The sequence below is a fragment of the Reyranella sp. genome, assembly GCF_965249915.1.
GTDB lineage: Bacteria > Pseudomonadota > Alphaproteobacteria > Reyranellales > Reyranellaceae > Reyranella.
In genome coordinates this window covers 5131832-5357099 of the sequence record NZ_OZ252257.1, presented here as the reverse complement: position 1 = coordinate 5357099, position 225268 = coordinate 5131832, and the positions used below count along the sequence as shown (strand labels likewise).

Below are 225268 nucleotides of genomic sequence, written 5' to 3'. Positions count from 1 at the left end.
GCGATCCGGCCGGCGACGGGTTCGTGAGCGGCGGCGACGATGGCCGCGTGCTGCGCATCGCCGCCGACGGCACGGCCGCCGAACTGCTGGCGCAGAAGGGCAAGTGGTTCGAGCATCTCGTCGCCCACAAGACGGGCGCGGTCGCCGCCTCGGCGGGCAAGAGCATGTTCCTGTTCCGCGACGGCGAGGTCCGCGAATTCGGCCCGCATCCCAGCACGGTGGCCGGACTCGATTTCAGCAAGGACGGCAGCCGGGTCGCCTGCGCGCACTACGGCGGCATCACCGTGTGGAGCCTGAGCAAGGACGTCACCCTGCCGCCGCGCCGCTTCGCCTGGCAGGGCAGCCACGTGGCGCTGCGCTGGAGCACCGACGGCAAGTTCATCGCCACCGGCACGCAGGAGAACGACATCCATGTCTGGCGCGTGGCGCAGGCCACCGACATGCGCATGCAGGGCTATCCCGCCAAGGTGAGGTCGCTGTCGTGGACCGCCGACGCGCGCTACCTCTACACCTCCTCGCAACCGGTCTTCACCGCCTGGCCGTTCGCCGGCAAGGGACCGGAAGGCAAGCCGCCGCTGCAGTTCGGCGACGAGGGCGCCGGCCTCATGACCGTGGTCGCGGCGCACCCGACGGCCGAGTTCGTGACCGGCGGCTACGATTCGGGTGAGCTGCAGCTGGGCGACATCCGGACAAAGCGCTCGGTCGTGCTGAAGATGGCCGATGGCGCCGCCATCACCTGCCTCGCCTGGTCGCCCGACGGTTTCAGGCTCGCCGTCGGCAACGATCGCGGCGACCTTCTGACGATCGATTTGCGTCGCTGAGTTACCCGCGCCGCACCAGTGTGCGGTGGGAAACGAGGCAGAGGATGCCGGCAATGCCCATCGCGGTCGTCATCGGCGCGATGGTGCCATCGAAGGTCTGACCGACGATGGCGCCGAAGATCGCGCCGGCCCCGAACGTCATGACGCCCATCAGCGACGACGCCGTGCCGGCCATGTGCGGATAGTGCTGCATCGCCATCGCGGTCGAATTGGGCGCAATCAGGCTCAGCGTCGCGATCTGGAAAACGAAGCAGACCAGAAAGGGCCACAGGCCGATCGTGCCGTATCGTGCTTCGATCCAGCCCATGACCATCGCCGCCGCGCCGGACACGGCCGGAACGATCACCGCGAAGCGCAGGATGCGCCCCGCTCCCAGCAGCCGCACGAACCGCGCATTGAACAGGCTGCCGATGGTCATGAAGATCACCATGCCGCCGAACACCACGCCGTAGAAGCGGGGCGAAATCCCGTAGCGCTCGATGAACACGAACGGCGATCCCGAGATGTACGAGAACAGGGCGGCGAACATGAAGGACGAGGTCAGGGCGTAGCCGATGAAGGTGCGCGTGGTGAGCAGCTCGCCGAACCGCTTCAGGATCTGGGTGAAGACCAGCGGCTGGCGATACTCCGGCTTCAGCGTCTCGGGCAGCTGGAACCACGCGACGACGAAGGCAATCACACCGGCGGAGGCCAGCACCCAGAAGATGGCGCGCCAACCGGCAAACCACATCACCTGGCCACCGATCACGGGCGCCAGCATCGGCGCGATGGAGGTGCAGGCCATCATGAGCGACATGGCGCGCGCGGCGTGATCCTTTTCAGCGAGATCGCGGACCATCGTGCGCGCCAGCACGACGCCGCCGCAGGCGGCGAGGCCCTGCAGGAAACGCAGGGCGATGAGATGGCCCGCTGCCGCCGCAAACGCACACCCGATGCTCGTCAGCACGTAGACCACCAGGCCGATCAGGATGACCGGGCGACGGCCAAACCGGTCCCCTGCGGGGCCATAGAAGATCTGCCCCACGCCGAAGGCGATCATGAAGGCCGACAGCGTGAGCTGGATGTCGCCGGCGGAGGATTGGAGGTCGACCGCGATCACCGGCAGCGCCGGCAGGTACATGTCGATCGAAAGCGGGGTGAAGGCCGACAACAAGGCGAGCACCGCGAGGAGGAGCGGCGACAGGGTCGGACGAGTGGTGGGGGTCATTGCGCGGTGGCTCTACAGGCATCCATGGCATCCCGCCATGCTATAAGCGGACCATGACATCGCTGCCTGACCTGTCAGAAACGCAGATCCGCCGTTACGCGCGACATATCGTACTGGCGGAGATCGGCGGCATCGGCCAGTCGCGGCTGATTGCCGCGAAAGTGCTGGTCGTCGGGGCCGGCGGTCTCGGCGCACCGCTCCTGCAGTATCTTGCCGCGGCCGGTATCGGCACGCTGGGTGTGATCGACCACGACACGGTCGATCTCTCCAACCTGCAGCGCCAGGTGATTCACCGCACGTCCGACATAGGCCTTTCCAAGGTCGAAAGCGCACGGCGCGCGCTGGCGGAGATCAATCCCGAAGTGAGCGTGCAGGCCCACGACGAGCGCCTCACGGCGGACAATGCCCGGCGCATCATCGCCGGTTACGACATCGTGGCCGACGGCAGCGACAACTTCGCCACGCGCTATCTGCTGAACGACGTCTGCTACGGGCTGCGCAAGACGCTGGTCTCGGCGGCGATCCTGCGCTTCGACGGCCAGATCTCGACCTACAAGGCCTGGCAAGGTGCAGGACATCCCTGCCTGCGCTGCCTCTTTCCCGAGCCTCCCTCGGAAGACGCCGTGCCGAGTTGCGCGCAGGCCGGCGTGCTGGGCGCGCTGGCCGGTACGCTGGGCACCCTGCAGGCCACCGAGGTGGTGAAGGAGATCCTGGGCGTCGGCCGCTCGCTCTCCGGGTCGCTCCTGCTCTACGACGCGCTCAACGCTTCCTTCGAAACGCTGGCGGTCACCAAGCGGATCGATTGCCCGACCTGCGGCGATGCCTCGGGAGCCCAGGCATGAGCGACGCCCCGAATGCAGGCGGCGTCTCCGTCATCCTGCGCTCCGACGACTACGAAAGCGTCCACTACGGATTGGCGCTGGCCGCGGCGGCGCTGGCCGTCAACAAGCCCGCCGTCCTGTTCTTCACCATGGGGGGCATCCGCGCCCTGCAGGGCTCGCCCCCCGCGCTCCGCGACTGGGATCGCGACGCGGGCAACCGCGCGCGCGGCGTCGGCGACTTCGAGACCCTGCTGCAGGCCTGCGTCGAGCTTGGCGCGCGCCTGATCGTATGCGAAATGGGCCTGCGGTCGCTCGACATCGATCGTGCGAGCCTGCGCGCCGACGTCGCCTTCACGGTGGCCGGTATCGTCACCTTGCTGGAAGAGACCAAGCCGGGCATGCACCTGGTTTCACTGTGATTCTGTGGGAGACATCATGACATCCGCTACCTTCGACGTGCTGGGAATCGGCAACGCCATCGTCGACGTCATCTCGCGGTCCGACGAGGCCTTCCTCGGCAAGCACGGTCTGGTGAAGGGCAGCATGATGCTGATCGACGAGGAGCGCGCCGAGCAGCTCTATGCCGGCATGGGTCCCGGCGTCGAAGTGTCCGGCGGCTCGTGCGGCAACACGATGGCCGGCATCGCCTCGTTCGGCGGCAAGGGCGCCTATATCGGCAAGGTGCGCGACGACCAGCTCGGCGGCGTGTTCGGCCACGATCTCAAGGCGACGGGTGTCTCCTTCGAAACGCCGCCGGCCACGGACGGGCCGGCGACGGCGCGCTGCCTGATCCTGGTGACGCCCGACGCCCAGCGCACGATGAACACCTATCTCGGCGCCTGCACAGGCCTTGGCCCGGCCGACATCGACACCAGGCTCGTCGCCTCGGCCCAGGTCACCTATGTCGAGGGGTATCTTTGGGACGCGCCGGCCGCCAAGCAGGCGGTGCTCAAGGCCTTCGACGCCGCCCGCGCCGCCGGCCGCAAGGTCTCGATCACCCTGTCGGATTCCTTCTGCGTCCATCGCTATCGCGACGAGTTCCGCGACCTGATCCGCAACAAGGTCGACATCCTGTTCGGCAACGAGGCCGAGATCAAAGCGCTCTACGAGGTCGAGACCTTCGAGCAGGCGCTTGCCGAAGTGCGCAAGGAAGCCAAGATCGCCGCCCTCACGCGCAGCGAGAAGGGCTCGGTCGTGGTCAAGGGCGATGAAACCTACGAGGTCCCGGCGGCCCCCGTGGCCAAGGTCGTCGACACGACCGGCGCCGGCGATCTCTACGCCGCGGGCTTCCTGTTCGGCTTCACCCACGGCAAGCCGCTGGCCGAGTGCGCGCGGCTGGGCGGCATCGCCGCGGCCGAGGTCATCTCCCATGTCGGCGCGCGGCCCGAGCAGGCGCTGAAGGGCCTGATTTGAGCGCTGACGCACCCGCCAAGAGCTGGCGTGAGACGGCGGCGATCTATACGCATCCGCGCGTCATCAGCTTGCTGTTTCTGGGCTTTTCGGCCGGACTGCCGCTCCTGCTGGTGTTCTCAACTCTGTCGTACTGGGTGCGCGAGGCGAACGTCAGTCTGACCACGATTGGCTTTCTGAGCTGGATCGGCGTCACCTACTCCACCAAGTTCGTCTGGTCGCCCGTTGTTGATCGCATGCCCTTGCCGTTCCTCACGCGCTGGCTGGGGCGGCGGCGGTCGTGGATGCTGCTGGCGCAGGTCGGCATAGCGGGCGGCCTGTTCGCGATGACACGTTACGACCCCGCCGTCGACCTGTGGTGGATCGTGGCTTTCGCCGTCCTCGTGGCCTTTTCCTCGGCCACGCAAGACATCGCGCTCGATGCCTTCCGTATCGAAGCGACCGACGAGACACTGCAGGGTGCGACGGCGGCCACCTATCAATTGGGCTACCGCATCGCCATGCTCGCGGCCGGCGCGGGGACTTTGTATATCGCCGCCTTCGCCTCCTGGACGGCGGCTTACCAGGCGATGGCCGCGTTGGCGCTCGTCGGCATCGTCACCACGCTGCTGATTTCGGAACCCGACAAACGGGTGGCACCCGGCACGGTCGAACGCGAGGATAAGATCGCGGCGTTTGCACAGCGCCATGCTGGCTTGCCGTCATGGCTTCTCGATGCACTGGTCTGGATTTACGGCGCGATCGTCTGTCCTTTCGTCGACTTCTTTGTGCGCTATCGCTGGATGGCGGTCGTGATGCTCGCCTTCATCAGCCTGTTTCGCCTCAGCGACATCGCCATGGGAGTGATGGCCAACCCATTCTACGTCGACATCGGCTTCACAAAGGAGCAAGTCGCCAACATCAGCAAGATATACGGCGTGCTGGCGTCGATGGCGGGCGCGCTACTGGGTGGCGTGCTCGTCTTCCGCTGGGGAGCCGCTCGGCTTCTCGCCCTGTCGGTCCTCCTGCTCGCCGTGTCGAATCTCACCTTCGCCGGGATGGCCTATATGGGCAAGGCCGACGTGCTAATGCTCACGGCGGCAATCAGCGTCGACAACGTATCAAGCGGCATAGCGGGCACGGTCTTCATCGCCTTCCTGTCAGGTCTCACCAACACCGCGTATACAGCGACGCAGTACGCCTTGTTCACGTCGATCATGTTGTTGCCCGGCAAACTGATCGGTGGCTTCTCCGGCTTGATCGTCGACTGGCTACAGGCGGATCTCCCGGCCACGTTCAAGTTCGGCGGTTACGCGATCTTCTTCGTCTACACCGCACTGCTCGGACTGCCCGCGCTGGTGCTGGCAGTTATCGTGCGCCGTCACTTCGAAAAAGAAACCCCTCCTTCCTGACGGAAGGAGGGGCCAGTGGGTCGGCTGCGGTGTCGTGTCCGAGCCGGGGAACCGGCCCGTTCCAGAGAGCGGGGCGTGGGGTGCCTGCAAGGAACGAGCAAGCTCTGTCTAGGCGCCCGACGCTACAAAACCGTTACTGGCCGTGTGGAAAACCCGGCGGCACAACCGGTGCCCCCGGCGCGCCCGATCAGCCGGGCGTCGAATCGAGGGCGTAGCCGGCAGCGCGAACCGTGCGGATCACGTCGGCATGGCTCTCGCCGTTCAGTGCGATGCGCAGGCGACGGATATGGACGTCGACGGTGCGGGCCTCGACATAGACATCCTTGCCCCACACCGAATCGAGGAGCTGCTCGCGCGAGAAGACGCGGCCGGGATGTTCCATGAAGTGGCGCAACAGGCGGAACTCGGTCGGACCGAGATGCAGCGGCTTGCCGCCGCGCGTCACGCGATGCGCCACCAGGTCCATGACGATGTCGGCATAGGACAGCGCCTCGTCGGCCAGCGCCGGGCGGATGCGCCGCAGCACGGCGCGGATGCGCGCGACAAGCTCGGTCGGCGAGAAGGGCTTCGGGACGTAATCGTCGGCACCGGCGTCGAGGCCGCGCACGCGGTCGCCCTCCTCCCCGCGCGCCGTCAGCATGATGATCGGCACGTTGGCGGTCGACGTCTGGCGACGAAGCTGGCGGCACACCTCGATGCCGGACATCAACGGCAGCATCCAGTCGAGCAGGATGAGGTCGGGGACATCCTCCTGGACCGAGCGCAGCGCCTCCTCGCCGTCATAGGCGACGGCGACCTTGAAGCCGGACTGTTCGAGATTGTAGCGCAGCAACTCGACCAGCGCCGTCTCGTCCTCGACGACCAGCACGTGCGGCCTCATCGAGGAGGTGTGCGCCTCACGCCGCGCAGGGCTGGTGGCGACCATCGTCACGGCGTCGGCCCCGTCTCGGTGCCGGTCGTGGCGTACATCGCGGCGCTGCCCTTCGGCCGGTCTTCCTCGAAGCCATGACCGGTCGAGCGGAAGCTCACGAGTTCGGCGATGTTAGTGACATGGTCGCCGGCGCGCTCGATGTTCTTGGCCATGAACATCAGGTGCGTGCACCCGGTGATCGTGCGCGGATCCTCCATCATGTAGGTGAGCAGCTCGCGGAACAGGCCGGTGTAGACCTGGTCGATCTCTTCATCGCGCTCCCACACGTCGCGGGCCTTGGCGACGTCGCCGTGGGCAAAGGCATCGAGCACGTCCTTGAGGGCGGCGCGCACCAGGCGGCCCAGCCGGTCGATCCCCGCGATGCCCGAAGCCGGCGCGGTCGTCTGGCTCAGCACGATGCTGCGCTTCGCCGTATTCTTCGCGTAGTCCGCGATGCGCTCGAGCGCCGCCGCGATCTTGATCGACGACAGGATGACGCGCAGGTCGACCGCCATCGGCTGGCGCAGGGCCAGCAGCCGCACCGTCTGCTCCTGCACCGCCTCGTCGAGGGCATCGACGCGCGGATCGTCGACGATCACCTTCTCGGCGATCTCGGTGTCGCGGTCGCGCAGTGCCCGCAGGGCCTGCGCGAGCTGGCTTTCCGCCAGGCCGCCCATCTCGCTGATCGTGGCGCTCAGCCGCTCCAGCTCCTCGTCGAACCGCTTCAGTGTATGTTCGGGCATGGTCTGTCCCTTCTTCTCGTTCTCGTGGCCGCTCAGCCGAACCGGCCGGTGATGTAGGCCTGGGTGCGCTTGTCGGTCGGGGTGGTGAACAGCGTGGCGGTCGCGCCGAACTCGACCAGCTCGCCCAGATACATGAAGGCGGTGAAGTCGGAGACGCGCGCCGCCTGCTGCATGTTGTGGGTCACGATCACGATCGTGTAGTCCTGCTTCAGCTCGTCGATCAGCTCCTCGATCTTGGCCGTCGAGATCGGGTCGAGCGCCGAGCAGGGTTCGTCGAACAGGATGACTTCGGGCTTCACCGCCACGGTGCGGGCGATGCAGAGACGCTGCTGCTGGCCGCCCGACAGGCTGAGGCCGCTGGCGTTCAGCTTGTCCTTGACCTCGTCCCACAGCGCGCCGCGGCGCAGCGCCTGTTCGACCCGGCCGTCGAGTTCGGACTTCGGCAGGTTCTCGTAGAGCCGGATGCCGAAGGCGATGTTCTCGTAGATCGACATCGGGAACGGCGTCGGCTTCTGGAACACCATGCCGATGCGCGCGCGCAGCAGGTTGATGTCCTGATCCTCGCGCAGCAGGTTGTCGCCGTCGAACATCACGTCGCCGGTGGCGCGCTGGCCGGGATAGAGGTCGTACATGCGGTTCAGGATGCGCAGCAGGGTCGACTTGCCGCAGCCCGAGGGCCCGATGAACGCCGTCGCCTTGTTGGCGTAGAGCGACATGGTGATGCCCTTGAGCGCCCGGCTGTCGCCGTAGAAGAACTCGAGGTTCTTGATCGAGATCTTGGGCGTGAGCTTCGAGACGTCGAGCTTGGCGTGGCTGGCGACGGGAACGGCGACGTTGGGGCCGCTCGTGGATTGCATGGACATCAGGATTTCCTCGCGGAGGTGAGCGAACGGGCCAGGATGCTGAGCCCCAGCACGGTGACGGTGATCAGGAGCGCGCCGGTCCAGGCGAGCTTCTGCCATTCGGCGTAAGGCGACAAAGCGAACTGGAAGATGACAACCGGCAGGCTGGGCATCGGCGCACTCATGTCCATGCTGAAGAACTGATTGTTCAGGGCCGTGAACAGGAGCGGTGCCGTCTCGCCGCTGATGCGGGCGATGGCGAGCAGGATGCCGGTGACGATGCCGGCCTGCGCCGCGCGATAGGCGATGCGGACGATCATGTGGGCGCGCGGCAGGCCGATCGAGGCCGCCGCCTCGCGCAGCGTGTCGGGCACCAGGGTCAGCATGTCCTCGGTCGTGCGCACGACGACGGGGATCACGATGACGGCCAGGGCGACCGCGCCGGCCCATCCCGAGAAGTGACCCATCGGCGCCACCAGGATCTCGTAGACGAACAGGCCGATCACGATCGACGGCGCGCTGAGCAGGATGTCGTTGATGAAGCGCACGACGCTCGAGAGCTTGTCGTGACGGCCGTACTCCGCGAGATAGGTGCCGGCCAGGACGCCGATCGGCGTGCCGATCACCACCGCCAGCACGGTCATCACGATGCTGCCCATGATCGCGTTGAGCAGACCGCCCGCGGCGCCCGGCGGCGGCGTGTTCTCGGTGAACACCGAGAGCGAGAGCCCGCCGATGCCCTGGTAGAGCAGGACGCCGAGGATGAGGACCAGCCAGCCCAGGCCGAAGATGGTGGCGGCGAGCGCCAGGCTCTTGGCGATGGCGTTGCGGCGGCGGCGGCCCGCATAGAGCGGACTGTCCATGGCGGCCGTCTTGGATGCCGTGATGGCCATGACGTTACCTCCCCTGCCGCTGCAGGCGCATCAGCATGTAGCGGGCGATGGCCAGAACGATGAAGGTGATAAAGAAGAGGATGAGGCCGAGCGCTATCAGCGACGAGGTGTAGAGGTCGCCGACCGCCTCGGTGAATTCGTTGGCGATCGAGGCCGAGATCGTCGTGCCGGGCGCGAACAGCGAGGCGGAGACGTGATGGGCGTTGCCGATCACGAAGGTGACGGCCATCGTCTCGCCCAGCGCGCGACCGAGGCCCAGCATGAAGCCGCCGATGACGCCGACCCGCGTGAACGGCAGGACGACGTAGCGGAACACTTCCCAGGTCGTGCAGCCGACGCCGTAGGCGGCTTCCTTGAGAACCGGCGGCACCGCATCGAACACGTCGCGCGAGATCGAGGTCACGAACGGCAGCACCATGATCGCCAGGATGAGGCCGGCGGTGAACATGCCGATGCCGTACGGCGGGCCCGCGAACAGCGTCGACAGCACCGGCACGTTCTCGAACGCGCCGATGAAGAAGGGCTGCACGTATTGCTGGAGAAACGGCGCGAACACGAACAGGCCCCAGATGCCGTAGATGATGCTGGGGATGCCGGCGAGCAGCTCGATGGCGATACCGATGGGGCGGCGCAGCGCCTTCGGGCAGAGTTCGGTGAGGAAGAAGGCGACCATCAGGCCGACCGGCACCGCGATCAGCATCGCGATGAAGGAGGTGACCAGGGTGCCGAAGATCGGCGCCAGGGCGCCGAACCGCTCGGTCACCGGGTTCCAGGATTCGTCGAACAGGAAGCCGAAGCCGAACGTGCCGAGCGCCGGCGCCGCGCCGATGACGAGCGCGATGATGACGCCGCTCAGGAGGGCGAGCACGGCGAGCGAGGCGCCGCGCGTCAGCCCGTGGAATATCGTGTCGGTCAGTCTCAGGCGCCGCAGCACGGCCGCCCGCGAGGCCGATGCCGCCGCCGGCGCGCTGGCGCCCTTTAGTGCAACTTCACTCACGTCCCGTTCCCCCGAAGCCATTCAACTCCCCAAGAATGAAGGGCGGGTGTCGCCACCCGCCCCATCACGATCCTAGTTGGTCGGCGAGTACAGCGGCTTGCCGTCCGCACCCTTGATCTCGGCCTGCCACATCTTCTGGATGTCGCCCACCACGTTGGCCGGCATCGGGACATAGTCGAGCTCTTCGGCCGACTTAGCCCCCTTGGCATAGGACCAGGCGAAGAACTTCAGGGCCTCGGCGGTCTCGGCGGGCTTCGCCGGCTGCTTGTAGAGCAGGATCCAGGTCGCGGCCGTCATCGGCCAGGACTGGTCGCCGGGCTGGTTGGCGAGGATCACGCCGTAACCGGGCTGCGACTTCCAGTCGGCATTGGCGGCGGCGGCCTGGAAGCTGGCCGAGGTCGGCTCGACCGTCTTGCCGGCCTTGTTGACCATCTTGGTGTGGATCAGCTTGTTCTGCTTGGCGTAGGCGTACTCGACGTAGCCGATCGAGCCCTTGGTCTGCGCCACGTTGCCGGCAACGCCTTCGTTGCCCTTGGCGCCGATGCCCACCGGCCACTGCAGCGCCGTGCTGACGCCGACCTTCGCCTTCCAGTCCGGGCTCACGTCAGCCAGGTAATAGGCGAAGTTGTAGGTGGTGCCCGAGCCGTCCGAACGGCGGACCGGAACGATCGCCTGCTTCGGCAGCTTGGTATTGGGGTTCAGCTTGGCGATCGCCGCATCGTCCCAGCTCTTGATCTCGCCGAGATAGATCTTCGCGACCGTCGGGCCGTCGAGCGTCAGCTCGCCCGGCTTGATGCCGTCGAGGTTCACGACCGGAACGATCGCGCCCATCACCATCGGGAACTGCGCGAGGCCGGACTCGTCGAGCTCCTTGCCCGGCAGCGGCGCGTCGGTCGCGCCGAAGGTCACGGTCTTGGCCTTGATCTGCTTGATGCCGCCGCCCGAGCCGATCGACTGGTAGTTGAGACCGTTGCCGGTCTCCTTCTTGTAGCTGTCGGCCCACTTGGCATAGATCGGATAGGGGAAGGTGGCGCCGGCGCCGGAAATGTCGATGGCGTAGGCGGCCGCCGGGGACAGCGCGAAAGCTGTCGCGAGGACGATCTTGGTAAGGTTCACGGGGGTCTCCTTCTATGAATTTCGAAGCGCCCGTCATCTAGGAGCCGTACGTCTCTCTCATATGACGGATAAATGACAATCCGGTTACAGCGACGGCCTCTTGCACAGGATGCCGGCCGTTTGTCCGTAAATATTTGATCTAAATCAACGACTTAGACACGCGGGAGCCAGACCCGCCCACCGTCACAATAGTTTAACGCCCTGCCCTCGGAACGGTAACGCAGCCCCACGAAGGTGCGCCTCTTTCGAGAGCACCCCATGCCTTCCACCCTCCTGATCGCGCGCCGTCAGCGATGGCTTTCCGTCCTCGCGAAAGCGCCGGGCGCGCGGCTCGCGTCCCTGTGGCAGGCCCTGGGGGCTACTCCTCCCTACACCGTCCTGCGTCGCCCCGAGATCGGGCTGGTCATGGTGCAGGGCCGTATCTCGGGCACCGGCGCCCCCTTCTGCGCGGGCGAAATGACGGTGACGCGCGCTGCCGTGCGCCTCGACAGCGGCGAGATGGGATTCGGCTACGTTCGCGGTCGCGATGCACGCCATGCCGAGATCGCCGCCGCCGTCGATGCGCTGGGCCAGCGCCCGGACTGGACCGAAAAGCTCGAGGCCGGGATCGTGGCGCCGCTCGCCCAGGAGGCCGAGGCGCGCCATCGCCTGATCGCCGCGCGCGCCGCCGCCACAAGGGTGGATTTCTTCACCGTCGCACGCGAGGCCGGCGCATGAGCACGACGCTTCTCGCGCCCGGCCTCGCCGATCCGTCGCACGATGCGCAGCGCCTGTTCCGCAGCGTGCTCGACGCCTTCTCCCACCCGGGCCGCATTGTCGAACTGCGCGATGCGCCCGCCGGACCGGGAACGCTCAGTCCGGCGGCCACCGCCTTCCTGCTCACCTTCGCCGATCGCGAGACGCCGCTCTGGCTCGAGGCCGGAGTCGACAAGCAGGAGGTGCGCGACTTTCTGCGCTTCCATGCCGGTGCGCCGCTCGTCCCTGCGCGCGAGGCCGCAACCTTCGGCGTGATCATCGCCGGCGGCGGCGAGCCCTTCGCGGGCTTTGCCATCGGCACCGACACATATCCCGATCGCGCCGCCACGCTGGTGATCGAAGCACCGGCGCTGGAAGGCGGCCGCGCCACCACCTGGCGGGGACCCGGCATCGATGGCGAGATCCAGGTCGCGATCGACGGGCTGGGCGACGGCTTCTGGCCAGCCTGGACCGCCAACCATGCGCTCTTCCCCTGCGGCGTCGATCTCGTCTTCGCCAGCGGGTCCCGACTCATCGCGCTGCCGCGCAGCGTCGCCGTGGAGGCCTGACCATGTATGTCGCGGTCAAGGGCGGCGAGACCGCCATCGCCCATTCACTCGATCTCCTGGCCGACAAGCGTCGCGGCGACCGCGACGTCACCGAGCTGTCGCTCGAACAGATCGACCAGCAGCTCGGCCTCGCCGTCGATCGCGTCATGACGGAAGGCTCCTGCTACGACCGCAGCCTGGCGGCGCTGGCGATCAAGCAGGCGCGCGGCGACCTGATCGAGGCGATCTTCCTGCTGCGCGCGTATCGCACCACCCTGCCGCGCTTCGGCGCGTCGGAGCCGCTCGATACCATCCGCATGGTCGCGGAGCGCCGCATCTCCTCGACCTTCAAGGACGTGCCCGGCGGCCAGGTGCTGGGCCCGACGTACGACTACACCCACCGCCTGCTCGACTTCTCCCTGGCGGCGTCGGGCGAACGCCCCGAAGCGCCGACCGCGCCGGCCGATGCCAGCCACGCCCTGCCCCGCGTCGGCGACATCCTGCAGCGCGACGGCCTGCTGGAGCCGCCACCGTCCCGCGATGACCGCGAAGCGCACGACCTGACGCGCGAGCCGCTGGTGCTGCCGGCCAGCCGGCCGCTGCGCCTGCAGAACCTGGCACGCGGCGACGAGGGCTTCCTGCTGGCGCTCGGCTATTCGACGCAGCGCGGCTACGGCAACAACCATCCCTTCGTCGGCGAGATCCGCTACGGCCATGTGCCGGTGTCGTTCGTGCCGGAGGAGCTGGGCTTTGCCATCGAGATCGGCGAGATCGAAGTGACCGAGTGCGACATGGTCAACCAGTTCGCGGGCTCGCACGACGTGCCGCCGCAGTTCACCCGCGGCTATGGCCTGGCTTTCGGACATGCCGAGCGCAAGGCGATGGCGATGGCCCTGGTCGACCGCGCGCTCCGCGCCGAGGAGCTCGGCGAGGCCGCGACTTCGCCCGCCCAGGACGAGGAATTCGTGCTGGCCCACAGCGACAATGTCGAGGGCTCGGGTTTCGTGCAGCACCTGAAGCTTCCGCACTATGTCGATTTCCAGTCCGAGCTGGTGGTGGTGCGCATGCTGCGCGCCGAGGTCGAGAAGCGCCGCGAGCAGGCCGGCCTCGCCCAGGCGGCGGAGTGAACCATGCCTGACACGACGATCCAGGATACGCCTCAGCAGGACGGCGCCTACAACTACGCCTATCTCGACGAGCAGACCAAGCGGATGATCCGCCGCGCCATCCTCAAGGCGGTGGCGGTGCCGGGCTATCAGGTGCCGTTCGGCGGCCGCGAGATGCCGCTGCCCTATGGCTGGGGCACCGGCGGCATCCAGGTGACCGCCGCCATCATCGGCCGCGAAGACACGCTGAAGGTGATCGACCAGGGCGCCGACGACACGACCAACGCCGTCTCGATCCGTCGCTTCTTCGCCCGGGTCGCCGACGTGGCCACGACCACGCACACCGGCGAAGCCACCATCATCCAGACGCGGCACCGCGTGCCCGAAACGCCGCTGACCGACGGCCAGATCCTGGTGTTCCAGGTGCCGATCCCCGAGCCATTGCGCATGCTCGAGCCGCGCGAGACCGAGACGCGGACGCTGCATGCGCTGTCAGAATACGGCGTCATGCAGGTGAGCCTCTACGAAAGCATCGCCCGCCATGGTCGCATCGCCAAGACCTATAACTATCCGGTGATGGTGAACGGGCGCTACATCATGAGCCCCTCGCCCATTCCGAAATTCGACAATCCCAAGCTCGATCGCAGCCCGGCGCTGCAGCTCTACGGCGCGGGCCGCGAAAAGCGCATCTATGCCGTGCCGCCGCACACGCCGGTGAAGAGCCTCGACTTCGACGACCATCCGTTCGAGATCGAGACCTGGAGCGAGTGCTGCGCGCTCTGCGGCTCGACCGAGAGCTTCCTCGACGAAATGATCGTCGACGATGACGGCCAGCGCCTGTTCGTCTGCTCCGACACCGACTATTGCGAGAGCCGGCGATGAGCGCGCCGCTGCTGTCCGTGCGCGGCGTCAGCAAGCGCTTCGGCGGTCGCGTCGCCTGCCGCGACGTGAGCTTCGACCTATGGCCCGGCGAAGTGCTGGGCATCGTGGGCGAATCGGGTTCCGGCAAGACGACGCTGCTCAATTGCCTGGCCGGCCGCCTCCAGCCCGACGGCGGCTCCGTCGCCTACGAGACGAGGTCCGCCGGCACCGTCGACGTGCACTGCCTCTCGGAGGCCCGCCGCCGGCTGCTGGCGCGGACCGAATGGGGCTTCGTGAACCAGGATGCCCGCGAAGGATTACGCATGGGCGTCAGCGCCGGCGCCAACATCGGCGAGCGGCTGATGGCCGTGGGCGCTCGCCACTACGGCGAGATCCGCGGCCAGGCGGCCGACTGGATGGCGCGGGTCGAGATCGACGTCGACCGCCTCGACGACCGTCCCGGCACCTACTCCGGCGGCATGCGCCAGCGCCTGCAGATCGCGCGCAACCTCGTCAGCAATCCGCGGCTGGTCTTCATGGACGAACCGACCGGCGGCCTCGACGTTTCGGTGCAGGCCCGCCTCCTCGACCTACTGCGCGGCCTGGTCGAAGGGCTGCACCTGTCGGTCGTTCTGGTGACCCACGATCTCGGCGTGGCGCGCCTGCTGACGCACCGGTTGATGGTGATGCAGGGCGGCACGGTCGTGGAGCACGGGCTCACCGACCAGGTGCTCGACGATCCGCAGCATCCCTATACCCAGATGCTCGTCGCTTCGATCCTGCCGGCGTGACGCGATCATGACCTCTTCCCAACCCGCGCTGCGCGTCTCCGGCCTCGGCAAAACCTTCACCGTCCATGCCCAGGGCGGCCTGACGCTTCCCGTTTTGCGCGGCGTCTCGCTGGCCGTCTCGCCCGGCGAATGCCTGGCGTTGGTCGGCCCGTCGGGCGCCGGCAAGAGCACCCTGCTGCGCTCGCTCTACGGCAACTATCGCGCGGATGCGGGTTCGATCCGCGTCCGCCAGGGCGATGAATGGACCGAGCTGGTCGGCGCCGAGCCGCGCACCGTGCTCGACGTGCGTCACCGCACCATGGGCTTCGTCAGCCAGTTCCTGCGCGTGATCCCGCGGGTCTCGGCCGTCGACGTCGTGGCCGAGCCGCTCCGGCGGCGCGGCACCGATCCCCGCGAGGCGCGGCAACGCGCGGAGTTCCTGCTGGCCATGCTCGGCATTCCCGCGCGGCTGTGGGCGCTGCCGCCCGCCACCTTCTCCGGCGGCGAACAGCAGAGGGTCAACATCGCCCGCTCGCTGATCGTCGACTATCCGATCCTGCTGCTCGACGAACCGACGGCCTCGCTCGACGCCGCCAACCGCGACGGCGTGGTCGAACTGATCTGCCAACGCCGCAACGCCGGCGCCGCGATCGTCGGCATCTTCCACGATGCCGATGTGCGCGATGCGGTCGCGACCCGTGTGCACGAAGTCCTTCCCCCCGCCTCAGTTTCCCCAGCCTCTCTGGCCGGAGTTTCCGCATGAGCCTCGAGACCATCTTCACCAACGCCCGCGTCGTCACCGCCGATGCGGAATTCGACGGCACCGTCGTCGTTCGCGACGGCCGCATCGTGGAGATCGACACCGAACGGTCCCATGCCGCGGGAGCCGTCGATCTCGAGGGCGACTATCTCGTGCCCGGCCTGGTCGAGCTGCACACCGACAATATGGAGAAGCATTTCGCCCCGCGTCCCGGCGTGAAATGGCCAAGCGTATCGGCGGTGATGGCGCACGACACCCAGATCAGCGCCGCCGGCATCACGACGGTGTTCGATTCGCTGGCCCTGGGCGACGTCCACGGCAAGTCGGACCGCGTCGAGAACCGCGAGCGCATGATCGAGGCGGTCTGCATGGCCAACGACCGGCGCATGACCCGCGCCGAACACCGTATCCACCTACGCTGCGAGATCACGGCCGACGATGCCGTCGAAGCCGTCGACAAGTGGATCGACCTGCCGCTGGTCGGCCTGGTGTCGATCAACGACCATACGCCCGGCCAGCGCCAGTTCCTCGATCCGGAGAAGCTGAAGCAATACTACAAGGGCAAGCATGCGATGACCGACGCGCAGTTCGAGGCATTCTCGATCCGCGTCACCGAGCTTCATCACCGCAATGCCGCCCGGCACCGCAGCGAGATCGTGAGCCGTGCCCAGGCGCGCGCCCTGCCGATCGCCAGCCACGACGATGCGACGCACGGCCATGTCCAGGAAGCCGTCGCCAACGGCATGACCATCGCCGAATTTCCGACCACGCACGAAGCCGCCAGCGCCTCGCGCGAGGCCGGCCTCGCCATTCTGATGGGCGCGCCCAACCTCGTGCTGGGCGGCTCGCATTCCGGCAACATCGCCGCCATCGACCTGCTGCGCGCCGGCCATGTCGACATCCTGTCGTCGGACTATGTGCCGGCGAGCCTGATGGAGAGCGTGTTCAAGCTGCCCTCCTCCGGCATCGGCCTGTCGCTGCCCCAGGCCGTGCGCCTCGCCACCCTCAATCCGGCGCGCGCGGTGGGACTGGGCGACCGCGGCGAGATCGCGCCCGAGCGCCGCGCCGACCTGGTGCGCGTACGCACCGTCGACGGCGCGGCCGTCGTGCGCGCGGTATGGCGCGAAGGCGAACGCGTCGTCTGAGCCGGAACCCCGCCATGGAAGGCTCGCTGGTCTATGTCATGGGTCCGTCCGGCGCCGGCAAGGACTCGGTCCTCGGACACGCCCGGACGCTGTTGCCGCCGGGAGCGCCGGTGGTGTTCGCGCACCGCTACATCACCCGGCCGGCCGACAGCGGCGGCGAGAACCATGTCGCGCTGACGCGCGAGGAGTTCGCGACTCGTCGCGCCTATGGTCTGTTCGCCTATCATTGGAACGCCCATGGCAACGAGTACGGCGTCGGCCGCGAGATCCACGACTGGCGGGCCGCCGGCCTGACCGTCGTGGTGAGCGGTTCGCGCGACCATTTCCTGAGGACCGGCGGCCTCGATTCGCAGGCCCGTCCGGTGCTGATCACGGCGCCGGCGGAGCGGCTCAGGCAGCGCCTCGCCGGCCGCGGCCGCGAATCGGCGATCGAAGCGGCGGAGCGGCTGCAGCGCGCCGATGCCTACGAGGTCGACGACCCGCGCCTGGTGACGATCGTCAACGACGGCAGCCTCGACGACGCGGCGGCGGTCTTCCTCAGGCTGCTCGCCAGACCTGGGTGGACAGACGCCGCCCTCCGCCGAGCCTGAACCGCGCCAGCACGGTGAAGGGCCGGCCCGGCGCCGGCTGACGGAAGACGCAAAGATCGCGGACCGCCAGCGGCCGGTCGATGAAGGCCATGAAGCGCCGGCGCAGCTCGTCGAGGATGACGGCGCGTTCGCGCTCTTCCTTCACGCGCCCGGTGAGCGTCAGGTGAAACCGGCCCTGCTCGAGGACATAGGGATAGCCCCAACGCAGCAGCAGATTCTCCTGCCGCTGGGTCAGGCCCGCGGCGCGCCGGCGCGCCAGTTCGGCCTGGTCGGCGGGACGGCGGAATTCGTCGAACTCCACGACGCAGCGATCCGAGAAATCCTGGAGCGCGGCGCAACGCTCCGCCGGCACGAGCGCGAGGAAATCCTGCACTTCGGCCAGGGCCAGCGCCGGCACGTCGATCTGGCGCTCGGTCGCGGCGAACCTGCCGACGGCGTCGACCAAATCGCGCTCGGTCGCGCCGTCGACCAAAGCGATCGGCGGCTTCAGCGTCCCGTGAAAGCCGTAGAGCCGGGGATCGGCCACGATCGCCGACAGGCGCTCATGCGAAACGCCGCTCACGGGAACGATGTCGCGCGCCTCGCCGGTCTCGGCGTTGCGGCCGAGCCATCGGCTCGCAGCGACGGCCAACGCCTCCTCCGCACGCGGCGCGTAGTAGAACGCATAGCGGGGCAGGCCCGCTGTCGATTCACCGGACGGCTCGCTCAAGCGCTCACTCCCCCGCGACGGCCGATCATGGCGAAGCGCAGCTGGCTCGACACCAGGTCGATGGCCGCCACGGTGACCAGGATCATCAGGATGATGAAGGACGTCTGTTGCAGTTCCAGCGTCCGGATCGCCTCGGCGAGATGCAGGCCGATGCCCCCCGCGCCGACGATGCCGATGATGGTGGCCGACCGGGTGTTGGATTCGAAATAGTAGAGGACCTGGCTCACCAGCACGGGAAAGACCTCGGGCAGGATGCCGAAGCGGATACCCATGAAGTGACTGCCGCCGGTCGAGGCGATCCCTTCGACCGGCTTGCGGTCGGCCGCCTCGATCGCCTCGGAGAAGAGCTTGCCGAAGCTGCCGATGTCGGAGGTCATGATGGCCAGCGCCCCGGCGAAGGGTCCGAGCCCCACGACGTTGATCCAGATCAGCGCCCAGATGAGGATGTCGACGCTGCGGATCGTGTCGAGCGAGCGGCGGGCGAGGAAGCGCACGATACGCTGGGCCGTGACGTTGCGTGCGGCGAGCAGACCGACCGGCAGGGCGAGGATCGCCGCCGACAGGGTGCCCAGCAGCGCAATCGCCACCGTCTCGATCAGCGCCATGCCATAGGCCCGCGCATGCGCCCAAGACCCGGGATCGGGCGGCAGCATCAGGCCGGCAATCTCGACCAGCCGGCCCATCCCCGACAGAAGCTTGCCGTCGAAGAAGCCCAGCACCTCCATGCCGTACAGGAGGAGGACGAGCATGGCGGTCGCCACGGCGATCGTGGGCAGGCGCTGCGGCCCGAGGCGCTGGAAATGTTCGGGATAGCGGTCGCGCACGGCGTCCATCAGTTCTTCCCTTCGAGACCGATCAGGCGGTGACGCAGCAGCGAGGTCAGGCTGTCGATGACCGCGACGGTGAGCAGGATCATCACCAGGATCGCCGAGACATCCGAATAATAGAACTTGCGGATCGCCTCGATCAGATCCTGGCCGATGCCGCCGGCGCCGACGAAGCCCATGACGGCAGCGCCCCGCACGTTGATCTCGAAGCGCAGTAGCGCATAGCTCGCGAAATTGGACAGGACCTGCGGCAGGGCGCCGAAGCGCATCGCGACATGCCAGGACGCGCCCGTCGAGGACACGCCCTCGACCGGCTTCATGTCGATGTTCTCGACGACCTCGGCGAACAGCTTGCCGAGCGCGCCCAGCGTATGGATCACGACCGCCAGCACGCCCGCCATGGGACCGAGCCCGAAGGCGATGACGAACAGCAGCGCGAAGACCAGTTCCGGCACGGTGCGGCAGAGCTCGCAGAAGCGGCGCACGAGCACGCGCACCCAGCGGGTGGGCGCCACGTTCGCCGCTCCCAGGAAGGCGAGGCACGCGGCCGCCGCAGCGCCCAGGAGCGTGCCGACATAGGCCATCAGCAGCGTTTCCCAGAGCAGCCGCAGCCAGCGGCCGAGGCCCCAGAACCACTCCCCGAAATCCGTCCAGACCGGCTGGCCGTTCTCGAGATGGAACAGGCGGATGATGTAGCTCGGGAAACGATGGATATTCTCGAGGAACCTGACCGGCGACACCTCGGCCGAGATCGATGCGAGAAGCATCGCCGCCGCGATACACGCCGCCATCAGCAGCGTGTGCCAGCGACGCGACCGCACCGAGGCGTCGTAGGCCGCCATGAGCGGCCTCAACTGCGCCTCGGGCAGACGTGTGACGTGCGTACTCAAGACAAAGCGAGCGCGGAAAGGAAGCGCGGCCCGATCAGCTCTTCTGCTTGCGCAGCGCGTCGATGAACTTGATGAGTTCGACGACCGGCTCATAGTACTTCGCGTCGACCGCCTGGAAGCCGCGATCCTTGCCGTCGGACAGCTTGTCGAACGCCGCCTTGGCCTTGGTCGGGGACTCCATGAAGGCCTTGGTGATGGCGGCCTTGAGATCGGGCGGCAGGCTGTCGAGATAGGCGAAGGGCGAGTTGGGGATCAGGTCCGACTTGTAGATGATGCGGAAGTCTTCCTGCTTGGCCAGGCCCTTGGACGCCATGCGCGTGAGGTTCGAGTCGCTCTCGGCATTCCACCAGTTGGCGGCGACGTCGACCGTCTTCTGCTGCAGCGCGATCACCGCATTCTCATGGCTGCCGGTGTAGGTCACGCGGCCGAAGAAGGTCTCGGGATTGAGCTTGAGCTTGTTCAGGGCAAAGCGCGGGACATTGTTGCCCGAGGTCGAGTTGGGATCGACGAGGCCGAGATTCTTGCCCTTGAGGTCGTCGATCGACTTGTAGGGGCTGTCGGCCCGCACGTAGAAAACGGAATAGTAGCCGACCGTCCCGTCGCTGTTCACGGTGGTGACGAAGGGCTCGACCTTGACGCCGGTCACGATGGCGCGGGCATAGGAGGCCGGACCGTAGCCGGCGATATGGATGCTGCCGTTGCGCTGGCCCTCGATGACGGCGGCATAGTCGTTGGCCACCCGCAGCGTCACCTTGGTGCCGAGCGTCTGCGACAGATACTCGATGAACGGACCGTAGCGCTCGGTCACGCCCGACGCGTTCTCGGCCGGGATGACGGCGAAGACGAGCTCGGGGTAGGCGCTCTTCCACGACTGGGCGTGAGCGGTACCGAGGGAAGCGAGCGACGAGACAGCGAGGGCGGCGCCCAGCGCGAGACGACGGGTGAGCATGGCTTGTTCTCCTTGAGGAAGCGGAACGGCGGGAAAGGAATCAGGAGCCGGCGAGTGCGAAGCCTGGCTGGGCGCCCGCGGGCAAGGTCGCGGGCGATGGCAGCCCGTGGCCCATCACGTCGCCGGCCTCGAGCCCGTAGAGCTCGCGCGATGTCGCCTCGGTGAGCGCCGCCGGCACGTCGTCGAACACGACACGCCCGCCGGCCATGCCGACCAGCCGGTCGCAGTAGGTCCGTGCGAGGTCGAGACTGTGGAGATTGCACACCACGGTGATGCCGAGATGGCGGTTGATGTGCTGCAGCGCGTCCATCACCACCTTGGTGTTGCGCGGATCGAGCGAAGCGATGGGCTCGTCGGCCAGCACGATGTCGGGCTCCTGCACCAGCGCGCGGGCAATCGCCACCCTCTGCTGCTGGCCGCCGGACAGGGTCTCGGCGCGCTGCCCGGCCATCCGCGCCATGTCGAGGCTCTCGAGCGCGGACAGAGCCTGCGCCTTCTCCTCGTCGTTCCACAGCTTGAGGAGCGCACGGGCGGGCGGCATGTGGAAGGCTCGCCCCATCATGACGTTGGTCAGCACGTCGAGCCGGCCGGCGAGGTTGAACTGCTGGAAGATCATGGCGCAGCGGGCGCGCCAGGCGCGCAGCGGCCGGCCGCGCAGCGCGGTGACGTCGGTGTCGCCGAACAGGATCCGGCCCGAGGTCGGGTCGCCCAGGCGATTGATCATGCGCAGGAGGGTCGACTTGCCGGCGCCGGAGCGACCGATCACGCCCACCAGCTGGCCCGTCGGCACGACGAGCGAGACGCTGTCCACGGCCTTCTTGCCGCCGAAGCTCTTGGTAACGCCTTCCAGTCGCAGCATCCGGCCTCCGGGTCCTACACGGAAGGCTCGGTACCGGGAGCACGCTTCGCCCGCGCTACGCTTTGGTTACGAACAAAAGACACACGGTGGAGGAACGGCTGAACCCGGGGCGCCGGTTGGCGTTGCACGAAAGGTCCATCGCAGGGAGCCGGCGTGATCTACATCGCAGGATCGATCCTCACCATCGTCGGCCTGACAGCCGGGGCCTCCTGGCTGGCAACCTCGCGCTGGCCCGAAAGATCGCAGCGGTGGCAGGTCACGCTCGCGGCTCTCTGCGTTCCGCTCCTGTCCGTTCTGCTGTTCGGGCTGGCGGTCGTCGTCACGCTGGTCGGGGCGGCCGACATGCCGGAACGCGGCACGGTCGGCATGGTGATCTTCTCGATGGCGTTCTTTCTGTTCTATGCCATCGTCGCCGGGCTCGCGGTTGGCATTCCTACCGCAATGGTCGCGGTCAGGATGATGCGCCGCTAGAGAAAGTCGGACGACCGGACAAGGCGCGACTGGGGGCATGCATCGCCCACTTCACCGAGGCGTAGAGGCCGAGCCCGATCGCGACCAGCAATCCGCCCATCAGGACGAAGCCGCCGGGCTCGTCCCCCTTGGGATAGAACTGCGCGGTCACGACGGCGGCGGCAATGATGGCGGCCATCAACCCCGCGACGTGCGCCAGGAACTTCCAGCCGAAAGCCCGGACGAAAGCGCGGCGCTCGGCTTCCGTCACGAGTATCGGCCGGCCCGTACGATCCTGGCGATAGACAGGCCCCTCGCGGTGGGACTGGAACTGGGTGGCCATCGCCCAACCCAAGGCGTCGATGATGCTCATCACCCCTGAAACGCACGGGCGCCGCCGGTCGTTCCGGTGATCCGACGCCGCAGCCGCGCCGAACTCAGGCGACCGCGGCCGTCAGCGCAGGCGTCGACGGCCGCATCAGATAGCCGACGCCGCGGATCGTGTGGATCTCGACATCGCAACCGGCATCGGCCAGCAGGCGGCGCAGGCGATGGACATAGACCTCGACCGCATTGGACGCCTTGTCGTGCGCGCCTCCGAAGACGAGCGCATCGAGCACGTCATGGACCAGCACTCTTCCGCTCCGCTTCAGGAAGACTTCCAGCAGCTCGGCCTCCCGCGCCGGAACGGTGACCGTCCTGCCGCCGATCACCGCGAGACGGCTCTCGGCATCGAACGTCAGGTTGCCCATGGCGAGGACCGGGGCGGCCATGTCCGGCGGACGCTGCATGACCGCCCGGAGACGGGCGACCAGTTCGGCCATCGCAAAGGGCTTGATCATGTAATCGCTCGCACCCCTGTCGAGGCCGCTCACCCGGTCGCCCAGTGCGCTCCGCGACGACAGAATGACGACGGGCGTCGCTTCGTGCCGCTTTCGCAGCTGGTCGAGCACCATCAATCCGTCGGCGTCGGGAAGGCCGAGATCGAGCACGATGGCCGCATACTGCACGGCCCGGACGGCGAGCCTCGCCTCATCCGCCAGTCCCACGATGTCGGCATCCATGCCCGCACGCTTCAGGGCAACGGCGATCAATGCGGCCAGATCCCGGCTGTCCTCGATGATGAGCACACGCATCGAACCTCCCTCGCCCGGATCGATCACCCTCTCGACGGCAGATCGATCTTGGCGTCCTTGAGCGCTTTCTCGATCCCCGCGATCCCGCTGGTATCGCCCGCCTTGCATTTTTCGACGGCGACACGGGCCTCCAGACTCTGGGGCTGCCGGCCCCCTTTCGAGCTCATGTCGAGATACTGATCGTATTTGGCCGCCAACGCCGAGCAGTAGGCCGCGTCCGGCGACTGGGCGAGCGCGGCGATCGGCATCAGCGTCGCCGCCACGATCGCGGAATTGAGCACCATCTTCCTGATCATCTGATCCTCCTTCGCTCTCCGAGAGCGACACCATTGAAGGCTTGGACGGAGGCTCGATTGCGGCAGCCCGATTTCGACGAGCTTACGACACGCTACTTGTGGCCGAGCATCCGCAGGGCCTGCAGCATCGTCGGCGTCGGCATGCTGAGGGCGAGACTGTCCGGGGGCGCCACCGCCGCCATGGCGCGATAGGCCATGGCCAGTGCCTCCCCATCGGTCAGTGCAGGCCACGATTTCACGACCTCCAGACCGGCCCGGATCATTTGGGCGGTCACCACGATTTCGCTCGGTTCGCTTGCTTTGCCAGTCATCGGGCGGACTCTCGCGTATCCAATGCCCGGCACTATGCGGCGGTTTCCTTACAACGCGCTTTCGCGACGACCGCCGAGACGTCAGGCCACGTCCGAGGCCGGCAGGGTTACCGTGAAGGTCGAGCCCTTGCCCGGCGTGCTCTGGATGTCGAGCCGGCCGCGATGGCGATTGACGACATGCTTGACGATGGCGAGCCCCAGACCGGTGCCGCCGAGCTGGCGCGAGCGGGCCGTGTCGACACGGTAGAAGCGTTCGGTGAGGCGCGGCAGGTGCGCCGCCGGAATCCCGTCGCCCTCGTCGCTGACGGCAACCGCCACACGGTCCTTGCCCGACCGCCGCGCCTCGACCCTGACGGAGGTCTCGGGCCGTGCGTACTTGACCGCGTTGTCGATCAGGTTCTGGAAGACGATGATGAGCTCGTCATGGTCGCCTGTGGCGCGCGGCAGATCGGCGGCCAGGTCGATCTCGAGCCTGACCTTGCGCGAGGAGGCCTTGAGCTGCAGCAGGTCGAGCACCGAGCGCAGCACACGGTCGAGATCGACGGCGGCGGCGGGCCTTGCATGCTCGTGCTGCTCGATGCGCGACAGCATGAGCAGGTCGTCGACCAGCCGGCGCATGCGGTCGGCCTGCTCGGCCATGATGCCCAGGAACCGCTCGCGCGCTGCGGAATCCTCGCGGGCCGGGCCGCGCAGGGTCTCGATGAAACCCGCCAGGCCGGCGATCGGCGTCTTGAGTTCGTGGCTGGCATTGGCCACGAAATCGGCGCGCATGCGCTCGGCGCGGCGCAGGGCCGTGGTGTCGTGCAGCACGATCAGCGCCAGCGAGCCGTCGGCGGCGGCCCGCGGCAGGCGTCGCAGATGGGCCACCATGTCGAGCTCCGGCGGCCCCGCGAGCACCAGTTCGACCACGCTCTGGTCGGTTCGCGCGAAGTTGCCGTCGGGGCCGGTCTCGAGCAGCGCGTCGATGGCGGCCAGGAGCTGCGGCTGGCGCAGCACCGTCGAGACGTCGCGCTCGGAACCACCGGGACTGCCGAGCAGCAGGGCGGCGGCAAGATTGGTGCGCACGATGCGGCGCTGCCGGTCGAGGCACACCAGGGGATCGGGAAGACCGTCGACGATCGCCTGGGCGGAGGCCGCCAGATTGTCGATCGAGGCGCGCTGGCGACGCCATCCGGTCGAGAGGGTGGCGGCCGCGGTCGCCAGTTCCTCGGTGGCCGGGGCGAAGGAAAGACGGGGCATCACCGGCTCGCGCTCGTCCGAGAGTTCCCCCACGAACCGCGCGAAGCTCGCCAGCGAGCCGAGATAGCGCTGGACCAGGAGCATCGTCACCACGGCAATACCGGCCATCGCGATCAGCGCGGACCGGCCCGACAGCTCGCCGAGGCCAAAGAGGATGGCGAGTGCCGCCCCTGACGGGGCCAGGGCCACGGCGTTGGCAACCAGCGTTCGTCGCAGCGGAATCCCGTTGTCGGCCATCGACCGACTATAGCGGGTTAACGGGTTCGCGGTGCGAAGAAGCGTATGGCCGCGAGACCGAACACGAAGCCCGCGATGTGCGCCACCCAGGCGACCGATTCGCCGCCCGCCCCCGGCATGCCGCCGAACAGGCCGAAGAACACGTTGAGCGCGATCCAGATGCCGGCGACCGGCAGCAGCGAGGTCAGGCTGCCGACGTAGCGCATCAGCATCAGCACGGCGCCGAAGATGCCGCTGATGGCGCCCGACGCGCCGACCACCGGATCGAGCGACTCGGGATAGACGAGGACATGCACCAGGCCCGCGAAGACGCCGCACACCAGGTAGAAGAGCACGAAGCGGCGCACGCCCAGCAGCCGTTCGACCGGCGCGCCGAAGGCCGCGAGCGTCAGCATGTTGATGCCGAGATGCATCCAGCCGCCATGCAGGAACTGGTAGGTGATCGGCGCCACGAGCAGCGAGAAGAGATCCTGGCCGCTGTCGGTCGTGTAGGCGGCCGGCACCAGGCCGAACTGCAGGATGATCTCCTGGTCGGCCTGCTCGCCGAGCAGCTGGCGTAGCAATTGAACGGCGACATTGATGCCGATCAGCCAGAGCACGGCGGGCGGCAGGTTGATCGCCCGCTCGCCCGTTCCGCGCCCGCCGGGGAGGCGGCGCTGGTCGTTGTCAAAAGGCATGCGCCGCTCCGGTCAGGTCGGGTGTCCGTTCAGGACTTGGGGCCGCCCTGGCCCAGCGCCCGGAGGCGCAGCCTGAGCGCGTTCAGCTTGATGAAGCCCTCGGCGTCGCGCTGGTTGTAGGCGCCCTGGTCTTCCTCGAAGGTCACGTGCTGCATCGAGTAGAGCGAAACGGGCGACTTGCGGCCGACGACGGTCGTGTTGCCCTTGTAGAGCTTGAGCCGCACCGTGCCGGTCACGTTCTCCTGGCTCTTGTCGATCAGCGCCTGCAGCATCTCGCGCTCCGGCGAGTACCAGAAGCCGTAGTAGATCAGCTCGGCATACTTCGGCATCACCTCGTCCTTGAGATGGCCGGCGCCGCGGTCGAGCGTGATCGATTCGATACCGCGATGGGCGGCGTAGAGGATCGTGCCGCCGGGCGTCTCGTAGATGCCGCGGCTCTTCATGCCGACGAAGCGGTTCTCGACCAGGTCGAGGCGGCCGATGCCGTTGGCCTTGCCCAGTTCGTTGAGCCTGGTGAGCAGCGTCGCGGGCGACATCGCGACACCGTCGATGGCGACGGCGTCGCCCTTCTCGAAGTCGATCGTGATGTAGGTCGCCTTGTCGGGCGCCGCCTCGGGCGAGATCGTGCGCTGATAGACCATCTCGTCGGCCTCTTCCCACGGATCTTCGAGGATCTTGCCCTCGCTGGAGGAGTGCAGCAGGTTGGCGTCGACCGAGAACGGCGCCTCGCCGCGCTTGTCTTTGGCGATCGGGATCTGGTGCTCCTCGGCGAACTCGAGCAGCTTGGTGCGCGAGGTCAGCTCCCACTCGCGCCACGGCGCGATCACCTTGATGTCCGGCTTCAGCGCATAATAGGAGAGTTCGAAGCGGACCTGGTCGTTGCCCTTGCCGGTGGCGCCGTGGCAGACGGCGTCGGCGCCGGTCTTCAGCGCGAGGTCGATCTGATGCTTGGAGATCAGGGGCCGCGCGATCGAGGTGCCGAGCAGGTACTGGCCCTCATAGAGCGCGTTGGCGCGGAACATCGGGAAGACGAAGTCCTTCACGAACTCTTCGCGCACGTCCTCGATATAGATGTTCTCGGGCTTGATGCCGAGCAGCTCGGCCTTCTTGCGGGCCGGCGACAGTTCCTCGCCCTGGCCGAGATCGGCAGTGAAGGTCACCACCTCGCAGCCATAGGCCGTCTGCAGCCATTTCAGGATGACCGAGGTGTCGAGGCCGCCGGAATAGGCGAGCACGACCTTCTTGATGTCGCCCTTCTTGTAGGGCCCGGTATAAGAAACGCTCATGCTGGCCGCTTTCGTGTCGATTCGGTAAAAGGCGCGCGAATATAGCGGTCGACCCCACCGGGGCAAGGGCGCCGCAAAGACGCTATAATCGAGGCGAGAATAGCATCCCATGGTTTCCCCCCTCGACCGCCTCTCCTACGCCGCCCGCCAGACCGCCCGGGTCGCCTGGTACGCCGGGCACTACGCCGCCGGCCGCCGCCTGATGAAGCCGATGCCGAAACCCGATTTTCCCGTCGGGCCGACGCCCGGCCGCGCCGAGCTGACCGCCGAGATGCGTGCACTGTTCGGGCGGGAATGGCGGGATGTCGCGGCCGGCCTGTTTCCCGCCCCTCGCCCCCTCCGACCGGAGCCGGCCGAGTTCCTGCGCCGCAGCCTGCTCTATTTCCGCGACCTGCCCCAGGTCGATGCACGGCGGCACGGTGCCCTCGACGACGAGCTGCCGCCCGGCACCCAGGCCGACGGCCTGCCCGACTACTACCGGCAGAATTTCCATTTCCAGAGCGACGGCTGGCTGTCGGACCACTCGGCCGCCCTGTACGACACCCAGGTCGAGGTACTGTTCACCGGCGCCGCCGACGTCATGCGCCGCCGCGCCCTGGCGCCGATCGCCGCCTGGCTCGCGGACCGCAACCAGCGCGACGTCCGAGGCCTCGACGTCGGCTGCGGCACCGGCCGCCTGCTCGCGACACTGCACGGCGCCTGGCCCGGCCTGAAGCTCACCGGCCTCGACCTCAGCCGCCCCTATCTCGACGAAGCGCGCCGCCTGATCGGCCGCACGGCGCGGGTCAAGCTCGACGAGGCGGCGGCTGAATCCCTGCCCTTCGCCGAAGCGAGCCTCGACCTGATCGTCTCCTCGTTCCTGCTGCATGAACTGCCGAAGGAAATCCGCGCCAAGGCGATCGCCGAGATGGCGCGCGTCGTGAAGCCCGGCGGGCTGATCGTGATCGTCGACTCCCTGCAGAAGGGCGACCGCCCCGACTGGAACGGCCTGCTCGACCTCTTCCCGCATTACTTCCACGAGCCGTATTACGCCGAGTACACCGAAGGCCGTCTGGAAGAGTGGTTTGAGGGAGCCGGGCTGCAGCCCGTCTCGACGGAACTCGCCTTCCTCTCGAAGGTCGCGGCCTTCACGAAATAGCCAAACAAGAGATTCCGTCGTCCTGAGCGACGCGCCCCCCAGGGAAGCCTCTGGGCAGGCTCCGCCCCGTCGTCGAAGGGCGTTACGGCTGTGCAAGAAGATCGACCAGCGGGTCGGGCCTTCCTCCACGGGCCGATCGAGGGCGACGGGCCGCGCCCATGGATTGGCGCCAAGTGCGTAAACGTCCGCCAACAGGGCCGCACTCTCTCGTCGGCATCGCCGTACCGACCGGGACACAGATACGCCAGGGCTCGTCACACGACCGGACGTCCTGGTGAATTCGGTCGACGGTCCATCGCCGACGCCGCTGCCTCAAACGGGTGGCGATCCGAGGCCCACAACTCAAAGGGGCAGACACTTCGTAACGAATATGCCAGAAAATGCGATCAATTTGGTTCGACTTCGTTACCAGAGTTATGCTTTTGTGCCGCCCTAATTTCCGCCCGCACAGTCGCTCGGGCCACGGCGCGGCGTGGTGCTGGCTGTACTGAAGGGGCATCAGATGAGTATTTTCGCCGCGTCCAACTACGTATCCCGCGACGGCGCAGGCGCCCAGGATGGCAGCTCTTCCAGCGATCCGATGTCGTTTGCGGACGCTCTGGTATTGTTGGGTAGCTCCGATGAGCTGATCGTGGTCGACGCGACGGTCAGTGCGGCTGACCTGAATGCCCTCGATGCCATTACGGACGGGACGGTCGTTACAGAACCGTACGTGACGACGGTGACGGGCTCGCTGTCGGACGTGGCGACCGCCTATGGGTCCTCCGGGATCAACGCCCCCATCTACGCGGCGGTTACGTTGGAGGACGCCACGGTCGCGGTGGCGGATGTGCTTGCGCTGGCCACCTTTACGACCGGGACGATCGACGCGTCGTCGGTGTCGACGGTGACGGGTTCGCTGTCGGACGTGGCGATGGCCTATGCGTTTTCGGGGATCAGTGGCCTGGGCGACGAGGCGGTGACGCTGTCGGATAGCACGGTGGCGGCGGTCAGCCTGAACGCGCTGGACACGGCGACGACCGGCGTGATCGACGCGTCGTCGGTGACGACGGTGACGGGCTCGCTGTCGGATGTGGCGGCGGCGTATGCGTCGTCAGGAATCACCGGCCTGGGCGACGCGGCAGTGACGCTGTCGGATACCACGGTCACGGCGGCAGACCTGAACGCGCTGGACGCCAAGACGACCGGCGTGATCGACGCGTCGTCGGTGACGACGCTGACGGGCGCGGTCTCGGCCGTTCGAACGACCTATCAGTCCGACGGGATCAGCGGCCTGGGCAACGAGGCGGTGACGCTGTCGGACACGACCCTTCCGGCGGTCGCCCTGACGTTTATAGACGACTATACGACCGGGACGGTCGACGCGTCGTCGGTGACGACGCTGACGGGCCCGCTGTCGAAGGTCGCGGCGGCGTACGCGTCGTCGGGCATCACCGGCCTGGGCAACGAGGCCGTGAGGCTGAACGATAGTACTGTCGCGGCAGCGGACCTGAACGCGCTGGACGCCAAGACGAGCGGCATTATCAACGCGTCGTCGGTGACGACGCTGACGGGCACCCTGTCGGCTGTTGCGACGGCGTACGCGTCCTCCGGGATCAGCGGCCTGGGCAACGCGGCGGCAACGCTGTCGGATACGTCGGCTGCAGCGGCAGACCTGAACGCGCTGGATACGGCGACGACCGGCGTGATCAACGCATCCTCGGTGACGACGCTGATAGGCACAGCGGCTGCGGTTGCTACGGCCTACGCGTCCTCCGGGATCAGCGGCCTGGGCAACGAGACGGTGACGCTGTCTGCCGGCACGGCGGCGGCGAGCGACCTGAATGCGATCGATACGGCGACGAGCGGGACGATCGACGCGGCGGCGGCGACGGTGCTGACGGGCACCGCGGCTGCGATTGCGACGGCGTACGCGTCCTCCGGGATCAGCGGCCTCGGCAACGAGGCGGTGACGCTGTCTGCCGGCCCGGCGGCGGCCAGTGACCTGAACGTCATCGATGCGGCGACGATCGGGACGATCGACGCGGCGGCGGTGACGGTGCTGACGGGCTCGCTGTCCGCGGTGGCGGCGGCGCATGCGTCGTCGGGGATCACCGGCCTGGGCAACGAGGCCGTGACCCTGAACGATAGCACTGTCGCGGCAGCGGACCTGAACGCGCTGGACACGGCGACGAGCGGGACCATCAACGCGGCGTCGGTGACGACGCTGACGGGCACGCTGTCCGCGGTTACGACGGCGTACGCGTCCTCCGGGATCACCGACCTCGGCAACGCGGCGGTGACGCTTGAGGAGCTGTCTGCCGGCACGGCAGCGGCCAGTGACCTGAACGCCATCGATGCGGCGACGAGCGGAACGATCGACGCGTCGTCGGTGACGGTGCTGACGGGCTCGCTGTCGGATGTGGCGGCGGCGTATGCGTCGTCAGGAATCACCGGCCTGGGCGACGCGGCAGTGACGCTGTCGGATACCACGGTCGCGGCGGCAGACCTGAACGCGCTGGACGCCAAGACGACCGGCGTGATCGACGCGTCGTCGGTGACGACGCTGACGGGCGCGGTCTCGGCCGTTCGAACGACCTATCAGTCCGGCGGGATCAGCGGCCTGGGCAACGAGGCGGTGACGCTGTCGGACACGACCCTTGCGGCGGTCGCCCTGACGTTTATAGACGCCTATACGAGCGGGACGGTCGACGCGTCGTCGGTGACGACGCTGACGGGCCCGCTGTCGAAGGTCGCGGCGGCGTACGCGTCGTCGGGCATCACCGGCCTGGGCAACGAGGCCGTGACCCTGAACGATAGTACTGTCGCGGCGGCAGACCTGAACGCGCTGGACGCCAAGACGAGCGGCATTATCAACGCGTCGTCGGTGACGACGCTGACGGGCACCCTGTCGGCTGTTGCGACGGCGTACGCGTCCTCCGGGATCAGCGGCCTGGGCAACGCGGCGGCAACGCTGTCTGATACGACGGCTGCGGCGGCAGACCTTAATGCGATCGATGCGGCGACCATTGGAACGATCGACGCGTCGTCGGTGACGGCGCTGACGGGCACCGCGGCTGCGGTTGCGACGGCCTACGCATCGTCGGGCATCAGCGGCCTGGGGAACGAACACGTGACGATCGCGGCCGGCACGGCGGCGGCCGGCGACCTGAATGCGATCGATGCGGCGACGAGCGGGACGATCGACGCGTCGTCGGTTAAGGCGGTGACGGGCACGGCGACTGCGGTTGCGATGGCGTACGCATCCTCCGGGATCAGCGGCCTGGGCAACGAGACCGTGACGCTGTCTGCCGGCACGTCAGCGGCCAGCGACCTGAACGCCATCAATGCGGCGACGAGCGGCGTGATCGACGCGCAGTCTGTGCTGACGGTGACGGGTTCTCTGTCTGACCTGACGACGACCTACACCACTACCGGAATCCGCGGCTTTGGTAACGAGGCCCTCACGTTGACTGACGCTACAGTCGCGGCCGCTTCACTCAACTATCTGGACAAGCGGACGACCGGCTTGATCGATGCCTCGTCGGTGACGACGCTGACGGGGGCCGCCTCCGCGGTGGCAACCAGCTATGCGTCTTCCGGGATCAGCGGCTTGGGCACCGCCGATGTGACCCTGTCGGGTACGAGCATGACAGCCAGCGCCCTGAACGTAATCGATGCGAATACCACGGGGACCATCGACGCACTGAGCGTGAAGTGGATTGATGGAACGGCGTCGGACGTGGCGACGGCCTACGCGTCCTCCGGGATCAGCGGCCTCGGCAACAAGTGGGTTATCCTGCGGGGTACGGACGCAGCGGCCGCCGATCTCAACGCGATCGATGCGGCAACCAGCATCGGCACGATCTACATGGCGTCGATCCTGACGGTCACAGGTTCTCTGTCGGACCTTGCCGTCAACTATTCCACGTCCGGTTTCAGCGGCAGGGGCGACGAAGCCGTCATCCTGTCCGATACCGCGGCAACGGCGACGGCCATCAATTTCCTGGATGGCAAGACGACCGGCGTGATCGACGCGTCGTCGGTGACGGTGCTGACGGGCACCGCGACTGCGGTTGCGACGGCGTATGCGTCCTCCGGGATCAGCGGCCTGGGCAACGAACACGTGATGATCGCTGCCGGCACGGCGGCGGCCAGCGACCTCAACGCCATCCATGTGGCGACGAGCGGCGTGATCGACGCGGCGTCGGTGACGACGCTGACGGGCACCGCGACTGCGGTTGCGACGGCGTATGAGTCGTCGGGAATCAGCGGCCTGGGGAACGAACACGTGACGATCGCGGCCGGCACGGCGGCGGCCGGCGACCTGAATGCGATCGATGCGGCGACGAGCGGGACGATCGACGCGTCGTCGGTTAAGGCGGTGACGGGCACGGCGACTGCGGTTGTGATGGCGTACGCATCCTCCGGGATCAGCGGCCTGGGCAACGAGACCGTGACGCTGTCTGCCGGCACGTCAGCGGCCAGCGACCTGAACGCCATCAATGCGGCGACGAGCGGCGTGATCGACGCGCAGTCTGTGCTGACGGTGACGGGTTCTCTGTCTGACCTGACGACGACCTACACCACTACCGGAATCCGCGGCTTTGGTAACGAGGCCCTCACGTTGACTGACGCTACAGTCGCGGCCGCTTCACTCAACTATCTGGACAAGCGGACGACCGGCTTGATCGATGCCTCGTCGGTGACGACGCTGACGGGGGCCGCCTCCGCGGTGGCAACCAGCTATGCGTCTTCCGGGATCAGCGGCTTGGGCACCGCCGATGTGACCCTGTCGGGTACGAGCATGACAGCCAGCGCCCTGAACGTAATCGATGCGAATACCACGGGGACCATCGACGCACTGAGCGTGAAGTGGATTGATGGAACGGCGTCGGACGTGGCGACGGCCTACGCGTCCTCCGGGATCAGCGGCCTCGGCAACAAGTGGGTTATCCTGCGGGGTACGGACGCAGCGGCCGCCGATCTCAACGCGATCGATGCGGCAACCAGCATCGGCACGATCTACATGGCGTCGATCCTGACGGTCACAGGTTCTCTGTCGGACCTTGCCGTCACCTATTCCACGTCCGGTTTCAGCGGCAGGGGCGACGAAGCCGTCATCCTGTCCGATACCGCGGCAACGGCGACGGCCATCAATTTCCTGGATGGCAAGACGACCGGCGTGATCGACGCGTCGTCGGTGACGGTGCTGACGGGCACCGCGACTGCGGTTGCGACGGCGTATGCGTCCTCCGGGATCAGCGGCCTGGGCAACGAACACGTGACGATCGCTGCCGGCACGGCGGCGGCCGGCGACCTCAACGCCATCCATGTGGCGACGAGCGGCGTGATCGACGCGGCGTCGGTGACGACGCTGACGGGCACCGCGACTGCGGTTGCGACGGCGTATGAGTCGTCGGGAATCAGCGGCCTGGGGAACGAACACGTGACGATCGCTGCCGGCACGGCGGCGGCCAGCGACCTCAACGCCATCCATGTGGCGACGAGCGGCGTGATCGACGCGTCGTCGGTGACGACGCTGACGGGCACAGCGACTGCGGTTGCGACGGCGTATGCGTCCTCCGGGATCAGCGGCCTGGGGAACGAACACGTGACGATCGCTGCCGGCACGGCGGCGGCCAGCGACCTGAACGCCACCGATGCGGCGACGAGCGGCGCGATCGACGCGTCGTCGGTGACGACGCTGTCGGGAACCGTGTCCGATGTCTCCACCGCGATCGCGTCGGCCGGGATCAGCGGCCTCGAGAACGCCGCCTTCGACATCACGGGAACCGCTTCTGCCGAGACGATCCAGGGCGGTGTTCATGGTGACACTCTCAGCGGCCTGGGTGGCAGTGATAGCCTCTACGGCTTCGGTGGGAACGATACCCTGAACGGCGGAACAGGCGCCGATACGATGACGGGCGGCACAGGAGCCGACAGCTTCATCTTCGTGGCGGGAGAGGCCAACGGCGACTCCGTCACCGACTTCAGTGGCAGCGGTCCGGCCGGTGATGGCGACGTCCTTGTCTTCCGGGGGTACGGGGATGGCGCAAGCTTTACCGATCTTGGTGGCGGCCACTACGAGATCGCCAATGCCGCGCGCACCGTCGTCGACGTGATCGAGGTGACCGGCACCATCGACGTGACGGACCATCGGTTTGAGCTCGTGGTCTGACCGGAGCGCTGCTTGAGAGCGTGCCGGCCGCGGAGGTTCGAAGTGGTTCCGACCAATAAACTCACGCGCCCTCAGGGCCACGGAGACTTTGTTACAGCGCGACCTTCTCGCCGCGCTGGCGCAGGCTGGCGCTCTTGAGCTGGCCGCAGGCCGCCGAGATGTCGCGGCCGCGCGGCGTGCGCACCGGGGCGCTCAGGCCGCCATCGTTCACGATCTCGGCGAAGCGGTGGATGCGGTTGTTGGAGCTGCACTCGTAGGGCGCGCCCGGCCAGGGATTGAACGGGATCAGGTTCACCTTGGCGTGGATCGGCTTCAGGATGCGCACCAGCTCGCGGGCATCGGCATCGCTGTCATTGACGCCCTTCAGCATCGCGTATTCAAAGGTGATGCGCCGGCTGTTGCGCGCGCCGGGATAGTCCGCGCAGGCCTTCAACAGTTCGGCGATCGGCCACTTCCTGTTGATCGGCACCAGCGTGTCGCGCACCTCGTCGGTGACGGCGTGCAGCGACACCGCGAGATTGACGTCGAGCGCCTCACCCACCTTCGGGATCATCGGCACGACGCCGGAGGTCGAGAGGGTGATGCGGCGGCGGCTGAGCGCGATGCCCTGGTCGTCCATGACGATCTTGAGCGCCGCGACGACATTGTCGAAATTGTAGAGCGGCTCGCCCATGCCCATCATCACGATGTTGCTGAGCATGCGCTGGGCATCGGCGGTCGGCGTCGGCCATTCGCCATAGCTGTCGCGCGCCACCATGAACTGGCCGACGATTTCATCCGGCGTGAGGTTGCGCACCAGCGGCTGGGTGCCGGTGTGGCAGAAGGTGCAGGTGAGCGTGCAGCCGACCTGGCTGGAGACGCAGACCGAGCCGCGATCGGTCTCGGGGATGTTCACCGTCTCGGCCTCGTTGCCGTCGGCGAAGCGCAGCAGCCATTTGCGCGTGCCGTCGACCGAGCGCTGTTCGGTCACGATCGAGGGCCGCTCGATCACGAACTGGTCGGCGAGGCGGTCGCGCGCCTTCTTGGCGATGTTGGTCATCCGCCCGAAGTCGGTGACGCCGTGCCAGTAGATCCACTGCCAGATCTGGGCGGCGCGGAACGGCTCCAGCCCGGCCTCGGCCAGCGCCGTCTTGAGCCCGTCGCGCGACAGGCCGATCAGATTGCGGCGCAGGTCGTTGCGCCCGTGCGCGGCGGCGCCGGGCTCGAGGATCTGCAGCGGTTCGGTGGGCAGGACGGACATGGAGCGCCCGAGATAGTCGCCGCACCCCCGCGGCGCAACCGCGCCGGGGTAAACTATTGTTTTGCCTGCTCTTTTTTTCGCAGCCTGATCCGCTCCTTGCGCTTGTAGAGCGGTTCGCCGAACACCGGCACGTCGAGCGTCTCGGTCGGCGCGCCCTCGCCGACCGGCCGCGGCGCATGCCGGCCGAGGCTGATCAGCCGGTCGTACATGACCAGGGCGCCGGCGGTGCCGAGATTGACCGAGAAGCGCGTGGGGATTTTTACGACGTAGTCGCAGAGTGACTGCACACCGGCCGACAGGCCCTCCCGCTCGGAACCCAGGATATAGGCGCACTGGCGCGGATGCCGGAAACTCGGCAGCTCGATCGCCTCGTCGGTGATCTCGATGCCGACCACCCGGCAGCCCAGCGGCAGGCGGAAGCTTTCGAGATCGGCAAACCGGTAGGTCGGCACCGACAGCGGCGTGTCCGACGTGTCGGCCAGCGCGCCGGCGCGCGCGTCGTATTGGGCGCGCAGAGTGAAGACGAACGAGGCGCCGAACGCGTGAGCCGTCCGGAACAAGGTGCCGACATTCATCGACTTGCTCGGACCTTCGATACCGATGCCGAAATAGCCTTTCATGGCCCTTCGATTTGTTGCAGTAATGATTGGCAGGCGTTGCCACCCTCCCGGTAGCGCCCAGCCCGCCGTCAAACAAGGCCCTGATGACCCTTACCTCGCCGTTGGACAGCGTTCGCGCCCAGTACGAGGCTCTGCCCTATCCTGCCCGAGACCCGCGAGACGAGGCGATCCGCCTGATCACGGGCACGCCGAGCCATGTCCTCGAGATCAATCACTATCTCTTCTCCGGCCGCCTGAATTTCATCCGGCCGTTCCGGGCGCTGGTCGCCGGCGGCGGCACGGGCGATGCCTGCATCATGCTGGCCCAGCAGCTGGTCGATCGCCGCTGCCCCGGCGAGGTCGTCTATCTCGACCTGTCGACGGCCTCGCGCCAGATCTGCGAGGCCCGGGCCAAGGCGCGCGGCCTGCGCAACATCCAGTTCCTGACCGGCTCGCTGCTCGACCTGCCGACGATGAACATCGGCCACTTCGACTACATCGACTGCACCGGCGTGCTGCACCACCTGCCCGACCCGACCGCCGGGATGCAGGCGCTGGCCAGCGTGCTGCATGCCGATGGCGGCATGGGCGTCATGCTCTACGGCGAATATGGCCGCAGCGGCGTCTATCCGCTGCAGGAGCTGCTGCAGACGATTGCACCGCCGTCGATGGCGATCGAGGACCGGCTGGCGATGGCCAAGCGCCTGATCCGCTTCCTGCCGACGACCAACCTGTTCCGTCGCAATCCCTACCTCAACGACCATGTGACGGGCGGCGACGCCGGCCTCTACGACCTGCTGCTGCACAGCTGCGACCGCGCCTTCACGGTGCCGCAGATCGGCAGGATGGCCGCCGCCTCCGGCCTGAGGGTCGTGGCCTTCCTCGAGCCGGTGCGCTACGAGCCCGCGACCTACATGAGCGATCCGGTGATCGCCCGTCAGGCCAGTTCGCTGCCGCTGATCGAGCGGGCGGCGTTTGCCGAACGTCTCGCCGGCAACGTGCGGACCCATGTCTTCTATGCGACGCGCGCCGGCTTCGACACGGTCGCGCGCCCCGAGGACACCTCGGCCATTCCGGTGCTGCGCGAGATGGATGCGCAGAAGTTCGCCGCCGGCCTGCAGCCCGGCGCACCGCTGGTCGCCAACCTCGACGGTTTCCCGTGGCGGGCCCAGCTTCCGCCGCTGGCGCCGCGCATCATCTCGCAGATCGACGGCCGCCGGACGGTCGCGGAGATCTACACCTCGCTCGGCACGCAGGGCGGCCTGCCGCAGTGGGAGGATTTCTACACCCAGTTCGAGGATCTCTACGTCAAGCTGAACGGCGTCAATCACCTGCTGCTGCGCTTCCGCACCTGAAACCAAGCCTGCCGAATCCGCAATGAGCGGCCACGTCCTGACCATTGCGCTCGGCAACTCCCTCCTTTGGTCGGTCTATCTGCTGCTGACGCGCCACGTCGTGAGCGGCGCGCAGCTCGACGCCTGGGCCTACACGCTGGTGCAGCTGCTGACGGCGGGCCTCGCCATGTTGTGGGTCGGCCGGCGCACGCCGGGAAGCTGGGCCGACCTGCTGGTGCCGTGGACGGTCTGCTACGCCTTCATGCGCGTGATCATCAACGGCTGCACCGCCGCCGCCATCGTCTGGCTGGCGGTCACGCAGAGCACGCTCCTGTCCACGATGAGCGTGCTGATCGGCGCCGCATCCGGCTGGGCGCTGACGCGCCAGGCGCCGTCGCGGCGCGACTGGCCGGGCCTCGCGCTGCTGGCGGTCGGCATAACGGCTTTCGCCGCCGGTCTGGGGTCGGAGACGGCGTGGCGTGGCGTCGCCTGGCTGATCGCCTCGGAGGCCATCGCGGTCGCGGCCTCGTGGATGATCGCCTACCACCCGCGCAATCGCGCGGCCGATCCGGCGGCGCGCAGCCGCTTCACCGGCGAGATCCTGGTCGCCGCCTCGCTGGCGCTGATCCTGGTCTGGACGCTGGCCGGTCTCGCCGGCGCCATGGCCTCGCCCTGGGCGGGCGGCGGCGACGCTTTCGGCCGCATCGAACTGTGGCTCTACGCCATCCTGGCCGGCCTGCTGTTCCGTGCGCCGGGCACCTGGCTCGGCTTCTGGACCATCAACCATTCGGGCGTGCAGACCTACCTGATCGCCCTCACCGCCATGCCGTTCTTCGCCATCGCGCTGGAAGCCCTGTTCGCCCGCCTGGGCTGGCTGACGCCCGCGACCCTGACGACGCAGGAATGGCTGGCCGCCGGCGTGATCCTCGCCGGCGCCGTCTGGCTGATCGTGGTCAGGGTGCGAACGAAATAGCCTACCAAGAAGCACCGAAGGGCAACATTGTTGCGCCGCCGGTCATTCCGCCAGGGGTGCGACATTCGCTTCGTTTGTTTCGTTTATTTCGTTTGTTTCGTTTATCCGCCGTGGCGCCGAAGGTTCCAGCGGCCCGCTACGCCTTCTTCAGCGCGTCCGGGTTGAGGACGTTGATCGGCGTGCCGTCGAGCCAGGCCTCGATGTCCTTGATCGTGCCCTCGTAGAAGTGCCGGTAGCTCTCCTCGACGACGTAGCCCAGGTGCGGGATGAGCGTGACGTTGTCGAGCCTAGTGAAGGGATGGTCGGCCGACAGCGGCTCCTTGTCGTAGACGTCGAGGCCGGCGTGCAGGATCGTGCGGTTCTTCAGCGCCTCGATGAGCGCCGCTTCGTCCACGATCGGGCCGCGCGAGGTGTTCACCAGGATCGCGGTCTTCTTCATCTTGGCGAGGTCGGCGGCGCCGATCAGGCCGCGCGTGCGATCCGAAAGGGCGAGATGGATCGACACGAAGTCCGAGGTCGCCAGCAGCTCGTCCTTGGTGACGTACGTCGCGCCGCCGGCTTCCGCCTTCTCGGGCGTGAGGTTCTGGCTCCAGGCGACGACTTCCATGCCGAAGGCCTTGGCATAACGGGCCACACGGCTGCCCAGCTTGCCGAGGCCGAGAATGCCCAGCCGCTTGCCCTCGAGCACGACCATCTGCTCGATGCCGTCGTGCCACTTGCCCTGGCGCGCCAGCCGCTCGGCCTTGGCGAGATCGCGCGCGCACATCATCAGCAGCGCCCAACCGAGTTCCGCGGTCGGCGCGTTCGAGGTGCCGCCCGGCGTCGTCGAGACCGGAATGCCGCGCTCGGCCGCGGCCTTGTCGTCGAGGCTGGCGGCGCGGGCGCCGGTCAGCACCATGAACTTGAGGTTCGGCAGCTTCTCGATCAGCGCGCGCGGAAAGGCGGTCCGCTCGCGCAGCAATCCCAGCATGTCGAAGGGCGCCAGTTTCTGCGCCGCGTCCTCGATCGAGGTGAAGGGCTCCTGGAAGACGGTGATCTCGATACCGCGCTTGCGGAGGCGATCCCAGTCGGCCATGCGCAGGGCGACCTTCTGGTAATCGTCGAGCAGGGCGAGCTTCATGGTTTGCGGCATGGCGTTTCCTGGGAGAGAATGTTTTGCAAAGGCACTATAGCCGCGGGAGGCGGTCGTGAGCATCACCGTTACGCCAACTCACCCTGAATTCGTCGCCGAGATTTCCGGCGTCGACGTGGCAAAGCCGTTGAGCCCGGACGACCGTCAGGCCATCGAGGATGCCATCAACCGCTACGCGGTCGTGGTGTTCCGCGGGCAGACACTCGACGACGAGCGGCAGGTCGCCTTCGCCGGCAATTTCGGCCCGATCGAATCCTCGGCGCTGAAGCTCCGGCATCGCGACATCAAGCACCGGATCGCATCGAGCCAGATCGCCGACATCTCGAACCTCGACGGCGACGGCAATGTGATGAAGCCCGATGCGCGCCGCCGCCTCGACGGACTGGCGAATCGTCTCTGGCATACCGACGCCTCGTTCCGCGCCGTGCCCGGCGGCCTGTCGATGCTCTACGCGCATGTCATTCCCGACGAAGGCGGCGACACCGAATTCGCCGACATGCGCGCGGCCTACGATGCGCTGCCCGAGACGAAGAAGAAGGAGCTGGAAGGGCTGGTCGCCGAGCATTCGATCTGGCGGTCGCGCGAACAGCTCGGCGTCGTGCAGTACACCGACGAGGAGCGCGCCTCCTTGCCGCCGGTGCCGCAGCGGGTCGTGCGCACCCATCCCGGCTCGCACCGCAAGACGCTCTATCTCGCCGCGCACGCCTCGCACATCATCGGCCTGCCGGTGGCCGACGGGCGCCTGATCATCCTCGACCTGATCGAGCACGCGACCCAGCCGCGTTTCGTGCATGCCCATCGCTGGGCCAAGGGCGACCTGGTGATCTGGGACAATCGCTGCACCATGCATCGCGCCCGGCCGTTCGACACGACCAAGGTGCGCGACCTGCGGCGCGTGACGACACGCGACGTCGCCTCGACGCTCGAACAGGCGGCCTAGGGTCTTTCCGAGTAACGATCGGTTCACCAATACCAACCTCATGCTGAGGAGCGCTCCGCAGGAGCGCGTCTCGAAGCATGGGCACGAGCCCCATGTCTGTTGCCCACCCTTCGAGACGCCGCGCGGAGTTTACCCCGAGGTACTCGAGGGGCGCGTCTCCTCAGGGTGAGGTGGTTTGTTTACTTCAGACCGCGAGATTGTCGATCAGGCGGGTGCGGCCGAGGCGGGCGGCGGCGATGACGCGCGCCGGACCGGCAACACGCTCGAGCGGCTTCAGGCTCTCGGCATCGACCACGGTGAAGTATTCGACGATGTCGAACCCGCCGTCGCGCAGCGCCTGGGATGCTGCCGCGGTCGCTTCGGCGCACGACGTCTTGCCGTCGCGCACCGTGTCGGCGACCTTCACGAGCTGCTTGTACATGCCCAGCGCCTTCGTACGCTCGTCGGCGCTGAGGTAGCGGTTGCGCGACGACATCGCGAGCCCGTCCGCCTCGCGCACCGTCGGCATGCCCACGATCTCGAACGGCATCGAGAGATCGCGCACCATGCGCTTGATGACCTGCAGCTGCTGGTAATCCTTCTCGCCGAAATAGGCGCGATCGGGCATCGCCATCAGCAGGAGTTTGCTCACCACCGTGGCGACGCCCTGGAAATGGCCGGGCCGTAGCGGCCCGCACAGGCCGTCGGTGATGCCGGCGACCGTCACGGTCGTGAGCTGTTCGCCGGGATACATCTCGTCCTTGCTGGGCGCGAAGGCGATCCGGCAGCCCGCCTCGCGCAGCTTGGCGAAGTCGCCCTCCTCGTCGCGCGGATAGGCGGAGAAATCCTCCTTGGGCCCGAACTGCGTCGGATTGACGAAGATGCTGGTCACCGGCACGTCGCCGCGATCGAGCGCGCCCTTCACCAGGCTGACATGGCCCTCATGCAGCGCGCCCATGGTCGGAACCAGACCGACGGTGCGACCGGCCGCCCTGAAGTCAGAGACCGCCTTGCGCAATTCCGCGACGGTGCGCACCACCGCGAGACCACGTTCCTGGGGCTGGCTGTCCTTGATCATCAGGCGATACTCTCCGCTGTGAAATTGCCGGGCGACCTTGGCAATCATCGCCCGCGACCGCAAATGCTCCGGAAGGCCCCTGCTTTTCGCCGGTTACGACCGGTGTTTGCCTTGCAACCCCACTCATGCAACCGTTCGGACGGCGATTGCATAGTTGACGTAGTAAGCCACCACGGAATCTAATTACCGCGACAGGACGGCGTCAAACGAGGCACCCCCTCGCATGCAATCGCTGAAATTTCCCTGAGAGGGTGCCGGCTTGAGGCCCCGTCGTGTGCAAAATTGATTTAACCCCTGAGATGATCGAGGCAGGGTTCCGCGTTCTCTCTAGCTCCGGAATAGCGGATGATTACTTGGAGGCGGATAAACTACTGGTTGGAGAAATATACCGCGCCATGTTTTCTCTGCGTCGCCTGAGAGATGCCCCGCAAGAAGAGACCCGTACATATTCAGTAGAGAAGACGTGAAGGCACATTTTTGGACAAAATCCTTCATCGTCTCGACGGTGTGAGCCGCCGGGCTCTGCGCCCAGAAATTCGGCGGAGCGAGCGTTAGCCCAGTTAGGGTTCCACCCTTTTCTGTCACGTGCACGCCTTGGACTGTGTGCCAGTGAACTATCTCGTTTCTCTGTCCATCGAGGCCACCTACTAACGATTGGACCTGCTTCCAAAAATCGGGATATGGGTTTCCAACTGAGGCTTTCATCAGCTCTTCTACGATGCGTAAGCGCGTCCTGGTGTTGGATATCCGGAAGAAGATTGTACCCGCTGTGCGCGGGGCCATATTTCCGAATTGGGCCATTAACGAGCACAATGCTTGCTCAAGAGTGGCGTATGCTTGAATCGCGTGTCCACGCTGGGCCCACAGCGGATGCCCTGCTGCTTGTCTCTCAATGTCAGAAAAATCGAGCGTCGCCATGCCGAAACCCTCCCCCAAGCTAGACCCGGCCTTTCAGCAGACCGTTGCGCGCATGCTGGCGACTCCACCGGCACCCAAGAAAACCAAGAAAAAGCCGATTGGGAAATCAAAAAAGTAGTGAGACTCCAGCGTCCTTCCCGTGCTGTAACTTACAGCAGGGGAGAGTCCTATGGCGGTCACAAGCTCGGAAATGGCGGCGTTCTTCGAAGAGATGAAGAATGGCACTTACAAGTGCGGATTTTGCGGGCGCGAAGAATTTGTTGGCAACGACATCCAGCAGAACACGGCCGTGCTCCAGTTGCCAGCCTCCCTTGACGTGGCCCCTGCGCCTCTCGCCGGCTCGCACGCATTCTTGAGTATTTCGTGTGCGAACTGCGGGAACGCCACCTTTTTCCACATAAATCAGTTTATGGCATGGCGCGCCAAAAAAACGGGGCGCCAAAAGGAAGAAAAGTGATGTCGGCGCGGATCATCCAAGGTGGCAGGGCTACTCAATTTATAGCCAATGAGAATAGAACCTCAGAAGAGGATGCCTTGAAAGGCGGAGGCGGAGGGGGCACATTCGACACTATGGAAGCTCGCGTCGCCGTCCTTGAAAATGAGGTAAAGCACATCCGCGAGGATATCGGGGCGATGCGAACCGATGTTCACAAATCCAGAGAAGATATTGGGACAATCAAGACAGATATTGCTTTGGCCAAGAGTGACATCGCTCGGCTCCCAAGCAAGGAATGGAACGTCAAAGCTCTAATCGGGCTTGCGACTTTCATCACCGCTCTAACTGTTCTGATTAATTTCGGGCCTGCCCTCATTCGCCTTCTGCGCGCCCACTAGACTTCGTCCAACAGCGATTGAAGCAGCCTGCGGAGCTTGCGGTTACCCCAGCCGAGAGGCTTCGGCCCGCTCGTTAATCCGCCGATATGTCAGGCGCTTGCCGACGATGCCCTTTAGGGCCTTCTCGGCGCGTTCCTTGTCGCTGCAGCCCAGCTTGGGCGCGGTTGCTGTAGCGGAAATCAAACTCGGCCAGATAGCGCTGCAGGTGACGCTCGCTGCAGTGCTGATAGACGCCCTTCATGCCGCGCTTGAAGATCGAGTAGTAGCCCTCGACAGTGTTCGTGTGGACTTCGCCGCGACCGTATTCGCCCAGCTTGTGAGCGACGCGGCCATGGCTGGCGAACTCCTTGCCGACGCCCCAGTACCAGCGGGCTTCGTCCGTCATCAGCTTGGCTTCCTTGGACACGTTGGCGCGAACGATCGGCACGTTCTCGGCCGCCGTTGCCTTGTCCACCTTGAAGGGGCGGGCACGGCCGTTGCGCTCGACCAGCGTCACCACGGCCATCTTGTGGCCCGAGCCCTGGCCCTTCGTGTGGTTCGCCTTCGTGCCGATATACGTCTCATCGGCCTCAACCGCGCCACCGTTGCCGCCCATCGCGGTGGTGCTGATCCATGGCGCGGACCCGGGCCGGATGGTCGTCCACCTCGTGTTGATATCCCTTGCCGGGAGCCTGAGCATCGCGGCCGGCGCGCTGACCGAAGATCCGTTCACCCAGCCGCGCATGGTATCCATCGCTCCCTTGGAAGCGGCCCTGGACGCCCTGTCGCAAATTGACCGCCGATGATCGGACGTACGTGACGTCCGGCCCGGAGTTCTCTCGCGAGAACTCCGCCCATCGTGCCAATCTTCGTCTTTGCGGTTTTATCCGGACTGGCATTCAAGCCTTATCCGGAAATTGGAGCGGGCGAAGGGATTCGAACCCTCGACCCCGACCTTGGCAAGGTCGTGCTCTACCCCTGAGCTACGCCCGCGCTCCGATCCGGCTGGGTAGGTGGCCGGAAGGCGGCGTTGATAGGGCTTTTCCGATGGCTTGGCAAGGGGCTGGTGAAAGGCTCTTTCGATAGGGTAGAGCCGATACGCACCATGCTCGATCCGCACCAACTTCTCGCCCGCCTCGACGCGCTCGGCATCGCCCATTGCACCGTCGAACATCCGCCGGTGTTCACGGTCGAGGAGGCCAAGGCGCTGCGCGGCGACCTGCCCGGCCATCACATCAAGAACCTCTTCCTGCGCAACCGGAAGGAGGAGATGTGGCTGGTGGTGGCGCTGGAGGATCGCGCCATCGACCTGAAGAAGCTGGGCGAGCGGCTGGGTGCCGGCAAGTTCTCGTTCGGCAGCCCCGACCGGCTGCGCCGCCATCTCGGCGTCGAGCCGGGCTCGGTGACGCCGCTCGCCGTCGTCAACGACCCGGAGCACGAGGTCCGGCTGGTTCTCGACCGCGGGCTCGCCGAGGGCGAGGGGCCGATCAATGCCCACCCGCTGGTCAACACCATGACCACGGCGCTGAGCCTGGCCGACCTGACGCGCTTCTTCGCGGCGACCGGCCACGCGCCGGAGTGGCTCGACTTTCCCCTGTAGCGTTATGTCATGTAGCGTTATATTATAACAGAATGCTCCGTCGCGCATTCCTCCTGACACCGACTCTCCTCGCCGTCGCCCTGCCCGCTTCGGCAGAGACGCCCCTCAAGGCCGTGGCGACCTTCTCGATCCTGGGCAACCTGCTGGCCGAGGTGGCCGGCGACAAGGCGGCGGTGTCGCTCGTGGTCGGTCCCGACATCGACGCCCATGCCTACCAGCCGCGCCCCGGCGACGCGCGCGCGCTGGCCGATGCGCAGGTACTGGTGAGCAACGGGCTGGGCTTCGAGGGCTGGATCGACCGGCTGGCCAAGGCCGCGCCCTTCAAGGGCAAAGCGATCGTGGCCTCGACCGGCGTCGCGACCCTTCCGGCCGCGCCGAGCGCCGGCCATTCACAGGGTCACTCGCACGAACACGGACCCGACCCGCATTGCTGGCAGGACGTCCAGCGCGTTCGCACCTACGTCGCCAACATCGCCAAGGGCCTCGCCGAAGCCGATCCGCCGAACGCCGCCTCCTACCGCGAGCGGGCCGAGGCTTTCGATCGTCGCCTGGTCGAACTCGACGCCTGGGTGAAGGAAGAGATCGCCAAGGTGCCGGCCGACAAGAGGCGGGCGATCACCGGCCACGATTCCTTCCGTTACTTCTCGAGCGCCTACGGCGTGAAGTTCCAGTCGCCGCGCGGCTACAATACCAGCACCGAGCCGTCGGCCCGCGACGTTGCCGCGCTGATCCGCGAGGCGCGCGAGTACCGCATCAAGGCGCTGTTCGTCGAGAACATGACCAACCCCGGCCTGGTCGACCAGATCGCGCGCGAATCCGGCGCCGTGGTCGGTCCGCGCCTCTACACCGACGCGCTGTCAGGCCCGGACGGGCCGGCCCCGACCTACGAGAAGATGATGCGCCACAACGTGACGGCCCTCGTCGCGGGCATGCTGAAGAACTGACCGGGACGCGGGCGTTCAGACGGCGACGAAGGGCAGGCCGGCGACACGACGGGCCGCCTGCAGCGTATTGTACATCAGGCAGGCCACCGTCATCGGCCCGACGCCGCCCGGCACCGGCGTGATGTGCCCCGCCACCTTCTGCGCCTCGGCAAAGGCCACGTCGCCGACCAGCCGGCTCTTGCCCTCCGGCGTGGGGATGCGGTTGATGCCGACGTCTATCACCGCGGCGCCCGGCTTGATCCAGTCGCCCTTCACGAATTCGGTCCGGCCGATCGCCACCACCAGGATATCGGCCTGGCGGCAGACGGCCGGCAGATCGCGGGTGCGCGAGTGCGTGATCGTGACCGTGCAATCGGCGCGCAGCAGCAGCTGCGCCACCGGACGGCCGACGAGATTGGAGCGGCCGACGATCACGGCATTGAGGCCCGACAGCGAGCCCAGCGCGTCCTGCAGCAGCATCGAGACACCGAGCGGCGTGCACGGCACCGGGAAGTCGAGCGGGGCGCCGGGCGCGATCGAGCCCAGGCGACCGACATTCACCGGATGGAAGCCGTCGACATCCTTGGCCGGATCGATGGCGATCAGGACCTGGGCCGTGTCGAGCTGCTTGGGCAGGGGAAGCTGGACCAGGATGCCGTTGACCGCGGGGTCGGCGTTGAGGCGCCCGATCAGCTCCAGCAGCTCGGCCTGCGTCGTATCCTCGGGGAGCTGGTGGTCGAAGCTCGCCATGCCGAGTTCGACCGCGAGCTTGCCCTTGCTACGGACATAGACCTGGCTGGCGGGATCGGCGCCCACCAGCACCGTGGCCAGGCCGGGCTTCGGCCCGCCCTTGGACACCAGATCGGCAACACCCGCGCCCACGCGCTGGCGCAGACCGCCCGCGAAGGCTTTTCCATCGATCAGTTTCGCATCAGCCATTCTTGCGCATCCATTCGGCAATCCGGTCGGTGAGCGCAGCAGGATCGCCCGCGACCATGAGGGTCTTCTCTCGCGCCGTCCCGCCACGCACGATCTCGAAGGTCGATTTCGGAAGGCGCCACGCCTTCGCCAGCAGCGCGACGACAGCGTCGTTGGCTTTGCCATCCTCGGGCGCCGCCGTCACTGCGGCCTTGAGCGCCCCTTCAGTCGTGGGTTCGAGGGCCGTGCGGCGCGCCCGCGGCTGTACGCGAAGCTGGATGGTCACGCCGCCCGGATTCCGGCGCAGGAAGACCGGGTCGGCCGGCGGCGGGCTCAGCGGTCCGTCAGCGGATGAAGGACGGCCAGACATACTCCCACAGCAGGCTGCGGATGAAGAACAGGCCGAGCAGCAGGATGACGGGCGAGACGTCGACGCCGCCGAGATTGGGCAGCATGCGCCGGATCGGGCGCAGGACCGGCTCGGTCAACTTGAACAGCATGTCGACCACGACGCGGATGAACTGGTTGCGGACATTCACCACGCCGAACGCCACCAGCCAGCTCATGATCGCGCTGGCGATCACGATCCAGGTGTAGATGTCGATAATCTTGTCGATCAGCACCGCCAACGACAGCATCGGGCCCCCGCGCCTTGAGGCCGGCCAACCGCCGGCCGCGGCACCCTACTCGGCGGGCCTTGCCGATCACAAGCCCCTTCAGGCCCGCGTCAGGCTGAGTTCCACGCTGCCGAGACGGATCGAGCGCACCGCGCTGATGTCGCGCGGCCCATGCTCGGGCAGGAGGCGGGCGCCATCGATGAAGGTGCCGCCGGGGCTGCCCAGATCCTCGAGCCCCAGACGCTGGCCCGACAGCATCAGCCGCGCATGCGGCTGGCCGACCGACGGGTCGGGGACACAGAGATCGGTGGGCGCGCCGCCGGGGGCGCCGGTCAGTGCATAGGTGCCGGACGTGCCGGCGACCGAGAGCGAGACCGTGCCGCCGTTGCCGAGTGCGCCGGCGAGCCGCCAGCCGCGTGTATCGGGCAGCGCCATCGACGGGCCGGCCAGAACCGCGGGGCCCGACGCCGGCGCAGGCCCGCCCGGCCGGGCGTAGCCGAACGTCCCGGCCGAGCCGACCGGTTCGGCCTCGTCGCGCGGCCAGCGCATGAAGGCGAAGACCCACAGAAGGATCAGCGGCACGATCGTGCCCACGCCGGTCAGCGTGAGCAGGATGGCGCCCAGCCCCGTCCATCCCGGCAGGCCGGCCTTCTCCACGATGCGCCAGGCCATCCACGCCGCCAGCACGGTGCCGACCAGCGCAAAGGCGCCGGTCAGGCCGAAGAAGCCCATGAGGGCCGCGACTTCCACGCCCATCATCTAGCGCCTCGGCGAGGCTTCGCCAGCGGGCCAGGTGCTGAACGCCAGCATGCCCATGACGATGAAGGAGCCGATGAACGGCACCAGATGGAAGAGCGACAGCGCACCGGAGAAGCCGGCGCGGGTGCAGATGCGCCAGGTCGGGATGATGAGGACGAGGGACATCAGCACGTAGCCGATCAGCATGACCGCCACCGTGAGGGAGCCCAGCGCCAGCACCCATGTCACCAGACTGGCCATGTCGTCAGGCGAGGGCAACGACTTCGATCTCGACCATCACGTCGCGCGGCAGGCGGGCGACCTCCACCGTCGAACGGGCCGGCGTCGAGCTGCCGAAATATTCGGGCAGGCCGTAGACCTCGTTCATGGCGGCGAAGCTGTCCATGCTCTTCAGGAACACCGTCGTCTTGACCGCGTGGCCGAGATCGCTGCCGGCCGCCTTCAGCACCGCCCGCAGGTTCTTCAGCACCTGGTGCGTCTGCTCGGCGATGCCGCCCGCGACGATCTCGCCGGTCGCGGGATCGAGCGGGATCTGGCCGGCGCAGAAGACCAGCCCGTTGGCCACGACCGCCTGCGAATAGGGGCCGAGCGCCTTGGGGGCGGCGTCGGTCTGAACGACTTTCTTGGCGTGGGCCATGGTCTTACCTCTCCATCAAAAACACGGGCCGGACGCTATCACAGCCCGCTTTGCTTGACAGGGGGCCCGGCAACCATTATCCGCGCGGTTCTCCAAGGGTCGGAGGGGGCTGTAGCTCAGCTGGGAGAGCGCCTCGTTCGCAATGAGGAGGTCAGGGGTTCGATCCCCCTCAGCTCCACCAACCACCCCGACCCTCGGCCGAAGACGACGGCCTCAATCACTGGCCTGTCGCGGCGCATCACGGCACTATTGCACTCGATGCGCAGACGCAAACGCCCGACCCCGGCAGAACTCGGCCTCACCGCCGCCGAAGGACGCATCCTCACCTCGCTGCGCACGCCGCAGCGCGTGCAGGACTATGTTTCCGCCCTCCCGGCCAATTTCGAACGGGATGGCGACAGCCTGCGCTCGGTGCGCGGCGTGCTGCGCCATCGCGAGGCCCACTGTCTCGAGGCGGCCTTTCTCGCGGCCTGCGCGCTGTGGCTGCAGGGCGAACCGCCTCTGGTCATGGACCTGACGGCCACGCGCGACGATTTCGACCACGTCGTCACCCTGTTCCGCCGCGATGGTTGCTGGGGCGCGATCTCCAAGAGCAACCATGTCTGGCTGCGCTGGCGCGACCCGGTCTATCGCAGCCTGCGCGAGCTCGCGATGTCGTACTTCCATGAATATTTCAACAAGGGCAGCAAGACGCTGCGGACCTATTCGACCTCGGTCGACCTGCGCCGCTTCGCGCCCGACACCTGGATCACCAACGAAGAGGATTGCTGGGACGTCGGCGCGGCACTCGACGATGCCCGCCACTACCCGCTGATCAATCCGGCGCAGAGGCGCTGGCTGATGCCGCCCGACGCCACCGTGCTGCGGGCCGACGACATCGTTCAATATGAAAGCCGCGATCGCAAGACGGCCCGCAAATACTGAAGGGAGCCTGCCATGAAACGACTCCGCGCGATCCTGCTGCTGATCCTGCTCGGCACCGCCACACCGGCCGCCGCCCAGATCCCTCCCGAATGGCAGGCCGCCGCCCAGGCCGTGATCGGCGAGCTGGAGCGCGACACGCCGCAGGCCGCCAAGCCGTGGACCGGCGCGGAGCTGACCCAGGGCTGGAACCTCGCGCGGGCCTGGCGGCGGCACAACAACGGCAACATCGAGATCATCCTCGCCGAGTATCTGATGTTCGTGGCGCTGTGCCGCATCGGCTGCGCCGGCAGCACCATCGAGGGCCAGGGCTACATATCCGTGGCCGAACAGGTGAAGGCGCTGATCGCCCAGAATGGCGGGTCCTATGCGCTGGCCGCGAATGCCAACACCTGGCTCGCCGGTCTCGCCGATCCCTCGGGCGCGGCCAGGAAGAACGTGGCCCTCTGGGAGAAGGATCCCGACGTGCCGTCGGCCGACTTCGCGACCGGCAACATCTATGCGCTGAGCTGGCTGCTCGCGCGAAGGAAGCCGACGCCCGAGGCACAGGCCGACACCTTCGCCCGCTTCGCCATCCTGGTGCAGACCAAGGCCTGGATCGGCACCCGCTGCCTCGACATCTCGAAGGTCGCTACGGTGCTCGGCGCTCCGCCGCGCATTGAGGCGTGTAAGTAACAACTGTCGTCCTGAGCGATAGCGAAGGACCTTGCCCAGCGACCGGCGGACTCCCTTGCGGGCGTGAGGTCCTTCGCTGCGCTCAGGACGACAGAAATGAAAAAGGGGGCCCTGAGGCCCCCTTTCCGATCTCACCCGAGACCGATCGCTACTCGGCGGCGATCTGGTCGTTCACGAACTTCCTGGCGTCGAAGTCCTCGGCGACCTTGAGGTCGTTGCCGAGCAGCTTCTCGACGTCGATCTTGGCGTATTCCATCACGCCCATGTCGCCCAGCGCCTTCTGCACCTTCGGTCCGAACAGGCCGATCTCCTTGAGGATCGGCACGATGCGGGTGAAGAGCCGCGTGCGGAAGGCCTGCATGGAGCCCGAGTTGTAGGCGTACTCCATGAGCTTATCGACCGGCAGGCCGGACCGCATCCAGACCTCGGCCTGGTTGAAGCGGTCGCGCATGAAGTAGAGCGCCTCGACCACGAACTCCTCGCGCTCGGCGCGCTCGGCATCGGAGATGTGCGGATAGTATTCGCGCAGCGCCATGCGGCCGAACGTGACGTGCCGCGCCTCGTCCTGCATGACGTAGGCGTTCACGGCGCCGGCCAGGTTGTTCTTGGCGGTGTCGCGGATGCGCTGGAAGGCGGCGAGCGCCAGGCCCTCGATCAGCACCTGCATGCCGAGATAGGTCATGTCCCAGCGCCGGTCGGTCAGCGTCTGCTCGAGCAGGTTCTTCAGCGACTCCGTGATCGGATAGGCCGCCTTGAACTTCTCGTGGATCAGTCGCTTGTAGCTCTCGACGTGACGCGCCTCGTCCATCACCTGCGTCGCGGCATAGAACTTGGCGTTCATGTCCGGCACGGTGTTTACGATCTTGGCGGTGGCGATGAGGGCGCCCTGCTCGCCATGCATGAACTGGCAGATGGAATGGCACTGCAGATTGAAGCGCAGCCAGTCCTTCTCCTTGTCGGTCATCTTCTCCCAGAAGGGCGAGCCGTAGATCGGGATCGTCTCGTCGGCCATGCCCATCGGGTTGCCTTCGAACAGTTCCTGGGACCAGTCGATGCGGGTGCTGGTGTCCCACTGCTGCTGCTTGCCCTTCTCGTAAAGGTTCAGCAGGTCGGCGGACCCGTCCTCGTATTCCCAGTTGAAGGCGATCTCGGTGGCGCCATCGAACTTCCAGTTCGTGACTTCGACCGGCAGCTGATAAATTTTTTGCGTTGTCATCGGCTCTTGCCTCCTGGCCCTGAACCTTGTCCCATCCCTATGGAGCGTCGGAACTATGACGCTCCGCTCATTTTTCTCGGCGGACGCTAGCACAGTCTGCTAGGAGAGTCCGCCCGGAAATCGGGCATCTGAAGACGAGTTTTTTGATGTCCTACAATCAGCTGCGCATCGCCAAGATCATCCAGGAAACGCCGGACGCACGCTCCTTCGTGCTCGAGATTCCGCCCGACCTGGCCGAAAAATACCGCTACCGCGCGGGCCAGTTCCTGACCTTCCGCGTCCCCCACGCCGACGGCGCCTTCAACCGCTGCTACTCGCTGTCGAGCGCCCCCGAAACCGACGGCCTGCCCAAGGTCACGATCAAGCGGGTCGCCGGCGGCAGGGGCTCCAACTGGTTCCACGACGCGGTCAAGGAAGGCGGCACGCTGGACGTCCTGCCGCCGGCCGGGCGCTTCGTGCTGGGCGAGGGCGATGCCCCGCTCCTGCTGTTCGGCGGCGGCAGCGGCATCACGCCCATGATGTCGCTGATCAAGAGCGCGCTGAAGGGACCGCGCCGCATCCGCCTGTTCTATGCCAACCGCGACAAGCAATCGGTGATCTTCGACGCCGAGTTCGAGGCGCTGCTGGCGGCCCATCCCGGCCGGCTGGAAATCGTCCATCACCTCGATGCGACGCAGGGCATCATCAAGCCCGAGGAGATCGTCGCGGCGATGAAGGGCTTCGAGGCGGGCGACGTCTATCTGTGCGGCCCCGGCCCGTTCATGAAGCTGGTCGAGGAGACGCTGTTTGAACACGGCATGCCGCACGACAAGGTGCGCATCGAGCGGTTCGAGGCCTCGGGCAACGACGCGATCCCGATCCAGCCCAGCGAGCAAGGCGACGTGATCCCGAGCGAGATCACGATCCATTTCGAGGGCAAGGTGCACAAGGTGGCCTACGCCAAGGGCCAGACCATCCTCGAGGCCGCGCGCGCCGGCGGGCTCAACCCGCTCTCGTCCTGCGAGGAAGGGTTCTGCGCCTCGTGCGCGGCCAAGACCCTCAAAGGCAAGGTCATGCTCGCCAAGAACGACATCTACACGCCCGAGGATCTCGCCAATAACTGGATCCTGACCTGCCAGGGCCACTGTTTCGGCGCCGAGGTCGAGATCACCTACGACGTGGTGTAGCGATTTACGCCCGTCCCCTCGCCCAGGCGACCATCCTGACCCTGGTCGCCGGGATCGCCGACGCCGTGGGCTACGTCACCATGGGCGGCGTGTTCGCGGCCAACATGACCGGAAACACGGTGCTGGCCGGCATCGACATCGCCAAGGGCAATCATCTCGGCGCCTGGAACCATCTGACGCCGCTGGTCGCGTTCTTCCCCGGCGCCATGCTCGCCCGCGTGATGGTGCGCCTGTTCAAGGGGCCGGCGGCCGGCATCCTGCTCGAAGCGGCGCTGCTGGCGGGCGTCGGCTTCCTCCCCGTGGGCGAGGAGAATGCGGTGATGATCGTGGCCTTCGCGATGGGCCTGCAGGCCTCGACGATCACCAGTTTCGCCGGCCATTCGGTCAGCACCGTCGTCGTGACCAGCACCCTGGCCCGCACCGCCGACGCCGCCGTCGACCGGCTGTGGCGCGGCGCTGCGATAGTCCCGCCCTCGGCGCTCAACACCGGGCTGCTGGCGCTGACCTGGACGGGCTACCTGGCGGGCGCGGTGATCGGCGGGCTGCTGCTGCCGGTCCTGGCCTGGCCGCTGCTCGTGCCGGCGGCGCTGCTGATCCTGATGCTGCCTCTTCTGGGCTGAGCGACGCTCAGCCCGTCAAGCGACAGGACATTGCTTGCAATGTCCGAGAGCGCCGAAGAACGAACGCTCCCCTTACGCCGCCGCGATCGCCTTCTCGACGAACATCTTGCGGTCGAACTCCTCGGCCACCCGGCCGTCGTTGGCCAGGACCTCGGCGACATCGATCTTGGCGTAGTCCATCACGCCCATGTCGGCGAAGGCCTTCTGGACCCGCGGACCCCACAGGCCGATATCCTTCACGGTCGGCACGACGCGGCTGAACAGGCGGCCGCGGAACGACTGCATCTGCTTGGAATTGTAGTGGATGTCGTCGAGCACCTTGGCCGGCAGGCCGAGCCGCTCCCAGACTTCCGACTGGTTGAAACGGTCGCGCATGAAGTAGAGCGCCTCGACCAGGAACTCCTCGCGCTCGTCGCGCTCGGCATCCGACAGATGCGGATAGTATTCGCGCAGCGCCAGACGCCCGAAGGAGACGTGGCGCGCCTCGTCCTGCATGACATAGGCGTTGACCGCGCCGGCCAGCGTGTTGCCGGCCTTGTCGCGGATCGACTGGAAGGCGGCGAGCGCCAGGCCCTCGATCAGCACCTGCATGCCGAGATAGGTCATGTCCCAGCGCCGGTCGGTCAGCGTCTGCTCGAGCAGGGTCTGCAGCGCCTTGTTGATCGGATAGGCGACCTTGAACTTCTCGTGCAGCAGCCGCTTGTAGGCCTCGACGTGGCGCGCTTCGTCCATCACCTGGGTGGCGGCGTAGAACTTGGCGTTCATGTCGGGAACGGTGCCGACGATCTTGGCGGTGGCGATCAGGGCGCCCTGCTCGCCGTGCATGAACTGCGAGATCGAATTGGCCTGGAGATGGAGCCTGAGCCAGCTCCGCTCCTTCTCCGTCATCTTGTTCCAGTGATCGGTGCCGTAGATCGAGATCGCCTCGTCCTTCAGCTCCATCGGGTTGTCGGGATTGAGCTCGAGCGACCAGTCGAGCCGCGTGCTCGCGTCCCACTGCTGCTGCTTGCCCTTCTCGTAGAGCTCGAGCAGCGGCGCGGAACCGTCGTCGTATTCCCAGTTGAACAGGAGGTCGGTCGCGCCGTCGAACCTCCACTGCGTCACCTCGACGGGCAGGGCGTAGATCCGTTGCGTGGTCATGGCATCACCCTCCCAGGGTGTTTCTGGCTCTTGCTTGCCGAAACGATGACGCCTCGTTCACATATTGGCAAGCCCTCGGTCAGGGCTGGAGTCGGTAGCCCCCGCGGTCGGTGACCAGGAGCGCAGCGCTCGCCGGGTCCTTCTCGATCTTCTGGCGCAGGCGGTAGATGTGGGTTTCCAGCGTGTGGGTCGTCACGCCGGCATTGTAGCCCCAGACCTCGTTCAGCAGGATGTCGCGGGCCACCGGCCGGTCGCCGGCCCGGAACAGGTATTTCAGGATCGAGGCTTCCTTGTCGGTCAGGCGGACCTTCTTCTTCCCGCCCTTCTCCATCAGCAACTTGCCCGCAGGGTGGAATTCGTAGGGGCCGATCGACATGACGGCATCCTCGCTGCGCTCGTGCTGGCGCAGATGCGCCCGCAGGCGCGCCAGCAGGACGTTGATGCGGAACGGCTTGGTTACATAGTCGTTGGCGCCGGATTCCAGGCCCAGGATCGTGTCGGCATCGCTGTCGGCCGCGGTCAGCATGATGATCGGCGCACGCACGCCCTCGCGTCGCATCAGCTTGCAGAGTTCGCGGCCGTCCATGTCGGGAAGCCCGATGTCCAGCAGGATGGCGTCGTAGTGGGCGAGCTTGGCCTTCTCCAGCCCTTCGGCCGCGGTGCTGACCTGGATGGTGGTGAACCCGTCATAGAGATCGAGCTGCTCGGCGAGCACCGTGCGCAACGCCTGGTCGTCGTCGACCAGCAGGATCTTCTTGCCACGATTGTTCACGGACATGCGTCTGTTACCTGTCAGCCATCTCGAAATTTACTCTATCCGGTACGATCTGGGCACAAAAGTGGTTCACTTCGGCGAAATCCCGTGGCGTGATACCGTCAGAGTCATGAATTCCAATCCAGCCCACTCCCGCAGCGCGGCCGCAGTCGCCGCCGTCGAACGCGCCATGGCGGAGCTCCGCCGCGGCGGAATCGTCGTGCTGCGCGACGAGGACGGCGCCGGCGGCCTGGTGATCGCCGCCGAATCCTGCGGCCCGCGCGCCCTGCAGCGCCTGCAGGGCCTCGCCCAGAACGCCCCGGTGCTGGTCACCACGCGCCGCCGCGCCGAGGCGATCGGCATGGACATTCCCCCGCACATCGCGGGCGGCATGGGCGAAACCAACAAGCCGATCACCATCGACCTGCCGGAGGGCGTTCCCGTCGACGTCATCCTGCGGCCGCACGAGGGCGACCGGAGCGGCCGCCACGTCGCCCTTCGTCACCTGTCCCGGCCGGTGGCCAGCCATGCGCCGGTCATCGCCCAGGCGGCGATCGAACTGGCCAAGCTGTCGCGCCTCCTGCCGGCGGTGGTCCTGGGCCCGCTGACCCGCGATCCGGGCAACAAGCGGCGCGACTGGGCCCGCGAGCAGGATCTCGTCTATGTCGATGCCGCCGACGTCTCGGCCTACGAGGAAACCGCGTCGCGCACGCTGCAGCAGGTCGCGCAGGCGCACGTGCCGCTCGAAGGCGCCGAGAATGCCCGCATCCTCGCCTGGCGTCCCAGCGACGGCGGCAAGGAGCATCTCGCCATCGTCGTCGGCGAGATCGATCCCACCGAGCCGGTCCTGATCCGGCTCCATTCCGAGTGCTTCACCGGCGACCTGCTGGGCTCGCTGCGCTGCGATTGCGGCGTCCAGCTGCGCAGCGCCATCGCCGAGATCGCCCGGCAGGGATCGGGCGTCCTGCTCTATCTCGCGCAGGAAGGCCGCGGCATCGGCCTCGTCAACAAGCTGCGCGCCTACGAGCTGCAGGACGACGGGTTCGACACGATCGACGCCAACGAGCAGCTCGGCTTCGATGCCGACGAGCGCATCTATGCGCCGGCCGCCACCATGCTCTCGCGCATGGGCATCCAGCGCGTGCGGCTGATGACCAACAATCCGGAGAAGATCGCCCAGCTCGAACGCTACGGCATCGAGGTCGCGGCGCGCGTCCCGCACTCCTTCCCGTCCAACGGGCACAACGAGAATTACCTGCGTACCAAGGCGGAACGAGCAGGCCACCTGCTCTAATAACGACGACCGGAGGAAACAATGATCAAGATGCGTCGCCGCGTTTTCGCGGCTGGCAGTGCTGCGTTCGCGTTCTCCCCCTACATCGCAAGTGCCCAGAAGAAGTACGACCCGGGCGTGACCGACAAGGAGATCAAGCTCGGCCACACCAATCCCTATAGCGGGCCGCTCTCGGCCTACGGCACGATCGGCAAGGCGATCGCGGCCTACTGGACGATGGTCAACGACAAGGGCGGCATCAACGGCCGCAAGATCAACTTCATCACCTACGACGACGGCTTCGTGCCGCCCAAGACCGTCGAGATGGTCCGCAAGCTCGTGGAGGACGACAAGGTCTTCGCGATCTTCCAGTTGCTCGGCACGCCGACCAACACGGTCGTGCAGAAGTACCTGAACCAGAAGAAGGTGCCGCAGCTCTTCGTGGCGACCGGCGCGTCCAAGTGGGGCATGCCCAAGGAGTTCCCGTGGACCATGGGCTGGCAGCCCGACTATCACACCGAGGCGGCGATCTACGCCAAGCACGTGCTGGCCAAGCACAAGGACAATCTCAAGGACCTGCGCATCGGCATCATCTACCAGAACGACGATTCGGGTAAGGATTACAGCGGCGGCTTCCTGGCGGGCCTCGGCAAGGAGAACGAGAAGTACGTCACCGCCAAGGTGAGCTACGAAGTCACCGATCCGACCGTCGACAGCCAGATCATCCAGATCAAGAGCTCCGGCGCCAACGTGTTCTTCAACGACTGCGCCCCCAAGGCCGCGGCGCAGGCCATCCGCAAGGTGGCCGATCTCGGCTGGAAGCCCGACCACTATCTCGCCAACGTCTCGGCCTCCGTGGCCGCGGTGCTGAAGCCGGCCGGCTTCGACAACAGCAAGGGCATCATCACCGCGTCCTATCTCAAGGACGCGACCGACACGCAGTGGGTCAACGACGCGGACTACAAGGAATGGGACGCGTGGATGAAGAAGTACCTGCCCGACGCCAATCCCGCCGACTCGGGCAACACCTATGCCTATGCCGTCTCCGCCACGATGCGGCACTGCCTCGAGGCCTGCGGCGACAACCTCACGCGCGAGAACCTGATGAAGCAGGCTGCCAGTATGAAGAACCTGGTGGTGCCGATGCTGCTGCCGGGCATCAAGATCAACACCAGCCCGACCGACTTCTATCCCATCCAGTCGGTGCGGCTCTCCGCCTTCGACGGCGAGACCTGGAAGCTGTTCGGCGACGTGCTCAGTAACGAAAGCGCCTAAAAACCGAACCCGCCCGCGCAGGGCGGGATGGCATGGCGGATGCTTCCGTACGGTCCGTGACAGACCGGAGCCGCTCGACCCCATGCCCCTCAAACTGAACCGCCGCCGCGCCCTGCTCACCGCGGCGGGCGCGACCGCTCTGGCGGCAACGGCCTACGGATCGGCCCACACCACCCCCCGGAACGCGCAGGGCCCGCGCCGCCCGGCGGGCTTTCCCGACGGCTTCCGCTGGGGCACCGCGACCTCGGCCTATCAGGTCGAGGGCGCCGCCCGCGAGGACGGCCGCGGTCCCTCGATCTGGGACACCTTCACCGGGGAGCCGGGCCGGATCCGCGACGGCTCGACCGGCCAGACGAGCGTCGACCACTACAATCGCTACAAGGAAGACGTGGCGCTGATGAAGTCGATCGGCGCCCGCACCTATCGTTTCTCGATCGCCTGGCCGAGGGTCTTTCCCGACGGCACGGGAACCGCCAATCCCAAGGGGCTCGATTTCTACGACCGGCTGGTCGACGAACTGCTCGCCGCCGGCATCGAGCCGTTCGCGACGCTCTATCACTGGGACCTGCCGCAGGCGCTGCAGGATCGCGGCGGCTGGGAATCGCGCGACACCGCCCAGGCGTTCGGCGACTACGCAGGCCACGTCGCCCGCCGGCTCACCGATCGCGTGCGCCAGGTCTTCACGATCAACGAGATGCAGACCTTCGTCGAACAGGGGCACGAGACCGGGAACTTCGCGCCGGGCCTCAAGCTGCCGCCCGGACGCTTGAACCAGGTCCGTCATCATGCGGTACTGGCCCATGGCCTCGCCGTGCAGGCCGTGCGCGCCAGCGGACGTCGCGGCACCCGGGTGGGCCCGGCCGAGAACATCGCCACGGCGCTGCCCGCCGTCGAAACGGTCGAGAACATCAGGGCCGCGGAGCTGGCGACGCGCGAGCTCAACGCGCCCTACCTCACGGTGATGATGGAGGGCCGCTACACCGACGCCTGGCTCGCCAGGGCGGGCCGCGACGCGCCGCGATTCACCGACGCGGAATTGAAGATCATCTCCAGCAAGGTCGATTTCGTCGGGCTGAACGTCTATGCGCCCAGCCAGTACGTGCTGGCGAGCGAGGCCGCGCCGGGCTTCACCTCGGTGCCCTTCCCGTCGTCGCATCCCCACATGGCCTCGTCCTGGCTCCTGCTCGGACCGGAGGCGCTGTACTGGGCGCCGCGCCATGCCGCCCGGCTGTGGCAGGTGAAGGACATCTTCATCACCGAGAACGGCGCGTCGGCGGCCGACGAGCCGACGCCGGACGGCACGGTCTACGACGTCGATCGCGTGATGTACCTGCGGAACTGCCTGATGCACCTGCAGCGCGCCACCGCCGAGGGCGTTCCGGTCCGCGGTTACTTCCTGTGGAGCCTGCTCGACAATTTCGAATGGGCCGACGGCTATGCGACGCGGTTCGGTCTCGTCCATGTCGACTATGCCACGCAGAAGAGGACGCCCAAGCTCAGCGCCGCCTTCTATCGCGAAGTCATTTCGCGCAACGCATTGGCGTAGGCGCGCAGCAAATCGCAGGCCACAAAATGGTGTTGGTCGTCATGGGGCAGAAATAGGATTTCATTTCTGCATTGTCTGCGGAACTTGGAAATAGATTTCGCACACGAAAGCATCGCCCCTTAATATAAGAAAACGTGACGTGCCCGCCGTGCCAAGATGGGCGACGCTGTGAATGGCGAGAGGGGAATGAGATGAAGCTGCCCGTAGCGACGCTGGATCACGTGGTCATCAACGCCCGCAACGACATGGACCATGCGGCGGACGTCTATACGCGTCTGGGCTTTTCGCTCACCGAACGCGGCTATCATTCGCTGGGGTCGATGAACCACCTCGCCATGTTCGGCACGGACTATCTCGAGCTGATCGCCATTCCGAAGGACGCCTCGTCGGGGCGCCTCGACCTTCTCACCTTCCCGTTCGGCCTCAACGGCCTCGTCTTCGGTGCCGAAGATTCCGCCGTCACCTACGAAGCGCTGAGCAAGGCGGGTGTCCCTGTCGACCCGCCCGTCGAGTTCACGCGCCCCGTGAAGGTGGGCGACGAGATGCGCGATGCGCGCTTCCGCACGGTCCGCATGAAGGCTGGCGTCGTGCCGTACGGGCGCGTCTACTACTGTCATCACTTCACGCGCGACGTCGTATGGCGCGACGAGTGGCGTCACCATGCCAACGGCACGGTCGCCATCGTGCGCTTCCTGATCGTCGAGCCGGATCCCGCCGCGGCCTCGAAGCTCTATGCCGACATGTTCGGAGCGGAAGCCGTGCGCGACATCAAGGGCGGCAAGTCCGTCGTGGTCGGCAATTCGCGTGTCGATATCGTGACCGAGGACGAGCTCAAGGCGCAGTTCGGCGATGCCGTGCCGGACGCCGAGGGCCGCAAGGCCTATATGGCCGGCCTCACTTTCCGCACGCTGTCGGCGGCGAAGGCGGCACGTGCCTTGCAGGATGGCAAGATCAGCGGCGTGACGCAGAGTGCGGGACGGGTCGTCGTGCCGGCCAAACAGGCGTTGAACGCGGTGCTGGAGTTCATCGAATAGGCTGACGGGCGATCGTCAGGGCTGCTGGGGAGCGGCCGAGAAGGGACACTATGGAATACTACGATTGCTTCGCCGCGAGCTATGCCAACGCGCGCGCGAAATTCCTGAAGGCGGCGACGGCCGCGCAGGGCGAGGTGCGGTCGTTCCTGCATCCTGCCAAGAAGGCGCCCGACGGCGGGCCGCTGGCGATCGACGTCGCCTGCTTCGGCGACCGCACGGCCCCAAGGCAGGCGCTGTTCCTGAGCGGCACGCACGGCCAGGAAGGCTTCTCCGGCTCGGCCGTGCAGATCGGCTGGCTGGCCTCGGGCGGCCCGGCACGACTGCCCGCCGGTGTCGGCGTGGTGCTGGTGCATGGGCTCAATCCCTACGGCTTCGCGCACTTCACGCGCACGACCGAGAACAACGTCGATCTCAACCGCAACTTCATCGACCGCGATGCGGGCCCGGCGCCGGCCAATCCGCACTACGAGACGCTTCATGCCGATCTTCTGATCCGCGAATGGACAGATGCGGAGAATGAACGGGTCGGCGGCGTGCTCGACCGCTTCGCCGAGAGCAAGGGCCGCGACGTGCTGTTCGATACGCTGGCGCGCGGCCAGTACCAGCATCAGGACGGTTTGATGTTCGGCGGCAAGGACCGCGAATGGTCGAACCGGACGCTGCAGACGATCGTCGACGAAACGCTGGCCGACGCCGAGCGCGTGGCCTTCATCGACTGGCACACCGGCATCGGCGAGTACGGCAAGCCGTTCTTCCTCTGCTTCAACGATCCCGCCGGCCCGCTGTTCGCACGCGCCTGCGACTGGTGGGGCAAGGACAATGTCGACGGCGTGCGGCCGCACGGCATGGAGCGGCCGAACTATACCGGCCTGGTCTTTCACGGCGTGCAGCGCTTCCTCGGCAATCGCGACATGTGCGGCGCGGTGATCGAGTTCGGCACGCGCGGCGTCAACATGCGCCGCGTGCTGCGGCTCGATCAGTGGCTGCGCCGCCAGCACGGGCTGGACTCCGATGTGCGCGCCACCCTGCAGGCCGACATGATGGACGCCTTCTGTCCCTTCGACGGTCAATGGCGCAAGGACACGCTCGACTACGGGCTGAAGCTCACCGACCAGGCACTTTCGGGACTCGCATCATGGTGACGATCAAGTACGACAACCAGGGCGACGCGATTTCGCGCGACGTGCCGGCGGACAGCGTGGCGCTGATCGACGCGGGCGGCAACGGCAGCGAACGAACCTACACCTATGGCGACCTTCTGCGGCTGAGCGGCGCGGTGGCGCGCGGCCTGCTGAAGCGCGGCCTTCAGCGCGGCGATCGCGTGGCGATCCTCTCGGCCAACCGCGCCGAGTTCCTGCTGACCTTCCTCGGCACCATGCAGGCCGGCCTCGTCTCCGTTCCGGTGAACTACAAGCTGCCGGCCGAGACGGTCGCCTACGTCGTGGGCGACTGCGACGCCAAGCTGGTGATCGGCGACGATGCGCGGCTGCCGCTGGCGCCCGACGATGTGCCGAAACTCTCCTTCGACAAGGACTTCGAGGCACTGCTCGACGCGGGCTTGCTTGAAGGGGGGCCGTTCACGCCGCTTGCCATGAAGCCCGAGGAACCGGCGATGTTCCTCTACACGTCGGGCTCGACGGGTCGGCCCAAGGGCGTGGTGCTCTCGCACTACTCGCATCTCTGGGCGATCAGCCAGCGCGTGCGCCGGCCGGCGCCGCAGGGCCAGCGCGCCCTCGTGGCCGCGCCGCTCTATCACATGAACGGGCTGGCCATGTGCCAGACGACCTTCTCGCACGGCGACACCGTGGTACTGCTGCCGCAGTTCACGACCCGTGGCTACATCGAGGCCGCCGCAAAGCATCGCGTCGCCTTCCTGACCTCGGTGCCGACCATGATCGCGATGATGCTGCGCGAGCGCGAGCTGCTCAGCCGCGCCGATCTCTCGGCCGTCGAGGCCGTGCGCATGGGCTCCGCGCCCGTTACCCAATCGCTGATCGACCAGGTGCACGCGGTGTTTCCAAAGGCTCTGGTCAGCAACGGCTACGGCACCACCGAGGCCGGCCCCGTCGTGTTCGGCCCCCATCCCCAGGGCCTGCCGCAGCCGGTCCTCTCGACGGGCTATCCGCATCCCGAGGTTCAGCTCCGCCTCGTGCGCGACGGAAAGGAAGTGCAGGACCAAGGCGAGCTCCAGATGAAGTGCGGCGCGCTGATGACGCACTATCACAAGCTGCCGGCCAAGACCGCCGAGGTGATGACGGCGGACGGTTACTACCGGACCAGCGACGTCTTCCGGCGCGACGAGAACGGCTTCTTCTATTTCGTGGGCCGGGTCGACGACATGTTCGTGTGCGGCGGCGAGAACATCTACCCTGGCGAGGTCGAGAAGATGCTCGAGCGACATCCCGGCATCCACCAGGCCGCCGTGATTCCCGTGCCCGACGAACTCAAGGGCCACAAGCCGATCGCCTTCGTCGTCAAGGCCGCCGGCGCCGATCTCGACGAGCAGGCGGTGAAGACCTATGCGCTGGCCAATGCGCCGGCCTACCAGCATCCGAGACGCGTACTGTTCATCGACGAGATGCCGCTCGCCGGCACCAACAAGATCGACAAGCGCGTCCTCGCGAAGCAAATCCCAACTGGAGAAGTATAACAATGAAAGCTGCTGTCGTCCGTGAACATGGCGGACCGGACCGCCTCGTCTTCGAGACCAACTTCCCCGATCCGACGCCGGGCGAGGGCGATGTGATCGTCGCGGTGAAGGCGTCTTCGCTGAACTATCACGACGTCTTCACCCGCCGCGGCATGCCGGGCATCAAGGTGCCGATGCCCGCCATCATGGGCCTCGACGTCGCCGGCGAGATCGCCGAGGTCGGCCCCGGTGTCACCGGCTGGAAGAAGGGCGACCGCGTCCTGGTCGATCCGATCAACCGGGTCGAAGGCGGCCTGATGGGCGAGACGGTGCATGGCGGCCTGGCCGAACTGTGCAAGGCGCGCGCCCACCAGCTGATCAAGATTCCCGACGGCGTGAGCTATGCCGATGCCGCGGCACTGCCGGTGGCCTATGGCACCGCGCTGCGCATGATGGTCACCAACGGCCATGTCGCGAAGGGCGAGAAGGTCCTGATCCTGGGCGCCTCGGGCGGCGTCGGCGTGTGCTGCCTGCAGCTCGCCAAGCTCGCCGGCTGCGAAGTGATCGCCTGTGCCGGCACCGACGCCAAGGCCCAGCGCCTGGCCGAGCTCGGCGCCGACAAGACGATCAACTACATCGAGAAGGATTTCATGAAGGAAATCTTCGCGATGTACGGCAAGCCGACGCGGCGCGGCAACGGCACCGACCAGGGCGTCGATGTCGTCGTCAACTATACCGGCGGCGACACCTGGGTGAATTCGCTCAAGACGCTCAAGGTCGGCGGACGCCTTCTGACCTGCGGCGCCACCGCCGGCTACGCACCGACCGAGGACATCCGCTTCATCTGGACCTTCGAGCTCAAGATCCTGGGTTCCAACGGCTGGATGCGCAGCGACATCGAGAAGCTCCTGGAGCTGGTGCAGAGCGGCAAGCTCAAGGTGCTGGTCGACAAGGTCTTCCCGCTCGCCGAAGCGCGCGAGGCGCTGCGCGTGATCGAGGATCGCGAAGTGTTCGGCAAAATCGTGGTGGCCCCATGAGCGACAAGCTCCAGCCCCTGAGCGACGCCGAACTGCAGGCGATGCTCGACCATTCGCCGTTCATCTCCTTCCTCGGCCTCAAGGTCACCGAGGCGGATCCCGTGAAGGAACGCGTCACGATGGAATGCGAGATGCGCCCGGAATTCGAGCGCGGCAAGGGCACGGGCCAGTGGCACGGCGGCCCGCTTGCAGCCGTCATCGATACGGTCGGCGACTATGCGCTGATCATGGCGCTGCGGCGGGGCCTGCCGACCATCAACTTCCGCGTCGACTACCTGCGGCCGGCGATCAAGACCAAGCTCATCACCACGGCCACGGTGCGTCGCAATGGCAAGAGCGTCGGCGTCGTCGATGTCGACGTGTTCAACGACAAGATGGTGCTGCTGGCCATCGGTCGCGCGACCTACTCGACCCTGCCTGCCTAGGCCACACGGTATGAAGTTTGCTTGGGCTGCCTTGGGGATTGGGGAACGGAGGATTTAATGACGATCAAGGTTTCACGCCGCGTGTTCGGCGCGGGTATCGTTGCCGCGGGTCTGGTCGGCACCTCGGGACAATCTTTCGCACAGGGCACGCCCAAGCGGGGCGGCACGCTGGTGGCGACCTGGGGCGGCGGCGAGCCGCAGGCCTGCTACGTGCCGGCCGGTGGCGGCTCGAGCCCGACCTTCTCGTCGTCCAAGCTGTTCGAGCGGCTCGCGTTGAGGCGAATGGACGGCCAGTTCGAGGGCGTGCTGGCCGAATCGTGGAAGCCGGCGGCCGACTTCAAGTCCTACACGGTGAGGATCCGCAAGGGCGTGAAGTTCCACGACGGCAAGGACATGACGGTCGACGACGTCGTCTATTCCGTCAATGAGATCTGGAAGAAGTACGCCGTTGCCTCGGCGCTCACCGACTTCGCCGGCATCGAGTCGCCCGACGCCGACACGGTCGTCTTCAAGTACAACAATCCGACGCCGGAGTTCTTCTTCGCGTCGACCCTGTGCTCGCCGGTCGCCTACATCGTGCCGAAGCATGTCTATGCCGGCAGCGATCCGGTCACCAATCCGGCGAACAACGCGCCGATCGCCACCGGTCCGTGGAAGTTCAAGGAGTGGGTGCGCGGCAGCCACTTCGAATACGTGAAGAACGAGAACTACTGGAAGAAGGACCAGCCCTATCTCGACCGTCTGATCATCCGCTACGTGCGCGACCCGGCGGGCCGCGCCGCGGCGATGGAGGCCGGCGACATCCATATCGGCGTGTTCAATCCCGTCGCGCCGCCCGACATCAAGCGCCTCACCGCAACCGGCAAATTCGTCGCCACGCCGAAGGGCTACGAGGAAGCGGTCTGGTCGACGACGCTCGAATGCAACATGCGCAATCCGGTGTTCGCCAAGCGCGAGGTCCGGCAGGCGATGTTCCATGCGATCAATCGCGAGTTCATCGCCAAGACGGTCTACTACGGCTACGCGCGGCCGGGCACGAGCCCGATCTACTCCCCCAACAAGGAGTTCTTCACCGCCGACACCTTCAAGACCGGCTTCGATCCGAAGAAGGCTGCCGCCCTGCTCGATGCGGCCGGCTTCCCGAAGAAGGCCGATGGCAAGCGCTTCACCCTGAACCTGCTGGCCGCCGGCTGGTTCCCGGAGAACGGCAAGGTCGGCGCCTATGTGAAGCAGGTGCTCGAGGATGTCGGCGTCGGCGTCAACCTCACGGTCCCCGATCGCCCGACCTCGCTGAAGCGCATCTACACCGACTACGACTACGACCTGGCGATCTCCAACCAGGCCAATCCGTCGGAGCCGGTGCCGTCGACCACGCAGTACTTCACGACCGACGGAATCCTGAAGGGCGTGCCCTTCCGCAACGCCTCGGGCTATTCCAATCCCGACGTCGACAAGCTTGTCGACCGGATCAAGGTCGAGACCGACCCGGCGCAGCGCAAGGCGCTGGTCGTCGAATTCCAGAAGATCACCACGCAGGAGGCCCCGCTCCTGCCGCTGGTCGAGCTGGAGTCGATCACCCTGGCCAGCACCAAGGTGCAGAACCACTCGAACGACCCGAACTTCCTCGCGGCAAGCTGGGGAGACCTATGGCTGGCGAGCTAGTCTCGCCGACGCCCACGCTTCGCGGTTCGGCCCGTCGGGCGGCGGCACTGCGGCTCCTGCGGCGACGGCTCATCCAGGCCGTCCCGCTGATGCTGGGCGTGGTGATCATCAATTTCTGCCTGATCCAGATGGCGCCAGGCAGTTTCCTCGAACTGATGACGGCCGAGAACCAGGTGAGCGACCCGGCGACGGTCGCGCTGCTGCGCAAGACCTACGGGCTCGAAGATCCCGTCTGGATGCAGTTGCTGAAATACATCTGGGCGCTGCTGCATTTCGACTTCGGCTTCTCCTATCGCCAGAACATGCCGGTCATCCAGGCGATCTGGATCCACCTGCCGGCAACCGTGCTGCTGATGGTGTCGAGCATCACGCTCGCGATCTCGATCGGCGTGGCGGCGGGCGTCGTCGCCTCGATGAAGGTCCGGACCTTCTGGGACAGCCTGGTCTCGGTCGCCGCCATGTTCTTCTACGCCGCGCCCAGTTTCTGGCTCGGCATCATGATGATCGTGCTGTTCTCGGTGAAGCTCGGCTGGCTGCCGGTCGGCGGCATGATGAAGATCGGCGGTACCGGGGGCGTCCTCGAAATCCTGCATCACCTGATCCTGCCGACTCTGGCATTGGGCCTGTTCTATGCCGCGATCTACACCCGCGTCATGCGCTCCTCGATGCTCGAGGTCGCGCAGCTCGACTTCGTGCGCACCGCCCGCGCCAAGGGGCTCAGCCGCAACAAGGTCACGATCCATCACGTGCTGCGTAACGCGCTGCTCCCGGTGGTCACGATCCTGGGCGTGCAGATGGGCACGGTGCTGGCCGGCAGCGTCGTGATCGAAAGCGTGTTCAGCTGGCCGGGCGTCGGCTCGCTGCTGTTCGACAGCGTGAGCTCGCGCAACTATCCGGTCGTGCTCGGCATCATGGTGCTGGGCTCGCTGGTCGTCATCGCCGCCAACATCGCGGTCGACCTCATCTACATGTGGCTCGACCCGCGCATCGAGATCCGTTGATGCAGCGCTTCGCGTTCCCCCGCTTCGAGTTCCTCGGCCGTTTCGCGCGCAACCGCGGCGCCCTGGTCGGCGCCTGCCTGATCCTGGTCGTCGCCCTGATGGCCGTCTTCGCCTCGGTCTTCTTTCCGACCGACCCGCTGCGCATCGTCGGCCTGCCCGAACTGTGGCCCGGCGAGGATCCCGAGTTTCCGCTGGGCACCGATTCGCTGGGGCGCGACATCCTCTCGATGATCGTCCACGGCGCGCGGGCGACCCTGCTGATCGGCCTGTTCGCCTCGGCGGTCGCCACGATCATCGGCGTCGGCGTCGGTGCCATCGCCGGCTATTTCGGCGGCTGGGTCGACGAGGTCGCGATGCGGGTGTCCGAATTGTTCCAGACCATCCCGAACCTGATCTTCGTGCTGACCATCGTGGTCATCCTGGGTTCGACCCTGACCAACATCGTGATCGCCATCGGCATCGTGAGCTGGACGCCGATCGCGCGCATGACCCGCGCCGAATTCCTGTCGCTGCGCGACCGCGAGTTCGTGCAGGCCTGCCGCTCGATGGGCATGAGCGACTTCCGAATCATCGTTTCGGAAATCCTGCCCAACGCCCTGCCGCCCGTGATCGTGCTCTCGTCGCTGGTCGTGGCCGGCGCCATCCTGTTCGAATCCGCCGTCTCCTTCCTCGGCCTGGGCGATCCCAACGTCGCGAGCTGGGGCCGGCTGGTCGGTGACGGGCGCCAGCTCATCCGCAGCTCCTGGTACATCTGCGCCATCCCGGGCATTGCGATCATGATCACGGTGCTCTGCCTCAACCTGGTGGGCGACGGGCTGAACGACGCGCTCAATCCGAAGCTGAGGGACCGGTGATGAGCGGCTCGGCCCTTCCCCTCGAAATCACCGGCCTGCAGACGACGCTGTTCACCCGCCGCGGCGAGATGAAGGCCGTCGACGGGCTCAGCCTGAGCGTCGGCGCCGGCGAAACCCTGGCCCTGGTGGGCGAGTCCGGCTGCGGCAAGTCGCTGTCGGCACTCTCGATCATGCGGCTGCTGCCCGATCCGCCGGCCCGCATCGTCGGCGGCCAGGTGAAGCTCAACGGACGCGACATCGTGCCCCTGCCCGAGGAGGCCATGCTCGGCATCCGGGGCAAGGAGATCGGCATGATCTTCCAGGACCCGCTCAGTTCGCTGAACCCGGTCGCCACGGTCGAGAAGCAGATCGTCGAAGTGCTGATGACCCATACCGAGCTCGGCCGCGGCCAGGCGAGGGTGCGGGCCCACGAGCTGCTGGAACTGGTCGGCATGCCCGACGCGGCCCGCCGCCTCGACGCCTACCCGCACCAGCTCTCCGGCGGCATGTGCCAGAGGGTGATCATCGCCATGGCGATCGCCTGCAGCCCGTCGGTGCTGATCGCCGACGAGCCGACCACGGCGCTCGACGTGACGGTGCAGGCCCAGGTGCTGGCGCTCCTGAAGAAGCTGCAGGCCGATGCCGGCATGGCGATGATCTTCATCACTCACGATCTCGGGGTGGTGGCCGAGACGGCCGACCGGGTCGTGGTCATGTATGCCGGCCGCAAGGTCGAGGAGGCCTCGGTCGACGACCTGTTCGAGAACCCGCTGCATCCCTACACGGTAGGCCTGATCGGGGCGACGCCGACACCGGGCGGCGAACGCGCCGAGCGGCTGGCCGACATTCCCGGCATGGTGCCGCCGCTCAACGCCCTGCCGCAGGGCTGCGCCTTCGCGCCGCGTTGCCCACGGGTGATGGAGCGCTGCCTCACCGAGAAGCCTGCGCTCACGGCGCCCGGCCCAGGCCGCCTCGTCGCCTGCTTCGCGGCGCAGGGAGGCTGACCATGTCGTTGCTTTCCCTGCGCGACGTGCGCGTCCAGTTCGACACCGCGGGCGGCGTCGTCCGCGCCGTCAACGGCGTCAGCCTCGACCTCGCGGTTGGCGAGACGCTGGGACTGGTGGGCGAATCCGGCTGCGGCAAGTCCACCCTGGGCAAGGCGATCATGAAGCTGGTGCCCGTCGCCGGCGGCGAGATCCTGATCGAGGGTGTCGACATCGCACCGCTCAACCGCGAACAGCTCACCGACATGCGCCGCAAGGTGCAGATGATCTTCCAGGACCCGTACGGCTCGCTGAACCCGCGCTCGACGGTGGGGCGTTCGGTGGCCCAGCCGCTGGTGCTCGCCGGCTGGAAGGCCGACGCCACGGCCGAGCGGGTCGAGACGCTGCTGCGCTGGGTCGGCCTGCCGAGCGACGCCAAGCAACGCTATCCGCATGAATTCTCCGGCGGCCAGCGCCAGCGCATCGGCATCGCCCGCGCCCTGGCGCTCAGCCCCAAGCTGATCATCTGCGACGAGCCGGTCTCGGCGCTCGACGTCTCGGTGCGCGCCCAGGTGATCAACCTGCTCGAGGACCTGAAGAGCCAGTTCGGCGTCTCGTATCTCTTCATCAGCCACGACCTCAGCGTGGTCGAGCACATCGCCGACCGGGTAGCGGTGATGTATCTCGGCATGCTGTTCGAGGTCGGCGGCCGCGACCAGATCTGGCGCGAGCCGCGGCACCCCTACACGCGGGCCCTGCTGGCGGCGGCGCCGATCGCCAACCCCAAGCTTGCGCGCGCACGTCAGCGCACGGTGCTGCAGGGCGAGTTGCCGAGCCCGCTCAACCCGCCGCCCGGCTGTCCGTTCAATTCGCGCTGCCCGATGGCCCAGGATCGCTGCCGGGTCGAGAAGCCCGCGTTGCGCGCGGTGGGCAATGGCGTGCAGGCGGCGTGCCATTTCGTCTGATTGGGCTATGATCGCGGCCATGAGACTGCCCGCCTTCTTCGCCGCCCTGCTGGCCGCCGGAACTCTTTCCGTCGCCGCGTCCGCCCAGACCATGGAGTTCGCCTGCCCCGACCCGGGCACGACTTTCACCTACGACAGCGGCGTCAAGGTCGTGGCCCGCGGTCGCGAGGGCATGGACTGCCTCATGGACCGCGTCGGCGGAAAGCCCTTCAAGCTGCGCGCGCTGCTGTTCGACAATCCGTCGGCCGATGGCGCGGACCTTACCGCCTATATTGCGGCGCTGCGGCCCGAACGCCTGTGGCCGCTCGAAGTCGGCAAGAAGATCGAAGCGAGCTACAGGGCCGGCGGCGGCACCTGGACCTACAAGCTCGCGGTGGCGCGCTATGAGCGGCGCACCGGGCCCGGCGACAAGATGATCGACGCCTTCCTGATCGAAATGAACGAGACCGGCGACAAGGGCCAGCGCACCATCTCGCGCTGGTGGATCTCGCCCGCCGACAAGTTCGCCATCCGCTACGATTTCAGCGACGGCGCCGGCAAGGCCAACCGCGCGGTCGTGACCGAGGTCACCCGCTAGCCAGATTTGACTTGCAGCCTACGGCGCGCGCTTAGTGGCGTGACACCGGAGGATCAAGCTCATGAAGTCGGTAGCGCTCGCTGCCCTGCTCGCTACCGCTGTCTCAGGAAGTGCCAACGCGCAGACCGCCTCCTTCCAGTGTCCGGCCGACGGCACCCGGTTCAGCTACACGGGCGACGGCTGGGAGAAAGTGAACACCGCCGCGGGGCAGGACGCCACCGTCTGCCTGTACGACAGCCTCTCGAACGGCAAGGCCGAGACGCTGCGCGTGCATGACGGCCTCGTCGGCTCGGTCGATGCACAGGGCGAGTCCTTCGCCAAGGGCCTCGACCTCAAGGCACTGTGGCCGCTCAAGGTCGGCAACAAGATCACGAACGCCGTCACCGTCGTCGGCCGCGACGGCAAGAGCTACACCTCCACCGTCACGATGACCGTCGCTGCCTACGAGAAGGTCACGGTGCCAGCCGGCAGCTTCGACGCGTTCCGGGTCGAGGAAAGCAAGGCCAACTCAAACGGCCGTACCATTCATTGGTGGGCGCCGGCCGTTTCGGCCTCGGTCAAGGAAAGCTTTGCCGACTGGCGCACACCCGGCAAGACAATCACCCTCGATCTCGTATCGCTGAAGCCGGCCGCCAGATAACGCCACTGACGCTCTTGGCTACGCCACCGAGCCCGGATCGGTGTTGGCGCCGCAGATCAGCGTCGCGACGCGTTCGCCCGGTGCGGGACGATAGGCCCCGGCGCGCAACGCAGCGAGGCCGGTCGCGCCGGCCGGTTCGGCGACGAGGCGCAGTTCGTCCCACAGCGCGCGCTGCGTTTCGCGCACGGCCTCGTCGGTGACCAGCACGGAGCAGCGGACCAACGTCCGCGCGATCTCGAAGTTGGGAGTCCCGATGCGGCTGGCCCCCAGCGCGTCGGCGGCGATGCCGGAGATCGCGACATCGACCGGCTTCCCGGCTTTCAGCGCCTCGTGCAGCGTGGGCGTGCCCTCGGTCTCGACGGCGACGATCTTCTTCGACGAGCCGATCGCGGCGGCGCAGCCGGCGATCAGGCCGCCGCCGCCGACGGCGATCAGCAGCGTGTCGAACTCCGCCTGCTCGGCGAATTCCAGCGCGACACTGCCCGCGCCGGCGAACACGACCTCGTCCTCATAGGCCGGCACGATCAGCGCACCCGTCTCGGCGGCGCGCGCCTCGGAGGCGGCGCGGGCTTCGGCGTAGACGGCGCCAATCTGATTCACGACCGCGCCGTAGCTGCGCAGCCGGGCCACCTTGGCGGGGGCGGCGATGGTCGGCACGAAGATCTCGGCCTTGTGGCCCAGGGCGCGCGCGGCATAGGCCGCGGCGGCGCCGTGGTTGCCGCCCGATGCGGCGATGATGCCGGCGGCCGGCACTTTCGAGGCGAGCAGCTTGTGGAAGGCGCCGCGCCCCTTGAACGAGCCGCTGACCTGCAGCGATTCGAGCTTCAACGCGAGCGGTGACGTCACGCCGAGCGACCCGGCCGCGAGCTCGATGACCGGCGTGCGCCGTACGTGCGGACGAATCAGACCCCAGGCGGCCTGGACTTCGGTTCGGGAGATCATCGTATTCGTCTTCCTGTTCCTGGCTCTTTGAGGAAAGTGAAAGGTCCCTCACTGCGTTCGGGATGACAGCGTTTGTTGGATCGGCGCACTGCGCAAACCCCAACAAAATTGTCATCCCGAACGCAGTGAGGGACCTTTACCTCATATGCGACGTCATCGGTGGAGGCGATTAGAGCCGGCAGGCCGGGACGTGGCGCAGGTAGTAGTCGAAGTCGGGCGTGCTGGCGCGCGGGTCCTTGGCTTCCTCGTCGTAGCGGCGCAGCCGCACCGCCTCGGCGTGATACGGGTTGGCGCGGAAGGCTTCGACCTCGTCGGGCGACATCAGTCCGCCCTGGAGTTGGAGGCTGCGCACCGAGTCGGCCGCCAGCTTGCCGAAATAGTCGGACTCGACCGTGCAGAGATAACGCTTGGCCGTCACGTGCAGGCGCACCGGCTCGCTGACGGCGGGACCGAAGCGCTCGGCCAGCCATTGCGCGCCCAGCTCCTCATGCACGTCGTCGACTCCTTCGGAGGCCGGATCCTCGCCCAGCCCGTGAATCATGTGGCCGACATCGTGCAGCAGCGAGGCCAGCACGGTGGCCGGCGGCGCACCGTCGGCCTCGGCCAGCGCCGCTGACTGCAGCGCATGCTGAAGCTGGTTGATGTCGGAGAGGCCGTACCGGCGCGTGGCGCGGCCGGCGAAGATTTCCAGGAGTTCCTGGCGCAGGGGATCGCTCATGCGTTCTTTTTACCATGAACCGGGACGTATCCGGGAATCAGGGAAAGCGCCTGTTTCAGGGGATCGGCCTGCCACGCGCGTGTAACGAAATCGCCATGCATGTCGAGCCCGCCGGTGGGGCCCACGAAGCAAGCCGTCCCCGGTGTCAGCGCCTGCGGGACAGTGCGTGTGAACTGAATGCGCCGTTTGGTCAGCAGCCCCTGCAGGGTGGCGTTCTCGTCCTTGGTCGAGTCGGTGAAGGCGCTCAGCAGGAAGGCCTGCCTTCGACGCGCGGCAAACCAGGCGGCGAACTTCGGCTCGTCGCCGTAGAGCGCGTCCAGCAGGATCAACCCGTTCACGCGATGGTTGGCGCCGCCGCGCTCCAGCGCGTAGGCGGCCGACAGATAGCCGCCGCTATAGGCGGCGATCGTCACGGGCGCGAGATTGAAGCCGCGGCCGGCGCTGCGGTCGCCATAGAGGCGCATCAACCGCTCCGCCGCCTCGTCGAGATACCGGGCGAAATGTCCGCCGCGCCAGAAATTGCCGGCGCTCGAATCGAGGGCGTCGTAGGCGAGCTGCGGCGCGACCAGGGCGATGTTCTTGCCCGACTCGGCCACCTGCCGCGCCACCGCCTGGCGCAGCACGACGTCACGCTCCAGCGTGGCGCCCTGGCCATGGAGGAAGAGCAGGATCAGTACCGGCCGCGACGGATCGAACCCTTGCGGCAGATAGAGCAGCGAGCGGCGATCGCTGTAGGTCGCGTCCTCCCAATAGACGTCGCCGCGGCCGGTCGTATGGCCGCGCCGCTTGCCATCGCGCGCGTCGAGAAAGGGCTTGGTCGTATCGGGGATGAAGCCGCGATAGGGAAAGGGCGAGGCGTCGAACGCCGCCAGCTGCGTCTTCGCCTCTTTGAGCCCGGGCGGCGGTGCCGGCGGTGCAGGTTTCGCGGCATGCACCGCCGCGGGCTTCGCGGCAGGCTTGGGCGCCTGCCGCTTGCTGGGTTTCTTGGGCTGGGCGTGCACGGCGGTCGGCATCAGGAGAGCCCCCAGCAGCAGCGCCCGTCGCTTCACGCGGCGGCGGGCCGCCCTGCCCCCGTCGCCTGGGGCTGGAGCGGCATGATGACGGAGAAGAACGCCGGCAGCGCGATCAGATAGGCGAAGGCGCCGACCAGCACCACGGCCGGGAGGCCGAAGCTGGTCGCCACGATCGGCACCAGCGCCGCGCCGATCACCGAGAAGCAGCCGTTGATGCCCCATGCCCACAGGAACATGTGGTCCTTGCCGAGGCGGCCCAGCATCGTCATCGCCGTCGGCATGGGGAAGCCCATGAGGAACGCCGGCGGGAACACGATCAGCAGGCAGAGCACGATGCGCAGGGCGTAGGGCAGCGTGCCGATCCAGTCGAGCGCGTAGTCGATGGTGAAGGCATAGGTCGCCAGGATCGCGAAGATCGCCAGGAAGACCTTGGGCATGAAGCTGCGCGCGCGATCGAGGAAGCGCTCCGAGAAGAAGCTGCCCATGCCGGAGAAGACCAGCATGCCCGTGATCAAGACCGAGGCCGACACCGTGGCGTTGGAGAGCGCCAGGATGAAGTGGGAGATCATGCCCACCTCGACGATGATGTAGCCCAGCCCGAGGCAGAGGAAGTACAGCATCGTGCCGGCCTTGCCGGGATAGCGGCTGAAGATCGTGCGCCAGCCGAAGACCACCGGGAACAGCACCAGCGTCAGCGCGAAGACGGTCGCGATTCCCAGTGTCGCCCACAGCAGCAGGTAGCCCCATTCGTCCTGCACCAGCTCGAGCCGGTCGGTGAACTTCAGCAGGTCGCCCACCTTGATGTAGGCGGCGAAGTACGGCTGGTGGTTGGTCAGGATGCGGGTGTCGAAGACATACTCGTCCGCGACCTTCTGCCAGCCGCCTTCGAGCAGGTAATGCCAGGCGAGGCGGCCGAGCACGGTCGCCGGCACGACCGGCGCGGGCGGCGGGCCGTCGGCCTTGGCTTCGGTCGAGCCGGGAGCACCCTCTGTCGTCGCGCCGGGGGGCGGCTTGTCGTTGGGTTCCGTCTCCGCAGGCGCGGTCGGATCGGCCGCATGGCCGGCGAAGAAGAACTGGTCGCGATAGTCCTGCAGGATCTGCTTCAGGTCGGCCGTGTCGACCTTGAGGCCGGGATAATAGATCTCGTCGAACGACATCGCCTTGGTGTGGGCGTTGAGCATCTCGATCTCGGCCGGCGTGAAGCCGTCGCGCTTGTAGAGCACGGTGGCGGTCGAGAGGTAGGACGAGACGACGTAGAACTTCTGGCCGATGTCCTTGCCGCCATCGACGTCGCGGGCGGCGGCGACCATCGTGGCATAGAGCTTCAGCACCGACTTGGGCGGCTCCTCCTTGTTCCACAAGGTCACCGACAGGACACCGCCCGGCGTCAGGGCGCGCATGTAGGCGCTCATCGCCTCGCGGCTGTAGGAGTATTTCTCGACGATCGAGAAGCCGCCGGGGCTCGACAGGCCGGCCGAATCGGCCAGCGACAGGTCGATCACGTCGTAGCGGTTCTTGGTATGGGCGACGTAGAGGCGGCCGTCATAGTCGATGACGTTGACCTTGGGATTGTTCAGGATGTCGCCGGTGAAGTCGCGCAGGCCCTTGTCCTCGCGGAAGGCCGTCAGCAGCGCCGGATTGCCCTCGGCCACCGTGACCTGGCTGGAACCCGACTTCAGCGCCACCGCCGTCGAGATGCCGCCGCCGAACTGGACCACGAAGGTCTTCGGGTCCTTCTTCAGCAGGTACGGGTAGTACATCGGCAGGTACTTGAAGTAGGCCGTCTGTTCGGCCGGCAGGTCCCTGATGATGCCGGCGGGACCCTCGGAATCGATGTAGAGGCCGAGATAGGCGTTCGACGGCATCTTCTCGAGGTTGAAGGCCGCATTGTCGGACTGGCCCGGCGCGAAATGCAGGTAGGAGCTGGAATAGACCTCGAGGTAGCCGAACGGCGAGGCACGCTCGTAGACGCGCTGGGCGTCGGGGAACTTGCGGGCGTAGGAGACGCCCTTGTAGTCGGACACGGCGAGCTTGGGGATGCCCAGCACCTGCGGCGCAAAATGGTGCACCGCCGCCGACAGGATGGCGACGATGACGATGGCCGCCATGCCCTTGCGATCGCCCAGCGCCACGAACCACAGCAGGCCGCCGGCCAGCCACAGCAGCAGCGGCGCCATGATGAGGTCGTCGGGCCGCCAGGCATACATCGCCAGGAGCACGGTGAGGCCGCACAGGCCCGAACCGACGAGATCGGCGAAGTAGACGCGGTTGAAGGTCTTCTGCGCCTTCAGGAAGATGACGCCGAGATAGAGGGCGCCGGCCAGGAACGGCAGGAAGTAGAGCACGAAGTTGGCGAACAGGCGCCACTTCTGCATCGGATCGGAGATCAGGAAGATCGCGTTGAACGGCACTTGCTGGGCGGCGAGGTTGCACACCACCATCAACGGCCCGAAGGCCAGCAGCGCACCCTTCACGGAGCCGATCCAGTGACGCTCGAACCAGCTCTTGCCCACGCACATGACGGCGCTGGTGAGGCCGAAGCCGAACATCGCGAGGCTCACGACCAGCGAGCCGAAATGGGCCCAGCTGCCGACGGAGAACACGCGCATGATGCCGATCTGCAGCGCGATGATGCTGCCGGCGACGAGGCCTACGGACAGATAGAAGGCGAGTGGCGGGCGGTGATCGAGATCGACCGTGACGGACAAGGGGGATCTCCGTTGTTTTTGTTGGATCGCTTTATGCGATCTCTAGAGGGTAGCGGGAGGCGTCAGTGGATCCCCAAAGCTCGTGTCATCCCGAACGCAGTGAGGGATCCTTCACTGCGTCCGATCAAGGATCCCTCGCTACGCTCGGGATGACACCATTCCCCTGGCGTCATCCAAGCGCCGTCCGCACGACCTCAGCGGTTGTGCGTACCGACGATCTTGTCGCCATCGAGCTTGGTGAAGGGTACGAACGGCACGATCTTGCCGCCGTAGATGTCCTCACGGCTGGTGGTGATGGAGCCGTCGGCGCCCTGCGTCTTGGTCACCTTGAGCACGCGCTGCGCGCCCGGCGGGCCGACCGGAATGACCATCAGGCCGCCGGACTTGAGCTGCTGCAGCAGCGGCGGGGGCACATGGTCGATGCCGCAGGTCACGATGATCTTGTCGAACGGGGCGGCCTCTTCCCAACCGTAGAAGCCGTCGGCGTTCTTGGTCTTGATGTGCTTGTACTCGGTGTAGCCCTTGTCGATGAGCTTGTCGTACAGGCCGCGCGTGCGCTGGGCGAGCGGCGCGATGATCTCGATCGTGTAGGCGTTCTCGGTGAGGTTGGCGATGTAGGCCGACTGCACGCCCGAACCGGTGCCGATTTCGAGCACCTTCTCGCCACGCTTCACGTCGATGACGTTGGTCATGCGGCCCTGCACGTGCGGGCCGGACATGGTCACGCCGTAGCCGATATCGAGGAAGGCATGCTCGTAGGCGCGCTTGGCAATCGCCGGGCTGATCGCGGCAAACTCTTCGCGCGGGGTGAGCAGGAAGGCGCGCATGGTCGCCTGGCCCCAGATATCCTTGTTCTTGATCAGGGCCTGGAAACGGTCCCAGCGCTGGCCGAGGAACACGGGGTCCTCACCGCGGGCCTTGCCCCAGGCGATGAAGTTCTCGCGCGAGTCCATCGGCGGGTTGAGATCCCAGCTGTAGGGCTTGATCGTGGCAGCGATGGCCGGGGCGGCCAGGGTACCGGCGGCGAGCGCGACCGAGCCGGAGACGAAAGTGCGCCTCTTCAAGATATTCCTCCTTGGCGCGGACCCGTTGAGACGAGGGGAAAAACCGCCGGAAAAGCCCGGCGATTTGGGGGCAACCGCACGTCGAATAGATACGGGAATTGTGGCGGATTTGCCAGCGCGGCCATGGTACGCCGTCGGTAACAATCACGAATCAAGGGAGGAATTTGAGAATGACCCGTAGACTGTCCCGCCGCGCCGTTCTCTCAACGGCCGCCGCCCTGCCCGCCGCCGCCTTGCTGCCGCGGGGTCTGCAGGCCCAGGCCGCGTGGAAGCCCACCCAGAACGTGCGCATGGTCTGCCCGGCCGCGCCGGGCGGCACCACCGACATCGCCGCCCGCCTGCTGGCGTCCTATCTCACCGAGGCGTGGGGCCAGTCCTGCGTCGTCGACAACAAGTCGGGCGCGGGCGGCGTCATCGGCTCGGCCGAGGTCGTCAAGTCGGCTCCCGACGGCAACACGATCCTGATGGGCAATATCGGCCCGCAGTCGATCGCCTATTCGCTCTACCGCAACATGCCCTACACGCCGGCCAACCTGATCCCGGTGTCCAACGCCATTACCGCCCCCAACGTGCTGGTCGTCCACCCGTCCGTCCCGGCCAAGACGATCCCGGAATTCGTCGCCTGGCTGAAGGCGCAGAACGGCAAGGCCTCCTACGCCTCGTCCGGAACCGGCCAGTCGCCCCATTTGTGCGGCGCCTGGTTCCTGCAGCTCACGGGAACGAAGGCCGAGCACATTCCCTATCGCGGCGCCGCGCCCGCGCTCAACGACCTGACCGCAGGCGTCACCCAGTTCTTCTTCGACAATCTGACGACCGCCATCGAGTTCGTTCGGGCCGGCAAGCTGCGCGCGCTCGGCCTCACCTCGGCGCAGCGCAATCCGCTCACCCCCGACCTGGTCCCGATCTGCGAGACCATGCCGGAGCTGAAGCCCTTCGACGTGTCGACCTGGTTCGGCGTCTTCCTGCCGGCGGGTACCCCCAAGCCCATCGTCGATTCGCTCAACGCCCAGATGAAGGCCTGGCTCAGCGATCCCAAGACCCTGGAACGCATCAAGACCATGGCGGGCTTCCCCGCCTACGGCACGCCCGAGCAGTTCAACGCCTTCGTCACCGCGCAGATCGCGCAATGGAAGGGCGTCATCGACAAGGAAGGCCTCAAGCTCGACATGGGCTGAGGCCCGACACGAGGCGGCGGGAAGCACCGGCGTCTTGCCAAGCGGATCGGGGCTCCTAATATCAGCACTCTGATATTAGGAGCCCTCGATGTCCCAACCCCGCCTCACCTACGATGCCTTCGCGAAGATCGCGCCGGTCGCCCAGCAGTCGCTGATCGCCATGGGCCGGCAGGCCGACGACTCCGGCGTCGACAAGCAGATCGTCGAACTGGTGAAGCTGCGCGTGTCGCAGCTCAACAACTGCGCCTTCTGCCTGCAGATCCATCTCAACGTCGCGCGCAAGCTCGGCCTGCCGCAGGAGAAGCTCGACCTGGTGGCGACGTGGGAAGAAGCCGGCATCTTCTCCGAGCGGGAATGCGCCGCGCTCGCCTGGGCGGAGACGCTGACGCGCCTGGTGGGTCACAGCATCTCGAACGACGCCTACGAATCTGTCCGCCGGCACTTCAGCGAGGAGGAAGTGACTTTCCTCTCCGTCGCGATCGCCACGATCAATGCCTGGAACCGGCTGGGCGCCGCCTTCCGCTTCGCTCCGCCGATCCTGAGGGGCGCGAAAGCCGTCTCTTGATTGCAAATGACAATCGTTTGCATTTAGGTTAAATGTGATGTCATGCCTGACATCATCCATGCGCGCGAGCCTCGCCTGCTCGCCCTCGACCAACTGCTGTCCCGCCGCTCGGTGGGTCCCCTGCAGGAGCCGGCGCCCGAGGGTGCCGACCTCGATCTGATCCTCGACGCCGGCCTGCGCGCGCCCGACCATGGGCGCCTGCGGCCCTGGCGCTTCGTCGTCATCCGCGGCGAGGCGCGCCTCGCCTTTGGCGAACGGCTGGGCGACGCTGCCGCCGTGCGCGATCCGGCGAATGCCGCAGCACTCGCCGAGCGCTATCGTGCCTGGGTCCGCCGCACACCGATGCTGATCGCCGTCGGCGCCGTCGTGAAGCCGGGCAACATCCCGGAGATCGAGCAGCTGCTCGCCGCCGGCGCGGCGGCGATGAACATGCTGAACGCGCTGCACATGCTGGGCTATGGCGGCATGTGGGTGACCGGCCCGAACACCTACGATCCCAACGTCAACGCGCTGCTGGGCTTCGAGCCGCCGTCGCGCCTGGTGGGCTTCCTGACTGCCGGCACACCCGCATCCTCGACCGCCCCGGTTCCGGCACGGCCCGAGCGGGCCGCGCACGTCGCGGAGTGGACGCCCTGACTCTTCCACCTCCCCCGCATGGCGGGGGAGGTAGATCAATCCAAACCGCGCGCTACTTGCCGGCGGCGTCGAGCGCCTGCGACAGGTCGGCGAGGATGTCGTCGATATGCTCGAGGCCGATCGACAGCCGCACATAGCCGTCCGAGACGCCGGTCGCGCGCTGCTCTTCCGCCGAGAGCTGGGAGTGCGTGGTCGAGGCCGGATGGATGGCCAGGCTGCGCGCGTCGCCGATGTTGGCGACGTGATAGAGCAGCTTCAGCGAATCGATGAAGCGCCGTCCCGCCTCGCGACCCGCCGCCAGCTCGAAGCCAACCAGCCCGCCATAGCCGCCCTTGAGATAGGTGTCGGCGCGGCGCCGGCTCTCGCCGGTCTGCTGCGACGGGTGGATGACCTTGGCGACCTCGGGCCGCTTCGCGAGGAAGTCGGCGACCGCCTGGGCATTCTTCACGTGGCGTTCCATGCGCAGGGTCACCGTCTCGATGCCCTGCAGGATCAGGAAGGCGTTGAACGGCGACAGCGCCGATCCGAGGTCGCGCAGCAGCGTCGTGCGCGCCTTGATGATGTAGGCCACCGGGCCGATCGCCTTCACCGCCTCGACCCAGACGGCGCCGTGATAGCTGGGGTCCGGCGTGTTCAACGCCGGCTGGCGCGCGGGATGCGCCGCCCAGTCGAAATTGCCGCCATCGACGATCAGGCCGGCGATCGACGTGCCGTGTCCGCCGAGATACTTGGTGCCGGAATAGACGACGACCGCCGCACCGTGATCGAACGGCCGTGCCAGGAGCGGCGCCGCCGTATTGTCGACGATCAGCGGAATACCGAGCGGCCGGCCGATATCGGCCACTTCCTTGATCGGGAAGACCGCAAGCTTCGGGTTGGGCAGCGTCTCGGCATAGTAGGCCCGGGTGCGATCGTCGGTGGCGCGGGCAAAGGCCTGCGGATCGGCCGGATCGACGAAGCGGACCTCGATGCCCTGGTCCTTCAGCGTATGGGCGAACAGGTTCCACGTGCCGCCGTAGAGGTCGGTCGAGCTCACGATATTGTCGCCGGCCTTGGCCAGGTTCTGGATCGCGAAGGCCGAGGCCGCCTGCCCCGAGCTCACGGCCAGCGCCGCGGCGCCGCCTTCCAGGGCCGCGATGCGCTGCTCCAGCACGTCCAGCGTCGGATTGCCGATGCGGGTGTAGATGTTGCCGAGCTCCTTCAGCGCAAACAGGTTCGACGCGTGCTCGGTATCGCGGAACTGATAGGACGTCGTCTGATGGATCGGCACGGCGACCGAGCCGGTCGTGGCGTCGGCGCGCCAGCCGGCATGCAGCGACAGGGTCTCGGGATGGCGGGAACTGGTCATGATCGGCCTGCTGGGTTGCGAGGAGCAGCCAAACTCACGGCAAGCGGCGTCGCAGTCAAAGGGATTGGCTGCCGACGTCCGACAAGCGGACGACAGGTCGGGCCTGCCGGCCGCGACCGGAGAAGCAAAATTTTCTCTACTGCCGCGGGGCGGCTGTCGTCTGGCCGGCGGGCGGCGGGAAAGCCGGCGGCGCCGGATTGGCCTGCTTCAGGCCACCGATCGGTACCGGCGGCGGCAAGTCTTCCTGTCGCCAGCCGCCGCCCAGCGCCTTCACGAGGTTGGCGCTGGCCGTGAGCCGGTTGAGGCGGATGGTGAGCAGGGTCTGCTCGGCGGACAGCGCCGCGGTTTGAGTCTGCACCACGGTCGTGTAGGGCACGGTGCCGACCCGATACTGGTTGAGGGAGAGCCGCTCGGCCTCACGGGCCGCCGCAACGGCGGCACGCTGCACCTGCTCCTGCGCGACCAGGATGCGCTGTTGCGCAAGCGCGTCCTCGACCTGCTGGAACGCCGTCAGGATGGTCTGGCGATAGGTGGCGACCGCGGCGTCGTAGCTGGCGCGCGCGCCCTGCACCTGCGCCGCGATGCCGCCGCCGTCGACCAGTGTGCCGGCGACCTGCGGCCCGACCGACCAGGCGGCGGTGCCGAGCTGCAGCAGCGACCCCAGCCCGCCGCTCAGGAAGCCGATCGTCGCGCCGAGCGAGATCTGCGGATAGTAGGCCCCTTTGGCAACGCCGATCTGCGCATTGGCTGCCGCCATCTGGCGCTCGGCCGCGGCAATGTCGGGCCGCCGCTCCAGCAGGGTCGAGGGCACGCCCGAATCGACCGTGGGCACGGTGAGCAGCGTCGGGCCCGGTTCGATGGTCACCTCCGACGGCGCCTTGCCGACCAGGAGCGCGATCGCATGTTCGAGCAGCGCCCGGTTGATGGCTTCGTTCACGAGCTGCGCGCGCGTCTGTTCATACTGCGTCTGGGCCTGCACGAGGTCGACCCGCGAGACGATGCCGGCGTCGACCTGGTTCTGGGCGATCTGCATCGAGCGCAGATAGGCCGCGACGGTCGCCTCGTAGAGCCGCTTGCGATCGTCGGAGATGCGCAGCGAGGCATAGTTCGTCACGAGATCGGTCTGCGCCGAGAGCCGCGCATTGGCCAGATCGGCATCGCTGGCCTGCGCTGACGCCGAATCGCTCTCGACCTGGCGGCGCAACGTGCCCCACAGGTCGATCTCCCAGGTGAGCGTGCCGCCGGTCGAGAACTGGCCCACCGTGGAATCGTACCGCGTCACCGTCGAGGTGCTGCTGGTGCTGGTGCCGCGCTGGCCGCCGGTGCCGGTCTGCTGGGCCGACCCGGTCCCGGTGATGCTGGGATAGAGCGCCGACTGATCCTGCCGGATGGTCGCCCGCGCCCGGCGATAGTTGGCCTCGAAGACCTTCAGGTTCTGGTTGGAGACGTCGATCTGGGCGGCCAGCCTGTCGAGAGTCGGATCGCCGTAGACCCGCCACCAGTGCCCGCGATCCGCGCCGTCGCTCGGCTGGGCCGGACGGAACAGCGAAGCCGTACCCGGCGGCAGCTCGGCTTCCTTGTACTGCGGCGCCACCGCACTGGCCGGCGGCGCGCGCTCGTAGTCCGGCCCGACGAGGCAGCCCGAGACCAGCAGCAGGGGAAGAAGCGCCGCGCTGCGCCTCATGCCGGCACTCCGCCGCTACCCATGGCGCGCGCGACGCGGCTCGGCTGTTCGCGGTCGCGGCGGCGGAAGCGGTCGAGATAAAGATAGATCACGGGTGTGGTGTACAAGGTCAGGATCTGACTCACGATGAGGCCGCCGATAATCGAGATGCCGAGGGGGCGACGCAATTCCGCGCCATCGCCGTAGCCGATGGCCAGCGGCAGGGCGCCGAGGATTGCCGCCATGGTCGTCATGAGGATCGGCCGGAAGCGCAGGAGCGCGGCCTGGTGGATCGCCACCGCAGGCTCGAGTCCCTCGCCGCGTTCGCGCTCGAGCGCGACGTCGATCATCATGATGGCGTTCTTCTTCACGATGCCGATCAGCAGCAGCACGCCGATCATGGCGATGATGCTGAACTCCACGCCGGTGAATTTCAGCGCGAGCAGCGCGCCGATGCCGGCCGACGGCAGGGTCGAGAGGATCGTGATGGGATGGATGTAGCTCTCGTAGAGAATGCCCAGCACGATGTAGACGGCCGCCAGCGCCGCCAGCACCAGCAGCAGCTGGTTGTTGAGCGAATCCTGGAAGGCGCGGGCCGTGCCCTGGAAGGCCCCGTGCAGGGTGGTGGGGACGCCGATGTCGCGCATCGTATCGTTCACGAACTGCACGGCATCGCTCAACGTCTTGCCCGGCGCCAGGTTGAAGGAAACGGTGCTGGCCACGAACATGCTCTGATGGTTCACGGCGAGCGGCGTCGTGCCGTAATCCCAGCGCGTCACCGCCGACAGCGGCACCAGCGTCTCCGGCGTCGTGCTGACCGCGGCCCCCGTGGACGCCGAACTGCGGCCGCTGGCGGCGATCTGGTTGGTGCGCAGATTGCGGGCCGCCTGGGCCGGATCGATGGTCTGCGCGCCGGTGCCGGCCGCCCCGCTCGACGTGGAAGTCGTGGTCGAGGAGGCGATGCCGCCGGTCGACTGCGTGCCGCTCAAGGCCCCGCCGGACTTGCTGACATAGATGTCCTTGAGCGACTCGGGGCTCTCCCACCATTGCGGCGCCACTTCCATGACCACGTGATACTGGTTGAGGGCGTTGTAGATGGTCGAGACCTGACGCTGGCCGAAGGCATCGTAGAGCGTCGCCGAAATGCTGCGCGTCGATATGCCGAGACGACTCGCCGCGTCGCGGTCGATCGTCAGGTTGAGCTGCAGCCCGCGCTGCTGCTGGTCGGAATCGACGTCGGTGATCACCGAGGTGTCGGCCTGCAGCGCCTGGGTGAGCCGCGGCCCCCAGGTATAGAGATCGGGCAGCGAGTCGGCCTGCAGGGTGAACTGGTACTGCGCATTGCCCTGGCGCCCGCCCACACGGATGTCCTGCACGGCCTGCAGGAACAGCATGGCGCCGGGGACCTGGTTGAGCTTGGGACGCAGCCGCGCAATCACCTGGTCGGCCGTGGCGTCGCGTTCGGCGAGCGGCTTGAGGGTCGCGAAGAGGAATCCCGAATTCGTCTGGCCGCCACCGGTGAAGCCGGCCACGCTCTCGATTGCCGGATCGGAGCGCACGATCTCGACGAACTGGCGGAACTTGCGGCGCATCGCCTGGAAGGAAATGCTCTGGTCGGCGCGGATGCCGCCCATGATGCGGCCGGTGTCCTGCTGCGGAAAGAAGCCCTTGGGAATTGTCACGTAGAGATGGATGTTGAGCAGCACGGTCGCCAGGAACACGAACATGGTGAGCAGCGGATGGCGCAGCACCAGCCCGAGGCTGCGGCCGTAGAGGCGCTGCAGCCCGCCCAGGCCGCGCTCGCTCAGGCGGGCGAAGAAGCCGGGTTTGTGATTCGCGCCCGGTGCCCGCAGAACGTGGGCGCACATCATCGGTGTGGTGGTCAGCGACACGACCATGGAGATGAGGATGGCCACCGACAGGGTCACGGCGAACTCGCGGAACAGCCGGCCGACGATGCCGCCCATCAGCAGGATCGGGATGAAGACGGCGATCAGCGAGATGCTCATCGAAACGACGGTGAAGCCGACCTCGCGCGCGCCTTTCAGCGCCGCCTCGATCCGCGACATGCCGTCCTCGAGATGGCGGGTCACGTTCTCGAGCACGATGATCGCGTCGTCGACCACGAAACCCGCCGCGATGGTCAGCGCCATCAGCGACAGGTTGTTCAGGCTGAAGCCCAGCAGGTACATGCCGCCGAAGGTGGCGACCAGCGATACCGGAACGGTCACCGCGGCGATGAAGCCGGCGCGGGCCGAGCGCAGGAAGGCGAAGGTTACCAGCACGACCAGGACGACGCCGATCACCAGCGCCTGCTCGACTTCCTTGAGAGCGGCCCGAATCGTGGTCGTGCGGTCGCTCACCACCTGAAGCTCGACGTCGTTCGGCATCGAGGCCTGCAGCTCGGGCAGCAGCGCCTTTATCTCGTCGACCGTCTCGATGATGTTCGCGTTGGGCTGCTTGTAGATGATGACCAGCACCGAACGCTTGCCGTTGGCCTGGCCTTCGTTGCGGATGTTCTCCGTCGAATCGATGACCTCCGCCACGTCCGAGAGCCGGACCGGCGCCCCGTTGCGCCAGGCGATGATGAGCGAGCGGTACTCGGCGGCGACGGTCGCTTGGTCGTTGGAATAGATCTGGAAGCGCCGGTCGCCGACCTCGATGGCGCCCTTGGGCGAGTTGGCATTGGCGGCGGCCAGCGCCGCACGCACGCTTTCAAGGCCGATCCCGTATTTGTTGAGCGCCGTCGGGTTGAGCTCGACCCGCACCGCCGGCAGCGAACTGCCGCCCAGCTGCACCTGGCCGACGCCGCTCACCTGGCTGAGTTTCTGCTGCAGGATGTTGGAGCCGGCATCGAACAGCCGGCCCTGGCCCAGCGTGTTCGAGGTCAGCGCGATCACCATGACCGGTGCATCCGCGGGATTGATCTTGCGGTACTGCGGATTGCTGCGCAGGTCGGTCGGCATGTCCGCACGGGCAGCGCTGATGGCTGCCTGGACGTCGCGGGCGGCGCCGTCGATGTCGCGCGACAGGTCGAACTGCAGGGTGATGCGCGAATTGCCCACGGTGCTGGACGAGGTGATCTCGCTGACGCCCGCGATCGCTCCGAGCCGCCGTTCGAGAGGTGTCGTCACGCTGGTCGCCACCGTCTCCGGCGACGCGCCCGGCAGGGTCGCCGTGACCTGGATGGTCGGGAAGTCGATCTTGGGCAACGGCGAGACCGGCAGGCCGAAGAACGCCACCAGTCCGGCGAGCGCCAGCCCGATCGTCAGCAGGGTCGTGGCGACGGGGCGCGCGATGAAGGGCGCCGACAGGTTCACGGCGTGCCCTCTCCCGCCTCGGCGCGCACGGGATGGAGCGGCGTGTCGATCGGCATGCCGCGCAGGCGGCGTCCCAGCCGGTCGAAGGCGAGATAGATCACCGGCGTGGTGAAGAGCGTCAGCATCTGGCTGACGATCAGGCCGCCGACGATGGTGAGGCCGAGCGGCTGGCGCAGCTCCGAGCCCGTGCCGCTGCCCAGCATCAGCGGCAGCGCGCCGACGAGGGCCGCCACCGTGGTCATCAGGATCGGCCGGAAGCGCAGCAGGCAGGCCTGGTGGATCGCCTCGCGCGGGGTCTTTCCTTCATTGCGTTCGGCGTCGAGCGCGAAGTCGATCATCATGATCGCGTTCTTCTTCACGATGCCGATCAGCAGCACGATGCCGATGATGGCCACGATGCTGAGGTCGGTGCCGGCCAGCATGAGGGCGAGCAGCGCGCCGATGCCCGCCGAGGGCAGGGTCGAGAGGATCGTGATCGGATGGATGTAGCTCTCGTAGAGCACGCCCAGCACGATGTAGACGGTGACGATGGCGGCCAGGATCAGGAGGAGCTGGCTGTCGAGCGACTTCTGGAAGGCCAGCGCCGCGCCCTGGAAATGCGTCGTGATCGAGCGCGGCATGCCGATCTCATGCTGGGCGGCGACGATGGCGTCGACCGCCTGACCCAGCGCGAAGCCCTGCGCCAGGTTGAAGGAGATGGTGGTGGCCGGGAACTGGCCGAACCGGTCGAGACGCAGCGGCGCGGTGCGCTCCTCGAACGTCGCGATCGCCGACAGCGGCACCTGCTTGGTGCCCGTCGAACTCGGCAGATAGAGATCGTTGAGCGAGGCGATCGAGCGGGCCATCTCGGGCTCGACCTCGTAGATGACCCGATACTGGTTGGACTGCGTGTAGACGGTCGACACGATGCGCTGGCCGAACACGTCGTAGAGCACGTTGTCGACCGTGGCGGCGGTGATGCCGAAGCGCGCCGCCGCATCCCGGTCGATGCGGATGAACATCGACAGGCCCTTGTTCTGCAGGTCGCTCGTCACGTCGACGAGTTCCGGCAGCTTCTCCAGGCGATCCATCAGGCGCGGCACCCAGGTATCGAACTCGGCCGCGTTGGCCGATTCGAGGACGAACTGGTACTGCGTGCGGCTGACCGCCGAATCGATCGTGAGATCCTGGGCCGGCTGCATGTAGAGCGAGATGCCCTGGACTCCCGAGGTCTCGCGCTGCAGCCGGCGGATCACCTGGGTCGCCGTCAGCGAGCGTTCGCCGCGCGGCTTCAGGTTGATCAGCATGCGGCCCGAGTTGAGGGTCGGATTGGTGCCGTCGACGCCCACGAAGGACGTCAGGCTTTCGACGTCGGAATCCTTGAGGATCGCCTCGGCCAGGGCACGCTGGCGCTCGCTCATCGAGGCGAAGGACACGCTCTGCGGTCCTTCCGTCACCGCCTGGATCAGGCCGGTGTCCTGAACCGGGAAGAAGCCCTTGGGAATGACGATATAGAGCACCACCGTCAGGACCACCGTGCCGACCGCGACCAGCAGCGTCAGCGCCTGATGCCGGAACACCACGATCAGGCAGCGATCGTAGAAGCGGATGACGCGGGAAAACCATCCCGTGCCCATCGTCTCGGACTCGGCCGTGGCGATCGGCGCCTTGTCCTGCGGTGCCGCCGGCGCATGCGGCCGCTGGCGCAGGAACTGGGCGCACAGCATCGGCACGAGGGTGAGCGACACCACGGCGGAGATCAGGATGGTGACGGACAGGGTGACGGCGAACTCGCTGAACAGGCGGCCGACCACGTCGCTCATGAACAGCAGCGGGATCAGCACCGCGATCAGCGAGACGGTGAGCGACACGACCGTGAAGGCGATCTGTTTCGAGCCCTTGAGCGCCGCCGCCTTCGGATCCTCGCCGCGCTCGATGTAGCGCGCGATGTTCTCGATCATCACGATGGCGTCGTCGACCACGAAGCCCGTGGCGATGGTGAGCGCCATGATTGACAGGTTGTTGAGGCTGAAATCGGCGAGGTACATCACCGCCAGCGTGCCGACGAGCGACAAGGGCACCGAGAGGCTCGGGATGATCGTCGCCCGCGCATCGCCCAGGAAGGCAAAGATCACCGCCACGACCAGGATGACGGCGAAGCACAGTTCGATCTGCACGTCGCGGACGGAAGCCCGGATGGTCAGCGTCCGGTCGGTCAGGACGGTGATGTCCAGCGAATTGGGGAGCGTCTCCCGCAGGGTCGGCAGCAGCGCCTTGATGCGGTCCACGACCTCGATGACGTTGGCGCCCGGCTGGCGCTGGACGTTCACGATCACCGCCTGGGTGTTGTTCGCCCAGGCCGCGATCCGGGTGTTCTCCTGGCCTTCCTCGACCGTGGCCACGTCGCGGATGCGCACCGGCGCGCCGTTGCGATAGGCCACGATGATGTCGCGGAACGTGTCGGGATCGGTGATCTGGTCGTTGGCGTTGATGGTGAGGGCCCGCGCCGGCCCGTCGAAATTGCCCTTGGGCGTGTTGACGTTGGCGTTGGAGATCGTGGTGCGCAGGTCGTCGATGTTGAGGCCGTAGGCGGCGAGCGCCGCGGGGTTGGCGCGGATGCGCACGCCGGGCTTCTGTCCGCCCTCGAGATTGACCAGGCCGACGCCGGGAAGCTGCGAGATCTTCTGGGCGAGGCGCGTGTCGACCAGGTCGTGCACCTTGGTGAGCGGTTCGCTCTTGGAGGTGACCGCGAGTGTCAACACCGGCGCGTCGGCCGGATTGAACTTGGCGTAGATCGGCGGTGACGGCAGGTCGCCCGGCAGGAGATTGCCGGCGGCATTGATGGCGGCCTGGACCTGCTGCTCCGCGATGTCGAGCCCGAGCTTGAGGTCGAACTGCAGGGTGATCGACGAGGCGCCGGCCGAGCTGGTCGACGTCATCTGGTTGAGGCCCGGCATCTGCCCGAACTGGCGTTCCAGCGGCGCGGTGACCGAGGTGGTCATCACCTCCGGGCTGGCGCCTGGATAGAGCGTCAGGACCCGGATCGTGGGGTAGTCGACCTGCGGCAAGGCCGACAGCGGGAGGAAACGATACGCGATGATGCCGACCAGCATGATCGCAACCATGAAAAGCGAGGTTGCGACGGGCCGTTCGATGAAGATCCGCGACGGATTCATGTCGCGGCCGCTCTACTGGTTGGTTTGCGTAGCCGGCCGGCCGACGCCGCTGCCGGGAGGCGCTCCGGCGCCGCCATTGGCCTGCTGCCGGCGGCGCTGCCCCTCTGCCGGCGCGTTGGGCGCCTGGGCGTCGGGCGGCGCGTTGGCGACCGGCGAACCGGCCGAGGCGCGCGGCGTGGGAGTCGGCTTGCGGATCTTGGCGCCGTCGCGCAGGCGGTCGACACCGTCGATCACGACCTGGTCGCCGACCTGGAGGCCCTTGAGGATCGCCACCTTCTCGCCGTCCGTCGCCCCGAGTTCGACGACGCGGATCTCCACCGAATCGTCGGCCTTCGCCAGGTACACGAAGGTGCCGGGCTGGCCGCGCTGGATGGCCGCGACCGGCACGACGACGGCATCCTTCACCGTGTCGGCCAGCAGGCGGATGTTCACGAACTGGTTGGGGAACAGGGATTCATCGGCATTGTCGAAGATCGCGCGCAGCTTCACGGTGCCGGTCGTCTGGTCGATCACATTGTCCGTGGTGTCCAGGCGACCGACGGCCAGCTCGTTCTTCTGCGAACGATCGAGGGCGCGTACTTCGAGATTCTCGCCGGTCTTCAGCCGTTGACGCACCAGCGGCAGGGAATCTTCGGGAATCGTGAACAGGACCGAGATCGGCTGCACCTGGATGATCACGCAGATGCTGCTCGCGTCGCCCATGGTGACGTAGTTGCCCTTGTCGACCATGCGCAGGCCGATCTTACCGGTGAGCGGCGCGACGATCCGCGTGTAGGTGACGTTGAGCTTGGCGGCGTCGACCTGCGCCTGGTCGATGACCAGTGCCGCCTCGTACTGGCGGACCAGCGACGTCTGCGTGTCGTATTGCTGCCGCGCGATCGAGTCCTGCTGCACCAGCTTGCGATAGCGTTCGAGGTCCATCTGCGCGTTCTTGAGCAGCGCCTCGTCGCGCTGCTGCTGGCCGATCGCCTGCTGCAGGGCCACGTCGTAGGGCCGCGGATCGACCTGGGCGAGCAGCTCGCCCTTCTTCACCATCTGGCCTTCCTGGAAGTAGACCTCGGTGAGCTGACCGGTGATCTGGGTCTTCACGTTGACGGTCTGGAGCGGCGTCACGGTGCCCAGCGCGCGCAGCACGATGGGGATTTCGCCCTTGCTGGCGGTCGCCAGGCCCACGGGCACCGCCGCGCCGGCGGCAAAACGGCCCCCCTGACGAGGCGGTGATGCAGTGCCGGACTGCGATATGTACCAGCCCGCGCCAGCCACGATGGCCAGCCCGAAACCGATCCCGAGGAGGGTTCGCAGCCGCTTCATTTGTCCAACACACCCCAGAATATACAGCCCGTTTCACATACGAGCTGAGCGCGCGGAGTCTCCCCCACGTAAATGGCAGACGCAAGGCGACAGGCGCAGACCGGGGAGTGCAACGTCCGAGAGGCCGAAAAGACCCCTCGGACCCCGAACTAAAACGTCCCTATTCGACGGGCTTGCCCTCGACGTAGAGGCTGCCGCCCCCGGCACGGAATTTGGCGCTCATCTCGTCCATGCCTTTCTTCGCGTAGTCCCGAATGTCCTGGGTGATACGCATGGAGCAGAACTTCGGACCGCACATCGAGCAGAAATGCGCGGTCTTGTGGGCCTCCTTGGGCATCGTCTCGTCGTGGAACTTCTCGGCCGTGGCGGGATCGAGCGAGAGGTTGAACTGGTCGCGCCAGCGGAAGTCGAACCGCGCCCGGGACAGGGCATCGTCGCGCAGGCGGGCCGCCGGATGGCCCTTCGCCAGATCGGCGGCATGAGCCGCTATCTTGTAGGTGATGACCCCGACCTTCACATCATCTCGATCCGGCAGGCCGAGATGCTCCTTGGGCGTCACGTAACAGAGCATCGCCGTACCGAACCAGCCGATCATCGCGGCGCCGATGCCCGAGGTGATGTGGTCGTAGCCCGGCGCGATGTCGGTGACGAGCGGCCCCAGCGTGTAGAACGGCGCCTCGCCGCATTCGCGGAGCTGCTTGTCCATGTTGGCCTTGATCTTGTGCATGGGCACGTGGCCAGGCCCCTCGATCATGACCTGGCAGCCCTTGTCCCAGGCGACCTTGGTGAGTTCGCCCAGGGTCTCCAGCTCGGCGAACTGTGCGGCGTCGTTGGCGTCGGCGTTGCAGCCCGGCCGGAGCCCGTCGCCCAGCGAGAAGGAGACATCGTACTTGCGCATGATGTCGCAGATGTCGCCGAAATGCTCGTAGAGGAAGCTCTCGCGATGCTCGGTGAGGCACCACTGCGCCATCATCGAGCCGCCGCGGCTCACGATTCCGGTGACCCGGCTGGCCGTCAGCGGCACGTGCGCGAGGCGCACGCCGGCATGGATGGTGAAGTAGTCGACACCCTGCTCGGCCTGTTCGATCAGCGTGTCGCGGAAGACTTCCCAGGACAGCTTCGTCGGGTCGCCGCCCACCTTCTCCAGCGCCTGGTAGATCGGCACGGTGCCGATCGGCACCGGCGCATTGCGCACGATCCATTCGCGCGTGTCGTGGATGTTGCGGCCCGTCGAGAGGTCCATGACGGTGTCGGCGCCCCAGCGGATCGCCCACACCATCTTCTCGACCTCTTCCTCCATCGACGAGGAAACGGCCGAGTTGCCGATGTTGGCGTTGATCTTCACCAGGAAATTCCGGCCGATGATCATCGGCTCGAGTTCGGTGTGGTTGATGTTGGCCGGGATGATGGCGCGACCGGAGGCGATTTCCTGGCGCACGAACTCCGGCGTGATGAACGCCGGCAGCGCCGCGCCGAAGCTCTCGCCGTCCGCCAGCCGCGCCTCGGCGCCATCGAGAACCTGCTTGCGGCCGAGATTCTCGCGCGCCGCGACGTAGATCATCTCCTTGGTGATCACGCCGGCCCGTGCCCATTCGAACTGCGTGATCGGCTTGCCGTCGAGGCCGCGCAACGGCCGCGGCGTATGGAGAAACGGCCGCAGCACCGATTCCTTCACGTTGCCGTTGTCGATCGGTTGGATCGCACGACCGGCATAGTCCTCGACGCCGCCGCGCTCCAGGACCCAGGCCCGCCGCGTCTGGGCGAGGCCCTTGCGCACGTCGATCGCAACCTCGGTGTCGGTATAGGGGCCGGTCGTGTCGTAGACGCGTACCGGCGGCTCGGCAGGCGACGACAGCTCGATCTCGCGCAGGGGAACGCGCAGGTCGGGGGCGGCCTCGGGCGTTGCGTAGACCTTGCGGGATGCAGGCAGCGGCCCCGTCGTGACGGTCGGGGCGGTCGTGGTGACGATGGTGTCCATGATGGATCTCCCGTGGCTGGTTGGCAGACGGAGATCCGGTGTTGTCGCGCAAAGGATGTATCCATTCCCTTCGCCGGCATGACCCGGATCAGGTTCAAAGGGTCACCGCGCCGACGCCAGTTGGACTGGCGACCATCGGTATCTCAGCCCCTTGTCGGGACCCCCCTTGGACAGTCAACAGCTTAGGTCGCCTGACAGCCGATCACAAGCTTTCGCAAATTGTCCTGCCAATTGCGCAATTCCTTAACCGCCGCCTTCTAGCGTCGACCGGGTTCGAAAGGATCGGGGACGTCAATGCGCGCAATGCGGCTAGCCGGCGGTGTGGTCCTGGCGTCGCTGGCCCTGCCGGCACCGGCCGTTTTTGCCCAGACGCCCGATCCCTCCCCGGAAGCCCTGCTCGCCGATGGTCTCAAGGGCGAACTGCAGCGCTTTCTCTACGACGACGCGACGGCCGTGCTGCATCTGCGCAGCTACCTGTTCGACCGTCAGAACCAGAAGCCGCCCAGCCTGGCCGCCGCCGTCACCGGCGGTTGGGTGGGCCTGCAGACCGGATGGTTCTACGACACGCTGCAGCTCGGCGCGGTTGGCTACACGACACAGCCGGTCTGGGCACCGCAGGGCCGCGACACCACCTCCGACGGGACTTCGCTGCTCAAGCCGGGGGGATACGGTTACTTCACCCTCGGCCAGGCCTACGCTTCGGCCCGCTGGAACAAGCAGACCGTCACGGTCTTCCGTCAGTATGTCGACGAACTCGAAGTAAATCCGCGCGACGACCGCGAGATCCCGCAGACCTTCGAGGCCTATGCGCTGCGCGGCGCGCTCGGGCCGGTCAATTACTTTGCAGGCTACGTCGCCGCCATGAAGCCGCGCGACTACTCAGCCTTCATCAACATGGGGGAAGCGGCCGGCGCGCCGAACGTGAACAAGGGCATGGGCCTCTTCAGCGCCAAGTACGGCAGCATGAACGACCTGCAGGTCCGCGCCTCGACCTACTACGTCCCGGACATCCTGTGGTCGAGCTACGCCGATGTCGGCGGCACCATCAGGGTGAACGAAGAGCTCCGCGTCGCGCTCGCCGCGCAGTTCGCCGTGCAGGGCAGCAACGGCCTCAACCTTCTCACCGGTACGCCCTTCAGCACTTTCTGGGGCGGCTTCCGCGCCGATGCCTTCTGGGGCCCGATGGCCTTCCGCGTGTCCTACACGCAGATCGGCTCGGCCGCGGCCTGGCGTAACCCCTACGGTATCTTCATAGGCTACAACAAGATGCAGTCGCTGGACTTCAACCGGGCCGGCGAAATGGCCGTGACCGCTGGCGCCAGCTACGATTTCAAGGGCGCTGGTCTTCCCGGCGTGATCTTCCTCGCGACGGCGACCTACGGCGGCAACTCGGTCAATCCCCAGACGCACATGTCGCTATCCAACAACTGGGAATACGACCTCGAACTGGCCATCAAGGGCGACGCCCTGCCGAACGCGCCGGGTTGGCTGAAGCCGTTCAATCTGCGCAACCGCGTCGCCTTCGTGGATCAGTACCTCAACAACACGGTCACCTCCTATACGGAGTACCGCGTGCAGCTGAACTACGAGCTGACCTGGAAGGGTCCGCGCCTTCGTCTGTAAAGGCGCTACTGTCGCCCCGAGCGGCGCGAAGCACCTAACGGAATGCCCAGACGACGACGAGCCCGGCGTGCGATCCCTTCGCTGCGCGCAGGACGACAAAAGAGACTTCTCGACGCTCCCTGGAGCGTTCACGCCTCGAGTGAATCTTTCGGGATTTCCGAGCGGGCGAGAATGTAATGCTGCACCTGTCAAGGCTCAGGATATGCTCACTTGACGTGACCCCCTTAGAAACTCCCCCGGAGAGGGGAAGCCAATGATGCGAACAGTGACGTCAGCTGGCAAGCCGGGCGGGCTGGCATTGGCCCTGCTCGCGATGGCGCCGGTGCAATCCGCCTTTGCGCAGGAAAGCGCACCGCCCGCGGAGGCACCGACGTCCCGGCTCGGCGTGGAACTGCAGCGCTTTCTCTACGATGAGGCGACAGCCGTCCTGCACCTGCGCAGCTACCTGTTCGACCGACAGAACCAGAGGCCTCCCAGCCTGGCCGCCGCCGTCACCGGCGGCTGGGTGGGCCTGCAGACAGGATGGTTCTACGACACGCTGCAGCTCGGCGCCGTCGGTTACACGACCCAACCCCTCTGGGCACCGCAGGGCCGTATCACCACCTCCGACGGCACGTCGCTTCTCAAGCGCGGTGGATACGGCTTCTTCACCCTGGGCCAGGCCTACGCCTCGGCCCGCTGGAATAGGCAGACGGCCACGGTCTTCCGGCAGATTGTCGACGAACTCGAGGTCAATCCACGCGACAATCGCGAGATCCCGCAGACGTTCGAGGCCTATGCGCTGCGCGGCGTGCTCGGACCGGTCAACTACTTCGCGGGCTACGTGGCCGCCATGAAACCCCGCGACGCCTCCGCCTTCATCAACATGGGCCAAGCAGCCGGCGCGTCGCACGTGAACAAGGGCATGGGCCTCTTCAGCGTGAAGTACGGCGACATGAACGAGGTGCAGGTCCGCGCTTCGACGTATTATGTCCCGGATATTCTGTGGTCGAGCTACGCCGATGTCGGCGGCACGATCAAGGTGAACGGGGATTTGCGCGTGCAGCTCGCCGGCCAGTTCGCCGTGCAGGGCAGCAACGGCATGAACCTCCTCACCGGCCAGCCCTTCAGCACCTTCTGGGGCGGCTTCCGCGCCGATGCGTTCTGGGGCCCGATGGCCTTCCGCGTCTCATATACCCAAATCGGCTCGGCCGCGGCCTGGCGCAACCCATACGGCATCTTCATCGGCTACAACAAGATGCAGTCGCTGGACTTCAACCGGGCCGGCGAGATGGCGGTGACGGCGGGCGCCAGCTACGACTTCAAGGGCGTGGGCCTGCCGGGTTTCGTCTTCCTCGCGACGGCGACCTACGGCGGCAACTCGGTCAATCCCCAGACGCACGCGTCGCTGTCCAACAACTGGGAGTACGATCTCGAACTGGCCATCAGGGGCGACGCCATGCCGAACGCGCCCGATTGGCTGAAACCGTTCAATCTGCGCAACCGCGTCGCCTTCGTTGACCAGTACCTCGACAATACGGTCACCTCCTATACGGAGTACCGCGTGCAGCTGAATTACGAGCTGACCTGGAAAGGTCCGCGCCTGCGAAAGTGACGGCACTCTTGCTGGGTTATCGTCGTGCTGAGCGCAGCGAAGGACCTAGCCGAGCGACCAGACGGCTACTTTGCTTGCGTGAGATCCTTCGCTTCGCTCAGGATGACAAAAGCTAGACGACCAGCGCGCTGCGCATCTCGGCGATGTCGGCGTCGGAATAGCCGGCTTCCTTCAGCACCTCGTCGGTATGCTGGCCGAGCGTCGCCGGCGGGCGGTCGATCGAGCCGCCGCCATGTTCCAGCCGGAAGCCCGAGCCGACGACCTTGATCGGTCCATGCTCGGTCTCGACCGTCTGCAGCACCGTGCGGTGCTTGAAGAGGTCGAGCTGCGCGGTCTCGGGGATGCTGTGCACGCGGCCGGCCGGCACGTCGGCCTTGGCGAACCGCTCGATCCAGACCCCCGAATCCTCGGTCTTCATCGCCCCTTCGACGATTTCGTGCAGGGCAGTGTTGTTGGCGATGCGCGTGCCCCAGTCGACGAAGCGCGGATCGTCCAGCACCTCTTCGTGGCCCAGCACCTTCATCAGGCGCTTGAACTGCGGATCGGTCATGACGGCCAGCACGATCCAGCCGTCCTTCGTCTTGAAGAGATTGCCCGTGGGCTTGCGCGTCACCGACAGGTTGGCGGCCTGACCGTGGACGCGGCCGGTCATCAGATGCTCGGTGAACTGCTGGGCGAGATAGCCCATCACGGAGTCGATCATGGCGACGTCGACGAGCTGGCCCTTGCCGGTATGCGTGCGCTGGTACAGCGCCGACGCGATGCCCAGCGCCGCGGTCGCGCCCGACATCACGTCGGCACCGGCGAAACCCACGCGTGTGGGGCCATTGTTCTCGAAGCCGGTGATCGACATCAGGCCGGACATGGCCTGGATCATGCCATCGAAGGCTGCGGTCTTGGACTCAGGGCCGACCTGCCCGAAGCCCGACACGGCGCAGTAGATCAGCTTCGGATTGATCTTCTTCAGCGTCTCGTAACCGATGCCGAGCTTGTCCATCACGCCCGGCCGGAAATTCTCGACGACCACGTCCGCGGTCTCGACCAGGCGCTTGACGACCTCGATCGCCTTGGGCTGCTTGAGATCGAGCGTGATCGAGCGCTTGTTGCCGTTCACCGCGACCCAGGGCGCCGCCAGGCCGCGCTTCTCCCAGTCGTTGGACCGGGTGCCGAAGCGCATGTCGTCGCCTTCGCGCGACTCGATCTTGACCACGTCGGCGCCGAGCAGGGCGAGCTGGTAGGAGCTGTAGGGCCCCGCCAGTACGCGCGTGAAATCGACGACCTTTACGCCCGTAAACGGCTTGCTCATGTCACTCCTACGCCACGCCCGCCTGCTTGCGCTGGTTGAGCGCGACCTGCTTCACCTTGTCGAATTCGGCACGCCGCTTGGCGACCTCTTCGGGGCTCATGCGCTCGATGTTGTTGTAGTCGTTCTTCCAATCCCCGTCTTCGGTCCAGCGCAGCGGCGACTGAACCGTCGTGCGCGGGCCGACGGCGCTTTCCAGCACCTTCAACGCCAGATCGAGCGTGAAGCGCTGGGTATCGGGCTCGTGCGGCTTGCCGCAGGAATTGCCGAGCGGGAAATCGCTGAACAGGAAGCGGGGCACGCCCACCCATTCGACGATGTCCTTCGCCGCTCCCATCACCACGGTGGGTATGCCGTTCCGTTCCAGATATCGTGCGACCAGACTCACGGTCTGGTGACAGACGGGTCATGTAGGGACGAGCAACGCGGCGTCGACCTGGTCCTGCCGGCAGCGCGCCAGGATCTCGGGCGCATCGGTTTCGAGAGTGACGCGCTGGCTGCGGTTGGTCGGCGCGCCGTGGAAACGGGCCGCCAGCTTGAAACGACCCTCCCGGGCAAACTCGCGCATCAGCGGCAGCGGGAACCAGGTGTTGCTGTCGGTCGCCGTCGTGTGCTTGCGGTCGTAGCCGATGTGGGAAATGCGGGTGTCGTGATCCTCGGACGTATCGCCCGAATAGACCGAATAGAACTTGGCGGCGGCATTGTAGAGCGCACCGGGGCCCTGATCGCCCTTGTCCGGCTGGTACGGCGCCGCCGTGGAGATCAGCGCCAGGGTGCTGTCCTTCAACGGCTTCTTCAGCGGCTGGAAGGGCGAGTCGGTGTAGTGCGCCCAGCGGTAGGGATTGTCGTATCCCAAGGCGAGGTAATACTCGCGGGTGCGGCGCATGTATTCGAGCGGGGTGTCGAATTCCGGCGCAAAGTTCATCGTGTCGACCATGACCGAAAACTGAGCGTTGGGGCGTGCGAAGTCAAACGAGCAGACGCCGGTGTTCGCATGACGATATGTCGGGCAGGCAGGACAAAGCCGGCGTTCCAGCCATTGGGAAACCTGACCCCGATGTAACCGCCCGGCCATAGTGCCGCCCAACTCCCTCGCGCTATATATGAAACGACACCGGACAGGCTGGGGAGCGCACCGCATGGCGATCAAACGGCGCAGCATATTGGCAGGCGGCGCGGCCCTTTGGGTCGGCGCGCCGGCGATTCTGCGGGCCCAGAGCCCGGCAGCTCCCGCTGCGGGCGCTAAGGCTGCGGCGGATGCGATCCATGTCAGTCACGGTTTCGCCATGCACGGCGAGCCCAAGTACAAGGCCGACGCCGGCCCGCCCGATTATGTGAACCCCAGCGCCCCCAAGGGCGGCAGCGTCCGGTTGGGCGCCCGCGGCACCTTCGATTCGCTGCACCCCTTCATCGTGAAGAGCGTCCCGGCCGCCGGCATCACCCAGCTCTGGGACACGCTGTGCTGGAATTCGCGGGACGAGGCCTCGACCGAGTACGGCCTGATCGCCGAGACCATCGAATGGCCCGAGGACCGGTCGTGGGCCGCCTTCACCCTCCGGCCGCAGGCACGCTGGCACGACGGCAGCCCGATCACGGTCCAGGACGTGATCTTCTCGCTCGACATCCTGAAGTCGAAGGGCCTGCCGAACTATGCCTTCTACTACAACGACGTGCTGAAGGCCGAGAAGGTCGGCGACCGCAAGGTGAAGTTCACCTTCCGCGACAACACCAACAAGGAGCTGCCGCTAATCATCGGCCAGCTCCCGATCCTGCCCTCCAAATGGTGGGCCAGCCGCGACTTCGAGAAGGTTTCGCTCGAGCCCGCGCTCGGCAGCGGCCCCTACAAGGTCGACTCCTTCGATGTCGGCCGCTCAATCGCCTATCGCCGCGTCGACGACTGGTGGGCGAAGGATCTCTGGATGAATCGCGGCCGCAACAACTTCGACGTCGTCCGCTACGAATATTATCGCGACGTCACCGTCCAGTTCGAGGCCTTCAAGGGCGGCGACCTCGACATGCGCCAGGAGAACATCGCGCGGAACTGGGCGACGGCCTATGACATCCCGGCGGTGCGCGACGGCCGCATCCAGCGCGCCGAGATTCCGCACGAACTGCCGACCGGCATGCAGTGCTTCGCCTTCAACACGCGCCGCGACTATTTCAAGGACAGGCGTGTGCGCGAGGCGATCTCGACGATGTTCGACTTCGCCTGGGCGAACAAGAACCTGTTCTACGGCATGTACAAGAGGAACATCTCGTTCTTCGGGAACTCGGAGCTCGCCTCTTCGGGGCTGCCGACGGCCGCCGAACTGAAGTACCTCGAACCCCTGCGCGGCAAGATCCCGGAAGAGGTCTTCACCAAGGAGTTCGTGCTGCCGGAGACCGACGGGACCGGCAATGTCCGCGACCTCGCGCGCAAGGCGCTGGCCCTCCTGAAGGAAGCCGGCTGGGAGATCAAGGACGGCAAGATGACGGAGACGAAGACGGGCCGGAAGCTCGCCTTCGAGATGCTCCTGGGCGACGCCAGCTTCGAGCGCGTCGTCCTGCCCTACAAGCAGAACCTCGAGCGCATCGGCATCGACATGACCGTGCGGACGGTCGACACCGCGCAGTTCAAGCGCCGCGAGGACGAGTTCGACTTCGACATGATGGTGGACGGCTTCGGCCAGTCGCTGTCCCCGGGCAACGAGCAACGCGACTTCTGGGGCTCGACCGCTGCCGACAGCAAGGGCAGCCGCAACACGATCGGCATCAAGGATGCCGCGATCGATTCCCTCATCGAGACGCTGATCGGCGCGCCCGACCGCGAAAGCCTGATCAACGTCACGCGCGCGCTCGACCGCGTGCTGCTGTGGAGCAGCTTCGTCGTGCCCAACTGGCACAGCAACACCGCCTACGTCGCCTACTGGAACCGGTTCGGCCGGCCGGCCAAGAGCGCCAAATACGCTCCGGTCGCCTTCGATACCTGGTGGATCGACGAGGCCAAGGACCGCGCCCTGCAGCGCGACAGGAAATAGGCGTCCGCCCACTCCATGATCGCCTATATCCTGCGCCGTCTCATGCTGGTGGTGCCGACCCTGTTCGGCATCATGGTGGTCAACTTCTTCATCATCCAGGCCGCCCCCGGCGGCCCGGTCGAGCAGATGCTGTCCCAGATCCAGGGCACCGCGGTCGACGCCACGGAACGCTTCTCCGGCAGCTCGAGCGGCGGCGAGACGCTGCGCAAAGGCGGCCAGGACTCGGGCAGCGGCACCTATCGCGGCGCGCGCGGCCTGCCGCGCGACCTGATCGAGCGCATCGAGAAGATGTACGGCTTCGACAAGCCGATGGGCGAGCGCTTCGTGCTGATGATGAAGAACTACCTCGTCTTCGATTTCGGCGAGAGCTTCTTCCGCAACAAGCGGGTCGTCGACCTCATCATCGAGAAGATGCCGGTGTCGATCTCGCTCGGACTCTGGACGACGCTGCTGATCTACATGGTGTCGATCCCGCTCGGAATCGCCAAGGCGGTACGCGACGGCTCGCGCTTCGACGTCTCGACCTCGACCACCCTTATCGTGCTGAACGCCATCCCGGGGTTCCTGTTCGCGCTCCTGCTCGTCGTGCTGTTCGCCGGCGGCGGCTATTTCAAGTGGTTCCCCCTGCGCGGTCTCGTCTCCGACGACTGGAGTTCGCTCGGGCCGATCGACAAGGTGCTCGACTATTTCTGGCACATGGCGCTGCCGATCGGCGCCATGGTGATCGGCGGCTTCGCCACGCTGACCTTCCTCACGAAGAATTCCTTCCTCGAGGAGATCCACAAGCAATATGTGCTGACCGCCCGCGCCAAGGGCCTGGTCGAGCGCCGCGTGCTCTACGGTCACGTCTTCCGCAACGCCATGCTGATCGTGATCGCGGGCTTTCCCGCCGCCTTCGTGGGCGTGCTGTTCACCGGCTCGCTGCTGATCGAGGTGATCTTCTCGCTCGACGGGATCGGCCTGCTGGGCTTCGAGGCGGCGCTCAACCGCGACTATCCGATCATGTTCGGCACGCTCTACTTCTTCGGCCTGATCGGCCTCGTCATGGGGATCCTGGGCGACATCATGTACACCGTGGTCGACCCCCGGATCGATTTCGAGGGACGTTCCTGATGAACCCGATGAACCGGCGCCGGCTCGCGGCGTTCCGCTCCAGCAAGCGCGGCATGATCTCGCTCGCGGTCTTCGGGCTGCTGTTCTTCGTCTCGCTGTTCGCCGAGTTCCTGGCCAACAACAAGCCGATCCTCATCCGCTACGACGGCGCCTTCTACTCGCCGATGGTGAGGGACTATCCCGAGACGACCTTCGGCGGCGATTTCCCGACCAACACCGTCTATTCCGACCCGGAAGTGCAGAAGCTGATCGAGGCGAAGGGCTGGATCCTGTGGCCGCCAATTCCCTACAGCTACGACACGGTGCTGAAGGGCGAAGGGCGCACGACCCTGCAGCCGCCCTCGCGGCAACACTGGCTGGGCACCGACGACAGCGGCCGCGACGTGATGGCCCGGCTGATCTACGGCTTCCGCATCTCCGTCCTGTTCGGCCTGGTCCTCACCCTGGCCAGCACGGTGATCGGCATCGCCGCCGGCGCGGTGCAGGGCTATTTCGGCGGCGTGGTCGATCTCCTGATGCAGCGCTTCCTCGAGATCTGGTCGAGCATGCCGACCCTGTATCTGCTGATCATCCTGGCGAGCTTCATCCAGCCGGGCTTCTGGGTCCTGCTGGGTATCATGCTGCTGTTCAGCTGGATGGCCCTGGTCGGGCTGGTGCGCGCCGAATTCCTGCGCGGACGCAACTTCGACTATGTCCGCGCGGCCCGGGCGCTGGGTATGATGGATGCGCGCATCATGTTCCGGCACATCCTCCCCAATGCGATGACGGCGAGCCTCACCTTCCTGCCCTTCATCCTGGCGGGTTCGGTCACGACGCTGACCTCGCTCGACTTCCTGGGCTTCGGCCTGCCGGTGGGCTCGCCCTCGCTCGGCGAGCTGCTGCTGCAGGGCAAGAACAACCTGAATGCCCCGTGGCTGGCCTTCACCGGCTTCTTCGTGATCGCCCTCATGCTGTCGCTGCTGGTGTTCATCGGCGAGGCGGTGCGCGACGCCTTCAACCCGCGCAAGGTGCTGGCGTGAGCGACCCTCTCCTGCTCGAGGTCAAGGACCTCTCCGTCAACTTCGGCACCGGCGACAAGGCGGTGCGCGCGGTGCGCGGCGTCAGCTTCGACATCCGGCGCGGCGAGACCGTCGCACTGGTGGGCGAATCGGGCTCCGGCAAGTCGGTCACGGCGCTGTCGGTGCTGCAGCTCCTGGCCTACCCGGCGGCCAGCCATCCCACGGGGAGCATCCGCTTCCAGGGCAAGGAACTGGTCGGCGCCTCGACGCGAGAACTGCTGTCGGTGCGCGGCAACCGGATCTCGATGATCTTCCAGGAGCCGATGACCTCGCTCAACCCGCTGCACACGATCGAGCGGCAGGTGAACGAGGTGCTGATCCTGCACAAGGGCCTGTCGCGCGAGGCGGCGCGCAAGCGCACGCTCGAACTGCTCGAACAGGTCGGCATTCCCGACGCCGCCAATCGCCTCGACGCCTACCCGCACCAGCTCTCGGGCGGCCAGCGCCAGCGCGTGATGATCGCCATGGCGCTCGCCAACGAGCCCGACCTGCTGATCGCCGACGAGCCCACCACGGCGCTCGACGTCACCATCCAGGCGCAGATCCTGAAGCTGCTGAAATCGCTGCAGGCGCGCTACGGCATGGCGCTGCTCTTCATCACCCACGACCTCGGCATCGTGCGCAAGATGGCCGACCGCGTGTGCGTGATGACCAAGGGCCAGATCGTCGAGCAGGGCCCGGTGGACGAGGTCTTCGACCGGCCGCAGCACAGCTACACTCAGCATCTGCTCTCCGCCGAGCCCAAGGGCCGTCCCGCGGCCGCGGATCCCGCCGCGCCCGAAATCCTGCGGCTCGACGATCTCAAGGTGCATTTCCCGATCCGGCGCGGCGTGATGCGCCGCACGGTCGGCCACGTGAAGGCGGTCGACGGCGTCAGCCTGGCGCTGCGTGAGGGCCACACGATCGGCCTGGTCGGCGAATCGGGATCGGGCAAGACGACGCTTGGCCTCGCCCTGCTGCGCCTCGAACGCAGCGAAGGCGGCATCCAGTTCGACGGCCGCGAGCTGCAGGGGCTCGGCCAGCGCGAGCTGCGGCCGATCCGCCGCGAGATGCAGATCGTCTTCCAGGATCCGTTCAGCTCGCTCAGCCCGCGCATGTCGGTGGGCGAGATCGTGGGCGAAGGGCTGGAAGTCCACGGTATCGGCACGAAGCAGGAGCGCAGCACCCTGATCGACCAGGTGCTGCGCGAAGTCGGCCTCGATCCGTCGAGCCGCGAACGCTACCCGCACGAATTCTCCGGCGGCCAGCGCCAGCGCATCTCGATCGCCCGCGCCCTCGTCCTGAAGCCGCGGCTGATCGTGCTCGACGAGCCGACCTCGGCGCTCGACATGAGCGTCCAGGCCCAGATCGTCGACCTGCTGCGCGACCTCCAGCAACGGCACAAGCTTGCCTATCTTTTCATCAGCCACGACCTCAAGGTCGTACGGGCCCTGGCCGACGAGGTCGTCGTCCTGCGTCATGGCAAGGTGGTCGAGCGCGGACCGGCGAGGCAGATCTTCGAGGCGCCCCAGACGCCTTACACGCAGGCGCTGATCGCCGCGGCCTTCAATCTCGAAGCGATCGGCGGCGACGGCCGGACCGTCGCCTCCTGATCGCCCGGAAAAAGCGAACGGGGCTCGACCCCGCGAGTCCGCGCCAGTAAAAGACCGAATGACCGCCGCTATTGCCTATCTCAGCCGTGATACCGACGGCATCCACTGGAAGAAGGTCCTCGAAGCGGGCCTTGGTCCCCTCGATTTCCGCACCCGGGACAATCTCGGCAACAAGGACGAGATCGACGTCGTCCTCGCCTGGAAGCCCGATCGCGGCCTGATCGCCTCCTTCCCCAACGTGAAGCTGATCGTGTCGCTGGGCATGGGTGTCGACCACCTGCTGGCCGACGACCAGCTTCCCGCCGGCGTGCCGATCACGCGCATCATGGACGACGGTCTGGTCGGCCAGATGAGCGAGTACGCCATCTACTGGGCGCTGCGCCATCATCGCGACATCGACAAGTACGCGGCGAGCCAGCAGGCCAAGCGGTGGAAGCCCGAGGACTTCATCGACACCATCGATCGCCGCATCGGCATCACCGGCCTCGGCACCATCGGCCAGGACACGGCCGAGAAGTTCGCGGCGCTCGGCTTTCCGACCGCCGGCTGGAGCCGCACGCAGAAGAGCCTGCCCGGCGTCGAGACGTTCCACGGCCCGGACGGGCTGGCGGCCTTCCTCGCCCGCACCGACATCCTGGTGAACGTGCTGCCGCTCACGCGCGACACCAAGGGGCTGCTCGACGCCAAGCTGTTCGCGGCGCTCCCGAAGGGTGCCTACCTGATCAACATGGGACGCGGCGGGCACGTGGTCGATGACGACCTGCTAGCCGCGATCGATTCGGGCCATCTCTCCGGCGCCGCGCTCGACGTGTTCAACACCGAGCCGCTGCCCGAGAGCCATCCCTACTGGACCCACCCCAAGGTCAAGGTGACGCCGCACATCGCCGGCGCCACCAACCCGCGCACCGCCTCGCCCGGCGTGATCGAGAACATCAAGCGGATGCGGGCCGGCCAACCGCTGATCAACACGGTCGACCCGGTCACAGGGTACTGAGACACCGTAACAAAATCCGTCGTCTCGACCAGAGCCGCGCATCGCGCGGCGGCGTGGAGAGACCTTCTCTCAACGATCTGCCGCCTTTTGGCGGAGAGGAGATCTCTCCGCTCCGCACCTTCGATGCTTCGGTCGAGATGACGGGCTCTGCTTTCTACTTCCCGAACCGGTCGGCGATGGTGCGGTAGATCGCGCGGGCGACCTGCGCTTCGCCGCCCTCGGGCCGGCCCGGCCGGCTGCTGTTGTTCCAGGCCATCATGTCGAAATGCGCCCACGGCACGTCGTCGGGCACGAACTCCTTGAGGTAGAGCGCGGCGGTGATCGCGCCGCCAAAGGCGCCGGCCGAGACGTTGTTGATGTCGGCCACCTTGCTGTCGAGCATGCGCCGATAGGCCGGGAAGAGCGGCATCCGCCACATCGGATCGGTCACCGCCTCGCCTGCAGCGATCAGGGAATTGGCGAGCTTGTCATCGTTGCAGAACAGCGCCGGCAGGTCCGGCCCCAGCGCCACGCGCGCCGCGCCCGTCAGGGTCGCGCAATCGATCATCATCGCGGGCTTCTCGGAAGCGCCTTCGGCCAGCGCATCGCACAGGATCAGCCGGCCTTCGGCATCGGTGTTGCCGATCTCGACGGTGATGCCCTTGCGCGTCGTGATCACGTCCATCGGCCGGAAGGCGTTGCCCGACACCGAATTCTCGACTGCCGGCACCAGCACACGCAGCCGCACCGGCAGGCCCGTCGCCATGATCATAGACGCCACCGCCAGCACGGTCGCGGCGCCGCCCATGTCCTTCTTCATCATCAGCATGCCGGCCGCCGGCTTGAGATCGAGGCCGCCGGTGTCGAAGCACACGCCCTTGCCCACCAAGGTCACCTTCGGATGGCTCGCCTTGCCCCAGGTGAGATCGATCAGCCGCGGCGCGCGCGTCGAGGCGCGGCCGACCGCATGGATCGTCGGATAGTTCTGCTTCAGCAGCTCGTCGCCCGCGATGACCTTGATCTTCGCCTTGTGCGCCTTGGCGAGATCCTGCGCCGCCGCGGCCAGTTCGGCCGGTCCCATGTCGGAAGATGGCGTGGTGATGAGGTTCCGCGCCATCGAGATCGCCTCGACGGTCGCCGTCGCCCGCTTCCTGTCGACATCGGCGGGCCACACGAAGCGCGGGCCGGGCTTGGCCTTGGTCGCGCGATAGCGGTCGAACTTCCAGGCGCCCAGTCCGATGGCCACGACGACGTCGGTCATCGAGACCGGGGCGGTCTCCCCCTCCAGGCGCCATGTCGCGACCGGCAGCTTCGACGTGAGGCCGCCGAAATCCCACAGGGTCGGTGCATCGGGAATCACAAGCACTGCACCGGAAGCCTTGCCGTCGTCGCCCGGCAGCACGACGACGTCGCCCGCCGATCCGCCGATACCCAGCGACTCGATCCAGCCACGATGGGCTGCCGATTGCTCCTTGAGCCAGGGGCGCCAGTTCGAACGACCCACAAACTGCAGGGGCAAGGAGGAAGAAGAACGGTCGACGAACGGCAGCGACATGGCCATGCTCACAATCATCATAGAGAATGGTTAACATTGCCGGCCAAACTCCATGGCTGGCAAGGAGGGCGTACATGGCCGAATTCACCGTCGTGATCGGCAACAAGAACTATTCGTCGTGGTCGCTGCGCGGCTGGCTGATGGCCAGGATCGCCGGCATCGAGTTCGACGAGATCGTGGTGCCGCTCGACAGGCCTGAGACGCAGGCGGCAATCCGCAAGCACTCGCCGTCAGGGCGCGTGCCGGTGTTGCTGCATCGCGGTCTCGCGGTGTGGGACTCTCTCGCCATCGCCGAGTACCTGAACGACCTCAAGCCCGAGGTCGGTCTGTGGCCACCCTCAGCCGCCGCGCGTGCCCATGCCCGCTCGATTTCCGCCGAAATGCATTCGAGCTTTGCCGATCTGCGCGACAACATGCCGATGAACATCCGCGCTTCCTATCCGGGCAAGGGCATGACGCCCGGCGTGCGGGCGGACATCGAGCGCGTCACCTTCCTCTGGCGCGACTGCCGCAAGCGCTTCGCCGGCGCTTTCCAGAAGGACGAGGGATTCCTGTTCGGTACGTTCGGCGCTGCCGACGCGATGTTCGCGCCCGTGGTGACCCGCTTCAAGACCTACAGCGTCACGCTCGACAGCGACGCGGACGCCTACTGCACGGCCGTGCTGGCGCAGCCGGCCATGAAGGAATGGATGGATGCCGCCGAGCACGAGCCCTGGCTGATCGACAAGTACGAGTTCAAGTAGTCGACGGGGCGTCCTCGGCACGCTCCTCCAGCCTCTCCTCCGGCGTCATGAACATGCGCCACCGCCGGGCTGCGACGCCCAGGCTGCGGCGGCTGGAATAAACGGCGAGCAGAGGCGCCAGCAGCAGGCCCGTGACCACGGGCAGCAGCCAGGTGAGGAACGAGGGCGCCCAGTAGCCCATGACCACCACGGCGGCCGCGCCCAGCGCCACCTGACCGCCGTGGCGTCCCAACGCAAGCGCCCAGGACATTCCACGCTCGCCGCGCGCCTGAGGCGGCCAGCCCACCGCGCGGCCGGCCAGGATGCCCAGCATGAAAAGCGAGTGGAACAGCATCATCACCGGCGCCAGCAGCGCAGAGAACAAGGTCTCCAGCACGACGCTGCCCATCAGCGCCAGGCGTCCGCCATAGGCCGGCGCGGGGGCGCGCAGGGAAAGCAGCAGCGCCAGCAGCTTGGGCAGGAACAGCAGCAGGGTCGTCACGAGCAGCAGCGCATGCACGTGGCCGGTATTGTATTGCGGCCAGTTGGGAAACAGCGATGGCGCGTTGCCGAAATAGACGGGGCCGACGATCTCGTGCTCCAGCACGATCGCGGCGCTGAGCAGGAGCGATCCCAGCCACAGCGGGGAAGCGAGGTAACCCATGATGCCCATCACGAGATGCAAACGGCTCATCCAATGCAGGCCGCGCGTGAAGACCAGCCGGGCATGCTGCAGGTTGCCCTGCATCCAGCGGCGGTCGCGCACCGCGTAATCGACGACATTCGTGGGCAGTTCCTCGAAGCTGCCGTCCAGGTTCGGCAGGCTCCAGACGAACCAGCCGGCACGACGCATGAACGCGGCCTCGACGAAATCGTGACTCAGGATCTCGCCGCCAAAGGGGGCGCTGCCCTTGAGCACCGGCAGGCGGCAATGCTCGGAAAAGGCCGCGACGCGGATGATCGCGTTATGGCCGTAATAGTTGGCCTCGCTCATCTGCCAGAAGGCATGGCCCGTCGCGACCATGCTGCCATAGACGCGCGAGGAGAATTGCAGGACACGCGCGAACAAGGTCTCCTGGCCCATCGCCACGGCATGGGTCTGGATGATGCCGGTGCGCGGGCTCGCCTCCATCAGCGCGGCCAGGCGAACCATCGTGTCGCCCGACATCACGCTGTCGGCGTCGAACACGATCATATGGTCGAACCGCGCGCCATGGGTGTCGAGCCAGTCGGCAATGTTGCCGGCCTTGCGTCCGACGTTCCGGCTGCGCCGGCGCCAGTGGAGCCGCTCGCCGATGCCCAGCCGCTCGCGCAGCACTTCGATGCCCGCCGCTTCCTCGGCGGCGATCGCGTCGTTGGTCGTATCGCTCAGCACGAACAGTTCGAACGCATTCGACTGGCCGGTCGCCTCCAGCGAGCGCCAGGTCGTCGCCAACCGCGCGAAGACCTCGTCCGGCGACTCGTTGTAGACCGGTACCAGGATCGCGGTGCGTTCGTGCAGGGTCGGGACACTGCCGTCGCCGGCATCGTCACCCGGCCCCCGCCGCCGCAGCGAGAGCGGATGCAGACCGAAGCTCTTGAGCAGGAAGCCCGCGATCGCCGTCCAGAAGGACAGCGCGATCCAGCCGAAGCTCAGCGCGAACACCGCGAGTAGGGCGATCGCCAGACCATAGGGGACCTGAGGTCCCAGGGCGGTGGCGAGAAGATGCACGCCGCCGGCGGTCGTCACCAGCACGAGGATGGCCAGGAAGAATCGCCGCCAGCCGGCTCGCCCGGCATGGCGGTCGAGATTCCAAAGCGTTTCGGGGCCGGTGCGTTCCATAGGGGCGCTCTCTGCAGACAAGTTCAAATCAGGGCCGGATCTGCCCGGCGAAAGTCTCGCTCACCCGATCTCCCTCTGCGGTCAGGAAGGCGCGGATATCGGCGGTCCGGCGGCCCTCCAGCTCGACATCGATGAACAGACGCCGATTGGTGGAGCCCGGCGGCTGGTCGATCTCGGTCCGCAGCAGCTTGCCGCCGTTGACCTCTACGTTCGATGCGACGAGCCGTTCCTCTTTCAGGGTGGGCAAAGTGTCGCCCTCGAACTCGACGACCAGACGGCGCGCCTTGTTGTTCCCCTCGATCGGCGCCTGCCGCGTCGCCACCACCCTGGCGTCACGGGCGAGGGCGGGCTCGTCGCCCAGAGCGGAGAGGCGATAGCGGTATTCCAGTGCCTGGCCCTTCGCGACAGGCCAGCGCGATACCCAGAAGGCCACGATGTTGTCGTGATATTCCGACGGCGTCGGGATCTCCACGAGGCGCACCTCGCCTTCGCCCCAGTCGCCCTTGGGCTCGACCCACAGAGAGGGACGGGTCTGATACTTGGCGACGCCGTCCTGGTAGCGGTCGAAGCGGCGCTCACGCTGCTGCAGCCCGAACCCGCGCGGATTGTTGTCGACGAACGAGGAGACCTGCAGCGAACCGGGATTGCCAAGCGGGCGCCAGATCCGTTCGCCCGTGCCGGTCAGCAACGCGAGGCCATCGGAATCATGGACCTCGGGTCGGAAGTCGTCGCGCCAGGGACCGGATTTGCCGGACAGAAACATGCTGGTGAGCGGCGCGATGCCCAGCATCGAAACGCCGTGGCGCATGAAGAGACGCGCATCGACATCGACCGTGGTGCGCGCGCCGGGCGTCACGGTGAAGACATAGGCGCCGCTGGCCCCCGGCGATTCGAGCAGCGCGTAGATCGTCAGCGTCCTGTCCCCCGGCGCCGGTTCGACCAGCCAGAACTCGCGGAATTCGGGAAACTCCTCCGAACGGGCCTGGGCGGTATCGATCGCCAGCCCGCGCGCCGAGGCGCCATAGGCGTGATCCTTGCCGATCGGGCGGAAATAGCTGGCGCCGAGGAAAGCGATGACCTCGTCGAACTTCTGGCCATTAAACGGGTAGGTCACTTTGAAGCCGGCGAATCCGACCTGGGCGGGGGGCGTCGTCGTGCCGAAGTCGAACATCTCGGGCGAGGCCGACAAGGCCGTCGCCGCCCCTGCCGATTCCGCCGTGCCGTTGCGCGTGATGACGTACATCTTCACGGGCGTCTGGTAGAGGAAGCCGGTCGGAAAGAATTCTACGCGAAACTTCCCGCCGCCCTCGCGCCACAGGACGGAGTCCGGCCGATAGCGAATGCCGCGATACGTGTCGTACCCGAGCTTCGCCGTGTCCGGGACGGGCGCTTCCTTTGCATAGGCCTGCGCCGCCGAAAGCCGCGCGCGCTCGATCAGCTTGTCGAAAAATCCCTGGGCGTGAGCCGACGAAAAACCGGGGATCATGAAGACGACGAGCAGCGTGACCAATCGAACCACGGCATCCCTCATACGGACCAAGTCTAGGACTTGCCGCAACGCAACATGGGCGCGAGCGGTTGCCACTCCCGAGACGAGCGCAGCATTCCGGTCCGGATCGTTCGCCACGGTACATGATCAGGGCGTGACGATATTTCTGGAACGAGAATCCCCGACGGCACGTTGCCGCCGCGCGATCAATCATGCACGGCGTTCTGCCGAGGACGAGATCGTCGAGGGAGAACCACACGATGTCCGACACTTCTCAAGCTCATGAAAACAGGAACGCGAAGCCGGATTTCGGCGCGGCTGTATCCGAAATAAAGACGGCTCTGACCGGCAAAGCCGAGGAGCTGGCCGGGCGTTCTACCGAAACGGGCGCCGCCGCCGTGTCGGCGCTCGGCAAGACCGCCGCGACGCTCGCGGGCTCGCTCGAGGAGCAATCGCCGGCCGTCGCCGACTATGTGCGCTCGACCGGACAGCGGATCGACCGCCTGGCCGACGACCTTCGCGACAAGTCTGCGGGCGAGCTGCTGACGATGGCGACGGATTTCGGCAAGCGCCAGCCGCTGGCCCTGCTGGCCGGCTCCGCCATCGTTGGGTTCGCGCTCGCGCGCATCGTGAAAGCTGGGATCGGCGCCTCCACCGAAACGGCCGGACCGCGGGCGAATGAGCCCAATGTCGGCCGCATCGACGTCTAGGAGGGCTGCATGAACACCCAGGAAAGGCCCGGCGTCGTCGGTCTCGTGACGGACGCCCTCGGCCGCAGCGCCGACCTGATACAGACGGAAATCCGTCTGGCCCGCGTCGAGATCGGCGAGAAGGCAGATGCTCTTCGCACCAGTGTCGTCAGCGGCCTCGTGATGATGCTCGTCGGAACCGTCTTTATCATCGGCGCTCTCATTCTCGTCCTGCAGGCTCTCGTCGCCGCGCTCATCGAAGGCGGCGTGGCGCCTGCACTGGCGATCCTGATCGTCGCCGGCGGTTCCGCCGTGGGCGGCATCATCGTCCTGCTCGCCGGCAAGAAGACGATCGGCGCCGTCGACCCCACCCCTACCCGTACCATCACGTCCCTGCAGAGCGATGCTCGCATGGCGAAGGAGAGCCTGACATGAGAGAGAGCGCCCAACTGCAACGCGAAGCCGAAGCCCAGCGCGCCGGCCTGTCCAACACCCTCGGCCAGCTGCGCGAAGGCATGACGACGTCGGCCCTGTCGACCGAGCTGGTCGGCGTGCTGCGCGACAGCAGCCTGTCGGTGGTGAAGAGCCTGGCCGAATCGGCCCGGACCAATCCGGGGGCCGCCCTGCTGATCGGCGCGGGCCTGACGATGATGCTGACACGCACCACCGGCGCCGACGTGATGTCGAGCGCGACCTCGGCGCTGAAGGCCGCGACAGCCGTCGGCACCGATGCCGCCGTCGCTGCGGCCGGCAGCGTGAAGAATGCGGCCGGAGCCGCCGCCGACACCGCGCGTTCGATGGCGGGTCAGGCGAGCGACAAGGTTGCCGGGGTGACGGACAAGGTCACCGGCATGGTGAGCGACACCGCCGCGTCGCTGAAGGACCGGGCCGCGGGCACCGCCGACGCGTTGCGTGGCAAGGCCGACGAACAGCTCGACCAGGCCAAGCACCTGATGGAAGACGGCAAGCATACGGCCGAGCATCTCGGCGAGGATGCCACCAAGCTCGCCTCCGACACGCGTCAGGCCGTCTCCAAGCTCCTGGAAGAGCAGCCGATCCTGGTCGCGGCGATGGGCGCGGCGCTGGGAGCGATCTTCGGCGCGGCGCTGCCGGTCTCCCAGGCCGAGCGCAGCGTGCTCGGAAAGGTCGGCGCCCAGGCGATCGACAAGGGCCGCGAGGTCCTCGAGACGGCGAAGGACACGGTGACCGACGAGATCGCCGGCGCGCATCTCGGCGAGAAGGTCGAGGGCATGGCGGGCAAGCTGGTCGACTCGATGGTGCCGACCTCACCCCGCCCGGCGTAGCTCTTTACGCACGCCCTACGCCAAACAGCAGGACGGCCGCCCCAAGGGCGGCCGTTTCTGCTTGCCGTTGCCGAGCCTCAGGAATTGGGCTTGGGCAGCGTGGTCGGGCTGATGCGCAGGATGGTGTAACCCACCTGCTCCAGCTTCACGGCCTCCGCTTGGGCTTCCACCAGGCTCGAATAGCCGATGCCGATTTCAGATTTGGTGCGCGGGTCGATCGTCCACACCATGTGCTTGCCGAAGGCTGCTTCTTTTGTCATCGCGGCCTTATACAGAGCTTTGCCGCCGGAGTCCGATGCTTGTCGGCGAGGCGGCACTCCGAGGGCCTCAGCCGTCGACCTTGGCCCCGCTGGCCTTCACGATGGGCGCCCAGACTGCGATTTCGCTCACGATGCGATCCTGAAGTCCCTTCGGCGCCATCGGCCAGGTATCGCTGCCCAGCGCGGCAAACTTGGCCTTCACCTCGGGGTCCTCGAGCGCCTTGGTGCCGACGGCGGCCAGCCTGTCGACGATCGGCTGCGGCACGCCGGCCGGTCCCCCGAAGCCCATCCAGACCTCGACGACATAGTTCGGCACGAACTCGATGATCGCCGGCACGTCGGGGGCCGCCTTGTTGCGCTCCCGGCTGGTCACGCCCAGCGCCCGCAGCTTGCCCGCCTGCACGTGCGGCCAGCAGCTCGGCATATTGTCGAACATGATGTGCGTGTTGCCTGCGAGCAGATCCTGAAGCGCGCCGGCGCTGCCCTTGTAGGGAACGTGCACCATGTCGGTGCCGGTGAGCTGCTTGAACATCTCGCCGGCCAGGTGGATCGTGGTCCCGGAGCCGGACGAGGCCATGTTGTACTTGCCGGGATTGGCCTTCAGCAGCGCGATCAGCTCCGGCACCGTCTTCACCGGCAGGCTGGGATGGACCACCAGCATGTTCGGCCACACCGACATGCCCGCCATCGGCGAGAAGTCCTTCACCGGATCGTAAGGCAGCTTGGTGTAGAGCGCCGGTGCCATGCAGAACATGGAGACGGTGATCAGGCCGATCGTGTAGCCATCGGGCGCCGCCTTGGCGATGGCATCGGTCCCGATCGTGCCGCCGCCACCGGCCTTGTTGTCGATCAGCACCTGCTGGCCCAGCAGCTCCGACACCTTGGCCATGACGATGCGTGAGATGTTGTCGGTCGCACCGGCCGGCGTGTAGGGCACGATGAACTTGATCTGCTTGTTGGGAAAGGCGTCCTGCGCGCGGGCAAGGCCCGGCGCGGCCAGGGTTGCTGCGGCGCCCGCCAACAGGGCGCGGCGGCTGGTCGTGAACTGCATGTTTCCTCCAGACGACGTTTCTTATGTGTGGCGCGAACGCTAACAGCCGACCCGAGGGTCGTCACGCGATCCGGAGGCGACCGCTCGCGCTGCGGCCCGTGAGGTCGCTCAGCGATGGCGACACGACGAAGTCGGCAAGATGAGAATTCCTGTGCCTCGCCGTCGAAATGCTCGCTGGCAGCCTCATGGCGTGAACGCAAAGATCCCCACAAGAGGAGACGCCATGCTCGCCTACAGGACTCCCGCCGAGATCATCGGACATGACGGACTGCGCATCGTTCTGGTGCGCGGCGTCCCGAGCCCGTGGAGCCAGGCCGCCAAGACGATCCTGGAGATCAAGGGGCTCGACTATGTCGCCGCGCCGCTCGAGGTCGGCGGCGCCAACGAGGAGATCGTGGCCTGGTCGGGCCAGAACAGCGGTCCCGTCGTCGCCTGGCGCAACGACCCGCCGCTCAACCGCTGGCTCGACATCCTGCTGCTGGCCGAGCGCCTCGCGCCGACGCCCGCCCTTCTCCCCGCCGATCCGCTGCAGCGCGCGCTGGCCATCGGCCTTGGCCACGAGATCCTGGGCGAAGGCGGCATCGCCTGGAATCGCCGCCTGCAGATGTTCTCGATGGCCGTGAAGGCCGGCGCCGGCGCGCGCATGGCGCCGCTGATCGACAAGTACGGCTTCGATGCCGACGACGCCGCGGCCGCCGGCACACGCATCGCCGCCACCTTGCGCGGACTGCGCGACGCAGCTTCGCGCGCAACAGGCGCGCGGCGTGTCCTACTTCGTGGGCGACGGGTTGAGCTGCGTCGACATCTACTGGACGGCCATCATGAACATGATCCTGCCGCTGCCCGCCGCGCAGTGCCCGATCCGGGAATCGTCACGCCCAGCCTTCACCGCCACCGATCTGCAGATCGTGGCGGCGCTCGACCCGCTCCTGGTCGAACACCGCGACCGCATCTTCAAGGCCCACTTCCGCGACCCGATGGAGTTCTGAGCGGACTCAGCGGGCAAGCCCACACTATTCGAGCCAGTGCAGACAGCCGCTCGATTCGAGCGCGGGATCGAGCCGCCGGCGCACGTCGGCCGGCAACGCGGCGAGCTTCTTGCGCAAGGCGTCGTAGCATTTGGCCTGGTAGCGAAAAGGCGCCTGGCTCCACGGCCGGCCGAGGATGTCGAGATCGACCGACGCCGCGCCGCTTTCCAGCGCCGCGCGGTTGGCGGCGAGGAACGGCAGGTAGGTTTCGCCGCAATGCTTGAGCAACGCGGTCACGCCGTGCGGCAAGGGTGCATCCGCTGGCAACCATTCACCTTCGACGCCCGAGGCGTCGTCGAGACGCAGCAGCCAGCAATAGACGTCGGGCGCCCGCGCCCGCATCTCCATCATCGGCGTCGGATCGACCGACAGGATCTGCAGCTGGCCGAACAGACCGAAATCGGCCAGCGACGGGCGCGAGCCGAACAGATACTCCATCTTCCGGACATGGGGATCGAGCGTGTCGAGGATGAAGCGGTAGCTGTCCTCGATGATCGGACGGTTGGCGTCGGTGCAGCCGACCATCGCCATGCGGCCCACTTGGCGATCGTTGAAGGCCTGCATCGCCTCGCGCCGCTCGGCCTGCGGCATCTGCGGATCGCGCGAGGTGATCACCCAATCCTGCGCGAACGCGCGGTCGGGCGCATAGAACCAGCGATAGTGGAACATGATCTTGGTGACCCACTCGTCGCCGAAATCCTCCAGCAGGTCGCTGAGGTAGGCGTGCGCCGGATCGTCGGGCACGATCGAGCGCTGGCCGGGATGGGCACGCTCCAGCGCCTGAGCGAGCGGCGTCGAATCGTTCATCACCGTGCCGTCGGGAAACCTGAGCGCCGGGATCACCGGCGGCAGGCCGGCCGCGACCGCGACGTCGCGCGGCCAGCCCACGGCCTTCCAGATGAAGGGCAGCCGGCGATAGCGCAGGATCGCGCGCATCTTCACCGAATAGGGCGAGGGGCCGAAGCCGTGGAGGATGTAGGGGTTCGTGCTCATGTCACCGTTCATTTCTTACCACTGGCCGAAGAAGATGCCGTGCTGGCGATGCTTGGCCGTGCGCGCCGCGACATAGGCGTCGTCGACGGTGACACGGGTCTTGCGCGCCTTGGCCCAGGCGTTCAGCCGGTCCTCCATCTCGCGGAAGATCGGCGCATAGGTGAGGTCGTCGCCGAGGTCGCGACGCTCCTTCGGGTCGTTGACGAGATCGAACAGCATCGGCCGGTAGCCCTGCCACCAGACGTACTTCCAGCGGTCGGTGCGGACCATGATGGCGCGGCATTCATCGGGTTTGCGGCCCAGGATCGTGCGCGCCTCGCGGAAGGAATAGTCGAGCTCGGAAAACACCGCGTCGCGCCACGTGTCGAGATGGATCTTGCGCAGCAGCGGCAGCAGCGAACGGCCTTCGAGCAGATGATCCTGCGGCGGCAGGCCGAGCGTCTCGAGGATGGTCGGGACGACGTCGATCGCCTCGACGAAGCGTTCGTCGACCGTGCCGCGCGTCAGGTCGGCCTCGGGATCGGGATCGACCACGATGAAGGGCACGCGCTGCGCCTCCTCGTAGAACATCTCCTTCTCGCCCAGCCAATGGTCGCCCAGGAAGTCGCCATGGTCGGCGGTGAAGATGATCAGCGTGTCGTCGAGCCGGCCGGCGCGTTCCATGTGCGCGAACAGGCGACCCAGCCAGTCGTCGAGCTGGCGGATCAGCCCCATATAGGCCGGCCGCACGATGCCTGGCGCCTCGGGCCGGCTGAAGGAAACCGATTCCTCCATCTCGCGATAGGCCGCCAGCACGGGGTGCTCGTTCGCCCGTTCCTGCTCGTCGCGATTCAGCGGCAGCATGTCGGCGGCACCGTACATATTGTGATAGGGCGCCGGGGCCATGTAGGGCCAGTGCGGCTTCACGTAGCTGAGATGCAGGCACCACGGCTTGTCGCCCATCTCGTCGATGAAGCGCATCGCCTGGCGCGTCATGTAGGCGGTCTCGGAATGCTCCTCCTTCACGCGCGCCGGCAGGTGGACGTTGCGCATGTGCCAGCCCGAAGCCTTCTCGCCGCCCGGCCCGTCGGCGGCGATCACGAAGTCGCTCCACGGATCGTCGGAGACGTAGCCGTGGCGCCGCAGATAGTCGGCATAGCCGCTCTCCGCGCCGGGCGGCGAATGCCCGTCATAACGGTCCAGCTCTTCGAAACGTCCGGCGCGCATCAGCGCTTCCAGGGCCGAGCCGCCCTCGATGCCGAATCGTTCCAACGCCTCGAGGTCGGGCAGCACATGGGTCTTGCCGGCCAGCGCCACGCGGATTCCGGCGGCCGACAGGAATTCACCGAGGGTCTTCTCGCGCAAGGAGAGCGGCACGCGGTTCCAGGTGGCACCGTGGCTCGACACGTAGCGGCCGGTATAGAAGCTCATGCGGCTCGGGCCGCAGACGCCGGATTGCACATAGGCACGCGGGAAGCGCACGCCCCGCGCCGCCAGCGCATCGATCGCCGGGGTCTCGAGGTGCGGATGGCCGGCGCAGGACAGATGGTCCGCGCGCAGCTGATCGCACATGATGAACAGAACGTTCTTAACCTTGCCCACGGTTTCCTCTCTCGACGGGTTCTGCGTGCCCGGTCTAACTAAGCCGCATGACACAGGCGCCGTCCATCCGCGACATCATCGATTTCTGGTTCCTGCCGCTCGGCCATCCCGACCATGGCAAGCCGCGCGACATCTGGTGGAAGAGCACGCCGGAATTCGACGCCGAAACGGTCGGACGGTTCGGTGCCGCGATCGAGCAGGCCATCGCGGGCGAGCTGGATGGCTGGAAGGATTCGCCCGAGGGCGCGCTGGCGCTGATCCTTCTCTGCGACCAGTTCACCCGCAACTGCTTCCGCAGAACGTCGCGCGCCTTCGCGGGCGATGCGCGGGCCATCGAGATCGCGCGCCACGCGCTGGCACGGTTCTATCCTTCGGTGTTCCCCGTCGACATGCGGCTGTTCTTCTACATGCCATTCGGCCACAGCGAGCAGCTTGCCGACCAGCAGCTCGCCTGCGCCCTGTTCGAGACGATCGGCGGCGAGAACAACATCAAGTCGGCCCACGAACACCGCGACGTCGTCGCCCGCTTCGGCCGCTTCCCCCACCGCAACGAGGTCCTGGGCCGCAGCACGACGGCAGAGGAACTCGAGTACCTGAAGAACGCGAACAGATACGGGCAATAAAGGCTCAGAGAAATCCCGTCATCTCGACCGGAGCGCGCAGCGCGGAGTGGAGAGATCTTCTCTCCTCGATTTGCCGGGTTTTGGTTGAGCGAAGGCCTCTCCGCTTCGCGCCTTCGGCGCTGCGGTCGAGGCGACGGAGATTTTATCCGCCCAGGATCTCGCGATAGACGTCGGCCGTCGTCTTGTCGAAGCAGCAGAAGATCACGTGCTCGGGCATGCCGATCATGCGGACCTCGCGGACGGCGATGTCGGCGGCGGCTTCCCTGGGATAGCCGTAGATGCCGGTCGATATGGCGGGAAAGGCCATGCTTTGCAGGCCCTCGACCACGGCCAGCGCCAGCGCGTTGCGGTAGCAGCGGGCCAGCAGTTCGGGCTCGCCCTGCGTTCCGCCGCGCCAGACCGGACCGACCGTGTGAATGATGCGCCGTGCCTTGAGGCGATAGCCGCTGGTGATCCGGGCTTCGCCGGTCGGGCAGCCGCCCAGGCCGCGGCACTCGGCCAACAGTTCCGGACCGGCGGCGCGATGGATGGCGCCGTCGACGCCGCCGCCGCCCAGCAGGCTCTCGTTGGCGGCGTTGACGATGGCATCGACGTCGAGGTGCGTGATGTCGCCCTCGACGATCTCGATGCGGCTCATGCTGTTTCCAGCAGCGGCGTCACCAGTAACGAACGGGGCCGGTGTCGATGTGGACGAAGCCGGAGCGCGGGTAGAAGCCGACGCCGCCCATGTTGAGCGACCGGGCGGCCTGGCGGATGCGGAACACAGGAACGCCCGGGAAGCGGATGTCCATGGCATTGCCGTTCATGTGCTGGCTGTCGCGCGCCACGCCGCGGCTGACGCTGGCCAGCCAGGCGTTGCTCTCGGGCGAGCGGAAGGCCGACAGGACCTCGATCTGACCCGCGTAGCCGGAGATGCGGGCGGTGTGCCAGAGCACGTCGAACAGCAGCGGGTCCATTTCGGTCGTTCCGGCGTCGCGGCTGTCGCGCAGGAACTGGTTGAGCTGGTCGAGCGCGCTGCGGTGATAGGAGCCGTTCGACCAGTAGGTGACCGTCAGCTCTTCCTTGGTGTTGTAATTCACCAGGCTGAGGCTGCGGGGGCTGGTCTGGTCGAGCTCGGGGGTCGGAACCGGTGCCGACATCGCGGCCGGCGCGAACCCGCCATAGCGGGACCCGCGCAGCTGCTGCTGGGTGGCAGCCGGCGCCTTCTTCTGCTGGGCGGCAGCTTTCTGGACACTCGCCGACTTGGCGGGTGCAGCGGTCTTTTTCTTCGTGCTAGAGGTCTCGGCGGTCGCGGCGGTCTTTACTTTGGGAGCGCTTGAGGCGCCCGTATTGGTCTGGGCGAAGCCCGTGCCGGCAAATGCCAACAAGGTCGCCAGGCTCAGTACAAAACTACGCATCCGTGCCCCGGTATTGTTGCATTTTTGTCACAGACACCCTTATCAGAGACCCATTCTCGACTCAAAGTTAAATTCCTGATCGCGGGCGAGAGCCAGACCGACGACCGCACCCACCATGCAAAGAGTTGGGCCCGTCAGGAAGGCGCGCTGGGCCTGCCGATCGATGGTCGCCAGCGTGCCAACGACGCGACGCTCCCGATCGGTCGTACCATTTTCGATCAGGGCGACGGGCGTCGAGGCTGGCAGGCCGTGGGCGATGAGCTGCGACGCGATCTGGGCCAGCGCGCCCGCCCCCATGTAGATCACGACGGTCTGCCGTGGACGCGACAGCATCTTCCAGTCGAGATCGACCGTGCCGTTCTTCAGGTGGCCGGTGACCAGCACGCAGGCCTGGGCATGATCGCGATGGGTGAGCGGAATGCCCGCACTGGAGGCACATCCCAGGGCGGCCGTCACGCCGGGCACGACCTCGACGGCCACGCCCGCTTTCACCAGCGCCTCCACCTCCTCGCCGCCGCGCCCGAACACGAAGGGATCGCCACCCTTGAGCCGCACGACGCTCTTGCCCGCCCGGGCGAGCGCCACCAGCCGGTCGTTGATCTCCTCCTGCGGCACGCAATGGTTCGCCCGCCGCTTGCCGACATAGACCCGTTCGGCATCGCGCCGCGCCAGCGAGAGGATCTCGTCCGAAACCAGCCGGTCGTAGACCAGGACGTCGGCACGCTGCAGCAGGCGGTGCGCCTTGAGGGTGAGAAGGTCGGGATCGCCCGGCCCGGCGCCGACGAGATGGACCATGCCGGCCGACGGTGCCTCGCTGCGGAAGCCGTCCAGCAGCCGGATCAGTTCGCGGCGCGCGCCGATCTCGTCGCCGGCCAGGGCGAGCTCGCCGACCCGGCCTTCGAAGACGCGATCCCAGAAGCGGCGGCGGGCCCTCGGCACGACGAGGGTACGCCGCACTTGTTCACGGAAGACGTCGGCGAACCGCGCGAGCCGACCGAGGGCCGCCGGAAGGCTGCGTTCGATTTCGGCGCGGATGCGGGCTGCCAGCACCGGCGCGGTCCCTCCGGTCGAGACCGCGATCGTGATCGGCGAACGATCGATGATCGCCGGCATGATGAAGCTCGACAAAGCGGGCCGGTCGACGACGTTGACCGGGAGGCAGCGCCGCTGGGCGGCGGCCGACACGCGCGCCTGCATCGATTCGTCTTCGCTGGCCACGATGACAAGGGACATGCCCTCGAGGTCGCCTTCGTCGAAGTTGCAGCCGGCCCATGAGACATGACCCTCGGCGATGAACTGCGCGACCTCACCGCCAACCGTCTCCGCGATGAGCGAGACCTGCGCCCCGGCCTTGAGCAGCAGCTCGGCCTTGCGGGCAGCCGCATCGCCGCCACCGACGACCAGCGCACGCCGGCCCTTCAGCGACAGGAACAGCGGGAAGGTCTGCATCATGCCACCTTCATATGACGCGCCGCCCGCAGCAGAGCGCGGATCTCGGGACGGCAGGAGCCGCAGTTTGTGCCGGCTTGCGTCATCGCGCCGACGGTCGCCAGCGAGGTCGCGCCGTCGCTGATCGCGGCTTCGACAGCGCCGCATGACACGCCGAAACAGGCACAGATCTCGCCGCCGCGATGCATGTCGGTCCCACCATGCAGCAGCTCGTCGCGCTGCTTCATCGTGAGACGGTCGAGCGCCATGAACGGCGTGAAGCGATCGCGTGCCTCGACATCGTAGGTCGCCCCGAGTGTCAGCACGGCCTCGACCCGGCCATCGCTCACGACCGCGCCGACTCCGTTCTCACCGTCGAGCCACGGGCCGGGGTTGGTCGTACGCACGGCTGCGGACAGCGTTCGTTGTGCAACTGCGAAAGGCTGGTCGCCGGCAACGACGTAGGCGTGATAGCCGGCGCCCCTGATCCGCGCCCAGTAAGAAATCTCCGGCAACATGATCGGGCGACGAGCGAGAATCGTGCCATGCCACTGCATATCAAGCCGACGAATTTCGACGGGCGTGTGTTTCAGTTCCGGCTGACCGGAAAGGGGATCGACCGCAGGATTCACTGCAGCGTTGATGCGACCCGCGCGACTCACCTGCACGGTCCAATGCATGGGCGCAAAGGCCTCGCCGATGCGTAACGAGTCGGTCACATGGACACGCAGCACGCCCCTGCCCCATCGGCTCGACACCTCGGCGATGTCGCCGTCGACGAGGCCTCGAACCGAGGCATCGAGCGGATGCAGCTCGAGCATGGGCTCAGGCCGATGACCGGCGAGGCGCACCGATTTCCCGGTACGCGTCATCGTGTGCCACTGGTCACGCACGCGGCCGGTGTTGAGGATCAGCGGACGCTCTTCATCGGGCGCATTCACCGGCGTACGCGGCGTCGTGGCGATGAAACGTGCGCGGCGGTCGTCATGGAAGAAGCCGCCGTCGCCGAAGAAGCGCTTGTCGGCCCCACCGCCCCAGACGAACGGTTGCAACGACTCGTAGGCCGCATCGTCGATCGAAGCACAGGCGCCGATGTCGAAGTCGCGCCTGCCCCCATTCTCGAATCCGGAAAGGGCCGCGTGCTCGCGAAAGATGTCGGCGATACCGCGCCAGGCAAAGGCCTCGCCGTGACCCAGACGGCGCGCGACTTCGGCGAGGATCCACCAGTCCTGCTTCGCCTCGCCGGGCGGCGGCAGGAAAGGCCGTTGCCGCGAGATGCCGCGTTCGGAGTTGGTCACCGTGCCGTCCTTCTCCGCCCAGGCGAGGGCCGGCAGCCGGATACGGCAGGCATCGACCGTGTCGCTGGCACGGATCGCCTCGGAGACGATGGAGAGTTCGCACCCTCGTAAAGCCTCGCGCACCGCATCGGCGTCGGGAAGGCTGGCGACCGGATTGGTCGCCATGATCCACACCGCCTTGATACGGCCGGCGCGGACGCCCTCGAACAGCTCCACCGCCTTGAGACCGGGCCTGGTGGCCATGCGCGGCGCCCGCCAGAAGCGCGCGACCCGGTCGATCGCGGCAGGGCTGAAATCCATGTGCGCGGCGAGCGTGTTGGAGAGCGCGCCGACCTCGCGGCCGCCCATCGCGTTGGGCTGGCCGGTGATCGAGAAGGGACCCATCCCCGGACGGCCGATGCGTCCGGTCAGCAGGTGGCAGTTGATCAGCGCATTCACCTTGTCGACGCCGGCACTCGACTGATTCACGCCTTGCGAATAGAGCGTCACGACCTTTTCGGTGCGGGCGAACCAGTCGACGAAGGTCTCGACGTCGGCGCGCGACAGGCCGGAGGCCGCCCCGTCCGTCGCCCGCGCGGCGGCGAGCGCCGCGTCGAGACCCGATGTGTGCCGCTCGACGAAGCCGCGGTCGACGATACCGCGGTCGGCGAGGCCGGCCAGCAGCACGTTGAACAGCGCCACGTCGCTGCCCGGCTTCAGCGCCAGATGGAGATCGGCGATGTCGCAGGTCTCGGTGCGGCGAGGATCGACGACGACGATCTTCATCGACGGCCGCTTGTGCCTGGCGGCCTCGAGCCTCTGAAACAGGACGGGATGGCACCAGGCGAGGTTGCTGCCGACCAGCACCACCAGGTCGGCGAGCTCGAAATCCTCGTAGAGGCCCGGCACCGTGTCGCTGCCGAAGGCACGCTTGTGGCCCGCCACCGACGAGGCCATGCAGAGGCGCGAATTGGTATCGATGTTGGCGGTACCGAGGAAGCCTTTGATCAGCTTGTTGGCGGCGTAATAATCCTCGGTGAGGAGCTGGCCGGAAACATAGAAGGCGACGGCATCGGGCCCTTGTCGATCGATCGTGCGTTGCAATCCCGTCGCCACCGTGTCGAGCGCGACCTCCCACGACACACGCCGCCCGTCGATCTCGGGATGCAGGAGGCGATCCTCCAGCGACAGCGTCTCGCCCAGCGCCGCGCCCTTGGAGCACAGTCGTCCGCGATTGGCGGGATGGTCGTGGTCGGCTGCGATGTCCGCGCCCCCGTTGCCGTCGGGCGTCGCGACGATCCCGCATCCGACACCGCAATAGGGGCAAGTGGTGTGGACGGCGGTCGTCATGACGGCAAACACATCCTCACCCTGAGCGACCGTCGTGTTGGTCAAGCGTTTGCCCATTGTTTTCTGTCCCTGAGGATGGCGTTGAGGATGGTCACGAGCTTGCGCATGCAAGCGACGATGGCGACCTTTGCCGGCTTTCCTGCGGCGCGCAGGCGATGATAGGTCAGCGCCAAGGGCAGCTTGCGGCGGATGGAGACGAGGATGCTCATGTAGAGGGCAGCCCGTACGACGGGTCGTCCTCCCGCGATGGTACGGCGGCCACGCAAGGTGCCGCTGTCGCGATTGAACGGGGCGACGCCGGTCAGGGAAGCAATCTCGCGTCGGCCGAGACGGCCCAGTTCAGGCAGTTCGGCGATCAGGGTGCGGGCGATCCTGGGCCCGATGCCGGGAACGCTGATCAGAAGGTCCTCCGCTTCCCGCCAGGTCGGTGTTCCCCGGACGGCGGTGTCGATGTCGTCGTCGATCTGTTCGAGCTGGGCCTTCAAGGTGGCAAGCACGCGATCGACGCTCTTGAGGGTGCGTCGAACTGTGAGCATGCGCCGGCGATTGCTCTCGGCCCCGATCATCTCGACGAGCTGACGGCGGCGGGCCATCAGTTCGCCCAACAGTCTGGACTGCTCGTCAGCGAGCGGTCGCGCCGGTGGGTTCACCGCCTCGGCGAAGTGGGCGATGACAGCGGCATCCAGCGCATCGGTCTTGGCCAGCCGTGCGGTGGCCCGGGCGAAGTCTCGGATCTGCCGTGGATTGACGACCGCCACGGGCAGGCCCGCCGCGCCCAGGCCTGCCGCCACGATCGTCTCGAAGCCACCGGTTGCTTCGAGCACGATCAGAGCAGGTGCCATTTTACTCAGCCGCCCAATCAGGTCCTCGATGCCTTCTCCGTCGCGGGCAACGGTGAAGGCCTCGCCGGCGGGGCGCACATGAACATCCAGGCGCTCTTTCGCCACATCGATACCTACGAACATGGATCTTGGCTCCCATCCTTGCGCATGCGGGCTCGCGGTTCGGCCCAGGCGACCGTTCGGGATCACAAAATCAACGGTGGAGGCGCCGAGCTCAGGGACGGGCTTGGAGGCCCCAGGAGCCTGCGGGCTCTCCACCGAGACCGCACCTGCAACTCTACGCCGGCGCGGCCGTGTCTTGATACAAGGAGCACTCCGCAGGAGTGCGTCTCGAAGGGTGGGTACACGCACCGCGTCCGTTGCCCATCTTTCGAGACGCCGTGCTGCGCACGGCTCCTCAGGATGAGGGATTCAATTGCAAAGCGAGGGCCTTCAGTACACATCGCGCTGATAACGGCCGGCCTTGGCGAGCCCGTCCAGCCAGGCTCTCGCCTCGATGGTGCTCTTGCCGCCCGGTCCCATGGCAATGTCCATCAAAGCCGTCTCGACATCCTTGGCCATGCGCTTGGCGTCGCCGCAGACATAGAAGTGTGCGCCCTGCTCGAACCAGGCCCAGAGTTCCTCCGCATTCTCGCGCATGCGGGTCTGAACGTAAATCTTCTCGGCCTGGTCGCGCGAAAAAGCGAGGTCCAGACGGGACAGGACGCCCCGGCGTTGCCAGTCCATGATCTGGTCCTCATAGAGAAAATCCGTCGAGCGCTTCTGGTCGCCGAAGAAGAGCCAGTTCCTCCCTTTCGCGCCGCGCGCGTCGCGTTCTTCGAGAAAGGCGCGGAACGGTGCGATGCCCGTACCCGGCCCCACCATGATGGCGGGCGCTGCATCGTCGACCGGCGGGGCGAAGCCGTGGCTCTTCTGCACGAACACCGGGATGACATCGCCCGGTTTGGCGAAATCGGCGAGGTAGCAGGAGCCGATGCCGGTGCGCGTGCGATCGTTGGTGTCCCAGCGCACGGCCGACACGGTGAGGTGGACTTCGCGCGGATGCGCCTTGGGCGACGAGGCGATCGAGTAGAGGCGCGGCTGCAGCCGGTCGAGCGACTTCAGGAGGCCGGGCAGCGACGGCGACACCGACGGGAAGGCCAGCAGCAGATCGAGGAGATCGGCCTCCGCCAGTTCCGGCGGTCCCTCGCCCGCCGCGAGCGCCTGGAGCTTGAGCGCCTCCTCGCCGTTGAAGGCGCGCGTCGCCAGGAACAGCATGCACTCGTCGCTGGGGCGGGCAATGTCGACCTTGCTGAGCAGGGCCTGTCGCAGCGGCAGCGCCTCGTGATCGATGCCGACCATCTCCTCGCCGGTGGCGCCCAGGCGATCGAGCACCGCTTGGACGAGCTGCGGGTTCTTGCGCGCGAAGACGCCGAGACTGTCGCCTGCCTCGTAGGTGACGTCGCTGGCCGAGAGGTCGAGCACGACGTGCCGCACGTCCTTCTCCGAACCGGGGCGGTTCAGGGGATGGGCGTCGACCAGGGTGGCGAGTGCCGGGCGGTCGCGCGAGAAGCCGACCGGACCGGCGGGCTTCACCGAAGGCGCGGCCACGGCCGAGCCGTCGCGCATCGGCTCGAGCGCGGCCACGAGTTCCTTCACCTTGCGCTGCGTTTCCTTGCCGCCCGGCACGCAACGGCCCATGTCGGCTTCCGCGCCAGACCACACCGCCTCGGCATAGGTCTGGCAAAGATATCCGCACTGGCCGCAATCGAGCTGCGCCATCGCAGCCATCAGCTGACGCTCGGGCTTGGTGTCCTTCGCGAGTTCGAGCCGCTCGGCGAGCGACAGCGCCGCATCATGCCAGGGGAAATCCTCCGGCTCGGCGGGCTCCGCCGCGTCCGTGTCCGCCGCCCCGCCGTTCACGCCGAGATAGGCCGCGAAGAAGCCGTTCAGCCAGGCGCGCTGCTCCGTCGAGAACGGCGCGTTCTCCGGAATGATCTGCGGGATCGGCGAGAGCGCGTTCATGCCGCGAGCGCCCGCAACGGGGCACGCTCGGCCAGATCGCGCAGCGCGGCGATGTCGTGGCGGCGGCAGAACTCGAAGAAGGAGTCGGCCGGCGACTCGCGGTGCGCGAGATAGGCCGCCAGCAGCCTCTCCAGCAGCGGCGGCAGCTCGTCATAGGCGACCGAGGCCGCGTACTCGCGCGCCATCGCCTGCTCCGCCGTCGAGGCCGCGCCGCCGCCGATGAAGACGTGATAGCCCTCGACACTTTCCTCGCCGCGCTCGACCTTGGCCGCGATCAGGCCGATGTCGCCGATGTAATGCTGGGCGCAGGAATGATGGCAGCCGGTCAGATGGATGTTGATCGGCGTGTCGAGCGCCAGCCGCATCTCGAGATAATCGGCGAGCTTCAGCGCATGACCCTTGGTGTTCGAGGCCGCGAACTTGCAGCCGGCATTGCCGGTGCAGGCCACCAGGCCGCGCCGGATGGCGCTCGCCTCGACTCCGAGTCCGAGCGCGGCGATGGCCGCGATGCAGACGCCGACATCGCGATCGGCCACGTCGGAGATCAGCAGGTTCTGCCACACGGTGAAGCGGATCGTGCCGCTGCCGAAGCGTTGCGCGATCTCGGCGAGGCCGCGCATCTGCTCGGCCGTCACGCGTCCCACCGGCAGCACCAGGCCGAGATAGTTGAGGCCTGCCTGCTTCTGGGGATGGACGCCGATATGCCCGTGCTTGTCGGCCAGCGCGCGTGGTGTCACCTGCGCGCCCGCCGCCCGGCGCAGCTTTGCTCCGTATTCCTTCTCGACCTCCGCGACGAACGCGTCGCGGCCCATGCGGTCGATCACGTATTTCAGCCGCGCCTTCTGGCGGTTGGTGCGGTCGCCGTGGATCGCGAACGCCCGCACGACGGCCCCCGCCACAGTCACGCACTCCTCGGGCTTCAGCAGGATGCCGGTCTCGAAGGCGAAATCGAGATGACCAGTGATGCCGCCGAGCTGGAGGCGGAAATAGATGCCGGGATCGAACCCCTCGCCGCCGGTCACCTCGGTCGCAACGAAGCCGATGTCGTTGGTATCTTCCAGCACCGGCACGCGACCGCCCCCGTCGAAGGCGATGTTGAACTTGCGTGGCAGGCCGTACATCTCGCGATGATTGAGGATGTAGTGATGCATCGCGCGGCACAGCGGCCGCGTGTCGTAGAGCTCCTGCGGGTCGATGCCGGCGGTCGGGCTGCCGGTGATGTTGCGGATATTGTCGGCGCCCGAGCCGCGCGCCGTCAGCCCGAGATCCTGCACCGCCAGCAGGAGGTCGACCGCGGCCTGCGCCGGAATTTCACGGATCTGCAGGTTGGCCCGCGTCGTCACGTCGGCATAGCCGCCGCCGAAGGACTCCGCCGCATCGGCCAGGCCGCGCATCTGCCAGGCGTTCAGGATGCCGTTGGGAATGCGCAGCCGGCACATGAAGGAATTCTCGGCCGGCGCGACGTAGAACAGCCCATGGTATTTGGTGAGGAAGACGTCCATGCCCTTGGGGAACTGTCCCGCCTCGGCGCGGCCCACCACCTCGTCCCAGCGGTCGAGCGGATGGCGCGCGCGCTTGGCGGTTTCCTCGGCGACCAGCTTGCCGCCCGCAGCCACGGCACGATCCTGGGCGGCGTGCTGCAGGGCATCGGGACCGATCGGCGGCGCAGCCCCGGGACCGGGAGCGCGCGACGCAAGCTTGTCAGCCGCCTTGCGCGCCTCGATGCCGCTGACGAAGCCCTGCAGCCACTGCTTCTGAGCGTCGTCGAATTCTTCGCTCATGCGGCCCGTGCCGGAACCCTGTGGCGTGCGTAGAGGAACTCGAGCACAGCGGCACGGCAGCGCGCATATTCCGCGTCGGTCGCGAGCTCGAGCCGGCGGCGCGGCCGGGCCAGGTTGATCGGCAGGATTTCGCCGATGGTGGCGGCAGGGCCGTTGGTCATCATCACCACGCGATCCGACAACAGCACCGCCTCGTCGACGTCGTGGGTGATCATCAGCACCGTGTTGCCGAGCTTGGCGTGGATCTCCATGACGCTGTCCTGAAGATGGGCGCGGGTCAGCGCGTCGAGGGCGCCGAACGGCTCGTCCATCAGCAGCACCTTGGGCTGCATGGCGAGCGCCCGGGCGATGCCCACCCTCTGCTTCATGCCGCCCGACACTTCGTGCGGCCGCTTGTCCTTGGCCTGGGCCATCTGCACGAGTTCGAGATTGTGCATGACCCAGTCGTGGCGCTCGGCCTTGGTCTTCCCCTTGCCTTGGGAACCGCCGAACACCTTGTCGACGGCGATGGCGATGTTGCCGTAGACCGTGAGCCACGGCAGCAGCGAGTGGTTCTGGAATACGATGGCGCGGTCGGGGCCGGGTTCGTCGACCACCTTGCCTTCGAGGAAGACCTCGCCGCTGGTCGACTTCAGCAGGCCGCCCAGGATGTTGAGCAAGGTCGACTTGCCGCATCCGGAATGGCCGATCATCGAGACGAATTCGCCCCGCTCGATGCGCAGGTTCACGTCGCGCAGCACTTCCGTCGCCATCTGGCCGCGGCGGAAGTTCATGCCGATTTGTTCGAACTTGAGGTAGGCGCTGGTGGGCATGGTCTGTGCTCCTACTGCGTCGAGACGCCGTGCGAGACGAAATGACCGACCGTGGCGATCAGCTTGTCGAGCAGGAAGCCGACGATGCCGATATAGACCAGGGCCACGATGATGTCGGAGATGCGCGAGCTGTTCCACGCGTCCCAGATGAAGAAGCCGATGCCGACGCCGCCGATCAGCATCTCGGCCGCCACGATGGCGAGCCAGCTCAGGCCGACACCGATTCGCAGGCCGGTGAAGATGTAGGGCACGGTGGCCGGCAGCGTGATCTTGTAGAAGACCTCCCACCAGGAGAGCCGGATCACCGCCGCGACGTTGCGATAGTCCTGCGGAATGTTCCGCACGCCCACCGACGTATTGATGATGATCGGCCAGATCGAGGTGATGAAGATCACGAACAGGGCCGAGGGATCGGCATGGCGGAAGCCCGCCAGCGACAGCGGCAGCCAGGCGAGCGGCGGGACGGTGCGCAGGACCTGGAAGATCGGATCGAGGCCGCGCATCGCCCAGGTGCTCTGTCCCACCAGAACGCCGAGCGCGATGCCGACCACGGCGGCGAGGCTGAAGCCGATCGCGACGCGCCCCAGGCTCTTGGAGATCTGCCAGAAGGCACCCTTGTCGATGCCGCCATTGTCGTAGAACGGATCGGCGATGAAGTCCCACGCGTCCGACACCACCTTGGTCGGCGGCGGCAGGCGCGCGCCGGGCTCCGAACACAGGAGCTGCCAGACGAACAGCGTGATCGAGAGCACGATGAGCGGCGGCAGGACGACCGCCACCACATGTCGCGCGAACTCCATCGCGCGCTCCAAGACCGGCCGCACGGGCGGCCGGAAGGCAACGATCTCGGCGGAGGATTCCGGCACGGGAACGGCGGTGGCCACGGACACGGCGGCTTTGGCGGCTGCCTGCATCACGCCACCTTCTTGATCTGAAGGGCGGCGAGATAGGCCTTCGGATCGGCCGGATCGAACACCTTGCCGTCGAAAAAGGTCTCCTTGCCGCGCGACGTGCCGGCCGGCATGTCGCTCGCCGCGACACCGATCGCCTTGGCGGCCTCACGCCACAGATCCTCGCGATTGACCTTGCCGATGATCGCCTTGGTGTCGAGGTCGGGCGCCATCATGCCCCAGCGCTGGTTCTCGGTGAGGAACCACAGCTCATGGCTCTGATAGGGATACGAGGCGTAGTCGCGCCAGAACTTCATCGACAGGTCGCGGTTGTCGATCTTGCGGCCATCGCCGTAATTCACCTTGCCCTCGATGCGGTTGATGATGTCGGCCGGCGGGCAGTTGAACCACTGGCGCTTGCCCACGATCTCCGACAGTTCCTTGGCGTTCTCCAGCTTGTCGCACCACTGCGCGGCTTCGAGGACCGCCTGCAACACCGCCAGTGCCGCCTTGGGATTCTTGTCGACCCAGTCGGCACGCATGCCGAGGCTCTTCTCCGGATGGTTCTTCCAGAGATCGCCGGTGGTGCAGGCGGAATAGCCGATGCCCTGGTTGACCAGCTGCTCGTTCCACGGCTCGCCGACGCAGAAGGCCTCCATGCTGCCGACCTTCATGTTGGCCACCATCTGCGGCGGCGGCACGACGATGGTCGAGACGTCCTTTTCCGGGTCGATGCCGCCGGCGGCCAGCCAGTAGCGGATCCACAGATCGTGCGTGCCGCCGCGGAAGGTCATGGCGCACTTCACTTCCTTGCCGCCGGCTTTCATCTTGGCGAAGGCGGCCTTGAGCGGCTCCGCATTCACGGTTGCGCCGGTCGGCATCAGTTCCTTCGCGACGGAGATCGCCTGTCCGTTCGTGTTGAGGCGAGACAGGATGTACATCGGCACCGGCTTGTTCTCCGGCGTCGTGAGGCCCAGCGAGATCTGATAGGGCTTGGGCGTGAGAATGTGGGCGCCGTCGATGCCGCCCGAACCGGAGCCCAGCACGATGTTGTCGCGGGTCGTTCCCCACGAGGCTTGCTTGGCGATGTTGGCATCGGTGATGCCGTACTTGTCGAACAGCTTCTTTTCCTTCGCCACGATCAGCGGCGAGGAGTCGGTGAGCGCGATGAATCCCAGCGTGACCTTGTTGGTCTCGGGTCCACCGGCCTGCGCGAAGGCGCCGCCCGGGAAGGAGGCACGCACCGCGCTCATCAGGGCGGCCGTCGCCGTCGCGGCACCGACATTCTTGAGGATCTGGCGCCGGCCAAGGCCTTTGCGGCCGTTCCTATTTTCCATGAAGGCTCTCCTGCTGTCTGAATGTCGTTGAGGTTTCTTTGCTGGGGTCGAACACCGACCCGTCGAGGAAACTGTCCGGCCCCATCGCCACCGGCGCGCCGTTGGTCGGGAGGATCCAGGGATCGGGATGGGCGCCCTCGATCTTGCGGTCGATGAGGGGGCACGGCAGGCCGAGCTCGCTCGCCGCGGCGCGGTAGATGTCACTGCGGAAGACGCGATCGGCGACGGCGCGCATGTCGGCGCGCGGCGCCACCTGACCCCAGCGCACCATCTGCGACAGGTACCAGTCGGCGTGGCTGCGCCACGGGAAGTTGGCGAGCTGGCGATGGAAGATGTGGAAGTCGGGCAGGCTGAGCGACCGCGCGATGACCTCGGCGGGTACGTTGAGGAACCGCGGCGTCGCCAGGATGCGGGCCGCTTCCGGCCGGTTGGCCGGCTCGTCGAGCCAGGCGCCGGCCTCGGTGATGGCCTTGACCAGGGCGATCAGGGTTTTCGGATTGCGCTGTGCCCAGGCTTCCGTGGTGCCGAGCATCTTCTCCGGCATCGAGTCCCAGATCTGCCGGCTCGACGCCGCGATGCGGCCAATGCCGAGCGAGGCGGACTGCTGGTTCCACGGTTCGCCCACGCAGTAGCCGTCGATCGTGCCGCCCGAGAGGTGCGCCACCATGTGCGGCGGCGGCACGACGGTGAGCCGCACGTCGCGGTCGGGGTCGATGCCGCCCGATGCCAGCCACAGGCGCAGCAGGTGGTTGTGCGAGGAATAGGTGAAGACCGATGCAAGCGTGATCGGCGGCCGGCCCTCCCGCGCGCGGCGCGCGACCACGGCAGCCAGCGCCCGCACATCGAGCGGCGCGCCGGCCGGCAGGTTGTCGCCCACGAATTCGGGCGCGGCCTCCTCGATCTCCCGCCACAGCCCGTTCGACAGCGTGATCGAGTTGCCGTTGAGATGCAGCGTCATGGCCGCGATCATCGGGACGTTGACGCTGTCGATGCCGAGCGTGGTGGCGAGCGGCATGGGCGAGAGCATGTGCGCCGCGTCGAGCAGGCCGACCGCGAGCTTGTCGCGGATGTTCGACCACGAGACTTCGCGGCGCAGCTCCACGTCGAGGCCGTGGCGCTCGTAGAGGCCGAGCACCTCCGCGAACAGCAGCGGTGCGCAGTCGATGAGGGGAATGAACCCCACCGTCACCTTCGGTCGCTCGACGTGTCCCACGACGCTTCACTCCAAAAAAAAACGCCCCAGACGGCCGCATGCTTGGCGACCGTGTGGGACGTCATTGTCCGGGAGGGCAGACCGCCATTGGCCTGCCCGAAATTCAGGAGCCGCCCGTCATTGGGCGCCTCGCCGGTGAATCAGCAGAAAACATGCCAACCGCCGGGACCGCGGCCGCAATTCCGTAAATGGCTGATCAGACTAGAAAATTCGGCAAAGGCTTCGCCCCGCCGGAAACTTCACACTGGAAGGGCGGCGACAACGTCTGCCCGCTTACGCGCCAGTGCCGCCAAAGAGGCAGGCAGTTCGCCCGAAGCGAAGGTTCCCTCACTTCGTTTGGGATGACAGATTTCTTGAGGGTTGGCGCGGTGCGTCGCCGCAGAAAAAGCTGTCATCCCGAACGAAGTGTGGGACCTTTGATTTCCGGCACCCGTCAGAACTTGAGCGCCTTGGCGTATGTCAGGAGATCCTGGGCGACCTCGCCGATGCGCTTGTTCTGGTCCATCGCGAGCTTGCGCAGCAGCTTGTAGGCCGCTTCCTCGCCAATCCCCTTCTGCTCCATCAGCAGGCCCTTGGCGCGATCGACCGTCTTGCGCTCGACCAGCGACAGGCGCGCGCGCTCTAGTTCCTCACGCATCGTGTGATAGCGATTGAAGTGCGCGACCGCGACATCGACGACCGGTTGCACGCGATCCTGCGTCAGACCTTTCACGACATAGGCCGAGACGCCCGCCTCCATCCCGGCGGCGATCGTCGCCGGGTCGGAGCGGTCGGCGAACAGCGCGATGGGCCGCGGCTGCTGCTCGGTCGTGCGCCGCAGATCCTCGATCGCGTCGCGGCCGGGACTGTCGATGCTGATCACGATGACGTCGGGCTGCAGGACACTGACCCGCGTCGCGAGATCGTAGGTGCCGTCGAGCCGCGCCAGCAACACATAGCCGGCATCGCGCAGTCCTGACTCCACGATCTCGGCGCGGGTGGGATTGTCGTCGATCAGCACGACGGAAAGCGGTTTAGACACGGGCGGCGGCTGCAACTCTCTTCAAGCCGCGGGGCGCAACTTCCGTGCCACCGATGTTACGGCGCCGGTTCGACGAGCTTTCCGTCCGCCCAGCGTCCCGGCCGCATCTTGCCGTCGGCATCGGTGACCTGGCCGTAGCCGTTGCGCTGTCCGCCGCGAAAGCCGCCTTCGTAGCGCTCGCGCTCGCCGATGCGTTCGACTCCCGGCCCGTCGAGCAGGTCGCCGTGAAACTCGCCGGCCTGCACGACATTCGGCTCGGCCAGGGTGCGGCGAAGGCCGAGGCCCTCGAGCCGGCCGCCCACGAAGTTGCCCTCCGACCGCTCGGCGCCCGGCTTCTCGCGAAGGCCCAGTCCTGTCGACTTGCCTTCCTTCCACTGCCCGGCATAGCGCGTGTCGTCGGCAAGCCGCACCGTGCCGAGACCGTTCATCAGGTCGGCGCTCCAGTCCCCGGCCTGGCGTTCGCCATTGCCGAGTTCGGCGACGCCCAGCCCCTGCCGTTTGCCGTCGACGACCTGACCGACATAGCTGGCGCCGCTGCCGTACGTCAGGCGTTCGCTGTTCTCGAGATCGGGGCGTGCGGCGCGGGCCGCCACGATGCGGGCTTCGCCTGCCATGGCGCGCGCCGCGCGCGCGGCTTCCTCGGCGCGGTCGAACACCGCCCGTGCTTCGGTTGCCGCGCGCGCGGCCTGGTCGGCCAGCGCCTTCTGAGGCGATGTGCCGGGCGCCGTGACGGGCGGTTTGGGTGGAGCCTGAGCCGGCGTCGTCGCGGCCGGCGGAACGGGCGTGGGTGTCGCGGCTGCCTGGGAGGGTTCCGTCGGAACGCCGATCGGAACCGGCGACGGCAGGGTTGCCTGTGTCTCCACCGTCGGCGGGCCGAGGAGGCGCTCGCGAATTTGCGGCGCGTACTTCCACCCGGCGATGGCGGCCAGCACCAGCAGCGCGATCGGCAGACGCCGGCGGCCGAACCCTTTTCGACGCGTGGCCGGAGGCTCGACGGAGGGTTCCTCGGCGGGAGACCGGCTCGCGCCGCCGAGGCGCGGCCCCGACGCGACCTGTGCCGGCGCGGGCTCGGTCTGCATGCGTTGCGTCGGGGCATCCTCGACGCGCGGCAGCGAACCGGCGAACAGCGTGCGCCATTCGGCAATCGACTGCGGCCGCTGCTCGGGGGCGAACGCCAGGCCCCGGTCGATCGCCGACAGCATTGCCGGATCGAAACGATCGGCATGGCTCGCCGCGAGCGGACGGTAGGGGTCGGTGCCCACGCGGCTCACCGCCTCGGGCGGCGGCGAACCCGTGATCGTGTGATGCAGCACCGCCGCCGTCGCATAGATGTCGGTCCACGGCCCCTGCTTGCCGTCCATCGCGTATTGCTCGATCGGCGCATATTGCGGCGTCAGGATGCTGGTCAGGGTACGGGTGCGGCCGCCCATCGCCTGACGTGCCGCACCGAAGTCGATCAGGATGGGCACGCCATCGCGGCGGACGATGACGTTCGACGGCTTGATGTCGCGGTGCAGGAAGCCCTGGGCGTGAACGGCGCCGAGGCCGCTCAGCATGCCGTCGGTCAGGCGGCGGATCTCGTCGGGCTGCAGGCGGCGGCCGGGCTGGCGCAGCAGCTGAGCGACGCTGTGGCCGTCCTCGAATTCCATGACCGTATAGGCGGTGCCGTTGGCCTCGAAGTAGCGCAGCACCGGCACGATATGGACATGACGGAAGCGCGCCAGCGCCCGCGCTTCGTCGAGGAAGCGCTCTCGCCCCCAGGTGAAATCATCGGCGAAGCGCGAGCCGCGCGGCGCCACCTGGCCATCGGCCCGGCGAGTTGCGAACTCGACGGGCATGTATTCCTTGATGGCGACGAACTTGGCGAGCTGGGTGTCGAAGGCCCGATAGGTGATGCCGAAGCCGCCATGGCCGATCAGCGCGTCGAGGCGATAATCGCCCAGTCGCGTGCCGATCGGCAAAGCTTGATCGTGTTCTGCTGTCATGGGCACGCGCAACCTCGGCCCCTAAATGCGCGCTCCCGGCCAGCCGCACAAGCGGCTGGTTCGCGATTAGCGGCTGGAGTCCGACGCCGTAAACGACCGGTGCAGGCCGGCGTCGCGCATTTCCGGCATGAGCTGCATGATCATAAGCAGCAGGCAGAGACCGATCGCCGTGAGCATCGTGGCAGGGCCCGTGCGCAGATAGGGGGTGGGCATGGAGGCCCGTCGTTCGTCCGTCATGTCGAACAACTCCAAAAATATAAACTTCGTCAAAAATAACTACGGCCGAGCGGCCCTAAAATTGGGCCAAGCCTGAGACGAGGCTAAATCAAATCGCCTTAAAAAGCCAACAAAGCTGTGTAATCACAATGGTTTAATAGATGATGTGAAGAACAAAAGCGAACACCACTATTGCTGGCGTGTGTCTTGCGTGGAGGTGAAGCGCAAGATCGGCCGCGAACTCCGGTCCCGGCCGGGTTAGGATCGTCCCATGAATACAGCCCCACGCGACAATGTCAGGACCATCGTTCTGACCGGCGCCAGCCGAGGCATCGGCCATGCGACCGTCAAGAAATTCAGCGCCAATGGCTGGCGGGTCATCACGATCTCACGCCAACCCTTTAGCGCCCTCTGCCCGTGGCCGAGCGGCGGCGAGAATCACGTGCAGCTCGACCTCGCCGATCCCGTCGATATCGGGCGCGGCATCGAACAGATCCGCTCGCGCTTGGCCGGCGGCCGGCTCGACGCGCTGGTCAACAACGCCGCCATCTCGCCCAAGGGCAAGGGCGGTGGGAGACTGGGCGCGATGGACACGCCGTTCGATCTCTGGCGGCAGGTCTTCAACGTCAATTTCTTCGCCCCTGTGGCGCTGGCCCGCGGGTTGGTCGACGAGCTCTCGAAGGCGCAGGGTTGCGTGGTCAACGTGACGTCGATCGCCGGCAGTCGCGTCCACCCCTTCGCGGGCTCCGCCTACGCCACCTCGAAGGCGGCACTCGCCGCGCTGACCCGTGAGATGAGTCACGATTTCGGACCGCGCGGCATTCGCGTGAACGCGATCGCGCCCGGCGAGATCGACACTGCGATCCTGTCGCCCGGCACCGAGAAGATCGTCGAGGAGCAGATCCCAATGCGCCGGCTCGGCACGCCCGACGAAGTGGCGGACGTGATCCACTTTCTTTGCGAGAAGGGATCGAGTTACGTTTCGGGGGCCGAGATCCAGATCAACGGCGGCCAGCACGTCTAGGAGTTCGCGATGGACAGCACGATCACCAGCTTCAAGGGCGAGACCGGCCGCGACGCGCGGCGGCGGATCCGCAGCGGCGGTCACCGTCTGCCGACGTCCGGCATGGCGCCGGGTTACGTGCAGGGCAATCTCGCAATCCTGCCGAAGGCCCTGGCCGCCGACTTTGCACGCTTCTGCCAGCTCAATCCCAAGCCCTGCCCCCTGCTCGCGTCCTCGGAGCCGGGCGACTGGCGCCTGCCGACGCTCGGCGAGGATCTCGATATCCGCACCGACATTCCCTACTACCGGATCTGGAAGAACGGCGTGATGGTCGAGGAAGTCACCGACCTCAAGTCGGTGTGGCGCGACGATCTCGTCTCCTTCGTGCTGGGCTGTTCCTTCTCCTTCGAAGACGCGCTGGTCGAGAACGGCCTCGAGATTCGCCACCAGAGCTGCGGCACCAACGTGCCGATGTTCCGCACCAACATCGAATGCGCGCCGTCGGGCCCTTTCCATGGGCCGATGGTCGTGTCGATGCGCCCCTTCAAGCCGGCCGGCGCCATCCGCGCCATCCAGGTGACGACACGCTTTCCGACCGTGCACGGGGCGCCGGTCCATATCGGCAAGCCCGAACTGATCGGCATCAAGGACATCAACAAGCCCGATTACGGCGACCCCGCGCCGGTGCGCGACGACGAGCTGCCCGTTTTCTGGGCGTGCGGCGTCACCCCGCAATCGGTCGTGGCCACCGTGAAACCCGAGTTCTGCATCACCCACGCGCCGGGTTACATGCTGGTGAGCGACCTCCTCAATTCTCAGCTCGCCATTCTGTAATGGCGCACCTGGAATTCGAGGGCCACGCCAAGGGCGCGGTCGAAAACGTCGCCGTCGAGATCAAGGATCTCGTCATCGCCGGCTGGACCGGCCGCGACGTCACCGCGCTCAATCATCACATCGAGGAGCTGAAGGCGATCGGTGTGCAGCCGCCGTCGCGGGTGCCGATCTATTACCGCGCGGCCGCGCAGATTCTGACGCAGGCCGATCGCATCCAGGTGCTGGGCGAGGACAGTTCGGGCGAGGTCGAGCCGGTGCTGATCGGCGCCGCCGACCGGCTCTGGGTCACGGTCGGCGCCGACCACACCGACCGCAAGGTCGAAAGCTACGGCATCGCCGTCTCCAAGCAGATGTGCGCCAAACCGATCGGCCGCACCGCGTGGCGCTTCGAGGAAGTCGAGGCGCATTGGGACAGCCTGATCCTGCGCAGCTTCGTTCAGGAAGGCGGCAAGAAGGTTCTCTACCAGGAAGGGCCGCTGTCCAAGATTCGCGATCCGCGCGAGCTGATCTTCGCGTGGAAGGACAACAAGCGCCTGCCCATGGGAACCTTGATGTTCTGCGGCACCATGCCGGCGATCGGCGGCATCCGCGCCTCGTCGCGCTTCGAGATGGAACTCGAGGATCCGGTGCTCGGCCGCACGATCAGCCACGCCTACGACATCGAGACCCTGCCGATCATCGCCTGAAGGCGGTCTGCTTCGCGAAGATGCATGCCTCGGCTGCAGGTCGGGCCTTGCGTGAACCGCGCCGGTAAACGTAGGTTCAGCGCCTTCGGGAGGAACAAGTGACGATCAAGGGCGCATACGACGGCATTACCGTTCTCGACTTCACGCAGGGCATCGCGGGGCCGCACGCCTCCATGCTGCTCGCGCTGCACGGCGCCGACGTGATCAAGGTCGAGCCGCCGGAAGGCGACTGGGGCCGCGCGCTGGGCGAGCTGAAGGGCGATCATTGCGCCCATTCGGTTGCCTTCAACCGCGGCAAGCGGTCGATCGCCCTCGACCTCAAGTCTCCCGACGGCATCGCCGTCGCCAAGAAGATCGCCGCCAAGGCACATGTCGTGATGGAGAGCTTTCGTCCCGGCGTGATCTCGCGCCTGGGCTTCGGCTACGAGGACATCAAGAAGATCAACCCGAGCGTCGTCTACTGCTCGGTGTCGGGCTTCGGCCAGACCGGCCCCTACAGCAAGCGCCCGACGGTCGACGGCCTGATCCAGGCGTTCAGCGGCATGATGGTGATGAACAAGATGCCGGACGGCACGCCCTGGCGGCAGGGCATGATCGCCGTCGACGTGACCACCGGTCTCTATACCTTCCAGGCGCTGGCGACCGCGCTGATGCGCCAGTTCCGCTACAACGAAGGTTGTTTCATCGATTCGAGCCTGATGCGCGCCGCCGCCGCCTTCCAGGGCGCCAAGCTGATGGAATGGGTGTTCTCCAAGGGCGCACCCCCGGTGCTCTACATGCCGGCCGGAAGCTACAAGACGTCGAATGGCTACATCATGGTGAGCGCCATGCGGCCGCACCACTTCCGGCTGCTGTTCGAACTGATCGGCCGCCAGGACATCGCCGACGATCCCGACCTGCAGAGCCATGAGAACCGCATCAAGAACGCAGCCAAGATCATCAAGGCGCTGAACGAGACGATGCCGACCAAGACGACCGAGGAGTGGATCGCGATCCTGCAGCCCAAGGACGTGTTCTGCGAGCGGGTGAACAATTACTCCGACTATCTCGAGCATCCGCACGTCAAGGAATCGGGCGCCATCGACTGGATCGAGCAGGACGGATTCGGCCGCATGCCGGTCGCCAACATCGCGGGCCTGCCACCGGCTTCCGAACACGCGCCACAGCAGCACGCGCCGCATATCGGCGAGGACGGGCCCGATATCCTGAGCGAACTGGGCTATGCCGCCGCCGAGATCGATGCGCTACTGGCGCGCGGCGGCGTGCGGGCGCCCGTGCCGTCGGTCAAGGCAGCGGACTGAGCACGAAGCGCTCGATGTCGCGGCGACTGCGCAGCCGTACGACACGCTTCTCTCCCGCCAGCGCTTCGCACTCCTGGGCGAAGCGCTCGCGATTTCGGCGATGCGTCTTCAGCGCATAGAGCAGGATCGAGTTCCGGCTGAGGAAGGCGTTGGACAGGGTCTCGCGATTGCCGGTGCCCCACAGCTCCTCGCGCGTGACGGCGCGCTTCACCGTGCGCCGCAGCAGGCGCGACATCACGACGGGCAACGGCAGGTCGAGCCAGACCAGCGTATCGGCCGGACGCCATACGAGGTCGCGCACCTGGCCGTAATTGCCGACGACGATCCAGCCGTCGTCGCGGGTCTCGCGCTCGACGCGATGACGGAAGAGGTCGACGGGCGCCGGTTGCCAGTCGCGCCCCCAGAAGAGCGCATCGAGCTCGACCACGCGCAGGCCGGCGCGCTCGGCGAGGCGCTCGGCCAGCCAGCTCTTGCCTGATCCCGTCGTTCCGAACACGGCCACCCGTCGCATGGGCAAACTCTAGCGTCCGCCGCCGGCGTTCTGCAGGGACGCTTTTCGCCACACCCCGGCAGCGCCGCCGCTGTTGCCGCCCGCCGGCAGATCGGGGACAGTCGCCCATGCATATCGGACTCATCGCGGGCATCGGGCCGGCCGCCACCGACTTCTACTATCGGGGCCTGATCGACCGGCATGTCGAGGCCGGTATTCCGCTCGACCTCACCATGGCGCATGCTGACGTGCGCGAGATGAGCCGCAACCTCGTGGGCAAAAACCCGAAAAGGCAGGCGGAAATCTTCGCCGGGCTGGTCGGGCGCCTGAAAGCGGCCGGCGCCCAGGCCGCCGCCATCACCTCGATGGGTGGCCATTTCTGCGTAAACGAACTCATGGCGATCTCGCCGCTACCGGTGCTCAACGCCATCCCCGCGGTCGACGCGGCGCTGGCCAAGGGGACGTTCCGGAAGATCGGCATCCTCGGCACACGGACCGTGATGGAATCGAAGCTTTACGGCGGCATCCCTTCGGTCGAGGTCGTGCCGACGGAGGGCACCGCGCTCGATCTCGTCCATGACACCTACGTCGCGATGGCGACGATCGGACACGTGACCGAGGCCCAGCGCCAGGTCTTCTTCGAGGCCGGTCGCGCGCTTTGCGCGCGGGGCGCCGAGGCGATCATGCTGGGCGGCACCGACCTCTTCCTGGCTTTCGCCGGACACGATCCCGGCTTCCCCGTCATCGACTGCGCCGACATCCATGTCGACGCGATCCACGCCACATCGGCCGCCTGACGGCCCGGAGCTTCCCATGGCAGAAGATACCCGCCCCCGCCGTTTCGCCGTCCTGATCGACGCCGACAACACGTCCCCGCGCATCGCCGCCGGCCTCTTCGAGGAGATCGCCAAGTTCGGCGAGGCCAGCGTTCGCCGCATCTACGGCGACTTCTCGAGCACGCGCCTCAAGTCGTGGGCCGAGATCCTGCAGAAATACGCGATCGATCCCTATCAGCAGTTCGCCTACACGTCGGGCAAGAACGCCTCCGACATCGCGCTCGTGATCGATGCCATGGACCTGCTGCACAGCCGGCGATTCGACGGCTTCTGCCTCGTCTCCTCCGACAGCGACTTCACACGACTTGCATCCCGCCTGCGCGAGGAGGGTGCCGACGTCTACGGCTTCGGCGCGCAGAAGACGCCCGAAAGCTTCCGGCAGGCCTGCCGTCGGTTCATCTACACCGAAAATCTCCTGCCCGAGGCCGCGGTGACGACGCCCGGCGAGGGCGCGACCGCGAATTCCCTGCAGCCTGCCAGCGCCGCCATCCCCTTCCTGACCAAGGCGATCGCGCAGATGGAGACGGAAGACGGTTGGGTGAGCCTCGGCGCGGTCGGCCAACGCCTCGCCAACATCGCCTCGGATTTCGACCCGCGCACTTACGGCTTTCGCAAGCTGAGCGACCTGATCCGCAAGACCGGCGCATTCGACATGGAACAGCCGGACGGACGGACCGTGCGCATTCGGGCCAAGCCGCTTCCGCCCCTTGCGGAAAGCGCGCCCGCCCGCGGTCGCGGCCGTGGCCGGGGACGAGGCAGAGGAGCCGCTTCCGCCGCGCCGCGGTCACAATCGGCTTAGTCGCCAGAGAGTCGCAGCGCTGGGCCACTTCGCTCGTTGCTTTTGTCCAGGCCGCCCCCTAAGCCCGATTTGCGGTTGCCGACGCCCGCTCCTCTTCTCAAGGAAATCCACTCGTTTGAGCACCCTTCTGGAAGCTGCCGGCCCGCGCGAGCAGGTGGCGAAAGCCGCCCGCGCCTGGGCTCAGGTCCTGTCGCGCTATCGCCAGCCCAGCAACAGCCGCAGCATATTCGAGATTGCCGTCACGGTGGTGCCGCTGGTCGCCTTGTGGGCGCTGGCCTGGGCGACGCTCGACATCGGCTATTGGCTGGCGCTGCCGCTGGCCTTCGCGGCGGGTGCCTTCATGGTTCGGCTGTTCGCGATCCAGCACGATTGCGGGCATGGCGCCTTCTTCCGTCAGCGTTCGGCGAACGACTGGATCGGGCGCATTGCCAGCGTTCTGACGCTGACACCTTACGATGTGTGGCGTCGCACGCATGCGACCCATCATGCCAGCACGGGTAATCTCGACAAGCGCGGCTTGGGAGACGTCGACACGCTGACGGTCGAGGAATATCGCGCGCGCTCGATGTGGGGCCGGCTGCGCTATCGGCTGTATCGCCATCCTCTGGTCATGTTCGGCCTCGGTCCGGCCTATCTGTTCATCGTCCAGCATCGCCTTCCGATCGGCCTGATGCGCGATGGCTGGCGTCCGTGGGTCAGTACGATGACGAACAACCTGGCGATCGTTCTGGTCGCCGGTCTGCTGATCTGGCTGGTCGGCATCAAGGCCTTCCTGCTGATCCACCTTCCGGTCCTGCTGCTGTCCGCCTCGGTCGGCGTCTGGCTGTTCTTCGTCCAGCACCAGTTCGAACATACGAAGTGGGACAACGATCCCGACTGGAACCTGCACGAAGCCGCCCTGCACGGCAGCTCGCACTACGATCTGCCGGCCTTCCTGCGCTGGTTCACCGCCAACATCGGCATCCATCACGTCCACCATCTCAGCAGCCGCATCCCCTACTACCGGCTGCCGCTGGTGCTGCGCGACCATCCCGAGCTTCGGGATGTCGGGCGCCTCACCCTGATCCAGAGTTTCCGATGCGTCCGTCTGGTCCTGTGGGACGGGACGCAGCGTCGCCTCGTCTCTTTCCGCGAGGCGCGCGCCTCACGCGTCTGAGGGACAGCTCTTCAGCAGATTTGCTGCGGCCGGATCGCCCGGCGCCGCCGCGAGGCAGTCCTCGAAGAGGGTTCGCGCCGTGGCGACGTCATGGTGCAGCAGCGCCTCGACCCCGCGCAGCAACGACGCGCGCGTCCTGAGCTTGGCCTCGCGCTCCGGCGGCGGATCGCGGTCGAAGACCTCGAACAGCACCACCGGCCGCGTCTTGCCCCGAACCACCACGACATCGAGGGGACGGATCGCGTAGGCAGCGGGATCCGCCAGATGATCGTAGGTGTACTGCGAGATCAGCATGCGGACCCGATAGACCTTGGTGAGGCTCTCGATCCGGGAGGCAAGGTTGACCGCATCGGAGATCACCGTGCCGTCCATGCGATGCAGCTCGCCGATCGTTCCCATCATCAGCGAGCCAGTATTGAGCCCGGTCCCGATGGCCACCGGCGCCAGGCCCCTGGCCACGCGCGGGGCATTGAACGAGTCCAGCGCGTCCAGCATCGCGAGACCGGCACGCACACCGTCGTCAGCCGTTTCGAACAGGGCCATGATCGCGTCACCGATATACTTGTCGATGAACCCGCCATGGTCGCGGATCACCGGCCCCACATGCTCGAGATAGGCGTTGATGAACGCGAAGTTCTCGTCCGGCGTCATCGTTTCCGACAGCGCCGTGAAGTTGCGGATGTCGGAGAACATGATGGTCATGTGCTCGCGCTTGTTGTCGCCCAGCGCCACCGAGACGATGTTCGGCTTGCCGATCTTGGCGAGGAACGCCTGAGGCACGAAGCGCTCGATCGCCAGATTGGTCTCCCGCAGATCGTTGATCCTCGACCGCACCGAGTCCCGCATCGAGGCGAAGCTGCGGGCGAGGTGTCCGATCTCGTCGCCGCGGTCGGTATTGGCGATCGCATGATCGAGGTCGCCCCCGGCGATCGCGCCGGCCTCTCCCCGAAGGTTCAGCAGCGGATCGATGATCCGGCGCTGCAACAGCCGCGACGCGATCCAGAAGATCACCGGCAGCATCAGCGCGAGCATGACCATCGAGCTCACGAACACATGCACCACGGCCTGTCGCGCGAGCGCCAGGTCGTAGGTGACCTTGCGCACGATCATCATCGGCCTCTCGTCCTTGATCGTGTCGGCCCTGTTGTAGCGGCTGTAGGTCGTGACGCCGTGGCCGGAAGCATCAGGTATCTGGAGACGCCCTTCCTTCAGGACCTCGTGAGCCAGCGTGGGATCGAGCTTCTCGCCGGGCCGGATCAGCGACCAGGTTCCCGACGCATTGATCAGGTAGATGTCGACGTCAGTCACATAGGAGTTCGATTTTACCGCGTCGGAGAAGTAGTCCTCGAAGAAGTACTGGCTCATCCAGCTGAAGTCGCTCTGCTTCAGCGTCGCGCGGACCTCGGTGGAGGCCTCGATGAGGTAGTCCTTACCTGGCGGGCCGTAATAGGTGTAGGTGCGCAGCGTGCCGGTCACCGACGACAGGTCGATGCCGTCGCTCATCGCCTTGCCCTTGCCGAACACCGAATCGAGGAAGTCGGAGAAGGGCCCCTTCGGAAAGACGAGGCCCATGTCATAGGAAAGGTTGGTGTTGAAGATCTTGTGGTCGCGATTGATGAAGTAGAGGTGCGCGACGCCGTACCGGGCCGCGAGCGCGTTCAGTTCTTCGGCGGTCAGCTCGGCCGGAGGACGGCCCATACGCTCGATATCGGCCTCGATCTGCGGCAGCACCTTCGCCATGAGTGCGGTGTTGCGCTCGTTCTCGCTGCGCAGCATCGTTTCGAAGACGTCGAAGCGTTCGCTGAGGCTGGCCTCGATACGCCGCAACTCCTCGTCCTGCAGCCTCGACACCAGCCGGTACATGGCGAGCGACGCCACGATCGTGGCGCCCAGGCTCACGGCGACCAGGACCGTGAGCAGAAAAAGACCGACCTTTCGTTTCATCGAGGACCCATTCACCCACTCTTGTCATCGCGAGCGGGGGAGTCCCCGCTCAGAAGCGCAGCGAAGGATCTCACGTCGGAAACGCAGTAATTTGGTGGTCCCGCAGGGCCTTCGCTGTGCTCAGGACGACAATCAGCGCCTCGACCTACCTTCGGCCCCTCTCTACGCGCTCAGGTATTCTGCCACAGCCGCGTCGTATAGGCGCCCTCGACATTGGCGTCGATCTGCGCCGCGACGGCCTCGCTTTCGCCGATGCGGGGCGCGATGATCTTGCCGAACGAGATGCGGCCGGGCGCCGGCCAGGCCTTCGGATCCCACAGCTTGGCGCGCACGATCGAGCGGGCGCAGTGGAAGTAGCAATGCTTGATATGGACGCGGGTCGCCAGCAGCGCCGGCTTGCCCAGCGAGCTGAGCGACGCCACGAGATCGGGATCGTCGTGGATCTCCGCAGTGCCGGAAATGCGCAGCGTCTCGCCGGTCGCCGGAACCAGGGCGATGATGCCGATCTGGCCGGTGTCGAGGATGTTGTTCAGGCCGAAGGCCAGGTTGTTGCCGACCCGCTCGGGGATCAGCAGCGTCTTCGGATCCTCGACCCTGATGAAGCCCGGCTCGTCGCCCTTGGGAGAGACTTCCACGGTACCGTCCGCCGACGTGGTGCCGAGCAGGGCGAACGGGCAGCGCTTCAGGAACTCGATCGACTGCTCGTCCAGCGCGTCGAGGATCTTGACGCGGCTGGCCGGTCGCGGTTCGGCAATGATGCGCCGCAATTCTTCCTTCGTACTGATGCGAGCCATGAGACTAACTCCGTCGAGACGCGTAATGCGCCAACATCCGCCACTTGCGAACGACTTGCAACCTGATCGGCGGTGGGGGCTCTGCGGCGGCGTCAGGCGAAGTGCGGCGCCACCTCGAGCATGAAGCGCTGCATCTGCTCCTTCACCATCGCATGCGGTTTCTGGCCGTAGTTGAAGTAGAGGATGACCTCGGCGACGCCGGCCGCCTCGACCTGCTTCAGAGTGTCGACGATGTGCTGCGGGCTGCCGCACAGGATCGACTTGTCGGTCAGCTTCTCCGGCCGCATGTCGCGCAGGATGTTCACGATGTCGACGAAGTACCTGTAGGTCGGCGGCACCTTCTCGCCGGTCGACGAGGGAAAGGCCGCGATCAGCGCGTCCTGGAAGTAGCGGACCAGCGCTTCCTTGCCGTAGCGTTCCTCCTCCGGCGTCGAGGCGATGTGCACGAAGTAGGAGCACATGGCCCGCCGCATCGGCCGCTTGAAGCCCGTCTCGCACGTCTCGCGATAGACCCGCACCGCGTCGGCCAGCGAGCCGTAGACCATGGCGGCCGCGAAGGGCGCATAGATCACGTTCCAGTCGTTCTTCGCCGCCAGCTCCATCGACGGCCGCGAAAAGCAGGCCACGTAGGGCCGGAGCGGGCTCTGTGCCGGCTTCGGGCGCACTTCGACGTCGTTGAATTCGTAGAACCGGCCCTTGTGGGACCATTTGCCGGGCTCGGTCCAGGCGCGCCAGACGATCTCCAGCCCCTCGGCGAACAGCTCGGCAGAATCGTCGAAAGGCATCTGGAAGGGATCGTATTCCTTGCGGTCGTAGCCGCGGCCGGCAGCGAAATCGACCCGGCCGCCCGACAGGAGATCGAGCGTCGCCCATTCCTCGGCGACGTGCAGCGGATGGTGCACCGGCAGCAGGGTCACCGCCGGCGCCAGCCGCAGCTTCGTCGTGGCGCCCGCCAGTTGCGCCAGCATCGCCAGCGGTGAGGCATTGACGCCCAGCAGATTGAAGTGATGCTCGCCGATCCAGGCCGAGTTCAGCCCGACCTTCTCGGCCCACAGCGCCTCGGCGTAAATGTCCTTGATGAAGGATTCGGCCGAGCGCGGGTTGTTCGGGTAGCGATTGTCCGAGAGCGTGAAGTAACCGAACTGCATGATCAGGCCGCCTGTTGCGCCACTTCGGAGAGGGAGACGATCCAGTCGCGAAACGCCTTGATCTTGCGCCGACGGATCGCCTCCGGCGGATAGACGAGATAGTAGGCGAAATCGGATGAGCGCTTGAAATCGAAAGGGACAACCAGCCGGCCGGCCTTGAGGTCGGGCTCGACCAGGGGGTTGCGCCCCAACGCAACGCCCAGCCCGTCCATCGCCGCCTGATAAGCCGCCAGCGCGAAATCGAACGAAACGCCGCGCGAGGCATCGACGCCCTTCACGCCCGCGGCCGTCAGCCAGACCTGCCAGTCGTCGGGAAAGCTGCCGATATGGAGCAGGGTGAAGCGCCTGAGATCCGCCGGCTTCTTCAGCCCGTTCGGTCCCTTGAGCAGCGAGGGCGCGCAGACCGGCATGACATCCTCGCTGACCAGCCGCTCGGCCAGCAGGTTCGGCCACTGACCGCGGCCATAGCGGATGCCGATATCGACATCCTCGCGCGAGAAATCGACCAGCCCGGTACCGGTCGAGATGCGCACGTCGATCTCCGGATGCGAGCGCTGGAAGCCGCCCAGCCGCGGCACCAGCCATTTCACTGCGAAGGACGAGGTCGTGGTCACCGTGAGGTTGCCGCCCTTGTCCTTCTGCAGCAGCTTCTCGGTCGCCTCGTTGAGCTGGTCGAAGGCCGCACGGACCGAGGGGAGATAGGCCTGACCGGCCTCGGACAGCAGCAGCGAGCGATTGCGCCGCACGAACAATTTTAATCCGAGCCTCTGTTCCAACCCGCGCACCTGATGGCTGATCGCGGCCTGCGTGACGCTCAATTCCTCAGCGGCATCGGTAAAGCTCATATGGCGTGCCGCGGCTTCGAAGGCACGCAAGCCGTTGAGTGGCGGCAGGGATCGTTTCATCGCGAATCCTTCACATGAGCTAATTTAATCAAAACAGGACAAAGGGTCGTTTGTAAAGGGGGGTACCGGAGCGCACATCCACGCCAACAGAGTTCAACCTTTTCGGGAACAGTCCCATGGCCAACATATCTATCCATCATTCTTCGCAGGCCCCGATGGCCGGCAGCTTCACCGCCTTCGGTCAGATCCTGGCGACGTGGCGCGAGCGCGCCCGGCAGCGCCGCGAGCTCGCCAATCTCGACTACCGCACGATGCGTGACCTGGGCATCAGCCCGACCGACGTCCAGTTCGAGGCGAACAAGCCCTTCTGGCGCGTCTGACATCCGAATCCGGAGGGGTCCCGTTTCATACCCTGCACGGGACCATCCCACTCCGGTACCTGGCCGGCGGTCGCCCTTGCCTCCCTTGCGACCGCCGGCTTTTTCTTTGCCGTTCTCCTTTGCCAGCCGGCGCGGCTCTGCTAGAGCCGCCCCGTGGCGCTCAATGACCAGCAGATCCAGGCTCTCGGCCGCGACGCCCTGCAGCGCGCGGCAGCGGGCGATTTCGCCTCTGCCGAGGCGATGTTCGCCCGCGTCGTCGAGGCACGACCCAACATGGGCCAGGCACTCCATCTGCTGGGCCAGGTCCGGCTCAAGCTGGGTCGTTTCGCCGAGGCCCGCGAGCCGCTGGAGCGCGCCGCCCAGTTCCTGCCGCGCGACGTCTCGGCCCAGACTAACCTCGCGGGCTGCCTGATCCAGCTCGGCCGGCACGAGCAGGCGCTGGCCGCCCTCGCCAAGGCGGCGCGGCTGAAGCCGGACGACGCCTTCATTTCGCACAATACCGGCCGCACGCTCGAAGCCCTGGGCCGCACCGAGGAAGCCGAGCGCGCCTACGATCTCGCTCTGTCGATCGACCACAGGCTGCTGCCGGCGCTCAGCGCCCGGGCGGACCTGCTGGCCGCGCGCGGCGAATGGGCCGGCGCCCTCGCGGATCTCGAAACCGCGCTGGTGAGCCAGCCCAACGATCCGCGCCTTCGGCTGCGACGCGGCGAGCTGCTGCTGCGCCAGGGCGACTGGTGGCGCGGGCTCGGCGACTACGAGGCGCGGCTGGAGATCCCGGGCGAGCGTTACACCCCCGAGCTGCCGCGCTGGCAGGGCGAGCCGCTGGAAGGCCGTCTGCTGCTCTATCCCGAGCAGGCCGACATCGAGAGCGAAGCCGCCCTTCGCGATACCTTGATGCTGGCACGGTGCGTAGAGGCCACCGTGCAGTGCAGCGCGACCCTCGCCGACTGGCTCGACGGTCCCACGGTCCGCCGGGGCGAGTCCCTGGAAGGGTTTGCGGCCGCCGCGCCGCTCCGCAGCCTGCCGCTTCTGCTGAATTGGACGAGCGACGCGCTGCCCCCGCCCGCCAGGCTGAGACGCACGCCCGAACCTTCGTCCCGCATCGGATGGTTCACGGACACCGAGCCGCCCGCAGGCCTTGCCGGGATCGATCTCGTGCGCACCCCCGACGAGATCGCGGCTTGTCGTCTGGTCGTGGGCGACGACAAGTGGCCCGCACATGCCGCAGCTTCGCTCGGTATCTCCACGGTGATCCTGCTGCCTCCTATCGCAGACTGGCTCTGGGGACCGAGGCTCGGAATATCGCGGTGGTATCCGTCTGCGGAACTGCTGCGCGACGATGATCGCGAAGGGCTGGCGGCGCGGCTCGCCGGGTGCTGATATCCGCCTCCGGCGGAAACCCCAACACCCAAAGGCCAACCCCCATGGGCAAGACCCTGTTCGACAAGATCTGGGACAGCCACGTCATCACCGATCTCGGCAACGGTTTCGTGCTGCTGCACATCGATCGCCTGCTGCTGCACGACATGTCGGGCGGCAAGGCGCTGAAGGAAGCCATCGACAAGGGCTATCCGCCATCGCAGCCGCGGCTGATCTACGGCACGCCCGATCACACCATGTCGACCAAGCCCGGCCGCACGGAACATACCCATCCGCCGGGCCTGCCGCTGATCAAGTCGATGCGCGAGACGACCAGCGCCTACGGCATCAAGCTGTTCGACCTCGGCCAGGACGGCCAGGGCATCGTGCACGTGATGGGGCCCGAACAGGGGCTGACGCTCCCCGGCACGACGCTGGTGTGCGGCGACAGCCATACCTCCACCCATGGCGGCATGGGCGCGCTGGCCTTCGGAATCGGCTCGTCCGAACTGGTTCATGTCATCGCCACGCAGACCATGGTGCAGCGCAAGCCCAAGCGGATGCGCGCCAGCTTCGAGGGCAAGCTGATGCCGGGCGTCACGGCCAAGGACATGATCCTTCACCTGATCGGCGAACTCGGCACGGCCGCCGGCACCGGCTACTCGGTCGAGTATGCGGGCTCGGCGGTACGCGCCTTGCCGGTCGAGGCGCGGCTGACGCTGTGCAACCTCACCATCGAGATGGGTGCGCGCACCGGCATGGTCGCGCCCGACGACACGACCTACGAATACCTGAACGGCCGCGACTATGCGCCGAAGGGCGCGATGTGGGACCGCGCCGTCGCGCATTGGCGCAGCCTGCCGACCGATCCCGATGCCGAGTTCGATCGCGAGCATACGATCGACATGAAGAACGTCGCGCCGCAGATCACCTGGGGCACCAGCCCCGAGCATGTCATTGCCGTTGATCGCGCCATCCCCGATCCGCGCACCGGTCCCGAGGAGAAACGCGGCGCCTGGGAAGCGGCGCTCCAGTACCAGGGCCTCGAACCCGGCAAGCCGATCGAGGGCACCCCGGTCGACTGGGTGTTCATCGGCTCCTGCACCAACTCCCGAATCTCCGACCTGCGCGCCGCCGCCGAGATCGTGAAGGGCCGCCACAAGGCCGACCACGTGACCGCCTGGGTCGTGCCGGGCTCGGTGCGCATCAAGGCCGAAGCCGAGGCCGAGGGCCTCGACCGCGTGTTCACCGACGCCGGCTTCGAATGGCGCGAGCCCGGCTGCTCGATGTGCCTGGCCTCCAACGGCGAGCGGGTGCCGCCCGGCAAGCGCAGCGTCTCGACCTCCAACCGCAACTTCGTCGGGCGCCAGGGCCCCGGCGCGCGCACCCATCTCGCGAGCCCCGCCATGGCCGCCGCCGCCGCCATCAAGGGCGCCATCGCCGACGTGAGAAAGATGTAACGCACGACCTCACCCTGAGGAGCGCGTAGCGCGTCTCGAAGGGTGGGAACGGGCACCACGATTGTTGCCCATCCTTCGAGACGCGCGCTGCGCGCGCTCCTCAGGATGAGGTGGGAGGAGGAGACTCAAGATGGACAAGTTCACCAAGGTGACGGGCGTCGCCACGCCGTTGATGCGCCAGAACGTCGACACCGACCTGATCATCCGCATCGAGCGGCTGGTCGACAACGTGACCCGCGAAGGGCTGGGCCCCTATGCCTTCGAGCAGATCCGCTTCAAGCCCGACGGCAGCGAGGATCCGGACTGCATCTTCAACCAGACGCCCTATCGCGACGCGCCGATCATCCTCAGCCGGGAGAATTTCGGCTGCGGCTCGAGCCGCGAGGGCGCGGTGTGGGCGCTGAAAGGCATGGGCATCAAGGCGGTGATCGCCCCCTACTTCGGCGACATCTTCAACAACAACTGCTTCCAGAACGGGCTCCTGCCGGTGGCGCTGCCGATCCACGAGATCGAGCAGCTCGCCGACGAGATGAAAGCCTCGCCGGGCAACGCGCGCATCACCGTCGACCTCGAGAACTGCCAGGTGATCTCGCCGACCGGCCGCACCATTCCCTTCCAGGTCGATGCGCGGCGCCAGCACGCGATGCTGAACGGACTCGACGACATCGCGCTCACCATGTCGCGGCGCGACGAAATCGAGGCGTGGCAGTCCTCGGACAAGAGCTCGCGTCCGTGGGTCTGGCTGTAGGCACTTGAGCCCGCTGCATCCCCTGCGTCGGGCATGAGCCCGACGCACTTAGCGGCGGCCCTCCTCATCGTGGCGATGTGGGGGCTGAACTTCACGGTCATCCGGTTGGGCCTCGACGAGTTCACGCCCTTCGCCTTCGCGACCTGGCGCTTCCTGCTGGGCGCCCTGCCGGCTTTGTTCATCCCGAAGCCCAACGTATCGTGGGCGGTGTTGGCCGGCATCGGCGGGCTGATGTTCGCCGGCCAGTTCGTCTTCCTGTTCTTCGCCATGGGCGCGGGTCTGCCGCCCGGCCTCACCTCGGTCCTGGTGCAGCTGCAGGGGCCGCTCACCGTCGTGCTGGCCGCCCTGCTGCTGCGCGAGCATGCGACGCGCGGGCAGTGGCTCGGCCTCGCCGTCGCGGTCGCCGGCGTCGTGCTGCTCGCCCGCTCGATCTCGGACGACACGCCGCTGCTCGCCGTCGGCCTCGCGCTGATGTCGGCCTTCGCCTGGGCGCTGGGCAACCTCGTCTTCCGCTCGGCCCGCGGCGTCTCGATGTTCGCGGTCACGATCTGGGCAAGCGTCCTGCCGCCGATCCCGCTGGCGCTGGCGTCGCTCGTGCTCGACGGGCCGGCGGCGCTGGCCGCGCCGATCCTCGCGCCGACCTGGCGCGGCTGGTTCGTGCTCTTCTACACGGTCGTTCCGGTGATGTGGCTGGGCTACCTGATCTGGGGCACGCTGCTGCGCACCTATCCCGCCGCGAAGGTCGGCCCCGTCAGCCTGCTCGTGCCCTGCGCCGCGCTCGCCATCTCGGCCTACCTGACCGGCGAGCCGTTGTCGGGGGAGCGCCTCGTGGCCGTGGCGGTCGTGCTGGGCGGCGTGGCGCTCGGTGTCTACGCTTCAGGGCGACGCCTGCGCTGAGACCCTCGCGCGGTCTTGCCGAACACCGACGGTGGGACAGCACGGGTCACGACATCGCGCAGGGCGAAGCTCGATTCCAGCCGGGCGACCCGCGGCAGGCGGGAGAGTTCGGTGCGATGGATGCGCTCGAAATCCTCGATGTCGCGCGCCAGCACGATCACGACATAGTCGTCGCTGCCCGACATCAGGAAGCAGCGCACCACCGAGGGACAGTCGAGCACACCCGCCTCGAACGCCGTCAGCGCCTCGTCGCTCTGGCTGTCGAGCGTGATCCGCACCACGACCGTCGTGCCGAGGCCGAAGCGGCCGAGATCGAGCACCGCCTGGTAGCCGCGGATCAGGCCCGCCTCCTCCAGTGCACGCTGGCGCCGCGCCACCGCGGTGCTGGACAGGCCGACGCGGGCCGCGAGATCGACCTGGCTGACGCGGGCATTCTCCGTCAGCTCCGACAGGATGGTGGCGTCGATCTTGTCGAGTTGCATGTTCGGAATCCTGCGCACTTTCGCCGTCCAGCGTAGAATTCCGGCAGGATAGACACAATTGCTCTTCAGAATGCCGGGAAACAAACCCGCCTTCCTTGGTTTGATGACACCCGAAACAGCCTGGAGATTCCCTATGCGCGTCGGTGTGCCGAAAGAGATCAAAATGCATGAATATCGCGTCGGGCTGACGCCCGGCGCGGTCCGCGAATACGTCCATGCCGGCCACGAAGTCGTGGTCGAGACCGGCGCCGGCGCCGGGATCGGCGCGAGCGACGAGGTCTACCGTACCGCCGGCGCCCGCATTGCCGGCACCGCCGCCGAGATCTTCTCGACCGCCGAGATGATCGTGAAGGTGAAGGAGCCGCAGCCGGGCGAATGGGCGCAACTGCGCGCCGGCCAGATCCTGTTCACCTATCTCCATCTCGCCGCCGATCCGGCCCAGGCCAGGGGCCTGATCGAATCCGGCTGCACCGCCATTGCCTACGAGACCGTGACCGACGCACGCGGCGGCCTGCCGTTGCTGGCGCCGATGAGCGAGGTCGCCGGCCGACTTTCGATCGAGGCGGCGGGCGGCGCCCTGCAGCGCCATCGCGGCGGCCGTGGCCTGCTGCTGGGCGGCGTGCCGGGCGTGAAGCCGGCCCACGTCGTGGTGCTGGGCGGCGGTGTCGTGGGCACGCATGCCGCGCGCATGGCGGCAGGCCTCGGCGCCGAAGTCACGGTGCTCGACCGCTCGCTGCCGCGGTTGCGGGAGCTCGACGATCTGTTTCAGGGCCGGGTCCGCACGCGCTATTCGACGATCGACTCCATCGAGCAGGAAGTGTTCTCCGCCGACGCCGTGATCGGCGCGGTGCTGGTGGCCGGCGCCACTGCACCCAAGCTGGTGACCAAGGCGATGCTCAAGTCGATGAAGCCGGCCTCGGTGATCGTCGACGTCGCCATCGACCAGGGCGGCTGCTTCGAGACCTCGCACGCCACCACGCATGCCGAGCCGACCTACGAGGTCGACGGCATCATCCATTATTGCGTGGCCAACATGCCGGGCGCGGTCCCGCTGACGTCGAGCGAGGCGCTGAACAACGCCACCCTGCCCTTCGGCCTCGCTCTCGCCGCCAAGGGCCTCGCCGCCATCTCCGCGAACCCGCATCTCGCCGCCGGCCTCAACGTCCATCGCGGCCAGCTGACACACAAGGCGGCGGCCGAGAGCCTCGGCCTTCCCCACGCGCCCGCCGAGCAGGCGATCGCCGGCTGACCCGAGTTCTCCCCGCCTCCTCCGTCAGGGGCGGGGAGATTCCGCCCCTGACGGCCGACTTGATTCCATCATTCCAATGATCTATGGATTGTTAGATCGACGGCAAGGGAACCCATGCTCAAAACAGCCGGCGGCCGGCACCTGGAAGAAGCGGCCCGCATGTTCGACGCCCTGTCGGACGTTGCGCGCCTGCGGACCCTGATGCTGCTCGCCGACAACAGTCTCAGCGTCTCGGAAATCGCCGCCGCCGAGGAGGAGAAGATCACCACCGTTTCGGCGCGCCTTCAGGTGTTGCACGCCGCCCGACTGATCGAGCGCCAGAGGGAGGGCAAGAGCGTCATCTATCGGATCGCCGACGATCACGTTCTCACGCTTGTCCGCAATGCCGTCGCCCACGCCGGCGAGAGGCACTGATTCTTCAGGAAAGGATGAATGTCATGTCCAGCCACGACCACAAGATCCATGCCGACCATCCGCACGCGCACGGTCCGGCCTGCGGCCATACCGCGATCAAGCACGGCGAGCATCTCGACTATCTGCACGATGGCCATCTCCATCACCCCCACGGCGATCACGTCGACGAGCACACGATCGAGGTGAGCGCCCACAATCCGGGGGCCTGCACGCCCGACCATGTCTGTGCCGGCCATGACAAGAACCACAAGCACGGCCCAGGCTGCGGCCACGAAGCGGTGCCGCATGGCGACCATGTAGACTATCTGGTCGACGGGCACCTGCATCACCCGCACGGCGCCCATTGCGACAATCACGGGCCCGTCGAGATCGTCCAGTAAGCCGCGTAACGGCGGACCGGTGACGGGGCGGGAGGCAACTCCCGCCCTTTTTATTTGCCTCGCACTCTCCGCAGCTTGACCAATAGAAATGTTATACTGTAACAACATTGGAGGTCGTCACAGTCGTCCCTGACGTCGGAGAGGACTCCCCTTGTCTGGTACCGTGAGCAAACGGGTCGTCGAGAGCCCCGACGACGCCGTCCTGGATCGGGTTGTCGAGAACGACGTCGCCCTCGCCATCTGGCATCGCCCGCAGACGGCGGGGCTGGCGGCCTGGCTCGATTCCCTGCCGACGGAACGCCTGCCCGAGGGCCACTTCATCGGACCGGCCGCCTGCGTCCCGGCCCGCCTCGCCGCCCTCTGCGATCTCGTGGCGCTGGCCGACAGTTCCGAGCGACGGGCGCTGATCGACGACATCTCAGCCCTCGCACGCGGCTTCGCCGCGCGCACCGGCAGCCGAGACGTCGACCTGCGCTTGGAAGCGATCGCCCACGATGCCTGCTGGCGCTTCCATCGCGACCATGTCGGCTACCGTCTCAATGCAACCTATCGCGGTCCCGGCACGCAATGGCCGCCACTGGGGCATGCCGCCCGGGCGCTGAAGGCGCAGCGCCGCTATCGCGGGCCCTTGAACGAGTTCCCGCGCTTCGCCGCCGGTCTCTTCAAGGGCGTGGTGCGCGCCGGCACGGAAGCCATCGTGCACCGCTCACCGCCGGTCGCCGGTAGCGGCCAGACGAGACTCTTTCTCTGCCTCAACGAGGTTCACGACGATGAATAGGCTCCCCGTCACCGTGCTGTCCGGCTATCTCGGCGCCGGCAAGACGACCTTGCTCAATCATGTCCTGAACAACCGCGAGGGCCGCAAGGTCGCGGTGATCGTGAACGACATGAGCGAGATCAACATCGACGCTGCCCTCGTGCGCCAGGGCGGCGCCGAGTTGAGCCGCAGCGAAGAAAAGCTGGTCGAGATGTCGAACGGCTGCATCTGCTGCACCCTGCGCGAGGATCTCCTGCAGGAGGTCGAGCGGCTGGCGGGCGAGGGACGCTTCGACTATCTGCTGATCGAATCGACCGGCATTTCCGAGCCGATGCCCGTCGCCGCCACCTTCGAATTCGAGGACGAGGCGGGCAAGAGCCTGTCGAAGGTCGCGCGCCTCGACACGATGGTGACGGTGGTCGACGCCCGGGCCTTCATCGAGGACTACAGCTCGGCCGACTTCCTGCACCAGCGCGGCCAGACCGCCGAGCCGGAAGATACGCGGACGGTGGTCGACCTGCTGGTCGAGCAGGTCGAGTTCGCCGACGTCATCGTCGTGAACAAGGCCGATCTCGTCTCACCAGATGAACTCGGCTTCCTGAAGACCATGCTGCGACGCCTCAATGCCAAGGCCCGGATCGTCACGGGCGAATTCGGCAGGGTGCCGCTCGACCAGATCATGGACACCGGCCTGTTCTCCTACGAGAAGGCGAGCGAAGCTCCCGGCTGGATGCAGGAGATGCGCGGCCTCCATACGCCGGAGACCGAGACCTACGGTTTCTGGAGCTTCGTCTACAAGGCCCGCCGGCCGTTCAATCCCATGCGCCTCTATGCCCTGCTCAACGGCCGCTGGGACGGCGTGATCCGCTCCAAAGGCTTCTTCTGGCTGGCGTCCCGCATGAACTTCGCGGGCTCCCTCAGCCAGGCCGGCGGCATGCTGCGCCACGAAGCGGCGGGCGCCTGGTGGGCGGCGGTGAAGCGCGAGGACTGGCCGCAGGACTCGACCTGGCGCGCCACCATCCGCAACTCCTTCAAGAGTCCCTATGGCGACCGCCGGCAGGAGATCGTCTTCATTGGCACGAAAGGTATGGACCGCAAGGAACTCACGCGCCGTCTCGACGACTGCCTGCTGACCGACGCCGAAATGACGATGGGACCCGTGATGTGGGCACGCTTCCCCGACCCCTTCCCCGTCTGGAAAATGCCGGGACAGGAATGACCCGGCCACAGCGGCAACGCGATGGCGGGCCGCTCGTGCCCGTGTCGCTGCTGACCGGGTTTCTCGGCAGCGGCAAGACGACGGTCCTCAACAGGCTTCTGTCCCGGGCGGCGTTCGCGCGCACCGTCGTCGTCATCAACGAGTTCGGCGAAGTCGGTCTCGATCACGAACTGGTCGAAAGCTCGACCGAGGACATGGTCCTGCTGAAGAGCGGGTGCCTTTGCTGCACGATCCGAGGCGACCTGGTCGACACGTTGCGCGGCCTGACCGCCCGCAAGTTGAATGGAACCGTCACGCCGTTCGACCGGGTGCTGATCGAGACGACGGGACTCGCCGATCCGGCGCCGATCCTGCACACGCTGATGTCGGATCTCGCGCTCACCTCGGCCTACCGCCTGGATGGCGTCATCACGACCGTGGATGCCGCGACCGGCGAACCCACGCTCGACCGGCAGATCGAGTCCGTGAAGCAGGCCGCCGTCGCCGATCGCCTGCTGCTGACCAAGACCGACCTGGTCACGCCGGCGCAATCGATGGCCCTGTCGCAGCGGCTGCGCCGCCTGAACCCGGCGGCCCCGATCATCGTCAGCCGGCAGGGTGAGGTCGACCCTGCGAGCCTTCTCGATGCCGGATTGTACAATCCCGAAACCAAGAGTCTGGACGTGCAGCGCTGGCTGAAGGCCGAAGCCTACACGTCTGGACATGAGCACGGGCACGGGCACGGGCACGGGCACGGGCACGGGCACGGGCACGGGCACGGGCACGACATCAACCGGCACGACGAGCACATCAAGGCCGTCTGCCTGACGGTGGAAGAGCCCATCCCGGCCTCCGCCTTCGACACCTGGCTTGGGCTTCTCCTGGGAATGAAGGGCCCCGACATACTGCGCGTGAAGGGCATCGTGAACATCGAAGGCTTCGACGGGCCTCTCGTCATCCACGGGGTGCAGCACGTCTTTCACCCGCCCCTGCAGATGAAGAAATGGCCGGGCCGCGACCGCCGCACGCGCATCGTGTTCATCACCCGCGACCTCGACGAATCGGCCCTTCGCGACACGTTGAGGATGTTTACCCGCGACCCGCCGCCGCCCTCCTGAGTCTCACGAAGCGACGGTTGGCGCGGACTCTCTATCGTCGCCTGCGCAAAGCGTAGGGTAGGTGAGGTGGGTCAAGGCCTCCTGCCGTCAGCCACCTCGTTCGCAATCAGCACCACCTCACCTCCCCGTTGCTTGCGCAACGGGTCCCTTCCTCTCCCCCACTTCGTGGCGGAGAGGACATATGAGGGGCAGAAGCGGTCAGACCTTCTCCAGGCCGCACCATTCGGCGATGAACAGCGCCGTCGACTGGGTGATCTTGCGGATCGATTCGATGTTCACCCGCTCGTCGAAGCCGTGCACGTCGTCGGACTGCGGTCCATAGACCAGAGCCGGCAGGCCGGCATAGAGGCCGAAGAAACGGGCGTCGGTCGTGCCGGTGGTTCGCCGGTCGTCGAGTTCGGCGCCGAACACCGTCTTGTGCGCCTCGGCCAGCACGTCGCGCACATGCTCGTGGTTCTTCAGCACGTAGGGCTCGGCCTGGAAGCCTTCCCAGCTGATGGTCGGCAGGTTGTTGCCAAGGAAGGGATCGTTGGCGGCGGCGCGGTGGATCGTGTCCTCGACCTCCTGGCGGCACTCCTTCAGCGTCTGGGTCGGCAGCACGCCCACGCGCATGTCGAAGGTGCACCAGGACGGGACCGAACTCGCCCAGTCGCCGCCGGCGATCTTGCCGACGTTGAAGTTCACCGGATGGTGATGGTCGCAGAAGTCCTTGTCGTGCACCTTCAGCGCGTTCCACTTCTTCTCGAGTTCGCGCAGCTGCTGAATGATGCGGTAGGCCGATTCGATCGCGTTCGAGCCGGCATCGGCCTTGTAGACATGCACCGGGTGGCCGGTGACCTTGACCTGGAACCACATGACGCCGACCTGAGCCACCGTGAGCGTGCAGCCCGACGGTTCGGGGATCAGCGCCGCGTCGGCGCGATAGCCGCGCTGCAGGCAGGCGAGCGCGCCGTTGCCGGTGCATTCTTCCTCGACCACCGATTGCTGGTAGACGTCGGCCGCCGGCATGTAGCCCAGAGCGCGGAGCGCGCGCAGCGCGAAGACGTTGAGGATCAGCCCGGCCTTCATGTCGCCCGAGCCGCGGCCGTACATCCAGCCGTCTTTGACGTAGGCGTCGTAGGGATTGCGGGTCCACATCTCGTGCGGTCCCTCGGGCACCACGTCGATGTGGCCGTTGAGAATCAGCGACCGGCCCTTGGGATTGGACGGCCGCCAGGCGCCGACCACGTTCCAGGCATCGTCGTAATCCAGCGAATGCGGCGAGTAGCCCGGCAGGTGCTTGAGGTCGTCGATCTTGACCTGCCAGCGGTCGATGCCGAGCCCGTCCTCCTTGAACAGGCGCGCCATCATGTCCTGGGCCGGCGCTTCCTGGAAACGGGTGGAGGGGATTCTGACCAGATCGGCCAGCACGTTCGTCTGATCGTCGAAGCGGCGATCGACTTCGTCCATGATTTTGGACTTGAGCGATGAATCGAGCATGCGCGGACTTTGGCGCAGCTCCGGTACGCCGTCTATAGTTTCGGCGGAGGAAACAAAATGTACCCGGGCAAATACGCGACGACGCAGGCGTCCCATCCTGCGGTGATCATGGCGGGCAGCGGCGAGACCGTGACCTATGGCGAACTGGAGGCGCGCAGCAACCGGCTGGCGCACCTGCTGCGCGCCCACGGCGTGAAGCGGCTCGACCACTATTCGATCTTCATGGAAAACAACGCGCGCTACGTGGAGTGCTGTACCGCCGGCGAACGCACCGGCACCTACTACACGTGCGTGAACTCGTTCCTGACGGCCGAAGAGCTTGCCTACATCCTGAACAACAGCGCCTCGAAAGTGCTCATCACCTCGCAGGCCAAGCGGGACGTGGCCCTGGCGGCCCTGGCCCACTGTCCCGGGATCGCGCTCTGCATCGTCGTCGACGGGCCCGGCGGCGGATCGGCCGGCGAAGCAAAGATCGTCAATCTCGCGGAGGCGACGACCGGCCTGCCCACGACGCCGATCGCCGACGAATCGCTTGGGACCGCGATGCTCTACTCGTCCGGCACCACGGGACGGCCGAAGGGGATCGTGCGGCCGCTGGCCGAACAGCCGCCGTCGCAACTCCTGCCGATCTTCTCCTTCCTGCTGAAGCTCTGGCAGTACCGCGAAGGCATGATCTACCTCTCGCCGGCCCCGCTCTACCATTCGGCGCCGCAGGCGGCGGTGAACCTCACGATCCGCATGGGCGGCACCGTGATCGTCATGGAGCGCTTCGACCCCGAGCATTACCTGCAGCTCATCGAAAAGCATCGCGTCACGCACAGCCAGCTCGTGCCGACGATGTTCTCGCGGATGCTGAAGCTGCCGGAGGAGACGCGGAAGCGGTACGACCTCGGCTCGCTGGAGATCGCCATCCATGCGGCGGCGCCCTGCCCGGTCCAGGTGAAGGAACAGATGATCGCCTGGTGGGGTCCGATCATCCACGAATATTACGGCGCCACCGAGGGGCTGGGCTTCACCGCCTGCAACGCGCAGGAATGGCTGGCGCACAAGGGCACGGTGGGACGCGTCCTCCTGGGCGAACTGCACGTGCTCGACAATGACATGAAGCCGCTACCCACCGGCACGGCCGGGACCCTGTGGTTCAGGACCGCGACGCCGTTCGAGTATTTCAACGATCCTGCCAAGACACGCGAGGCGCGTTCCGAGGACGGCACGATGAGCACGGTGGGCGACGTCGGCTATGTCGATGCCGACGGCTACCTCTACCTGACCGACCGCGCGACCTTCATGATCATTTCCGGCGGCGTGAACATCTACCCGCAGGAATGCGAGAACCTGCTGATCACCCATCCCAAGGTGGCAGACGCGGCGGTGTTCGGCGTGCCCAATGCCGATCTCGGCGAGGAGGTGAAGGCGGTCGTCCAGCTCGTGCCGGGCGTGCCGAAGACGGCTGCCACCGCCGAGGAGCTGATCGCCTTCTGCGGCCAGCATCTCGCCCGGCAGAAGGTGCCGCGCTCGGTCGATTTCGAGGACGAGCTGCCGCGCCTGCCGACCGGCAAACTCTACAAGCGCCTGCTGCGCGACCGTTACTGGGGCGACAAGAAGAGCCGCATCGTGTGACTCATCGGCGCGACCGGCGCTGCGAACGCGACAGCATCGCCGCGGGAAACAGGGCCAGAAGCGCCACCACGCCCACAACGATGAACGTATCGGAGAACGCCATCATCTGCGCGTTGCTCTGCAACATCGTGGCCAGATACTCGAGGGCGCCCGCCTTCTGCTGCTGGAACGGCAGGCCGCTCTTCTGCATCAGGTGCTCGACCTGGGTCAGCATGCGGTCGGTCGTGCGGTTGCCCCAGTCCTGGGTGGCGGTCAGTGCGTCGGCATGGAAGCGGGTGCGGATCTCGAAGAAGGCGACCATCAGGTTGATGCCGAAGGCGCCGCCCAGCTGGCGCATGAAGTTGGCGACGCCCGAACCCTGGCGCACCTTGTCGGCCGGCAGCGCCTTCAGCGACGAGGCATTGAGGCTGGGATTGATGAACCCCAGCCCCAGCCGGGACACCATGACCATGCAGACCAGCGTCCAGAAGGTCGTGTCGATGTCGGCGGTCGTCATCCAGGCGAAGCCGGCCGCGAACAGCACCAGCCCGCCGATAATCATCGTCGAGGCCGGCATGGCGTCGGACAGGCGGCCGGCGAGCGGGAAGATGAAGGCCAGCATGATGCCGGCCGGCATCATCATCAGCCCGGCCAGCAGCGGCGTGAAGCCGATGATGGTCTGCACGAAGACCGGAATGATGTAGGTAGAGCCCATCATGCCGGCGCCGAAGATGAAGGCGATGAGGGCGGCGGCGGCGAACTCGACGTTGCCGAAGATGCGCACGTCGAGCAGCGCCCGCGGCGTGTAGAGCTCCCAGCAGACGAAGGCGACCGTGGCCACCGCGCCGAGAACCAGCCGGAACACGATGGTGTCGGAGCTCCAGCCCTCGCGCTGGCCGTCGGCGATGCCGGTCATCAGCCCCAGCAGCGCCGTGCAGAGAAGCGCGAAGCCCAGCCAGTCGAAGGGCGGAATGACCTTGGGGATCGGCCGGGTCGGCATGAACACCATGCCGAGGACGGCCGCGACGACGCAGAACGGCAGCGAGATGAAGAAGACGTAGCGCCACGAGAAGTATTCGATCATCAGCCCGCCCAGGGTCGGCCCGATCGCCGGCGCGAAGACGACGCCGAGACCGAACACGCCCATCGCCATGCCGCGGCGCTCCGGCGGGAAGACGGTGAAGATCGTGGCCATGACCAGCGGCTGGGCGATGCCGGCGCTGAACCCCTGCAGGACGCGGGCGAAGATCAGCGCATCCTCGGTCGGCGCCGAGCCGCCCATCAGGGCGCCCACCGAGAAGAAGAACAGCGCGCCCACGAAGGTGCGCCGCTCGCCCAGGATGCCGCTCACCCAGGCGTTGATCAGCATGCCCGCCGTCATCGTCGCCATGTAGGCCGACGACATCCACTGCGCCTTGTCCTGGCCGATGCCGAAAGCGCCCATCACGTCGGGCACCGCCACGTTCACCGTGGTCATCGCCAGCACCATCGACACGACGCCCATCATGCCGGTGACGGTGACCAGCCAGCGATAGGAGGGCCCGTAGCGCTCCGTGAGCGCCGCCGCCGTCTGCAGGGGAACGGCTGCCGCCGTCATGATGCGGCTACAGCATTGGCGTTGCCCATGCTTCGAGACGCTCGCTCTGCTCGCTCCTCAGCATGAGGTCGTTTTGGTTCCAAAATCGCAAACCTCATCCTGAGAGCTTGTGAGTGTATTGGGCAAGCTCTCGGGGGTGTATTGGCGTGGGCTGCTACGCCGGGCGCCGTTGTTGTCTTGGGGTGCGTTGGTGGCCGTAGCGGTGCAGGCCCCGGAATGGCCTGGTCATGCATTGGTTGTCTTGAGGCGGTGGCCGGCGATGATGTTGTTGGCAAGGGCGAACCAGAGCAGGACGGTTTTGACCTTGTGAACGCCGCGCACGGTGAACTGGCGCAGGCCCCACTGCCGGAAGCGGGCGTTGATGCACTCGCCCGTCCCCCGTCGTTTGTAGACGCCCTTGCCGTGCGGGCTTCGCATACGCCGGCGCCAGGCGGCAACGCCGGGGCCGTCCTGGGGCCGCGGCGCATAGGGATCGCTCTTGTGCTTGTTCCGGGTGGTCGGTCCGTAGATCAGCACACCCTGCTTGAACGCCTCTTCCGTATCCTCGTTCTTGTTGAAACCCCCATCGACCAGATGGCGCCGGGGCTGCCGTTGATAGCGTTCTTTCAGCCGCTCCAGCATGGGCCGCAGCAGGCCGCGGTCCGAACCCGTGGTGTCGATGGCGACGTCGACCACGATCTGGCCTTTGGCCACCGTGCCGATCTGGCAGTTGTAGGCCGGCCGGAAGCCGCCATCCGCCATCTTCATGACGCGCGCCTGGGGATCGGTGGTCGAGGTGCGAGGCTCCTTCTGCTTGGCCACCTGCTTCTTGTTGGTCTTGCCGCGTCGCTCCCGCTCGGCCTCGATCTCGGCCAGCTTGTCGAGCGCCGTCGCCACGCGCTGCTCGCGCTCGCGCGCGGCCCGCTCCTGGGCCGCCTTGATGCGCCGGTTGCTGGCGTCGGGGTCCTCGTCGAGTTCCCGCTTCAGATACTCGACCAGCCGGCCTGCCTTCTTCAGGTGCTTGTGCAGGCTCTGCCGGCGCCGGAACGAAGAGGCTCCCGCGCCCGCCCGCACCCGAACCCCGTCCTGCACCACCTCGGCAAGCTCGATCACATCCTCCGCCATGAGTGCCGCGATGTTGTGCGTCAGAAGCCGATCCAGCAGTTCGCCATGACCGCTGCGGAAGTCGGCCAGACCGTGATAGTTCACGCTCACCCCGCCGCACAGCCACCGATAGGCATCGTGGCTCGCGCACAGCCGCTCCAGCGCCCGCGCGCTGCCCACGCCCTGGCTCGTCGCATAGAGCCACAGCGCCAGCAGAAGACGAGGGCTCGCCGGAGCCTGGCCCGGCGTGTGCTCGCGAGCCCCGATCGCGTCCTCCAGCACCTTCAGGTCCAATCGCTCGACATACCGCCAGATCACCCGCGCCGGATGATCCGCCGCCAGAAGGCTGTCGAGATCTACCGGCCGAAGTTCCACCTGCCGCCGCTCCGGCTCGCGCATCCGCGGCTTGCCCGACCCGTGCTCGGCCTTCGCCACCAACTGCTCCGGAAGATCGCCGAACAAACCCTTCTCCGGCATCAACTCCTCCACCAAATTCGCTTCGATGGAATCATCACGGGCGGGCATCCGAAAGACAAAGATTCACAAATTCTGAGGAGGCCGCGGCGCGGCCGTCTCGAAGGATGGGCAACGACATGATCGCCTGCTCCGCCTTACCGAATGTCAATTTCGACTTCGACCATCATGCCGGGCGTGAGCGGCTTCGGCATCTGGACGATGTCGATCTTCACCGGCACGCGCTGCGTGATCTTGGTGAAGTTGCCCGAGGGATTGGGCGTCGGCAGCAGCGCGAAGCGCGCGGTCGTGGCGCTGCCGATGCGCCCCACCCGGCCGACGAACGTGTCGTTGGGATAGGCATCGACCGAGACGCGCACGGTCTGGCCGAGCTTGAGCTTGCCGACCTGGGTTTCCTTGATGTTGGCCTCGACCCAGACCTCGTCGGGATTGTGCAGCAGCAGGATGCGCTGGCCTGCCGCTACATATTCGCCCGGCAAGGTGAAAGTGCGGTCGATCACGGCAGGGATCGGGCTCTTGATCGTGCGGTCCTCGACATCGACCTGCTGCTGGCGCATTTGCGCCGCCAGCACCGCGACTTGGTGGGTCAGCGCCTCGATCTGCGCGTCGATCACGCCCAGACGATCATGGCCGACCTTCGCCTCGCCGAGGCTGCCTTCGGCCTGCTCGTGCTCGGCCTGGAGCTGCAGGATCTGGATCTCGAGCTTCGTCACCGCCGCCTGCGCCACCTGGAGCTGCCGCTCGTTGATGACCTTGCTGGCGAACAGCGTCCGGCTGCGATCGAGTTCGAGCCTCGCGAAATCGAGGTCGGCATTCAAGGCGGCCAGTGCCTTCTCGCGGACCGTGATGGTCGAGGTGCGCGTGCGCATCGCGGCATCGGCTTGGTTCTGGTCGAGCTTGCGCTCCGCCCGCAGTCTTGCCCGTTCGACCCGCACGCCTTCGATCTGCGCCCGCAAGCCGTCGACGCGCAGCTTAGCCGCGCGGTCGTCGATCTTCACCAGGGTCTGGCCCGCCTCGACGCGCTGGCCTTCGCGCACCGGGAGTTCGACGATCCAGCCTTCGGCGCGGCTCGACACGGTCACGATGTCGGCGGTTACGCGCGCATCGTATTCGTAGACATGGGTGAGACGCAGATGGAGCTCGCGGCCGCCATAGGCGACCGCCGCGAGCAACAGGAGGCCGATGACGATGGAGCGCGGCCGCTTCAGGACACGCATGATGCCGGACGTCCGGCTCACCCGCGCTGGAGGCGCCAGGCCGACTGCCGGCGATACGGGCGATGTCTTGAGAGCGGGCGGCGGCACCGACTGATCCACGACCTATCCTGCCGTTCTCAACCGGGGTTTCGCGCTGTTGTCATGAAAAAAGAATAGTGCCGAAACAATCGGCGGGCCAACGATCTTCGCGCGATCACATGGATTTGCAGCAACGCGTGCCTTGCATGGCCCGCCATCAGTTCCGCACGCGGGCTCGACGCTCTTGCCAAAACAGGCGACCGAGTCGACGCTTGTCCTGCACGCCCGTCGGACACCGCTCGCAGAGCAAAAATTCAACCTAGGAGCCGTCGCATGCCCGATGCTTCGCACACGCCCGCACCTCGCCCGCCCGATGTCGCCCCCCTCGATGTCGCGATCGTCGGCGGCGGACTCGCGGGACTTTATGCCATTCACCGCCTGCGCAAGCTTGGCCTCAAGGTCCGCGCCTATGAAGCCGGCTCCGGCATCGGCGGCACCTGGTTCTGGAACCGCTATCCAGGCGCGCGCTGCGACGTCGAGAGTCTCGAATACTCCTACAGCTTTTCAGACGAGCTGCAGCAGGAGTGGAAGTGGCCGGAACGCTACGGCACGCAGCCCGAGATCCTGAAGTACATCAACCATGTCGCCGACCGCTTCGACCTGCGCCGGGACGTGCAGCTCGACACCCGCATCAAGTCGGCGCTGTTCGACGGCAAGGCCAACGAATGGACGCTGCGCACCGTCAAGGGCGAGGAGATCCGCGCGCGCTATTGCATCATGGCATCGGGCAATCTCTCGACGCCGCGCGTGCCCGACTTCAAGGGCATCGGAAGCTTCAAAGGCAAGTGGTACCATTCGGGCCTATGGCCGCATGAGGGCGTCGACTTCACCGGGCTGCGGGTCGGTGTCATCGGCACGGGCTCCTCGGGCGTCCAGATGATCCCGCTGATCGCGCAGCAGGCCAAACACCTGCATGTCTTCCAGCGCACCGCCAATTTCAGCCTGCCGGCGCGCAACGCGCCGATGGAGGAAGAGCGCGAGAGCCGCCACAAGGCCGAGTATCCGGCCCGCCGGCGCGCCGCCTACGACACGCCCTTCGCGATCGGCGGCTATCCGCGGCCGACCAAGTCGGCCCTCGAGGTCACCGAGGAAGAGCGCAACGCCGCCTACGAGGCCAAGTGGCAGGAGGGCGGCAGCATCAGCTACCTCTATACCTACACCGACCTGCTGGTGAACAAGGAGGCCAACGACACGGCCTCGGAGTTCGCGCGCAACAAGATCCGCGGCATCGTGAAGGACAAGGCGACGGCCGAGCTGCTGGCGCCCAAGGACCATCCGATCGGCACCAAGCGGCTCTGCCTCGATACGAACTATTACGAGACCTACAATCGCGACAACGTCGTGCTGGTCGACGTCCGCTCCGATCCGATCCAGGAGATCACGGAGAAGGGCGTGCGGACGGGCAAGAAAGAGTACGAACTCGACGCCATCGTCTTCGCCACCGGCTTCGACGCCATGACCGGCGCGCTGCGCGAGATCGACATTCGGACGAGCGAGGGCGCGGTGCTGGCCGACCATTGGGAGGGTGGCCCGCTCACCTATCTCGGCCTGATGGTCTCGGGCTTCCCCAACATGTTCGTCGTCACAGGTCCCGGCAGCCCCGGCGTGAAGACACAGATGATCGCCTCGATCGAGCAGCACGTGGACTGGATCGCCGATGCGCTCGACCATCTCGGCAAGCACCAGCTCGACCGCATCGAACCCTCGCCGCAGGCCGAAGCCGACTGGGTCGGGCACGTCAACGCGGTAGCCGACAGCACCCTCTATCCGCTGGCCAACTCCTGGTACGTCGGCGCCAACATTCCGGGCAAGCCGCGCGTGTTCATGCCCTATGTCGGCGGCTTCGACCGCTACAAGAAGCGCTGCGACGAGATCACCGCCGGCGGCTACGAAGGCTTCACGCTCAGCCGCCACAAAGTCTTGGTGTGAGCGCGTCCTTCGTCCACCACCGCATCGACGCCGCGCCGCGCCGATGGCAGGCCGTTGCCGACCGGCTGGCTGGCGACGGCGCCCGACGCATCGGCGAGGCCGGCGGCCAGCTCTATGGCATCTGGCGCAGCCAGATCGGCCGGCCGCGGGACGAGGTGCAGGCGATCAGCGTCTGGCCCCACGGGACGACGGCGGTGGCGGCCGAACGCGCGCTGCTGGCGACGTCCGACGACATCCGCGCCGTGACCAGCGAGGTCCTGACGCCGACCCTTCGCCCCACCGACACGGTGCCGCCCATCCGTCAGGGCAATTACGCGTTCCGCTGGTTCGCCGTGCCGGAACCGAACTGGCCGGAGTTCCTCGATCTCTGCGCCGCGGCGTGGCCGGGCTTCGAGGGCGCCTACGATTCGCAGGTAGTCGGCCTCTGGCAGGCGACCGGCGACCGCACGGGCACGCGCCCGGACGAGGTGACGGGCGCCGGGCTGCACGGGGGCGTGCGCAGCCTGCTGCTGACCCGCCGGCCCAACCTCGCGATGTGGGAGCGCTCGAAGCTGCCCGAAGGCGAGGCGGAGGCGGCGGTACGCGACAAGCTCAGCCGCCGCTACGACCTCTGCGACTGGACCGTCGTGTCCACCGCGACGCTGCTGACCGCCGTCGACCGCGCCGATACGGCTCGCTGGACCTGAGGGGCCGTCTGACCTGAGCGGCCGCTGGACTCAAGCGGCGCTGCCGCCTATCTCCACGCCGCCATGCCGACGCTGCGTTCCCTGGAAGCTCTCGAGAGCGAGGGCCTCCTGTCGCCCGATCCGCGGCTGCAGGACGCCGCGGAGGCGATGGCGATCGCCGTCACGCCGGAGATGGTCGCCCTGATCGACCGCTCGCGCCTGGCCGACGATCCGATCGCCCGGCAATTCGTGCCGAGCGGCGCCGAGGCCGAGATCGCACCGGACGAGTTGGCCGATCCGATCGGCGACGAGGCGCGCTCGCCCGTGAAGGGCATCGTCCATCGCTATCCCGACCGCGTGCTGCTGAAGCCGCTCCATGTCTGCCCGGTCTATTGCCGCTTCTGCTTCCGCCGCGAGAAGGTGGGCCCGGGCGGCGAGGCCCTGTCGGCCGACGAGCTGGCGGCGGCGCTGGCCTATATCCGCAGCCGGCCGGAAATCTGGGAAGTGATCCTGACCGGCGGCGATCCGCTGATGCTGGCGCCCCGCCGTCTGGCCGAACTGATGGCGGCGCTCGATGCGATCCCGCACGTGGCGATCGTGCGCCTGCACAGCCGCGTGCCGATCGTCGATCCCGAGCGGGTTACCGACGAGCTGGTGCGGGCTCTCAAGCCCGGCCGGGTCGCCGTCTGGCTGGCCGTTCACTGCAATCACGCCCGGGAACTCGCCCCCTCGACCCGCGCGGCCCTCGCACGCCTGGCGGATGCCGGCCTGCCGCTGATGGGCCAGACCGTCCTGCTGAAGGGGGTGAACGACACCGTCGAGACCCTGGAGCAGCTCATGCGCGCGCTCGTGACGGCCCGGGTGAAGCCCTACTACCTGCATCACCCGGACCTGGTGCGCGGCACCGGGCACTTCCGGGTGTCGATCGCGGAGGGGCAGGCGCTGATGAAGGCGCTGCGCGGCCGGCTCTCCGGGCTCGCCCAGCCGACCTACGTGCTGGACGTGCCGGGCGGTCACGGAAAGGTCCCCGTCGGACCCTCCTATCTCGCCGAGGATCCCGGCGCCCTGATCGTCCAGGACGTCTTTGGCGGGCAGCACCGCTACCCGTCAGGGTGATCCCTTAGCCATTAGAATTTTTCGGGAGCGCCTCAGCGACGGCCGCTCGCGGTGAGTGCCGGACGTACCGTTCGCGCCTGCGGCGCGGCCAGCTCCTCGACCAGCCATTCCTCGAAGGCCTTGGTCTTGGGACGGCTGACCGACGCGGGCGGACAGACGAACCACCACGCCTTGCCGCTGTCGACGATCTGCTCGAACGGCTGGAACAGCCGCCCCACCGACAACTCCTCGCGAAAGAGCTGCGGCGGCCCCACGGCCACGCCCGCGCCTTCCATCGCGGCTTCCACCGCGATCATCGTCGAGTCGAAGGTGAGCACGCGCTTGGGCTTGAAGTCGCCGAGGCCCACGGCGCGCAGCCAGATCGGCCATTCGGGATCGTGCGTCATGTCGATGAAGGGCACACGCTTCAGATCGTCGAGCGTCTTCAGCTTGTCATGGTAGCGCTTGCCGCAGAGCGGCGTCAGCACGTCGCTGAACAGCCTCGTTGCATGCAGTTCGGGCTCCGGCTGCACGGTGAATCGGATCGCACAGTCGACATCCTCGCGCGCGAAGTCGACGCGCTTCTGGCTCGTCGTCATGCGCACCTCGATCTCGGGATGCTTGGCCTGGAAGCGATGCAGACGCGGCACCAGCCAACCCAGCGCGAAGGTCGTGACGAGGCTCACGTTCAGCGTGCCGGAGTTGGCCTTGCGACCCACCCGCTCCAGCGCATTGGTCATGCGGTCGAAGGCATCGCGCAGATCCGGTAGCAGCGCCTCGCCCTCGCTGGTGATCTCGAGGCCGCGCGGACGGCGCACGAACAGCGCGACGCCGAGCCTCTCCTCGAGCGCCTTCACCTGGTGGCTGACGGCGGCCTGGGTGACGTGAAGCTCCTCGGCGGCGTGGGTGAAACTGGCGTGACGGGCGGCAGCCTCGAAGGCGCGCAAGGCATTGAGCGGTAGTTGCGAACGGCTCATCTAGGACACTCGATCATAGAAATTCTATGCCTCCCCCCAGCTTTCATCCTTTGCAAGTATCCACAGGATACAGCAAATACAGCCCAGAAACGAGGCGCAACTGCCGATCCCCGGCCTCATCGCCTCAAGCGGAGCTAAGTCATGTCGATCGTATCCAACGTGCGGGTCTCCCGCGCGGATGCCCCTTCCTTCTCGTTCGGCCGCGCCGTCGCGCTGCTGGCGGGCACGGTCGTGGTCGGGATCGAGAAAATCATGACCCGAGCCGAACTCGCCCGCTCGCGAAATCAGCTGGCCCAGCTGGACGAGCGACTGCTGCGAGATATCGGCATCGACCGGGCCACCGCCCGGTTCGAGGCCACCAAGCCTTTCTGGTCCTAGACCGGAATTGCCGGCGGGCGCCGGATAGAGCAAGTTCGGGTCGTGGTGCTTTGATGGCGCCATGACCCAACACCCTCTCGCCTTCCCCGCCGTGGCCCTCGCCACTTCTCTCCTTCCCGATCCGGAAACCTGCTGGGCCGCCGTCCAGCGGCGTGACCGCGTCTACAACGGCAGGTTCTGGTTCTCGGTCAAGACGACCGGGGTCTATTGCCTGCCGTCGTGCGCGGCGCGTCCGCCCCTGCGGCGCAACGTCGACTTCCACGCCTCGCCCGAGGCGGCGGAGGCGGCGGGTTTCCGTGCGTGCAAGCGATGCAAGCCGCGCGACTGGATCTTGGGGAAGGGGGCCGATCTCGGCCTCAGCCGGCCGGTCGCCCAGGCCTGCGCGCTGTTCGACGCCGCCGATGCCGACACCCCGCCTTCTTTGGCCGAGGTGGCGCGAAAGGTCGGCCTGTCGAGCGGCGCGCTGGGCAAACGCTTCCTGGCCGAACTGGGCGTCAATCCGCGCGACTGGCTGGTAGCGCGCAAGCGCGAGCGCTTCCGCAGCGCCCTGCGGGGGGGCGCCAGCGTGGCCGACGCGCTCTATGGCGCGGGCTACGGCTCGCCCAGTCGCGTCTACGAAAACAGCGACAAGGCGCTGGGCATGACGCCCGCGACCTATGCGCGGGGCGGCGCCGGCGCCCAGATCGACTACACCATGGCCGACTCTGAGTATGGCCGCGTCCTGGTGGCCGCGACCCGGAAGGGAATCGCCGCCGTGTTCCTGGGCGACGACGACCGATCGCTCGAGAAGAGCCTGAAGCAGGACTTTCCCGCCGCCGAGCTGCAGCGCAACGACGCCGGCCTGGGCCCGCGCGTGAAAGCCGTGCTGTCGCGGCTCTACGGCCGCAAGCCGACGGCGCTGGATGCACCCGACGTGCCGCTCGATATCGTGGGCACAGCCTTCCAGTGGAAGGTCTGGAAGGCGCTGACCGAGATCCCGGCCGGCGAGACCCGCACCTATGGAGAGATCGCCCGCAGCATCGGCGAGCCCAAGGCGGCGCGCGCGGTGGGACGCGCCTGTGCGACCAACCAGGCCGCCCTGGTCATCCCCTGCCATCGCGCCGTGGGATCGAGCGGCGCGCTGACCGGCTATCGCTGGGGCGTCGCGCGCAAGGAACGGCTGCTGGCCGAGGAGCGCCGGCGCAGCAGCAGGTAGAAGGCGCCGGTGCCGCCATGATGGGCGTGGGCGGCGCGGACCGCCCTCACCCGCTCGCGATTGTCGCCGCGATTGAGCCAGCCCACGAACTCGCCGCGGATGCGGCCGTCGATCGTGCGCCCGCTCTCTTCGCGCAGGCCCTTGCCAGTCACCACCAGCACGACCCGCATGTCCTGCGCCGATACCCTGGCCAGGAAGGCCGTCACCGCCCGCTCCGCCGCCGCGAGCGTCATGCCGTGCAGGTCGATCGTGGCCTCCGGCACCAGCTTGCGCCGCGACAGGGCGCGCGAGACGTCGCGGTCGAACTGGCGGTCGTCGGCCGACAGGTCGGGAACGCTGGGCCTGGCGGGCCGTGGCCGAGGCCTGGGGGCAGGAATCGCGGGGGGAGCCGCCGCAGCCGTGCCCGCGACCGGCTTGCCGGCGGCCCTGGACCCCGCCCGGGCTTCAACCGCCGGAACGCGTGCGGCGGCAGCCCGCTTTCGCTTGAGCGGCTTCACGTCGGCCATCGCCGCTGCGAACAATTCGACGTCCTTCACCATGCCATTTCGTCTAGCCTTGGCCGTGAGGCGGGTCTACACAGCCCGCCATGGCCATCGCGCCCCCCCTTCGGCCCAACGGCCCGCCCCAACCCGATCCCGACCTCCAGACCGGCCTCCAGTATCTGCGCGCCGGCTGGTACGACCGCGCCGAGCTGCTGTTCAAGAGCGCGCGCGTCCGGCACGGCGACCGGCCCGACATCCTGCACTATCTCGCCGTCTGCCTGTCGCAGCGCGGGGCGGTGAAGGAAGCCGAGACGCTGTGGCGCAAGGCCGTGGCTAAGGATCCGAACGAGCCGATGCTGCTCTACAATCTCGGTCTGGCCGCCCGGCGCCTCGGCAATCTCGACGAGGCAGCGCGCCGGTTTCGGGACACGATCCGCCAGGCCCCCACTCATGTCGAGGCCCGCCTGGCGCTGGCCTCGGTCCATATGGATACCGGCCGCTTCGCCGCCGCCGAGCGCGAACTGTCGGAGTTCGTGGCCAATGTCGACCGCGCCATCCATGAACATCAGACCGACGAGCTGAAGCCGCTTCAGGCGCGCGCCCGAAACATGCTGGGCTATGCCCTCTATCGCCTGGGCCGGCATTCGGCGGCGATCGAGGTGTTCGACATGGCCCTGCAGGATGCCGGCGACAATGCCGAGCGCCGTGGCCAGATCCTCGGCGACCGCTCGCTCTCCCTCGCGGCCCTCGGCCACTACGACGAAGCCATTGCCGAGGCCGGCCGGGCGCTCGAGCTGGCGCCGACCAGCGCCACGCTCAATCATACGCTGGGCTACGTCCTCTACTTCAGCGGCCGCCCGAGCGACGCCATTGCGATGATCGAGAAGGCGCTCGAACTCGATCCGGCGTTCGCCGCCGCCTACAACACCCTGGCGCTGGCCCGTGCGGCCGCCGGCCAGACCGAGCAGGCCGCCGAGATTCTCGCGAAGGTCCTCGAACGCAACCCTCTCGATCAGGAGACGATCCTCCAGCTCTCCAACCTGCATCTGCAGGCCGGACGCTTCGACGAGGCCACCCGGATTCTGGGGCCCTACCTGGGGGCCGTGTCGGGGGACGCCCGGGCGATGAACAATCAGGGCCTGGCGCTGCTCGGGCTCAAGCGCTTCGACGATGCGCGGCGCATCCTGAAGAAGGCGGCGAAGATTTCACCCGACGAGCCCTTCGTGCAGACGAACTACGGCCGCGCCTTGATGGGCCTGGGCCGGGCCGCCGAAGCGCGGCCGCACCATGAGCAGGCGTTGCGCGCCCTGCCCGACGATACACGGTTGCTGGCGCACTATGGCATCTGCCTCGCGGCGCTGGGCGAGCTCGACAGGGCCCGCGAAACCCTCGACGCCGCCCTGGCGGCCGACCCGAACAACGAGGAAGCCCTGCTCGCGCGCGCAGGCCTCGACGCATGAGCAGCGGCGCCGATCGTCTGGCCGAGGTCAAGGGCCACATCGCCGAGGCCGCGCTCGCTTCGGGTCGTTCCCCCTCCGACGTCACCCTGGTCGCGGTCTCGAAGACGCATGGCGCGGACCGCGTTCGCGAACTTCTGGACGTCGGCCATCGCGTGTTCGGCGAGAACCGCGTTCAGGAAGCCGAAGGCAAGTTCCCGGAGCTCAAGGCGGCCTGGCCCGACCTCGAATTGCACCTGATCGGCCCATTGCAGACCAACAAGGCGCGCGACGCCGTCGCGCTGTTCGACGTCATCCAGTCGGTGGACCGCGATCGGCTGGCCGCTGCGCTCGTCAAGGAGATGGACAAGCTCGGCCGTCGCCCGGCCTGCTATATCCAGGTCAACACCGGCGAGGAGCCGCAGAAGGCGGGCATCCTCCCGAAGGATGTCGACGCCTTCGTCGCCCAGTGTCGCGACCAGTACAGACTGCCGATCGTCGGCCTGATGTGCATCCCGCCGGTCGACGAGGAGCCGGCCCTGCACTTCGCACTGCTCGCCAAGATGGCGGCCCGCAACGGCCTGGCTAAGCTCAGCATGGGCATGAGCGCCGATTACGAGACCGCGGTCCGCATGGGCGCCACCCATGTCCGCGTCGGCAGCGCCCTGTTCGGCTCACGCCCGCCGCTGCAACCCGCGCCGTAGGACCGGATCGAGCCCGCGATCAGAGCGCGATCTTGAGGTCCAGGATCAGCGGAAGATGGTCGCTGCCGATGTCCGGTCCCACACGACGACTGACGATACCGATTCCGGAACTCACGAGGGCGTGGTCGATCGGCAAACCGATCCCGGTATTCGCCAGCCACCAGGTCGCGATCGACGGCGAAGTGCGTGGACGCTCGGCCGGCAGGATGGCCGTGTCCCACAGTCCGCTTTGCGTCGTCAGCCGGTCGAAGGCCGGCGAAAAAGGCGTGAGGTTGAGGTCGCCGACCAGGGCGACCCGCTCGCCCTCTTCGAGATGCCGGCGCGCCACGGCCGCGGCATGGGCGAGTTGGCGGTCGCGGGCCTCGGTCCAGGACGGCCCCGGCCGCCAGGCATGCAGGCCGAGCAGAGTGAGACAACCCGATTCCACCGGGCACAGCCGCGCCACCATCAACGGTGCGTAGTCGCCCATCGCCAGATCGAATTTCAGCGACTCGGGTGGCTTCTTGGCGAGCAGCATGATTCCGTACGCGTTGGCGCGGGGCGGTGCCGACTGGAAGGGCAGCAAGGGCGCCATGTCACGCAGGACGGCATCGTGAACCGGGTCGAGCTCCGTCAGCACCACGATATCGGGCTTTTCCGTCTCGATCAGACGCCGCAGGGCCTCCAGATCGGTGTTCCGATGATGCAGGTTTGCCCAGATGAGGCGCACCATGGGGCCGCTCTGCGGCTGAAGATCGGTCGGCGGCAGGTGGATGTGCGGCCACACGACCGAAAGGCTCGCCGCGGCGACCAGAGACGCCAGCCCGGCGGTGGGCCACTGGCGGAGACCGAGCGCCAGCAGGGCCAGCGCCGCACCGCCCAACAGGAGATAAACATGGAAATGGCTCAGCAGCTCGAAGGCCCAGTGCCAAGGCGCCAGCCACGACAGAGCCGCCACCAGCGAAAGAGCCACGACGAGCATGGTCAGGGCCGGTCGCAGGACGTTTAATGCGCGCTGTTGCTCCCTCATTGACTGCACTGTACATGGCCGCCGCGCATGCCTGAACTTCCTGAAGTAGAGACCGTCCGGCGCGGGTTGATGCCGCGCCTGGTCGGCCGGCGGATCGTGCGGCTTCAGCAGCGTCGGGCAGACCTGCGGGTGCCCCTGCCGGCGAAATTCGCCGCCCGGGTCGAGGGCCGCACGGTCACGGCCATCGACCGGCGGGCGAAGTACCTGCTGATCCGGCTCGACGACGGCCAGACGCTGATCGTCCATCTCGGCATGTCGGGCCGCATGACCCTGCACGATGCCGAAAGCGCCGCCAGCCATCCGCTCGACCGGCATGACCATATCGTGTTCGACATGGACGATGGCTGGCAGGTTCGCTTCAACGACGCCCGTCGTTTCGGACTGATGGTTCTCGAGGCGAACGAGGCGGTGGCCGGCCACAAGTATTTCAAGAGCCTCGGCCCCGAGCCGCTCGACGACGCCTTCACCGGCGATGTCCTGGCCGCCCGCCTCGCGGGCCGCAGGACGCCGATCAAGGCGGCACTGCTCGACCAGAAGACTCTGGTGGGCGTCGGCAACATCTATGCGTGCGAGGCGCTGTTCCTGGCCGGCATCTCGCCGCGCCGGTCCGCCCACACGGTCAAGGGGGAGCGTGCGGGTCGCCTGGTCGAGGCGATCAAGCTCGTGCTGAACCGTTCGATCGCGGACGGAGGGTCGACCCTGCGCGACCATGTTCAGCCCGGCGGCGAACTCGGCTATTTCCAGACGCGCTTCAACGTCTACGACCGGGCCGGCATCGCCTGCCCGACCCGCGACTGCGGCCATACGGTTCGCCGTCTCGTGCAGGCCGGCAGATCCACCTTCTATTGCGCCCGCTGCCAGCGCTAAGACACGCTCGAGGAGATGACGAAATGACCACGGCATACGAGAACATCCAGACCGAAACCAAGGGCCGCGTCGGGATCATCCGGCTGAACCGCCCTAAGGCGCTGAATGCGCTTTGCGCCGATCTGGTGCGCGAGCTCGGTCAGGCGCTCGATGGATTCGAAGCCGATCCCGGCATCGGGTGCATGGTCCTCACCGGAAGCGACAAGGCCTTCGCGGCCGGCGCCGACATCAAGGAGATGAAGGAGAAGACCTATCAGGACGTCTTCCTGCAGGACTTCATCACCGTCGGCTGGGAGCGGGTGAGCCAGGTCCGCAAGCCGATCGTCGCCGCCGTTGCCGGCTACGCCCTGGGCGGCGGCTGCGAGATGGCCATGATGTGCGACTTCATCATTGCTGCGGACAACGCCAAGTTCGGCCAGCCCGAGATCACGCTCGGCACCATCCCCGGCGCGGGCGGCACCCAGCGCCTGCCGCGCTTCGTCGGCAAGTCGAAGGCGATGGACATGGTCCTGACCGGCCGCATGATGGACGCGGCCGAGGCCGAGCGCTGCGGCCTGGTCAGCCGGGTCGTGCCCCTGGCCCAGCTGATGGACGATGCCATCGCCACCGCCGAGAAGATCGCGGGCATGTCCCTGCCCGCCACCATGGTCGCCAAGGAAGCCGTCAATCGCGCCTTCGAAACGACCCTTTCGGAAGGCATTCGCTTCGAGCGACGGACTTTTCACGCAACTTTTGCCTTCGACGACCGGTCCGAAGGCATGGCGGCCTTCGCCGAGAAGCGCAAGCCGGGCTGGAAAAACCGCTGATTTGGCGGGTTTGGCGCGCTTGACCGGCCCCCATGCGGCCCGTATAAGCGCGCCCTTCGAGCAACGAGGACTATTATGGCTAATCACAAGTCGGCCGAGAAGCGCGCCCGCCAGACCGAGCGCCGCACCGCCGTGAATACGGCCCGCCGCAGCCGCGTCCGCGGATCGGTGAAGAAGGTCGAGGAGGCGATTGCATCCGGTGACCAGAAGGCTGCCCAGGAGGCTCTCCGTCTGGCCCAGCCGGAAATCCAGCGTGGCGCCACCAAGCGCATCGTGACCAAGAACGCCGCCTCGCGCCGCGTGTCGCGACTGTCGGCGCGCATCAAGGCGATGGCCTGACGCTTTCTGCTTCTTCGCTTCAGAGATTGTGAACGCCGCTCCTTCGAGCGGCGTTTTCTTTTGGGGCGATGACGAAGCCAAGACTCCTTCGCGAAAAAAATTCTCGGCGCTTTTCTCCAATGATCGTTTGGTGGTCGATTGGCCGACCGACATACGATTCGAATTTATCGAACGATGAGCGACGACGAGCGCTAGATGTTGAGCGACGCAACGCGACGTGTGGTTCGCAAAATCGACTCGAACAACTTGTCAATCGAGTCACCCTGCGAAGTGGCTGAATAGCGTGTGGTGTTGGGCGAGTGAATCGTTTGCGCGCTTCGGAGAGTCTGGATAAGACTCGGCCATCGCGACGGGGCGTGGGGCGCTTGGATCGCGAGCCAGATGGAGAAGAGGGGATTCCTCTCCATCGAAACGACGAACGTGGGAGACAGGTGCACAACGCTTCGCAAGTTCGACGATCGATAAGAAGATGAAGCGTCCTATAAGCGACGCTCGCTGAAAATCCCTCGTTCCCTCTTGCTGTGTTGTGTGTCGCCTTCGTTTGGTGGCTCGCCAGACAACGCCTCGCTTCGACGAATGAAAGCGGGGGCCATGTCGAAAGACAACAAGATCGCAGACACGTTCGAAGTGTCCCCCGCTGCCGGCTACGCCGGTGACGTGAGTCCTGCGGTAGCCTGGAAGATCCTCGGCGAACACAAGGACGCGATCCTGATCGACGTACGCACCCGCGCCGAGTGGAACTATGTGGGTGTGCCCGACCTGGCCAGCCTGGAGAAAAAGCCGGCCCTGGTCGAATGGCAGATCTTCCCGAGCATGCAGGTCAATCCGGAATTCGTCGACGCCCTTTCGGGAGCGCTGGCGGACAAGACGGTTCCGCTGCTCTTTCTGTGTCGAAGCGGGGTGAGATCGGTCGCGGCGGCGAAAGCCATCTCCGCGGCCGGATACAGTACGTGTCTCAATGTGGCAGACGGCTTTGAGGGGCCTCTCGATGCGCACGGCAAGCGCGGCGCAACGAGGGGATGGAAGGCAGCGGGGCTTCCGTGGAGACAGACGTGAACCGAATTCAATCGCCGATCCAAGGCAACAATAACAACGCAGTATTCGAGACCAACATCGTGGCGGGGGCAGGTATGGAAGATGGGGCGGGCCGAAAGGAGCTCGAAGCGCACTGGGCGCGCGTCTGTGATCGGCTTCGCAAGGAAATCGGGGACAAGGCCTTCAAGACGTGGTTCGGGGAAGTCGAACTGGGTGAACTGAAGGACGGCAAGCTGCGCCTCTACGCCCCGACCCGCTTCGTGCGCGACTGGGTCGGCCGTCACTATGGCGACCGCGTGCTCGCCTACTGGCAGTCGGTAATGCCCGACGTGAAGAACGTCGAGGTGAACCTCGTGCCGCCGCCGGCCCCGCGCCGTCCGAACGAGATCATCGCGATGCCGCCGGTGCCGTCGTCGCACAGCCATCAGCCGCCGATGCCCCGCATGGGCCCGTCGATCGGCCGCGGCGCCGACGAACTCTCGCAGGCCCCCGAAGGTCGCTACACCTTCGCCAACTTCGTGGTCGGCAAGCCCAACGAGTTCGCCTATGCGGCGGCGCGCAACATTTCCGAACAGGACATGCCGCTGCCCGAGCGCAACCCGCTCTACATCTTCGGCGGCGTCGGTCTCGGCAAGACCCACCTGATGCATGCGATCTGGCATGTCATCCGCGAGCGCGATCCCAAGACCCGCGTTCTCTATCTGACGGCCGAGAGCTTCGTGAACCGCTTCATCCAGGCGCTGCGCACCAAGAACACCGGCCAGTTCAAGGAGCTGTTCCGCAACGTCGACGTGCTGATGGTCGACGATGTGCAGTTCATCTGCGGCAAGGAAGCGAGCCAGGACGAATTCTTCTTCACGTTCAATTCGCTGGTGGAGCAGAACAAGCAGATCATCCTGTCCTCGGAGAAGCCGCCGAGCGAGCTGCAGGACATCGAGGAGCGTATGCGCTCGCGGCTGGGCAGCGGCCTCGTGGCCGACATCCATTCCTCGACCTACGAGCTGCGCCTCTCGATCCTCCAGACCAAGGCCGAGAATGCCCGCGTACCGGTGCCGGCGAACGTGCTCGAGTTCCTCGCGCACAAGATCAGCACCAACATCCGCGAGCTCGAGGGCGCACTCAACCGCGTCGTCGCGCACGGCCAGCTGATCGGTCGCGAGATCACCGTCGAGATGGCGCAGGACGTGCTGCACGACCTGCTGCGCCAGGCCGACCGCAAGGTCACGGTCGATGAGATCCAGCAGCGGGTCGCCTCGCACTACAACATCAAGCTCGCGGAGATGAGCTCGCCCCGGCGAGCCCGCTCCGTGGCCCGGCCGCGCCAGGTGGCGATGTATCTGGCCAAGCAGCTCACCACGCTGAGCCTGCCGCAGATCGGCAAGCGCTTCGGCAACCGCGACCACACCACGGTGATGCACGCCGTGCGCAAGATCGAGGAACTCAAGGTCTCCGACCTGTCGATCGCCGAGGACGTCGAACTGCTGAAACGCCAGCTGCAGGGCTGAGCCCTTCGGACGCAATTGAAGGCGGGCCCCGGAAGGGGCCCGTTCTGCGTCGGGAGGCAGGCCTAAGGGCCTCAAAATACGGGCGAATTCGCTTCCCGATGCGACATCGCGTGGTATAGTCTCCGACCGTTCCGCCGGGACTTCCGCAACCGGTGAAGCGGGGTGTCTGAACCGCGTATTTTGGCCCTCGTTATAGCGACCAACCCATGAAACTGACGATCGAACGGGCAGCCCTTCTGAAGGCGCTCGCCCATGTGCAGAGTGTGGTCGAACGGCGGAACACGATTCCCATCCTGTCCAACGTGCTGGTCACCGCCCACAAGGGCCGGCTGAGCCTGGCTGCGACCGACATGGACCTGGCAATCACCGAGTCGGTGGAAGCGAACGCGTCCAAGACCGGATCCACCACGGCCCCGGCCCACACGCTCTACGAGATCGTCCGCAAGCTGCCCGATGGCTCCCAGGTCGAACTCGAATCGGCCTCCGACGACAGCAGCCTGGTCATCCGGGCCGGACGCTCGCGCTTCACGCTCCAGTGCCTGCCGGCAGCCGACTTCCCGGCGATGAGCGAGGGCGACCTGCCGCACCGGTTCCAGCTTCCGGCGACTGACCTCAAGGGCATCATCGACCGCACCCGGTTCGCGATCTCCAACGAGGAAACCCGCTATTACCTGAACGGAATCTACTTCCACGCCGCGACCGCGGGCGGGACCCAGGTCCTGCGCGGCGTGGCGACCGACGGCCATCGCCTCGCCCGGGTCGAGGTGCCGCTGCCCAAGGGCGCCGGCGAGATCCCGGGCGTGATCGTGCCGCGCAAGACCGTGGGCGAGGTCCGCAAGCTGCTCGACGAGAGCGATGGTACGGTCGATGTCGAGCTCAGCGACACCCGCATCCGCTTCTCCACCGGCAACGTCACCCTGGTCAGCAAGCTGATCGACGGCACCTTCCCCGATTACGAGCGCGTCATCCCGACCGGCAACGACAAGATCCTGAACGTGCCGTGCAAGGAATTCGCGCATGCCGTCGACCGCGTCTCGACCATCTCCACGGAAAAGTCGCGCGCCATCAAGCTGGCGGTCGCCAAGGGCGTCGTGACGCTCTCGGCCACCAGCCCGGATGCCGGCAGCGCCACCGAGGAGATCGAGGTCGAGTACAAGGATACCGCCCTCGAGATCGGCTTCAATTCGCGTTACCTGCTGGACATCACCGAGCAGATCGCGGGCGCCGAAGCGCGCTTCCTGATGGCCGATGCCGGCTCGCCCACCCTGGTGCGCGACGGTGCCGACGAGAGCGCGCTCTACGTGCTCATGCCGATGCGGGTATGACGGCACAGGCCATCAGCGCCCTCGCCTATTCTTCCGACGCCGTATCGGGCGCTGCGCCGGCACTCCTTGCCGTGCGCCAGCTTCGCCTTACCCATTTCCGCAACTATCGGCAGCTCCGCCTCGACTGCGGCTTCGAGCCTGTCGTCCTGGTCGGCGCCAACGGGGCGGGCAAGACAAACCTGCTCGAGGCGCTGTCCTATCTGGCGCCCGGCCGCGGCCTGCGGCGCGCGCGGCTCGAGGATGTGTGTTGCCGATCCCGCGCCGGGGACCCTCCGGCTGCCGGCTGGGCGGTCGCTGCGACCCTGGATACGCCCGACGGTCGGGTCGCCATCGGCACCGGTCTCGAAGCCGGCCGCAGCGACGGCGGCCTGCCCCGCCGTGTCGTGCGGATCGACGGCCGGCCGATGCAGAGCCAGACCGCGCTCGGCCAGCACGTCGCAGCGGTATGGCTGACGCCGCAGCTCGACCGCCTGTTCCTCGACGGCACGTCGGAGCGCCGGCGCTTCCTCGACCGGCTGGTGACGGCGCTGCATCCCGAACATGCCGGCGACGTCGCGGCTTACGAGAATGCGATGCGCCAGCGGTCACGGCTGCTCGGCGAAGGCAACCGCGATCCGCACTGGTTCACGGCGCTGGAAGACACGATGGCCCGCCACGGTGTGGCCCTGGCCGCGGCGCGCGCCGACACGGTGCAGCGTCTCGACGCCGCCGCGCGGCTGGGCGTCGGCCCTTTCCCGAGAGCGTCGCTCGCCATGGCCGGCGAGGTCGACGGCTGGGTGGCGACGATGGCGGCGATCGATGTCGAAGACCGGCTGCGCCGCGAACTGGCCGCGAGCCGGTCGCGCGATGCCGACGCCGGCACCACCTCGTACGGCCCCCATCGCAGCGACCTCGCGGTGCGCCATCTCGATCTCGACCTGCCGGCGGCCGAAGGGTCGACCGGCCAGCAGAAGGCTGTCCTCGTCTCGATCGCACTGGCGCATGCAAGGCTGGTGGCCCTGGCGCGCAGCCGGCCGCCGCTGCTCCTGCTCGATGAAATCGCGGCCCATCTCGATGCGGAGCGCCGTCTGGCGCTGTTCGACGAGGTGGTGGCGCTCGGCGTCCAGAGCTGGATGACCGGCACCGATGCCGAACTCTTTGCGCCGCTTGCCGGTCGCGCGCAGATCCTGCGCGTCGTCGACGGCTCGATCGCGGCGGTCTGAACACCTTTCCGAAAGCCAGGACCATGAGCGACAACGACATCACGCCGGGCGCCGAGGATTACGGCGCGGACTCCATCAAGGTGCTGCGCGGGCTCGAAGCCGTGCGCAAGCGCCCGGGCATGTATATCGGCGACACCGACGACGGGACCGGCCTGCATCACATGGTCTACGAAATCGTGGACAATGCGATCGACGAGGCGCTGGCCGGCTACTGCGACAAGGTCGACGTGATGCTGCACGGCGACGGCTCGGTCACGGTGCGCGACAACGGCCGCGGCGTGCCGACCGACATCCACAAGGAAGAGGGGATTTCGGCCGCCAACGTGATCTTCACGCAGCTTCATGCCGGCGGAAAGTTCGACCAGAATTCCTACAAGGTGTCGGGCGGCCTGCATGGCGTCGGCGCGGCCGTTGTGAACGCGCTGTCCCAGCGCCTCGACCTGCGTATCTGGCGCAACGGCAAGGAACACCACATGATCTTCCGGCACGGCGAGCCGGAAGGCGACCTGAAGATCGTGGGCGAGGCCGACCAGGGGCAGCATGGGACGGAAGTGACGTTCCTGCCCTCCACCGGCACCTTCACCAAGACCGAATTCGACTTCGCCACGCTTGAGCACCGGCTGCGCGAACTCGCGTTCCTGAACTCCGGTGTCCGCATCGTGCTGACCGACGAGCGCGGCGCCGAGCAGAAGGTCTCCGAATTGTTCTACGAAGGCGGCGTCGAGGCCTTCGCCAAGTATCTCGACCGCAACAAGTCGGTGCTGCACGACCCGCCGGTGTCGATCCGAGGCGAGAAGGACGGCATCACCGTCGAAGTCGCGATGCAGTGGAACGACAGCTATCACGAGACGATGCTGTGCTTCACCAACAACATCCCGCAGCGCGACGGCGGCACCCACCTGGCCGGCTTCCGCGGCGCGCTCACGCGCACGCTGAACAAGTACGCCGACGAGAGCGGCATCTCGAAGAAGGAGAAGGTCGGCCTCACCGGCGACGACATGCGCGAGGGCCTGACCTGCGTGCTCTCGGTCAAGGTGCCGGACCCGAAATTCTCCTCGCAGACCAAGGACAAGCTGGTCTCCTCGGAAGTGCGTCCGGTCGTCGAATCCGTCGTTGGCGACAAGTTCGGCCAGTGGCTGGAGGAGCATCCCTCCGAGACGCGCAAGATCCTGACCAAGGTCGTCGAGGCCGCCGCCGCCCGAGAGGCCGCAAAAAAGGCCCGCGAACTGACCCGACGCAAGGGCGCGCTCGACGTCTCCTCGCTGCCCGGCAAGCTCGCGGACTGTCAGGAGCGCGACCCGGCGCTGTCCGAACTCTTCATCGTCGAGGGCGATTCGGCCGGCGGCTCGGCCAAGCAGGGCCGCAACCGCGCCAACCAGGCGATCCTGCCGTTGCGCGGCAAGATCCTGAACGTCGAGCGGGCGCGCTTCGACAAGATGCTGGGCTCGGCGGAAATCGGCACGCTGATCACGGCGCTCGGCACCGGCATCGGCCATGACGACTTCAACCTCGACAAGCTGCGCTACCACAAGATTATCATCATGACGGACGCCGATGTCGACGGCTCCCATATCCGCACGCTCCTGATGACGTTCTTCTATCGCCAGATGCGCGACCTGATCGAGCGCGGCCACCTCTACATCGCCCAGCCGCCTCTGTTCAAAGCGGCCAAGGGCAAGTCGGCCATCTATCTCAAGGATGAACGCGCGCTCGACGACCATCTGATCCAGACCGGACTGGAGGGCGCCACGCTGCAACTCGGCGATGGCAGTGTGCTCGCCAAGGACGATCTGCGTCACACGGCCGACATCGCCCGCTCGGTGACCAATCTCGTGAAGCCGCTCGCCCTGTCGCGCCGCGTCACCAGCCAGGCCGTGATCGAGCAGGCGGCGATCGCGGGCGCCCTCAAGCCCGACGTACTGGCCGATCCCGTCCTCGCCAAGGAGACGGCCGACTACATTGCCAGGCGCCTCGATGTCGTCAGTCCGCCGCTCGAGAGGGGCTGGACCGGCGATCCGATCGCGGACGGCGGTCTCGCCTTCACGCGCCGCCTGCGCGGCGTCAGCGAGCGGCACGTGATCGATGGGCCGCTCACCCGCAGCGCCGAGGCGCGCAAGCTCGACGCGTTGGCCGATGAACTGCAGGCCGTCTACGAGAAGCCCGGCCTGTTCGCGGTAAAGGACAAGGAGACGAGGATCTCTTCGCCCACGGAGCTGTTCGCCGCCATCCTCGAGGCCGGCCGCAAGGGCGTGACGATCCAGCGCTACAAGGGGCTGGGCGAAATGAATCCCGACCAGCTCTGGGAAACCACCCTCGACCCCGAGGCGCGCACGCTCCTGCAGGTCCGCATCAACCACGCCGACGAGGCCGACGAGATCTTCTCGACCCTGATGGGCGACGTGGTCGAGCCGCGCCGAGACTTCATTCAGGAAAATGCGCTGAAGGTCGCGAACCTCGATGTTTAGGACCGTATCCGCCCTGCTGACGGCCGCCGTGCTCGCCGCCGCCGCTATCGTCCCCGCGGCAGCGCAGACCCAGTCGACGGCACCGACGGCCAATGCCGGAACCAAGCTCAACTTTCCGTCGAGCCTGGGCGGCGCCACCTTCGAACGCTCGGTCAGCTATGCCGCGCCCCCGGCCAACAATCCGGGCCTAGGCACGGCCTACTACTATTCGACGCCGAAGCGGCTGACGATCAGCGTACAAGTCTTCGACTTGGGCCGCCGGGTGCCGGCTGGCAGCGACAATCCGGTCGTGACCGGCCAGTTCAACGCGGAGGTCAGCTCGGCCGAGCAGCAGTTCAAGCACGCCGGGTACACCAGCTTTCAGAAGCCGTCGGTGCCCTCGAGCTGTACCTACGGCGCGGTGACCTTCCGCTGCCTCACCTACAGCGGCCTCACCCAGGCCAATTCACGGGTCTACAGCAAGCTGCTGCTGACCGGCTTTCGCGATCACTTCATCAAGATCCGGATCGACTGGGCGCAGTCGCACCAGCAGACCGCCGGCGATGCCGATGCCGCGTTGCAGGCCTTCGTGCCGGCCCTGATGCGCTGAGCCCCGCCATGCGCGGGCCTTGCGTCAGCGCAGGCCGAGCCGCCGGAACGTTCCGACAGTCGTCAGCAGACCCAGCGTGACGAGGCAAAGGCCGCCGATCTGAAGCGCGCCAGGGATTTCACCGACAATCGGAATCCCGACCAGTACCGACAGAGCCGGCACGATGGCCGGAAATAGGACGGCACGGCTCACGCCGAGGAAGATCACCGCCTGGCTGTAGGCCACCATGGTGATCGCTCCCTGCAGACCGCCCTGCACAAGCCCCTGGAACACGAGCATGCCGAGCGGCAGCGCCTGCAGGTGGGCGATGCCCATGATTGCCAGGTAGATCGGCGTGGTCATCATGAAGGACAGCACCGCGACCACCGCCGTCGCCTGCAGGGCGGGCAGGCGCCAGTGCCGCAGAAGCAGGGTGAATCCCGCCCACAGCACGCTCGAGGCGAAGAACAGGAGATCGCCCAGCCAGGCACGTTCACCCGCCGGCTGCGTGAGCCCATCCCAGCCGATTAGAAAGATGCCCGCGAGCACGACGGCGGCGCCGATCAGATGGTTGCGGCTCAAGCGCTCGCGCAGGAACAGCGCGGCGCCGATGGTGCTGACGATGGTGACGGTCGAGGGCGCGATTACCGCCCCATGGGCGAGCGGCGCGAAGCCATACCCGGCGGTCTGCAGCAACGCAAACGGCGCACCGCCCAGAAGTGCGAGGATCAGCGAGCGACGGAGGCCGATCCCGGCGAAGTCCCTCACGCCATAGCGCAGGAGCAGCGGCAGCATGATCGCGCCGGCCACGACGTAGCGGGCGAAGATCATGTCGACGGCGCCCAGTCCGCTCAGAATGCCCGCACGCGCCGAGGCGAAGGACAGCGACGCCCCGAGCGCCATGATGGAGCCGCACAGGAAGCCCCACTGGTCGCGTGTGATCCGTGCCGGTGTCGAATCGCCCATGCATCTCGCTAGCACGCAGCGGGCCAGCCGCGCACGAATTTTAGTGCAATCGCTCCAGAATAACGCTCTTATCCCTCGATGGCTCGCCTCAGGGAATTCGACGAGGACCGCGCGCTCGATGCCGCCGTCGACTGTTTCTGGAGTCGCGGCTACGAGGCCACGTCGGTGCGCGACCTTGCGCGCGAGATGGGGATCGGCGGCGCCAGCCTCTACAATGCCTTCGGCGACAAGCGCACTCTGTTCGTGCGCGTCCTCGAACGCTACGCCAACCGCTCGACGCGCGAGCGCATCGCCCGCCTCGAGGCGACCCATCGGCCGCGCGAGGCGATCCGGGCCTTCCTGGCGGAGGTGATCGACCGTTCCATCAAGGACCCTGACTGCAAGGGCTGCCTGCTGGTGAACTCCGCGCTCGACGTGGCGCCGCACGATGCCGAACTCGGCCGCGCGGTCACGGCCTATCTCGAGGAAATCCGCGCGTTCTTCCGGCGCAGTGTCGAGGCCGCGAACAAGCTGGGCGAGACGCCACGGGGCACCGACGCCGAGAGCCTGTCGATCCACCTGCTGGGCGTCTTGATGGGCATGCGCGTACTGGCCCGCACCGGCGCGCGGCGGCGCACCTTGGAAGCCGTGGTCCAGCCCGCGCTCGATCTTCTGGGGAGACCGCATTGATCGACCATCTGAACGATGCCGCGCTGAGCGCGCTGCCGGACGACGTCCCGGTCGTCATGCTGAACCTGATGCGCTTCCGCGAGCGCTCCCTCGACGGCAAGGGCAGTGGCTGGGACGCCTATCTGCGCTACAGCGCACTGACCATAAAACTGATCAAGGCCCAGGGCGGCACCATCATCTGGACCGGCGAAGCCGAGGCGGTGGCGCTGGGCGAGCCGGACCGGCATCGCTGGGACTACGTGGCACTGGTCCGCTATCCCTCGCGTGCCGCGTTCCTCGCCATGATGAACTCGCCGGAATACGCGGCGGCCAATGTCGAGCGCGAGAACGGCTGCGCGGACCACGCGATCGTCGCCACGCGCGAGACCTATCGGAAGTTCACATGAGGAGCACGACGCCATGGTGAAACGTCTCAGCGACATGCCCGAGGTCGAGGCCCATCACCTGCGGCGCATCGAGTGTCCCACGTTCCAGGACACGCCGGCGCTGCCCGGCAAGCCGCTCGCCCAGCGCCGGGTCGCGCTGATCTCGACGGCGGGCCTGCACCGTCGCGGCGACCGGCCGTTCCGTCCCGGCGACGGCAGCTACCGCGTCATTCCGGCCGAGACCCCGGCGCGCGACCTGGTGATGAGCCACATCTCGGTGAACTTCGACCGCACCGGCTTCCAGCAGGACCACAACGTCGCCTTCCCAATCGACCGGCTGCGCGAGCTGGTCGAAGAGGGCGTCGTCGGCTCGATGGCCTCGATGCACTACTCGTTCATGGGCGCTTTTCCGCCCGATGCGGCCGAGCCGCATGCCCAGCATCTCGCCGGTCTGCTGAAGCAGGATGGCGTCGACGCGGCCCTGCTCGTTCCGGTTTGACCCGCCTGCACGCGCGCCGTGGGCGCGCTGGGCCACTTCCTCGAACGTCAGGGCATTCCGACCGCCAGCATCAGCCTGGTGCGCGAGCACACCGAAACCATCCGTCCGCCGCGCGCCCTCTGGGTCACGTTCGAACTCGGCCGGCCGCTCGGCATTCCGGATGATGCCGATTTCCAGCGTCGCGTGCTGCGCGCGACGGCCGAGCTGCTGGAGCGCACCGACGGGCCGCTGATCGCCGACTATCCCGAGCACGTCTCCGAAGAGGCCGACTTCACCGGCTGGGCCTGCCCGATCAACCTCGCCCCCCAGGCGACCGACACGCTGGCGGCCGAGATCGACCGTCTGGCGACCTGGCACGATCAGAGCGTCGCGCGCACCGGCCGCACCACCGTGGGTGTTTCCGGCCTCGACATGCCGGCGGCCGGCGCGCTTCTCTCCGCCGCCCTCGTGGGCGATCTGCCACCCGCGCAGGCGCTCAAGGAAGCGGTCGACGATCTGCGGGCCTACTATCTGGAGGCGGCCTCGGCCTTCCCCGATCCCGGCACGCCGAAGACGCGCAAGGCGTGGCTGTGGGACGAGACGCTGTTCGGCAAGGCGCTGCTCGACCTTCAGCCCCGGCTGGCCGCGAGTGAAGATCCGCAGCACAGGATTCTTGGCAACCTGACCCTGATCCCGGCGACCGAGCGGCACCGGCTGGCGAAAACCTAAAGCACCATCTGCGTCTGCGTCACCACCGCCACGAGCTTGCCCTCGGCGGTGGTGATGCGGGTGGTCCACACCATGGTGCGGCGGCCGCGATGGACCGGCGTGGTCTCGCCGATCACCGTGGTGCCGACCGGCGCCGGCCCGACGAAGTTGGTCTTGCTCTCGATCGTCGTCGTGCCCTTGCCCTCGGGCAGGTTGAGCACGGTGGCGGCGGCGCCCAGCGTGTCGGCGAAGGCCATGACCGCGCCGCCGTGCAGGATCGCGGGCCGCGTGCAGAGCTCGGGGCGGACGACCATCTCGGCCTTCACCCCGGTCTCGCTCGCTTCGGTGAACTTCAGCCCCAGAACTTCGGCGAAGGGCAGCTTGATGTCGTTCAGGAGCTGAAGCCTGTCCATGATCGTTTCCTCTCGTCGCGATTAGTGGGCGGTGCCGATGCGGCGCAGGCCGAGATACTCGAGGATCGCGAGATCGGCGACGACCAGCGCGATGACGACGATGCCCGCGATCCCCGTCAGGGTCCACGACGCCGGCAGCGTCAGGATGACGGCGCTGATCGCGACCCAGGACGCGTCGAGGACGAAGATCGCCCGTGCCCAGCCCAGGGGCATGTCGGAGCGCGAAGCGACCCAGCCGCACACCGCGCCGAAAGCCACGAAACCCAGCCCCAGCACTTCCAGAACGATGGCGAGGTCGAGACCCAGCACCTGGAGCGGCGCATGGGTGGCCATCTTAGCGAAGGGATTGGCCAGGGCGGCCAGCAGGGCGCCGGAGCCCACGGACAGGATGGCGTTGGCCCAGAGCGTGCGGCGGAGCAGGCGGTCGGATGAAGCGGTCATGTCGTCCTCCTTTGGTTGCGGACGACCCGGAGATCGCATCCGCCCGACCGTCTCTCAATTACGCAGCAGGTAATCGGCGGAGCCGCGGGCCGGTGCTAGGGTTCCCGCCATGAGCACAAATCCCGCTCCCGCAACCGCCCCTCCGGCCGACACGTTCGGTCCCATGCTGCGCGCCTGGCGCCGTCGTCGCGGCGCCAGCCAGCTCTCGCTGGCGCTGCAGTCCGGCGTCTCGCAGCGCCATGTCAGCTTCCTCGAATCGGGCCGTGCGCGCCCCAGCCGCGAGATGGTGGTCCAGCTCTCGACCGCGCTCGACGTGCCGCTGCGCCAGCGCAACGAGATGCTGCTGGCGGCGGGCTTCGCACCGGCCTATCGCGAGAGCAACCTCGCCGCGCCCGAACTCGCGCCCGTGCGCCAGGCGATCGACTTCATGCTGAAGCAGCAGGAGCCCTACCCGGCCGTCGTGATCGACCGGCTGTGGAACCTGCTGCAGGCCAACGACGCGGCCAACGCCTTCACCGTCTTCCTGTTCGAAGGCATGCCGCCCGCGCCGCCCCCCGGCAAGGGACCTAACCTGCTGCGCTGGATCCTTGATCCGAAGGCGTTGCGCTCGAAGATCTCAAACTGGGAGGAAGTCGCGCGCTATCTCGTGTCGACGACCTATGCCGAGATCCTGGCCGCCGGCGGCGAGCCAAGGGCGCTGGCCTTCATCGAGGAGATCATGGCCTATCCCGACGTGCCCGCCTCGTTCCGCAAGTTGCGCTTCGAGGAGCGGCCAGGGCCGGTACTGACGGTCGACTATCTGGTGGGCGGCAAGGCGCTGTCGGTGTTCACCACCATCGCCACCCTGGGCACACCGCAGGATATCACCCTGCAGGAAGTCCGCGTTGAGAGCTTCTTCCCCGCCGACGACCGCAGCGACGCGCTGTTCAGGAGCCTGGCTGCCCAGCGTTGAGAGCGCGACGGGGTGGCGTAACGGCGGCGAAATGCTAAGCACGTCGCCGACATGGGCAGCCTCGGCATTCTCGTCACGCTCGACATCGCGCTGCGGGGCGCGGGCGTTGCGCTGCTCCTCCTGGTCGCGGCCGCCACCCTACGGCAGGCCCGGGGCCGGCAGGCCGCCTGGCTGGGCGCCTTTCTGGCAGTAGGCGCGGCCGCCTACACTGTCTGCTCGTCGCCGGGGCCTCACGATCCGCCGGTCTGGTTCGCGCCCGTCCTGATGCTCTGCACCGGCAACGCCGCGGTCTTCTGGCTGTTCGCCCGGGCGATGTTCGACGATTCCTTCCGGCTGAAGCCTTGGCATGCGCTGATCTGGCTGGGCTTGGTCGTCTGGCCACTGGCCCATCTGCTGGGCGCCGGGTTCACCTCGCACTGGCTGCTGGGCGTGCTGGTGCGCAGCGCGGTGATCCTGCTGGCGCTGCTGGCACTGGCGCAGACGGTGCGTGGCTGGGGCAGCGATCTGGTGGAAGGCCGGCGGCGGCTGCGCGTTTTCATCCTGGTCGCCGTGGCGCTCCACATCGCCGTCACCGTCACGGTCGAACTCGTCTTCGGCGCCGACCAAATGCCGATGGAGTTGCACCTGCTCAACTCGGCGTCATTGGTCGCAATCGCGGCCATCGTCGCCCTGCTCCTGCTGCAGGCCGATCTCGAACCCGTCCTCGGCCCGGTGGCGCTGAGGCAGGCCGTCGACTCGCTATCGCCCGCCAGCCCGCCCTCGCCGCCGTCCTTGGGAACGGCGGCGGCGGAAGACGAGCCCGCCGACCCGGCGCTGCTCGCCACCCTCGAACGACTGATGTCGGTCGACAGGCTTTACCGGCAGGAGGGGCTGACCATCGGCGTCCTCGCCGGCCGGCTCGGCCTGCCCGAATACCGGCTGCGGCGCGCCATCAATCGCGGGCTGGGGTACCGGAACTTCAACGAGTACCTGAACCGCCATCGTCTGGCCGACGCCAAGCAGGCGCTGGCCGATCCCGCCCAGGCCGACGTCCCGATCCTGACCATCGCCCTCGATTCAGGCTTCCAGTCGCTCGGTCCCTTCAACCGGGCCTTCAAGGCCGACACCGGCATGACCCCGACCGAATACAGAAAGGCCGCCGAAGGCCGCAACGGCGCCTGATTTCCCGCCGATTCCGGAATCGGCGAGCCGTTTTTCACAGCAAGTCGCCGATTTTCGCCTTCGGCGCGATCCTTCCGCCACCTCCTCCTAGGCATTGGGCACGCCTGATGGAGGGGCGCTCGATGAACGAACTCTGGCACGTCTACCTGTCTGCCTGGCCCACGGTCTGGGTCATGGACACCGCCCGATACCTCGTGGCCGCCACGTTGATGGCCACGATCCTCGCCCTATTCTGGCGTGCCGGGCTCGCCCGCCGCAAGCTGCAGCCGCGCGATCCCCGCCCCGGTCAGCGGCGACGCGAAGTCCTGGCGTCGCTGCGCACGGCCTTCATCTTCTCTGTTCTGGGGGCCATCGTCGCCGTGGGCGACCACCAGGGCTGGATCACGATCTACAAGGATTTCCGCCAGGCCGGGCCGCTCTACCTGGTCCTCTCCCTGGCCCTGATGCTGGTGGCGCACGACACCTACTTCTACTGGGCGCACCGTGCCATGCATCACAGGCGCCTGTTCGCGCTGTTCCATCGCACGCATCATCTGTCGCGTACGCCGACGCCGTGGGCCGCCTATTCCTTCGCCATACCCGAGGCCGTCGTGCACGGCGCCTTCGTCCCGCTCTTCCTCCTCGTCGTGCCGATGCATGGGCTCGGCCTGCTGGCCTTCGGCATCGTGCAGATCCTGCGCAACGTCATGGGGCATGCCGGTGCCGAGGTTCATCCGGCGGCCTTCGGCCCCGGCCGGTGGCTCGGCTGGAACAACACCACCACCCATCACGACCTGCATCACGAAGCCGGCCGCTACAATTACGGCCTCTACTTCCGCTGGTGGGACAAGCTGATGGGCACCGAGCATCCGGACTACCGCCGGAAGTTCGAGGCGATCGTTTCCCCCGCCGCGGCCGGCCCGGCACCTGCCAAGCCGGCACCTGTGCTCGCGCGCGCGATTATGGGCCTCATGGCGGCGACCATCCTGCTCCTGGGAGCCGACCCGGTCCGGGCCGACGAGGGCCCGGTCGGGCGATGGATGACGCCCGGCGCGGCCGCCATCGTCGAGATATCGCCCTGCAACGGTGCCCCAGGTCTGTGCGGCACCGTCCGCTGGCTGTGGGACAGCGTCGACGACAAGGGCCGGCCGCGCCTCGACGCCCAGAATGTCGACACCACCCTGCGCACACGGCCGCTCGTCGGTCTGTCGATCCTGTCGGGATTCGCCCGCACCCCGAACGGCGGCTGGGAGGGCCGCATCTACAATCCCGAGGACGGCCAGACCTATCGCGCGACGCTGCGCCGGGTGAGTGCCGACACGCTGACGATCGAAGGCTGCGTGCTGTTCATCTGCCAGAAGCAGGTGTGGCGCAGTGCAGCGGCACTGGCCGCCGCGTTGCACTGATATTCAATCAGCGCTCGATGGCGATCGACATCGCGAATCTCTCGTCGGCGCCCGACGTGATCGCAATCACGCCGGGTTTGTCGGCCAGTTCGCCGTCGAAGCCTTCGGGGCTGGCATGGCCCTGCCACGGCTCGATGCAGACATAGCCGGCGCCGGGCTTGGTCCAGATGCCGAGATGGGGCATGCGCGGGAAGTCGACGCGGATCGCCTCGCCATAGAGGACGCTGCGGCTGGCCAGCGTGTCCCAAACCAGTGCGCCTTCTTCGAACAGATCATCGCGCAACAGCAGATGCCGGTCGCGCACCGGCGTCGCGAACTGCGCCGCGCTCAGCAGGCCGTCGATCGGGCGGCGGATCGGCGCCGGCTCGTCCCGTTCGAAGACGATCTCGTGCGCCGCCCGCGGTTTGCCATAGGGCAGCGGCCAGCGCAGGGCCGGATGGAAGCCGAACGAGGCCGGCATGACGGCAGCCCCGGTGTTCGTGACCTCGGCTTCCATATGCAACGTGGCACCTTCGATCCGGTAGGTGATGTCGAGGCGAAACTCGAAGGGATACTGGCGACGCGTCGCCTCGCTCGACTCCAGCCGCCAGGTGCAGGACGCGGCATCGGACCGGACCAAAGTGAAGGTCGAGGTGCGGGCAAAGCCATGGCGGCCGATTTCGTAGCTCTTGCCGGCCACCTTGAGCCGATTGCCCTTCACTTCGCCGACGATGGGAAAGAGCAGCGGCGAGCGGCCGTTCCAGACGGCGGGATTGCCGTCCCACAGGAGATCGGCGCCGGTGCGATCCTGCAGACGCACCAGCTCGGCGCCGGTGGCGGAGATTTCGGCGCTGAGCGCGGCGGTGGAGATCGAGACGGGGGAATTCGGGACGGGGGAGGCCATGGGCCATCCTACAACAGGTGCGCCTCGCGAACGGCATCGTCGACGGAGGGCAGATAGCGGACCTGCGGTCGACCGGCCCCCGCCCTCAGCAGCGCGTGGCGCACCGACGGCGTGGCGCCGGTGACGTAGACGCGGACGCCCTGCCGCGCCGCCTTTCGGCCGAGGCCGGCAATGACGTTGGCCGCCGTCGAATCGACGAAGGGCACGGCGCTGAAGTCGATGATGAAGGCCTTGTGCTGGTCGGCAATGTTGTCGAGCACGGCGCCAACGGTCGAGGCCGTGCCGAAGAAGAAGGCGCCGGACAGGCGATAGACGATCACCCGCGGGTCGGTCACCAGGTCGGCGGCAAAGGGCGCGCGGGCGGGCTGCGCCACGATGCCCGCCGTCGCGGTCAGGCGCTGGATGAGCAGGATGACGCCCAGGGCCGTGCCGACCACGATGCCTTCCATCAGATCGCGGAACACGGTGAGCAGGAAGGTCGAGAGCAGGACGACTGCATCGCCGCGCGAGGAGCGCAGCAGGGTCACAAACTCATGCTTCTCCGCCATGTTCCAGGCAACCACCGCCAGCACGCCGGCCAGCGCCGCCAGCGGGATATAGGCCGCCAGCGGCGCGGCCAGAAGCATGAAGCCCAGCAGGAAAACCGAGTGGAGCATGCCGGCGACCGGCCCGCGCGCTCCGGCACGCACGTTGGTCGCGGTGCGGGCGATGGTGCCGGTGGCGCAGATGCCGCCGAACAGCGCCGAGGCGATGTTGGCCACGCCCTGGGCCACCAGCTCGCAGTTCGAGCGGTGGCGGCGTCCCGTCATACCGTCGGCCACCACCGCCGACAGCAGCGATTCGATGGCGCCCAGCAGCGCGAAGGAAAGCGCATCGGGCAGCACGGCCAGGACCTTCTCCAGCGACATGTCGGGCAGGCTGGGCGCGGGCAGCATGGACGGAATACCGCCAAAACGGCTGCCGATCGTCTCGATCGGCAGGCCCAGCGCAAAGGTCGCGACCGAGGTGGCGACCACGGCCACCAGCATGCCCGGCCAGTGCGGCCGCAGCTTCTTGAGGCCGAGAATGATGCCGATGGTCAGGACGGCCAAGGTGACGGCGGCCGGATTCACAGTGCCGGCCACGCCCGCCAGCGCTTCGAGCTTGGCCGCGAACTCTCCCGGCTCCTTGCCCGCCAGGGTGAGGCCGAACAGGTCCTTGATCTGGCTGGCGAAGATGATCACGGCGATGCCGGTCGTGAACCCCACGGTGACGGGATAGGGGATGAATTTGACGAAGGTGCCGAGCCGCAGGGCACCGGCGGCCACCAGGAAGACGCCGGCCATTATCGTGGCGAGCAGCATCCCTTCGATTCCGTGGCGCGCGACCGTCGCGGCGACCAGCACGATGAAGGCGCCGGCGGGACCGCCGACCTGGAAGCGGCTGCCACCCAGCGCCGAGATCAGGAAGCCGCCGACGATGGCCGTGAACAGTCCGCGCTCCGGCGTGGTGCCCGAGGCGATGGCAATGGCCATCGACAGCGGCAGCGCCACGATCGCCACGGTGAGACCGGCAACGGCATCGGCGCGCAACGAGGCCAGCCCGTAGCCTTCGCGCAGCACCGACACGAGCTTCGGCACGAAGGGTCCGTTGAAGCTCGGGGGAAGGACTGGGGAAGGGAGACCGAGAGACATTATACAGGATATTTGTGTGTTATGATGATATCGAATAACGCTCGCCTGCACAACCCGACGCAAAGTCCGGACCAGCCTCCCGAAAATAGCGGAGGTTGTCGTCTGACGAGTCCGTCGGACGGATGACGCCGCCTTACGGACTCTGCCTCATGGTCTCCTGCGCCGTCGCGGAGCGGAGAGACGACGGTGACTTCTGCAGAATCGTCGACCGGTGCGCCTCACGGCATGTTGCGCACGCGCTCCCAGGCGGCGGTGAAGTTCGGCGCCTTGTCGGGACGGCAGGGCAGCGCGCGCTTGGGGTTGGGGTCGTCGATGAAGGCGTCGCGCAGGCGGGCGGCGCAGGCATCCTGCACCACGACGCCGTGGCCCTGCGCCCGGAACACGACATTGCGCGAGGCCGAGAGAGTCTTCGCGGCCTCGCGCGCCCAGGGCGGCGGCGTCAGCCAGTCGTAGCCGCCGCTCAGCAGCAGGGTCGGCACGTCGGATTTCACCGGCTGGCGCTCATCGGCCGGTGCAGGCGTGACGCGCCACACAGGACAGAAGGTCGGCGATTTGCTCGACTTGGCGTTCAGTCCGTAGACCCCGTTGCTCTCGATCGCCTTGCGCCGGGCGGTGCGGTCGACCATCGGCCAGGTCTCGCGGCATTCCACGCTGTTGTAGAGACCGTCGAACTGCTGGGCGTTCTGCTCCAGCAAGCCGCCATCGTCGGCCTCGAGATCTTCGGCGTAGAGCTTGAGCAGCCGCAGGTCGCCGCGCTGCGCCGCGGCCACGGTTTCGGGAATCGCGGCGACCTCGCCCTCCCGCATCATGTTCAGCAACACCATCAGCACCTGGGTGCCGTCGAGCGAGACCGGGTGCGGGCCGTCCTCGAGCGTGAGCGCGAGCTCGATCGGCGTGCGTTGCGCCGCGTCGATCAGACCCTCGACGGCGGCGCGCAGGGTCGGGTGGCGTTCGCGGCAGACGGTGTCGGCGGCGCAGTCGGCATACAGCTGTTCGAAGGCGCGCCGCACGATCGCCGGCTCGTTCTGCTCGCCGTTGACCTGGGGCGGATAGACGCCGTCGAGCACCGCCGCCCGCACCAGATCGGGATGCCGGCGCATCACCTCGAGCGCCCAGCGGGTGCCGTAGGACACGCCATAGATGTTGATCTTGGTCTGGCCCAGCGCCGCGGCGAGGTCGGCCACGTCGTCGGCCAGGGCCGGCGTCGCGTACATGCCGAGATCGATCTTGCGGCGGTCCAACCCCGCCCGGCAGCGCGACAGGATCTCCCGCTCCTGCTGCTCGGTCACCGCACGCCGGCGTGCCCGGCCCGGGTCGGAGCTGCGCGTGTCGAAACAGTCGAGATTGGGTGTCGACCCGCCGGCGCCGCGCTGGCTCAGGATGACGACGTCGCGGCGGCGGCGGATGGCGGCCGTCTCGTTCCACCAGTCGCCTTCGCTCAGCGCATCCGCGCCCGGCGTCGAGGCGACCAGCGGCGAATCGCCGGGGCCGCCGGACAGGTAGACCATCGGCTCGACGCCGGCGGTGCGCTTGGCCTTGAGGATCGCCACCTTCAGCTTGATCTCGCGGCCCTGCGGCTGCTCGCGATTCTCCAGCACCGTCAGGACGAAGCATTCGACCCTGTCGCCGCGCGGCGGCTTGAAGGTGCAGCGCTCACGGTCCAGTCGCGGCGCCGCCTCGGCGCTTCCTGCCAAAAGCATCAGGAATGCTGCCAAGCCGCACAGGAACCGCAGTCGCACCATGGATATGTTCTGCCACATCGAAGCTTGTGACGGCATGAAGTAATTCTATGGAAACCATAAGGCAGGATGTCTTGCCAGTTGGGTCATGCCGCCTCAGGTTGCGGCCATGACCCAACGCTCCTATTGGACCGCCGTCTGGTGCGGCTTCCTCGTCCTCACCATCGGCCTTGGCGTCCGCCAGAGCTTCGGCATCTTCCTCAAGCCGATCTCGGCCGAGCTCCATGTCGGCCGCGAGCTCTTCTCCTTCGGCACCGCGCTCTCGATGCTGCTGATGGGCGCCATCGCGCCCTTCTCGGGTCGGCTTGCCGACCGGTTCGGTTCGGCCCCGACCATCGCCGGCGGCGGTGCGATCTATGTTCTGGGCATGATCGTCACCGCCACGATGCACGACGGCTTCATGCTGATCGTGGGCAACGTGCTGGTCGGCATCGGCCTGTCGGCGGCGACCTTCGGCCCGGTCCTCGGCGTCATCCTGCGCGTCGCCCCGCCCGCCAAGCAGGCGCTGGCGGTGGGCATCTGTTCGGCCGGCGGTTCGTTCGGCCAGTTCTTCATCGTGCCGCTGGCCGCCGTCCTGCAGAACTATTTCGGCGACTGGCGCCCCACCATGTGGGCGCTCACCATCCTCGCCCTGATCATGATCGTGCTGCCGCTCGGCCTCAACGACCGCAAGGAGATCGCGGCCTCCAAGCGCGGCAGTGGCGGCAACCAGAGCACCGGCGAGGCGCTGTCCGAAGCCTTCGCGCAACGCAGCTACGTGCTGCTGGTGGTCGGCTACTTCGTCTGCGGCTTCCACGTCGCCTTCGTCGGCGGCCACCTGCCGGCCTACATCTCCGACAAGGGGATCGGCCTGTCGCTGTTCGGCATCAACCTGTCGCCGGCCGAGCTGGGCGGCTGGGCGATCGGCATGGTCGGCCTGTTCAACATCGCCGGCGCCATCCTGTGGAGCTCGATGGGCAACCGGTTCAAGCGCAAGAACCTCCTGTCGACGCTCTACCTGCTGCGCTCGCTGGTCTTCCTGGGCTTCGTGCTGGCGCCGCTGTCGGCCGCCTCGGTCCTGATCTTCGCCGGCGCGCTGGGCTTCCTCTGGCTGGGCACGGTGCCGCTCACCACCTCGCTGGTCGGCTACATCTTCGGGCCGGTCCACGTCACCATGCTGAACGGCATCGTCTTCTTCGGCCATCAGGTCGGCAGCTTCTTCGGCGGCTGGGGCGGCGGGCGGCTGTTCGACCTGCAGGGCAACTACGACATGATGTGGTGGATCTCGATCGCGCTCGGCCTCGTCTCGGCGGCCCTGCACTACCCGATCGTCGAGGAGCGGCTGATCCGTCCGGCGGCGATCCCGCAGCCAGCATGACGGACGGCCCGACCACCCGTTGGCGTCCCGTGCTGCTGTGGGGGCTGGCCAGCCTGGTCGCGGCCGCGACGGTCCTGTCGTTCGTCCTGTGGGGCCTGAACGGCCCCGCCTATCTCGTGGACCTGATCGCGGCTTATTGCCTGTAGCATTTGCGTCCCCATCGGACTGGGGAGGGATTCCTTTATAAACCTCGCCCTCCGGCATGCGACATGCAAATACCAAGGGGTCATGGCCCGGAACCCAGGGGTGCGACACTGGCTTCGATTGTTTCGTTTATTTCGTTTGTTTCGTTTGCGTGGCCTGACGACGTCATCGGAACGCAGAGTCGGAGCGAGCACGCGATCGAGGGAGAGGCGGCCGCGACGGTCCTGTCTTTCGTTCTGTTGGGGCTGAACGGTCCTGCATATCTCGGGGACCTCATCGCGGCCTATTGCCTGTGATCGGGAGCAGCTAACCTCACACCGTGCGCAGCGCCGGACGCTGCCGCGGTGAGCCGGGGGGAGCGAGGAATGCCGACAGCACGACTGGACCAGGACGTCTTTGCCGCGGGCGGCACGGTCGCCACCGACTGGGCGCAGGCCGGCGGCAACGCCCAGGTCACCATCGCCGCCGGCGCCCAGGTCCGGCGCGGCCTCAATCTCGATCTCGGCATCCAGGCTCTGGCCAGCATCGATGCCAGCGTCGGCAGGTTCCTGAGCGCCGAGGTCTCGGGCCAGGCCAGCGCCTCGGCTTCCGTGACGGCGCAGATCCAGGCGCCGATGAACCTGTTTCAGGAGATCGGCTTCGCCGTTCGCCTGCAGGCGATCGCCGAGCTGGCAGCCGCGGTTCAGGTCGGCCTCGGCCTGAAGATCGGCGACTTCCTGGAGCTGGCCGAACGGGACCAGCAGATGCGCGGTCTGCCGATAGAGCTGCTGCGGGTGTTCCTGTCGGAAGTCAACATCAAGGCTGGCGTCTACGCCAAGGCCGCCCTGACCGCGCAGGCCTACGCGCAGCTGGTCGTCACCGGCACCGCCATCGCCCAGCCCGCGAAGAACATCAAACCCGGCTTCAACATCGTGGCCGGGGCAGGTGTCGGGTTGAAGGCCGGCGCAGGTTTCCGCGTGTTCGCCGCAATGGAGATCGACGATTTCAGCCGGTTCGTCGCCCGCTCGGTCGACGTTCTGGTCGAAAAGACATGCGACGAACTCAAGGACAACCTGCCCTCCGACAGCGTTGCGCCGCGGATATTGATCGACGCCGCCCGACCTGTCTTCAAGACGGTGCTCCGTACCTCCTACGAGCTGGGTGAATACCTTGCCCTGAATGCGCCCGCGGCAACGGCATCAGGCGCTCAGGATGTAGCCCTGCGTTGCGCCCAGGTCGCCCTGGAGGAAGGTCAGCGCTTCCTACTGAAAGGCCTGACGGACGCCGGCTTCTCGGCGCTTGAAGCCACGCTCCGAACCTGGGTGGCGGCCCTCTCGCAGACCCAGTGGGATCGGACCCTGTCGGCGCGGCGCTCCCTCGCGAGCCACCTGCAGGCATTTCCCGCAGAACCGTTCGAGGGGACGCCCGCAAACGAAATCTACTGGAACACCCTGGTCGCCCGTCTGATCGACCTGACTGCCGCCGCGCTGGGCGGCACGGTCGACGCCCAGACGCAGCGCCTGATCTCCGTCCTGTGGTCGGCGGCGCAACTCGCCCTGGTTGCCAATCGCCGGGTGGTCCGCGCCGATGCCCGCTTGAGCGTCATCGGCCAGCCGCCGCGACAGGCCAAAGCCGCCTTCTCCGGCAACCTGACGACACAGCCGCCGACGCTGGTCCGCGATCACATTCGCAGCTCGCTGCCGTCGCCGCCCGCCGCCGGCGCGCTCAAGCTCGATCACATCGTCGAATTCCTCGCCGCCGACGCCGCGCTCGACTTCCTGCGGCAACACGAACCCGGAGTGGATCGCTTCCTGACGGCCATGACCGGCCCGCTCGGGTCCGCGGCCAACGACGTCGGACGCACGATCCTGCGCAACATCGGCAGCGTCATCGCCAGCGGCTCCGGTCAGCCCGATGCGCAGGCGACCCTCGCGGCAATCGCCGACGGGCTTCGGACGTTCATGTCCGAGCACATCCACGACGAGCTGGCGCCGGTCCTGCGTAATCGGCTGGCATCGCGTCCCGACCTCAGAAGCTATTTCGACGAAGTCTTCCTGCCGACGACCGACTTTACGCTGGGAACGGTATTCGGCGTCGTCCTCGACTGGTCGCGGCGCGGCGCCGACCGCGAAGCGCTGAAGGAGGCCCTCTCCGGCGTGCTGATGAAGCTGGTCGGCCGCAGCCTCGTCGTCACAACCGACATCATGCTGGCCACGGCGCAGGCGCAGATGCACGGCATCCTCAACGGCCTCGCCGATAGTGTCGACGCACCGAACGGCATCGTGAAGCAACTGTCGAAGGTCGCCAATCTGCCGGTGCCGGTGAGCGAGATCGCCGAACTGACAGCCGACGCGTTGCGCATCGGCGCCGAAGTTCTGGGGCCGCTCGACGAGGCGCAAAGGTCGAAGATCCGGTCCCTGATGTACGAGGTCATCGATCCTCTGCCGAGCACGGCCGGCGCCGGCTTCCTGCAGGAACTCGGCGACGGCGCCTTCATCCCCAACAACGAAGCCATGATGGCGTTGGCGGCCGAGCTGGCGGCAGTCGGCGGCGAACGCTTCCTGCAATTCGTCGCGAAGCTGATCGAACTGATCGGCACCAAGATCCTGGAAGAGCTGGCCGAAGTGCTGGAGACCGCGCAACGCCAGGTGCAGCAATGGATCGACGATGCCCAGCAGGCGCTCGAAGACATGCAAAGGCAACTCGGCCAGCTCCTCGCCGATATCGAGCGGCTCGCCCGGGAGGTCGCCGAACGGTTCGACCAGGCGGCCGAAAGCCTGCTGGGCGCGCTTACACCGCTGGCCACGCGCTCCGGGCGCCGCAAGTTCAAGTCAAAGCTGGCGGCCGAAATCGTCGACCAGGCACTGGCGGCGCTGACCGACAATCACGTCTATCGCACGCTCGCACCACCCGACTTGAAGCGCGCCATGCGGGGCATGGCGCGCGATGCCGTCGAGCAAGCGCTCGACAACGACGTGATCGACGGCGTGCTCGATATCGTGGGCGGACTGGCAGAAGAACTCGACTCGATCATGGACGACGTCCGCGAACTCGATCCCGATCGCGATCTTGCCCAGCAGATCGGCAACCTGGTGATCAACCGGCTCACCGACGCGATCTACGACAATCTCGGCCGGGATCCGCACATTCGGGTGGCCTTCGACGTTGATGTCCTGGGCGTGCGCTACCGGATTTCCCTGGGCCGCGTCGACGTTCCCGTGGAAGCCATCGTCGATGGTCTGCGACGAGCGGTGCGCGACCTCGATGCTTTCGAGGATGCCGTCCGCGATGCCGCCCAGTCACTGTCCTCGGCCTTCACCAAGGAAGTTCGACTTCAGGAAGTGGAAGCCGAGCGCGCGGATGTCGGCGCAAAGAGCGAGCGTCTCAGGCGACAACGGACGGCTCTCGAGGCAGCGCCGCGCGGTGTCCGGATCCTCTCGCCGACGCCCGGTGCAGCGGCCAATGGCGAGGTGCGCATTCGGATCGAAGTCCAGGGCCTGTCGCGCGAGGCCGTGCTCGACGAGGACGACCGCCCCGATCCGGTCCACGTCTTCCTCAATGGCCGGGAGCTGCCGCTGACGTCCTTCTCCGTTGCCGAACTGGGACCGGCGCCGGAGGCGACGTCCGACGTCGCCCGCAAGGCAAACCGGTTCGATCCGCGCGCAGACCTGGCACTGTGCCCGCACTGGGCCGCGTCGAAGCTGGACAGGACCGGCGCAAAGGGCACGCCGCGAGGCGGACTGCGAGCGCTCGACGCGAGCCTGGTGAAGGGCCAGTCGCGCAAGACCGACAAGTTCCCGTTCACCATGTCCGGGGCCGACGCCCTGGCCACGGTTCGCGTCAACCGGCTGGCCGCTCTTGCTGCGGCCGCGCCGGGAGCGGCGCGTATACGGTCGGCCGCGCCGAAACAGGCCGAGCCGCCGATGCCGCCGGCACGGCGCGGTGAACGGCGCTTCGGCTCGCCAATCACCGTGACCCAGATCGACCGGCTCACAGTACTCTCCCCGCTCGGCATCGTTCTGTCCTGCACGGTCCCCGGCGCCGGGCTCGAAGAGGGCATCAACACGCTGATCGTGTCGATCACGCCCGCTGGAGGGCAACGTGTCGAAGCATCCTGCGCGTTCTTCGTCGAAGGCGCAGCCGCGCGACCGGCCAAGCCGAAACCGGGGGAAAGCCGCCTGCCGCGGAAGAACCCGCGCAGCATTCGCGATCTGACGCCCCAGAAAATCGCCGGCAAGTTCGCCCTCCCTCCGAAGAAGGATCGGCTGAAGATGGTGGCGGCGCAGAAGAAGGCGATCGTCGACCGCGGCCTGAAGAAACGGGCCACACTGATGGCGGCCCTTCCCCCTGCCGTGAAGCTGAAGCGGCCGCCCGCCATCGTGCGGCCCGTCACGCCGAAGCCGGGAGTGTAGCGCCATGACGACGATGGACATGATCATCGCCCTGCTGAACCTTCCCGGCCAGGTGCCGGCAGAAACGCGGGAGGCACGGACGAGGCGTTTACTGGAAAGCGGAAGCAGGTCCAGCGCGATCGGTACTATCGACGCCTGGCTCCAGTCGCCGTCGGCGAAGAAGGAATGGCACATGGAACCCGACGCCTTCGCCGCACGCCTCAAAGTGCTTGTCGAAGCGCCGTACAAGCTGGCCCAGAGCGGCTACCCCTGGTGCACCTACGCATCCGTACTGATGTGCCTGTTGCGACGCGACCCGTCCAACGTCGTCGACTACGCGCTCAAGCTCTACAATACCGGCAAGATCGGTCTCGGCAGGATCACCGGCGAAGTCTCTTCCGACCTGCGCGACTTCGATGTCGCGCGGTATCTGCATCGGGAGTTGAGCAAGAAGCCGCCCAACGGCAAGACCCACTACGCGCAGCCCGTCGACTTCATGCTGATGGCGGGGCTTTGCAGCCGCGAGATGAACGGCCTCATCGAATTCGACGGCCCGATAGACGATTTTAAGGCCTCCCCGCCCATCGACGACCTCACGCCCACCAAGAACCTGATGCTGGCCAGCGGCATCTACGCATCGGTGACGGCGACCAAGATCAACCCTTCGGACACGGATGCCGCCGTACAGGCGCTGATCGCGCCATCCTCGGAACAGGACATCCTGCTCGTCGCGCCCATGTCCTATTTCGTCGATGGCCTCAATTTCATTCCGAGCTTCAACAAAATCGGTCGACACATCGTGCCTGTCGTCGGAAACGACGGCACCAAGCTGGCTTTCTGGAGCTGGGGAGACCAGCCGATTACATCGCTGGGCATGACGGACGACGGCAGCCTGGCGCCGCCGACGCTGGACGGCGTGACCGGCGGCTACTCCATGAGTATCAATATTCCCGAACTCAAGAAGACGGTGACCGACAGCAAGGCTTCTCGCTGGGTCATAACCGCAACCCTCAAGCCGGCGTAGAGACGACGCCGGCCCGAGAGGTCACAGCACGAACTTCGAGAGGTCGGCGTTCTTGGCCAGCTCGCTGACATGCGTGCGGACGTAGGCGGCGTCGATCTCGATCTTGGTGTTCGGTTTGTCGGAGGCGGTGAAGCTGATTTCTTCCAGCAGCTTCTCCATCACCGTATGCAGCCGGCGCGCGCCGATATTCTCGACCGTCTCGTTGATGTCGGCCGACAGCCGCGCCAGCTCGTCGATCGCGTCGGACGTGAAGTCGAGCTCGACCTTCTCGGTCGCCAGCAGTGCCTTGTACTGCTTGACCAGGCTGGCCTCCGGCTCGGTCAGGATGCGGCGGAAATCCTCCTGGCTGAGCGAGGCCAGGCTGACGCGGATCGGCAGGCGGCCCTGCAGCTCCGGCAGCATGTCCGAGGGCTTGGCGAGATGGAACGCGCCCGAGCAGATGAACAGGACATGGTCGGTCTTCACCGGCCCGTGCTTGGTGTTCACCGTCGTGCCCTCGATCAGCGGCAGCAGGTCGCGCTGCACGCCCTCGCGGCTCACGTCGCCGCCGCCCCGGTATTCGCTGCGCGCGGTGATCTTGTCGATCTCGTCGATGAAGACGATGCCGTTCTGCTCGACCATGTCGCGCGCCTCGCGAACCACCCGCTCCTGGTCGAGAAGCTTGTCGCTCTCCTCGCGCAGCAGGGTCTGGTGGCTGTCGGCCACGGTCATCTTGCGCTTCTTGGTGCGGCCGCCGAACGCCTTGCCCAGCATGTCGCCGATATTGATCATGCCGACCGATGCGCCGGGCTGGCCCGGCACCTCGAACTGCATCGGTCCGCCCGAATCGGCGACCTCGATCTCGATCTCGCGATCGTTCAGCTCGCCGGCCCGCAGCTTGTGACGGAAGCGCAGCTTCGTCTCCTCACTGGCATTGGCGCCGCACAGCGCGTCGATGACGCGTTCCTCGGCCGCCAGTTCGGCCTTGGCCTTCACGTCCTTGCGCAGGCTCTCGCGCGCCATCTCGATGGCGGCTTCCATCAGGTCGCGCGCGATCTGCTCGACGTCGCGGCCGACATAGCCGACCTCGGTGAACTTGGTCGCCTCGACCTTGAGGAACGGCGCGTTCGTGAGCTTGGCCAGGCGGCGCGCGATCTCTGTCTTGCCGACGCCGGTCGGGCCGATCATCAGGATGTTCTTGGGCAGCACCTCGTCGCGCAGCGAATCGGAAAGCTGCAGGCGGCGCCAGCGGTTGCGCAGCGCAATGGCCACGGCGCGCTTGGCCTCCTGCTGGCCGACGATGTGCTTGTCGAGCTCGGAGACGATCTCGCGCGGGGAAAAGTCGTTACTCATGGCCTGTCAGAGCTTCTCGAGGACGATGTTGTGATTGGTGTAGACGCAGATGTCGGCGGCGATCTTCATCGACTTGCGCGCGATCGCCTCGGCATCGAGCCCCTCCACGTCGATCAGCGCCCGTGCGGCCGAGAGGGCGTAGTTGCCGCCCGAGCCGATGGCGATGATGCCGCCCTCCGGCTCGAGCACGTCGCCCGTGCCGGACAGCAGCAGCGAGACGTCCTTGTCGGCCACCGCCATCAGCGCCTCGAGCTTGCGCAGGTAGCGGTCGGTGCGCCAGTCCTTGGCGAGTTCGATCGCCGCGCGCAGGAGCTGGCCGGGATGGCGCTCCAGCTTGGCCTCGAGCCGTTCGAAGAGGGTGAAGGCGTCGGCCGTGGCGCCGGCGAAACCCGCGATGATCTGGCCGTTGCCGATTCGCCGGACCTTCTTGGCGTTGCCCTTGACGATGGTCTGGCCCATCGACACCTGGCCGTCGCCGGCCATGACGACCTGGCCGTCCTTGCGAACCGAGAGGATGGTCGTGGCATGCCAGCCCGGACCGGAGGAACTGTCTGATTGTGCGGAAGACATGCGCCCTAAATAGGGATTCACAGCCACAAATCAATCGTGGTCTCCGGCCCGCGCAGGCGGCGTGCTAACGTCGGCGCATGAGTGAATCAGCCCAGAGCGACCCCGTCATCGTCATTGGCGCCGGTATCGTCGGCGCCGCCACCGCCCGCGCCCTGCAGCGCAACGGCCACAAGGTGACGCTGCTCGACAGCGCCGAGCCCGGCAACGCGACGTCCTTCGGCAATGCCGGCTTCCTCTCCGTCGACAGCCTGATCCCGCTGGCGCGGCCGGCCACCCTGAAGAAGGTGCCGCAGATGCTGATGGACCGGAACGGGCCGCTCACGGTCCATCCGCCCAGCCTGCCATGGCTGCTGCCCTGGATGGCGCGCTTCGCGCTGGCGGCGATGAGCCCGACCGAGGTCCAGAAGGGCAAGGACATGTTCCGGCCGCTGATGCTCGAGGCCGACATCGCCTGGAAGGCCGAGATCCAGGCCTCGGGTCTCGGCGAGCTGTTCCGCACCCGCGGCGCGCTCTACGTCTACGAAAGCGAGGCGTCGTTCCAGGGCACCGACGAGATGCGCGGCCTGCAGTCGGGCAAGGGCACCGAGTTCGAGATCGTCGACGGCAACCGGGCGCGCGAGTTGGCGCCGGGCCTGAGCCCGACCATCGTGCGCGGCATCCACTATCCGAACGGCACGCACACGATCGATCCGCACAAGGTGGTCGCGACCCTGGTCGAGCGGTTCACCGCCGAGGGTGGCACGGTCGTGCGCGGCCGCGTGCGCGGCTTCCGCCGCGACGGCAACCGCGTGACGGCGGTGCAGCTCACCGACTCGGAGCTGCCCGCCAGTGCGGTGATGATCTCGGCCGGCCGTGCTTCGGGCGAGCTGACGCGCCTGCTGGGCTTCAACGCGCCGCTGGTCGCCGAGCGCGGCTATCATGTGATGGTGGCGCCCGACAATGTGCGCTTCGACCTGCCGGTCAGCCCGCCCGAGCGCGGCCTGTTCTTCACGCCGATGACCGAGGGCCTGCGCATCGCCGGCACGGTCGAGCTGGCGGCGCCGCACCAGCCGCCGTCCTGGCATCGCGCCGACCTGCTGAAGAAGCACCTCAAGGACATCTTCCCCGGCGTCGGTGGCGTCGAGCAGAGCCGCTGGATCGGCGAGCGCCCGACCCTGCCCGACTATCGCCCCGCCATCGGCCGCGCGCCGCGTCTCGCCAACGTCTATTGCGGCTACGGCCACCAGCATCTCGGCCTGACGCTGGCCACCGCGACGGGCCGCCTGATCGCCCGCCTGATGGAAGGCGAGCAACTGCCGAGCGCGCTGCAGGCCTGCGATCCGGGACGATTTGGCTAGAGTCTTTCCGGGCGAGATTGAATCGAACCGAACGTCCCAACGCTGACCTCACCCTGAGGAGCGAATGCAGTGAGCGTCTCGAAGGGTGGGCACGCGCACCCCGTCTGTTGCCCATCCTTCGAGACGCCGTGCTTCGCACGGCTCCTCAGGATGAGGTGAATGGTCAAATTGAGATGGAACGTCTCTAAGCGTTTGGGGGAAGCGAAAGGTCCCTCGCTGCGCTCGGGATGACAAATTTGCTGGGTTGGCGCAGTGCGCCGCTGCAGAAAACGCTGTCATCGCGGGCGGGGTAACCCCCGCCCTGGAGCGTAGCGAGGGACCTTTGATTCACATGAGAGATTACGCCGCCTGAGCCTGCTGCCGGAACGCCGTGAGGCTGCCGGCGTGGAGCAGTTCGCTGGGCAGGACATGGCCGACGATGCGTTCGGCCATGCGGCCGACCTCGATGAGCTTGTCGAGATCGACACCGGTATCGACGCCCATTTCCTCGCAGAGCAGCACCAGCTCCTCGGTCGCGATGTTGCCGGCCGCGCCCTTGTGGGCGGCGAACGGACAGCCGCCCAACCCGCCCACCGTCGAATCGAAGGCGCTCACGCCCATGCGCAGGCCGGCATGCGCGTTGGCCACGCCCATGCCTCGCGTGTCGTGCAGGTGCAGCGTGATCTTCTGGTCCGGCCAGCGTTCGCGCACCGCGCCGACCACGCGCTCGATGCGCGGCGGCACCGCCCAGCCCATCGTATCGGCGAGACCGATATCGGTGATCGTCGCACCGGCTTCCTCGGCCAGCGCGAAGCCGTCCGCCAGGCCCTGCAGCACCTCGTCGACCGTGACCTCGCCCTGGAAATTGCAGCCGAAGGCCGCCATCACGCCGATGCGCGTGACCGGAATCCCGTTGGACAGGTGCAGCGCCGTCTGGGCGCGCATCGCTTCCATGTTCTGGGCGCGGCTGCGATGCAGGTTCTTGTAGCTGAACCCCTCCGAGGCGCTGAGCGCGATCGAGCCGTAGAGCTTGAGCTTGTCGCGGAACTTCAGCGCGCGGGCCAGACCCTTGTCGTTGAACCACAGGGCGGTGAAGTCGACGCCGGGTTTCGTGCGCACCCGTTCGACGACCTCGTCCGCATCGGCCCAGCCGGGCACGATGCGCTGGCTGACGAAGGAGCAGATCTGGATGTGATGCAGGCCGGTTTCGGCCAGAGCCTCGATCAGCTCGATCTTATGATCTGAAGAGATCGGTCCCGGCTCGATCTGGAAACCCTCGCGCGGGCCTTCCTCGTGGATCTCCACCTTCTTCGGCAGATCGCTCATGTTCCGCTCCCGTCCCCTGATTCAGACCATTGGCTCTAGCGTTGTCCCGTCGAGACGACGCCGCGTTGATGGAGATCGTGCACCTCCTCGGCCGCGAAACCAAGCTCGCGCAGGATCGTCTCGGTGCTCTCGCCGATGGCCTGCGGCTGCTGGCGCAGGCCGAGATCGTGCCCGCCCAGCTCGATCGGCAGGCGCGGCAGCTTGACGTGGCGTCCCTTGCCGAGATCGGTGTCGAGCATGCGCCCACCGGCATTGAGTTGCGGATCGTCCTGCAGATCCTCGGGCCGCCCGAGCGGTGCGAAGGGCAGGCTGCCTGCCTCGCAGAAGGCGACCATCTGGTCGAGCGTGTGGCGGGCGACGATCTCGGAGATGATGGGCACGAGCTTGGGCCGCCCGAGGATGCGGTCCTCGTTGCTGGCCAGCGTCGCATCGGCCAGCAGATCGGGGCGGTCGAACAGCCGGCAGAACTGCGCCCAGTGCTTGTCGCTAGTGATGCCGAGGAAGAACAGGCGGTCGTCGGACGTCTTGAAGGTCTCGTAGATCGCCCAGGCGCCCTGGCGCTCGGGCATCGGCGGCACGGTCCGGCCGGTTACCGCCCCGCCCGCCATGTGCTGGGCCATCAGGAAGGCCGCCGATTCGAACAGGGCGGAACGCACCTCCTGCCCGCGGCCCGTGCGGTTGCGCTCCTGCAGCGCCGCCAGGATGCCGACGACGCCGAACACGCCGCCCATGATGTCGCAGATCGAGGTGCCGGCGCGCAGCGGGCGGCCGGACGGTCCGGTCATGTAGGCGAGGCCGCTCATGTACTGCACGATCTCGTCGAGCGCCGGCCGCTTCTCGTACGGGCCGCTCAGGAAGCCCTTGAGCGCGCAATAGACCAGGCGCGGATAATCCTTCGCGAGATCGGCATAGCCGAGGCCCAGCCGTTCCATGGTGCCCGAGGCGAAGTTCTCGAGCACGACATCCGACTGGGAAAGCAGCCGATGGATGATCTTCTTCCCCTCCTCCGACTTGATGTCGATCGCGAGGCTCCGCTTGTTGCGGTTGAAGGTGCCGAAGAAGCCGGCCGCGAAGCCCGCCAGGCGTCGCGTGCGGTCGCCCTCGACCGGCTCGACCTTGATGACTTCCGCGCCGAGATCGGCCAGCACGAGGCCGCAGGACGGTCCCATGACCACATGGCAGAACTCGAGCACGCGAATGCCCTGCAGCGGCAGCGCGCGATTTTCCTCCGGCGCCGTTCCGCCCGCCGTGCCCTGCTCTTCCATGACTCTCTCCTCGCAACGCCCTCGTTTCGGCCGGCAACCTTCCAGCGCGGCCGCGCGGCCGCAACTGGGAATCCATGCCTGTCCCGCTAGCCGCCGTATTGCAGCAATGTCTCGCCGTTCTTCTTGAGCCAGGCCTGTGGCCCCTCGATGGGCCCGTCGCACAAGACGCGCGCCAGCGCCCAGAAGCGCGCACTGTGATTCAGGTGGACCAGATGGGCCGCCTCGTGGGCCACCAGATAGTCGAGCACTTCGGGCGGCGCGAACACCAGCCGCCAGGAGAAGGAAAGCGAGGCGTCGGGCCCGCAGCTTCCCCAGCGCGAACGCGTGTCGCGCACCGAGATGCGCTTCACCGGCCGCTCGGCGCGGGCGGCCTTGGCATGGACCCGCGGCACCAGCTCCTTCTTCAGCTCGCCGACCAGCCAGTCCTTCACCCGGCGCGACAGGTGCTCGGGCCGACCCGCGACATGGATCTCGTTGCCCTCGCGCCAGACCGTGCCGCGGGCGTCCGGCCGGTGACGCAGGCGATGCGGCACGCCGAACAGCGGGATTTCCGCGCCGTCGACGAAGGGAATTCGTGCCGGCAGGCGCTCGAGGCGCGCGGCGATCCAGCCGGCCTGCGTTTCGGCGAAGCCCACAGCCGTGCCGCGCGCCATGCGCAGCGGCGCCGTCAGCACGATCCTCCGGTTGGCCGGATCGACGCGCAGCGAGGCGCGACGGGCGCGGGCGTTGCGCACGAAGGTGACGGAAAGCGTGTCGCCGGCATGAGCAATGGTCAGTTGCTCGGGCTCCGGCGTCGCTTTAGGCAGGAAACGGCTGAACCAGGAGGAAGACGACATGTCCGAAGAACAGGCTCACAAGACGCTCAGCGATGCAGGACGAAAGGTCCTCTCGGAGGTTCTGGGCGAATCCTATCTCGCCAAGCGCGACGCGACCAACAACGATTTCTGGGGTCCGGTCCGCGCCTTCTCCGAGGAATTCGCCTACGCCTCGCTGTGGACGCGCGACGGGCTCGACCGCAAGCAGCGCAGCATGATCACCATCGCCATGCTCTGCGCGCTGAACCGCCCGCACGAGCTCAAGATTCACCTGGTGGGCGCGCTGAACAACGGCTGCACCAAGACCGAGCTACGCGAGATCTTCACCCACGCCATCGCCTATTGCGGCTTCCCGGCCGCCATCGATGCGCTGCGCGTCGCCGAGGAAGTGCTGAAGGAACAGGGGAAGTTCTGACATGAGTCTCGACATCGAGCGGATTCGCGCCGAGACGCCGGGCTGCGCCCACGTCCTGCATCTCAACGCGGCCGGTTCGTCGCTGCCCAGCCGCCGCACGCTGGACGCGACCCTCGACCATCTGCGGCTCGAGGCCGAGATCGGCGGCTACGAGGCGGCCGACCGGGCGCGCCCCGTGCTCGACGGCTTCTATCCGTCGATCGCCACGCTGATCGGTGCCGAGCCCGGCGAGATCGCCTATGTCGAGAACGCCACGCGCGCCTGGGACCTCGCCTTCTACTCGCTCGACTTCAAGCCGGGCGACCGCATCCTGACCTGCGTCAGCGAATATTCGTCGAACTACATCTCCTACCTGCAGGTGGCGAAGAAGACCGGCGCCGAGATCGTGGTCGTGCCCGACGACAAACACGGCCAGATCGATCTCGCGGCCCTCGAACGCGCCATCGACAAGCGCACGAAGCTGGTCTCGATCTCGCACATCCCGACCCAGGGCGGGCTGGTCCAGCCGGCCGAGGCGGTCGGCAAGATCGTGAACGATGCCGGCATCCTCTACCTGCTCGATGCCTGCCAGTCGGTCGGCATGATGCCGATCGACGTGAAGAAGATCGGCTGCGATTTCCTGTCGGCCACGGGGCGCAAATACATGCGCGGGCCGCGCGGCACGGGCTTCCTCTACGCCCGCACGCGCAGCACCTCGCACATCGAGCCGATCTTCCTCGACAATCACGCCGCCCGCTGGACCGGCGACAACGACTACACGGTGATGGGCGACGCCAAGCGCTTCGAGAACTGGGAGCGCTACTTCGCGGGCGTCATCGGCCTAAAGGTCGCCGCCGACCAGGCGAACGAGCTCGGCATGCCGGCCATCTGGGCGCGGCTGCGCCACCTGGCCGATGGCCTGCGCGAGCGGCTGAAGACGGTGCCGGGCGTGACCCTGGCCGATCTCGGCGTCACCAAGGGCGCCATCGTCACCTTCGCCGTCGCCGGCAAGGAGCATGGGACGCTGAAGCAGCAGCTTCGTGACCAGGGGATCAACGTCTCGGTCTCGACGCAGTTCTCGTCCCGCCTCGATCTCAAGGGACGCGGCCTCAAGGACGTCATGCGCGCCTCGGTGCACATCTACAACACCGACGAGGAACTCGACCGCTTCGTGGCGGCCTTGCGACCGCTCGCGGCCGGCTAGGCAACGGCATGCCGATCATCGCGCCGTCGGCATCGTGGCTGCTGGTCGTCGCGGAGACCGGCTCGATCCGGCGCGCGGCGACGCGGCTCAACCTTTCGCCGTCGGCGGTGAACCGGCAGATCCTGAACCTCGAGGCCGAGTACGGCGCGGCGCTGTTCGAGCGCCTGCCGCGCGGCATGCGGCTCACGCCCGCCGGCCAGATGGTGGTGGCGGAAGTCCAGCGCTGGCAGCACGACCATGCGCAGCTCGTGCAGCATATCGGCCAGCTGCGCAGCATGGTGCGGGGGCACGCGTCGCTCGGCCTCATGGAGAGCTTCTCGCGCACCGTCGTGTCGCGATTGATGAGCCACATGCGCGAACGCCAGTCGCTGGTCTCGCTCGAGGTGCTGATGGGCGGCACGGCCGAGATCGTCGACCGGCTGGTCGCGGGAAAGCTCGACCTCGCCATCTGTTACGCCGTACCCAAGATGCCGGAGATCCGCGTGCTGGCCTCGATCCAGCCCAGCTCGGGAATCGTCGTGGCGCGGGATCATCCGCTGGCCGGCCGCAAGTCGATCCGGCTGGCCGAGTGCGCCAACTACAGTTTCGTCTTTCCCGATGCCTCGCTCACCTCACGGCGCATCCTCGAAACCGCGCTGGAGCGCGCCAAGGTGCATTTCGCCGGCGTGGTCACGACCAACTCCGTCGAGGTGATGAAGATGCTGGTGCGCGAGCATCGCCAGATCGCGCTGCTCAGCCTGCCCGACATCGGGGCGGACTTCGCCGACCGCGACCTCGTGCACATCCCGCTGGCAGACCGCCAGGTCCGCGGCTCGCACCTGTCGCTGATCACCCCGCGGCACGCCAAGCCCTCCCCGGTCGCTGCCATGCTGGCGGAATTCCTGAAGGAAGAATTGCAGGGCCTGCCGGCGCGCCGCGCCTGGACCGGCAGCCTGCGGGAAGTCGGCGCCACAAAGACGGGACGCAGCCGGTCCTAAGAGATCGCCGGCCGACCGTACGAAAAAACCGCACACTCCGTCCCGAATCTAGCGCTTTTCAGCGTCGCGGGGCGGCCTTCATGCTGCAGCGCCGAACGGGACGGCGTGCGTGGCATGACGCGTGCACCACCGGCTTCCGAATCGAGGAACCACTGCATGACCCATTTTCGCTCCTGGTCGCTGGCCGCACTGGCCGCTTCCACCTTTCTGGCCGCCTTGCCCGCACAGGCGCAGACGGCCGCCACGACCCTCAAGGTCGCGCCCGAGACGCTGAGCCGCGTCCTCGACCCGCATTTCACCACGTCGTTCACGACGCGCGACCTGGGCTACCTGATCTACGACACGCTGTTTGCGGTCGACGACACGTTCGAGCCCAAGCCGCAGATGGTCGAGCGCTACACGATCAGCCCCGACAAGCTCACCTACACCTTCGTGCTGCGACCGGGCCTGAAGTGGCACGACGGCCAGCCGGTCACCGCGGCGGACTGCGTCGCCTCGATCCAGCGCTGGGCCTCGCGCGACAGCATGGGCCAGACGCTGGCCAGGTTCACCGCCTCGCTGGAAGCTTCCGACGCCAACACCATCAAGCTGGTGCTGAAGGAGCCCTACGGGCTGGTGCTCGACAGCCTGGCCAAGATCGGCGCGCCCGTGCCCTTCATGATGCCGGAGCGCATCGCCAAGACCCCCGGCAGCGAGCAGGTGAAGGAGATCGTCGGCTCCGGTCCCTACAAGTTCCGCGCCGACCTGCATGAGCCCGGGGTCAAGATCGTCCTCGACAAGTTCGCCGACTACAAGCCGCGCAGCGAGCCGCCCAACTGGGCGTCGGGCGCCAAGATCGCGAAGATGGACCGGGTCGAGATGCTGGGCATGCCGGACGCGCAGACCCAGGTCAGCGCCCTCACGCGCGGCGAGGTCGACTATCTCGAACGCGTTCCCGCCGACCTGCTGCCGCTGTTCGACGCGAAGTCCGGCGCCAAGGCCGAGGTCGTGAGCAAGTACGGCTTCCAGGCGATCATGCGCATGAACCACCTGCAGCCGCCGTTCGACAACGTGAAGGTGCGCCAAGCCATCGCCCGCGCCGTCGACCGGTCGATGTATGCCGCCGTCGTGGCGGGCGATCCGAAATTCGCCACCGACTGTGCCGCGGTCTTCGGCTGCGGCATGCCCTACGAGAGCAAGGCCGGCATTCCCTCCTTCGACATCGCCGCCGCCAAGGCGATGCTGAAGGAAGCCAACGTCGATATGTCGAAGCCGCTGGTGATGCTGCATGTCGCCAACGCGCCGGGCATCGCCGCACTGGGCAACGTCACGCGCCAGGTGCTGGTCGATCTCGGCTTCAAGGTCGACATGGTGTCGATGGACTTCCAGACCTTCGCCACGCGGCGGCTCAATACGGGCCCGGTCGACAAGGGCGGCTGGAATCTCGCCCACACGACGAACTCGGTGCCCGACCAGGGCAATCCGCTCAGCAACCCGTTCCTCGTCGCGTCGGGCCCGCCGGCCTCCGCCTGGGGTTGGCCGAAGGACGAGAAGATCGAGGAGCTGCGGCTGAAGTTCGCCACCGCGCCCGACGAGGCGGCACGCAAGACGATCGCCACCGAGATCCAGGTCCGCGCCTACGAGCAGGTTCTCTATCTGCCGCTGGCCCAGTTCACGACCCCGTCGGCCTGGCGCAACAACCTCGAAGGCGTGCTGAAGTCGCCGGTCATGCTGCTCTACAACATCGAGAAGAAGTGAGGATCGCCCCCATGGCGAAAGCGGTTGCCGACGACTACCTGCGGCGCATTCCCAAGGCCGAGCTGCATTGCCATCTCGCCGGCACGCTGCGCGCCACGACCGTGGCCGAGCTTGCGAAGACGTACGGCCTGCCATTGCCGCGGCCGGCCGAGCAGCTCTACCAATGGCCCAACTTCGACGGGTTCCTCGAGATCCTGCGTCTCACCGCCTCGGTGCTGCGCACGCCGGAGGATTTCAGCCGCGCGATCTACGAATATTGCGAGGATGCCGCGCGCGACGGCAACCTGCGGCACGTCGAGTTCTTCTTCAATCCCGACTATTTCTATCCCAACGGCATCGACTATCCCTCGATGGTGGCCGGCATGGCCAACGGCATCGAGCGCGTCGGCCACGACTTCGGCATCTCCGCCCGGCTGATCTGCTGCATCGACCGCTCGATCAATTCGCCCGCCCAGGCCGTCGAGATCGTGGAGACGGCGCTCGCCCATCGCCACGAGCTGGTGATCGGGATCGGCCTGGACGGCAACGAGAGCGTCGGTCCGCCCGCCATCTTCGCCGAGGCCTATGCGCTGGCCCGCAAGGGCGGGCTGCGCTGCACCGCCCATTGCTGCGAGGATTATCTCACGCCGCTCGAGGCGCCGCCGACCAACTACCTGATCTGCCGCGACGTGCTGCGCTGCGACCGCATCGATCACGGCTACAACATGCTGGCGTCGGACTTCGTGATGGCCGAGGCACGCAAGGACGGGCTCTATTTCACGCCCTGCGCCTGGACCAGCCTTCTGCACAATCGACCGCACCGGCCGCAGCGCATCCGTCGCATGGTCGAGGCCGGCTTGAATGTCACCATCAACACCGACGATCCAGCGATGTTCGGCACCAATCTCGGGCATGGCTTCACCACCCTGTTCGAGACGATCGGCTGGGGCCCCGACAAGGCCCGGCTGTTCAGCCTGAACTCGGTCGAGGCCTCGTGGCTGGACGAGAGCGACAAGGCGCGGATGCGGATCGACTTCCGCCGCCAGATCGCCGCGCTGGACCAGGAATTCGGCTACGAAAGCGCCGCCAAGCCGGTCTAGCCCGGGGGCATCGAACCACCTCTTCCGCTGGTCTTGATCCGAGATGGCCATAGAATGCCCCTCGGATCGGGAACGGGGCTCTCGCCTATGAGGTAAAGGTCCCTCACTCCGTTCAGGATGACACCGTTTGGTTGATCGGCGCATTGCGCAAATCCCAACGAAATTGTCATCCCGAACGGAGTGAAGGGCTCTTACCTTCCTGGAGGGCCAACGACACCGGCCGTTCGCGGCGATATGCGATTGCCCGAGAATCGAGAGAGGGAGGCTGCCATGCCCGTGTTCTTCGTTTGCGCCGGGCTGTTGGGCCTGCTGGCGGTCGCGCTGGCCGTGAATGTCGGCCTGATGCGGGGCCGCAAGCGGATCAACCTGGGGGACGGCGGCGATGCCGAGATGCAGGCCGCGGTGCGGGCGCACGGCAACCTGGTGGAGTTCGCGCCGCTCACCCTGCTGATGATCTACATGGCGAGCGACTTCTACGGCTTCGGCCTCGTGGCCGCCCTGTCGGTGGTGCTGCTGGTGGCCCGCCTGCTGCATGCCGGCGGCATGCTGGGCCTGATCCCCAAGGGCCGGCTGCTGGGAACCCTCGGGTCGACGGCAGTTCTGGGCATCGCCTCGATCCTGCTCGCGATCGCCGGCCTCGGCCTCAAGCAATACTGATCGGCAGGGCATTGGCCGTTATGCAAAGACCGGCAACCGCGGGGCCGCTTCGAGCGTACTATCCCATCGCCCTCGCTCAGCCATGCCGAACATGATCACCACGCTCTGGCGGATCGCCTACGAGGCCGGCTACGGCTACTTCGCGAACCGGCTCTCGACCTCGGCCGCGGCCATGGCGTTCTACACGATGTTCGCGCTGGGCCCGATCATGATCTTCACCATCGCCATCGCCGAACCGTTCGTCGGCCGGTTCATGGCGCAGGAGACGATCTTCGATGCGCTGGGCACCGTCGTGGCGCAGGACCAGTTGCGTACCATCCGCCGCTTCGCCTCCGAGGACCTTTTCCGCGGCGGCGGCATTGCCGCCCTCGCCGGCGCCGCCGTGCTGCTCTACACCGGCACCCGCGTCTTCGTGGAACTGGACGACGGCATCGACGCGATCTGGCGGGACAACAGGAGCCCGACGGTCCATCCGGTCCTGGCCAGCCTGAAGTCGCGACTGCTCGCCGTGCTGCTGATGATCGTGCTGGGTGTCGTGCTGATCGTCGTGATCCTGGCGAGCGTGCTGATCTCGGCCTATGCCGGCGTGCTCGAGCGCTTCCCCATCCTCGGCGTCTGGATCGGCCCGGCGATCTCGACCTCCGTGCATTACGGCCTGCTCTCGGGCTTCTTCACGCTGATCTACAAATGGCTGCCGACGGGCCGCGTCCCCTGGCGCTACGCGCTGATCGGCGGGCTGGTGAACGCGCTGCTCTTCGCGGTCGGCAACCGCGCACTGGTGTTCTATTTCGAGGTGACCCAGCTCACCTCGGCGTTCGGCGCCACGGCGGGTTTCGCCGCCATCATGGTCTGGATGTACTGGACCTCGCTCACCATCCTGATCGGCGCCCAGGTCGGCCGCGCCACGCGCGACGTGCTGATCGACAATCGGTCGCGCGAGATGGTCGAGGGGGATCTTTAAGAAACGGTGCGCAAGGGGAGCCGTGCGGGCTCTCGGCGCTTCGCTTCGCTGCAGCGCCTGCCGCCCGCCAGCGCGTGTGAACGCGCTAGAACATCGTCGCGAGCACCCGGTCCGGCGGCTTGTGGCCGTCGGCGAAGGTCTTGATGTTGATCAGGACCTTCTCGCCCATCTCGATGCGGCCCTCGAGCGTGGCCGAGCCCATGTGCGGCAGCAGCACGACGCGATCGAGTTCGAGCAGCTTCGAGTTCACCTGCGGCTCGTTCTCGTAGACGTCGAGGCCGGCGCTGGCCATCTCGCCCGCCTTCAGCATGCGCACCATGGCGTTCTCGTCGATCACCTCGCCACGCGCGGTGTTCACGAGGATCGACGTCGGCTTCATCAGCTTGAGACGCCGCGCCGAGAGGAGGTGGAAGGTCGCGGGCGTGTGCGGGCAGTTCACGGACACGATGTCCATGCGTGCCAGCATCTGGTCGAGGCTCTCCCAATAGGTCGCCTCGAGCTCGCGCTCGATCTCGCCATGGACGCGCTTGCGATTGTGATAGTGGATGGCAAGGCCGAAGCCGCGCGCGCGACGCGCCAGCGCCTGGCCGATGCGGCCCATGCCGACGATGCCCAGGCGCTTGCCCTGCAGGCGGGCGCCCAGCATCGAGGTCGGGCTCCAGCCGGACCACTTGCCGCTGCGCACCAGCCGCTCGCCCTCGCCGACGCGCCGCGCCGTGGCCAGGACCAGCGCCATCGCCATGTCGGCGGTGTCTTCGGTCAGCACGCCGGGCGTGTTGGTGACGGTGATGCCGCGCTGGCGGGCCGTGTCGAGATCGATGTGGTCGACGCCGGTGCCGAACGAGGCGATCAGCTTCAGCTTCGGGCCCGCCTGCGAGAGTACGCGGGCGTCGATCCGGTCGGTGACGGTCGGCACCAGCACGTCCGCCGCTTTCACGGCCTCGACGAGCTGCGGGCCGGTCAACGGCTTGTCGTCGGCGTTCAGTCGCGTATCGAACAGTTCCATGAGACGCGTCTCGATCGCGTCGGGAAGCTTTCGGGTGACGATCACCAGCGGCTTTATCTTGGGGGTGGACGGCATGTGCGAAATGGGACCGGCGCTGGCTCGAGACAGTGACTGAGCCGGATTACCAAGTCCGCGCGCGTTTTGTCCAGCAAACGCCCCCGCCTATTTATAAACCAGAAAGTCGCGCCATTTCAGGACCTTGTCGCTGGATTTGAAGAAATCGGGTATATAGGCGGCGATGGGAATTCGATCGTCCGTCCTGCTTTGCGGCTTCTTCGTGGCTTTGGCGGCATTTTCCCTGCCCCAGGCTGGCGGCAACGCAGCCCTGGCCGCCCCCGACAAACCGACCTCCACCCAGCGCAAGGGGTCCGGCCTCCCGATCCCTCGTTTCGCGTCCCTTCGCTCCGACGAGGTGAACGTCCGCACCGGACCGGGCGCGCGCTATCCCGTGGACTGGGTGTTCAAGCGCAAGGCCATGCCCGTGGAAATCGTCGCGGAATACGAGAACTGGCGCAAAATCCGCGATTGGCAGGGCGCCAGCGGCTGGGTTCATCAAAGCCTGCTCACCGGCAAGCGCAGCTTCATCATCGCCGCAAAAACCGCAAGTCTCCACAAGACGCCGGCGGCCTCGGCCGAGGTCCTGGCCAAGCTCGAACCGGAAGTCCTGGGCGAGATTCGCTCGTGCGCCGGGGACTGGTGCCGGGTCAAGGTTTCCGGAGTCAACGGCTGGATCGAACGGAGCGACATGTGGGGCGTCTACAAATCCGAGCCCATCAACTAGCGGCCCGTCCAGCCGCCCCGTAGAACGGGGTCACCGTGACCCACGACGTCAGTCTCACCTACTCCCGATTCGAGCGCATGCCGCCCACCGCCGTGGCGCTGGCGGTGCTTCTGCACGTCGGTGTGGGACTGGCGCTGTTCTGGGTTTCGCCGCTGCGTCCCGTGGATCCGTTCGAAGACGCCATCGAGGTCTCGATGGAGGCACCTGAGACACCGCCGGCGGTCGCCGAGAAGCCACCCGAACCCGTGGCAGAGCCCGCAGCGCCTACCCCGCCGCCGCCGCCGCCAGCGCCCGTCGCCAACGCGCCCACACCGGCCCCCCAGCCCAAGGCGCCCCCTGTGCGTCTGGGCCTCCCGCCGCCGCCCACGGAGCGCAGCGCCGATCCCCGCGCCGTCGCCGGTGTCGAGAAGCCGACGCCGCGCGCCACCGACATGCCGACGCCCGACAAGGTGCAGGAAGCCGGCCCCAAGGAGGAGCAGAAGCCGCAGGAGTCGAAGCCACAGGAGTCGAAGCAGGAGGAGCCGAAGCAGGAAGCCGCGAAGGAGGAGCCCAAACCGCAGCCGGCCGAGCCGCCGCCCCAGCAGCAGGCGCTCGCCCAGCCGCAGCAGCCGCCGCCGCCTCCGCAACAGCAGACCCTCGCCAAGCCGGAGCCGCCGGCCCCGCCGCCGCCCTCGCTCGAGCAGATGTTGCCGCCGCTCGACGCGCCACCGCCTCCCGTGACCGAACGGGACATACCGAAGCCGCTGCCGGCACCCCCGCCGCCCAAGCCGCAGCAGGCCGCGCGTCCGGCGCCGCCTCCACCGCCGCCGCCCCCGGCTGCTCGTCCGCCGACGGCGCCGGCGGCCCCGCAGCAGCCCCGTCCGTCACCCCTCGCCCAGCCGCGATCGGAGTCGCAGCCCGCACCGGCGTTTCGCAACCCTGCCGACAATTACGGCGAGAAGCGTGCGCAGGAGCAGTATCTCTGGCAGGTCATGCGGCGGATCGCGCAGTTTCCCTACGTTCCAAAGGGCACCAGCATCATCCGCGAGGAAGGCACGGTGCTGACGCGAGTGACGATCTCGCGCCAGGGACAATTGCTGAACGTGGTCATGGAGAAATCGAGCGGCCTTCCCTCGCTCGATGCCGGTGTGATGGACACGATCCGGCGCGCCAGCCCCTATCCGCCTCTGCCCGCGGACATCCAGGGCGACCGCCACACGTTCCTGCTGCCGGTCAGCTTCAGGTACACCGAGCAGCGATAGCGGCTTCGGGCCGGCCGACGATCCGGCTGGCCGAGGATGGCATGCGGACGTAGAACTTGGCGGCCGTGACACACGACAGTCTCATCCGGTCGCAATCCGGGCGCATGTCGCCGGCCGCGCTTGCCCTGGCGGTGGGCCTGCATGTGCTCGCCGCCGCGGCGCTGTGGTGGGCCGCGCCCTTGCGCCCGTTCGACCATGCCGAAACGCCGATCATGGTCTCGGTCGAGCCCGAGCCCCTGTCGGGCGGCAACACGGCCGCCCCCGGCCCTGCCGTGACAGAAACCACACCGGCCGAGTCCGTTCAGTCCGAAGCGAAACGGGCCGATGCAGCCCCGGTCGCCGCCCCGCCGCCGCCTGAACCGGTCCAGGAGGCCGCCCTGGCGCCCGCCCGGCCCGCGCCTGTCCAGCGGCCGCCGGAGCCGCCGCCTCGCGAGGTGACGGCGCCGGCCCCCATTGCAACGACCGCTGTCCCGACGCCCCCGCCCGAGAATGCCGAGCCCCTGCCCACGCAGCCCCCTCCCCGCGAGCAGGCGGTCGCGGAGCCGACGCCGACGCCTCCCACCGAAGCGGAGGCGGAGACCGCCTGGCAGACCGATGCCTCTTCGTGGAAACCACAGGTGACCCTGGAACAGCCGAGGCCGCCCCCGCCCCGGCCGGCTCGACAGGCCACGCGTCCCCCGAGCACGCCCCGCACCGCCCAGACGCCGGGTGCGCGGCTACAGGACTATCCGCCGCAGACCTCGAGCCTCGGCGGACCCTCGACCAGTTCCGTCGACCAGGCGCTGGGCGATGGCGGCGCGCGCAACGACTATCTGTCGCGCGTCTACCGCCACGTCGATCCCTATCGCGACTATCCCGCCGCCGCCCGCGCCGCGCGCCAGCATGGCCGCGTCGTCACGCGGGTCACGATCAGCCGTGCCGGCGAGCTTCTCGACATCCGGCTCGACCGGTCGAGCGGCTGGCCGCTGATCGACAATGCCGAAATGGCGGCGATCCGGCGCGCCATGCCCCTGCCGCCGGTACCGGACGGCATGCGGGGCGATCCGGTCGTGCTGGTCCTGCCGATGAACTACTGAGGACTTGCGCCAGCCCTCAAAGGCGGGGGCTCAGGCGAAGTCGGCCGACAGCGCCTGACGCACGGGAGCCGACATCACGGCCATGTGGCCGTAGTTGGCGTGGTCGAAACCGACGACGACGTCGCCGGTCCCGCTCCTGAAGGCCGCGACCTGCGCGGCCGTGAAGGGAAAGCGGATGAACTGGACGGACGAGGCCTTGCCGTCCTCGCGCGAACGCTCCTGGTCGTCTTCCGGCACGCCGCGGACCGTCTCGCGGTTCACGCGAATGAAGGCCGTGTGCTCGACACCGCCCAGCATGCCGAGCACGCGCGCGCGTCGCAGCGGATCGTCGATCTCGAACATCACGGTGGCGACAAGCTCGCTGCCCGTGGGGATCAGCGGATTGTAGGCCGCGAGCTCGTCGGGGAGCTGCTCGGCGCCGCCCTTCTCGATGAACAGCATCTCGAGCACCTGATGCAGCATCGTGTCGAAGGATTCGAAATAGAACGTCGCGAACGGGCCGACTTCGAGCCGGCGGTGCTTCTTGATCTCAGAGATCTGCTTGCGACGCTCGGCCCGCAGCTTCGCGTATTCCGCGATCGGGATGATGTCGGAGGCGTCGATCTTGCGCGTCATCACTTGTCCGTCCCTGCAAGCCCGTAGGCCTGCGCCAGAAGTTCGATCGGATGGCTCGCACGCGACGGCTTCGGCACCTGGTCGCCCGCCGTCATTTCCATCACCTGCATCAGGTGATCGGCCGCCAGCGGGCATTCGGACGCGACGAAGCTGGTGTCGTTCTTGAGCGCGGCCTGCGCGGCGGGCTTGCCGACCTTCACGGCGGTCTCGAAATTCTCCGTCCGCGCGCCCCAGATGCCGCCATGGCCGCTGCAGCGCTCGATCACCGCCACGCGCGTGCCGGGCACCAGGCGCAGCATCTCGGCGGCCTTCGCGCCCATGTTCTGCGCCCGCGCATGGCAGGCGAGGTGGACGCTGACACCGCCTTCGAGCGGCTCCAGGCCCGGCGCCAGACCGTGCTTCTTGGCGATGTCGACGACGTATTCGGAAAGGTCGAAGGTGGCGTTCGACAGGCGCTCGAGGCCCGGATCCTTGGGGCAGATCAGCTTCCATTCGAACTTGAGCATCAGGGCGCAGGAAGGCGTCAGCGCGATGATGTCGTAGCCCTTGTCGACCCACGGCAGCAGGGCCGCCGAGACCTCCTTGGCCGCGTTGGCCACCGATTCGATGTCGCCCAGCTCGAGCTTGGGCATGCCGCAGCACGCCGGATGCACGACCTCGGTCTCGACGCCGTTCTTCGCCAGCACGGCGCGCGCCGCCGCGCCGATGTCGGTGTTGTTGAAGTTCACGAAGCAGGTCGCATAGAGGACCGCCTTGCGCTTGCCGAAGGCCGGCGCCGCCTCGTTGAGCACGGCGCCCTCGCGGCGGGCGCGGATCTCGAAAGTCTCGCCGGCATAGCGCGGCAGCCGCGCCCCGTGATGGATGCCGGCCAGGCGCTCCATGCTCTGGCGCGTCGTCGTATTGTGCTCGTCGGTCGCCCAGTTCGCGGCCGAGGCGAAGAACGTGCCCAGCCGGCCGGTGCGATCGGTGTCGGCAAGCTGCCGATCGACGAAGCCGACGCCCTTCTTGCGCGCCTGCACGGCGCGGTGGCGCAGCATCAGATGGGGGAAATCCAGCGCCCATTCGTGCGGCGGCACATAGGGGCACTTGGTCATGAAGCACATGTCGCAGAGCGTGCAGGCTTCCTCGACCTGCGCGTAGTCTTCCTTCTTCACCCCGTCGAGTTCGCCGGTCGGGCCGTTGTCGATCAGGTCGAACAGGCGCGGGAACGAATCGCACAGGTTGAAGCAGCGACGACAGCCGTGACAGATGTCGAAGACCCGCTCCATCTCCTTCTCGAGCGCCTTTTCGTCCCAGAACCAGGGGTTCTGCCAATCGAGGTCGTGGCGGATCGGTGCTTCGAGGCTGCCTTCGCGCATGGGGATTCGCTTTGTGAAGGGGAGCGGGAAGAAAAAGGGGACCCGCGCGGGGTCCCCTTCGAACGAGCCGGTTGGGCTCAGCCCATCGTGTCGAGAGCCTTCTGGAAGCGGCCGGCGTGGCTCTTCTCGGCCTTCGCCAGCGTCTCGAACCAGTCGGCGACCTCGGCGAACCCTTCCTCGCGCGCGGTGCGCGCCATGCCCGGGTACATGTCGGTGTACTCGTGCGTCTCGCCGGCGATCGCGGCCTTGAGGTTGCTGTCGGTCGGGCCGATCGGCAGACCGGTGGCCGGATCGCCGCTCACCTCGAGGAACTCGAGATGGCCGTGCGCGTGGCCGGTCTCGCCCTCGGCGGTCGAACGGAAGACGACGGCGACGTCGTTGTAGCCCTCGACGTCGGCCTTCTGGGCGAAATACAGGTAACGGCGATTGGCCTGGCTCTCGCCGGCGAAAGCCGCCTTCAAATTGTCTTCGGTCTTGGAGCCCTTCAGAGTCGCCATGCTTCTTCTCCCTTTGCGATCGGCCCATCGGCCAATCTCACGAGGGGATTTAGGAGCCGGTGCGCGACGGCGTCAAGAACCTTAGAACCGTTCTAAGTTATTGCAAACGCTTCGCAATCGCCTTAACGGCGGACGCGGACGATGACGTCGACCCGGGAGAGCGTCGTGCCCTCGGGCGGCGCCGGCAGGCCGGCGATGGTCACGGCGTCGGACGGAAAATCACACAGTTCCCCGTCGGTCTCGACGAAGAAGTGGTGGTGATGACCGGTATTGGTATCGAAATAGGAGCGCCCGGGGGCAACGACGACCTCGCGCAGGAGACCGGCATCGCGAAACTGGTTCAGC

General features: G+C 66.9%; 214 protein-coding genes, 2 tRNA genes, 1 pseudogene and 1 riboswitch (2 of these 218 cut by a window edge). Of the genes and pseudogenes, 117 read left to right on the top strand and 100 right to left on the bottom strand.

Translation table 11 applies throughout. The features are described from left to right. On the top strand, nt 1–821 hold the 3' portion of the coding sequence (locus ACP15H_RS26310; protein WP_425069085.1) for a WD40 repeat domain-containing protein. Its footprint begins 223 nt before the window's first position; only the last 821 of its 1044 coding nucleotides appear in the window; the start codon falls outside the window, past its left edge; it ends in the stop codon at nt 819–821. 1 nt (nt 822) lies between these two features. Here ACP15H_RS26310 and ACP15H_RS26305 read toward each other — a convergent pair whose 3' ends face one another. Further along, nucleotides 823–2028 carry a Bcr/CflA family multidrug efflux MFS transporter gene (locus ACP15H_RS26305; RefSeq protein WP_425069084.1) on the bottom strand — a complete coding sequence of 402 codons (1206 nt, stop codon included), beginning with the start codon at nt 2026–2028 and terminating at the stop codon, nt 823–825. A gap of 53 nt (nt 2029–2081) precedes the next feature. Between ACP15H_RS26305 and ACP15H_RS26300 the strand changes: the two genes are divergently transcribed. Genes ACP15H_RS26300 through ACP15H_RS26285 form a run of 4 tightly spaced genes read left to right on the top strand, consistent with a single transcriptional unit; the run spans nt 2082 to nt 5650 of the window. Next, nucleotides 2082–2870, top strand: coding sequence for a HesA/MoeB/ThiF family protein (locus ACP15H_RS26300; RefSeq protein WP_425069083.1), 789 nt, complete (start codon nt 2082–2084; stop codon nt 2868–2870). Further along, on the top strand, nt 2867–3268 hold the full coding sequence (locus ACP15H_RS26295) for a DsrE family protein (RefSeq protein ID WP_425069082.1): 402 nt from the start codon (nt 2867–2869) through the stop codon (nt 3266–3268). The genes ACP15H_RS26300 and ACP15H_RS26295 overlap by 4 nt, the downstream gene beginning before the upstream one ends. Before the next feature lie 16 nt (nt 3269–3284). Continuing rightward, a complete protein-coding gene (locus ACP15H_RS26290; RefSeq protein WP_425069081.1) occupies nt 3285–4262 on the top strand; it encodes an adenosine kinase in 978 nt (325 codons plus the stop codon). Further along, nucleotides 4259–5650: an AmpG family muropeptide MFS transporter gene (locus ACP15H_RS26285; protein WP_425069080.1), complete on the top strand. Its 1392-nt coding sequence runs from the start codon at nt 4259–4261 to the stop codon at nt 5648–5650. The genes ACP15H_RS26290 and ACP15H_RS26285 overlap by 4 nt, the downstream gene beginning before the upstream one ends. Nucleotides 5651–5837: 187 nt before the next feature. On the opposite strand, the gene phoB is transcribed toward ACP15H_RS26285, so the two are convergent. Genes phoB through pstS form a run of 6 tightly spaced genes read right to left on the bottom strand, consistent with a single transcriptional unit; the run spans nt 5838 to nt 11151 of the window. After that, a complete protein-coding gene (gene phoB / locus ACP15H_RS26280; protein WP_425069967.1) occupies nt 5838–6530 on the bottom strand; it encodes a phosphate regulon transcriptional regulator PhoB in 693 nt (230 codons plus the stop codon). 47 nt (nt 6531–6577) lie between these two features. Next, nucleotides 6578–7303: a phosphate signaling complex protein PhoU gene (gene phoU / locus ACP15H_RS26275; protein WP_425069079.1), complete on the bottom strand. Its 726-nt coding sequence runs from the start codon at nt 7301–7303 to the stop codon at nt 6578–6580. Nucleotides 7304–7335: 32 nt separating this feature from the next. Further along, the gene (pstB, locus tag ACP15H_RS26270; protein WP_425069078.1) at nt 7336–8166 is read right to left on the bottom strand and encodes a phosphate ABC transporter ATP-binding protein PstB; all 831 of its coding nucleotides are present in this window, start codon (nt 8164–8166) and stop codon (nt 7336–7338) included. Next, on the bottom strand, nt 8166–9038 hold the full coding sequence (gene pstA, locus ACP15H_RS26265; RefSeq protein WP_425069077.1) for a phosphate ABC transporter permease PstA: 873 nt from the start codon (nt 9036–9038) through the stop codon (nt 8166–8168). Before pstA ends, pstB begins: the two co-directional genes overlap by 1 nt. A gap of 4 nt (nt 9039–9042) precedes the next feature. After that, nucleotides 9043–10056, bottom strand: coding sequence for a phosphate ABC transporter permease subunit PstC (gene pstC, locus ACP15H_RS26260; RefSeq protein WP_425069076.1), 1014 nt, complete (start codon nt 10054–10056; stop codon nt 9043–9045). Nucleotides 10057–10107: 51 nt separating this feature from the next. Further along, a complete protein-coding gene (pstS, locus tag ACP15H_RS26255; protein WP_425069075.1) occupies nt 10108–11151 on the bottom strand; it encodes a phosphate ABC transporter substrate-binding protein PstS in 1044 nt (347 codons plus the stop codon). 258 nt (nt 11152–11409) lie between these two features. Between pstS and phnG the strand changes: the two genes are divergently transcribed. From phnG to phnN, 8 genes are read left to right on the top strand one after another with little or no spacing between them, the layout of a single operon-like run. Next, nucleotides 11410–11868 (top strand): phosphonate C-P lyase system protein PhnG, encoded by a 459-nt coding sequence (gene phnG / locus ACP15H_RS26250; RefSeq protein WP_425069074.1) that lies wholly within the window; start codon nt 11410–11412, stop codon nt 11866–11868. Beyond that, nucleotides 11865–12455 (top strand): phosphonate C-P lyase system protein PhnH, encoded by a 591-nt coding sequence (gene phnH, locus ACP15H_RS26245; protein ID WP_425069073.1) that lies wholly within the window; start codon nt 11865–11867, stop codon nt 12453–12455. Before phnG ends, phnH begins: the two co-directional genes overlap by 4 nt. Before the next feature lie 2 nt (nt 12456–12457). Then, complete coding sequence (locus ACP15H_RS26240) at nt 12458–13561, top strand: carbon-phosphorus lyase complex subunit PhnI (RefSeq protein WP_425069072.1); 1104 nt, start codon at nt 12458–12460, stop codon at nt 13559–13561. A 3-nt stretch (nt 13562–13564) separates the two neighbouring features. After that, the gene (locus ACP15H_RS26235; protein ID WP_425069071.1) at nt 13565–14422 is read left to right on the top strand and encodes an alpha-D-ribose 1-methylphosphonate 5-phosphate C-P-lyase PhnJ; all 858 of its coding nucleotides are present in this window, start codon (nt 13565–13567) and stop codon (nt 14420–14422) included. Then, the gene (phnK, locus tag ACP15H_RS26230; RefSeq protein ID WP_425069070.1) at nt 14419–15192 is read left to right on the top strand and encodes a phosphonate C-P lyase system protein PhnK; all 774 of its coding nucleotides are present in this window, start codon (nt 14419–14421) and stop codon (nt 15190–15192) included. The genes ACP15H_RS26235 and phnK overlap by 4 nt, the downstream gene beginning before the upstream one ends. Before the next feature lie 7 nt (nt 15193–15199). Further along, nucleotides 15200–15934 (top strand): phosphonate C-P lyase system protein PhnL, encoded by a 735-nt coding sequence (phnL, locus tag ACP15H_RS26225; RefSeq protein WP_425069069.1) that lies wholly within the window; start codon nt 15200–15202, stop codon nt 15932–15934. Beyond that, nucleotides 15931–17076 carry an alpha-D-ribose 1-methylphosphonate 5-triphosphate diphosphatase gene (locus ACP15H_RS26220; protein WP_425069068.1) on the top strand — a complete coding sequence of 382 codons (1146 nt, stop codon included), beginning with the start codon at nt 15931–15933 and terminating at the stop codon, nt 17074–17076. Before phnL ends, ACP15H_RS26220 begins: the two co-directional genes overlap by 4 nt. Before the next feature lie 14 nt (nt 17077–17090). Beyond that, a complete protein-coding gene (phnN, locus tag ACP15H_RS26215; protein ID WP_425069067.1) occupies nt 17091–17666 on the top strand; it encodes a phosphonate metabolism protein/1,5-bisphosphokinase (PRPP-forming) PhnN in 576 nt (191 codons plus the stop codon). Here phnN and ACP15H_RS26210 read toward each other — a convergent pair. Genes ACP15H_RS26210 through phnC form a run of 5 tightly spaced genes read right to left on the bottom strand, consistent with a single transcriptional unit; the run spans nt 17614 to nt 21900 of the window. Next, nucleotides 17614–18375 (bottom strand): DUF1045 domain-containing protein, encoded by a 762-nt coding sequence (locus ACP15H_RS26210; protein WP_425069066.1) that lies wholly within the window; start codon nt 18373–18375, stop codon nt 17614–17616. The genes phnN and ACP15H_RS26210 overlap by 53 nt on opposite strands. Further along, a complete protein-coding gene (gene phnE / locus ACP15H_RS26205) occupies nt 18372–19208 on the bottom strand; it encodes a phosphonate ABC transporter, permease protein PhnE (RefSeq protein ID WP_425069065.1) in 837 nt (278 codons plus the stop codon). The genes ACP15H_RS26210 and phnE (ACP15H_RS26205) overlap by 4 nt, the downstream gene beginning before the upstream one ends. Next, entirely contained in the window at nt 19208–20092 is an 885-nt protein-coding gene (gene phnE, locus ACP15H_RS26200; RefSeq protein WP_425069064.1) for a phosphonate ABC transporter, permease protein PhnE, read from the bottom strand. Before phnE (ACP15H_RS26200) ends, phnE (ACP15H_RS26205) begins: the two co-directional genes overlap by 1 nt. A gap of 34 nt (nt 20093–20126) precedes the next feature. Further along, the gene (gene phnD / locus ACP15H_RS26195) at nt 20127–21041 is read right to left on the bottom strand and encodes a phosphonate ABC transporter substrate-binding protein (protein ID WP_425069063.1); all 915 of its coding nucleotides are present in this window, start codon (nt 21039–21041) and stop codon (nt 20127–20129) included. Nucleotides 21042–21081: 40 nt separating this feature from the next. After that, complete coding sequence (gene phnC, locus ACP15H_RS26190) at nt 21082–21900, bottom strand: phosphonate ABC transporter ATP-binding protein (protein WP_425069062.1); 819 nt, start codon at nt 21898–21900, stop codon at nt 21082–21084. A gap of 153 nt (nt 21901–22053) precedes the next feature. Between phnC and ACP15H_RS26185 the strand changes: the two genes are divergently transcribed. Next, the gene (locus tag ACP15H_RS26185; protein WP_425069061.1) at nt 22054–22371 is read left to right on the top strand and encodes a hypothetical protein; all 318 of its coding nucleotides are present in this window, start codon (nt 22054–22056) and stop codon (nt 22369–22371) included. Here ACP15H_RS26185 and ACP15H_RS26180 read toward each other — a convergent pair. From ACP15H_RS26180 to ACP15H_RS26150, 7 genes are all read right to left on the bottom strand, one after another. After that, nucleotides 22352–22723, bottom strand: coding sequence for a hypothetical protein (locus ACP15H_RS26180; protein WP_425069060.1), 372 nt, complete (start codon nt 22721–22723; stop codon nt 22352–22354). The genes ACP15H_RS26185 and ACP15H_RS26180 overlap by 20 nt on opposite strands. 64 nt (nt 22724–22787) lie before the next feature. Beyond that, complete coding sequence (locus ACP15H_RS26175; RefSeq protein ID WP_425069059.1) at nt 22788–23486, bottom strand: response regulator; 699 nt, start codon at nt 23484–23486, stop codon at nt 22788–22790. Between the two features lie 23 nt (nt 23487–23509). Next, nucleotides 23510–23782 carry a hypothetical protein gene (locus tag ACP15H_RS26170; protein WP_425069058.1) on the bottom strand — a complete coding sequence of 91 codons (273 nt, stop codon included), beginning with the start codon at nt 23780–23782 and terminating at the stop codon, nt 23510–23512. 92 nt (nt 23783–23874) lie between these two features. Next, nucleotides 23875–24093, bottom strand: coding sequence for a hypothetical protein (locus ACP15H_RS26165; RefSeq protein WP_425069057.1), 219 nt, complete (start codon nt 24091–24093; stop codon nt 23875–23877). A gap of 81 nt (nt 24094–24174) precedes the next feature. Beyond that, complete coding sequence (locus ACP15H_RS26160) at nt 24175–25569, bottom strand: ATP-binding protein (RefSeq protein ID WP_425069056.1); 1395 nt, start codon at nt 25567–25569, stop codon at nt 24175–24177. Nucleotides 25570–25586: 17 nt separating this feature from the next. Then, entirely contained in the window at nt 25587–26246 is a 660-nt protein-coding gene (locus ACP15H_RS26155) for a rhomboid family intramembrane serine protease (protein ID WP_425069055.1), read from the bottom strand. Nucleotides 26247–26275: 29 nt separating this feature from the next. Beyond that, nucleotides 26276–27532 (bottom strand): argininosuccinate synthase, encoded by a 1257-nt coding sequence (locus tag ACP15H_RS26150; RefSeq protein WP_425069054.1) that lies wholly within the window; start codon nt 27530–27532, stop codon nt 26276–26278. Nucleotides 27533–27641: 109 nt separating this feature from the next. Here ACP15H_RS26150 and ACP15H_RS26145 point away from each other — a divergent pair, with 109 nt between their 5' ends. Both ACP15H_RS26145 and ACP15H_RS26140 read left to right on the top strand, forming a co-directional pair. Further along, nucleotides 27642–28670, top strand: a complete 1029-nt coding sequence (locus ACP15H_RS26145; protein ID WP_425069053.1) for a methyltransferase domain-containing protein — start codon at nt 27642–27644, stop codon at nt 28668–28670. A 502-nt stretch (nt 28671–29172) separates the two neighbouring features. Then, entirely contained in the window at nt 29173–34830 is a 5658-nt protein-coding gene (locus ACP15H_RS26140) for a beta strand repeat-containing protein (RefSeq protein ID WP_425069052.1), read from the top strand. Nucleotides 34831–34921: 91 nt separating this feature from the next. Here the strand turns inward: ACP15H_RS26140 and rlmN are convergent, their stop codons facing one another. Then, entirely contained in the window at nt 34922–36070 is a 1149-nt protein-coding gene (rlmN, locus tag ACP15H_RS26135; RefSeq protein WP_425069051.1) for a 23S rRNA (adenine(2503)-C(2))-methyltransferase RlmN, read from the bottom strand. Between the two features lie 53 nt (nt 36071–36123). Further along, nucleotides 36124–36690 carry an RNA methyltransferase gene (locus ACP15H_RS26130; RefSeq protein WP_425069050.1) on the bottom strand — a complete coding sequence of 189 codons (567 nt, stop codon included), beginning with the start codon at nt 36688–36690 and terminating at the stop codon, nt 36124–36126. Between the two features lie 83 nt (nt 36691–36773). Between ACP15H_RS26130 and ACP15H_RS26125 the strand changes: the two genes are divergently transcribed. Further along, nucleotides 36774–38024, top strand: coding sequence for a class I SAM-dependent methyltransferase (locus ACP15H_RS26125; protein ID WP_425069049.1), 1251 nt, complete (start codon nt 36774–36776; stop codon nt 38022–38024). 22 nt (nt 38025–38046) lie between these two features. Next, nucleotides 38047–38976, top strand: coding sequence for a hypothetical protein (locus ACP15H_RS26120; protein ID WP_425069048.1), 930 nt, complete (start codon nt 38047–38049; stop codon nt 38974–38976). A gap of 136 nt (nt 38977–39112) precedes the next feature. On the opposite strand, the gene ACP15H_RS26115 is transcribed toward ACP15H_RS26120, so the two are convergent. Beyond that, a complete protein-coding gene (locus ACP15H_RS26115) occupies nt 39113–40108 on the bottom strand; it encodes a D-2-hydroxyacid dehydrogenase family protein (RefSeq protein ID WP_425069047.1) in 996 nt (331 codons plus the stop codon). Nucleotides 40109–40163: 55 nt separating this feature from the next. On the opposite strand from ACP15H_RS26115, the gene ACP15H_RS26110 reads away from it, so the two are divergent. Next, nucleotides 40164–41048 (top strand): TauD/TfdA dioxygenase family protein, encoded by an 885-nt coding sequence (locus tag ACP15H_RS26110; protein WP_425069046.1) that lies wholly within the window; start codon nt 40164–40166, stop codon nt 41046–41048. A gap of 184 nt (nt 41049–41232) precedes the next feature. Here the strand turns inward: ACP15H_RS26110 and panC are convergent, their stop codons facing one another. Further along, nucleotides 41233–42105, bottom strand: coding sequence for a pantoate--beta-alanine ligase (gene panC, locus ACP15H_RS26105; RefSeq protein WP_425069045.1), 873 nt, complete (start codon nt 42103–42105; stop codon nt 41233–41235). 327 nt (nt 42106–42432) lie between these two features. Continuing rightward, entirely contained in the window at nt 42433–43023 is a 591-nt protein-coding gene (locus ACP15H_RS26100; RefSeq protein WP_425069044.1) for a hypothetical protein, read from the bottom strand. A 169-nt stretch (nt 43024–43192) separates the two neighbouring features. Here ACP15H_RS26100 and ACP15H_RS26095 point away from each other — a divergent pair, with 169 nt between their 5' ends. Together ACP15H_RS26095 and ACP15H_RS26090 are read left to right on the top strand one after the other, a co-directional pair. Then, complete coding sequence (locus ACP15H_RS26095) at nt 43193–43480, top strand: hypothetical protein (RefSeq protein WP_425069043.1); 288 nt, start codon at nt 43193–43195, stop codon at nt 43478–43480. After that, nucleotides 43480–43857: a hypothetical protein gene (locus tag ACP15H_RS26090; protein ID WP_425069042.1), complete on the top strand. Its 378-nt coding sequence runs from the start codon at nt 43480–43482 to the stop codon at nt 43855–43857. The genes ACP15H_RS26095 and ACP15H_RS26090 overlap by 1 nt, the downstream gene beginning before the upstream one ends. 42 nt (nt 43858–43899) lie before the next feature. Here the strand turns inward: ACP15H_RS26090 and ACP15H_RS26085 are convergent. Continuing rightward, nucleotides 43900–44452 (bottom strand): annotated as a pseudogene (locus ACP15H_RS26085) (IS1595 family transposase); the annotation flags it as partial. Here ACP15H_RS26085 and ACP15H_RS26080 point away from each other — a divergent pair. Next, nucleotides 44442–44642: a hypothetical protein gene (locus tag ACP15H_RS26080; protein ID WP_425069041.1), complete on the top strand. Its 201-nt coding sequence runs from the start codon at nt 44442–44444 to the stop codon at nt 44640–44642. The pseudogene ACP15H_RS26085 and the gene ACP15H_RS26080 sit on opposite strands and share 11 nt — an antisense overlap. A gap of 112 nt (nt 44643–44754) precedes the next feature. Here ACP15H_RS26080 and ACP15H_RS26075 read toward each other — a convergent pair. Then, nucleotides 44755–44829 (bottom strand) — tRNA-Gly (locus ACP15H_RS26075). Between the two features lie 112 nt (nt 44830–44941). Here ACP15H_RS26075 and ACP15H_RS26070 point away from each other — a divergent pair. Further along, nucleotides 44942–45436 (top strand): prolyl-tRNA synthetase associated domain-containing protein, encoded by a 495-nt coding sequence (locus tag ACP15H_RS26070; protein ID WP_425069040.1) that lies wholly within the window; start codon nt 44942–44944, stop codon nt 45434–45436. A 32-nt stretch (nt 45437–45468) separates the two neighbouring features. Continuing rightward, entirely contained in the window at nt 45469–46380 is a 912-nt protein-coding gene (locus ACP15H_RS26065) for a metal ABC transporter solute-binding protein, Zn/Mn family (RefSeq protein WP_425069039.1), read from the top strand. A 15-nt stretch (nt 46381–46395) separates the two neighbouring features. Here ACP15H_RS26065 and folD read toward each other — a convergent pair whose 3' ends face one another. From folD to ACP15H_RS26035, 6 genes are all read right to left on the bottom strand, one after another. Next, complete coding sequence (gene folD / locus ACP15H_RS26060) at nt 46396–47298, bottom strand: bifunctional methylenetetrahydrofolate dehydrogenase/methenyltetrahydrofolate cyclohydrolase FolD (protein ID WP_425069038.1); 903 nt, start codon at nt 47296–47298, stop codon at nt 46396–46398. Further along, entirely contained in the window at nt 47291–47647 is a 357-nt protein-coding gene (locus tag ACP15H_RS26055; protein ID WP_425069037.1) for a DUF167 domain-containing protein, read from the bottom strand. Before ACP15H_RS26055 ends, folD begins: the two co-directional genes overlap by 8 nt. Beyond that, nucleotides 47622–47915, bottom strand: a complete 294-nt coding sequence (locus tag ACP15H_RS26050) for a YggT family protein (RefSeq protein WP_425069036.1) — start codon at nt 47913–47915, stop codon at nt 47622–47624. Before ACP15H_RS26050 ends, ACP15H_RS26055 begins: the two co-directional genes overlap by 26 nt. Nucleotides 47916–47993: 78 nt before the next feature. Beyond that, nucleotides 47994–48644 (bottom strand): FHA domain-containing protein, encoded by a 651-nt coding sequence (locus tag ACP15H_RS26045; RefSeq protein ID WP_425069035.1) that lies wholly within the window; start codon nt 48642–48644, stop codon nt 47994–47996. A 9-nt stretch (nt 48645–48653) separates the two neighbouring features. Then, a complete protein-coding gene (locus tag ACP15H_RS26040) occupies nt 48654–48893 on the bottom strand; it encodes a hypothetical protein (protein ID WP_425069034.1) in 240 nt (79 codons plus the stop codon). Nucleotides 48894–48897: 4 nt separating this feature from the next. Continuing rightward, nucleotides 48898–49290, bottom strand: a complete 393-nt coding sequence (locus tag ACP15H_RS26035) for a RidA family protein (RefSeq protein ID WP_425069033.1) — start codon at nt 49288–49290, stop codon at nt 48898–48900. A gap of 105 nt (nt 49291–49395) precedes the next feature. Between ACP15H_RS26035 and ACP15H_RS26030 the strand changes: the two genes are divergently transcribed. From ACP15H_RS26030 to ACP15H_RS26020, 3 genes are all read left to right on the top strand, one after another. Further along, nucleotides 49396–49471, top strand: a tRNA-Ala gene (locus ACP15H_RS26030). Between the two features lie 77 nt (nt 49472–49548). After that, complete coding sequence (locus tag ACP15H_RS26025; RefSeq protein ID WP_425069032.1) at nt 49549–50214, top strand: hypothetical protein; 666 nt, start codon at nt 49549–49551, stop codon at nt 50212–50214. Between the two features lie 12 nt (nt 50215–50226). After that, on the top strand, nt 50227–50886 hold the full coding sequence (locus ACP15H_RS26020; RefSeq protein ID WP_425069031.1) for a hypothetical protein: 660 nt from the start codon (nt 50227–50229) through the stop codon (nt 50884–50886). A gap of 148 nt (nt 50887–51034) precedes the next feature. Here ACP15H_RS26020 and ACP15H_RS26015 read toward each other — a convergent pair whose 3' ends face one another. Continuing rightward, nucleotides 51035–52102 (bottom strand): ferritin-like domain-containing protein, encoded by a 1068-nt coding sequence (locus ACP15H_RS26015; protein ID WP_425069030.1) that lies wholly within the window; start codon nt 52100–52102, stop codon nt 51035–51037. A 146-nt stretch (nt 52103–52248) separates the two neighbouring features. Here ACP15H_RS26015 and ACP15H_RS26010 point away from each other — a divergent pair, with 146 nt between their 5' ends. Together ACP15H_RS26010 and ACP15H_RS26005 are read left to right on the top strand one after the other, a co-directional pair. Further along, on the top strand, nt 52249–53268 hold the full coding sequence (locus tag ACP15H_RS26010) for a 2Fe-2S iron-sulfur cluster-binding protein (protein ID WP_425069029.1): 1020 nt from the start codon (nt 52249–52251) through the stop codon (nt 53266–53268). After that, nucleotides 53202–53888 carry a YoaK family protein gene (locus ACP15H_RS26005; protein WP_425069966.1) on the top strand — a complete coding sequence of 229 codons (687 nt, stop codon included), beginning with the start codon at nt 53202–53204 and terminating at the stop codon, nt 53886–53888. Before ACP15H_RS26010 ends, ACP15H_RS26005 begins: the two co-directional genes overlap by 67 nt. A gap of 72 nt (nt 53889–53960) precedes the next feature. Here the strand turns inward: ACP15H_RS26005 and ACP15H_RS26000 are convergent, their stop codons facing one another. Both ACP15H_RS26000 and ACP15H_RS25995 read right to left on the bottom strand, forming a co-directional pair. Next, nucleotides 53961–55028: a diiron oxygenase gene (locus ACP15H_RS26000; protein ID WP_425069028.1), complete on the bottom strand. Its 1068-nt coding sequence runs from the start codon at nt 55026–55028 to the stop codon at nt 53961–53963. A gap of 79 nt (nt 55029–55107) precedes the next feature. Then, nucleotides 55108–55806: a response regulator transcription factor gene (locus ACP15H_RS25995; protein ID WP_425069027.1), complete on the bottom strand. Its 699-nt coding sequence runs from the start codon at nt 55804–55806 to the stop codon at nt 55108–55110. Between the two features lie 106 nt (nt 55807–55912). On the opposite strand from ACP15H_RS25995, the gene ribA reads away from it, so the two are divergent. The 15 genes from ribA to ACP15H_RS25920 all read left to right on the top strand — a co-directional run bounded on the left by ribA (nt 55913) and on the right by ACP15H_RS25920 (nt 71662). Next, on the top strand, nt 55913–57076 hold the full coding sequence (gene ribA / locus ACP15H_RS25990) for a GTP cyclohydrolase II (RefSeq protein ID WP_425069026.1): 1164 nt from the start codon (nt 55913–55915) through the stop codon (nt 57074–57076). A gap of 21 nt (nt 57077–57097) precedes the next feature. Then, a complete protein-coding gene (locus tag ACP15H_RS25985) occupies nt 57098–58330 on the top strand; it encodes an ABC transporter substrate-binding protein (protein WP_425069025.1) in 1233 nt (410 codons plus the stop codon). Between the two features lie 82 nt (nt 58331–58412). Beyond that, nucleotides 58413–59876, top strand: coding sequence for a GH1 family beta-glucosidase (locus ACP15H_RS25980; RefSeq protein ID WP_425069024.1), 1464 nt, complete (start codon nt 58413–58415; stop codon nt 59874–59876). A gap of 191 nt (nt 59877–60067) precedes the next feature. Next, nucleotides 60068–60910, top strand: a complete 843-nt coding sequence (locus ACP15H_RS25975) for a VOC family protein (RefSeq protein ID WP_425069023.1) — start codon at nt 60068–60070, stop codon at nt 60908–60910. 50 nt (nt 60911–60960) lie between these two features. Beyond that, nucleotides 60961–62052: a M14 family metallopeptidase gene (locus tag ACP15H_RS25970; protein WP_425069022.1), complete on the top strand. Its 1092-nt coding sequence runs from the start codon at nt 60961–60963 to the stop codon at nt 62050–62052. Beyond that, on the top strand, nt 62046–63560 hold the full coding sequence (locus ACP15H_RS25965) for a class I adenylate-forming enzyme family protein (protein ID WP_425069021.1): 1515 nt from the start codon (nt 62046–62048) through the stop codon (nt 63558–63560). Before ACP15H_RS25970 ends, ACP15H_RS25965 begins: the two co-directional genes overlap by 7 nt. A 2-nt stretch (nt 63561–63562) precedes the next feature. Beyond that, a complete protein-coding gene (locus tag ACP15H_RS25960; protein ID WP_425069020.1) occupies nt 63563–64576 on the top strand; it encodes a zinc-binding dehydrogenase in 1014 nt (337 codons plus the stop codon). Next, the gene (locus ACP15H_RS25955; protein ID WP_425069019.1) at nt 64573–65001 is read left to right on the top strand and encodes a PaaI family thioesterase; all 429 of its coding nucleotides are present in this window, start codon (nt 64573–64575) and stop codon (nt 64999–65001) included. The genes ACP15H_RS25960 and ACP15H_RS25955 overlap by 4 nt, the downstream gene beginning before the upstream one ends. A gap of 57 nt (nt 65002–65058) precedes the next feature. Continuing rightward, nucleotides 65059–66663 (top strand): ABC transporter substrate-binding protein, encoded by a 1605-nt coding sequence (locus ACP15H_RS25950; RefSeq protein ID WP_425069018.1) that lies wholly within the window; start codon nt 65059–65061, stop codon nt 66661–66663. After that, the gene (locus ACP15H_RS25945) at nt 66648–67664 is read left to right on the top strand and encodes an ABC transporter permease (RefSeq protein ID WP_425069017.1); all 1017 of its coding nucleotides are present in this window, start codon (nt 66648–66650) and stop codon (nt 67662–67664) included. Before ACP15H_RS25950 ends, ACP15H_RS25945 begins: the two co-directional genes overlap by 16 nt. After that, on the top strand, nt 67664–68518 hold the full coding sequence (locus ACP15H_RS25940) for an ABC transporter permease (protein ID WP_425069016.1): 855 nt from the start codon (nt 67664–67666) through the stop codon (nt 68516–68518). Before ACP15H_RS25945 ends, ACP15H_RS25940 begins: the two co-directional genes overlap by 1 nt. Then, nucleotides 68518–69501, top strand: coding sequence for an ABC transporter ATP-binding protein (locus tag ACP15H_RS25935; RefSeq protein WP_425069015.1), 984 nt, complete (start codon nt 68518–68520; stop codon nt 69499–69501). The genes ACP15H_RS25940 and ACP15H_RS25935 overlap by 1 nt, the downstream gene beginning before the upstream one ends. A 2-nt stretch (nt 69502–69503) precedes the next feature. After that, nucleotides 69504–70445: an ABC transporter ATP-binding protein gene (locus ACP15H_RS25930; RefSeq protein ID WP_425069014.1), complete on the top strand. Its 942-nt coding sequence runs from the start codon at nt 69504–69506 to the stop codon at nt 70443–70445. Nucleotides 70446–70464: 19 nt separating this feature from the next. Further along, nucleotides 70465–71022, top strand: a complete 558-nt coding sequence (locus tag ACP15H_RS25925; protein WP_425069013.1) for a hypothetical protein — start codon at nt 70465–70467, stop codon at nt 71020–71022. Nucleotides 71023–71083: 61 nt separating this feature from the next. Then, a complete protein-coding gene (locus ACP15H_RS25920; protein ID WP_425069012.1) occupies nt 71084–71662 on the top strand; it encodes a hypothetical protein in 579 nt (192 codons plus the stop codon). Between the two features lie 18 nt (nt 71663–71680). Here ACP15H_RS25920 and ACP15H_RS25915 read toward each other — a convergent pair whose 3' ends face one another. The 5 genes from ACP15H_RS25915 to ACP15H_RS25895 form a co-directional block, all read right to left on the bottom strand. After that, entirely contained in the window at nt 71681–72604 is a 924-nt protein-coding gene (locus tag ACP15H_RS25915) for a serine/threonine dehydratase (RefSeq protein ID WP_425069011.1), read from the bottom strand. Between the two features lie 169 nt (nt 72605–72773). Beyond that, nucleotides 72774–73322 (bottom strand): HD domain-containing protein, encoded by a 549-nt coding sequence (locus tag ACP15H_RS25910; protein ID WP_425069010.1) that lies wholly within the window; start codon nt 73320–73322, stop codon nt 72774–72776. Continuing rightward, the gene (locus ACP15H_RS25905; protein ID WP_425069009.1) at nt 73319–74371 is read right to left on the bottom strand and encodes an alpha/beta hydrolase; all 1053 of its coding nucleotides are present in this window, start codon (nt 74369–74371) and stop codon (nt 73319–73321) included. Before ACP15H_RS25905 ends, ACP15H_RS25910 begins: the two co-directional genes overlap by 4 nt. Further along, nucleotides 74368–77043, bottom strand: a complete 2676-nt coding sequence (locus ACP15H_RS25900; RefSeq protein WP_425069008.1) for a hypothetical protein — start codon at nt 77041–77043, stop codon at nt 74368–74370. Before ACP15H_RS25900 ends, ACP15H_RS25905 begins: the two co-directional genes overlap by 4 nt. Nucleotides 77044–77237: 194 nt before the next feature. After that, nucleotides 77238–78107: a protein-L-isoaspartate O-methyltransferase family protein gene (locus ACP15H_RS25895; protein ID WP_425069007.1), complete on the bottom strand. Its 870-nt coding sequence runs from the start codon at nt 78105–78107 to the stop codon at nt 77238–77240. A 170-nt stretch (nt 78108–78277) separates the two neighbouring features. On the opposite strand from ACP15H_RS25895, the gene ACP15H_RS25890 reads away from it, so the two are divergent. The 3 genes from ACP15H_RS25890 (at nt 78278) to ACP15H_RS25880 (ending at nt 80483) form a co-directional block, all read left to right on the top strand. Further along, entirely contained in the window at nt 78278–79282 is a 1005-nt protein-coding gene (locus tag ACP15H_RS25890) for a Bug family tripartite tricarboxylate transporter substrate binding protein (protein ID WP_425069006.1), read from the top strand. Nucleotides 79283–79370: 88 nt separating this feature from the next. Further along, complete coding sequence (locus ACP15H_RS25885; protein WP_425069005.1) at nt 79371–79847, top strand: carboxymuconolactone decarboxylase family protein; 477 nt, start codon at nt 79371–79373, stop codon at nt 79845–79847. 42 nt (nt 79848–79889) lie between these two features. Continuing rightward, on the top strand, nt 79890–80483 hold the full coding sequence (locus ACP15H_RS25880) for a nitroreductase family protein (protein WP_425069004.1): 594 nt from the start codon (nt 79890–79892) through the stop codon (nt 80481–80483). Nucleotides 80484–80535: 52 nt separating this feature from the next. Here ACP15H_RS25880 and ACP15H_RS25875 read toward each other — a convergent pair whose 3' ends face one another. The 6 genes from ACP15H_RS25875 to thiC all read right to left on the bottom strand — a co-directional run bounded on the left by ACP15H_RS25875 (nt 80536) and on the right by thiC (nt 93258). After that, entirely contained in the window at nt 80536–81831 is a 1296-nt protein-coding gene (locus ACP15H_RS25875) for an O-acetylhomoserine aminocarboxypropyltransferase/cysteine synthase family protein (protein ID WP_425069003.1), read from the bottom strand. Between the two features lie 136 nt (nt 81832–81967). Beyond that, the gene (locus ACP15H_RS25870) at nt 81968–83515 is read right to left on the bottom strand and encodes an efflux transporter outer membrane subunit (protein WP_425069002.1); all 1548 of its coding nucleotides are present in this window, start codon (nt 83513–83515) and stop codon (nt 81968–81970) included. Beyond that, nucleotides 83512–86814 (bottom strand): efflux RND transporter permease subunit, encoded by a 3303-nt coding sequence (locus ACP15H_RS25865; protein ID WP_425069001.1) that lies wholly within the window; start codon nt 86812–86814, stop codon nt 83512–83514. Before ACP15H_RS25865 ends, ACP15H_RS25870 begins: the two co-directional genes overlap by 4 nt. Beyond that, nucleotides 86811–89969, bottom strand: coding sequence for an MdtB/MuxB family multidrug efflux RND transporter permease subunit (locus ACP15H_RS25860; RefSeq protein WP_425069000.1), 3159 nt, complete (start codon nt 89967–89969; stop codon nt 86811–86813). Before ACP15H_RS25860 ends, ACP15H_RS25865 begins: the two co-directional genes overlap by 4 nt. 12 nt (nt 89970–89981) lie before the next feature. Further along, nucleotides 89982–91280 carry an MdtA/MuxA family multidrug efflux RND transporter periplasmic adaptor subunit gene (locus ACP15H_RS25855; protein ID WP_425068999.1) on the bottom strand — a complete coding sequence of 433 codons (1299 nt, stop codon included), beginning with the start codon at nt 91278–91280 and terminating at the stop codon, nt 89982–89984. Between the two features lie 160 nt (nt 91281–91440). Beyond that, the gene (thiC, locus tag ACP15H_RS25850) at nt 91441–93258 is read right to left on the bottom strand and encodes a phosphomethylpyrimidine synthase ThiC (RefSeq protein WP_425068998.1); all 1818 of its coding nucleotides are present in this window, start codon (nt 93256–93258) and stop codon (nt 91441–91443) included. A 47-nt stretch (nt 93259–93305) separates the two neighbouring features. After that, nucleotides 93306–93435, bottom strand: a riboswitch (TPP riboswitch). 126 nt (nt 93436–93561) lie between these two features. On the opposite strand from thiC, the gene ACP15H_RS25845 reads away from it, so the two are divergent. Together ACP15H_RS25845 and ACP15H_RS25840 are read left to right on the top strand one after the other, a co-directional pair. Beyond that, the gene (locus ACP15H_RS25845; protein WP_425068997.1) at nt 93562–94881 is read left to right on the top strand and encodes an OprD family outer membrane porin; all 1320 of its coding nucleotides are present in this window, start codon (nt 93562–93564) and stop codon (nt 94879–94881) included. 265 nt (nt 94882–95146) lie between these two features. Further along, nucleotides 95147–96475 carry an OprD family outer membrane porin gene (locus ACP15H_RS25840; RefSeq protein WP_425068996.1) on the top strand — a complete coding sequence of 443 codons (1329 nt, stop codon included), beginning with the start codon at nt 95147–95149 and terminating at the stop codon, nt 96473–96475. A 112-nt stretch (nt 96476–96587) separates the two neighbouring features. Here ACP15H_RS25840 and ACP15H_RS25835 read toward each other — a convergent pair whose 3' ends face one another. Together ACP15H_RS25835 and ACP15H_RS25830 are read right to left on the bottom strand one after the other, a co-directional pair. Continuing rightward, on the bottom strand, nt 96588–97781 hold the full coding sequence (locus tag ACP15H_RS25835) for a CaiB/BaiF CoA transferase family protein (protein WP_425068995.1): 1194 nt from the start codon (nt 97779–97781) through the stop codon (nt 96588–96590). A 7-nt stretch (nt 97782–97788) separates the two neighbouring features. After that, complete coding sequence (locus tag ACP15H_RS25830) at nt 97789–98715, bottom strand: glycine/sarcosine/betaine reductase selenoprotein B family protein (protein WP_425068994.1); 927 nt, start codon at nt 98713–98715, stop codon at nt 97789–97791. A 202-nt stretch (nt 98716–98917) separates the two neighbouring features. Between ACP15H_RS25830 and ACP15H_RS25825 the strand changes: the two genes are divergently transcribed. Genes ACP15H_RS25825 through ACP15H_RS25805 form a run of 5 tightly spaced genes read left to right on the top strand, consistent with a single transcriptional unit; the run spans nt 98918 to nt 105552 of the window. Further along, nucleotides 98918–100795, top strand: a complete 1878-nt coding sequence (locus tag ACP15H_RS25825; RefSeq protein WP_425068993.1) for an extracellular solute-binding protein — start codon at nt 98918–98920, stop codon at nt 100793–100795. Nucleotides 100796–100810: 15 nt separating this feature from the next. After that, the gene (locus ACP15H_RS25820) at nt 100811–101908 is read left to right on the top strand and encodes a microcin C ABC transporter permease YejB (RefSeq protein ID WP_425068992.1); all 1098 of its coding nucleotides are present in this window, start codon (nt 100811–100813) and stop codon (nt 101906–101908) included. Then, nucleotides 101908–102927: an ABC transporter permease gene (locus ACP15H_RS25815; protein ID WP_425068991.1), complete on the top strand. Its 1020-nt coding sequence runs from the start codon at nt 101908–101910 to the stop codon at nt 102925–102927. Before ACP15H_RS25820 ends, ACP15H_RS25815 begins: the two co-directional genes overlap by 1 nt. Next, nucleotides 102924–104558 carry an ABC transporter ATP-binding protein gene (locus ACP15H_RS25810; RefSeq protein WP_425068990.1) on the top strand — a complete coding sequence of 545 codons (1635 nt, stop codon included), beginning with the start codon at nt 102924–102926 and terminating at the stop codon, nt 104556–104558. Before ACP15H_RS25815 ends, ACP15H_RS25810 begins: the two co-directional genes overlap by 4 nt. Before the next feature lie 58 nt (nt 104559–104616). Continuing rightward, on the top strand, nt 104617–105552 hold the full coding sequence (locus tag ACP15H_RS25805; protein ID WP_425068989.1) for a 2-hydroxyacid dehydrogenase: 936 nt from the start codon (nt 104617–104619) through the stop codon (nt 105550–105552). 154 nt (nt 105553–105706) lie between these two features. Here the strand turns inward: ACP15H_RS25805 and ACP15H_RS25800 are convergent, their stop codons facing one another. After that, a complete protein-coding gene (locus tag ACP15H_RS25800) occupies nt 105707–107086 on the bottom strand; it encodes a leucyl aminopeptidase family protein (RefSeq protein WP_425069965.1) in 1380 nt (459 codons plus the stop codon). A 74-nt stretch (nt 107087–107160) separates the two neighbouring features. Between ACP15H_RS25800 and ACP15H_RS25795 the strand changes: the two genes are divergently transcribed. Beyond that, entirely contained in the window at nt 107161–107829 is a 669-nt protein-coding gene (locus tag ACP15H_RS25795) for a glutathione S-transferase family protein (RefSeq protein ID WP_425068988.1), read from the top strand. Here the strand turns inward: ACP15H_RS25795 and mdoH are convergent. Continuing rightward, complete coding sequence (gene mdoH, locus ACP15H_RS25790; protein WP_425068987.1) at nt 107822–109630, bottom strand: glucans biosynthesis glucosyltransferase MdoH; 1809 nt, start codon at nt 109628–109630, stop codon at nt 107822–107824. The two genes, ACP15H_RS25795 and mdoH, sit on opposite strands and share 8 nt — an antisense overlap. A gap of 28 nt (nt 109631–109658) precedes the next feature. Beyond that, nucleotides 109659–111149 (bottom strand): glucan biosynthesis protein, encoded by a 1491-nt coding sequence (locus ACP15H_RS25785; protein ID WP_425068986.1) that lies wholly within the window; start codon nt 111147–111149, stop codon nt 109659–109661. Nucleotides 111150–111379: 230 nt separating this feature from the next. Here ACP15H_RS25785 and ACP15H_RS25780 point away from each other — a divergent pair, with 230 nt between their 5' ends. From ACP15H_RS25780 to ACP15H_RS25770, 3 genes are read left to right on the top strand one after another with little or no spacing between them, the layout of a single operon-like run. Next, nucleotides 111380–111829, top strand: coding sequence for a hypothetical protein (locus tag ACP15H_RS25780; protein ID WP_425068985.1), 450 nt, complete (start codon nt 111380–111382; stop codon nt 111827–111829). Nucleotides 111830–111838: 9 nt separating this feature from the next. Beyond that, nucleotides 111839–112243 (top strand): phage holin family protein, encoded by a 405-nt coding sequence (locus ACP15H_RS25775; protein WP_425068984.1) that lies wholly within the window; start codon nt 111839–111841, stop codon nt 112241–112243. Further along, nucleotides 112240–113112: a hypothetical protein gene (locus ACP15H_RS25770; RefSeq protein WP_425068983.1), complete on the top strand. Its 873-nt coding sequence runs from the start codon at nt 112240–112242 to the stop codon at nt 113110–113112. Before ACP15H_RS25775 ends, ACP15H_RS25770 begins: the two co-directional genes overlap by 4 nt. A 77-nt stretch (nt 113113–113189) precedes the next feature. Here ACP15H_RS25770 and ACP15H_RS25765 read toward each other — a convergent pair whose 3' ends face one another. The 3 genes from ACP15H_RS25765 to ACP15H_RS25755 all read right to left on the bottom strand — a co-directional run bounded on the left by ACP15H_RS25765 (nt 113190) and on the right by ACP15H_RS25755 (nt 114982). Beyond that, nucleotides 113190–113372 (bottom strand): hypothetical protein, encoded by a 183-nt coding sequence (locus ACP15H_RS25765; RefSeq protein WP_422009599.1) that lies wholly within the window; start codon nt 113370–113372, stop codon nt 113190–113192. A 67-nt stretch (nt 113373–113439) separates the two neighbouring features. Further along, nucleotides 113440–114423, bottom strand: a complete 984-nt coding sequence (locus ACP15H_RS25760) for a Bug family tripartite tricarboxylate transporter substrate binding protein (protein WP_425068982.1) — start codon at nt 114421–114423, stop codon at nt 113440–113442. A gap of 61 nt (nt 114424–114484) precedes the next feature. After that, nucleotides 114485–114982 carry a hypothetical protein gene (locus ACP15H_RS25755; RefSeq protein WP_425068981.1) on the bottom strand — a complete coding sequence of 166 codons (498 nt, stop codon included), beginning with the start codon at nt 114980–114982 and terminating at the stop codon, nt 114485–114487. 205 nt (nt 114983–115187) lie between these two features. Here ACP15H_RS25755 and ACP15H_RS25750 point away from each other — a divergent pair, with 205 nt between their 5' ends. After that, complete coding sequence (locus tag ACP15H_RS25750; protein WP_425068980.1) at nt 115188–115412, top strand: hypothetical protein; 225 nt, start codon at nt 115188–115190, stop codon at nt 115410–115412. Nucleotides 115413–115436: 24 nt separating this feature from the next. Here ACP15H_RS25750 and ACP15H_RS25745 read toward each other — a convergent pair whose 3' ends face one another. Continuing rightward, entirely contained in the window at nt 115437–116444 is a 1008-nt protein-coding gene (locus ACP15H_RS25745) for a glutathione S-transferase N-terminal domain-containing protein (RefSeq protein ID WP_425068979.1), read from the bottom strand. Nucleotides 116445–116459: 15 nt separating this feature from the next. Next, nucleotides 116460–118025 (bottom strand): sulfatase-like hydrolase/transferase, encoded by a 1566-nt coding sequence (locus ACP15H_RS25740; RefSeq protein WP_425068978.1) that lies wholly within the window; start codon nt 118023–118025, stop codon nt 116460–116462. Nucleotides 118026–118072: 47 nt separating this feature from the next. Here ACP15H_RS25740 and ACP15H_RS25735 point away from each other — a divergent pair, with 47 nt between their 5' ends. Further along, on the top strand, nt 118073–118648 hold the full coding sequence (locus tag ACP15H_RS25735; RefSeq protein ID WP_425068977.1) for a DUF924 family protein: 576 nt from the start codon (nt 118073–118075) through the stop codon (nt 118646–118648). 142 nt (nt 118649–118790) lie between these two features. Here ACP15H_RS25735 and ACP15H_RS25730 read toward each other — a convergent pair whose 3' ends face one another. From ACP15H_RS25730 to ACP15H_RS25665, 14 genes are all read right to left on the bottom strand, one after another. Further along, complete coding sequence (locus ACP15H_RS25730) at nt 118791–119285, bottom strand: O-acetyl-ADP-ribose deacetylase (RefSeq protein ID WP_425068976.1); 495 nt, start codon at nt 119283–119285, stop codon at nt 118791–118793. 19 nt (nt 119286–119304) lie between these two features. Beyond that, complete coding sequence (locus ACP15H_RS25725) at nt 119305–120045, bottom strand: DUF882 domain-containing protein (protein ID WP_425068975.1); 741 nt, start codon at nt 120043–120045, stop codon at nt 119305–119307. Between the two features lie 42 nt (nt 120046–120087). Next, nucleotides 120088–121497, bottom strand: coding sequence for a siroheme synthase CysG (gene cysG / locus ACP15H_RS25720; RefSeq protein ID WP_425068974.1), 1410 nt, complete (start codon nt 121495–121497; stop codon nt 120088–120090). Beyond that, entirely contained in the window at nt 121494–124157 is a 2664-nt protein-coding gene (locus tag ACP15H_RS25715; RefSeq protein ID WP_425068973.1) for a molybdopterin-dependent oxidoreductase, read from the bottom strand. The genes cysG and ACP15H_RS25715 overlap by 4 nt, the downstream gene beginning before the upstream one ends. After that, complete coding sequence (locus ACP15H_RS25710; protein ID WP_425064637.1) at nt 124142–125065, bottom strand: IS110 family transposase; 924 nt, start codon at nt 125063–125065, stop codon at nt 124142–124144. The genes ACP15H_RS25715 and ACP15H_RS25710 overlap by 16 nt, the downstream gene beginning before the upstream one ends. A 309-nt stretch (nt 125066–125374) precedes the next feature. Next, the gene (locus ACP15H_RS25705) at nt 125375–126946 is read right to left on the bottom strand and encodes a sulfite reductase subunit alpha (protein ID WP_425068972.1); all 1572 of its coding nucleotides are present in this window, start codon (nt 126944–126946) and stop codon (nt 125375–125377) included. Continuing rightward, nucleotides 126943–128727, bottom strand: coding sequence for a NirA family protein (locus ACP15H_RS25700; protein WP_425068971.1), 1785 nt, complete (start codon nt 128725–128727; stop codon nt 126943–126945). The genes ACP15H_RS25705 and ACP15H_RS25700 overlap by 4 nt, the downstream gene beginning before the upstream one ends. Further along, a complete protein-coding gene (locus ACP15H_RS25695) occupies nt 128724–129539 on the bottom strand; it encodes an ABC transporter ATP-binding protein (protein ID WP_425068970.1) in 816 nt (271 codons plus the stop codon). The genes ACP15H_RS25700 and ACP15H_RS25695 overlap by 4 nt, the downstream gene beginning before the upstream one ends. Nucleotides 129540–129550: 11 nt before the next feature. Beyond that, nucleotides 129551–130453 carry a nitrate ABC transporter permease gene (gene ntrB, locus ACP15H_RS25690; protein ID WP_425069964.1) on the bottom strand — a complete coding sequence of 301 codons (903 nt, stop codon included), beginning with the start codon at nt 130451–130453 and terminating at the stop codon, nt 129551–129553. Next, entirely contained in the window at nt 130453–131766 is a 1314-nt protein-coding gene (locus ACP15H_RS25685; protein WP_425068969.1) for a CmpA/NrtA family ABC transporter substrate-binding protein, read from the bottom strand. The genes ntrB and ACP15H_RS25685 overlap by 1 nt, the downstream gene beginning before the upstream one ends. After that, complete coding sequence (locus ACP15H_RS25680) at nt 131756–132979, bottom strand: CmpA/NrtA family ABC transporter substrate-binding protein (protein WP_425068968.1); 1224 nt, start codon at nt 132977–132979, stop codon at nt 131756–131758. Before ACP15H_RS25680 ends, ACP15H_RS25685 begins: the two co-directional genes overlap by 11 nt. A 433-nt stretch (nt 132980–133412) precedes the next feature. After that, nucleotides 133413–134000, bottom strand: coding sequence for an ANTAR domain-containing response regulator (locus tag ACP15H_RS25675; protein ID WP_425068967.1), 588 nt, complete (start codon nt 133998–134000; stop codon nt 133413–133415). Nucleotides 134001–134056: 56 nt separating this feature from the next. After that, nucleotides 134057–135985: a protein kinase domain-containing protein gene (locus ACP15H_RS25670; protein ID WP_425068966.1), complete on the bottom strand. Its 1929-nt coding sequence runs from the start codon at nt 135983–135985 to the stop codon at nt 134057–134059. A gap of 66 nt (nt 135986–136051) precedes the next feature. After that, on the bottom strand, nt 136052–136222 hold the full coding sequence (locus tag ACP15H_RS25665) for a hypothetical protein (protein WP_425068965.1): 171 nt from the start codon (nt 136220–136222) through the stop codon (nt 136052–136054). A gap of 250 nt (nt 136223–136472) precedes the next feature. Here ACP15H_RS25665 and ACP15H_RS25660 point away from each other — a divergent pair, with 250 nt between their 5' ends. From ACP15H_RS25660 to ACP15H_RS25645, 4 genes are all read left to right on the top strand, one after another. Beyond that, entirely contained in the window at nt 136473–137225 is a 753-nt protein-coding gene (locus ACP15H_RS25660) for an SDR family NAD(P)-dependent oxidoreductase (protein WP_425068964.1), read from the top strand. Between the two features lie 9 nt (nt 137226–137234). Continuing rightward, nucleotides 137235–138038 (top strand): putative hydro-lyase, encoded by an 804-nt coding sequence (locus ACP15H_RS25655; RefSeq protein WP_425068963.1) that lies wholly within the window; start codon nt 137235–137237, stop codon nt 138036–138038. Next, on the top strand, nt 138038–138724 hold the full coding sequence (locus ACP15H_RS25650; protein WP_425068962.1) for a DUF2848 domain-containing protein: 687 nt from the start codon (nt 138038–138040) through the stop codon (nt 138722–138724). The genes ACP15H_RS25655 and ACP15H_RS25650 overlap by 1 nt, the downstream gene beginning before the upstream one ends. Nucleotides 138725–138822: 98 nt before the next feature. Beyond that, complete coding sequence (locus ACP15H_RS25645; protein WP_425068961.1) at nt 138823–140025, top strand: CaiB/BaiF CoA transferase family protein; 1203 nt, start codon at nt 138823–138825, stop codon at nt 140023–140025. Here the strand turns inward: ACP15H_RS25645 and ACP15H_RS25640 are convergent. Beyond that, entirely contained in the window at nt 140009–140536 is a 528-nt protein-coding gene (locus ACP15H_RS25640; RefSeq protein WP_425068960.1) for a hypothetical protein, read from the bottom strand. The genes ACP15H_RS25645 and ACP15H_RS25640 overlap by 17 nt on opposite strands. A 107-nt stretch (nt 140537–140643) precedes the next feature. On the opposite strand from ACP15H_RS25640, the gene ACP15H_RS25635 reads away from it, so the two are divergent. From ACP15H_RS25635 to ACP15H_RS25625, 3 genes are all read left to right on the top strand, one after another. After that, a complete protein-coding gene (locus tag ACP15H_RS25635) occupies nt 140644–141312 on the top strand; it encodes an aspartate/glutamate racemase family protein (protein ID WP_425068959.1) in 669 nt (222 codons plus the stop codon). A 16-nt stretch (nt 141313–141328) separates the two neighbouring features. Then, nucleotides 141329–142150, top strand: coding sequence for an NYN domain-containing protein (locus tag ACP15H_RS25630; RefSeq protein WP_425068958.1), 822 nt, complete (start codon nt 141329–141331; stop codon nt 142148–142150). A 115-nt stretch (nt 142151–142265) separates the two neighbouring features. Then, nucleotides 142266–143306, top strand: coding sequence for a fatty acid desaturase (locus ACP15H_RS25625; RefSeq protein WP_425068957.1), 1041 nt, complete (start codon nt 142266–142268; stop codon nt 143304–143306). Here the strand turns inward: ACP15H_RS25625 and ACP15H_RS25620 are convergent. From ACP15H_RS25620 to ACP15H_RS25605, 4 genes are all read right to left on the bottom strand, one after another. After that, complete coding sequence (locus ACP15H_RS25620; protein ID WP_425068956.1) at nt 143295–145250, bottom strand: adenylate/guanylate cyclase domain-containing protein; 1956 nt, start codon at nt 145248–145250, stop codon at nt 143295–143297. The two genes, ACP15H_RS25625 and ACP15H_RS25620, sit on opposite strands and share 12 nt — an antisense overlap. Nucleotides 145251–145420: 170 nt before the next feature. Then, entirely contained in the window at nt 145421–146044 is a 624-nt protein-coding gene (locus ACP15H_RS25615) for an MSMEG_1061 family FMN-dependent PPOX-type flavoprotein (RefSeq protein WP_425068955.1), read from the bottom strand. A 92-nt stretch (nt 146045–146136) separates the two neighbouring features. Next, nucleotides 146137–147192: an LLM class flavin-dependent oxidoreductase gene (locus ACP15H_RS25610; protein ID WP_425068954.1), complete on the bottom strand. Its 1056-nt coding sequence runs from the start codon at nt 147190–147192 to the stop codon at nt 146137–146139. A 2-nt stretch (nt 147193–147194) separates the two neighbouring features. Further along, nucleotides 147195–148097, bottom strand: coding sequence for a transcriptional regulator GcvA (locus ACP15H_RS25605; protein WP_425068953.1), 903 nt, complete (start codon nt 148095–148097; stop codon nt 147195–147197). 116 nt (nt 148098–148213) lie between these two features. On the opposite strand from ACP15H_RS25605, the gene ACP15H_RS25600 reads away from it, so the two are divergent. The 5 genes from ACP15H_RS25600 (at nt 148214) to ACP15H_RS25580 (ending at nt 152881) form a co-directional block, all read left to right on the top strand. Continuing rightward, nucleotides 148214–148417: a DUF1127 domain-containing protein gene (locus ACP15H_RS25600; RefSeq protein WP_425068952.1), complete on the top strand. Its 204-nt coding sequence runs from the start codon at nt 148214–148216 to the stop codon at nt 148415–148417. A 153-nt stretch (nt 148418–148570) separates the two neighbouring features. Then, nucleotides 148571–149797, top strand: a complete 1227-nt coding sequence (locus ACP15H_RS25595; RefSeq protein WP_425068951.1) for a tetratricopeptide repeat protein — start codon at nt 148571–148573, stop codon at nt 149795–149797. A 44-nt stretch (nt 149798–149841) separates the two neighbouring features. Then, nucleotides 149842–151236: a 3-isopropylmalate dehydratase large subunit gene (gene leuC, locus ACP15H_RS25590; RefSeq protein WP_425068950.1), complete on the top strand. Its 1395-nt coding sequence runs from the start codon at nt 149842–149844 to the stop codon at nt 151234–151236. 130 nt (nt 151237–151366) lie between these two features. Continuing rightward, the gene (leuD, locus tag ACP15H_RS25585) at nt 151367–151984 is read left to right on the top strand and encodes a 3-isopropylmalate dehydratase small subunit (RefSeq protein WP_425068949.1); all 618 of its coding nucleotides are present in this window, start codon (nt 151367–151369) and stop codon (nt 151982–151984) included. A 33-nt stretch (nt 151985–152017) separates the two neighbouring features. After that, on the top strand, nt 152018–152881 hold the full coding sequence (locus tag ACP15H_RS25580) for an EamA family transporter (protein WP_425068948.1): 864 nt from the start codon (nt 152018–152020) through the stop codon (nt 152879–152881). Here the strand turns inward: ACP15H_RS25580 and ACP15H_RS25575 are convergent. Further along, complete coding sequence (locus ACP15H_RS25575) at nt 152854–153363, bottom strand: Lrp/AsnC family transcriptional regulator (protein WP_425068947.1); 510 nt, start codon at nt 153361–153363, stop codon at nt 152854–152856. The two genes, ACP15H_RS25580 and ACP15H_RS25575, sit on opposite strands and share 28 nt — an antisense overlap. 133 nt (nt 153364–153496) lie before the next feature. Here ACP15H_RS25575 and ald point away from each other — a divergent pair, with 133 nt between their 5' ends. The 6 genes from ald to ACP15H_RS25545 all read left to right on the top strand — a co-directional run bounded on the left by ald (nt 153497) and on the right by ACP15H_RS25545 (nt 158479). Further along, the gene (gene ald / locus ACP15H_RS25570) at nt 153497–154612 is read left to right on the top strand and encodes an alanine dehydrogenase (RefSeq protein WP_425068946.1); all 1116 of its coding nucleotides are present in this window, start codon (nt 153497–153499) and stop codon (nt 154610–154612) included. A gap of 114 nt (nt 154613–154726) precedes the next feature. Continuing rightward, nucleotides 154727–155026, top strand: coding sequence for an ArsR/SmtB family transcription factor (locus ACP15H_RS25565; protein ID WP_425068945.1), 300 nt, complete (start codon nt 154727–154729; stop codon nt 155024–155026). A 23-nt stretch (nt 155027–155049) separates the two neighbouring features. Next, on the top strand, nt 155050–155406 hold the full coding sequence (locus tag ACP15H_RS25560; protein WP_425068944.1) for a hypothetical protein: 357 nt from the start codon (nt 155050–155052) through the stop codon (nt 155404–155406). Between the two features lie 163 nt (nt 155407–155569). After that, nucleotides 155570–156184 carry a DUF1826 domain-containing protein gene (locus tag ACP15H_RS25555; protein ID WP_425068943.1) on the top strand — a complete coding sequence of 205 codons (615 nt, stop codon included), beginning with the start codon at nt 155570–155572 and terminating at the stop codon, nt 156182–156184. After that, the gene (gene zigA, locus ACP15H_RS25550; RefSeq protein ID WP_425068942.1) at nt 156177–157382 is read left to right on the top strand and encodes a zinc metallochaperone GTPase ZigA; all 1206 of its coding nucleotides are present in this window, start codon (nt 156177–156179) and stop codon (nt 157380–157382) included. Before ACP15H_RS25555 ends, zigA begins: the two co-directional genes overlap by 8 nt. Further along, nucleotides 157379–158479 carry a CobW family GTP-binding protein gene (locus ACP15H_RS25545; RefSeq protein ID WP_425068941.1) on the top strand — a complete coding sequence of 367 codons (1101 nt, stop codon included), beginning with the start codon at nt 157379–157381 and terminating at the stop codon, nt 158477–158479. The genes zigA and ACP15H_RS25545 overlap by 4 nt, the downstream gene beginning before the upstream one ends. A 198-nt stretch (nt 158480–158677) precedes the next feature. On the opposite strand, the gene ACP15H_RS25540 is transcribed toward ACP15H_RS25545, so the two are convergent. Next, nucleotides 158678–159958, bottom strand: a complete 1281-nt coding sequence (locus ACP15H_RS25540) for an ArgE/DapE family deacylase (RefSeq protein ID WP_425068940.1) — start codon at nt 159956–159958, stop codon at nt 158678–158680. Nucleotides 159959–160015: 57 nt separating this feature from the next. On the opposite strand from ACP15H_RS25540, the gene ACP15H_RS25535 reads away from it, so the two are divergent. Then, nucleotides 160016–161578: an AMP-binding protein gene (locus ACP15H_RS25535; RefSeq protein WP_425068939.1), complete on the top strand. Its 1563-nt coding sequence runs from the start codon at nt 160016–160018 to the stop codon at nt 161576–161578. 1 nt (nt 161579) lies between these two features. Here the strand turns inward: ACP15H_RS25535 and ACP15H_RS25530 are convergent, their stop codons facing one another. From ACP15H_RS25530 to ACP15H_RS25520, 3 genes are all read right to left on the bottom strand, one after another. Next, nucleotides 161580–163154 carry a DHA2 family efflux MFS transporter permease subunit gene (locus tag ACP15H_RS25530; protein ID WP_425068938.1) on the bottom strand — a complete coding sequence of 525 codons (1575 nt, stop codon included), beginning with the start codon at nt 163152–163154 and terminating at the stop codon, nt 161580–161582. Nucleotides 163155–163379: 225 nt separating this feature from the next. Beyond that, complete coding sequence (locus ACP15H_RS25525; RefSeq protein ID WP_425067152.1) at nt 163380–164714, bottom strand: IS1182 family transposase; 1335 nt, start codon at nt 164712–164714, stop codon at nt 163380–163382. A gap of 134 nt (nt 164715–164848) precedes the next feature. Beyond that, on the bottom strand, nt 164849–166027 hold the full coding sequence (locus ACP15H_RS25520; RefSeq protein ID WP_425068937.1) for an HlyD family secretion protein: 1179 nt from the start codon (nt 166025–166027) through the stop codon (nt 164849–164851). Between the two features lie 252 nt (nt 166028–166279). Between ACP15H_RS25520 and ACP15H_RS25515 the strand changes: the two genes are divergently transcribed. The 3 genes from ACP15H_RS25515 to ACP15H_RS25505 all read left to right on the top strand — a co-directional run bounded on the left by ACP15H_RS25515 (nt 166280) and on the right by ACP15H_RS25505 (nt 169716). After that, the gene (locus ACP15H_RS25515; RefSeq protein WP_425068936.1) at nt 166280–167935 is read left to right on the top strand and encodes a flavin-containing monooxygenase; all 1656 of its coding nucleotides are present in this window, start codon (nt 166280–166282) and stop codon (nt 167933–167935) included. Then, nucleotides 167932–168621: a hypothetical protein gene (locus tag ACP15H_RS25510; RefSeq protein WP_425068935.1), complete on the top strand. Its 690-nt coding sequence runs from the start codon at nt 167932–167934 to the stop codon at nt 168619–168621. The genes ACP15H_RS25515 and ACP15H_RS25510 overlap by 4 nt, the downstream gene beginning before the upstream one ends. Nucleotides 168622–168684: 63 nt before the next feature. Then, on the top strand, nt 168685–169716 hold the full coding sequence (locus ACP15H_RS25505; RefSeq protein WP_425068934.1) for a lysine-2,3-aminomutase-like protein: 1032 nt from the start codon (nt 168685–168687) through the stop codon (nt 169714–169716). A 32-nt stretch (nt 169717–169748) separates the two neighbouring features. On the opposite strand, the gene gcvA is transcribed toward ACP15H_RS25505, so the two are convergent. Next, on the bottom strand, nt 169749–170672 hold the full coding sequence (gene gcvA / locus ACP15H_RS25500) for a transcriptional regulator GcvA (RefSeq protein ID WP_422009546.1): 924 nt from the start codon (nt 170670–170672) through the stop codon (nt 169749–169751). 141 nt (nt 170673–170813) lie between these two features. On the opposite strand from gcvA, the gene ACP15H_RS25495 reads away from it, so the two are divergent. Together ACP15H_RS25495 and ada are read left to right on the top strand one after the other, a co-directional pair. Then, nucleotides 170814–171050: a DUF1127 domain-containing protein gene (locus tag ACP15H_RS25495; RefSeq protein WP_425068933.1), complete on the top strand. Its 237-nt coding sequence runs from the start codon at nt 170814–170816 to the stop codon at nt 171048–171050. A 61-nt stretch (nt 171051–171111) separates the two neighbouring features. Next, complete coding sequence (gene ada, locus ACP15H_RS25490; protein ID WP_425068932.1) at nt 171112–172245, top strand: bifunctional DNA-binding transcriptional regulator/O6-methylguanine-DNA methyltransferase Ada; 1134 nt, start codon at nt 171112–171114, stop codon at nt 172243–172245. Here the strand turns inward: ada and ACP15H_RS25485 are convergent. Then, nucleotides 172179–172784, bottom strand: a complete 606-nt coding sequence (locus tag ACP15H_RS25485) for a Smr/MutS family protein (protein WP_425068931.1) — start codon at nt 172782–172784, stop codon at nt 172179–172181. The genes ada and ACP15H_RS25485 overlap by 67 nt on opposite strands. A 47-nt stretch (nt 172785–172831) precedes the next feature. On the opposite strand from ACP15H_RS25485, the gene ACP15H_RS25480 reads away from it, so the two are divergent. Together ACP15H_RS25480 and ACP15H_RS25475 are read left to right on the top strand one after the other, a co-directional pair. Then, a complete protein-coding gene (locus ACP15H_RS25480; RefSeq protein WP_425068930.1) occupies nt 172832–174187 on the top strand; it encodes a tetratricopeptide repeat protein in 1356 nt (451 codons plus the stop codon). Continuing rightward, entirely contained in the window at nt 174184–174867 is a 684-nt protein-coding gene (locus ACP15H_RS25475) for a YggS family pyridoxal phosphate-dependent enzyme (protein WP_425068929.1), read from the top strand. Before ACP15H_RS25480 ends, ACP15H_RS25475 begins: the two co-directional genes overlap by 4 nt. A gap of 19 nt (nt 174868–174886) precedes the next feature. Here the strand turns inward: ACP15H_RS25475 and ACP15H_RS25470 are convergent, their stop codons facing one another. Further along, nucleotides 174887–175876: an endonuclease/exonuclease/phosphatase family protein gene (locus ACP15H_RS25470; protein WP_425068928.1), complete on the bottom strand. Its 990-nt coding sequence runs from the start codon at nt 175874–175876 to the stop codon at nt 174887–174889. A 27-nt stretch (nt 175877–175903) separates the two neighbouring features. Here ACP15H_RS25470 and mutM point away from each other — a divergent pair, with 27 nt between their 5' ends. The 9 genes from mutM (at nt 175904) to ACP15H_RS25425 (ending at nt 186009) form a co-directional block, all read left to right on the top strand. Beyond that, nucleotides 175904–176743 (top strand): bifunctional DNA-formamidopyrimidine glycosylase/DNA-(apurinic or apyrimidinic site) lyase, encoded by an 840-nt coding sequence (gene mutM, locus ACP15H_RS25465; RefSeq protein WP_425068927.1) that lies wholly within the window; start codon nt 175904–175906, stop codon nt 176741–176743. Nucleotides 176744–176766: 23 nt separating this feature from the next. Next, entirely contained in the window at nt 176767–177549 is a 783-nt protein-coding gene (locus tag ACP15H_RS25460) for an enoyl-CoA hydratase (RefSeq protein WP_425068926.1), read from the top strand. 75 nt (nt 177550–177624) lie between these two features. After that, nucleotides 177625–177888 (top strand): 30S ribosomal protein S20, encoded by a 264-nt coding sequence (rpsT, locus tag ACP15H_RS25455; RefSeq protein WP_425068925.1) that lies wholly within the window; start codon nt 177625–177627, stop codon nt 177886–177888. 591 nt (nt 177889–178479) lie between these two features. Then, entirely contained in the window at nt 178480–178944 is a 465-nt protein-coding gene (locus tag ACP15H_RS25450) for a rhodanese-like domain-containing protein (protein ID WP_425068924.1), read from the top strand. Continuing rightward, nucleotides 178941–180428: a chromosomal replication initiator protein DnaA gene (dnaA, locus tag ACP15H_RS25445; protein ID WP_425068923.1), complete on the top strand. Its 1488-nt coding sequence runs from the start codon at nt 178941–178943 to the stop codon at nt 180426–180428. Before ACP15H_RS25450 ends, dnaA begins: the two co-directional genes overlap by 4 nt. 206 nt (nt 180429–180634) lie before the next feature. After that, nucleotides 180635–181753 carry a DNA polymerase III subunit beta gene (gene dnaN / locus ACP15H_RS25440; protein WP_425068922.1) on the top strand — a complete coding sequence of 373 codons (1119 nt, stop codon included), beginning with the start codon at nt 180635–180637 and terminating at the stop codon, nt 181751–181753. Further along, nucleotides 181750–182955 (top strand): DNA replication/repair protein RecF, encoded by a 1206-nt coding sequence (gene recF / locus ACP15H_RS25435; RefSeq protein WP_425068921.1) that lies wholly within the window; start codon nt 181750–181752, stop codon nt 182953–182955. Before dnaN ends, recF begins: the two co-directional genes overlap by 4 nt. 23 nt (nt 182956–182978) lie before the next feature. Then, a complete protein-coding gene (gyrB, locus tag ACP15H_RS25430; RefSeq protein ID WP_425068920.1) occupies nt 182979–185420 on the top strand; it encodes a DNA topoisomerase (ATP-hydrolyzing) subunit B in 2442 nt (813 codons plus the stop codon). Continuing rightward, nucleotides 185413–186009 carry a hypothetical protein gene (locus tag ACP15H_RS25425; protein ID WP_425068919.1) on the top strand — a complete coding sequence of 199 codons (597 nt, stop codon included), beginning with the start codon at nt 185413–185415 and terminating at the stop codon, nt 186007–186009. Before gyrB ends, ACP15H_RS25425 begins: the two co-directional genes overlap by 8 nt. 24 nt (nt 186010–186033) lie before the next feature. On the opposite strand, the gene ACP15H_RS25420 is transcribed toward ACP15H_RS25425, so the two are convergent. After that, nucleotides 186034–186954 (bottom strand): DMT family transporter, encoded by a 921-nt coding sequence (locus ACP15H_RS25420; RefSeq protein ID WP_425068918.1) that lies wholly within the window; start codon nt 186952–186954, stop codon nt 186034–186036. Nucleotides 186955–187032: 78 nt separating this feature from the next. Here ACP15H_RS25420 and ACP15H_RS25415 point away from each other — a divergent pair, with 78 nt between their 5' ends. From ACP15H_RS25415 to ACP15H_RS25400, 4 genes are read left to right on the top strand one after another with little or no spacing between them, the layout of a single operon-like run. Continuing rightward, complete coding sequence (locus tag ACP15H_RS25415) at nt 187033–187623, top strand: TetR/AcrR family transcriptional regulator (RefSeq protein WP_425068917.1); 591 nt, start codon at nt 187033–187035, stop codon at nt 187621–187623. A 56-nt stretch (nt 187624–187679) separates the two neighbouring features. After that, complete coding sequence (locus ACP15H_RS25410; protein ID WP_425069963.1) at nt 187680–188009, top strand: DUF1330 domain-containing protein; 330 nt, start codon at nt 187680–187682, stop codon at nt 188007–188009. A 13-nt stretch (nt 188010–188022) separates the two neighbouring features. Beyond that, nucleotides 188023–188487, top strand: coding sequence for a glycine/sarcosine/betaine reductase selenoprotein B family protein (locus ACP15H_RS25405; protein ID WP_425068916.1), 465 nt, complete (start codon nt 188023–188025; stop codon nt 188485–188487). Nucleotides 188488–188505: 18 nt separating this feature from the next. Next, the gene (locus ACP15H_RS25400; RefSeq protein WP_425068915.1) at nt 188506–189195 is read left to right on the top strand and encodes a hypothetical protein; all 690 of its coding nucleotides are present in this window, start codon (nt 188506–188508) and stop codon (nt 189193–189195) included. Here ACP15H_RS25400 and ACP15H_RS25395 read toward each other — a convergent pair. Together ACP15H_RS25395 and ACP15H_RS25390 are read right to left on the bottom strand one after the other, a co-directional pair. Continuing rightward, on the bottom strand, nt 189192–189587 hold the full coding sequence (locus tag ACP15H_RS25395) for a PaaI family thioesterase (RefSeq protein WP_425068914.1): 396 nt from the start codon (nt 189585–189587) through the stop codon (nt 189192–189194). The genes ACP15H_RS25400 and ACP15H_RS25395 overlap by 4 nt on opposite strands. A gap of 21 nt (nt 189588–189608) precedes the next feature. Next, nucleotides 189609–190028, bottom strand: coding sequence for a hypothetical protein (locus ACP15H_RS25390; protein WP_425068913.1), 420 nt, complete (start codon nt 190026–190028; stop codon nt 189609–189611). Between the two features lie 109 nt (nt 190029–190137). Here ACP15H_RS25390 and ACP15H_RS25385 point away from each other — a divergent pair, with 109 nt between their 5' ends. The 3 genes from ACP15H_RS25385 (at nt 190138) to ACP15H_RS25375 (ending at nt 193526) form a co-directional block, all read left to right on the top strand. After that, on the top strand, nt 190138–190980 hold the full coding sequence (locus ACP15H_RS25385; RefSeq protein WP_425068912.1) for a helix-turn-helix domain-containing protein: 843 nt from the start codon (nt 190138–190140) through the stop codon (nt 190978–190980). Between the two features lie 51 nt (nt 190981–191031). Further along, the gene (locus ACP15H_RS25380; protein WP_425068911.1) at nt 191032–192141 is read left to right on the top strand and encodes a helix-turn-helix domain-containing protein; all 1110 of its coding nucleotides are present in this window, start codon (nt 191032–191034) and stop codon (nt 192139–192141) included. Nucleotides 192142–192263: 122 nt separating this feature from the next. Further along, entirely contained in the window at nt 192264–193526 is a 1263-nt protein-coding gene (locus tag ACP15H_RS25375) for a sterol desaturase family protein (protein ID WP_425068910.1), read from the top strand. Nucleotides 193527–193533: 7 nt separating this feature from the next. On the opposite strand, the gene ACP15H_RS25370 is transcribed toward ACP15H_RS25375, so the two are convergent. From ACP15H_RS25370 to ACP15H_RS25360, 3 genes are all read right to left on the bottom strand, one after another. Next, a complete protein-coding gene (locus tag ACP15H_RS25370) occupies nt 193534–194409 on the bottom strand; it encodes an aldose 1-epimerase family protein (RefSeq protein ID WP_425068909.1) in 876 nt (291 codons plus the stop codon). 8 nt (nt 194410–194417) lie between these two features. Then, nucleotides 194418–196082 (bottom strand): SulP family inorganic anion transporter, encoded by a 1665-nt coding sequence (locus ACP15H_RS25365; protein WP_425068908.1) that lies wholly within the window; start codon nt 196080–196082, stop codon nt 194418–194420. 218 nt (nt 196083–196300) lie between these two features. Further along, nucleotides 196301–197860, bottom strand: coding sequence for an alpha/beta fold hydrolase (locus ACP15H_RS25360; RefSeq protein ID WP_425068907.1), 1560 nt, complete (start codon nt 197858–197860; stop codon nt 196301–196303). A 70-nt stretch (nt 197861–197930) separates the two neighbouring features. Between ACP15H_RS25360 and ACP15H_RS25355 the strand changes: the two genes are divergently transcribed. The 4 genes from ACP15H_RS25355 to ACP15H_RS25340 all read left to right on the top strand — a co-directional run bounded on the left by ACP15H_RS25355 (nt 197931) and on the right by ACP15H_RS25340 (nt 204716). Continuing rightward, nucleotides 197931–199178 (top strand): MFS transporter, encoded by a 1248-nt coding sequence (locus ACP15H_RS25355; RefSeq protein WP_425068906.1) that lies wholly within the window; start codon nt 197931–197933, stop codon nt 199176–199178. Beyond that, nucleotides 199175–199324, top strand: coding sequence for a hypothetical protein (locus ACP15H_RS25350; RefSeq protein ID WP_425068905.1), 150 nt, complete (start codon nt 199175–199177; stop codon nt 199322–199324). Before ACP15H_RS25355 ends, ACP15H_RS25350 begins: the two co-directional genes overlap by 4 nt. A gap of 363 nt (nt 199325–199687) precedes the next feature. Next, nucleotides 199688–203713, top strand: coding sequence for a hypothetical protein (locus ACP15H_RS25345; protein WP_425068904.1), 4026 nt, complete (start codon nt 199688–199690; stop codon nt 203711–203713). Nucleotides 203714–203717: 4 nt separating this feature from the next. Continuing rightward, nucleotides 203718–204716, top strand: a complete 999-nt coding sequence (locus ACP15H_RS25340) for a hypothetical protein (RefSeq protein ID WP_425068903.1) — start codon at nt 203718–203720, stop codon at nt 204714–204716. 21 nt (nt 204717–204737) lie between these two features. On the opposite strand, the gene hslU is transcribed toward ACP15H_RS25340, so the two are convergent. Together hslU and hslV are read right to left on the bottom strand one after the other, a co-directional pair. Next, complete coding sequence (gene hslU, locus ACP15H_RS25335) at nt 204738–206048, bottom strand: ATP-dependent protease ATPase subunit HslU (RefSeq protein ID WP_425068902.1); 1311 nt, start codon at nt 206046–206048, stop codon at nt 204738–204740. A 6-nt stretch (nt 206049–206054) separates the two neighbouring features. Continuing rightward, nucleotides 206055–206618, bottom strand: coding sequence for an ATP-dependent protease subunit HslV (gene hslV / locus ACP15H_RS25330; RefSeq protein WP_230550175.1), 564 nt, complete (start codon nt 206616–206618; stop codon nt 206055–206057). Between the two features lie 77 nt (nt 206619–206695). Between hslV and ACP15H_RS25325 the strand changes: the two genes are divergently transcribed. After that, nucleotides 206696–207955, top strand: coding sequence for an NAD(P)/FAD-dependent oxidoreductase (locus tag ACP15H_RS25325; RefSeq protein ID WP_425068901.1), 1260 nt, complete (start codon nt 206696–206698; stop codon nt 207953–207955). A gap of 339 nt (nt 207956–208294) precedes the next feature. Here the strand turns inward: ACP15H_RS25325 and ACP15H_RS25320 are convergent, their stop codons facing one another. From ACP15H_RS25320 to ACP15H_RS25310, 3 genes are all read right to left on the bottom strand, one after another. Continuing rightward, nucleotides 208295–209260, bottom strand: coding sequence for a hydroxymethylglutaryl-CoA lyase (locus ACP15H_RS25320; protein WP_425068900.1), 966 nt, complete (start codon nt 209258–209260; stop codon nt 208295–208297). 35 nt (nt 209261–209295) lie between these two features. Beyond that, a complete protein-coding gene (locus tag ACP15H_RS25315; RefSeq protein WP_425068899.1) occupies nt 209296–210525 on the bottom strand; it encodes a CaiB/BaiF CoA transferase family protein in 1230 nt (409 codons plus the stop codon). Nucleotides 210526–210611: 86 nt separating this feature from the next. Next, nucleotides 210612–211361 carry a M48 family metallopeptidase gene (locus ACP15H_RS25310; RefSeq protein WP_425068898.1) on the bottom strand — a complete coding sequence of 250 codons (750 nt, stop codon included), beginning with the start codon at nt 211359–211361 and terminating at the stop codon, nt 210612–210614. On the opposite strand from ACP15H_RS25310, the gene ACP15H_RS25305 reads away from it, so the two are divergent. The 7 genes from ACP15H_RS25305 to ACP15H_RS25275 all read left to right on the top strand — a co-directional run bounded on the left by ACP15H_RS25305 (nt 211360) and on the right by ACP15H_RS25275 (nt 218349). Then, entirely contained in the window at nt 211360–211755 is a 396-nt protein-coding gene (locus tag ACP15H_RS25305) for a carboxymuconolactone decarboxylase family protein (RefSeq protein WP_425068897.1), read from the top strand. The two genes, ACP15H_RS25310 and ACP15H_RS25305, sit on opposite strands and share 2 nt — an antisense overlap. 1 nt (nt 211756) lies before the next feature. Further along, nucleotides 211757–212938, top strand: a complete 1182-nt coding sequence (locus ACP15H_RS25300; RefSeq protein WP_425068896.1) for an aminotransferase class V-fold PLP-dependent enzyme — start codon at nt 211757–211759, stop codon at nt 212936–212938. A gap of 8 nt (nt 212939–212946) precedes the next feature. After that, complete coding sequence (locus ACP15H_RS25295) at nt 212947–213915, top strand: LysR family transcriptional regulator (RefSeq protein ID WP_425068895.1); 969 nt, start codon at nt 212947–212949, stop codon at nt 213913–213915. 156 nt (nt 213916–214071) lie between these two features. After that, on the top strand, nt 214072–215652 hold the full coding sequence (locus tag ACP15H_RS25290) for an ABC transporter substrate-binding protein (protein ID WP_425068894.1): 1581 nt from the start codon (nt 214072–214074) through the stop codon (nt 215650–215652). 11 nt (nt 215653–215663) lie between these two features. Continuing rightward, the gene (add, locus tag ACP15H_RS25285; RefSeq protein ID WP_425068893.1) at nt 215664–216731 is read left to right on the top strand and encodes an adenosine deaminase; all 1068 of its coding nucleotides are present in this window, start codon (nt 215664–215666) and stop codon (nt 216729–216731) included. A gap of 270 nt (nt 216732–217001) precedes the next feature. Further along, the gene (locus ACP15H_RS25280) at nt 217002–217388 is read left to right on the top strand and encodes an MAPEG family protein (RefSeq protein ID WP_425068892.1); all 387 of its coding nucleotides are present in this window, start codon (nt 217002–217004) and stop codon (nt 217386–217388) included. 82 nt (nt 217389–217470) lie between these two features. Further along, on the top strand, nt 217471–218349 hold the full coding sequence (locus ACP15H_RS25275) for a YihY/virulence factor BrkB family protein (RefSeq protein WP_425068891.1): 879 nt from the start codon (nt 217471–217473) through the stop codon (nt 218347–218349). Nucleotides 218350–218434: 85 nt separating this feature from the next. Here ACP15H_RS25275 and ACP15H_RS25270 read toward each other — a convergent pair whose 3' ends face one another. Then, complete coding sequence (locus ACP15H_RS25270; RefSeq protein ID WP_425068890.1) at nt 218435–219430, bottom strand: 2-hydroxyacid dehydrogenase; 996 nt, start codon at nt 219428–219430, stop codon at nt 218435–218437. 87 nt (nt 219431–219517) lie between these two features. Then, the gene (locus tag ACP15H_RS25265; RefSeq protein ID WP_425068889.1) at nt 219518–219718 is read right to left on the bottom strand and encodes a hypothetical protein; all 201 of its coding nucleotides are present in this window, start codon (nt 219716–219718) and stop codon (nt 219518–219520) included. Nucleotides 219719–219767: 49 nt separating this feature from the next. Here ACP15H_RS25265 and ACP15H_RS25260 point away from each other — a divergent pair, with 49 nt between their 5' ends. From ACP15H_RS25260 to ACP15H_RS25250, 3 genes are all read left to right on the top strand, one after another. Then, on the top strand, nt 219768–220136 hold the full coding sequence (locus ACP15H_RS25260) for an SH3 domain-containing protein (protein ID WP_425068888.1): 369 nt from the start codon (nt 219768–219770) through the stop codon (nt 220134–220136). A gap of 35 nt (nt 220137–220171) precedes the next feature. Continuing rightward, entirely contained in the window at nt 220172–221377 is a 1206-nt protein-coding gene (locus ACP15H_RS25255; RefSeq protein WP_425068887.1) for a TonB family protein, read from the top strand. Between the two features lie 65 nt (nt 221378–221442). After that, a complete protein-coding gene (locus ACP15H_RS25250) occupies nt 221443–222453 on the top strand; it encodes a TonB family protein (RefSeq protein ID WP_425068886.1) in 1011 nt (336 codons plus the stop codon). A gap of 30 nt (nt 222454–222483) precedes the next feature. Here the strand turns inward: ACP15H_RS25250 and ACP15H_RS25245 are convergent, their stop codons facing one another. From ACP15H_RS25245 to irrA, 4 genes are all read right to left on the bottom strand, one after another. Next, a complete protein-coding gene (locus ACP15H_RS25245; protein WP_425068885.1) occupies nt 222484–223068 on the bottom strand; it encodes a DUF3501 family protein in 585 nt (194 codons plus the stop codon). Further along, nucleotides 223068–224426 carry a heterodisulfide reductase-related iron-sulfur binding cluster gene (locus ACP15H_RS25240; RefSeq protein WP_425068884.1) on the bottom strand — a complete coding sequence of 453 codons (1359 nt, stop codon included), beginning with the start codon at nt 224424–224426 and terminating at the stop codon, nt 223068–223070. The genes ACP15H_RS25245 and ACP15H_RS25240 overlap by 1 nt, the downstream gene beginning before the upstream one ends. 77 nt (nt 224427–224503) lie before the next feature. Then, nucleotides 224504–224923, bottom strand: a complete 420-nt coding sequence (locus tag ACP15H_RS25235; protein WP_425068883.1) for a rubrerythrin family protein — start codon at nt 224921–224923, stop codon at nt 224504–224506. A gap of 122 nt (nt 224924–225045) precedes the next feature. After that, on the bottom strand, nt 225046–225268 hold the 3' portion of the coding sequence (gene irrA / locus ACP15H_RS25230; protein ID WP_425068882.1) for an iron response transcriptional regulator IrrA. 185 nt of this gene lie beyond the right edge of the window; only the last 223 of its 408 coding nucleotides appear in the window; its start codon lies beyond the right edge, outside the window; the stop codon is at nt 225046–225048.

Excerpts from the sequence above, each read along its gene's own strand:
- ACP15H_RS26305 (WP_425069084.1), bottom strand. The coding sequence starts at position 2,028 with ATGACCCCCACCACTCGTCCGACCCTGTCGCCGCTCCTCCTCGCGGTG.
- ACP15H_RS26300 (WP_425069083.1), top strand. The coding sequence starts at position 2,082 with ATGACATCGCTGCCTGACCTGTCAGAAACGCAGATCCGCCGTTACGCG.
- ACP15H_RS26295 (WP_425069082.1), top strand. The coding sequence starts at position 2,867 with ATGAGCGACGCCCCGAATGCAGGCGGCGTCTCCGTCATCCTGCGCTCC.
- ACP15H_RS26290 (WP_425069081.1), top strand. The coding sequence starts at position 3,285 with ATGACATCCGCTACCTTCGACGTGCTGGGAATCGGCAACGCCATCGTC.
- phoB (WP_425069967.1), bottom strand. The coding sequence starts at position 6,530 with ATGAGGCCGCACGTGCTGGTCGTCGAGGACGAGACGGCGCTGGTCGAG.
- phoU (WP_425069079.1), bottom strand. The coding sequence starts at position 7,303 with ATGCCCGAACATACACTGAAGCGGTTCGACGAGGAGCTGGAGCGGCTG.
- pstB (WP_425069078.1), bottom strand. The coding sequence starts at position 8,166 with ATGTCCATGCAATCCACGAGCGGCCCCAACGTCGCCGTTCCCGTCGCC.
- pstA (WP_425069077.1), bottom strand. The coding sequence starts at position 9,038 with ATGGCCATCACGGCATCCAAGACGGCCGCCATGGACAGTCCGCTCTAT.
- pstC (WP_425069076.1), bottom strand. The coding sequence starts at position 10,056 with ATGGCTTCGGGGGAACGGGACGTGAGTGAAGTTGCACTAAAGGGCGCC.
- phnG (WP_425069074.1), top strand. The coding sequence starts at position 11,410 with ATGCCTTCCACCCTCCTGATCGCGCGCCGTCAGCGATGGCTTTCCGTC.
- phnH (WP_425069073.1), top strand. The coding sequence starts at position 11,865 with ATGAGCACGACGCTTCTCGCGCCCGGCCTCGCCGATCCGTCGCACGAT.
- ACP15H_RS26240 (WP_425069072.1), top strand. The coding sequence starts at position 12,458 with ATGTATGTCGCGGTCAAGGGCGGCGAGACCGCCATCGCCCATTCACTC.
- ACP15H_RS26235 (WP_425069071.1), top strand. The coding sequence starts at position 13,565 with ATGCCTGACACGACGATCCAGGATACGCCTCAGCAGGACGGCGCCTAC.
- phnK (WP_425069070.1), top strand. The coding sequence starts at position 14,419 with ATGAGCGCGCCGCTGCTGTCCGTGCGCGGCGTCAGCAAGCGCTTCGGC.
- phnL (WP_425069069.1), top strand. The coding sequence starts at position 15,200 with ATGACCTCTTCCCAACCCGCGCTGCGCGTCTCCGGCCTCGGCAAAACC.
- ACP15H_RS26220 (WP_425069068.1), top strand. The coding sequence starts at position 15,931 with ATGAGCCTCGAGACCATCTTCACCAACGCCCGCGTCGTCACCGCCGAT.
- phnN (WP_425069067.1), top strand. The coding sequence starts at position 17,091 with ATGGAAGGCTCGCTGGTCTATGTCATGGGTCCGTCCGGCGCCGGCAAG.
- phnE (WP_425069065.1), bottom strand. The coding sequence starts at position 19,208 with ATGGACGCCGTGCGCGACCGCTATCCCGAACATTTCCAGCGCCTCGGG.
- phnD (WP_425069063.1), bottom strand. The coding sequence starts at position 21,041 with ATGCTCACCCGTCGTCTCGCGCTGGGCGCCGCCCTCGCTGTCTCGTCG.
- phnC (WP_425069062.1), bottom strand. The coding sequence starts at position 21,900 with ATGCTGCGACTGGAAGGCGTTACCAAGAGCTTCGGCGGCAAGAAGGCC.
- ACP15H_RS26180 (WP_425069060.1), bottom strand. The coding sequence starts at position 22,723 with ATGAGCATCATCGACGCCTTGGGTTGGGCGATGGCCACCCAGTTCCAG.
- ACP15H_RS26175 (WP_425069059.1), bottom strand. The coding sequence starts at position 23,486 with ATGCGTGTGCTCATCATCGAGGACAGCCGGGATCTGGCCGCATTGATC.
- ACP15H_RS26170 (WP_425069058.1), bottom strand. The coding sequence starts at position 23,782 with ATGATCAGGAAGATGGTGCTCAATTCCGCGATCGTGGCGGCGACGCTG.
- ACP15H_RS26165 (WP_425069057.1), bottom strand. The coding sequence starts at position 24,093 with ATGACTGGCAAAGCAAGCGAACCGAGCGAAATCGTGGTGACCGCCCAA.
- ACP15H_RS26160 (WP_425069056.1), bottom strand. The coding sequence starts at position 25,569 with ATGGCCGACAACGGGATTCCGCTGCGACGAACGCTGGTTGCCAACGCC.
- ACP15H_RS26155 (WP_425069055.1), bottom strand. The coding sequence starts at position 26,246 with ATGCCTTTTGACAACGACCAGCGCCGCCTCCCCGGCGGGCGCGGAACG.
- ACP15H_RS26150 (WP_425069054.1), bottom strand. The coding sequence starts at position 27,532 with ATGAGCGTTTCTTATACCGGGCCCTACAAGAAGGGCGACATCAAGAAG.
- ACP15H_RS26145 (WP_425069053.1), top strand. The coding sequence starts at position 27,642 with ATGGTTTCCCCCCTCGACCGCCTCTCCTACGCCGCCCGCCAGACCGCC.
- ACP15H_RS26140 (WP_425069052.1), top strand. The coding sequence starts at position 29,173 with ATGAGTATTTTCGCCGCGTCCAACTACGTATCCCGCGACGGCGCAGGC.
- rlmN (WP_425069051.1), bottom strand. The coding sequence starts at position 36,070 with ATGTCCGTCCTGCCCACCGAACCGCTGCAGATCCTCGAGCCCGGCGCC.
- ACP15H_RS26130 (WP_425069050.1), bottom strand. The coding sequence starts at position 36,690 with ATGAAAGGCTATTTCGGCATCGGTATCGAAGGTCCGAGCAAGTCGATG.
- ACP15H_RS26125 (WP_425069049.1), top strand. The coding sequence starts at position 36,774 with ATGACCCTTACCTCGCCGTTGGACAGCGTTCGCGCCCAGTACGAGGCT.
- ACP15H_RS26120 (WP_425069048.1), top strand. The coding sequence starts at position 38,047 with ATGAGCGGCCACGTCCTGACCATTGCGCTCGGCAACTCCCTCCTTTGG.
- ACP15H_RS26115 (WP_425069047.1), bottom strand. The coding sequence starts at position 40,108 with ATGCCGCAAACCATGAAGCTCGCCCTGCTCGACGATTACCAGAAGGTC.
- panC (WP_425069045.1), bottom strand. The coding sequence starts at position 42,105 with ATGATCAAGGACAGCCAGCCCCAGGAACGTGGTCTCGCGGTGGTGCGC.
- ACP15H_RS26100 (WP_425069044.1), bottom strand. The coding sequence starts at position 43,023 with ATGGCGACGCTCGATTTTTCTGACATTGAGAGACAAGCAGCAGGGCAT.
- ACP15H_RS26095 (WP_425069043.1), top strand. The coding sequence starts at position 43,193 with ATGGCGGTCACAAGCTCGGAAATGGCGGCGTTCTTCGAAGAGATGAAG.
- ACP15H_RS26090 (WP_425069042.1), top strand. The coding sequence starts at position 43,480 with ATGTCGGCGCGGATCATCCAAGGTGGCAGGGCTACTCAATTTATAGCC.
- ACP15H_RS26070 (WP_425069040.1), top strand. The coding sequence starts at position 44,942 with ATGCTCGATCCGCACCAACTTCTCGCCCGCCTCGACGCGCTCGGCATC.
- ACP15H_RS26065 (WP_425069039.1), top strand. The coding sequence starts at position 45,469 with ATGCTCCGTCGCGCATTCCTCCTGACACCGACTCTCCTCGCCGTCGCC.
- folD (WP_425069038.1), bottom strand. The coding sequence starts at position 47,298 with ATGGCTGATGCGAAACTGATCGATGGAAAAGCCTTCGCGGGCGGTCTG.
- ACP15H_RS26055 (WP_425069037.1), bottom strand. The coding sequence starts at position 47,647 with ATGTCTGGCCGTCCTTCATCCGCTGACGGACCGCTGAGCCCGCCGCCG.
- ACP15H_RS26050 (WP_425069036.1), bottom strand. The coding sequence starts at position 47,915 with ATGCTGTCGTTGGCGGTGCTGATCGACAAGATTATCGACATCTACACC.
- ACP15H_RS26040 (WP_425069034.1), bottom strand. The coding sequence starts at position 48,893 with ATGGCCAGTCTGGTGACATGGGTGCTGGCGCTGGGCTCCCTCACGGTG.
- ACP15H_RS26035 (WP_425069033.1), bottom strand. The coding sequence starts at position 49,290 with ATGGCCCACGCCAAGAAAGTCGTTCAGACCGACGCCGCCCCCAAGGCG.
- ACP15H_RS26025 (WP_425069032.1), top strand. The coding sequence starts at position 49,549 with ATGCGCAGACGCAAACGCCCGACCCCGGCAGAACTCGGCCTCACCGCC.
- ACP15H_RS26020 (WP_425069031.1), top strand. The coding sequence starts at position 50,227 with ATGAAACGACTCCGCGCGATCCTGCTGCTGATCCTGCTCGGCACCGCC.
- ACP15H_RS26015 (WP_425069030.1), bottom strand. The coding sequence starts at position 52,102 with ATGACAACGCAAAAAATTTATCAGCTGCCGGTCGAAGTCACGAACTGG.
- ACP15H_RS26010 (WP_425069029.1), top strand. The coding sequence starts at position 52,249 with ATGTCCTACAATCAGCTGCGCATCGCCAAGATCATCCAGGAAACGCCG.
- ACP15H_RS26000 (WP_425069028.1), bottom strand. The coding sequence starts at position 55,028 with ATGACCACGCAACGGATCTACGCCCTGCCCGTCGAGGTGACGCAGTGG.
- ACP15H_RS25995 (WP_425069027.1), bottom strand. The coding sequence starts at position 55,806 with ATGTCCGTGAACAATCGTGGCAAGAAGATCCTGCTGGTCGACGACGAC.
- ribA (WP_425069026.1), top strand. The coding sequence starts at position 55,913 with ATGAATTCCAATCCAGCCCACTCCCGCAGCGCGGCCGCAGTCGCCGCC.
- ACP15H_RS25985 (WP_425069025.1), top strand. The coding sequence starts at position 57,098 with ATGATCAAGATGCGTCGCCGCGTTTTCGCGGCTGGCAGTGCTGCGTTC.
- ACP15H_RS25980 (WP_425069024.1), top strand. The coding sequence starts at position 58,413 with ATGCCCCTCAAACTGAACCGCCGCCGCGCCCTGCTCACCGCGGCGGGC.
- ACP15H_RS25975 (WP_425069023.1), top strand. The coding sequence starts at position 60,068 with ATGAAGCTGCCCGTAGCGACGCTGGATCACGTGGTCATCAACGCCCGC.
- ACP15H_RS25970 (WP_425069022.1), top strand. The coding sequence starts at position 60,961 with ATGGAATACTACGATTGCTTCGCCGCGAGCTATGCCAACGCGCGCGCG.
- ACP15H_RS25965 (WP_425069021.1), top strand. The coding sequence starts at position 62,046 with ATGGTGACGATCAAGTACGACAACCAGGGCGACGCGATTTCGCGCGAC.
- ACP15H_RS25960 (WP_425069020.1), top strand. The coding sequence starts at position 63,563 with ATGAAAGCTGCTGTCGTCCGTGAACATGGCGGACCGGACCGCCTCGTC.
- ACP15H_RS25955 (WP_425069019.1), top strand. The coding sequence starts at position 64,573 with ATGAGCGACAAGCTCCAGCCCCTGAGCGACGCCGAACTGCAGGCGATG.
- ACP15H_RS25950 (WP_425069018.1), top strand. The coding sequence starts at position 65,059 with ATGACGATCAAGGTTTCACGCCGCGTGTTCGGCGCGGGTATCGTTGCC.
- ACP15H_RS25945 (WP_425069017.1), top strand. The coding sequence starts at position 66,648 with ATGGCTGGCGAGCTAGTCTCGCCGACGCCCACGCTTCGCGGTTCGGCC.
- ACP15H_RS25940 (WP_425069016.1), top strand. The coding sequence starts at position 67,664 with ATGCAGCGCTTCGCGTTCCCCCGCTTCGAGTTCCTCGGCCGTTTCGCG.
- ACP15H_RS25935 (WP_425069015.1), top strand. The coding sequence starts at position 68,518 with ATGAGCGGCTCGGCCCTTCCCCTCGAAATCACCGGCCTGCAGACGACG.
- ACP15H_RS25930 (WP_425069014.1), top strand. The coding sequence starts at position 69,504 with ATGTCGTTGCTTTCCCTGCGCGACGTGCGCGTCCAGTTCGACACCGCG.
- ACP15H_RS25925 (WP_425069013.1), top strand. The coding sequence starts at position 70,465 with ATGAGACTGCCCGCCTTCTTCGCCGCCCTGCTGGCCGCCGGAACTCTT.
- ACP15H_RS25920 (WP_425069012.1), top strand. The coding sequence starts at position 71,084 with ATGAAGTCGGTAGCGCTCGCTGCCCTGCTCGCTACCGCTGTCTCAGGA.
- ACP15H_RS25915 (WP_425069011.1), bottom strand. The coding sequence starts at position 72,604 with ATGATCTCCCGAACCGAAGTCCAGGCCGCCTGGGGTCTGATTCGTCCG.
- ACP15H_RS25910 (WP_425069010.1), bottom strand. The coding sequence starts at position 73,322 with ATGAGCGATCCCCTGCGCCAGGAACTCCTGGAAATCTTCGCCGGCCGC.
- ACP15H_RS25890 (WP_425069006.1), top strand. The coding sequence starts at position 78,278 with ATGACCCGTAGACTGTCCCGCCGCGCCGTTCTCTCAACGGCCGCCGCC.
- ACP15H_RS25885 (WP_425069005.1), top strand. The coding sequence starts at position 79,371 with ATGTCCCAACCCCGCCTCACCTACGATGCCTTCGCGAAGATCGCGCCG.
- ACP15H_RS25880 (WP_425069004.1), top strand. The coding sequence starts at position 79,890 with ATGCCTGACATCATCCATGCGCGCGAGCCTCGCCTGCTCGCCCTCGAC.
- ACP15H_RS25875 (WP_425069003.1), bottom strand. The coding sequence starts at position 81,831 with ATGACCAGTTCCCGCCATCCCGAGACCCTGTCGCTGCATGCCGGCTGG.
- ACP15H_RS25870 (WP_425069002.1), bottom strand. The coding sequence starts at position 83,515 with ATGAGGCGCAGCGCGGCGCTTCTTCCCCTGCTGCTGGTCTCGGGCTGC.
- ACP15H_RS25860 (WP_425069000.1), bottom strand. The coding sequence starts at position 89,969 with ATGAATCCGTCGCGGATCTTCATCGAACGGCCCGTCGCAACCTCGCTT.
- ACP15H_RS25855 (WP_425068999.1), bottom strand. The coding sequence starts at position 91,280 with ATGAAGCGGCTGCGAACCCTCCTCGGGATCGGTTTCGGGCTGGCCATC.
- thiC (WP_425068998.1), bottom strand. The coding sequence starts at position 93,258 with ATGGACACCATCGTCACCACGACCGCCCCGACCGTCACGACGGGGCCG.
- ACP15H_RS25845 (WP_425068997.1), top strand. The coding sequence starts at position 93,562 with ATGCGGCTAGCCGGCGGTGTGGTCCTGGCGTCGCTGGCCCTGCCGGCA.
- ACP15H_RS25835 (WP_425068995.1), bottom strand. The coding sequence starts at position 97,781 with ATGAGCAAGCCGTTTACGGGCGTAAAGGTCGTCGATTTCACGCGCGTA.
- ACP15H_RS25825 (WP_425068993.1), top strand. The coding sequence starts at position 98,918 with ATGGCGATCAAACGGCGCAGCATATTGGCAGGCGGCGCGGCCCTTTGG.
- ACP15H_RS25820 (WP_425068992.1), top strand. The coding sequence starts at position 100,811 with ATGATCGCCTATATCCTGCGCCGTCTCATGCTGGTGGTGCCGACCCTG.
- ACP15H_RS25815 (WP_425068991.1), top strand. The coding sequence starts at position 101,908 with ATGAACCCGATGAACCGGCGCCGGCTCGCGGCGTTCCGCTCCAGCAAG.
- ACP15H_RS25805 (WP_425068989.1), top strand. The coding sequence starts at position 104,617 with ATGACCGCCGCTATTGCCTATCTCAGCCGTGATACCGACGGCATCCAC.
- ACP15H_RS25800 (WP_425069965.1), bottom strand. The coding sequence starts at position 107,086 with ATGTCGCTGCCGTTCGTCGACCGTTCTTCTTCCTCCTTGCCCCTGCAG.
- ACP15H_RS25795 (WP_425068988.1), top strand. The coding sequence starts at position 107,161 with ATGGCCGAATTCACCGTCGTGATCGGCAACAAGAACTATTCGTCGTGG.
- mdoH (WP_425068987.1), bottom strand. The coding sequence starts at position 109,630 with ATGGAACGCACCGGCCCCGAAACGCTTTGGAATCTCGACCGCCATGCC.
- ACP15H_RS25780 (WP_425068985.1), top strand. The coding sequence starts at position 111,380 with ATGTCCGACACTTCTCAAGCTCATGAAAACAGGAACGCGAAGCCGGAT.
- ACP15H_RS25775 (WP_425068984.1), top strand. The coding sequence starts at position 111,839 with ATGAACACCCAGGAAAGGCCCGGCGTCGTCGGTCTCGTGACGGACGCC.
- ACP15H_RS25770 (WP_425068983.1), top strand. The coding sequence starts at position 112,240 with ATGAGAGAGAGCGCCCAACTGCAACGCGAAGCCGAAGCCCAGCGCGCC.
- ACP15H_RS25765 (WP_422009599.1), bottom strand. The coding sequence starts at position 113,372 with ATGACAAAAGAAGCAGCCTTCGGCAAGCACATGGTGTGGACGATCGAC.
- ACP15H_RS25760 (WP_425068982.1), bottom strand. The coding sequence starts at position 114,423 with ATGCAGTTCACGACCAGCCGCCGCGCCCTGTTGGCGGGCGCCGCAGCA.
- ACP15H_RS25745 (WP_425068979.1), bottom strand. The coding sequence starts at position 116,444 with ATGAGCACGAACCCCTACATCCTCCACGGCTTCGGCCCCTCGCCCTAT.
- ACP15H_RS25735 (WP_425068977.1), top strand. The coding sequence starts at position 118,073 with ATGACACAGGCGCCGTCCATCCGCGACATCATCGATTTCTGGTTCCTG.
- ACP15H_RS25730 (WP_425068976.1), bottom strand. The coding sequence starts at position 119,285 with ATGAGCCGCATCGAGATCGTCGAGGGCGACATCACGCACCTCGACGTC.
- ACP15H_RS25725 (WP_425068975.1), bottom strand. The coding sequence starts at position 120,045 with ATGCGTAGTTTTGTACTGAGCCTGGCGACCTTGTTGGCATTTGCCGGC.
- cysG (WP_425068974.1), bottom strand. The coding sequence starts at position 121,497 with ATGATGCAGACCTTCCCGCTGTTCCTGTCGCTGAAGGGCCGGCGTGCG.
- ACP15H_RS25715 (WP_425068973.1), bottom strand. The coding sequence starts at position 124,157 with ATGGGCAAACGCTTGACCAACACGACGGTCGCTCAGGGTGAGGATGTG.
- ACP15H_RS25710 (WP_425064637.1), bottom strand. The coding sequence starts at position 125,065 with ATGTTCGTAGGTATCGATGTGGCGAAAGAGCGCCTGGATGTTCATGTG.
- ACP15H_RS25705 (WP_425068972.1), bottom strand. The coding sequence starts at position 126,946 with ATGAACGCGCTCTCGCCGATCCCGCAGATCATTCCGGAGAACGCGCCG.
- ACP15H_RS25700 (WP_425068971.1), bottom strand. The coding sequence starts at position 128,727 with ATGAGCGAAGAATTCGACGACGCTCAGAAGCAGTGGCTGCAGGGCTTC.
- ACP15H_RS25695 (WP_425068970.1), bottom strand. The coding sequence starts at position 129,539 with ATGCCCACCAGCGCCTACCTCAAGTTCGAACAAATCGGCATGAACTTC.
- ntrB (WP_425069964.1), bottom strand. The coding sequence starts at position 130,453 with ATGCAGGCAGCCGCCAAAGCCGCCGTGTCCGTGGCCACCGCCGTTCCC.
- ACP15H_RS25685 (WP_425068969.1), bottom strand. The coding sequence starts at position 131,766 with ATGGAAAATAGGAACGGCCGCAAAGGCCTTGGCCGGCGCCAGATCCTC.
- ACP15H_RS25670 (WP_425068966.1), bottom strand. The coding sequence starts at position 135,985 with ATGACAGCAGAACACGATCAAGCTTTGCCGATCGGCACGCGACTGGGC.
- ACP15H_RS25665 (WP_425068965.1), bottom strand. The coding sequence starts at position 136,222 with ATGACGGACGAACGACGGGCCTCCATGCCCACCCCCTATCTGCGCACG.
- ACP15H_RS25660 (WP_425068964.1), top strand. The coding sequence starts at position 136,473 with ATGAATACAGCCCCACGCGACAATGTCAGGACCATCGTTCTGACCGGC.
- ACP15H_RS25655 (WP_425068963.1), top strand. The coding sequence starts at position 137,235 with ATGGACAGCACGATCACCAGCTTCAAGGGCGAGACCGGCCGCGACGCG.
- ACP15H_RS25650 (WP_425068962.1), top strand. The coding sequence starts at position 138,038 with ATGGCGCACCTGGAATTCGAGGGCCACGCCAAGGGCGCGGTCGAAAAC.
- ACP15H_RS25640 (WP_425068960.1), bottom strand. The coding sequence starts at position 140,536 with ATGCGACGGGTGGCCGTGTTCGGAACGACGGGATCAGGCAAGAGCTGG.
- ACP15H_RS25635 (WP_425068959.1), top strand. The coding sequence starts at position 140,644 with ATGCATATCGGACTCATCGCGGGCATCGGGCCGGCCGCCACCGACTTC.
- ACP15H_RS25630 (WP_425068958.1), top strand. The coding sequence starts at position 141,329 with ATGGCAGAAGATACCCGCCCCCGCCGTTTCGCCGTCCTGATCGACGCC.
- ACP15H_RS25620 (WP_425068956.1), bottom strand. The coding sequence starts at position 145,250 with ATGAAACGAAAGGTCGGTCTTTTTCTGCTCACGGTCCTGGTCGCCGTG.
- ACP15H_RS25615 (WP_425068955.1), bottom strand. The coding sequence starts at position 146,044 with ATGGCTCGCATCAGTACGAAGGAAGAATTGCGGCGCATCATTGCCGAA.
- ACP15H_RS25610 (WP_425068954.1), bottom strand. The coding sequence starts at position 147,192 with ATGCAGTTCGGTTACTTCACGCTCTCGGACAATCGCTACCCGAACAAC.
- ACP15H_RS25605 (WP_425068953.1), bottom strand. The coding sequence starts at position 148,097 with ATGAAACGATCCCTGCCGCCACTCAACGGCTTGCGTGCCTTCGAAGCC.
- ACP15H_RS25600 (WP_425068952.1), top strand. The coding sequence starts at position 148,214 with ATGGCCAACATATCTATCCATCATTCTTCGCAGGCCCCGATGGCCGGC.
- leuC (WP_425068950.1), top strand. The coding sequence starts at position 149,842 with ATGGGCAAGACCCTGTTCGACAAGATCTGGGACAGCCACGTCATCACC.
- leuD (WP_425068949.1), top strand. The coding sequence starts at position 151,367 with ATGGACAAGTTCACCAAGGTGACGGGCGTCGCCACGCCGTTGATGCGC.
- ACP15H_RS25580 (WP_425068948.1), top strand. The coding sequence starts at position 152,018 with ATGAGCCCGACGCACTTAGCGGCGGCCCTCCTCATCGTGGCGATGTGG.
- ACP15H_RS25575 (WP_425068947.1), bottom strand. The coding sequence starts at position 153,363 with ATGCAACTCGACAAGATCGACGCCACCATCCTGTCGGAGCTGACGGAG.
- ald (WP_425068946.1), top strand. The coding sequence starts at position 153,497 with ATGCGCGTCGGTGTGCCGAAAGAGATCAAAATGCATGAATATCGCGTC.
- ACP15H_RS25565 (WP_425068945.1), top strand. The coding sequence starts at position 154,727 with ATGCTCAAAACAGCCGGCGGCCGGCACCTGGAAGAAGCGGCCCGCATG.
- ACP15H_RS25560 (WP_425068944.1), top strand. The coding sequence starts at position 155,050 with ATGTCCAGCCACGACCACAAGATCCATGCCGACCATCCGCACGCGCAC.
- zigA (WP_425068942.1), top strand. The coding sequence starts at position 156,177 with ATGAATAGGCTCCCCGTCACCGTGCTGTCCGGCTATCTCGGCGCCGGC.
- ACP15H_RS25545 (WP_425068941.1), top strand. The coding sequence starts at position 157,379 with ATGACCCGGCCACAGCGGCAACGCGATGGCGGGCCGCTCGTGCCCGTG.
- ACP15H_RS25540 (WP_425068940.1), bottom strand. The coding sequence starts at position 159,958 with ATGCTCGATTCATCGCTCAAGTCCAAAATCATGGACGAAGTCGATCGC.
- ACP15H_RS25535 (WP_425068939.1), top strand. The coding sequence starts at position 160,016 with ATGTACCCGGGCAAATACGCGACGACGCAGGCGTCCCATCCTGCGGTG.
- ACP15H_RS25530 (WP_425068938.1), bottom strand. The coding sequence starts at position 163,154 with ATGACGGCGGCAGCCGTTCCCCTGCAGACGGCGGCGGCGCTCACGGAG.
- ACP15H_RS25525 (WP_425067152.1), bottom strand. The coding sequence starts at position 164,714 with ATGCCGGAGAAGGGTTTGTTCGGCGATCTTCCGGAGCAGTTGGTGGCG.
- ACP15H_RS25515 (WP_425068936.1), top strand. The coding sequence starts at position 166,280 with ATGCCCGATGCTTCGCACACGCCCGCACCTCGCCCGCCCGATGTCGCC.
- ACP15H_RS25505 (WP_425068934.1), top strand. The coding sequence starts at position 168,685 with ATGCCGACGCTGCGTTCCCTGGAAGCTCTCGAGAGCGAGGGCCTCCTG.
- gcvA (WP_422009546.1), bottom strand. The coding sequence starts at position 170,672 with ATGAGCCGTTCGCAACTACCGCTCAATGCCTTGCGCGCCTTCGAGGCT.
- ACP15H_RS25495 (WP_425068933.1), top strand. The coding sequence starts at position 170,814 with ATGTCGATCGTATCCAACGTGCGGGTCTCCCGCGCGGATGCCCCTTCC.
- ada (WP_425068932.1), top strand. The coding sequence starts at position 171,112 with ATGACCCAACACCCTCTCGCCTTCCCCGCCGTGGCCCTCGCCACTTCT.
- ACP15H_RS25485 (WP_425068931.1), bottom strand. The coding sequence starts at position 172,784 with ATGGTGAAGGACGTCGAATTGTTCGCAGCGGCGATGGCCGACGTGAAG.
- ACP15H_RS25480 (WP_425068930.1), top strand. The coding sequence starts at position 172,832 with ATGGCCATCGCGCCCCCCCTTCGGCCCAACGGCCCGCCCCAACCCGAT.
- ACP15H_RS25475 (WP_425068929.1), top strand. The coding sequence starts at position 174,184 with ATGAGCAGCGGCGCCGATCGTCTGGCCGAGGTCAAGGGCCACATCGCC.
- ACP15H_RS25470 (WP_425068928.1), bottom strand. The coding sequence starts at position 175,876 with ATGAGGGAGCAACAGCGCGCATTAAACGTCCTGCGACCGGCCCTGACC.
- mutM (WP_425068927.1), top strand. The coding sequence starts at position 175,904 with ATGCCTGAACTTCCTGAAGTAGAGACCGTCCGGCGCGGGTTGATGCCG.
- ACP15H_RS25460 (WP_425068926.1), top strand. The coding sequence starts at position 176,767 with ATGACCACGGCATACGAGAACATCCAGACCGAAACCAAGGGCCGCGTC.
- rpsT (WP_425068925.1), top strand. The coding sequence starts at position 177,625 with ATGGCTAATCACAAGTCGGCCGAGAAGCGCGCCCGCCAGACCGAGCGC.
- ACP15H_RS25450 (WP_425068924.1), top strand. The coding sequence starts at position 178,480 with ATGTCGAAAGACAACAAGATCGCAGACACGTTCGAAGTGTCCCCCGCT.
- dnaN (WP_425068922.1), top strand. The coding sequence starts at position 180,635 with ATGAAACTGACGATCGAACGGGCAGCCCTTCTGAAGGCGCTCGCCCAT.
- recF (WP_425068921.1), top strand. The coding sequence starts at position 181,750 with ATGACGGCACAGGCCATCAGCGCCCTCGCCTATTCTTCCGACGCCGTA.
- gyrB (WP_425068920.1), top strand. The coding sequence starts at position 182,979 with ATGAGCGACAACGACATCACGCCGGGCGCCGAGGATTACGGCGCGGAC.
- ACP15H_RS25425 (WP_425068919.1), top strand. The coding sequence starts at position 185,413 with ATGTTTAGGACCGTATCCGCCCTGCTGACGGCCGCCGTGCTCGCCGCC.
- ACP15H_RS25420 (WP_425068918.1), bottom strand. The coding sequence starts at position 186,954 with ATGGGCGATTCGACACCGGCACGGATCACACGCGACCAGTGGGGCTTC.
- ACP15H_RS25415 (WP_425068917.1), top strand. The coding sequence starts at position 187,033 with ATGGCTCGCCTCAGGGAATTCGACGAGGACCGCGCGCTCGATGCCGCC.
- ACP15H_RS25410 (WP_425069963.1), top strand. The coding sequence starts at position 187,680 with ATGCTGAACCTGATGCGCTTCCGCGAGCGCTCCCTCGACGGCAAGGGC.
- ACP15H_RS25405 (WP_425068916.1), top strand. The coding sequence starts at position 188,023 with ATGGTGAAACGTCTCAGCGACATGCCCGAGGTCGAGGCCCATCACCTG.
- ACP15H_RS25395 (WP_425068914.1), bottom strand. The coding sequence starts at position 189,587 with ATGGACAGGCTTCAGCTCCTGAACGACATCAAGCTGCCCTTCGCCGAA.
- ACP15H_RS25390 (WP_425068913.1), bottom strand. The coding sequence starts at position 190,028 with ATGACCGCTTCATCCGACCGCCTGCTCCGCCGCACGCTCTGGGCCAAC.
- ACP15H_RS25385 (WP_425068912.1), top strand. The coding sequence starts at position 190,138 with ATGAGCACAAATCCCGCTCCCGCAACCGCCCCTCCGGCCGACACGTTC.
- ACP15H_RS25380 (WP_425068911.1), top strand. The coding sequence starts at position 191,032 with ATGGGCAGCCTCGGCATTCTCGTCACGCTCGACATCGCGCTGCGGGGC.
- ACP15H_RS25375 (WP_425068910.1), top strand. The coding sequence starts at position 192,264 with ATGAACGAACTCTGGCACGTCTACCTGTCTGCCTGGCCCACGGTCTGG.
- ACP15H_RS25370 (WP_425068909.1), bottom strand. The coding sequence starts at position 194,409 with ATGGCCTCCCCCGTCCCGAATTCCCCCGTCTCGATCTCCACCGCCGCG.
- ACP15H_RS25365 (WP_425068908.1), bottom strand. The coding sequence starts at position 196,082 with ATGTCTCTCGGTCTCCCTTCCCCAGTCCTTCCCCCGAGCTTCAACGGA.
- ACP15H_RS25360 (WP_425068907.1), bottom strand. The coding sequence starts at position 197,860 with ATGCCGTCACAAGCTTCGATGTGGCAGAACATATCCATGGTGCGACTG.
- ACP15H_RS25355 (WP_425068906.1), top strand. The coding sequence starts at position 197,931 with ATGACCCAACGCTCCTATTGGACCGCCGTCTGGTGCGGCTTCCTCGTC.
- ACP15H_RS25350 (WP_425068905.1), top strand. The coding sequence starts at position 199,175 with ATGACGGACGGCCCGACCACCCGTTGGCGTCCCGTGCTGCTGTGGGGG.
- ACP15H_RS25345 (WP_425068904.1), top strand. The coding sequence starts at position 199,688 with ATGCCGACAGCACGACTGGACCAGGACGTCTTTGCCGCGGGCGGCACG.
- ACP15H_RS25340 (WP_425068903.1), top strand. The coding sequence starts at position 203,718 with ATGACGACGATGGACATGATCATCGCCCTGCTGAACCTTCCCGGCCAG.
- hslU (WP_425068902.1), bottom strand. The coding sequence starts at position 206,048 with ATGAGTAACGACTTTTCCCCGCGCGAGATCGTCTCCGAGCTCGACAAG.
- hslV (WP_230550175.1), bottom strand. The coding sequence starts at position 206,618 with ATGTCTTCCGCACAATCAGACAGTTCCTCCGGTCCGGGCTGGCATGCC.
- ACP15H_RS25325 (WP_425068901.1), top strand. The coding sequence starts at position 206,696 with ATGAGTGAATCAGCCCAGAGCGACCCCGTCATCGTCATTGGCGCCGGT.
- ACP15H_RS25320 (WP_425068900.1), bottom strand. The coding sequence starts at position 209,260 with ATGAGCGATCTGCCGAAGAAGGTGGAGATCCACGAGGAAGGCCCGCGC.
- ACP15H_RS25315 (WP_425068899.1), bottom strand. The coding sequence starts at position 210,525 with ATGGAAGAGCAGGGCACGGCGGGCGGAACGGCGCCGGAGGAAAATCGC.
- ACP15H_RS25305 (WP_425068897.1), top strand. The coding sequence starts at position 211,360 with ATGTCCGAAGAACAGGCTCACAAGACGCTCAGCGATGCAGGACGAAAG.
- ACP15H_RS25310 (WP_425068898.1), bottom strand. The coding sequence starts at position 211,361 with ATGTCGTCTTCCTCCTGGTTCAGCCGTTTCCTGCCTAAAGCGACGCCG.
- ACP15H_RS25300 (WP_425068896.1), top strand. The coding sequence starts at position 211,757 with ATGAGTCTCGACATCGAGCGGATTCGCGCCGAGACGCCGGGCTGCGCC.
- ACP15H_RS25295 (WP_425068895.1), top strand. The coding sequence starts at position 212,947 with ATGCCGATCATCGCGCCGTCGGCATCGTGGCTGCTGGTCGTCGCGGAG.
- ACP15H_RS25290 (WP_425068894.1), top strand. The coding sequence starts at position 214,072 with ATGACCCATTTTCGCTCCTGGTCGCTGGCCGCACTGGCCGCTTCCACC.
- add (WP_425068893.1), top strand. The coding sequence starts at position 215,664 with ATGGCGAAAGCGGTTGCCGACGACTACCTGCGGCGCATTCCCAAGGCC.
- ACP15H_RS25280 (WP_425068892.1), top strand. The coding sequence starts at position 217,002 with ATGCCCGTGTTCTTCGTTTGCGCCGGGCTGTTGGGCCTGCTGGCGGTC.
- ACP15H_RS25275 (WP_425068891.1), top strand. The coding sequence starts at position 217,471 with ATGCCGAACATGATCACCACGCTCTGGCGGATCGCCTACGAGGCCGGC.
- ACP15H_RS25270 (WP_425068890.1), bottom strand. The coding sequence starts at position 219,430 with ATGCCGTCCACCCCCAAGATAAAGCCGCTGGTGATCGTCACCCGAAAG.
- ACP15H_RS25245 (WP_425068885.1), bottom strand. The coding sequence starts at position 223,068 with ATGACGCGCAAGATCGACGCCTCCGACATCATCCCGATCGCGGAATAC.
- ACP15H_RS25240 (WP_425068884.1), bottom strand. The coding sequence starts at position 224,426 with ATGCGCGAAGGCAGCCTCGAAGCACCGATCCGCCACGACCTCGATTGG.
- ACP15H_RS25235 (WP_425068883.1), bottom strand. The coding sequence starts at position 224,923 with ATGGCGACTCTGAAGGGCTCCAAGACCGAAGACAATTTGAAGGCGGCT.